The sequence below is a fragment of the Flavobacterium olei genome, from assembly GCF_039749035.1.
Taxonomy (GTDB): Bacteria; Bacteroidota; Bacteroidia; order Flavobacteriales; family Flavobacteriaceae; genus Flavobacterium; species Flavobacterium olei.
In genome coordinates this window covers 238,502-420,675 of record NZ_JBDKWC010000006.1, presented here as the reverse complement: position 1 = coordinate 420,675, position 182,174 = coordinate 238,502, and the positions used below count along the sequence as shown (strand labels likewise).

The following is a 182,174-nucleotide window of genomic DNA, read 5'->3' as shown; positions in this document are numbered from 1 at the left end:
TCCCGAACAGAGTAGTTAAGCCCGCCTGCGCAGATGGTACTGCAGTATTGTGGGAGAGTATGTCGTCGCCTTTCTTTGAAAACCCCTATCCCAACGGATAGGGGTTTTTTCGTTTTATCCTGATTTTAATCTTAAGAAAACTCTCTAGCAATATTGATAAATATAATTTTTTATCCCAGTAAATCTTTCTTATGATAAGCCAGCTAACTTTGATCTTCAACTTCGAACTTTTCTTTTAGCAATAGCATACGATTTATTTTGTTGCAATGTTGTTTAATATTAGTATACTACGATATATATTAATTGAATAGTTTTGGAAGCCATTACCATCAATATTTATTATATTTGGTATTTATGTGATCAATATGAAGGCATTAATTCTTTTAATTAATAATTTTGTAAAATTAGATGTAGATACAACCTCTGAAATTAAAAAATATTTCAGAGAAGAAAGATTTAAAAAAAACGATTTTGTTATACAAGAAGGTAAAATTTGTGATAAAATTTTTTTTATTAAATCTGGTGCTGTTAGAAGATTTTGTATAGAAGACGATTGCGAAGTGACCAAATGGATATACACTGATAATCAATTTGTCACTTCTTTAAGTAGTTTTTTTGAGCAAAAGCCTTCTTTTGAGAACTTTCAAACCTGTGAGGATAGCATATTGTATGCTCTTTCTTACTCCGACGAGCAAATCCTGCTGCAAAATCCATTATTTTTAAGATTTCATGTTAAGTTACTTCGTAATTATCTTTCCCGTATCAATGAATTTAATCACAGTTTTCGTGTGATGAATGCTGAGAAGAAATATTTATTCCTCTTAAAATCATTTCCGCAAATTATTCAGAAAGCCAAGTTAAAGCATATTTCTTCCCTCATTGGCGTTAGCCAGGAAACTTTGAGTAGAATTAGAGCCTCGATTATTTGATATTAGGTCAAGGAATATCATTCATTTTTTTTTAATTTTTGTGTTTATTTTAAAACATGAAAAATTGAAAAATACTTTTGTTCACGAGGATGCTATAATTGGAAATAATGTTGTTATTGGAAATTGTGTTAATATTGAAAATGATGTCATAATTGGAAAAAACACTCAAATTGGAAACAATGTGGTAATATTAAGAGGATCCAGAATAGGTGAAAACTGTCAAATTCATTCTAATGCCGTTTTAGGAGGAATTCCTCAAGATCTAAAATATGAAGGCAAATACACTTACTTAGAAATTGGCAATAATAATATTATCAGGGAGTTTGTCACAATTAATAAAGGAACTGCTTCTAAGGGTAAAACTTACATTGGAAGCTATAATTTAATTATGTCTAATGCACATATTGGTCATGATTGTTTTATTGGTGATCATTGTGTTATAGGATTTAGTGTTGGAATGGCTGGCGAAGTCACAGTCAAAGACTGGTCAAATATTAGTGGTTTGACTGCTATACATCAGTTTTCGATTATTGGTGAACACGCAATGATTAGTGGCTTAAGCCGAGTAGTTAAAGATGTTCCTCCTTTTATAACTGTTGGCCATGATCCGTTGCGTTATGTGGGAATAAATACTGTAGGACTAAAAAGGAGAAACTTTAGCTCTTATAAAATTGATGAATTGAAAGGAATCTATAGGATTCTATTTCAGGAGAAAAGAAATACAAAGTTTGCTTTAGAATTGATTGTAGATAAGTTTGATAAGACCTTAGAAAGAGATATGATTATAGATTTTGTTGTCGAATCAAAAAGAGGAATTGTTAAAGGTTCTGAGTTTTAAATATTGCAGTTAGTTAATTCGGTTATTGTCAAAAATACTTTTCGCTCTCAGGTTACTTATAAATAGCCCATGCCAAGTCCGCTTCCATTGTTTCTGTATATGAAAAGCCAGGCTCATACTAATCTAATTTTGATTTCAATATTAATTTGTAGAACTTGCGTCAAGATGTACTGAACTAATAACTACGATTATTGTAATTAAATGAATATACCAAACAATTCTGCAGCGGTTCTTAATACAAGACAACATTTTGAAATTTTGAACGGATTAAGAGGCATTGCTGCTTTCGCTGTTGTCATATTTCATTTTATGGAATGGATTTATACTGATCCAGGTAAAAATTTTATTGGTCACGGTTTTCTGGCTGTTGATTTTTTCTTTTGCCTATCGGGTTTTGTAATTGGATATGCGTATGATGACCGGATAAAAAAAATGGGTCTTCGTAATTTTTTTCTAGCAAGAATAATTAGATTGCATCCTTTAGTATTAGCAGGATCTATCTTAGGATTGTTAGCTTTTTTGCTTGATCCTTTTGGTGGTCATCTGGAATTATACAGTTCTGCTAAAATTGCGCTTACATTTATATGTTCGATATTTCTGATTCCTCTTCCTGTAATTGCAGATCGCGGATTTAACTTATTTAGTTTAAATGCGCCAGCATGGTCTCTTTTTTGGGAGTACGTAGCGAATGTTGTCTACGCATTTATTCTCTACAGAACTGGTCGTAGCTATTTAATTTTACTTACAATTATTTCCGCAGGTGCAATTTGCTATGTCGGTTATACTTCAGGTAATTTATTAGGTGGCTGGAGTGGGCCAACTTTTTGGGATGGCTGTGCTCGAATATCGTATTCTTTTTTGGCAGGATTGCTTATTTACCGATCTAATTGGATTGTAAAAAATAGATTAGGATTTATTGGGTTGACAATCTTATTATTAATGGCTTTTGTAATACCTTTTTCGAAGTGGAATTGGATTTTAGAACCCTTAGTTGTGCTGTTCTACTTTCCTTTATTGGTTTCTCTAGGTGCGGGAGCGGTTTTGAAACCACAATTAAAAAAGTTTTGTGTCTTCTCCGGTAATATTTCCTATCCATTATATATGACGCATTATGCATTTTTATGGATGTTTGGAAATTATTATACAAATTATAAACCAGACACAACGGAATTAACTTTAATTGTAATAACCTCTGTCGTTTTACTTGTTGTATTTGCTTATTTAGTGATGGTATTATATGATATTCCATTAAGAAAATATTTAAACAGTAGAAGAAAAATTTAAGAAACGGACTTCAACTAGCAGGTAATTATAGATTTTTTTAATTACGAGTATTATTCCCGGTTATTTGGATGAATTGAAATTTTTTAAAGTTTCGGTTACTAATTGAAATTGATGCTGTTAATCCTTTCATCTACATATTTTTTGATTCCTTTTAAATATATAACATTAAATCTAAATAGAAATTTAATACCTTTGTAAGGTAAAGCATAGACTATACTCTATGGTTTATGCCTCGAATTAAAACTTTAAATTATGTTAATAAACGAATTATCAAAGAGATCCGGTCTCTCAATACATACAATTAGATATTATGAAAACTTAGGTTTGATTCAGGGGATTTCTGATGAAAAAGTAAAATCTAATAATTACAAAAGTTATGATGAAAATGTTATTGAGCGTTTGGAGATAATAATTGAAGCTAAAGAAGTGGGGTTTACCTTAACGGAGATAAAAAAGATATTAATTGCCTGGTTCGAAAGTGTAGATTCGAAGCCGGAAACGCTTGAGCTTTTTCAGGCTAAAATAAAAGAGATTGATGTTAAAATGAAACATTTCAGACAAACCAGAAAGCTTCTTGAAGAAGTATGTGCCAAACTTCAAAATGATAGCCTTTAATTTTTTGTTTCCCTTTTGTGAAAGTTATGTAGTTCGGTATTCGTAGTTGTAAACTGCCTTCTTCTTCTTATTATTATCATTTTCTGTAAAATCTTTACTATCTGATGTGTCTAAGTCCTTCTTTTCAATAAAAGTAATAAAATATGAAATTGCTATTTGTCAGCTAAAAAAAATCTAAACAGTAATTCAGTGAAATGTACTAAAACAAAAAACTCCAAAATCAAATGACTTTGGAGTTTTTGTAATTCTGTGGGCGATGAGGGGTTCGAACCCCCGACCCCCTCGGTGTAAACGAGGTGCTCTGAACCAGCTGAGCTAATCGCCCTATTTTACTAGGTTGCTATCGTTTGTGATTGCGAGTGCAAATATACGCTTGTTTTTGAGTTCTGCAAAGAATTTAGAAGAAAAAATAAAACTTTTTTTAAAATAAATTATATCTCCCTGTTTATGAATTTGTTATTAAAACGAAATTTTTTAAATTTTTTTTAAATTCAAAATACATTTTAACCTAAAGGCAATTCCGCCACTACAAAAGTGCTTCCGCCAACGTAAATAAAATCATTTTCTGTGGCATTTCTCTTTGCTTCCGCGAAAGCGATTGCAACAGAATCGTATTTTTCTCCAATTAAATCATATTTTTTTGCCTCTGTTTGTAAAATTTGAGTGCTTAAGCCGCGTGAAGAATCTGGTTTGCAGAAATAGTATTTGGCATCTTTTGGAAATAAAGGTAAAACAGAATCCAGATCTTTATCATTGACCACGCCCAAAACGATATGGAGATTTTCGAAATTTTCATTTTTAAGCTGATTCATTACAACAACCAATCCGTGTTTGTTATGTGCGGTGTCACAAATTATTTTCGGACTTTCTCCTAATTGCTGCCATCTACCTTGTAATCCTGTATTTTTAACAACATTGAGCAAACCTTCTTTTAAGTGTTCGGTTGAAATATTAAAATCAGTTTGATTGTTCAAAATGAAAATTGTTTGTTGAACAGTTTTTTTGTTATGAAACTGATAATCGCCAATTAAATCAGATAAATAAATTTGGTCAATCAAATCAGAGGCGAATGAAATTGGAGCGTTATTTTCTTTGGCTTTAGCCAAAAAAACAGGCTTTGTTTCAGCTGTGTATTCACCAATGACAACAGGAATATTTGGTTTAATAATTCCGGCTTTTTCTCCTGCAATTGCCTCTAATGTATTTCCTAAAAATTGTGTATGATCTAAGCCAATATTAGTAATTACAGAAACCAACGGCGTTATAATATTGGTTGCGTCGAGTCTTCCGCCAAGACCCACTTCAATAATGGCAATATCTACTTTTTCTGCAGAAAAATAATCAAATGCCAGCCCAACCGACATTTCGAAGAAACTCATGTCATTGGCTTCAAAAAAAGATTTGTGGCTGGCAATAAATTCAATCACAAAATCTTCAGAGATTTCCCTGCCGTTTATTTTTATGCGCTCTCTAAAGTCTTTTAAATGCGGCGACGTGTATAAACCTACTTTATAACCTGCTTCCTGAAGAACAGAAGACAACATGTGAGAAGTAGAACCTTTGCCATTTGTTCCCGCAACATGAATGCATTTTAACTCATTTTGCGGATTGTCAAGATGAGCTGCCAATAATCTGATATTCGTTAAATCTTCCTTGTATGCCGAAGCGCCCTGCAATTGGTACATTGGAAGCTGATTAAACATCCAATTGGTAGTCTCCTGATAGTTCATTTATTTTAGATAAAATGGTTGTCGATTGAAATAAATTTCGATTTTTGTAGTTTAATATTACAGCGAAAATTATCTTTATTGCAAATTTCAAATATTTTTTAGAATTAATTATTAAAAACCAGAATTAATATATGTTTAGTTTTATTCAATTACAAACAGATACAATCGCAAACGCTTCAAATGTGGTGATCGAGAAGATTGCGCCAGAAAACGAAATTTCAATGTTTGGGTTTATAATGAAAGGTGGAGTTTTCTTAATTCCGATTGCGATTTTATTGTTTTACACTATTTACGTGATTTTTGAACGTTATATGTACATCAGCCGTGCCTCAAAAATTGATGGCAGGTTAATGCAGGATGTCGCAGATAAACTGCATTCTGGAAATATTGAATTAGCGAGAACAATAGTAGAAAGAAGTAATACTGCAGCCGGAAACATTTTAAAAGAAGGCGTTTTAGTAATTGGAAGACCAATTGCCGAAATCGAATCGAATATGGACCGCGCCGCAGATATCGAAATTGGCGAAATGGAGCGCCATTTGGGTCATCTCGGACTTATTGCCGGTATTGCGCCAACTTTAGGTTTCATTGGAACAATTTCCGGGGTTATCAAAATTTTCTACAGCATTTCGGTTACAGAAAATATCAGTATTGGAAACATTTCGGGAGGTTTATACGAAAAAATGATCAGTTCCGGATCGGGTCTTATTGTGGGAATTATTGCTTATAGTGCTTACCACTTACTAAACGGAAAAATTGATGATTTTGCTTTAAAAATTCAAAAGCAAATTTTAGAATTTGTCAACATAATTCAAAGAGCATAAACTATGTCTATTAAAAGAAAAAGAAGATTTCACGCAGAAGTAGCGACTTCATCTTTGAGCGACATTATGTTTTTCCTGCTGTTGTTTTTCTTAATTATCTCAACACTGGCAAATCCGAATGTAATTAAGATGACGTTGCCAAAAGCGAAATCTAACGAGAAAACCAATAAACAATTAATAAGTTTATCGGTTACAGAAGATAAAAAATTTTACATTGACAAAGAACCAGTAGATTTTGAAAATCTGGAAACTTCTTTAATGTCAAAAATAGGAACCGATAAAGAACAAACAGTCGTGGTTCGAATTCCGTTTAATCTGCAAGTCCAGGATTTAGTAGATGTTTTGCAAATCGGAGTAAAGAACAATCTGAAGTTTGTAATTGCAACCAGTCCGAAATAATTACGATTAGGGCGTGACCCCAATAAAGAAAATGGGCCAATCAGCATAACGTTGATTCGCCCATTTTTTTATTGCGGTCGGGCTATCCATGCTACTTCGGTAGCTTATTCCTATCCCTCACGCGAAAAAAAGAAATTTCACGTAGCAACTGTCATTCTCAACGAGGTCACAGGACACGTAGTAATTCTCAAAGGAAATCACTAATTCGGTAGGCTTATGGCATGTTCTTCGACTTCACTCAGGATGGACAAAATAATATCGAGAATTCATTATTGATGAAAAAAGGCTTTCTGAGAATTGCAGAAAGCCTTTTTATATTTTTATAAATTGTTGAATTTTAATCTAGACTAAAATTATAAATAATTTTACCAACCTGTTTGGCTGCAGCATTTGCGTCTGCAGACCATTTTGTGTTCAGTGCAGCAATTTTAGCTTGTTCCAGTAAACAACTCGCTGTATTGGTCGTTCCTTTTACTCCTGCTGTAGCACTAATGGTTTTCCCATTTTGGTCAACCGTTACTTCTACAACTACTTTTCCTTCTTCGTTACAAGTATATTTTGGTGCAGGTTTAGATAGTGCTTTTCTTCCGTTTAGCGAATATCCTGATCCTCCGCCAGAACCACCACCGCTTCCGGCTCCGTAACCGCTTCCGGTGCCAATGCCATTTCCGGTTCCGTTACCGCCGCCGGTTCCTCCACCAGAACCTCCAGATCCGTAATAACCATTTGAGTTTAAACTTCCGCCGGCTTTCCCTTTATTGCCAGATACTTTATCATCTCCGTCTCCACCTTTGTTAGAACCTTTCATAATATTTGCCAAAGCATCATTTGTTGAGTTAGATACTTTTGGCTTTGCAGGAACAGGTTTCGGTTCTACTTTTACAGGTGTAGGTTTCTTAGGTTTTTCTTTTGCCGGAATTACAACATCATTGTCTGTCGTTGTATTCTCCTGCGTAATAATAGCATCGTCCGGTGTTGCTTTTGCGGGAGTAACTTTTGCATTGTTTTTTACTTCCAAAACTTCACTTTTATAATTGGCTCCGGAACCTAAATCACTGTCTCCAAAGTTTACTGTAACGCCACCGCCACCTCCGCCGCCATCTGTAAGCGCAACATTATTTTCAGGATTATATGGAGGCCAAAAACGTATAAAGAACAGCAATAAAATAATTGCCGCATAAATAGCAGTTGTGATTAGTAACGATTTCTTTTTATCCGAAGAAATTGTGAAACTCATTTTGATTCTGAATTTTAAAAGTGTATTAAATAAAAACGTTTAAAAGTAGTAAAAATTGTTTAGAATGGAAGTAACGAAGTGATTTAACCGCAAAGTTTCCTAAGCTGTTTTTTTATTCTCGCAAAGTCGCGAAGTCGCAAAGAAAACTTAAAAAAAAGAAAACTTTGCGACTTCGCGACTTTGCGAGAAATAAGTTAGACTCGTTTGCGTACCTTATGCTAAAAAAAAAACGAGCCAAATACAATTTGACTCGTTTATAATAAAGTATAAAAAATTATACTAATTGTTTCAATGCAATTTCAAAAGCAGTTGCACTGATATTTGTTTTAGAAGAATTCAAACCGTGAGCTTTTACAATTGCATTTTTGATGGTTTCAGAAGTATCATTAAAAATAGCTTCGTCGGTCATTTGAACTTTTTTCTCCATAAAATAAGCAAAAACCCTTGCCATTCCACAGTTTGAGATAAAATCCGGAATCAAGCTGACTTTTCTGTCTACTTCTTCCATAATCGATCCGAAGAAAATTTCTTTATCAGCAAAAGGAACATTCGCTCCGCATGAAATTACTTCTAATCCATTTGCAATCAGGCTGTCAATCTGAGCCTGAGTAACCAGTCTTGAAGCAGCACATGGAGTGAAGATTTCAGCACCAATCGTCCAGATTTTAGAATTGATTTCCTCAAACGGAATCATATTTTGAGCCACTAGTTTATTTCCGTCCTTATTTAAAAACAACGTTTTGATTTCTTCAAAAGAAAAACCTTCTTCCTGAATCAATCCGCCATCACGATCGATAATTCCGATTACTTTTGCTCCCATTTCTGCCAGATAAAAAGCAGCTGCAGAACCCACGTTTCCGAAACCCTGAACAATGGCTTTCTTGCCTTTTATATCTCCACCGTAAGTGGTATAAAAATGACGAACCGCTTCTGCAACACCAAAACCGGTAATCATATCGGCAACGGTATATTTTCTGGTTACATCTGGTGAAAACTTAGGATTTTCAATTACCTTGATAACACCTTGACGCAATTGACCGATTCTGTTAATTTTATCAGCTTCTGTCGGTTTAAAATGTCCGTTAAAAACACCTTCCTGCGGATGCCAAACACCACATTCTTCTGTCATCGGAATCACTTCATGAATTTCATCAACATTCAAATCTCCGCCCGTTCCGTAGTAACTTTTCAACAAAGGAGAAACTGCTTTGTACCAACGTTGTAAAACGCCTTTTTTGCGAGAATCATTAGGATCAAAATTTATTCCAGATTTGGCTCCGCCAATAGCAGGGCCTGAAACAGAGAATTTAACTTCCATAGTCTTGGCCAATGACAAAACTTCGTTCATGTCTAAGCCTTTTCTCATTCTTGTTCCTCCACCTGCAGCTCCTCCGCGAAGTGAATTAATAACAGTCCACCCTTCGGCTTCTGTTTCTGAATCTTTCCAATTAAAAACAATTTCAGGGACCTTGTTTTCAAATTGTTGTAATAAATCTTTCATTTTGTTGTGATATGTTTATTTTGCGTAAATGTATAAAATAGAATAATGCGAATAATGTATTTTGATTCAAAATTTAGCAATCAAAAGAAAGCCGAAAACAATTTGCTTTCGGCTTGATATTTTATAACGGGTGTTAAGTATTACATTCCCAATAAATTCTTTTTCAAAGTTTCGTCAACGGGTTTATCAGAAAGCCAGATTCCAAATAATGCTTTTTTGAAATCAAATCCGGGTACTTTTCCTTTCAAAACTTCATTTTTAGAAACATAAATATTTTGATCTAGAGGATTATATGCCAATATAAAAACATCTTTTTCTGTAATTGCATCACTTAGATAATTTTTTAACTGCTCAATCCTTGGACGTAATTGTTCCAGTTCTGCTCCTGCAGATTTTTCAAATCCGGCATTAATAGCTTTAGTCAGTTTGCTGGAAGAAACCATTGAAGAAGTGATTTCAATTCTGATAGCCATTTCTGTATCACTATCAATAATGAATTTAGGATCCTGACTTAACTGTGACAAATACAACGCCTGAACATATACTTCCAGCCACATTTTAGATCTTCCGCCTGCGCCATTTAATTGTAAAGTTTTGTTTTGAAATTCTATTTTTCGGGGTACTGTCACACCATTAACTTCTATATGAGTTTGTGCTGAAACTATCGAAAATTGTAAGCTTAAAAGGAGTGTAAGTAATAGTAAAATCTTTTTCATGTTTATCAATTTATTGTTTTTTGGTCAAAATTAATGTTAATTTCTCAATTTTTGACTCATTAAACCAATGTTTTTTTCTTGTTGATTTCACATTTATTTTCTGTATCACATTAAAAATCAAATTAGTAAGACTAAGTTTACGTAGTTTTACTCGCTTTAAGAAATGTTTAATGTTTAGAATTGAAATTTTATTCTATTTTTAGTGTAAGTAGCCTCTATTTTGACTTCTGCAATTTTAAAAAATTGTTGCATTATTAATCTTGATTTTAAAGAAAAGATGAATAATCACGAAAACGTTATCGTAATCTTTGCTGATCTGGTAAATTTATATGCGCGCATTGTAAATTAATTTTTAAAAAGTATCTTTGAAAGCCTTTGATCCGAAATGTAATAAGGCATCGACCAACACAAAAAACAAAAATAAACAGACCGATTTAACCAGATCTGGTAAAAACATTTTAAAGAATAGTATTATGGATTTTAATCTTACCGAAGAACATTTAATGATTCAACAGGCAGCAAGAGATTTTGCTCAAAACGAATTATTGCCTGGAGTTATTGAACGAGACGAAAAACAAATTTTTCCTACTGAGCAAGTCAAAAAAATGGGCGAACTTGGATTTATGGGAATGATGGTTGATCCGAAATACGGAGGAAGCGGTCTGGATACTATTTCATATGTAATTGCTATGGAAGAAATTTCCAAAATAGATGCTTCTGCTTCTGTGGTAATGTCTGTAAATAATTCTTTGGTTTGTTGGGGATTACAGGAATTTGGAACAGAAGAACAAAAACAGAAATATTTGCCAGGTTTAGCCTCAGGAGAGATTCATGGAGCATTCTGTTTAAGTGAGCCGGAAGCGGGCAGCGATGCAACTTCTCAAAAAACTACTGCCATAGATATGGGAGATCATTATTTGGTAAATGGAACAAAAAACTGGATTACAAACGGAAATACGGCTTCTGTTTATTTGGTGATAGCGCAGACACATCCCGAATTAAAGCATAAAGGAATAAATGCTTTAATTATGACGAAAGATATGCCAGGTTTCTCAGTTGGTCCAAAAGAGCAAAAAATGGGAATTCGCGGTTCTGACACACATTCTTTAATGTTTTCGGATGTTAAAGTTCCGAAAGAAAACAGAATAGGAGAAGATGGTTTCGGATTTAAATTTGCAATGAAAACTCTTGCCGGAGGTAGAATAGGAATTGCTTCTCAGGCATTAGGAATTGCATCTGGTGCTTATGAACTGGCCCTTAAATATTCTAAAGAGCGTAAAGCATTTGGAACAGAAATTTGCAACCATCAGGCAATTGCTTTTAAATTGGCAGATATGGCTGTTAATATTGAAGCAGCACGTCATCTATGTATGAAAGCTGCCTGGGATAAAGACAATCACAAAAATTATGATGTAAGTGGTGCAATGGCAAAATTATTTGCTTCTCAGGTTGCCATGGACACTGCTGTTGAAGCGGTCCAGATTCATGGAGGAAACGGTTATGTAAAAGAATATCATGTAGAACGTTTTATGCGCGACGCAAAAATCACTCAGATTTATGAAGGAACGTCTGAAATCCAGAAAATCGTAATTTCAAGATCTGTTATTGGCGGATAACTTATTTTATAAAATATATTTTTTTTAAAGCCCTTTTAACTAGTTTGAAAGGGTTTTTTTATGAATATTCTATTACTTTTCATAAGTTTATATCTTTAAGTCAATTTCAGCTTCAATTACAAAAATCAAAAAAAATAAACATGAAAAAACTATACTTTTTACTGCCTCTGGTTTTCTTAGCTTGTAAATCGGGAACATCAACATTAAGCAATAAAGAAACACCGTCAGGCTCAAAACCTTTAGAAATCAGTTATAAAATTTCTGAGACAGAAGTTTCAGATTTTTTAAAATATCTTTCTTCAGATGAATTGGAAGGTCGCGAAACCGGAACAAAAGGAATAGAAAAAGCAGCTGTTTTTTTGGAAGATTATCTAAAGAAAAATAAAATTAAACCTTATTTTAAAACATATCGGGATACCCTGACGAATTTTAAAACACCAGCTTTTAATATTGTCGGTGTGATAGAAGGAACAGATCCGGAACTGAAAAAAGAATTTGTGGTACTAAGTGCGCATTATGATCATATTGGTGTAGAGAAAAAGCAACAGGAAGATAAAATAAATAACGGAGCCAATGATGATGCTTCCGGTGTGACTTCTGTTGCTGCTATGGCAAAATATTTTAGCGAAACCAAAGCTAATAAGAGAAGTATTTTAGTGGTTTTTTTCGCCGGAGAAGAAAAAGGTCTGTTAGGTTCCAAAAGTTTAGTTCAGAAATTGAAAAAGGAAAATTTCAATCTGTACACTCAATTAAATATTGAAATGATTGGTGTGCCAATGAAAAGAGATTATCTGGCTTATATAACCGGTTTTGATAAATCGAACATGGCCGTGAAAATAAATGAATATACAGGAAAAAATACAATCGGATTTTTACCAAAAGAAGCAGAATATGAGTTGTTTTACAGATCTGATAATTATTCTTTTTTCGATGCTTTCGGAAAACCATGCCAGTCTTTAAGCACTTTTGATTTTGAAAATTTTGACTTTTATCATCACGTTTCAGATGAGTTTAAAGTAATGGATATTCCGCATATTACTTCTTTTACCCAGGAATTATTGCCGGCTGTAACTAAAATTACAATTACGCCAACCCAGGAAATAACCATGAATAAATAAAAGGCCGTTTTAGAGTATTTGATTATTTTTGTTGCATGAAAAATATTATCGTTACAGGAACAAGCAGGGGAATTGGTTATGAACTGGCGTTACAATTCGCTAATGGAGGTCATCAGGTTTTGGCTATCTCCAGAAAAATACCGCAAACATTATTAGAGCATCAAAATGTTACCTGCCTTTCAATTGATTTGTCTGATAAAAATGCCTTAAAAGAAGTAGATCAGTTTCTTTCATCCACATGGAAAAAGGTAGATGCCGTTGTTCATAATGCAGGTGCTTTGCTTTTGAAGCCATTTGCAGAAACTACTCAGGCAGATTTTGAAAGTATTTATAAAGTAAATGTTTTTGCCGTTGCAAACTTAACCCGTATTTGTATTCCATATCTGGAAAGAGGAAGTCATGTTGTAACCATTAGTTCTATCGGGGGCGTGCGCGGAAGTTTAAAGTTTGCAGGATTAGCAGCTTACAGTTCCAGTAAAGGTGCCGTTATTACCTTGACAGAATTATTAGCTGAAGAATATAAAGAAAAAGGAATTTCTTTTAATGTTCTGGCATTAGGTTCTGTTCAGACTGAAATGCTGAATGAAGCTTTTCCAGGTTATCAGGCGCCAATTTCTGCAGAGGGAATGGCAACTTATATTTATGATTTTACATTAAATGGAAATAAATATTTTAACGGAAAAGTTTTAGAGGTCTCTTCAACAAATCCTTAGTTTCTTATTAGTAAAAAGTCAAATGAATAGAGCAGTATTATTCTAATGATCTTCATTTTTATTTCTTATAAACATGAAGAAAAGAATATTAGGCAAAAAGCCAAAAAATGAATTGAGTATGATTCAAAAGATTCTATTCCAAAGCAATTTTTTCAAGTTTTAAAAGTGCTAAATAATGATGAGAAAATTGCCAATAAAAACGAGGATTGTGAAACAACGGATAATATTTCAGATACTAAGATACCTACGAGACAATTAAAATGGTTAGCCAAAAGAAATGATAATTGGCGATTAGATTATGAACAAGGCGGAATTGGAAATTATAATGTTTATATCGAACGTAAAATAAAAAAGGATTCTCTCTTTAAATTAGAGGATATTGAAAAATATATTGATACAAATAATCAAAACTTCTAACTTTTAACAAATAATATTTAACTTAAAATTGAGCGATACTCTAGCAAAATATATACCCGAGCATGCTGTAAAGCCTGTTTTTGATTTGATTGTTGCCAATCAGGTTCATCTTAAAATCGTCAATGAGCGTCAGACGCGTCATGGGGATTACAGACGCGGACCAAGCGGTAAACATGAAATAACGGTTAATGCGAGTTTGAACAAATATCGCTTTTTGATCACTTTAGTTCACGAAATTGCACATTTGGTTGCTTTTGAAAAATTTGGACGAAATATAAAACCACATGGAAACGAGTGGAAATATACATTTCAACGTTTAATGGTTCCGTTTATAAGATCTGAGATTTTCCCCGGACAGATTTTACCATTGCTTGCTAGACATTTTAAAAACCCTTCAGCAAGTAGTGATACAGATACAACCTTGTCGCTGGCGCTAAAACAATACGACAAAGAGAATGATAAAAATTATGTTTTTGAAATTCCGTATGGAAGTGTTTTTAGAATCAAAAACGGAAAGATTTTTAAGAAACTGGCCGTTAGGACAAAACGTTTTGAATGCATTGAAATAAGCTCAGGAAAAACATATTTATTTAATCCTAATGCAGAAGTAGAATTGATCAATATTCAATAAAAAATCCAGATTCTAATTTTACAATTGGAATCTGGATTTTCTTTTTATTTTAAATTTTTAAAGATTTATCCTTTTAGATAAGCTTCTCTCACTTTTTTGAATAAGTTAGAAGAATAGACAAACTTGACAATATCTTTATTTTCAGTTCTAAAGATTTCTTCTTTTGTTCCCTGCCACGCTTTCAATCCTTTCTTTAAAAAAACAATATTCTCTCCAATTTCCATTACAGAGTTCATATCGTGCGTATTAATTACTGTTGTAATGTTATATTCACGGGTTATTTCCTGAATTAAGTTGTCAATTAGAGTTGATGTATTGGGATCTAATCCTGAGTTTGGTTCATCACAAAATAAGTACTTCGGATTGTTTACAATAGCACGAGCAATTGCCACACGTTTCTGCATACCTCCCGAAATCTCCGAAGGTAATTTTTTATGCGCTTCAACTAAGTTTACTCTTTCCAAAACGAAATCAACACGTTCTTTAATTTGTGCCTTGGTATTATTGGTAAACATTCTCAATGGGAACGCTACGTTTTCTGCAACTGTCATAGAGTCGAATAAAGCACTTCCCTGAAATACCATTCCGATTTCTGTTCTCAATTCACGCTTTTCATCTTTATCCAGATCAGAATAAACCCTGCCGTCAAATTCGATAGTTCCCGAATCCGGAGCGTGAATTCCTAATAATGTTTTTAATAAAACTGTTTTTCCGGATCCACTTTGTCCAATGATCAGATTGGTTTTTCCGGTTTCAAAAACCGTCGAAACGCCTTTTAAAACCTTACTGTCACCAAATGATTTTTCTATGTTTTTTACTTCTATCATTATCCTAATAATAATTGAGTTAATATATAATTAAAAAGAATGATACAAACCGATGTCCATACAAACGAAACCGTACTTGCTTTACCCACTTCCAACGCGCCGCCTTTCATATAATATCCATGAAAAGAAGGAATGGTTGCTAATAACATAGCAAAAATTAAGGTTTTGATAAAAGCATACGTGATATGAAAAGGAATAAATTCCATTTGTGCTCCTGCGATAAAGTCCTGACTAGTCGAAAATCCGCCATACGCTGAAGCCAGCCATCCTCCAAAAACACCTAAAAACATACTAATGCAAATTACAAAAGGATACATTAACAAAGCGACAATTTTTGGAAAAACAAGATAGTTTAAGGAGTTTACTCCCATAACTTCCAACGCATCGATTTGTTCTGTAACACGCATTGTACCAATACTTGAAGTAATATAAGATCCCATTTTTCCCGCCATAATAACAGAAATGAAAGTAGGGGCAAACTCTAAAATTACAGATTGACGTGTCGCAAAACCAATAAGATATTTAGGAATTAACGGATTAGTTAAGTTCAGGGCAGTCTGAATGGCTACAACCCCTCCAATAAAGAAAGAGATAAAGCACACAATTCCCAGAGAGTCAATAATAAGATCGTCGATTTCTTTTAAAATTAAACTTTTCATTACAGACCATTTGGTCTGTTTATTGAAAATTTCTTTAAGCATTAAAAAATATCTTCCTATTTGGGATAAATAACGAATTAGCATCATAAGTTTTACAAATATTGGCTAAGGTAAAAAGAAGTTATGAGTTTTGGGTTATGAGTTCAAGCTTTTTCGACTGCTTTATCAATCAAATTAACTTTTTTTTCATTTTTTGCAAACGATAATTTCTAATAAATTTAGCTTGTTCGGGGTTAACCAATAAGGGAGTTTTGGCTTTTTTGGCTTTTCTGAAACCCTGAATGTAGTCTAAAAAAAGTAAAGGTTTTTTCTTCATCATTGCAAGTTTTGCAGATGCAATTGCCGTAATCCAAAAACCATATCCTAAAGTATAAAAAGCTTCTCCTTGTTTATAACGTGCTGTTTTGTTGTAGTTTGCGCCAGTTGGTTTAAGGTGCTTAACGTGTAAAGATTGGTCTGTTACAATTTTCCAATTGTAAAATTTACAAAGTAATTCATCTACAGTATCCCAGCCCATTGCAGGTTTTAAACCGCCAATTTGCTCAAAAGTTTCCTTCCTGTAAGCTTTCAGCGCACCGCGAATATGATCTTTATCTGTCAGGTTTTCCAAAACCCATTCCCCGTTCTTGTCGATATAGCAAAAACCACCTGCCATTCCAACTCTTGCGTCTGATTGAAAATGTTTGATGATAGTTTCAAAATAGTTGGATGGAAAAATTAAATCGCCGTCTATTTTTACAATGATGTCATAATTGGAGTCTAAGGTTTCAAAACCTTTTTGAAAAGCCTGAATTACTTTGCTTCCAGGCAAATGAATAGCATCTGAAGTTTTATTCACAACAGAAATATAAGGATTCTCTTTTGCAAAACCCAGTACCACTTCTTCTGTTTTATCAGTCGAATTGTCATTTACAACCACAATTTTTGATGGCAAAACTGTTTGCGAAATCAGAGATTGCAAAGTTAAACCAATAAGATCCTGTTCGTTGTGTGCGGGAATGACGATATAATATTTCATTTGTAAAATTTTAGATTTTAGATTAGATTTTAGATTTTTTTGGTTAATCTAAAATCACAAATCCAAAATCGTTAATCTAAAATCTGCAATTTTAGTTTTTAACTTTTTCGGCAGCAACAATATAATATCTTGGAGTAAAATATCTTAGTAAGGGTCTGAATCCAAACTTTTTTACAGGATGAGTGAATTGTAGACGATCTGTTATTTTCCATCCCGTTTTTTCTAAAAGCCAGTCCAGTTGCCAATCTTCAAATTCGTGGTAATGTCTGTCCCACATATCAGTTTTAGAACGATATGCCGGAGAAAACCATAAACGTAACGGAATTGAAATTAACAATTTATCACATTTTACATTTTCTAAAATCGTGTACGGATTTAATAAATGTTCGAAAATTTCAAACGCCGTAAAAACAGTATATTCTTCTGTTTGCAGCGCCGTTTGATCGTTGTCTAAATCTTCTCCCTTCGTGTTTTTTACAGTATAGCCATTTTCTTCCATTATTTTAGAAAACGGATTTGGAACGCCAAAATCAAAAATAGTTTCTGATGTGCTAACGTGCTTTTGTAAAAATTCTAAAGTGAGTTTGAATCTTTTATTGGGAAATGTTTTTTCGTACATTTTTTATTTTTTATCTGCAAAGGCGCAAATATACAAAGTTATCTGCTGTTTTGTATTTTTTAAATAGAATTGAATGTATAGTTTATTAAGTTATCTGCTGATAAACTCGCAAAGACGCGAAGTCGCAAAGTAATATTTATAAAACTTTGCGACTTCGCGTCTTTGTGAGAAATAGACTTCTCTAATAGAAAGCTTAAAAGCTTTATTAATACCTATAAACAAAAGCATTAACATTCATCCCGGCTCCAACAGAAGCAAAAATGATCACATCGCCTTTATTGATTTCATGATTTTCGATTTCACCTTTTAATATTAAATCAAAAAGCGTTGGAACTGTGGCAACACTGCTGTTTCCTAAATCATGAATACTCATTGGCATAATGTCTTTCGGAGCGGTTCTGTCGTATAATTTGTAGAAGCGTTCTACAATCGCTTCGTCCATTTTTTCGTTTGCCTGATGAATCAGGATTTTCTTTACTTCATCAATTCCGTATCCGCTTTTATCCAGGCAGCTTTTCATGGCATTTGGAACCTGACTTAATGCAAACTCATAGATCTTACGGCCATACATTTTAATGTATTTAATATCCGGATCTAAATCTGGATTGTATGATTTTCCGAAAAAAAGGAAATTAGCTTCGTCATTTGCGAAAGTGGCACTTTCGTATGAAAGTAAACCAGATTCGTCACTTGAAAGTTCTAAGATTGAAGCACCGGCACCATCTGAATAAATCATCGAATCGCGGTCGTGATCGTCTACCACTCTGGATAAAGTTTCGGCACCAATAACCAAAACTCTTTTTGCCATTCCAGATTTTATGAAAGCATTGGCCTGAAGAACCCCTTCGATCCAGCCCGGACATCCGAAAAGAATATCGTAAGCCACGCATTTCGGATTTTTAATATTCAGTTTATTTTTTACGCGGGTTGCTAAACTCGGTAAAATATCAGATTGATTGGTTCCTGACTTTACATCGCCAAAATTGTGTGCGAAAATAATATAGTCTAAGGATTCTTTGTCGATATTGGCATTTTCGATGGCTTTTTCAGAAGCAAAAAATGCTAAATCTGATGCCGTATAATGATCTTCGGCGTAACGTCGGTTTTCTATTCCGGTAATACCTTTAAATTTTTTTATTACAACTTCATTTGGGTAAGCAAAAGGAGTTCCGTCTTCATTCAAAAAAACATGATCGCCAAAATCAGTATTGCTTACTTCTTTTTTAGGAATGTAACTTCCTATACCTATTATTTTAATTTTCATTTTTTCTTGTAATTATCCGATAAATTTATTGCTAATTTATAAATAATATTATGATAACTATCATAAAAAATAGTATGCATGCATATAATTAACAAAAAACGGATTTTTTGATGATATATTGTATATTTTTTAATGAAAATTGGATTTTGCCGAGATTTCAAACGTTTGAAACAAAGATTTGTTTTGGAAAATTTCGGGTTTTAAGATTGGGTTTTGTTTCATAAATAAAATGGCTAACTTAAAATGGATAAAAAAATGGTTCTTAGTAGTTTGATTGCGTGAGGGATAGGAGTAAGCTACCGAAGTAGCATGGATAGCCCGACCCCGATATAGTAAGTGGGCGAATAAGCGCAAAGATTTTTTGCCCACTTACTATAACGGGGGCACGCCCTGATTATTTTTTGTTTAAAAAGTTTCAGGTTTCAGGTTCTCAACAATAACTTGAAACCTCAAACTTGAAACAAATTTAAAAAAAAACAAACCCCGACAGGTTTTATAAATCTGTCGGGGTTGAAATAAAAATAGAAGAACTAATTTTTAGCTTTCCATATAAGCTTCAATAGGAGCACAGCTGCAAATTAAATTTCTGTCACCGTAAGCGTCATCTACACGACGAACAGATGGCCAGAATTTATTTTCAGCAATATAATCTAGCGGGTAAGCTGCTTTTTCTCTTGTATAAGGGAAATCCCAATTGTCTGTAGTTAACATTGCCAATGTATGAGGTGCATTTTTTAATACGTTGTTTTTATCATCGGCTGTTGCAGTTTCGATCTCTCTTCTGATTGAAATAAGGGCATCACAAAAACGGTCTAATTCTGCTAAATCTTCAGATTCAGTTGGTTCAATCATTAAAGTTCCGGCAACAGGGAAAGAAACCGTTGGAGCGTGGAAACCGTAATCCATTAAACGTTTTGCAATATCACCAACTTCGATTCCGTTTTCTTTGAATGAACGGCAATCTAAAATCATTTCGTGAGCCGCTCTTCCGCATTCTCCTGTGTAAAGAATTGGGTAGTGACCTTCGAAACGTGCTTTCATATAGTTAGCATTCAAAATTGCATGTTCTGTAGCGCTTTTTAATCCCTCAGCACCCATCATGGTGATGTAACCGTAAGAAATTAAACAAACTAAAGCAGATCCGTAAGGTGCAGATGAAATAGCCGTAATCGCTTGTTCACCTCCAACGCTTAAGATTGGATTTGTTGGTAAAAACGGAACTAATTTTTCGTTTACACAAATTGGTCCAACTCCAGGTCCGCCGCCACCGTGAGGAATAGCGAAAGTTTTGTGTAAGTTTAAGTGACAAACGTCAGCACCAATTGTAGCCGGATTTGTTAATCCAACCTGAGCGTTCATGTTGGCACCGTCCATATATACTAATCCGCCGTTATCGTGGATTAATTTTGTGATTTCGATAATTGAAGATTCAAAAACTCCGTGAGTAGAAGGATACGTTACCATTAAACAAGATAAATCATCTTTGTGTTCAATTGCTTTTTCTCTTAAATCTTCTACGTCAATGTTTCCTTCCGGAGTTGTTTTGGTAACTATAATTTTCATTCCGGCCATTGCTGCAGAAGCAGGATTTGTTCCGTGAGCAGATGATGGAATCAAACATACATTACGGTGACCTTCGTTTCTTGACATGTGGTAAGCACGAATTGCCATTAAACCAGCGTATTCTCCCTGAGCTCCAGAGTTTGGCTGCAAAGTTGTTCCGTCAAAACCTGTAATTACATTTAATTGCTGTTCTAATTTTTTCAACATTGTGATGTAACCTTCGGCTTGCTCAACTGGTGCAAACGGGTGAATGCTGTTCCAGTTTGGCATTGATAGAGGTAACATTTCTGAAGCCGCGTTTAATTTCATCGTACAAGAACCTAATGAAATCATCGAGTGATTCAATGATAAATCTTTACGTTCTAATTTTTTAATGTAACGCATTAACTGACTTTCTGAATGATGATTATTGAATACATCATGTGTTAAGAAAGAAGACGTTCTTTCTAATGAAGCCGGTAATTGACTTGCTGTTGCTAATTCAGAAACTGTGAAAGTTTCTTTCCCTAAAGCTTCAGCAAAAATCGCGATAATTTGGTTGACGTCTGTAATTGAAGTCGTTTCGTTAAATGAAATCGAAATACTATCTGCATCAGGATAGAAAAAGTTTACTTCGTTTTTCTCCGCTACAGCTTTTACTTTTTGAGCGTCTGCTTTTACTAAAATGGTATCAAAGTAAGCGGTGTTGGTTTGGTAAACTCCTAATTTATTTAAAGCTTCGGCAGTAGTAACTGCAGAGGCGTGAACTTTGTTTGCAATATATTTTAATCCTTTTGGTCCGTGGTAAACCGCGTACATTCCGGCCATAACAGCTAGTAAAACCTGAGCAGTACAAATGTTAGAAGTTGCTTTTTCACGTTTAATGTGTTGCTCACGCGTTCCTAAAGCCATACGTAAAGCGCGGTTTCCATTTACATCAATAGAAACTCCGATAATACGACCTGGCATAGATCGTTTGTACTCATCTTTAGTTGCAAAAAATGCAGCGTGTGGACCTCCGTAACCCATTGGTACACCAAATCTTTGTGTAGTTCCAACTACAACAGCAGCTCCCATTTCTCCCGGAGAAGTTAAGGCAGCTAATGATAAAATATCTGCAGCAAAGGCAACTTTGATTTCGTTTTCTTTTGCTTTAGCAACAAAAGCACTATAATCATTTACCTGACCATATTTTCCCGGATATTGTAAAATCGCTCCAAAAAACTCATTTGAAAAATCAAAGTTTTCGTGATTTCCAACAACTAATTCAATTCCGATCGGAGTTGAACGTGTTTGCAATACCGATAAAGTTTGTGGTAAAATTTCTTCAGAAACGAAGAATTTGTGTGTATTGTTTTTCTTCTGGTCGCGGGTACGAACGTCAAATAATAACGCCATAGCCTCGGCAGCAGCAGTTCCTTCATCTAATAAAGAAGCGTTTGCGATTTCCATTCCGGTTAATTCGATAACGGTAGTCTGGAAATTTAAAATAGCTTCTAAACGACCCTGCGCAATTTCTGCCTGATAAGGTGTGTAAGCAGTATACCATCCCGGATTTTCAAAAATGTTTCTTTGAATTGGAGCCGGAACGATAGTTGGGTGATAACCCAAACCGATGTACGATTTGAATACTTTATTTTTCTTTCCTAATTCCTGAATATGATTTGCGAATTCGTATTCGGTCATCGCAGGATCTAAATTCAAAGGTGCTTTTAGACGAATATCATCCGGAAGTGTTTCATAAACCAGTTGTTCAATCGAGTCAACTCCAATAGTCTTCAACATATGTGGAAGATCGGTTTCTCTTGGGCCAATGTGTCTTAAAGCAAAAGCATCTGTTCTCATTTGTAGCTATCTAAATTTTTAAGGTCAATGTAATCAGCCTCAATTTGTGGGGCAAATAACATTTGAAAGTAAATGTGTTGTTTTTTTGTGGCGCAAAATTAAGTATTATTAATAATTTAATGGGTATTTTTAACTTCAATTTTTATCAATTTTATAACTAAAGAGTTGATTTGTTACCAATTGATTAGATTTGAATCATGAAACTTATAAAACAGCTATTCGATTTCTATTTAAACAGCAGTATTCACGTGGCCTTCTCGTGTTTTGCTTTGGTACATATAACTTTCCATGTGTTTCATATTCAGTATGATGAGCCAATGGCGCTTTTCGTTTTCTTTGGAACTATTGTAGGATATAATTTCGTAAAATATGATGCTTTGGTTCGGGTAAAGAAAAATCCAATTGGAATACAGTTAAAAATCATCGCAATATTAAGTTTTATCTCGCTGATTCTAGTCGGGTATTATTTTTTTCAATTAAAGAGAATCACACAAGTTGTATCCTTCGGAATTTTCGCCATCACAGCACTTTACACGTTGCCTTTTTTTCCAAACCGAAGAAATGCCAGAAACTGGGCCGGCGTAAAAATTTATATAGTAGCCATTTGCTGGGTGGGAGCCACGTTGGTTTTACCCTTAATAAATGCTGAAATTCCATTTACTATTGACTTTTTTATAAAATGCATTCAGCGCTTTGTTCTCGTTTTTGTCCTCATTTTAGTTTTTGAAATTCTGGATCTAGCCAATGACGATCCGCATTTAAAAACCGTTCCGCAGACTATCGGCGTAAAGAAAACCAAACTTTTAGGTTTTTTATTATTGATACCATTTTGGTTTTTAGAAGTATTTATTGCAACTTTTAATTATCACGATGCCATAATTAATTTTGTCATGGTGGTCACTTTGATGCTTTTTATCTTTTTTGCAAATCCAAACCGTTCCAAATATTACACTTCATTTTGGGTAGAAGCCGTTCCGATTTTTTGGTGGTTAATGATTGTTTATTTTTAAAGTAATTTGGGCGTGACCACCTTGCAATAAGCGGGCAAAAATACTTTGCGCATATTCGCCCGCTTATCGCAACGCGGTCGGGCTATCCGCGCTACTTCGGTAGCCAGCTCCTATCCCTCACGCAAACGTAAAGCGAGAAGATTCATTTCAAAATACGCAATCTTGTCATTTCGACGAAGGAGAAATCTCCGTAAGAAACTCTGCAAAGTATTTCCAATCTTTGAGGAATGTTGTTGCGGAGATTTCTCCTTCGTTGAAATGACAAAAGTTGAGAGAAAAACTTAGTTAGCGTTTTCCGAAACCTCTTTCAAAATCTTATTCCTCTCCAAAAGAAAACGAATTAAATGCTTTTCCAAAGATAAAACATCAAATAATTTTCCAAAAATCCCAAACGGAGTTTCATATTGTAATTTGTCTTTCATAATCGTAAAACCATTTTCTTCTTCAAAAAAATGTTCATGTTTGAAAGATTTAAAATGGCCTTTTTCCATTTCATCCACAAAATAATCGCAAAAGTTCATGGCTGTAATTCGGCTTTTGTGTTCGAGATAAAACCCAAAATGTTTTCCGCGCCAGGTTACCGTTTCATTTAAATTTATTAAACCAGAAGTTATTCCGGCAATTGCTTTTTCTTTTGATTTACTTGCGGATTTCTGATGAACATCAATATTTCTTGAAGCATCAAAAACAGTTTTTATTGGAGCTTTTATTTTGGTTGTAAGTTGAATGGTGTTCATGATTTAATCGGTTTCAATTTTATTAAATTTCCGCATTGTTTTTCTGAGCTAAGGCGAAGAACGCACTAGTAGCTCATAACGTAAATCGCCAATCTTTGTCGATTCCCGAGTGTGATTTCTCGTTCCTCGAAATGACAAACTATACTAAATCCTGAAAAGCCTCATCAACATTCCCAAACTTAAACTCAAAACCATTATCCAAAAGTCGTTTCGGGATCACATTTCTGCTTTTCAAAACCAATTCTGTTTCTGTTCGGATAAAAAAAGAGCCAATTTCGAGTAAGAATTTGCTCATCGGAACTCCGAAAGGAAAACCAACCGCTTTTCGAAGTTTCTTCATAAAATCAACATTCTGGACTGGTTTTGGAGAAACAATATTTATCTTTCCAATCAATTCCTTTTCAAGAATAAAATCAACTGCACGAGCAAAATCTTCTTCATGAATCCAGCTCACAAACTGATTGCCTTTTCCTTGTTTCCCGCCAAAGCCAATTTTTGCCAAAGTCTTTAACGGAATAAAAGCACCGCCCTTTTTTCCTAAAACAATAGAAGTTCGCAAAGCTGTCTTTAAAGTATTGGGCGTTTCGGTTTTAAAAAATGCTTTTTCCCACGAAAGTGCCACATTAATCGAAAAGTCATTTCCAATTTCGCCATCAACTTCATCCATTTTTTTGTCTAATGAAAATCTGTAGATGGTTGCCGTTGAAGAATTCAGCCAATGTCTCGGCGGATTTTTGCAATTCAAAACCGCTTTGTTGAGAATTTTTGTGCTTTCAATTCTGGACAATAAGATTTCTTTTTTATTTTTTGCGGTATAACGGCAATCGACAGATTTTCCGGCAAGATTAATTAAAACTGTTGCATTTTCTAATTCGTTTTCCCAGCCTGAAAAAGTTTTAGCGTTCCAGTTTACGTATTTTATTCCGTCAATATTTTTAGATTTTCCTCTGGTCAGAATTACAATTTCTTCAAATTTATTTTTGAAATGATTGATTAAAACTTTTCCAAGAAATCCTGTGCCCGCTGCTATAATAAGTTTGCTCATTTGTGTAATTTTTTTTTTGCCACGAATTCAAGAATTATTTAAATAACATTGAAATATTCGTGAATTCGTGGCGAACCTATTTAATTTAAAATTAGAATCAAAGCAATAATTCGGTACAAAATCCAGGTGAAAGATAACCAAATTGGAAGTTTTAAAATTTTAATTCGTCTGGCATGTTCCATGAACATAATTAAAACAGTAACTCCAAACCATCCTAAAATTATCATTTGCGGAAGAATCATAAACTGACTCAAAATCAAAGTCGGACTTAATATTAAACTTCCCATCAAAGAAACCGTCATTAAATTTCCGGTGTAATTCATAATCGTTTGTTTGTTGAATTTAAAAAGAAACAAAGTTTGAAAAACAATTTGTCCAAAAGCCAAAATAAGCTCTCTCGTAACCGTACTATTTGGAAAATCGAAAATCAAATTAGAATATCCGAATAAAATGAAAGTCGTTACAGTCAAAGCAAAACCAATAAACAGAAATCGATATTTATAATTGAAATCCGGTGTACATTGCAATTTATTTTCTTGTTTTATATTGCCAGGAATAATTACTTTTCGATTGTAAGAAACGAAAGAATACATTTTTTTCAATACAAAATGAATCGGTTTTATTGTGGCAATTTTTTCAATCAACGGGAAAGAAAAACCAACGACTTTTATCAGACTATCAATCCCGTAAATTACTGTTTTAGTTTTATTATCAACCAGAGCAATTTCGTTTGTAGCACGTTTTACATCTATAAAACTTTGTTCGTCGGCAGATAAATCACAATATGACTTTCTTCCGTTTTCGTCTAACATACCGCTTTTTACAAATCCGGTTGTATATAAACTGCAAAGCGGACAATCTTCGTCATAAAGTAAAGTTTGGTTTTCGAGCGTTTTCATGATTTTTGGTTTTTTGATTTATAAATAGATTAATACATTTTTTCTAAAACCGGAATTGTCTGCAATTTTCTTTTATTCTTTACGCCAATTTTAGAACCTTTTGCCAGGAAAACTGAAGTTAGTTTTTGGTTTTGAAGAAACTCAAAATCAGTTCCGTAATTTTTTCCGAAGTCTACATCAACAGCATAATTTAAAACTTCATATTGTTGCCATCTCGGGTGTGTAACTTCATATTCGAAAGTTTTGGCAGAATCTATTTTAGTATATCCGAAATAATGTTCGGTAATAAATTCGGCTTCAGAATCAATTTCTATTTCACTCAAAACACTTTTAGTTTCTACGTGAATTGTATTCTGATTTTTATCCTTTGTCCATTGATAAATAAAAGTGTTTGTGTTTTCATTTTCAATAATTTCATGTTTCATTTTTTGGGTTTCGTAATGTTCCTGATATAAAGTATTTGCAATTAAAGTGATGGCTTTTTTCGGAACAATTTCTTTAATGAAAACTACACCGCGTTTCCATTCGCCATTTTCAAAACGTTTTACATAAAATCTCAAATTCACTTCTTCAAAATCAACATGAAACGGAACTTTTAATCCTAAAACTTTCGTTTCTTTAAAAAGAAATCCAACTAAACTTACATAACATTTGTTGTTCCAAATATCAATCTCAGTTCCCGCAGGAACATATTTTTCCAGAACCTCACGATCAATTTCATAATTGAACAAGGCTAAATTTTTCCATTCTGCTTTCAAAAAATCCATTATATTATTTTTTAAAGTTTTAAACTTTCAGAAATAATTGAAAGTTTGAATTAAATTTTTTTATTTCATGATTTTGAGAATCAAACGACCTAACCAGTTTTCATTAAATTCGGTCATTTTATCTAACATATTATCTGCCTTCAAAACGAAATCGTATAATTTAGAAGTCTGATCAACAAAATGTTTTTCTTCTGCAGAGTCTTTAGCTTCAATTGTTGAAACTTCCTTTAAGATTTTAAGCGCAGGTTTAATTTCTCTTTTACTTCTTTCTCTGGCAATTTTCACGGCTAATTCGTCAAGATCTTTTTCTGCGGTAAAAAATTCTCTTCTTTCTCCGGCTTTGTATTCTTTATATACAATTCCCCAATCCATTAAAGCGCGTAAATTCATACTGGCATTTCCGCGTGAAATTTGGAGCTCTTCCATCACTTCTTCCATAGAAACGGCGTCGTTAGAGACCATTAATAAAGCATGAATCTGTGCCATGGTTTTATTAATTCCCCATTGAGAACCCAATGCCCCCCAGGTTTGCACAAACTTATTTTTTGCTTCTTTGAATTCCATGAAACAAAAGTATATAAAAGTTTTTGAACTTTCAAAAATAAATGAAAGTTTATTTTGTGAGTTATAAAATTATGTTAATTGGTGGCGTGAGTTTTTGATTAACTAATGATACAGCTATTTTTGTAAAAATCACATTTATGGAATTATACTACACTTTTTCAGTACTTATTGTGCTGGCTTCTTTCTTCGCCTATTTAAATTTAAGATTTTTAAAACTTCCTGGAACAATCGGAATTATGATTATTGCGATGCTGGTTTCTGTTGGAATTCGTCTTTTAGGAGATTCTTATTTTCCCGATACCACGAAACATTTTTTTGTTTTAATAAAAGAATTTGACTTCAACGAGATATTAATGGGTGCCATGTTGAATTTTCTTCTTTTCGCCGGAGCGCTTCACGTAAATATGTCTGACCTTAAAGAACAAAAAGTTTCGATTATGATTTATTCTACGGTTTCTGTAGTTCTGTCAGCGCTTATTATTTCGATGCTTCTATTTTATATCGCACCAATTTTTGGAATTAAAATACCGTATTTATTCTGCCTGGTTTTCGGAACACTAATTTCTCCAACCGATCCAATCGTTGTTCTGGGCGTTTTAAAACAAGCTAAAGTTCCGAAAAGAATCGAAACTAAAATTGTTGGTGAATCATTGTTTAATGATGGAGTAGCGGTAGTAATGTTTGCTGTAGTAATGGAAATGGCTACAGATCCGAAATTTGATATGAGTTTTGGTTCTGTGGCATGGCTTTTTGCCAAAGAAGGTATTGGCGGACTTTTATTAGGTGCGTTTTTAGGGTTTACTGCTTCTCGTGTTCTTAAAAAAATTGACGATTATAAAGTTTCAGTTCTTATTACGCTTTCGATAGTAATGGGCGGATTTCTAATCGCCAAAAGTTTGCATGTTTCAAGTCCGCTGGCAATGGTTGTTGCCGGACTTATTATTGGGAATTATGGTAAAAAAGTAGCCATGAGCGAAATGACCAAAGATTATCTGGAGAAATTTTGGGAATTAATAGATGAGATTCTAAATGCCATTTTATTCCTTTTCATCGGGTTTGAATTATTGTTGCTGCCGAATTTAGAGAAACAATTGCTGATTGGTTTAGTAACAATTTTAATTGTCCTTTTTGCCAGAATTTTTTCGATAGTATTACCGTGGAAATTCTTTGATGTTTTCAAATTTTTCGGAATCAAATCGGCTTATAATAAAGGCTCATTAACCGTACTGGTCTGGGGCGGAATCCGCGGCGGTGTTTCTATTGCGTTGGTGCTTTCCCTTCCGGATGGAGAATACAAAAATCTGCTGCTAGAAATAACTTATATTGTGGTTCTGTTTTCAATTGTGGTTCAAGGATTGACTGTTGGAAAAGTGGCCAATAAGGTATTGGAGAAGGAGTAAAGAATATAGATCATAGAAAATAGAATAAAGATTTTTATTTTCTTTAGACTTAAAAACAAACCCTGCAAAGTTCTTTACAGGGTTTTGTTTTTTATCTTTTATCTTCCTTAGAATAATTGGATGGTCCATTAATATCGATTGGATTTCCTAAAAACTTAGGTTCCCGATTTCTGAAAACATCGAAAAAGGATTTAAATCTGGATAGATACTCTCGGAATTTCACATAATTATATCCCGAATATTCGCCATTGTTCGCCGAATATCCAGCCGATTTTATGCCCAGATTTCTTCCAATGTAGAGGGCACGGTTCAAATGATATTCCTGCGAAATCAAAGTAGCTTTTTTTATTTTGAAAATATGTCTGGCGCGATACATTGTTGAATAGGTATCAAAACCCGCATAATCAATAAAGATTTTAGTTGTATCAACGCCATGTTGGTAACAGTAATTTTTCATCACCGTTAATTCATCGTATTCTTCGCGTCCATTATCTCCTGAAAGCAGAATCTTATTGATTCTTTTTGCTTTGTATAACAAAATCCCAGCGTCAAGTCTGTCCTTCAAATATTTACTCGGCTGATTGCCATTTATTCCGGCGCCAAATATTATTCCGACATCATTCTTTGGGAATTTCTTTAAAGAATAATGAATGTATTTTTTGGTGGATGAAGTAATATGATAATTTACAGAAAGAACCGCAATTAGTCCGGCAACAGATAAGTAAAGAACTATTTTAAAGAATTTTTTCACGATTAATTTTCTAAGATTAGGATTCAAAAATGCTAAGATAAACTAAATTTATTCGGAGGCAAAGTCAAATAAAAAACCGAAGCATAGATGCTTCGGTTTTAATTATCTAATATTCTAAGATCTAAAAATCTAAGAAAGTCTAAAGAAGTCCTGCTCTTTTCAACAAAGCTTCCGGTTTGGGTTCCTGACCTCTGAAACGTTTGTACAAAGTCATTGGATGTTCTGTTCCTCCTTTTGAAAGAACGTTGTCTTTAAATTTCTTGGCTACTTCGGCATTGAAAATTCCGTTTTCCTGAAAATATTCAAAAGCATCAGCATCTAAAACTTCTGCCCATTTGTAACTGTAATAACCGGAAGAATAGCCACCTTGGAAAATATGTGAAAAAGCAGTACTCATCGCATTTTCTTTTACATCCGGATACAATTGTGTATTGGCGAATTGTTCCGTTTCGAAAGTTTTAAGATCTGTAATGTTGGTCGGATCTTGTCCGTGCCACGCCATGTCTAATAATCCGAAACTTAACTGTCGTAAAGTCGCTAATCCTTCCTGGAAACTCGCACTTTCTTTAATTTTCTGCACATATTCAATCGGAATAATTTCTCCTGTTTCGTAATGATTGGCAAACAAAGCCAAAGCTTCTGGTTCGTAACACCAGTTTTCCATAATCTGACTTGGTAATTCTACAAAATCCCAATAAACAGACGTTCCGGATAAACTTGGATAAACGGTATCGGCCAACATTCCGTGTAAACCATGACCAAATTCGTGGAATAATGTCGTTACTTCATTAAAAGTCAATAAAGATGGTTTTGTTTCGGTTGGTTTTGTAAAATTACAAACGTTTGAAATATGAGGTCTTTCGTTTATACCGTCTTTTACATATTGCGATTTGAAAGACGTCATCCACGCTCCATTTCTTTTTCCTTTTCTTGGGAAGAAATCGGCATAGAAAATCGAAACCAAATTATTTTCAGAATCTGTTACTTCATAAGTGGTAACTTCTTCGTGGTATTTGTCGATATCAAAAACCTCTGTAAATGTCAATCCGTACAATTTTTTGGCAACGGTAAAAGCGCCTTCCAGAACTTTCTCTAACTGAAAATACGGTTTTAGTTTTTCATCGTCTAAATTAAAAAGCTGCTGTTTCAATTTCTCAGAATAATAAGCACCATCCCATTTTTCTAATTGTTCAATTCCGTCCAGTTCTTTCGCGAAAGCGGTTAATTCGGCGAATTCTTTTTGTGCTGCGGGTTTAGCTTTCGCTAATAAATCATTCAGGAAAGAAAATACTTTTTCGGGACTTTCGGCCATTCTTTCTTCCAGAACAAAATGGGCATGGGTTTTATAACCTAATAAATTAGCTCTTTCATGACGAAGTTTAGCAATTTTTAAAACGTTTTGTTCGTTGTTGAATTCATTGTTTTGAAAAGCTTTTGCCCCAAAAGCGATCGCCATTTTTTTACGCAGTTCGCGATTGTCAGCATACGTTAGGAATGGAACATAACTTGGATGATCTAATGTAAAAATCCAACCTTCTTTCTTCTGGTTTTTGGCTAATAATCTAGCCGCTTCGATTGTTCCTTCAGGCAAACCTGACAGCTCTTTTGAGTCGGTTAAATGTAATTCGAAGTTATTGGTTTCTGCCAAAACATTTTCGCCAAATTGTAAACTCAGTTTCGATAATTCTTTGTCGATTTCTCGTAACTGATTTTTTTTGTCTTCCGCAAGATTTGCTCCGTTTCTGGAAAAACTTTTATATTTTTTGTCTAATAATGTAGTTTGTTCAGCGTTGAGATTCAGGCTTTCTTTTTGATCGTAAACGGCTTTTACTTTTGCAAACAAATCGGCGTTGAGGCGAATATCATTTCCAAATTCAGAAAGCCAGGGAGAAACTTCCTGTGCGATTTTCTGCATTTCGTCATTGGTTTCAGCCGAATTCAAATTAAAGAAAACACTGGAAAGACGATCTAAAATGTCGCCCGAAAAATCCATCGCCACAATCGTATTTTTAAAAGTAGGCGCTTCCGGATTATTTACAATTGCATCGATTTCGGCTTTTGCCAGTTTAATTCCTTCCTGAAAGGCCGGAACGTAATCTTCGATCTTAATTTGTGAAAAAGGGGCTGTGTTATGTTTGGTATTGAAATATTGTGTTAATACGCTCATAGTGTAATTTTTTTTCCTGTAAGGTTTCTAAAACCTTATAGGTTTAGAATTCATTAATTAAAATATTTTAGATAACGATTTTTGGTTTCTTCCATGGCCAAATCATTACAAATTCCTTCATTATTATCTAAGAATAAATGGCTTCATCTATTTTTTGTTTTAGCAGTTCTGAAAGATTTTCTTTTAACGAAGTTTTGTCAGCTATTTCCTGAATGAGATGATTAACATTCTTGGTCAATTTCATTTTAGAAGATTTAATAATCATTGTATCATTTTTTTCAAAGTTAAGTTTTTCTTTAAAAAAGAATTATAATGATTCGTTAAGATTATTTCGCAAAGTTCCACAAAGAAAAAACACAGAGATTCACAAAATCTTTGTGCATCTCTGTGTAACTTTTGTGAATCTCTGTGAAATTATTTTTTTAAACCTTCAGCAGCTTTATTAACCGCCGCTTTTAATTCTTCTTTGTAAGAAATAATAGAGTCCAGAACTTTTTTATCAGAGCTTCCGATGATTTGTGCTGCTAAAATTCCGGCATTTTTTGCACCGTTTAAAGCTACAGTAGCAACAGGAACGCCGCCCGGCATTTGAAGAATGGACAAAACAGAATCCCACCCATCAATAGAATTGCTGGATTTTACAGGAACTCCAATAACAGGAAGCGGAGACATTGAAGCCACCATTCCAGGCAAATGTGCGGCACCGCCCGCACCTGCAATAATTACAGAAATTCCGCGGTTGTGTGCATTTTTACTGAAATCGAATAATTTTTCTGGTGTTCTGTGAGCAGAAACAATATCAACTTCTACTTCTATATTAAATTGTTTCAACATGTCAAGTGCATCCTGCATTACTGGCATGTCTGAGATGCTTCCCATTATAACGGCTACTTTGCTCATTTTGTTTTTTATTTAAAGATTTAAAAATTAAACTATTCAAAGATTTTGATTGATAATAAACCAATTTTTTAATCTTTAAATTTTTCAATCTTTGAATTACGAAATCACTTTAATAGTATTCTTAACCTGCTCCGCGATTCTTCTCGCTTCCATCATGTCTTCATTCACAATTGTAACGTGTCCCATCTTTCTAAATGGACGAGTTTGCTTTTTTCCGTAAATATGTGGTGTAACACCATTCCAGCTTAAAATGGTTTCAATATTTTCGTAAACTACATCTCCTGAAAATCCTTCGGCACCGACCAGATTTACCATAACTCCGGCAACTTTGCTTTCTGTGTTTCCTAATGGAAGACTCAAAATAGCGCGAAGATGATTTTCGAATTGTGAGGTATAACTTGCTTCAATAGAATAATGACCAGAATTGTGCGGACGTGGTGCCACTTCATTCACTAAAATTTCATCATCTTGTGTCTGAAACATTTCAACAGCCAAAAGACCAACGTGATTGAATTTTTCAGAGACATTCAAAGCAATTGCTCTTGCTTTTTCGGCTACTTTTTCATCAATTCTGGCAGGACAAATTACGTATTCCACCTGATTGGCTTCGGGATGAAATTCCATTTCTACAACCGGATATGTCTTGATTTCCCCTAAAGGACTTCTGCAGACAATTACCGCAAGTTCATTTTTAAATGGAACCATTGTTTCGGCAATACATTCTACATTTGGCAGATCATCTAAATCTGAAGTTTGACGAATTACTTTAACGCCGTTTCCATCATATCCAAATTCGGTGCATTTCCACACAAACGGAATCGTAATTTCATTATTTCCAACTGATTTTTGCAAATGTTCCGGACTGTCAAATCTTAGAAAAGCAGCTGTTGGAATATTATTCTCTGCATAAAATTGCTTTTGCACTCCTTTATTCTGAATTCCTTTTAAAGTTTTTGGTGAAGGATATACTTTTACGCCTTCATTTTCTAATTGTGTTAAAGCTTCAAGATTGACTAATTCAATTTCGAAAGTTAAAACATCAACTTGTTTCCCAAAATTATAAACCGTTTCATAATCCATTAAATCGCCTTTAAAGAATTTATTACAGGCAATTTTACTTGGCGCTTCGTCGCTGGGATCTAAAACATAAGTTTGAATGTCAAATTTACGCGTGTCGAACAAAAGCATTTTGCCCAATTGTCCGCCGCCTAATATTCCTAATTTAAAATCAGAAGAAAAATAATTCATTTTGTGTTGTGTTTTTGCAAAGATACTTCTTAATCTTTTTTCAGCCAAAATTTAGTTTTCCGCCACGAATTCACGAATTAAATTTTACACAAAGTGAAATAAAAAAATCGTGAATTCGTGGCGAAAAAAAAAATCATTTCATTTTCTTCAAAACTTCTTTGGCAACTGCTTTATACGCAGCTGAATGATTTGCATAATCTTTCTCAATAATTACTTTTAATTCAGGATGAATCCAGTCGTAATAGTTGCCCAATATATATAACGTTCTGATAGAATAAGCCTTAGTGGCTACTTTTACATCTGTAATAAGCCAGTCGAAAGCCGCTTCGATACAATCCTGAAGGTTTTCTTCTGAAAGTGTAATGCAGTTTTCTCCTTTTTTATAATGCGATTTTACCAAAAGCTGGACAATTTTGGCAATTGGACGAAGGGAACTTTCATCTTTTAAAATTTTCAAATTAGAACAGAAAAAATCCAGATGAGGTTGCAGCCAAAGCAATTCTTCGTAAGATACAAATTCAAGAATCCAGCATGCTTTGTGATTGTTCTTATCTTCCGGAGAAAAAGAAATAGTCACTAAGTCATTAAAAAGTTTAGGATTTTCTAAAATATCCTGTGCTGCCATAAGACGCCTCTCCCGATAAGCGCTCACATAATCCAGTTTTTTTTGCAATTCAGAAAGCATTTCAAATTAATTTGGAATTTGAAAGCTAAAATAAATAATTTAATGAGATAATTCCGTAGTAGTTTATCGGTAATCCCGGATAATAATATCTGGGCTGTGCATTTCCAACACCAGTAGCGTTGGTCAAAATCATCGAGGCATATTTTTCATTCAGTACATTATTTACGCCAGCGTCAAGATGGGCTTTTAATCCGGATAAAATTTCAAACTGATAACCTGTTTTTAAATTTAAAAGCGAATAAGAATCAGAATAAACAGAATTGGCATCGTTTAGCGGAATTTTATCTGTGAATTGAAAATCGGCTGAAATATAAAATCCCGAATTTGTATTAAGGTTAAATCCTGCGCCGGCGGTATTGGCAGGAACGCCGGTTAATTTGTTTCCGGAGAAATTATTTCCATTGTCATCAAATTCTTTAAATTCATAATTTCCGACAGAAGCAGAGGCATACGATTTTAGATTTAGAAAGGAATTAATCATCCAATTATGGTTTAGACTCATTTCGATTCCTTCATGAAAAGTCTTTCCGGCATTTACACCTTCATATTGATCATCCCCGATTCTTTTGGCAACCAGTAAATCTTTTATTTCCATCCTGTAAACCGCAATTTCTGTATACAGTTTCTTGTTGAAGAAATAAAGTTTGCTTCCAATTTCGAAATTATAACCCGTTTCAGGTCGTATATTCTGATTGATGTTTCCGGTACTGGTTAAAGTTTCTTCGGTTGCCGGCAGAGAAAATCCGCGGCTTACAGAAAAATAAAAGGTTCGAACTTCATTGGGTTTGTATAAAAAAGAAAGCTGAGGCGAAAAAATTCCATCATAACCATAATTTTCCGTCGGATTATTCGCGGAAGCGGGAAAATCATTTTGCAACTCAAATTTAGTTTTATTGTAATTTAATCCGGCCTGGACTTCAAATTGCTCTGAAATTAAAGTACGGATTTGACTGAAAATATTATAAAAATGCCTTTTTTGATTTGTGGCAGAAAGCGGATTTCCCTGTAAACTTCCATTTCCATTATTTTGCTGATATAAGTTTTCGAAAGTATTGCCGCTGTAATTATCAGCAAAATATTCAATTCCGCTAATAAATTGGTTCGTACTATTTCCAATTTTAAAATCTCCCGAAAATTGAGTCCGTAAACCCGTGGCAAAAGTATATTGGCGTAAAATGTCAAAAGGCCGTGGTTCGTTGCTGTCTTTATAATTGATAAAAACAGAAGTTGAATGGTTCAAATGATCGTTGATTTTAAAATCGTACGCCAATCCTGCCAAAGTCGATTTATATTCCTTAAAGCCTTTTGCAGCCACCCAGGTCGGGGCACCCGCTTGCGGATTATTATCGTACATTGATTTACTGATTGAGCTCGGAATATATGCTTTTAGATAAGTATAATTCGAGAAGTAAGTCAGTTTGCTGTTTTCTTTTCGCAATAATTCTCCCGAAAGTGTAATTCCTTCGCGGTTATAGGCACTGTTTTCGCGCCAGCCATCAGTTTTTAAGTTGTGATAACTCAGGTTTAGAGAGGCTTCTTTTTCATTGACATTAAAACTTACCCGGTTTTTTAATAATCCGAAAGATCCAAAAACCGAACTCACTTCGGCCTGATATTTTCCAGTCTTTAAGTTTTTGGGCGTAATTAAAATTGCACCTCCCAGTCCTGCACCGTAAATACTCGAAAGTGGTCCTTTTATAATTTCCAGCTGATCTATGTTTTGAAGATCAATATCATCTATAACAGTTTCACTATTTCCTGAAGTCAGAGGGATGCTGCCATAAAAAGCTCTTATTTTATTTGTTCCGTATGGAGTTCTGGCGCCAATTCCGCGAATTGAAAGACGGGTAGTGGTAATATTTGACGATTGCATAAAAACACCCGGAATGGTGTTTATGACATTACTGATGTCTGTAGTATTATTTTGAAGTAATTCTTTTTGGGATAAAACGCCAATAGAAGCCGGTGCATTTTGTAAATCGCGGTTAATATGTAAAGGGCTTATAATAACTTCCTGAAGTTTTTGTGTTTTTGTAGAGTCAATGTTTCTGACTTGTCTTTTCTGTGCCTGCATATTTTGTAAAAGAAAAAGCGCGAGAATAAAAAAGCCGTAATTTTTTAAGGACATAAATAAATTGGTTGTTTTACAAAAGATGAGGTTTTATCCTGTAGAATTAGGATTTATTTGCTGAAAAGCAGTTTTAGTTATTTAATATTTTTAACACACAGAAACACAGATCCGATTGGGCAAAAAAGGTGTTCAATTCTAAATTCGCGATGTAATCTATAGTTTGAAAACTAGCTTTCTTTAATCAAACTTTTTAAAAGTAAAATCTATGTTCCTGTATGGTTAAAAATTTCTTTTGCAGGAAAGCTTATTTTTTGGCAGCCACTTTCCAGATTGTATTTCCACTGTCATCATTTACCAGTAGCGATCCGTCATTCATTACAGTAACGGCGACAGGTCTTCCGTAAACTTCAGATTTTTCGGCATCAGAAATAAAACCGGTTAAAAAATCTTCGGGTTTTCCAGATGGTTTTCCATTTTGAAAAGGGACAAAGACCACCTTGTAACCTGAGATTTTGGCGCGATTCCAGGAACCGTGTTGTCCTACGAAGGCTCCGTTTTTATATTTTGCAGGAAAAGCGTCTTTGTCATAAAATGCTAATCCCAGAGAAGCGGTATGTGCACCAACCGGAACATCAGGAATAATAGCTTTTTCTACCAGATCTTTTCTTTCACCTTTCATTCTCGGATCAGGAATGCTTCCAAAATAAGAATAAGGCCATCCGTAGAAACCGCCTTTTTTTACACTGGTAATATAGTCCGGAACCAAATCGTCTCCCAGCTCATCACGTTCGTTAACTGCTGTCCATAATTCATTATTAGCAGGATTCCAATCCATCCCCACAGGATTTCTAAGTCCGGCTGCGTAGATTATTTCTCCGGTTCCGTCAGGATTAATTTCCAGAATATCAGCACGACGAACTTCTTTATCCATTCCGTTTTCGCCATTGTTACTTCCGGAACCCACAGAAATATAGATTTTACTTCCATCAGCATTTGCCAGTAAATTTCTCGTCCAGTGATTGTTGTAACCTCCCGCAGGAAGCTCAAGGATTTTCTCTCCTTTGGTTTCCAGTTTCAGCGGATTGTTTTTATACGGATAACGGTATAATCCGTCGGTATTGGCGATATAGAAAAAATCTTTCAGAACTAACATTCCAAAAGGTTTGTTTAGACCTTTAATGAAAACTTCGCGGGTTTCAAATTTCCCGTCTTTGTCTTTGTCACGTAAAACTGTAATTTGGTTTTTGCTGGCGCCAGTTCCACTTTCAACCACAAAAATATCAGCATTTGGAGCGATATAAGTCCAACGCGGATTTTGGAATCCGTCGGCGAATTTCGTTACTGTAAATCCCTCAGGAGCTGTTGGTATTTTTCCTTCGGGCCAACCAATAACTTTACTGTTATTCGTCTTCGATTTACTGGCGTACGGAGCTGGAAGCTGCAGATCGCCGATAGCCGTTTTTACAACAGTGCCGGATTGTTTAGACAAAGTCTCTTTTTCTTCTTTTTTTACCTGTCCATTACAGGCGGTTGCAAGTGCCAATAATGCAACTGAAAATAGTGGTATTGAATTTCTCATCATTATCTTGGAGTTAAATAATTATTTAACAACAATTTACTCAAATAAAAAATAGCATCAAAAAGTGATTTGTAATTATTAACTGATATTTAACATTCGCAAAAAATATACGTATAGTGTCTATTTTGATAGAAGCAGTTAAGTTGTAATTCTGTATCTTTGTCCATTATTTTAAAATGAAAAATAATGATACAACTTCACGATAAACAATTTGTTCCGTTTATTTCGGCTAAGGAAATTGATTTTGCTTTAACTAAAATAGTGGCTCAGGTAGAAGATGATTTTGGAGATGATACACCAATTTTTATTGGAGTTTTGAATGGCGCTTTTATGGTAGTGTCAGATTTTTTAAAAAAATACAAAAAACCGTGCGAAGTTTCATTTATAAAAATGGCTTCGTATGAAGGAACTGAATCAACAGAATCGGTAAAACAATTAATCGGAATTAATCAGGATTTGACTGACAGGACCGTAATTGTGATTGAGGATATAATCGATACAGGCAATACGATCGAAGAATTAAAAAATTTGTTTAGAGCCCAAAATGTAAAGCATTTTAAGATCGCAACATTATTCTTTAAACCTGAGGCGTACAAAAAAGACATTAAAATTGATTACGTCGGAATCAGGATTCCGAACAAATTTATTGTGGGTTACGGTTTAGACTATGATGGTCTGGGACGAAATCTTACTGAAGTTTACAAATTAGCAGAATAAAAACACACAACTATACATTCATTTAAAAACTTCTAATTAAAGTTGGAAGTAAACAACACTCATTTCAATTATGATTAATATTGTTTTATTTGGAAAGCCGGGAGCAGGAAAAGGAACTCAGGCAGAATTTTTAAAAGAAAAATACAATTTAACACATCTTTCTACCGGAGATATTTTTCGTTTTAATTTAAAAAATGATACTGAACTGGGGAAAAAAGCAAGAGTTTTTATGGATAATGGAGAATTGGTTCCATGCGAAGTAACAACTGCAATGTTAATTGATGAGGTAAAAAAACACCCGGATACAGCAGGATTTTTATTCGACGGATATCCAAGAACCTTAAATCAGGCAGAAGCATTAGATAAATTTTTGCCAACAATTGGTTCAAACGTTACAGCAACAATCGCCCTTGAAGCAGATGACGAAGTGTTGGTTGCCCGTTTATTGGAGAGAGGAAAAACAAGCGGAAGAGTAGACGATCAGGATGAAGAAAAAATTCGTGTGAGATATCAGGAATATAATGAAAAAACTGCGCCATTAATTGGTTATTATAAAGATCAAAATAAGTTTCATGCCGTAGACGGTATCGGAACTGTTGAACAAATTACAGAGCGATTAACGTCAGTTATAGATAATTTGTAAAAGTTTATTCAGGTGCATTTGAAATCCCGATTGTGTAGGGAAAGCTAAAAAAACTATTTTTCTATACCGTCAAATCAGTTTCCTTAGTGGCGCTGTTTTCTGGACGAAAAATTAGTTTTTTGCTTTTAACCTGTATCTGGGCAGAAATCAAGGTTACGAATTATTACATAAACTAGACTATTTTATAACGAATAAGCCACAAATTGGAAATACTAATTATATTTTTTCTAATATTATTAAACGGAGTTTTCTCCATGTCTGAAATTGCTTTAATTTCGGCCCGGAAGAACAGGCTTGAAACCGCAGCCAAAAAAGGAAACAAAAGTGCCAGAACAGCTTTAGATCTGGCAAATTCCCCAAATAAATTTTTATCGACAGTACAAATCGGAATTACCTTAATCGGAATTTTAACCGGTATTTATAGTGGAGATAAAATCACGGCAGATGTTGAGGTTTTTGTAACAGGTTTTGTGGCATTAAAACCATACGCGCATTCTGTTGCGGTTGGAATTGTGGTGGTTGTTTTAACTTTCTTTTCTTTAGTTTTAGGAGAATTGCTTCCCAAACGAATCGGATTAAATTACCCGGAATCGATTGCTAAAATGGTCGCAATGCCGATGAAAGTAATTTCGATTATTACGGCTCCATTTATTTGGTTATTGACTTCGTCGACAGAATTTTTATTGAAAGTCCTGCAAATTAAGCCAACTGCCGACGGAAAAGTTACCGAAGAAGAAATTAAAGCCATTATTAAAGAAGGAACCGAAGTAGGAGAAGTTCAGGAAATTGAACAAGACATTGTAGAACGCGTTTTTCATATTGGAGATAGAAAAGTAAGTTCCTTAATGACACACCGTAAATCGGTTGACATGCTTCCTTTAAACGAGGACAGAATAAAAATCAAAGAACTAGTAGTTCAGGATCTGCATGCTGTTTATCCGGTTTATAACGAAAATTACGATGACATTGTGGGTGTGGTTACGCTTAAGAATATTTTTGCACATATCGAAAATGACAATTTTGATTTATCAAAAATAATGACAGACGCGCCTTATTTAATGGAGCAGACTACGGCGTACAAAGCTTTGGAGAATTTCAAAAAAACAGGAATTCATTACGCATTAGTTTCTGATGAATATGGCGTTTTTCAGGGTATGATTACATTAAATGATATCTTGGAAGCTTTAGTAGGAGACGCTGCGGAATTTTATAAGGACGAATTTCAGTTAATAGAAAGAGAAGACGGATCATGGCTTGTTGACGGACATTATTCACTGCATGATTTCTTAACTTATTTTGAGCTGGACGAATTAACCAACGATTACGAAGTAAACACAGTAAGCGGAATGATTATGACTGAGCTTTCGCACATTCCAAAAGAAGGAGAAAAACTAATCTGGCAGAAATTTGTACTAGAAGTTGTAGACATGGACGGCGTAAAAATTGATAAAGTACTTGTAAAAGCGCTTAAAGAGTAGAGAATTTTGTTTTCAGTTTCAAGTTTCAAGTTTTGCTTGAAACCTGAAACTTGAAATCCGAAATTACACATAAATAATTAAATAGAGGCGGAGATTAGCTTTAGTTTGGTTTTCAATCTAAAATCTAAAATCCAAAATCTGAAATTCAAAACAATGACAGAGGGGAATTTTGTAGATTACGTTAAGATATTTGTTTCTTCCGGAAAAGGAGGAAAGGGATCTACACATTTACACAGAGAGAAATTTATTGAAAAAGGCGGACCAGATGGTGGAGACGGTGGTCGTGGCGGACACGTATATTTGGTTGGTAACAAAAGTCTGTGGACTTTGTTTCACTTAAAATTTGCAAGACACATTAAAGCCGGTTATGGCGGAGATGGAGGAGGAGATCGCAGTACCGGGGCAGATGGAGAAGATAAATACATTGAAGTGCCTCTTGGAACAGTTGTAAAAGACAAAGAAACAGGAGAAACTTTATTTGAAATAACAGAAGACGGAGAAAAAAGAATTCTCTGCAGAGGAGGAAAAGGAGGTTTAGGAAACTGGCATTTTAGAAGTTCGACCAATCAGACGCCGCGTTATGCACAGCCAGGTCTATTGGGTGTAGAGATGGATGTAATTCTGGAACTTAAAGTTTTGGCAGATGTAGGTTTAGTAGGATTTCCAAATGCAGGAAAATCGACTTTACTTTCTGTTTTAACTTCAGCAAAGCCAAAAATTGCCGATTATCCTTTTACGACTTTAAAGCCTAATCTGGGAATTGTTGCTTACAGGGATTTTCAATCTTTTGTAATTGCCGATATTCCCGGAATTATTGAAGGTGCTGCAGAAGGAAAAGGTTTAGGGCATTATTTCTTAAGACATATTGAGCGTAATTCAACGTTGCTTTTTTTAGTTCCTGTTGATACACCGGATATTAAAGCAGAATACGATATTTTAGTTAATGAATTAACAAAATATAATCCTGAAATGCTGGATAAAGAACGCCTTTTGGTAATTTCAAAATGCGATATGCTGGACGATGAATTAAAAGCAGAATTAAAAACAGAACTTGACGTTGCTTTTAAAGATGTTCCTTATATGTTTATTTCGTCTGTTGCACAGCAAGGTTTAACAGATTTGAAAGATAGACTCTGGAAAATGCTAAACGACTAAATTCATTTTATTTGAAATATAAAACCCGACAATATCAATTGCCGGGTTTTTACTTTTTGTGCGGAAAACAAAAAGTAATTTAGGATTTTACCTTTTAACTAAATCCAATAAAATTATAATGCAAAGTTTTTAGAAACTCCGATATTTACCGTTTTTCCAAAATCAAATCCTAAACGTTCCTGTCTCGGATCATTTTTTCCGTCAAGATTATCGTAGTTTATTCCCCCGATAGAAAAGTTTAAGCCAAAACCTCTTTTCATATTAATAAAGAGAGCCGGTGTTAAACTTGCATACATTCCTTTAGCATCGTTCAGGGAAGTGTTTTGGTATCCAACTCCTAAATCTGTATAGAAAGAAAATAATTCTGAAAGAGGAGTAGAGTAGCGCAGAAAACCACCAATTTTGTATTTTTCGGTTTTTTCGGCTCCTGTAGTTTTTACATTTGCTATAGACCCTTCGACACCCGCTGTCCATTTTTCAGAAAATTGATAACCAACCTTTGGAGCGAACTCAAAATTCTCAATTTTAGAATCTCCAATTTTCTCAGATGTAAATCCAATATTTCCACCTACCAGAAGTGAATTTTTCTGTGCACCAACCATTGTACTAATAAGTAATGCAACTGCAAATAACAATTTTTTCATTTTGATAATTATAATATTTTCCGCAAACTTAGTTCAAAATTAATTGTAAGAAAATATTTAGTTTATTAATTTTTAGGATTAAGTTTATTTTTACAAATAAGCGATTATTAAATATTTTTAAATGATAAATCGTAAGTTTTTTAATCAATTCCTAGTGTTTTATTTTGCTTCTTAAGATATAAATTTAAGTTGCTGAAATTGTGAATTTCGCAAAATTGAAACTCAATTTATTTATTATGTTTTGATTTTGCCTCAAATGCTAATTTTTTTTGCGAAAATGAGTTATATTCGCATCACTTAAACAAAATAACATGAAAAAAGTAATTTTATTCTTGACTATGTGCCTTATGGCTTTTCCAGTGAAAGCCGATGAAGGAATGTGGTTTTTGATGTTTATCGAAAGATTAAACCATAGAGATATGGAAAAAATGGGCTTGCAGTTGACAGCCGAAGAAATTTACAGCATTAACAATCATAGTTTAAAAGATGCGATTGTTCAGTTTAACGGAGGTTGTACCGCTGAGATCGTTTCTAACAGCGGATTAGTTTTAACAAACCACCATTGTGGTTACAATGCGATTGCAGAACTTTCTACTGCAGAACAAAATTATCTGAAAAATGGGTTTTGGGCTAAAGATAAAAGCGCCGAAATGAAACCAAAATCATTATACGTTCGTTTCTTCGTACGTATGGATGATGTATCTAAAAGAATTTTGTCAAAAGTAAATGATACTATGACAGAAACAGAGAGAAACAAAATAATTCAGCAGGAAATCGCTTTGATCGAAAAAGAAAACAGCGAGAACGGTAAATATACGGTTTCTGTTCGTCCTTTCTTTCAGGGAAATGAATATTACTATTTTGTTTATCAGGATTACACAGACGTTCGTTTAGTTGGAACGCCACCTGAAAGTGTTGGTAAGTTTGGTGGAGATACAGACAACTGGGAATGGCCTCGTCAAACAGGAGATTTCTCTATGTTTAGAGTGTATGCCGACAAAAACGGAAATCCTGCAGCCTATTCTAAAGACAATGTGCCTTTGCAGCCAAAACATTATTTGCCGGTAAGTATTAAAGGTGTTAAAGAAAATGATTTTGCAATGATCTTAGGTTATCCCGGAAGAACAAACCGTTGGATGCCAGCTGGCGGAATTGAACAAAACATTAAATATGCTTATCCTGCATGGGTTGAAGGTGCAAAAACCGGAATGGACCAAATGAAAAAGTATATGGATAAAGATGCAACTGTTCGTTTACAGTACGCTTCTAAATATGCTTCGACGGCAAATTACTGGAAAAACCGTCAGGGAATGATCGACGCTTTAACAAAAGCAGGGACTGTAGATGCAAAAGCAGCTCAGGAAGATAAATTTTACGAGTGGGCCAGCAAACCAGCGAACAGAGAAAAGTACGAGAATGTAATTCCGACAATCAACGATTACTACAGAGAAACTAATCTAAAAGCGCGTCATGATAATTATTTGACTCAGCTTTTACGTACGTCCAGTTATGCAACGGGACCTGCTAATTTAGGAAATGCATTAATTGCTTATTACAAAGAAAACGATGCTAAGAAAGCAGAAATGCTTCCTAAAATAAATGCAATGGTAGAAAGCATTTATGGAGAGTTTTACGCTCCGTTAGAAAAAGATGTTTTAACAGCACAATTAAATCTATATGCTTCAAAAGCTGCTGAATACGGATTAGCTACAGAAGTTGCAAAAATGAAAGCCGTTAACAACGGAGATTTTACAGCAGATGTAGCAAAAGCAACTGAGGTTAGTTACTTTACAAATAAAGAAAAGGTATTGGCATTTTTAGCTGATCCAAAACCATTGGCAATTGTACACGATCCTTTGTATATTATTTCTAATGATTTGTTGACAAAATACCGTGCTAAAACAGAAGATCAGGCAAAAGCTGATGACGGTTTTGCAACTGCTTACCGTAAATTGGTTGAAGGTTTAAGAGAATCAAAATTAAACGCGATTAAATATCCGGATGCCAACTCTACTTTGAGATTGACTTACGGAAAAGTTCGTGCTTTACCTGCAGATCCTCGAAACGATGCAAAAATCAATAACTATACTACTATGGAAAGTATGGTTAAGAAATACAAGGCAGGAGATCAGGAATTTGACTTGCCGGCTCGTTTGCTAGAATTAAATCAGAAAAAAGATTACGGACAATATGCTGATAAAGCAGGTTATATGCCGGTTAACTTCTTAACAGATAACGATATTACCGGAGGAAACTCTGGTTCGCCAGTTTTGAACGGAAAAGGTGAATTAATCGGAATTGCTTTTGACGGTAACATCGAAGCAATGGCAGGAGATGTAATCTTTGATTCTAATTTACAAAGAACTATTAACGTAGATATTCGTTACGTACTTTGGATTATTGACAAATACGCAGGAGCTAAAAACATTATCGACGAACTGACGATTACTAAATAAGAGTTCCTTGATTAACTTTGCCAAAGTTTTAAACTTTGACAAATCATAAAAGCAAACCCGACAGGTTCTAAAACCTGTCGGGTTTTTTATTTAAAAATATTGCGATCCACCAATTAACTGAGCGTGAAAATGATTTTCGAAATTATTGTCGGACAAAGTAGTAATTTATCTTTAAAACCAAATGATACATTTTATATTTCCTTATTTTTGAAAAATAATTATGGAGTTTTATTAGTTATTGCTATTTCGATTAACTTATTAAACAGTTTAACGATTAAACATTTTAAATGAAGACACATTTCATCGCTATTGGCGGAAGCGCAATGCACAATCTTGCATTAGCATTACATAATAAAGGGTACCAGGTTACAGGAAGCGATGACGCTATATTTGAACCTTCAAAATCAAGATTAGAAAAAAAAGGAATTCTTCCTGCAGAAATGGGTTGGTTTCCTGAAAAAATTACTGCCGATATCGAAGCTGTAATTTTAGGAATGCATGCCAAAGCAGACAATCCGGAATTATTGAAAGCGCAGGAATTAGGTTTAAAAATCTATTCTTATCCTGAATTCTTATACGAGCAATCTAAAAATAAAACCCGCGTCGTAATTGGCGGTTCTCACGGAAAAACCACTATTACCTCTATGATTCTGCATGTAATGCATTATCATAATATTGCCGTAGACTATATGGTAGGAGCACAGTTGGAAGGTTTTGATACAATGGTGCATTTAACAGAAGAGAATGATTTTATGGTTTTAGAAGGAGATGAATATTTGTCATCGCCAATTGACCGACGACCAAAATTTCATTTATACCAGCCCAATATTGCCTTAATTTCCGGAATTGCATGGGATCATATTAATGTTTTTCCAACTTACGAAAATTATGTAGAGCAGTTTGAGATTTTCATTCAAAAAATTACAAACGGCGGCATTTTAGTTTATAACGAAAATGATCCGGAAGTAAAACGAGTTTCAGAATCAGCCACAAATCCGATTCGAAAAATTGCATATTCTACACCAGAATATTCTGTAAATGATGGTGTGACTTTATTAAAAACGCCGGAAGGCGATATGCCGATTGAAGTTTTCGGTGCACATAATTTAAATAATCTGGCCGGAGCAAAATGGATTTGTCAGAATATGGGCGTTGATGAAGAAGATTTTTACGCGGCAATTGCCAGCTTTAAAGGTGCCTCTAAACGTTTGGAAAAAATTGCCGAAGGAAAAGGAAAAGTAGCCTATAAAGATTTTGCACATTCCCCAAGTAAAGTAGCTGCAACAACAAAAGCCGTAAAAGAACAGTATCCGAACAGAACTTTAGTCGCCTGTCTTGAATTACATACATACAGCAGTTTAAATGCTGCGTTTTTAAAAGAATATGAAGGGGCTTTAGAATATGCAGATGTTGCTGTTGTTTTCTATTCTCCGGATGCAGTAAAAATTAAGCAATTGGAAGAAGTGACTTACGAGCAAATTGCAAAAGCATTTAATCGTGAAGACCTGATAATTTATACAAATCCAGCAGAGTTTAAAGAGTATTTATTTAACTTAAATCTTGATAATTCGGCACTTTTATTAATGAGTTCAGGTAATTACGGAGGTTTGAACTTTGATGAAGTAAAAGGGTTGGTTAATTGAGATAATTAGTCAATTAGAAAATTAGGTAATGTGCCAGTTGTTATGCAGCTGGTGCATTTTTTTTTAATTGGTTTTTTGGTATTTGAAGTGCCCAACGATTTTATATTTAAATAAACAATCTTCTAATACTTGCCCATTACCGACGTTATGCACGATTAGATTTCGTTTTCCATCTTTAGATTTTTTGTTTGTAATAATTCCTATATGAGGTAGTTTGTTATTGATAAGCCAGGTTACGATTTCTCCTGTTTTATAATCTCCGGCATTTTGATTTACAGGTATTTTTATTCCTTTTCTTTCAAAAAAAACTTCGAGATTTGGAACTCTTCTGTGATCAATATTAGTATCAGTTTTTGTCATTCCCCAAATTTTTAAATTGGGATATAAAGCAAAATTTTCTATCATATCTTCATGAACTTCTTTTTGTAAATCAGTTCCTAATTTTCGGTACGAACGAATTATAACATCGGTACAAACTCCTTTGTTTGCGGGAACATCACCGTTTGGATATTCAATACTAAAATAAGCTGGATCGTAATCAATTGAGGGATCGATAATAGAAATTGCCGCCTGAGATAATATTTCTTCAAACGTTTTTGGCTCAATTACATTCGAAGCAATATCGTTTCTGGTTTCATTTCGCTGACAAGAGATAAAAAAAATAAAAAAGTGAAATAGATGTAATGATTTCATTTTCAGAGTTGGTTTGTCATTAAAGATAATAATTTTTAAAACCAATTTATTTATTGAAAGAATATTCTTATTTTTTTTAGATATATTAGCTTAAAAATAGAATTTATGGAACAATCTTATTTTCCTATTACAGATTGGGCAGAAGATGACAGACCGCGTGAAAAATTAATGCTAAAGGGAAAAAGTGCCTTGAGCGATGCTGAATTAATTGCAATTTTAATCGGTTCAGGAAGCAGAAATGAATCTGCGGTTGATTTAAGCAAACGAATTTTGGTTAGTGCTGGAGGAATTAATTCTTTGGCAAAGTTATCTGTTTCTCAATTAACGAAATTTAAAGGAATTGGAGAAGCAAAAGCCATTACAATTATCGCTGCCTTAGAACTCGGAAGAAGAAGAAAAGCAGAAGAATCTCCGGAACTAAAAAAAATTACGTCTAGTAAAGCGGTTTTTGAAATTATGCAGCCGGAAATCGGAGAATTGCCACATGAAGAATTTTGGGTGCTTTTTCTTAATAATTCAAATGCTGTAATTTCAAAGTCTCAATTAAGCAAGGGCGGAATTACCGGAACTTCAGTAGATATTCGGCTCATTTTTAAATTAGCTTTGGAAAACAGTGCCACTGGCTTGATTTTGTGTCACAATCATCCTTCGGGAAATTTAAAACCAAGCGATGCGGATAAGAAAATAACCAGGAAAATTTGTGATGCCGGGGATAATCTAGATGTTAAAGTTTTGGATCATTTGATAATAACTGAATCAAAATATTATAGTTTTGTAGATGAAGGAATTTTTTAATACATGAATACCACAATTACAGACATTTTTTTTGACTTAGATCACACACTCTGGGATTTTGACAGGAATTCGGAAATGGCTTTTGATCGTATCTTTAAAACGAAGTACAAAGAAATTATTACGCAGGATTTTATCCAGAAATACATTCCTATTAATCAGGAATGTTGGAGATTATATCAAAACGATAAAATAACCCATCAGGAATTGCGTTACAATCGTCTGAGGCATTCTTTTGATGCTTTAAATTATGTTATCTCAGAAGAAAATATTTTAGAAATTGCCAACGACTACATTGAATTTCTTACGGATAATAATTACTTGTTTGATGGTGCAATTGAGGTTTTGGAATATCTTAAGCCCAAATATAAACTTCATATCATCACCAATGGATTTGCACAGGTTCAGGAAAAGAAAATAAATAACGCCTTACTAGGTGGTTATTTTAGTACTATCACAAATTCTGAATTAGCAGGCTGTAAAAAACCAAATAGTATTATATTTGATTATGCATTAAAATTGGCCAATACTTCAAAGGAAACCAGCGTTATGATTGGAGACGATTTTGAAGCCGATGTCAATGGCGCCTTAAATGCCGGTCTGGATGCAATCTTTTTTAATGAAAAAAAATTGGAGGTTTCCAAAGATTATAAACAAATAAACCATTTATTAGAACTCAAAAAATATTTATAATGATGAAAATTAAATTTTTACTTGCTGCACTTTTATGTTCAGTTATCGGATTTGCGCAGTCCTTAAATGACTACAAAGCGGTAATTGTACCTTTAAAATACGATTTTATAAAAACAGATAATCAATATCGTCTGGCGACATTAAGCAAATCAAATTTAGTAAAAGCAGGCTTCGAGGCTTTTTATGCAAACGAACAGCTTCCTGACGGATATACAGATCGCTGTCAGGTTTTATATATTGATGTGATAAAAGACAGTGCATTTTTGGTAACTAAACTTTTTGTGCAATTTAAAGATTGCTTTGGTCAGGTAGTTTACACCTCAGAAGTTGGAAAGAGCAAAGAAAAAGATTATGATTTAGCTTACAGAGAAGCGCTGGAGAATGCTTTTAAATCTGTTTATGCATTACATTATAAATATAGCGGAAATTCAGTTGCTACTTCCAAAACACAGGTTGCTTCAAAACCTGCTGTAACTGCAACAGCTGCAGCTGTAAATGTTGCTGCAAGTAAACCATCAGTCGCAGCTGCTTCACCAGATTTAAAAGATCCAAATTTATTATACGCACAACCAACGGAGTCGGGGTATCAATTAATCGATAAAACACCAAAAGTAGTGATGAAACTTTTTAAGACTTCACAATCTAATGTTTTTATCGCATCCAAAGATAATGTTCAGGGTTCATTAATCTTAAAAGAAGACGGAAACTGGTATTTTGAATCATACCAAAATGATAAATTAGTATCAGAAAAAATTACAGTTAAATTTTAAATATAAGATACGATTTAATAGCCGTATTTGTCTTTCCAGCGGTTCTTTAAAAATTCACGGTTGCTGTTCTCTCTGGAATTGCTTCCCGGATTATAAAGAACCGTTTCTTTTATGGCGTCTGGCAAAAATTCCTGTTCAGCAAAATTATTCGCATAATCATGCGAATACTTGTAGTCATCACCATATCCGAGCTCTTTCATTAATTTTGTTGGCGCATTTCGCAAATGAATAGGAACGGGCAGATCTCCGGTTTGTTTTACTAATTGTTGTGCATTTCCAATTGCCATGTAAGATGCATTGCTTTTTGGCGATGTGGCGAGATAAATAGCGCATTGACTTAAAATGATGCGACTTTCAGGATAACCAATCGTCGTAACAGCCTGAAAGGTGTTATTTGCCATTATAAAAGCTGTCGGATTGGCGTTTCCAATATCTTCACTGGACAGAATAAGCATTCTTCTGGCAATAAATTTGACATCTTCGCCACCTTCAATCATTCTGGCCAGCCAGTAAACTGCACCATTCGGATCGCTTCCGCGGATAGATTTTATAAAAGCCGAAACGATATCATAGTGCTGTTCGCCAGTTTTATCATAAAGGACTGTGTTTTGTTGAACTAATTCTAAAACGCGATCGTTTGTTATTGTAATTTCATCGCCTGCTGATGCATTAATTACAAGTTCAAAAACATTTAAGAGTTTTCTCCCGTCACCTCCGGAAATTCGTAATAAAGCCTCGGTTTCTTTAAGAGTTATTTTTTTTGTAAGTAAATAAGCGTCTGTATTCATCGCACGCTGCAGAAGTGCCTCTAAATCAGTTTTTGTAAAAGCATTCAGAATATAAACCTGGCAACGTGACAATAATGCAGGAATGACTTCAAAACTGGGATTCTCAGTTGTTGCTCCAATTAAAGTTATCCATCCTTTTTCGACAGCAGCTAAAAGCGAATCTTGCTGCGATTTACTAAATCTGTGAATCTCATCAATAAACAAAATAGGGTTTTTAGCAGTAAATAAACCCCCGCTTTGTTTTGCTTTGTCAATAACATCACGAATATCTTTGACACCAGAATTTATGGCGCTCAAAATATAAAAAGGCCTTTTTGATTCCTGTGCAATAATCTGTGCTAAGGTTGTTTTACCCGTTCCCGGAGGTCCCCAAAAAATTAATGAAGGAATTATTCCCTTTGAAATTTGTTGTGTTAACGATCCGGTCGGACCAACTAAATGCTGCTGACTAATATAATCTTCTAATTTTTGCGGACGAATGCGCTCTGCTAATGGTGCTTCCATTCTACAAAATTACTGTTTTAAGTTTACAATTTAATTTACAGAAAGTTAAAACGTTTGCCACCAAAGTATGTTTGTTACGATTTGAGACATTTTATTTTTAATATGACAAAATATCAGTAAAATTTTTTTGGATAGTTTTTTGAGTTGAATTGGTTCCTATATTAAATGATATGAACGATACTAATTTTAAATTTTCGAATGCTGTAATTGGTCTCCCATTATTTTTTGTCCTTTTTTTATGGATCATTTATTGGATGCAGATTCGATTTGATTTTGATTTTTATCGTTACGGAATTTATCCCCGGGATTTTATCGGTTTACGAGGTGTTTTATTTAGTCCGTTTATTCATGAAAATTTAGAACATTTATACAATAATAGTATTCCGCTTTTGATATTATTGGCAGCGATTGAATTTTTTTATCCAAAGCAAACCCTTGGTGTTATTGGATATGGAATAGTATTTTCGGGATTAATTACCTGGGCCGTGGGGCGCGAAAATTTCCACATTGGTGCCAGTGGGTTAATTTATGTTTTAGTTACTTTTATTTTCTTTAAAGGAATCCAGACAAAATATTACCGATTGGTAGCTTTATCTTTCACTGTAATTTTGCTTTATGGTGGAATGATTTGGTATGTTTTCCCAGATGTAGATCAGTCAATTTCATGGGAAGGACATTTGGCAGGTTTCCTTACAGGTTTTGTACTGACTTTGTGTTATAAAACTCCGGAATATGCAAAACCCATTGTTTACGATTGGCAACGGCCGGATTTTGACTCCGCAAAAGATCCCTTTATGAAACATTTTGATGAATATGGTAATTTTGTCAATATTTCTGTTGAAGAGGAAGAGGATCCAATTAATTATTTTTATTCAAGTCATCCGGTCAATTACATTCTGTCCAATAAATCTGAAGATGAAGGCAGTAAGTAGATCAATAATTTTTTGGAATTAAAAGACTAAATTTGTTTTGCTAACAATATAATATTTAGTGCAATGGAAAAAATACTTTTTTTAGCCTTGTTTTTTTGTTCTGTTTCTAATAGTGAAATTTTCGCTCAATGCGAAATAAGAAACAGATTGCAGGCCGATGGAAGTATGCTGTATTATTTTGAGCCTGAAATTTTTTACACCACAAAATCAAAATCATTAAAAATAAATGTAGTTACTGATAAAGAGCATTATTTTGTTGCACTCCAGCCTACTCCGTTTCCGGAGAAAAATGTAGGTAAAAAAATTAAAGATGACTTGGTAATTATTCTTTCTAACAATCAAAAGTATACATTATCGCATTACGACACGCAGTACCAGCAAAACGATTCAGTTATGCAGGTTCTTTATTTAATTGATGAGAAAGATCTTAAGTCATTTTCAACTTTTGATGCTATTGCAGCAGAAATTAATATTCAGGGCACAGAATTTATGCGGAGATATAATTTTAAACTGCATAAAAGCGCAATGACAAGGCAGCTTAATTGTTTTTTAAGTGAAAAGGATAAATAACTTATTCTTCATCATTTATTTCGTTATGATGTTTTGACGCTATTTTCTTTTTAACATTTTGAAAAAGATTATTAAAGCTCAGTGTAACAGAAGCGGCATTGGTGATTTGATTTGCATTATTTCTTGGCAGGTATTCGTTGCAATATGTAATTTCTAGTTGAGTATCGTCTGTAAATAAATAGCCTGCGCCAATATTAAGTCTGTTTCTGTCAAAGAAACTTTCCCCTGTAACTTTCGCTCCGGATTTTAAATAGATTTCATCTGATGCAATAGCGTAAACAACTCCTTTTCTTAAAAACTTACTGTTAATAGGTTGAATGTATTTAATTTGCTGACGGTAACGAAATACATTTTCAAAGTCCTCATCCCGGTTTTTTATATGTCGCAGCTCTCCTCTCATTCTTGTACTTAAAGTGTAGCCGGTTTTATGGAAATAATAAATTCCCTGAAGAGAAAAGCGCCATTCTGGAGATTCAAACTGACCAATTTCAGGAACATCTTTATTATTGTAATAAGCCAGGGAAGAAGAGAATTTCCATCTGGGAGAGAAGTAGTAATGCGACCAGCCTCGTATGTATCTTTGAGTAGTGTTTTCGAATAAATTGGAGGAAGATTCTGTGCTGCTGTGTGTACTTCCAAAATCTAATTCGGTTGCCCATTTTTTGCTTAACGTTTGATTGAATTGTATCTGATTCCAAAACTGATTATAAGTGGTATTTTGTCCGTAACTGTTTGTAGTCAATAAAACTACAAACAGGCAACGGATTATTATATGTATAAGTTTTGAATTAGATTTTGAAAGCATTAAATAGAGTATTTAATTATTCATTCGCATCTCAACTCTAAATGTGTTTATGTTCTTTGTCGGACAGTTTCGTACAAAAAGGCACCGCAGGCCACAGATACATTTAAAGAACCAATTGAACCAAACATTGGAAGCTTAGCCTTTTCGTCAACAATTTTCAAAACAGAAGGATTTATTCCTCTGTCTTCAGAACCCATTATAATAGCAACTGGTTCGGTTAGAGATACGTCATATATATTTTGATCTGTCTTCTCTGTCGCTGCCACAGTTTTAATTCCAGAGCCCTGTAAGTAGAAAATAGCATCTTTAATATGCTCAACCTTGCAGATAGGAACATTAAATACAGCTCCGGCCGAAGTTTTAACCGTATCACCATTTACTGGAGCAGAGCCTGCTTTTTGTACAATTATGCCATTTACACCAGTACATTCTGCAGTTCTTATAATTGCACCAAAATTTCTGGCGTCGGAAATCTGATCTAATATAAGAAACAAAGGTTTTTTTCCAGATTCGATAGTTGATTCAACAAGATGTTCCAAATCGATAAAACCGATAGGAGAGATGGTAGCTACGACACCTTGGTGGTTATTTGGAGTAAGGCGATTTAGTTTTTCTACAGGTACATACGAGAAGTTAATGTTTGCACGCTTCATTACTTTCATTAGATCTTTCATAAGTTCCCCGGAAATTTCTTTCTGTACAAAAACTTTATCTACTTCTTTTCCTGCCTGAATTGCTTCTATAACGGCTCTAATGCCAAATATTTGATGTTCTTTTTCCATGGAGCAAATATAGGTAATATGTTTATATAAAAAAACCGCTCTGAATTAACAGAGCGGTTTGATTTATTGCGAATAACGTTATTAGTATTCATCTTCGAAGAAACCAGTTCTTCTATGTCCTTCATAAGAATAAATAACACCTGGTTCGTCGCTAAATTCAGCTTTAAAGCTGATTTTGTCTACTTTATGACCTCCTTTAGAAGTTGCAGCATTTTTTTCAACTTTACCGTCAGTAATATTTACTGTTCTAGTGTTATATTCATTTGCTGCAGTTGTTGCTTTAAAAGAACCATCTTTTGCAGACATAACTTTAACTTTGAATTTCCCAACAGCATCGTGATCGTCCAGCCATAAACCGCCATCATTTGCAGCAGTATTATAAGTAGAAAATAAATCGTGCTCAGAGATAGGAGTTCCATCTGGAGCAGAAAGGTTCATAAACCAATCTCCAGCCAAAGCTTCAACAGACGTTCCACCTGGATCAGTATCACCAACTTCGTCACAAGCTACAAATGACGTTAGTACAAGCATTGCCACAAGTACACGTGTTATATTTAGTTTTAATTTTTTCATTATAATAATTTTAAAGTTGTACTTGAGTTAATGTTGAAACAAAAGCATAATTTGTAACTGGAGGGTCAGTAACCCAAGAAGTGGATAGTACAAGTGTTTTAGTAGCAGCATTAACAGTTAAGCCTGTAATATTTGAAGTTCCTCCAAAATATTGATTTGAAAGAGGATTTCCTGGGAATGTAAATGCGCCAGTCGAAATATTACCAGCAATTAATCCACCTCTTGTAGCTGAAGTAATTCCGATCTTTCTTCCTATACTATACCATCCTCCAAAAGCGTCAGATACTCCATACGTTCCATCAGCATTCTTCCAAATATAAATGTATTTTTGATCTACTGAACTACCTTGAGCCGCAGATAATAGTGAACCATTTCTTCTAGTTGTAGAAAGATAAACACCTTCAATACTATTTACAAGATCTCCGGTTTTATAAACAATTACTTTTCTCGTGGCAGTTGCTTTAAAGCCATCTCTGTTTGTAGCAGTATAAGTTTGTGTATACTCATCAGCCTGGTTAAGATCTAGGGTCTTTGCTCCTCTGAAATTACCACTGAAGCTAACTTCAGTTGGAATTACAGTACCCCCTTCTTCTGCTACTACTCCAGGATCATTAAAAGTTCCACCTAATGGTACAAATACCGTAGCAGGGCCATTAACTTCGATAGTAGGATAGTTTGTGACTTTAGATGCTCCACCAGTAGAATCGGCGTCACAAGAAGTAAGAAGCACACTGCTCATTACCACTGTCATCAGTTGTATAAATATTTTTTTCATCGTTTAGATTTAATTAGTTAACATCCCACCAAACTCGGTCAGTAATTTTTGCTAAAGCAGGAGCGTTTGGATTTCTAGTTTTTGCTGTATTTGGTAAAATAATTCTTCTAGGGAATACTCCTGAAGTAACATTTTCAACAGATATTGCAAGTTGTCCAGGAATATATAAGTCGCTAGTTTGTGCAACAGCAGATTCTCTAGGATATCCAGTTCTATTTTGCTCTAAGAATGATTCGTAACCATTTCCTGGGAAACTTGCGATCCATTTTTGAGTAATAATAGCTTCAATTTGTTTGTCAACAGTTCCAGTTGTTGGAAATTCATACGCCCCGCCAGCAGCTAAAAGAGCAGTAGCGTCAATAGGAGCTGTTGGACTAGAATATTTCGCGAAGTTTGCTTTAACAGCAGCGTCATATTTTGCTTTAGCACCTGCGCCACCAAAATATCTAACTAAAGCTTCAGCTTGTAAAAAGTTGCTTTCTTCAGCAGTAATAAAATATGCGGGCGTATCAAATTTTAATATTACAGTTGCAAGACCAGTTGCAGTGTTTTCAAAATCACCTTGATTATTTGCATTTCCAGCTTCATAGTATTTAGCTTTACGAGGATCTGCATTTGCTGTAAGGTAAGTAAATAATGTTTTACTAGCTTTAAGGTTGATAGTTGAATTTAATTGTCTTCTATCAGTCTCGAATAATGGGTTGCTTCTGTCTGCTGCATCAACAAATTGAGTCTTGTTAATTACATTCATACCTGCATCTGTATCTAAAAATTGAGCACCTGAATTAATTAATTCTTTGATACCTGATTCAGCAAGAGCAGGATCCACCTGAGTAAGTCTCATATGCAATTTTAACAATAAAGTATTGCCAAATTTTGTCCAGTTGGTCATATTGCCTTCAAAAAGGAAGTCATCTTTAGCTGGTGCAGTACCAACTGATGAGCTTAAGTCTTTTGATAATGCTAATTTTAAATCAGCAATCATAAGATTGTAAACTTCTTTTCCTGTATTAAATTTTGGCTGTAGAATATTTGCATTGTTTGCTTCAGCATAAGGAACTGCATCGTACAAATCTGTTAACACCTGAGAACCTTCAACTTCTAAAACTGTAGCTATTAAATAATAATTCCAGTTTCCTTCAGCTTCGGCCTGTCTTTTTACTACCCTAATATCATTTAATGCATCATACATCGCTGTATAACCTGCCTGATAGTCATTGGTTCCAATACTATATTGATCAACGTCTTTGTATTGGTTAGAAGTATTATTTTGTGTCCAAAATTGAGACCAGAATCCACCGATAAGGGCGTAGTATGATCCTTGAGCGCCTATAAGACCTGCAATACCTGCAGGTAAAATAGTACTGTTAGCTTGTCCAGATGGCAACGTATCTGGATCTCTATTGATGTCAAATGTTTCATCACATGACACAAATAAAAACATTGCTGCTATTATTGTTGTTATCTTTTTCATTTTTCTATATATATTTTAGAATGATAATTTTAAAACTCCACCCACAGATCTTTGTGATGGGTTAGATGCAAATTCTCCAAAATCTGAGATTACACCTGTACCATAAGTTCCAGTTTCAGGATCTGTAAATGGGTTTTCTCCTGGAGTCCACATAAATAAGTTTCTTCCGTAGATACCAAGTGTTATTTTGTTCAATCCCATGTTTTTACTGACAGAAGATGGGAAATCATAGTTTAAGTTGATTTCTCGTAATCTAACAAATGTTTTATCAATTACATGTGTACCTTCTATACCAGGATTATTTGAAGTATTGTAGAATGATGTTACTTTATCCCAGGCAAGTGGTGTAGTATTTTCTGTGTAAGTTACTACTCCATTTGTATCAACGCTTTCATTAACTGAGTTAGGAACGATGAATGGGTTTCTGTCATTGTAAGTAGTTTCAATACCATTACCTACGAAAGCAGAAAGTCTTTTTGTATAAGAATAAAATTCTCCTCCTTGTTTCCAGTCTAATGAAAGACCTAAGTTAAAGTTTTTGTATTTAAATGTGTTTTGTAATCCCATTACAAAATCACGCTGAGCGCTTCCGACTTTTTGGATATCGTCACTTACTTCGTACATACCAGTTGATGCATTTACAATGTATTGTCCGGCAGCATTAGTTTTTGGAACTTGAGCATAAAATGAACCAATAGCATCACCTTTAGTTGCTCTGAAAGTTACGCCATAAGCACTTGTTAAATCAACATAGTCTCCAGTTGTTAATTCAGTAACCTCATTCATGTTTTTAGTGAATGTGTATGTTAATGTCCAAGAGAAGTTTTGGTTTTTGATTGGGCTAGCAGTAACTGAAAGCTCAATACCTTTGTTAACGATATCTCCAGCATTAATAAATTTCCCAGTGTAACCAGTAGCAGGATCTAATGGTAAGTTTACAATAAGGTCAGAAGTTGTTTTGTGATATAACGCGATATCATAACTGATTCTGTTTTTAAAGAATGATCCTTCAGCTCCAACCTCAAATTCTACAGTTGATTCTGGTTTTAAAATTGGATTTCCAAGTCTACCATTAGCTTCGTAAAAACTTACACCTCCAATTGGCGATGCAATTATACCAAAGTTTGCCGCCGCAGAACCAGAAACATAAGAATCTTCGGTTACGTAAGCTTGAGTGTCATTTGCAATTTTTGATGCAGCACCTCTTAATTTTAAGAAAGTACTTCCATTATCAATGGCAATAGCTCCTAACGATAATGCTGGGTAGAAATATGCATTATTTCCTATTGGTAGTGTAGAAGTAACGTCTTCTCTACCAGTTATTGTTGCAAAATATCTGTTTTTGAAAGCAAATTCGGCTGATGCATAAACTGCTCCAGTTTTTCTTAATGAGTTAGCTTGAGTAATTACAGGCCTAACTGCCGAGTTTGAAAGTTCGTAGTAATTAGGAATTCCTAAGTTTGTAACAGAGTTGATTAATTGATCCGACTCTCTTTTATTGTAGTTGAAACCTCCTAAAAGATTCAATGTCCAGTCTTCGCTTAAATTTGTGTTGTAATTAAGATTGAAGAATGTATCGAACTCGCTATATTCAGATCTTGACTCAGTAACTCCACCTACAACTGGATTAGCTGCAGCAACTGCTTGCGGCGTTCCAGGAAGATAATTTACAATAGCTCCGTAACTTTTAAGCCTTTCTTGTCTAACGTTTCCACCGATCTGCCATGTAGCAGTAATTTTATCTGTTAGTTTATAACTTAAGTTTACGTTCCCAAAAATATTGTTTCCATATATTTTTGTGCTGTTCTCATTGATTGAGAAATATGGGTTAGCAGCGTAAGGGGTAAAGTAATAGTCTGGAGTATTGAATATGTTGTTTTTGTAATCTCTTAGATCAACAACACTAATATCTCTAGGGATCTGTAATAAATCTTGCTGTAATGTCGAACCTTGTCCAGCGTCATCACCTTGTCCTGTGTTAACAGCACTTTGGTTTTTGTATACATAGTTAAGAGAGGTTCTTAATGTAAATCTTTTCGATTTTAATCCTCCATTAAATCCTAAGGATTGTTTTTGATATAAATCTGCTTCAGTTGGAACAACACCATCACTGTTTACATTAGAAAAAACTAATGAGAAGTCAGAATTATCACCACCACCACTAAGGCTTACAGATTGCGTAGATAAGATACCTGTATTGTAAAAGTCTCTAACATTATCTTCTAGTCCTACATAAGGCTTGATTTGTTGACTGTTGTTGTATACAGTTCCCCACGGTCTAACTTCTCCATTGAATGCAGGTCCCCAAGACCCATTTTCATTACTATAAGAGTTTAAACCTGAATATCCTGCAGCATTCCATCCTTGTCCAAATTGATTTTGTAAATGAGGAACTCTTGCAACTTCACTTAGTTCCGTTGAAGCTAACATATCAACTTTGATTCCAGCGTTTGCTTTTCCTTTTTTAGTTGTGATAATGATAACACCACCACCTGCTCTTGAACCATAAAGTGCAGATGCTGCAGCACCTTTAAGTACTGTCATGCTCTCAATGTTGTTAGGATCCAAGTCACTAATACCATTTCCAGAATCATATGATCTAGTAGTAGATGTCGAAGATGTATTAGTATTGTTAAGTGGAGTACCGTCAACAACGTAAAGTGGTCCTGTTGCTCCGTTGATAGAGTTAAGACCACGGATGATAACTTTAGTGGCAGCTCCTGGTTGTGATGGAGCAGTGATGTCCACCCCGGCGATTTTACCAGAAAGTGTTTCAAATGGGTTTGTGTTAACTACTTGTGTAAGCGCGTCTGCTTTTAAAGTTGTAGTAGCATATCCAAGAGATTTTTTCTCTCTTTTGATACCAAAAGCTGTAACAACAACTCCTTCAAGTTCTTGTGCTCCGCCATCTGCTAATTTAACATTTACGGTAGAAGAACTTGCTGCTACTTCCTGAGTTTTCATCCCGATGTAGCTAAATACCAAAATTTGGCTTGGTGATACTTTGATCGAGAATTTTCCATCAAAGTCAGTTTGTGTTCCTGTTTTAGTTCCTTTAACTAATACACTAACACCCGGTAAAGGCATTCCTGCATTATCAGAAACTGTCCCAGAAACAGCTCTTTCTTGCGCAAAAGACAATTGCGCAACTAGTACCAATAAAAGCACTAGGAATCCATTGAACTTTAGTTTCATTTTTAAATATTTTGAATTAGTATCGCAAAACTCTTAATAATTTGTTAACTTTCCTAATATAAAAAGCTTTTTTTTTAGTTAAATTATGATTTTATAATAGGATATTGTTTTTTTATTGTTAATTAAAGCCCTGAAATTTGTTATTCGCAGTTTATTGACGTAATTCTGATAATAATTAAATATATTGTCTTTAAGATAAATGTTAAATTTTACTAGGTATGCTATATAAATGTCTTTTTTTATAACTTTTATACAGAAAAAGCCACCCAAAATTGAGTGGCTTGATATGTTTAAAAGCGAAGACTTTAAAATTTATCCCAAAATAACTTGGTTTCAACACTATCTCCACCTATTGCCTGACTTGCGTCGGTATAGCTACTTTTGTTTAAGGATTGTTCTATAATGGGATATGTATATCGTTGTGGAATTGCTGATACAGCATCTGCCGGGGCAACTAATATTGGATAGTCTAATCTTCGATATGTTGACCATCCTTCAAATGGATTATTGTAATAAGCAATCCAACTTTGATATCCAATTTTTTCTTTCCAATTTCCAGCAGCAGTGGTGTAAGCAACTTCTGGTTTTGCAAGATATGTTTCAGCTTCCGTCTGGCTCCCTCCCCAGTCTAATATCGATGCAGTAATAGCTGCATTGTAATGTGCTTCTGCGTTAGATGGTGTGCCGTATAAGGATCTTTCTGCTGCTTCGGCTAACAAAAATTCTGCCTCAGCATAATCTAATATTGTTCCAGGATAATCCGGAACCTGAATTGTAGGTGTAATATGAGTATAATTAGAAAAGGAATTACTTGCTCCATTTGTACCTCCTATGTATTCAATTTCTGGTGTTGCTGGATCATCAACATTGTTGTCGAAATATTTGGATCTTCGCGGATCATTTAGTGCGTTCATTTTATCCACCAAAGTATTGGCAGGAACAAAATCAGAGCGTCCGCTCGCAACTAGATCTACATATAAAGGATTAGTATTTGGTGTTGCAGTTAAATATTTTAAATCTGCATTATCCAGATTAGAAGTAAAAACTAGAGGAGCTGCACTTGCTACGGTAGCTTGCGCTAATGCAGCTTCGGAGGGAATATCAGAAATTGTAATTCCCATTCTTAATTTTAATGTATTTGCAAATTTTATCCATTTAGATACATCTCCATTATATATACGATCGTTGCCTCCAAAACTTGCACCAGCCGGATTAAGTTTGGCAATCGCTGCATTCAATCGCGAGATTAAATCTTTATAAATTGTCAAACCATCATCATATTTTGGTGTCTTGTATTGCAAGTTAAGGGCTTGAGAATAAGGAACGTTTCCAAATGTTTCGACAAGAATGGCATAAGTATAGACGTTAAGTACTTCTATTATTGCCAGCTTGTTGGATTTGTCTAAAGGATTATCTGTAACAGCAATGGGTGTGTTGTTGATGTTTATTGCGCTTTGATCTAAATCCTTTAATACATCTTTATACAAATATTGCCAATGCTGTTCGGGAATTGTTCTGGTTACTAAGTCGTAATTGCTTTCATCTGTATAAACCGTTTCTGTCCAGTATTGATTTAATAATCTAAAAATATTGTCATTTACATTCGTGCTCATCATTTGGTCTACCAGACTTTTCTGTGCACTTGTAAATAAGGCTTCGCCAGGTACGGTGGCCGGATCTTTTACGTTTTCGTTTAAATTTTCTATATCATCCGAACAAGAAAACAGAACGAGTGTTGTGATTAGAATAAAAAATATATTTTTCATGATTTTCTTATTTTAGAATTGGATTTTTACATTGAAACTTATGTCTCTGGTAGAGGGTAATGACCCTGTTGAATATCCTTGCAGATTACCAGCACCTAATCCTGATTCCGGATCTGCGTCTGGCAGATTTTTATGTATAATCCAAAGGTTTGTTCCTACCAGACTGAAAGTCATTCCGTTAATAAAAGTGTTTTTTAATACTTTTTCAGTTAAAGAGTATGAAATTGAAGTTTGTCTTAATTTGATATAACTTGCATCATATACAAATGCTTCATCGGGCAATCCTCTTCTGTATCCTTGAGCTCCAAATCGGCTTGCCTCTATTCTTGTCACATTAGTACTTCCGTCAGGATTAACACCTGGATTAATAAAACCTCCGCTGTCGCTTCCCGAAGTAAGAGGATCCCTAACAGGGTTTCCAAGTTCGTTTGTAAAAGCAGTTTCGGCATAAACACCTGTTGCAAGTCCATAGTAACGGTCTAATGAAAAAATTTGTCCGCCTTTTTGCATGTCAATTAAGAATTCTAGTGAGAAGTTTTTGTATGTGAATTTGTTATTTATTCCTCCCGTATATTCCGGATTTGCATTTCCAATTACATTATCTGAAGTTGAAGTTTTAATATATTGACCATTAGCAGGGTCAACTACCCTTTGACCATTTAGATAAGTATATTGAGTTCCGTAAATTACACCGTATGGCTTTCCTACTTCAGCATTTATTGTAACTCCTCCTTGAAATGAGCCCAATTGTAAATTATCGATTCCATCTAAGAGATTAAGTACTTTATTTCTGTTTCTTGCCCAGTTGATATTAATATCCCAGGAAAAATTTGCTGTCTTTATTGGTGTTCCGTTTAATGATACTTCGATACCTTTATTTTCAATTTCACCGGCATTAATAAGTTCGTATAAATATCCGGTTGAAGAAGTAAGTCTCAAAGGAATGATCTGATCAATTGAATTAGATTTGTAATAAGAAAGATCCAATCCTAATCTCTTTTTAAAAAAGGATAATTCTAGCCCGGCTTCATAACTTTTTGTGCGCTCCGGTTTTAAGTTCGGATTGTTTTTTGTGTCTTTTGCAGATGCAGATGAGGCCCCAAAAGCTGTATTTACAGCATATGTATCTAAGATTCTGTCAAATCCGGGGCTGTTACCAACCTCTGCATAATTCAGTCTGACTTTTCCAAAAGAAAGCCATTCAGCTTCTATGAATTTAGAAAATACAAAACTACTTGATACAGATGGATAGTAATAGGAACTGTTGGCTTCTGGAAGGGTAGAAGAGTGATCTCTTCTTATAGTTCCTTCCAAAAATAGGTAATCATCGTATCCAAAAGATGCGCTGGCATATATACCGTCAACTCCGATAGCTTCATCTCTCTCAATTGGAGCCAGCATCGGGGCTGCTGTATTTTGCAATGCATATAAACCAGCAATGGCAAGGCCTCCATTTGTCGCCGCCCATATAGAATTGTAATAGCTTCTGCGTATGTTGACCCCGGCAACTCCTTTTAAATTAAGTTTTTGGGTTAAATCTACGTTGTAATTTAGCATAAAGTCATAGTTGTATTCGCTAAATCCAATATTTTTTCTGGAATAGCCAGATGGCGCTGGGCTTCTGTTTAAACTGCCATCACCACCGCCTGTTCCTATACCGAAATTAGATGGTACACTTCCTACGGCCCTTCTTTCTTCCTGAAGTTCGTCATATGTATCTACTGATATTCTTCCGTATGCATCAAGCCAACTTGCAATTTTGTAGTTTAAGGATACATTTCCAATAAATCTGTTTCTGCTGTCAGACTCATAATTTTCATAACGTTGAAAATAAGGATTGTCCCAAAAAATTGGCGTCGCATTTGTTGTGGAATTAGGATTCCATGAAACATTTCTTCCTGTTAATTCGTAAGCTTGTTTAAGTCCGCTTATGTCAACATTTGTTTGCCACCACTGTCTAAAGTTACCAGCGATGTTATCATTGTAACCCGTGGTATTTCTACCAATGGTGCTAGTTCTTGTAAAGTTTCCGTATCCGGCAACAGTTAATCTGTCGTTAATTAAAGTCGAAGCATTTAAGGTGATTGTATTTCTTTTTAAAGAGCTATTGGGTAACAAACCTTTCTGATCGAGATTGTTTATTCCTAATCTTAGATATCCATTTTCGAGTCCTTTATCTATCGAAATGGAATTTGTTAAGGCTATTGGTTTTTCAAAAAATGTGATGGGGCCTTTTTTTGCTGCTATCCAGGGTGTAGCTTTCAAATAGTTTGGTGATTCGGGATAAAATGCATCCCATTGATAGACTAACAAATTAGGATCAAATCTGGCACCATAGGATGCATCTTCTGTTAATGGTGTAACGTAATCAAGGACTCCGTCACCGTTTATGTCTTTTCTGTCAAGGTAAGAATCTTCGTCTGGTCCATAATAAGGGCCATAACCTCCACCATATTGATCTTGATATTTTATAAAAGTACTTTTATCAACAGATCCTGTAGTTATTCCCGAATTTACAGTTATAGAGTATCCTTTTGATTTTTTGTTTCCTTTCTTAGTTGTAATTACTACAACACCATTTGCTGCTCTCGAACCATATAATGCACTGGCTGCTGATCCCTTTAGTACATTTACAGATTCAATGTCTTCAGGGTTAATATCAGAAGCGGCACTTCCGTAATCATAACCCGCTCCAGACTGTTCCTGATCTCGGGAATTAGAATTATTGTTACTGACAGGAACTCCATCAATAACAAATAAAGCCTGATTATTTCCGGTTAGCGAAGAATTTCCTCTAATTACAATGTTGGTAGAACCTCCAAAATTTGTAGTTCTTTTAACTTGTACACCTGAAACTTTTCCAGAGATGGAGTTTACAAAGTTATCACTCTTAACTGCTGCCAAATTTTCTCCTTTTACTTCCTGAGTGGCGTATCCCAAAGATTTCTTTTCTCTGGACAATCCCAATGCGGTAACTACAACTCCTTCAAGTTGCATGGTATCTCCGGAAAGTTTGGTATTAATCTGGGATGAACTGGCAGCAACTTCCTGTGATCTCATTCCAATGTAGCTAAATATCAAAACTTGGCCGGGAGCAGCTTTGATAGAATATTTTCCATCAAAATCTGTCTGTGCACTGTTTTTTGTGCCTTTAACTAAAACGCTTACACCCGGTAAAGGCATGCCTGCATCGTCTGTAACAATTCCCGAGACTGTTCGTTCTTGCGCAAAGGTTAGTTGCGCGATTAGTACTATAAAAAGCACTAGAAATTTGTTAAACTTTGGTTTCATAATTAACAATTATTTTGAATTAGTCTTACTAATCTCATAATAATTTGTTAATATTCCTATTTTTTATTTAATAAATTTCTGTCATAAGTTAAAAATTAACATTATAACAAATATTTAAAATACTGTTATAAAATTTAATTTCCCCTTTATTTGCAGAGCCGTTGGCAATTTGTATTTTGAGTAAACCACTATTTGTAAGTAAGCCTAATCCTACACCAAAAGATAGTAAATTTCTTATTTTTTTATTATTTGAGGTTTGGTCCTGATACACACCATAATCAAAAATGGTATGTAAATAGAAATTGCCTGTTGGTAAATATCTGTATTCTGTTAAAAGCAAACTGTTGAAATTTGCCTGTAAGCTGTTTTCTGAAAATCCTCTAATAGAATTTAGTCCCCCAAAGCGAAAGAGTTCATTTGTAATGAAATTTTTGCTCTGCAGCCAGTTATTTTGTGAATTAAAGTAAATGTAATTATTAGTATTTAGTTCAAAGTTGTAAGCAAGATTTAATGTGATAAAAAATTGTTTGCTTAATCCTGCGGTTCCGGCTTCATCAGGGGTACTCCTTTTTCCGTAACCAATAGTCGAATTTATATAAGCTTTAGCAGGGAAAAGATTTTCATTATTTTGTCTTTTGTATTCGTAGTTTGTTGTGAAGTAACTATTTTCAAAATCACTTAGGCTATTGCTGTTTGTGTTTTGAATATCACTGGATTCTGTCGCTTGGTATCCGATATATAGTTTAGAATTGTAATTAATAAAATACCCAAGATTAATATCGGTTTTGGTATTTTGAAAGGTGCTGTCCTGTTTAAAAATGTTTAGTTGCGCTTTTATTCCGATCGGAGATCTAAATAAATATGGTATTTCGAGTTTGGTATTAAATGTCTTTTGCTGATTTCCGTCGCTTTTCCAGTAGAGCGAAAACTTTTCGCCAGCCCTAAGTGTGTTTATTAAAGAGATGTCAAGGTATCCATTTAGGATTAATTTTTTGGTATCATCATTAGAAAAGCCAATGTAACCATCAAAAGTATTTGCTTTTCTCTTATCAATATAGGTGTAAACTTTAGTAGAGTCTTTTGTAAATAAGATTTCCGGATATTTGGTTTGGGTTACAAATTCGAAACTATTGATGTCATCATGCAACTTTTTAACCGTTTCCTGATTAAATATTTTATTGGTATACTTTTTATTTAATTGTTTTATAGCGCCTTTAGGGAAATAATTATTCAAATTTGAATTTGCATAATTTATAATAATCGCATTAAGATTTCTTCTTTTACTTTCAGAATCAGAATAAAGGTCTGCATGGATTATCGATTTTTTTTTCCTGATATTCTCCAGTTTTATTTTAGTAAATGCGAAACCTTCTTTTTCATTTTTTGAAATTTCCTGATTTAAAAAGTTTTCAAGTTCAGAATAAGGTAAAAGCAGGGTGTCATTGACTGTTTTATATAAATTGCTGGTAGTTCTGTTTTTACCTATATATATATGTATTTTTTTTATCTTGGTTTTAAGATCAAATAAAACATAAAATGTACTGTCATTTACCTTGCGATTTTCAATAATTTTAGAATCTATATATCCTTGTTTTGTCAGCAAACTTAATGTTGTCGAAATTTCATTATTGAGTAATTTTATATTAGGATGTTTTTTAATGTACGAAATCGAGTCAATCGTCCGGTTTTGAGCTTCGTTAGTTCCATTTATATTCAAATAGAATGACTGAGCAAAACAATTTGATGTCAGAATTAGAAGAAGTATGGAGTATAAAAGTTTCAAAGGCAATTATTTTGTGGTTCGAAAGGTTAAGCAAATATCTAATGTTTCTTTGTGAAATCATAGAGATAAATAATGTTGTTGAAAATTAATGATTTAACGTTTGTATACTTAAAAATATTTTATACATTTGCAACCCCGTAAAAAGCGGGAATTTAATAAACATAATAATTTTTAGTATTAATTATGCCAACAATTCAACAATTAGTAAGAACAGGAAGAACTCAGATAACTAAGAAGAGTAAATCGGTTGCTTTAGATTCTTGTCCTCAAAGAAGAGGGGTTTGTACGCGTGTTTACACTACTACACCAAAAAAACCAAACTCTGCAATGCGTAAAGTAGCGCGTGTACGTTTGACAAATGGTAATGAAGTGAATGCTTACATCCCTGGAGAAGGACACAATTTACAAGAGCACTCGATAGTATTAGTTAGAGGTGGAAGGGTAAAAGATTTACCAGGTGTTAGATATCATATCGTTCGTGGAGCGCTTGATACGTCAGGTGTTGCAGGAAGAACGCAGAGAAGATCTAAGTACGGTGCTAAACGCCCAAAAGAAGCAAAAAAGTAATTTAAACTTTTAAGAAAAAGACATGAGAAAAAGAGCGGCAAAGAAAAGACCACTTTTACCAGATCCGAGGTTTAACGACCAATTGGTAACGCGTTTTGTAAACAACTTAATGTGGGACGGTAAGAAATCTACAGCTTTCAAAGTATTTTATGATGCAATTGATATCATCGAATCTAAAAAGCAAAATGATGAGAAAACTTCATTAGAAATCTGGAAAGATGCTTTAACAAACGTTATGCCTCACGTAGAAGTACGTAGTCGTAGAGTAGGTGGAGCTACATTCCAAATTCCAATGCAAATTCGTCCGGATAGAAAAATTTCTATGGCAATGAAGTGGTTAATACTTTATTCAAGAAGAAGAAATGAAAAATCTATGGCACAACGTTTAGCGTCAGAATGTTTAGCTGCGGCTAAAGAAGAAGGTGCTGCGGTTAAGAAAAGAATGGATACTCACAAAATGGCAGAAGCTAACAAAGCATTCTCTCACTTTAGATTTTAATTCGTAAGAAATGGCTAGAGATTTAAAATATACAAGAAATATCGGAATTGCTGCTCACATTGATGCTGGTAAAACAACAACAACAGAGCGTATTCTTTTTTATACTGGAAAGTCACACAAAATTGGTGAGGTGCACGATGGTGCTGCAACAATGGACTGGATGGCACAAGAGCAGGAAAGAGGTATTACAATTACGTCTGCTGCTACAACTTGTACCTGGAATTTTCCAACTGAGCAAGGTAAAGTTTTACCAGAATCATTGCCATACCACTTTAATATTATTGATACTCCTGGACACGTTGACTTTACTGTAGAGGTAAACCGTTCTTTGCGTGTACTTGATGGTTTGGTTTTCTTGTTTAGTGCTGTTGATGGTGTTGAGCCACAGTCAGAAACTAACTGGAGACTTGCAGATCAATATAGAGTTCCTCGTATGGGATTCGTAAATAAAATGGACCGTCAGGGTGCAAACTTCTTAGGGGTATGCGGGCAGGTTAAAGATATGTTGAAATCGAATGCGGTTGCAATTACTTTACCTATTGGTGATGAGGCTGATTTTAAAGGTATCGTTGACTTAGTTAAAAATCAGGCTATTGTATGGCATGACGAAACTCAGGGAGCTACTTTTGATATCGTTGATATCCCTGCTGATATGATAGACGAGGTGAGACAATATCGTTCTATCCTGATTGAAGAAATTGCTACTTACGATGAGAATCTTTTAGATAAGTATATGGAGGATGAGAACTCTATTACTGAAGAAGAGATTAACAACGCTTTAAGAGCTGCTACAATCGACATGGCAATCATTCCTATGCTTGCTGGTTCTTCTTTCAAAAACAAAGGAGTTCAGTTTATGTTAGATGCAGTTTGTAAATATTTACCATCTCCTTTAGATAAAGAAGGTATTGAAGGAATTCATCCTGATGATGCTGATTTATTAGAAGAAGATCAAACTAAAATCTTACGTAAGCCAGATGTAAAAGAGCCGTTTGCTGCTTTGGCATTTAAAATTGCTACTGACCCATTCGTAGGTCGTTTAGCTTTCTTCCGTGCATACTCTGGACGTTTAGATGCTGGTTCATATGTTTTAAATACTCGTTCTGGTAACAAAGAGAGAATCTCTCGTATTTACCAAATGCACGCAAACAAACAAAATCCAATCGAATTTATTGAGGCTGGAGATATTGGAGCTGCTGTAGGATTTAAAGATATCAAAACAGGAGATACATTATGTGATGAAAAGAATCCAATTATCTTGGAGTCTATGAAATTTCCTGATCCTGTAATTGGTATCGCTATTGAGCCTAAAACTAAAGCTGACGTAGATAAAATGGGTATGGCTTTGGCTAAATTGGCTGAAGAGGATCCAACATTTACAGTTAGAACAGATGAGGCTTCAGGTCAGACTATTATCTCTGGTATGGGTGAGCTTCACTTAGATATCTTGGTTGATAGAATGAAACGTGAATTCAAAGTTGAAGTAAACCAAGGTGAGCCTCAGGTTGAGTACAAAGAAGCGTTTACAAGATCTGCAACACACAGAGAGACTTACAAGAAACAATCTGGAGGTCGTGGTAAATTCGGTGATATCGTATTTACAATTGAGCCTGCTGATGAAGTTGATGGTAAAGTTCCGGTTGGATTACAGTTTATCAATGCTGTAAAAGGTGGTAACGTTCCTAAAGAATATATCCCTGCTGTTGAAAAAGGATTTAGAGAAGCTATGAAAACTGGTCCTTTAGCAGGATATGCTGTAGACAGTTTAAAAGTGACTTTAACTGATGGATCTTTCCACCCTGTGGATTCTGATGCATTATCTTTTGAGTTAGCTGCAAGAATGGGTTATAAAGAATCTGGTCGCGCTGCTGGTGCTGTTATTTTGGAGCCAATCATGAAAATCGAAGTTATTACTCCAGAAGAAAACATGGGTGATATCGTAGGTGACTTGAACCGTCGTAGAGGTCAGGTTAATGATATGGGTGACAGAAATGGAGCTAAAACTATCAAAGCTGATGTGCCATTATCTGAAATGTTTGGTTATGTTACTACATTAAGAACATTGTCTTCAGGTAGAGCTACTTCAACAATGGAGTTTTCTCACTATGCAGAAACGCCTTCTAATATTTCAGAAGCGGTAATTAAAAAAGCAAAAGGTAACGCTTAATTCTTAAGAAAATGAGTCAAAAAATCAGAATAAAACTAAAATCTTACGATCACATGTTGGTAGATAAATCTGCTGAAAAGATCGTAAAAACAGTAAAAACTACTGGAGCAGTTGTAACAGGTCCAATTCCGTTGCCAACTCACAAAAAACTTTTCACTGTGTTACGTTCTCCGCACGTTAACAAAAAAGCGAGAGAGCAATTTGAAGTAATGTCATACAAGAGATTGATTGATATTTATTCATCTTCATCTAAAACTATTGATGCTTTAATGAAACTTGAATTGCCAAGTGGTGTTGAAGTGGAGATTAAAGTATAATTTTATTATATTTTTTAATAAAAAAAGCGAGGCAGAAATGTCTCGCTTTTTCGTTGTTCGCTGTTTTTTTTATTTGATGACTTTAGCTTTTTCTGATTTTTTTAAAAATTGTGCTCAACAATAAAAACTCCTTTGTTTTAGCGTGTTAACAAGGTTTTTGTTTGAATTTTTTTTTGTTGATGTGGATGATTTGATGGGTTTAAGTTAAGGAGTACATTTTGATTTTAAAATAATTAACATGGGTATAAAGTTTGATTTGAAGCTTTGATTTTGATAATGAGCAATTTAATTTTTGTAACTGTTTGGTATATTCAATTTTAATATCTACTTTTGCACTCCCTGTTTGGAAATTTCTGTTATTTTCAAATTGAAGGGAATTTTAGTAATTAATAATTAATATTTATGTCTGGGTTAATTGGTAAAAAAATCGGCATGACTAGTATTTTCGACGAAAACGGGAAAAACATTCCTTGTACAGTAATCGAGGCTGGGCCGTGTGTTGTTACCCAAGTCAGAACCAAAGGTGTTGACGGGTACGAAGCGTTGCAACTTGGTTTCGATGACAAAAACGAGAAACATTCTACTAAAGCTGCTTTAGGGCACTTTAAAAAAGCTGGAACTGTTGCTAAGAAAAAAGTCGTTGAATTCCAAGATTTCGCAACTGAACAAAAATTAGGAGATCTTATTGATGTTTCTATTTTTGCTGAAGGAGAATTTGTAGATGTACAAGGTGTGTCTAAAGGTAAAGGTTTCCAAGGTGTTGTAAAGCGTCACGGTTTTGGTGGTGTTGGTCAGGCAACTCATGGTCAGCATAACCGTTTAAGAGCACCAGGTTCTGTGGGAGCTTCTTCTTATCCATCTAGAGTATTCAAAGGAATGCGTATGGCTGGAAGAATGGGAGGAGAAAATGTAAAAGTTCAAAACCTTAGAGTTTTAAAAGTAGTTGCTGAGAAGAACCTACTTGTTATTAAAGGATGTGTTCCTGGACATAAAAACTCTTACGTAATCATTCAGAAGTAATGGAAGTAAAAGTATTAGATTTCAACGGAAAAGATACTGGAAGAAAAGTTCAACTTTCTGATTCAGTATTCGCAATTGAACCAAATAATCACGCAGTATATCTTGATGTAAAGCAATATCTTGCTAATCAAAGACAAGGTACTCATAAAGCTAAAGAAAGAGCTGAAGTGACCGGTAGTACTCGTAAGATTAAAAAACAAAAAGGAACTGGTACAGCTCGTGCGGGAAGTATCAAAAATCCATTGTTTAAAGGTGGTGGAACAATTTTCGGACCAAGACCAAGAAGTTATTCATTCAAATTGAATAAAGGCTTGAAAAGATTGGCAAGAAAATCTGCTTTCTCAATCAAAGCAAAAGAGTCGAATATCATCGTTCTTGAAGACTTTAATTTTGAAGCGCCAAACACTAAAAATTTCATTAACGTTTTGAAAGCTTTAGGGTTAGAAAATAAAAAATCTCTATTTGTGTTGGGTGAGTCAAATAAAAATGTATATTTGTCGTCACGCAATTTGAAGGCTTCTAGCGTCGTAAATAGCTCAGAATTAAGCACTTACGCAATATTAAACGCTAATAATTTAGTGCTTTTAGAAGGTTCTTTGGAGTTAATTGAAGAAAATTTAAGTAAATAATAGGAATATGAGCATCATTATCAGACCTATAGTAACGGAAAAAGTAACCAAAGAAAGTGAAGTTCTAAACCGCTTCGGATTCGTTGTTGACAAAAAAGCAAACAAAGTTCAAATTAAGAAAGCTGTTGAAGCTGCTTATGGAGTAACTATCGTTTCAGTTAACACGATGAACGTAAGACCGGATAGATCTACTAAATACACTAAAAGTGGTTTAATCAGTGGAAAGACAAATGCAATTAAAAAAGCAATTGTTCAAGTACAAGAAGGAGAAACAATTGATTTTTACAACAATATCTAAGATAGAAAAATGTCAGTAAGAAAATTAAAACCTATTACCCCAGGTCAGCGATTTAGAGTTGTGAATGGTTATGACGCTATTACAACTGATAAGCCGGAACGCTCTTTGATAGCGCCGATAAAAAACTCTGGAGGTAGAAATAGTCAAGGAAAGATGACCATGCGTTATACGGGTGGTGGTCACAAGCAGAGATATCGTATTATTGATTTCAAAAGAACTAAAGATGGAATTCCAGCTACAGTGAAATCAATTGAATACGATCCAAATCGTACTGCATTTATTGCTTTATTAGCTTACGCTGATGGAGAGAAAACTTATATTATCGCTCAAAACGGATTGAAAGTTGGTCAGAAATTAGTTTCTGGTCCGGAATCTCAGCCAGAGATTGGTAATACATTGCCTTTAAGCAGAATTCCTTTAGGAACTGTTATTTCTTGTATTGAGTTACGTCCGGGACAAGGAGCAGTTATTGCTCGTTCTGCTGGAACTTTTGCTCAATTGATGGCAAGAGATGGAAAATATGCTACAATTAAAATGCCTTCAGGTGAAACAAGATTAATCTTGCTAACTTGTTCTGCTACAATTGGAGCTGTTTCTAATTCAGACCACCAATTAGTTGTATCTGGTAAAGCAGGTAGAACAAGATGGTTAGGAAGAAGACCGAGAACAAGACCGGTAGCGATGAACCCTGTTGATCACCCTATGGGAGGTGGTGAAGGACGTTCTTCTGGTGGACATCCACGTTCAAGAAACGGATTGCCAGCTAAAGGTTATAGAACTCGTTCTAAGAAAAACCCGAGTAACAAGTATATCGTAGAACGTAGAAAGAAATAATAAGATATGGCACGTTCATTAAAAAAAGGACCTTTTGTTCACTATAAATTAGATAAAAAAGTTCAGGAAAACGTAGAGAGTGGTAAAAATGCAGTTGTAAAGACTTGGTCTAGAGCTTCAATGATTACTCCGGATTTCGTTGGACAAACTATCGCAGTTCATAACGGTCGTCAATTTGTACCAGTTTACGTAACAGAAAACATGGTAGGTCACAAATTAGGAGAATTTTCACCAACTAGATCTTTTAGAGGTCATGCTGGAGCAAAAAATAAAGGTAAAAAATAAGAAGCAATGGGAGTTCGTAAAAGAGAAACAGCAGATGCGAGAAAAGAGGCTAATAAGTCTATTGCTTTCGCAAAATTGAATAACTGCCCTACTTCACCTAGAAAAATGCGCTTAGTAGCGGACTTGGTAAGAGGTCAGAAGGTAGAAAGAGCACTTAACATTTTAAGATTCAGTTCTAAAGAAGCTTCAAGAAAATTAGAGAAACTATTATTATCTGCAATCAACAACTGGGAGCAAAAAAATAGTGAAGGTAATTTAGAAGAAGCTGGATTATTTGTTAAAGAGATCAGAGTAGATGGTGGAATGATGTTAAAAAGACTTCGTCCAGCTCCACAAGGTCGTGCACACAGAATAAGAAAACGTTCTAACCACGTAACAATCGTGCTTGGAGCTATCAATAACACACAAAGCAATTCTTAAGCAGCATGGGACAAAAGACAAATCCAATTGGAAATAGACTTGGTATCATCAGAGGATGGGACTCAAACTGGTATGGTGGAAATGATTACGGTGATAAATTAGCCGAAGATCACAAAATCAGAAAGTATATCCATGCTCGTTTATCAAAAGCTAGTGTATCTAAAGTAATCATCGAGAGAACTTTGAAACTTGTAACCGTTACTATCACTACTGCCAGACCTGGTATCATTATCGGAAAAGGTGGACAAGAGGTAGACAAGTTAAAAGAAGAACTTAAGAAAGTTACTGACAAAGAGGTTCAAATCAACATCTTTGAAATTAAAAGACCTGAATTAGATGCTTATCTTGTGGCGACAAGCATCGCACGTCAGATCGAAAGCCGTATTTCTTACAGACGTGCAATCAAAATGGCTATTGCTGCTTCTATGCGTATGAACGCAGAAGGTATCAAAGTTTTGATTTCTGGTCGTTTGAATGGAGCTGAGATGGCGCGTTCAGAAGGTTTCAAAGAAGGTAGAATTCCTCTATCAACTTTCAGAGCTGACATTGATTATGCACTTGCTGAAGCTCATACTACTTACGGTAGAATGGGGATCAAAGTGTGGATCATGAAAGGTGAAGTTTACGGTAAGAGAGAGCTTTCTCCACTTGCTGGAATGGACAAAAAACAATCTGGTACAGGTGGTGGAAAAGGTGGAGACGCTCCTAGAGGCAAATCTAACTTTAACAAAGGCGGAAAACCAGACGCTCGTAAAAGAAAGTAAATTTTTAAACTAAAGAAAAATGTTACAGCCTAAAAGAACAAAATACCGTAAGGTACAAAAAGGTAGAATGAAAGGTAACTCTCAAAGAGGGCACGAGCTTTCAAATGGAATGTTTGGAATTAAATCTGTACATGAAGATGGAATGTTCTTAACTTCTCGTCAAATCGAGGCTGCGCGTATCGCTGCAACTCGTTATATGAAGAGAGAAGGACAATTATGGATTAAAATATTTCCAGACAAACCTATTACTAAGAAGCCTCTTGAAGTACGTATGGGTAAAGGTAAAGGAGCAGTTGAGTATTGGGCTGCTGTTGTTAAACCAGGAAGAATTATGTTTGAAGTTGGAGGAGTTCCATTGTCAGTTGCAAAAGAGGCTTTACGTCTTGCAGCGCAAAAACTTCCGGTAAAAACTAAATTCGTCGTTGCTAGAGATTTCGAAGCATAATTTATATTTATTATGAAACAATCAGAAATAAAAGATCTTTCTGCAGCGGAGTTGCAAGAAAAGCTTAGTCAAACTAAGAAAGTATATGCTGACCTAAAAATGGCTCACGCTGTCTCTCCAATTGCAAACCCACTTCAAATTAGAAGTGTAAGAAGAACCGTTGCGAGATTAGCTACAGAGTTAACTAAAAGAGAGTTACAATAATTGTATTCTGCTGAAAGATGGAAGAAAAAAGAAATTTAAGAAAAGAAAGAATAGGTGTTGTTACTTCAAATAAAATGGATAAGTCTATTGTTATTGCTGAAGTAAGAAAAGTAAAACACCCATTATACGGTAAGTTCGTGTTGAAAACTAAGAAATACGTTGCACACGACGAAACAAACGACTGTAACATTGGAGATACTGTAAGAATTAGCGAAACGCGTCCTTTAAGTAAAACAAAATGTTGGAGATTAGTTGAAATCTTAGAAAGAGCTAAATAATTATGGTACAACAAGAATCAAGACTAAAAGTAGCAGATAACACGGGAGCTAAAGAAGTTTTAACTATTCGTGTTTTAGGAGGTACTAAAAGAAGATATGCCTCTGTTGGTGATAAGATTGTAGTTTCTATCAAAGATGCAACTCCAAACGGAAACGTTAAAAAAGGAGCTGTTTCAACTGCAGTGGTTGTACGTACCAAAAAAGAAGTGAGAAGAGCTGATGGTTCTTATATCCGTTTCGATGACAATGCATGTGTTCTTTTGAATGCTGCAGGTGAAATGAGAGGAACTCGTGTTTTTGGTCCGGTAGCAAGAGAACTTCGTGAAAAACAATTCATGAAAATTGTATCATTAGCACCAGAAGTGCTTTAATTCGTTTTAAGATGATAAAGCTAAAAATAAAATCAGGAGATATCGTAAGAGTAATTGCCGGAGACCATAAAGGTGCTGAAGGTAAAGTTTTACGTGTTTACCGTGAGAAAAATAAAGCGATAGTTGAAGGTGTAAACATGGTTTCAAAACATACAAAACCAAGTGCTAAAAACCCTCAAGGTGGTATCGTTAAGAAAGAAGCTTCTATACAAATATCTAACATTTCACTAATTGATCCTAAAACTAAGGAAACAACTAGAGTTGGTATTAGAGTAGAAGGAGATAAGAAAGTAAGATTTTCAAAAAAATCTAATCAAGTACTATAGTAATGGCATATACACCTAGACTAAAAGAAGAATATAAGAGTAGAGTTATCTCTGCTCTTAAAGAGGAATTCGGATATACAAACGTAATGCAAGTTCCAAAATTGGAAAAAATCGTTTTGAGCCGTGGAGTTGGTGCAGCTGTATCTGATAAAAAACTTATTGACTATGCAGTTGATGAGTTAACAAAGATCACTGGACAAAAAGCAGTATCTACAATTTCAAAGAAAGACGTTGCGTCTTTCAAATTGAGAAAAGGGATGCCGATTGGAGCAAAAGTTACTTTACGCGGAGAGAGAATGTATGAGTTTTTAGATAGACTTATTACTTCTGCTTTACCGCGCGTTAGAGATTTTAGTGGTATCAAAGCTACAGGTTTCGACGGAAGAGGTAATTACAATCTTGGAGTTTTAGAGCAAATCATTTTCCCTGAAATTGATATTGACAAAGTAAACAAAATTTCAGGAATGGATATTACTTTTGTTACTACAGCAAAAACAGACAAAGAGGCAAAGTCATTATTGGCTGAATTAGGTTTACCTTTTAAAAAGAATTAAGACATGGCTAAAGAATCAATGAAAGCCCGTGAGGTGAAAAGAGAGAAAACGGTAGCTAAGTACGCTGAAAAAAGAAAAGCTTTATTAGAAGCTGGAGATTATGAAGGCCTACAAAAATTACCTAAAAATGCTTCGCCAGTTCGTTTGCACAATCGTTGTAAATTAACAGGTAGACCAAGAGGTTATATCCGTCAATTCGGTATTTCACGTGTAACTTTCCGTGAGATGGCTAATAATGGACTAATTCCTGGAGTAAAAAAAGCATCTTGGTAATCTGGCAAAAAGTTATTACTTTTGCAAACCAAAAAATAATTTTAATTGATTAAAGGTTCGGGAGACGGGTGTCTCCCGAAAACCATAATCGCAATCAAATACATATGTATACAGATCCTATTGCAGATTATTTGACTAGAGTTCGTAACGCTGTGGCTGCAAACCACAAAGTTGTTGAAATTCCGGCTTCTAATCTAAAAAAAGAGATAACTAAGATCTTATTTGATCAAGGTTACATCTTAAGTTACAAATTTGAGGACAACACTGTTCAGGGTTCAATCAAAATTGCTTTAAAGTATGATAAAGATACTAAAGAGCCTGTAATCAAAGATATCCAAAGAATTAGTAAACCTGGTTTACGTAAGTACGCAGGTGCTGCCAAATTACCTAGAATCCTTAACGGATTAGGAATTGCTATTGTTTCTACATCAAAAGGTTTGATGACTGGAAAACAAGCTAAGCAATTAAATGTAGGTGGTGAAGTAATTTGTTACGTATACTAATTTAAAACACTAGATAAAGATGTCAAGAATAGGTAAAAGCCCAATTGTAATCACTGCTGGTGTAACTGTAGAAGTTAAAGACGGTATTATTACAGTAAAAGGAAAAAAAGGTCAACTTACTCAGGAGTTTTCGGACGTAACTGTAAAAGTTGAAGGCGATCAGGTTTTAGTAGAAAGATCGTCTGATCATAAGGACCAAAGAGCAAAACACGGATTATACAGATCTTTAATCAATAATATGATTGTTGGTGTATCTGAAGGTTTTACTAAGGAGCTAGAATTAGTTGGAGTTGGTTACAGAGCTTCAAACCAAGGTCAAAAGTTAGATTTAGCTCTTGGATATTCTCACAATATTGTTTTAGAAGTTGCTCCAGAAGTAAGTTTAGAAACAATATCTGAAAAAGGAAAGAACCCTATCGTAAAATTAACATCATTTGACAAACAACTTTTAGGACAAGTTGCTGCGAAAATCAGAGGTTTCCGTAAGCCTGAGCCATATAAAGGAAAAGGTGTTAAATTTGTGGGTGAAGTATTAAGAAGAAAAGCAGGTAAATCAGCTTAAAAAATAAGATTATGTCATTAACAAAATCTGATAGAAGACAGAGAATTAAATACAGAATTAGAAAAGCTATTAGTGGTTCTGCTGCTAGACCTAGACTTTCTGTTTTTAGAAGTAACAAAGAAATTTACGCTCAAATTATTGATGATGTAAATGGAGTTACTATATTAGCTGCATCTTCAAGAGAAAAAGAAATAGGAAAAGGTACTAACGTTGAAGTAGCTGCTGCTGTTGGAAAACTAGTTGCGGAGAAAGCGTTAAAAGCTGGGATTGATACCATCACTTTTGACAGAGGTGGATATTTGTATCACGGTCGTATTAAATCATTAGCAGAAGGCGCAAGAGCGGCTGGACTTAAATTCTAATATATTATGTCTAAATACAAAAATGTAGAATTGGTAAAACCTAGTGGTCTTGAACTTAAAGATCGTCTGGTAAGTGTTAATCGTGTTACTAAGGTTACAAAAGGGGGTAGAGCTTTTGGTTTTTCTGCTATTGTAGTTGTAGGTGATGAAAACGGAGTAGTTGGTCATGGATTAGGAAAATCTAAAGACGTTTCTGAAGCAATTGCGAAAGCAGTGGAAGATGCTAAGAAAAATCTAGTTAGAATTCCTTTGAACGGACAATCTGTTCCTCACGAACAAAAAGGTAAATTTGGTGGTGCACGTGTATTCTTAATTCCTGCGTCTCATGGTACAGGAGTTATTGCTGGTGGAGCTGTTCGTTCGGTTCTTGAATCAGTAGGTATTCACGATGTATTATCTAAATCTCAGGGATCATCAAACCCACATAACGTAGTTAAAGCAACTTTTGATGCTTTATTGCAAATGAGAAGCGCTCACACTGTCGCAAAACAAAGAGGTGTTTCTTTAGAGAAAGTTTTTAAAGGTTAATTCAAGGAAATTATGGCTAAATTATTAGTAAAACAAGTAAGAAGCAAAATCAACTGTCCGCTTTCTCAAAAAAGAGGATTGGAAGCTTTAGGTCTACGTAAAATTGGACAAGTTGTGGAGCATGAGTCAAATCCTGCTATCCTTGGGATGATAAACAAAGTTAAACACTTAGTTTCTGTAGAAGAAGCTAAATAACAAATACTGTTATGAATTTAAGTAACTTACAACCTGCTGAAGGATCTACACACAATCAAAATAAAAGATTAGGTAGAGGAGAAGGTTCTGGAAAAGGTGGTACTTCTGCAAGAGGTCACAAAGGAGCAAAATCTCGTTCTGGTTATTCTAAAAAGATTGGATTTGAAGGAGGGCAGATGCCACTTCAAAGACGTGTGCCTAAGTTTGGTTTCACAAACATCAATCGTAAAGAATACGAAGGTGTTAATTTAGATACGCTTCAATTGTTAGTAGACAATGGTGTAATTACTGATTCTGTTTCTATGACAGATTTCGTAGCTAACCGTCTTGCTACCAAAAATGAAATCGTTAAGATTTTAGGTAGAGGCGAATTGAAAGCAAAATTAAAAGTAACTGCCCACAAATTTACTGCTACTGCAAAAGCTGCTATTGAAGCTGCTGGTGGAGAAGCTGTAACTATATAACTTATCTATTAAGATGAAGAAATTTATTGAATCAATAAGTAATGTTTGGAAAATCGAAGAACTAAAGAATAGAATCTTAATTACATTAGGACTACTTTTAGTATATCGTTTTGGAGCACACGTTACGCTTCCTGGAATTGACGCAACGCAATTGACTGGATTAGCGGGACAAACTAAAAATGGTCTGGGATCTATCCTGGACATGTTCACCGGGGGTGCTTTCTCTAAAGCTTCAGTTTTTGCTTTAGGTATCATGCCTTATATTTCTGCGTCTATTGTTGTTCAGTTGATGGGGATTGCGATTCCATATTTACAAAAACTTCAAAATGATGGAGAAAGTGGTAGAAAAAAGATTAATCAAATCACTCGTTGGTTGACAATCGCTATCACATTGGTTCAAGGTCCAACATATATCTATAATCTATACAGAACACTGCCTAGTAATGCATTTTTGCTAGGCTTTAATTCTCCTGAATTTTTGTTCTCATCTGTAATCATCTTGGTAACTGGTACAATTTTTGCTATGTGGCTAGGTGAAAAAATTACGGATAAAGGTATTGGAAACGGTATTTCATTGTTAATTATGGTAGGTATCTTAGCGCGTTTACCGCAAGCTTTTATACAAGAGTTTACTACGAGAGTTACCAATAACAATGGAGGTCCAATGTTATTAGTTATTGAAATTATTGTGTGGCTGTTAGTTATCATTGCTTGTGTATTGCTTACTATGGCAGTACGCAGAATCCCGGTTCAATACGCTCGTCGTACTACAACTGGTGATTACGAGCAGGATTTAGCAGGAGGTAATAGACAATGGATTCCTCTAAAGCTTAATGCTTCCGGAGTAATGCCAATCATTTTTGCTCAGGCAATTATGTTTATTCCTGCAGCTGTAGCTGGGCTATCTAAATCAGATACATCACAATCGATTGTTGGAGCATTTAGTAATATGTTCGGATTTTGGTATAATTTTGTTTTTGCAACTTTAATTATTGTATTTACATTCTTTTATACTGCAATCACTGTACCTACAAACAAAATGGCTGATGATTTAAAAAGAAGCGGTGGTTTTATTCCAGGTGTTAGGCCGGGAGCAGAAACTTCTGATTTCCTAGATAAAGTGATGTCTTTAATAACTTTCCCAGGATCTTTATTCCTTGCTTTGATTGCTGTGTTCCCAGCTATTGTTGTAAGTATTATGGATGTACAACAATCTTGGGCAATGTTTTTTGGAGGTACCTCTTTAATAATTATGGTTGGTGTTGCAATAGATACTATTCAACAAATCAATTCATACTTGTTAAACAAACATTATGATGGTTTAATGAAGACTGGTAAAAATAGAAAAGCGGTAGCTTAATATATTTATGGCAAAACAATCAGCAATAGAACAAGACGGATCAATCATTGAAGCATTATCAAATGCGATGTTCCGTGTAGAGTTAGAAAATGGACATATAGTAATTGCTCATATTTCTGGAAAAATGCGAATGCATTACATCAAATTATTACCTGGTGATAAAGTGAAACTAGAAATGAGTCCTTACGATTTGTCAAAAGCAAGAATTACTTATCGATATTAAAGGATATTCAATATGAAAGTTAGAGCATCAGTAAAAAAGAGAAGCGCCGAGTGTATTATCGTGCGTAGAAAAGGGAGATTGTACGTAATAAACAAAAAGAATCCTAGATTTAAACAAAGACAAGGATAATTATGGCAAGAATAGCAGGGGTAGATATCCCAAAAAACAAAAGAGGTGTTATTGCACTTACCTACATCTTCGGACTAGGAAAAAGTAGAGCTATTGAGATTTTAGAAAAAGCTCAAGTAAGCCAAGATAAAAAAGTTCAAGATTGGAATGATGATGAGATCGGAGCAATTCGTGAAGCTGTTTCATTTTACAAAATTGAAGGAGAATTACGTTCTGAGGTTTCTTTAAACATCAAACGTTTAATGGATATTGGTTGTTATAGAGGTATCCGTCACAGATCTGGTCTTCCTTTGAGAGGACAAAGAACTAAAAACAACTCTAGAACAAGAAAAGGTAAAAGAAAAACTGTTGCTAACAAGAAAAAAGCAACTAAATAATAAGTAATATGGCTAAAGCAACTGCAAAAAAACGTAAAGTTATCGTTGAATCAACGGGTGAAGCTCATATTTCTGCGACTTTCAACAATATTATCATTTCCTTGACTAATAAGAAAGGTGAAGTTATTTCTTGGTCTTCAGCTGGTAAAATGGGTTTCAGAGGTTCTAAAAAGAATACTCCGTACGCAGCTCAAATGGCAGCAGAAGATTGTAGTAAAGTAGCTCTTGAAGCAGGACTTAAAAAAGTAAAAGTTTATGTAAAAGGACCAGGAAACGGACGTGAGTCTGCTATCCGTTCTATTCATAACGGTGGAATTGAAGTTACAGAGATTATCGATGTTACTCCAATGCCTCACAACGGATGTCGTCCTCCAAAAAGACGTAGAGTATAATACTCAAATTTAATTATAGTATAACGTAGATAGAACAACGATTATCGAAGGATAAGACCTGAATTCATAATCTCTATCTTAAACAATTCAAAATGGCAAGATATACTGGTCCTAGCACAAGAATCGCTCGTAAATTTGGCGAAGCAATCTTCGGAGATGATAAATCTTTCGAAAAAAGAAATTACCCACCTGGACAACACGGGATGGCTAAAAAAAGAGGAAAAAAATCTGAGTACGCTGTTCAGTTAATGGAAAAGCAAAAAGCTAAATATTCTTACGGAATTTTAGAAAAACAATTCAGAAATTTATTCGAAAAAGCATCAGCTACTAAAGGAGTTACTGGTGAGGTTTTATTACAATTATGCGAAGCAAGATTAGATAATGTTGTTTTTAGAATGGGAATTGCTCCATCTAGAAGAGGTGCACGTCAAATCGTATCTCACAGACACGTTACTGTAAATGGAGAGGTTGTTAATATTCCTTCTTACCACCTTAAGCCTGGTGATAAAGTTGCAGTTCGTGAAAAATCTAAATCTTTAGAAGCTATCGAACGTTCTTTATCAAATTCAAGTCATGTTTATGAATGGATTACTTGGAACAATGATCTTAAAGAAGGAACTTTTGTTTCTGTACCTGCGAGACTTCAGATTCCAGAAAACATTAAAGAACAATTAATCGTAGAGTTGTACAACAAATAATAATTGACTTAGTCGAAATTTATGGCAATATTTAATTTTCAAAAGCCCGATAAAGTTATCATGATCGATTCAACCGATTTTGAAGGTAAATTCGAATTTAGACCTTTAGAACCTGGTTACGGATTGACAGTTGGTAATGCACTTAGAAGAGTTTTGCTTTCAGCATTAGAAGGTTATGCAATTACATCTGTTCGTATCGAAGGTGTAGATCATGAGTTTTCTACTATTTCAGGTGTTGTTGAAGATGTTACCGAAATTATCCTTAATCTAAAACAAGTACGTTTCAAACGTCAAATTGAAGATATCGATAATGAATCAGTTACTATTTCTGTTTCCGGTAAAGATCAATTGACAGCAGGTGATTTCCAGAAATTTATTTCAGGTTTCCAAGTTTTGAATCCAGACCTTGTTATCTGTAATTTAGATTCTAAAATCAAATTGAACTTCGATTTAACAATCGAAAAAGGTAGAGGATACGTTCCTGCTGAGGAGAACAAAAAACAGAATGCTGCAATTGGAACGATTTTTACAGACTCAATTTTTACTCCGGTAAAAAATGTAAAATATGCAATCGAAAATTTCCGTGTAGAGCAAAAAACAGATTACGAAAAATTAGTTTTTGAAATCAAAACTGATGGATCTATTAATCCAAAAGATGCTCTTACTGAAGCTGCTAAAGTTTTAATTCACCATTTCATGTTGTTTTCTGATGAAAGAATTACACTTGAGGCTGACGAAATTGCACAAACAGAATCGTATGATGAAGAGTCATTGCATATGAGACAATTGCTTAAAACTAAGCTTGTTGATATGGATTTATCTGTGAGAGCATTAAATTGCTTGAAAGCGGCTGAAGTTGATACACTTGGTGATTTAGTATCGTTCAATAAAAATGACCTGATGAAATTCCGTAATTTTGGTAAAAAATCTTTAACTGAACTTGATGAACTTGTTGCAGTTAAGAATTTAACTTTCGGAATGGATTTAGCTAAATACAAATTAGATAAAGAATAATTCAATCCCGCTTGCGGGGTTAAATTTAAAATAGCAATGAGACACGGAAAAAAATTCAATCACTTAAGCAGACAGACTGGACATAGAAAAGCTATGTTGGCTAATATGGCTTGTTCTCTTATTGAGCACAAACGTATTAACACTACTGTTGCTAAAGCTAAAGCGCTTAAACAATTCGTTGAGCCTTTAATTACAAAATCAAAAGACGACACGACCCACAACCGTCGTATTGTTTTTGCTTACTTACGTAGCAAATATGCTGTAACTGACTTGTTCAGAGATGTAGCTGCTAAAGTTGGTGACCGTCCAGGTGGATACACTCGTATCATTAAAGTTGGAAATCGTTTAGGAGATAATGCTGATATGGCAATGATCGAACTTGTTGATTTCAATGAACTTTACAACGGAGGTAAAAAAGAAGTTAAAAAAGCAAAAAGCCGTCGTGGTGGAAAAGCTAAAAAGGATGCTCCTGCTGCAGAAGCTCCTGCTGCTGAAACAGAAACGACTACAGAAGCTTCTGAATAATTATGAGAGTAATCATTCTATAATAATCAAGGATAAACTAATTTTTAGTTTATCCTTTTTTTTTGATTTTTTTGGAAACATTCAAAAATGTAACTTATTTAAATTAATGGGTTTTATTTTTACGAGTGAAAGTTTTAAAAAATCTTGGAAGCACTCTTTTAAAGAAGTAAATTTGCAAAATATCTAATTATAACAGAAACCGTATTTTGGTTTTATAACCTGATAAAAAAACAATACAAATTCAAGAATGAAATACACAACACGACAAAGCGCCATTTTATTACTTAGTGACGGAACAATTTTTCATGGAAAATCTATCGGAATTAGCGGTAAGACTTTTGGTGAGGTTTGTTTTAATACTGGAATGACGGGATATCAGGAAATTTTTACTGATCCTTCTTATTTTGGACAAATTATGGTTACTACAAATCCTCATATTGGTAACTATGGTGTTAATGATTTAGAAGTAGAATCGGAAAGCGTAAAAATTGCTGGTTTAGTTTGTAAAAATTTTAGTTTTAATTATTCAAGAGAAGGTGCTTCAGGAAGTTTAGAAGAGTATTTTACTAAACAAAATCTTATTTGTATCTCGGATGTCGATACAAGAGCACTTGTTAGTTATATCCGCGATAATGGTGCAATGAATGCCGTTATTTGTACAGATGGAACTTCTGTTGAAGATTTGAAGAAAGAATTGGCTAACGTTCCTAACATGGAAGGTTTAGAGCTCGCTTCAAAAGTTTCGACTAAAGAGCCTTACTTTATTGGAGAGGAAAACGCTACTTACAAAATTTCAGCTCTTGATCTTGGTATTAAAAAGAATATTTTAAGAAATCTCGCAAAGAGAGATTGTTATATAAAGGTATTTCCATACGATTCGTCTTATGAGGATCTTTCAGCATTTAATCCTGACGGTTACTTCTTGTCGAATGGACCTGGAGATCCAGATCCTTTGTACAGTGCGATAGAAGTAGCGAAAAATATTATCGCAGATGATAAACCGTTATTCGGCATCTGTTTAGGACACCAGATTATTGCTCTGGCAAACGGAGTTCAGACTTATAAAATGTTTGGAGGCCACAGGGGGATTAATCATCCTGTAAAAAACCTTATAACCGGTAAAGGAGAAATTACTTCTCAAAATCACGGTTTTGCTGTAAAGAGAGAAGCGCTAAATGGTCATCCGGAATTAGAGCTTACCCATATTCATTTAAATGATGATACCGTTGCAGGAATGAGAATGAAAAATAAAAACTGTTTTTCAGTACAATACCATCCGGAAGCTAGTCCCGGACCACATGATTCTTCTTATTTGTTTGATCAGTTTGTTGAGAATATTAAACTAGCTCAGTCTAAAACGATGTAGTTAATAAATAAAAGTGTTTAATAGCAGAAATGCGTTTATAGTATTGAATATTTTTATAATTTCGAAAAAAAAATATAATTTATTAATAAAAAAACAAAAATAATGAGTATTATAATTAAAGTTCACGCAAGACAAATTCTTGATTCCAGAGGGAATCCTACTATTGAAGTTGATGTAGTAACGGAAAATGGAGTTTTAGGTAGAGCTGCTGTTCCTTCGGGAGCATCAACTGGAGAGCACGAAGCTGTTGAATTACGTGATGGAGGTAAGGCTTACCTTGGTAAAGGTGTTTTGAATGCAGTGAACAATGTAAATACTGTTATTGCTGAAGAATTAGTTGGTACTTCTGTTTTCGAACAAAATACAATTGACCAATTAATGATTGATTTAGATGGTACTCCAAATAAATCAAAATTAGGAGCTAATGCTATTTTAGGAGTTTCTTTGGCTGCTGCAAAAGCTGCTGCTAATGAACTAGGATTGCCATTATACAGATACGTAGGTGGTGTTTCTGCTAATACATTGCCGGTTCCAATGATGAATATCATCAACGGTGGTTCTCACTCTGATGCGCCGATCGCATTTCAGGAATTTATGATTTTCCCTGTAAAAGCAACATCTTTTACGCATTCTATGCAAATGGGAACTGAAATTTTCCACAGTTTGAAAAAAGTTTTACATGACAGAGGTTTAAGTACTGCTGTAGGAGATGAAGGAGGTTTTGCTCCAAATTTAGCTGGTGGAACTGAAGATGCTTTGGATACAATTAAATTGGCTGTTGAGAAAGCAGGTTATTCTTTCGGAGACGAAATTATGATTGCTCTTGACTGTGCTGCTTCTGAATTTTATGTTGATGGGAAATACGATTATACTAAATTTGAAGGTGAAACTGGAAAAATCAGAACTTCTGAGGAGCAGGCAGATTATTTAGCTGAACTTGCTGCTAAATATCCAATTATTTCTATCGAAGATGGTATGTACGAAGATGACTGGAATGGATGGAAATACTTAACTGAAAAAATTGGACACAAGGTACAATTAGTTGGTGATGATTTATTTGTTACTAATGTAGAGCGTTTGTCTACAGGAATTCAAAAAGGAATTGCAAATTCAATCCTGGTAAAAGTAAACCAAATTGGAACTTTAACTGAAACTATTGCTGCTGTAAATATGGCTAAAAATGCTGGATATACATCGGTAATGTCTCACCGTTCAGGAGAAACTGAAGATAATACAATTGCAGATTTAGCTGTTGCTTTAAACTGTGGTCAGATTAAAACAGGATCTGCTTCCCGTTCAGATCGTATGGCAAAATACAATCAATTATTAAGAATCGAAGAAGAGCTTGGAAGCACAGCTTACTTCCCTGGTTTAAATGCTTTTAAGATCAAATAATTCTTATTATTATATATTAAAAAAAGCCATCTGTATCTGCAGATGGTTTTTTTTTGGAGTTTTAACAAATTCATAGCAGTATTCTTTTTTTAATTAGTCTTAAATTCATTAGATTTGGTAAATTATTATTTAAAGAATTATTTCCCATATATTATGTCAAAAATAGCTACATTAGAAATAGATGGCCAAAAAATCGAACTTCCGGTTATTACTGGAAGCGAAAATGAATCAGCTATCGATATCAACAAATTACGTGATTTAACCGGTGTAATTACAATTGACCCAGGTTATAAAAACTCTGGATCTTGTAAAAGTGAAATTACCTTTCTGGATGGAGAATTAGGTATATTGCGTTACAGAGGGTATTCAATTGAAGATCTGGCAGAAAAATCTAATTTTTTGGAAGTTTCCTATCTTTTAATTTTTGGAGAATTGCCTACAAAAGCAGAGTTGGAGCAATTTGAAAATGGTATTAAAAAACATTCTTTGGTAAACGAAGAAATGAAAAATATCATTGATGGCTTTCCAAAAACAGCACATCCAATGGGAGTTTTATCTGCCTTGACTAGTGCTTTAACTGCATTTAATCCAAAAGCGGTTAATGTTGATAACGAAAAAGAAATGTATGAAGCTATTTGTAAAACAATGGCTAAATTTCTGGTAATTGCAACGTGGACTTACAGAAAATCTATGGGGTATCCGTTGAATTATTATGACAATACAAAAGGATATGTGGAAAGTTTTATGCAATTAATGTTTAAATTGCCTACAGGTCCTTATGCTGCAAATCCGGTAATTGTAAATGCTTTAGATAAATTATTTATTCTTCACGCTGATCACGAACAAAACTGTTCTACTTCAACAGTTAGAATGGTAGGTTCTTCTCATGCAGGTTTATTTGCTTCTGTTTCTGCGGGAGTGTCCGCTCTTTGGGGACCTCTTCACGGAGGTGCAAATCAGGCTGTTCTTGAAATGCTGGAAGAAATCAATAAAGACGGTGGAGATACAGATAAATTTTTAGCGAAAGCAAAAGATAAAAATGATCCTTTCCGTTTAATGGGATTCGGACACAGAGTGTACAAAAACTTTGATCCGAGAGCGAAAATTATCAAAAAAGCAGCAAAAGAAGTTCTGGAAACTTTAGGAGTTGAAGATCCAATTTTAGAAATAGCTAAAAAATTAGAGTCTGCAGCCTTAGAAGATGATTACTTCAAATCTAGAAATTTATATCCGAATGTAGATTTCTATTCTGGAATTATATACAGAGCTTTAGGTATTCCAACTGATATGTTTACCGTAATGTTTGCTATTGGAAGACTACCGGGCTGGATCGCACAATGGAAAGAAATGCGTGAAAATAAAGAGCCAATTGGCAGACCAAGACAAATTTACACAGGACATCCTCTTAGAGAATTTGAGCCTCAGAAATAAAAAAAATGAAAGCTTCACTTAACTGTGAAGCTTTTTTTATATTTGCTCAAAATATAATAAGGTTATGTTGCAATTAAATGTAAAGAACGAAACATCCAGGCTTCGTGCAGTTGTTTTAGGTTCTGCTGTTCATAATGGGCCGACTCCAACGCTGGAAGAAGCTTATGATCCTAAATCATTGGAACATATTAAAGCGGGAACCTATCCTTTAGAAAAAGATATGGTTGTCGAGATGGAGGCTTTTAATGCTGTTTTCAAGAAGTATGATGTAACGGTTTATCGACCGGAAATGATTGAAAACTACAATCAGATTTTTGCCAGAGATATCGGTTTTGTTATTGATGATACTTTTGTAAAGTCAAATATACTTCCGGATAGAGAAAGAGAATTAGATGCCATTCAATATGTAATAGATCAAATAGATCCTCTAAAAGTGGTTCGTCCTCCTGAGGAAGTTCATATTGAAGGAGGAGATGTTATGCTTTGGAATGACCACATTTTTGTGGGAACTTATAAAGGAAGTGACTATAAGGATTACATTACCGCACGCACAAATATGCAGGGCGTTAACTTTATCAAAGAATTATTTCCAAATAAAATTGTTAAGGAATTCGATTTGGTGAAATCAAAACTGGAAGCCAGAGACAATGCCCTGCATCTTGACTGTTGTTTTCAACCTGTCGGGAAAAATAAGGGAATCATTTATAAAAGAGGATTCCGTGAGGAGGCAGATTATTTGTATTTGGTGAATCTTTTTGGAAAAGAAAATTTATTTCACATCGAAAGAAATGAAATGTACAATATGTTCTCCAATGTATTTTCGATTGATGAAAATGTAGTGGTTTCTGAAAAAAACTTTACGAGGTTAAACAATTGGCTTCGTGCAAATGGTTTTGTAGTAGAAGAAATTCCATACGCGGAAATTGCCAAACAGGAAGGTTTGTTGAGATGTTCAACTTTGCCATTAATTAGAGATTAAGAGTTTGTTTCAAATTTAATGTTTCATGTTTCCACAAACCTGAAACTTAAAACCTGAAACAAAAAAATATAAAAATCATGAGACAAACAACAAACGCTATAGTGATGATTCGTCCAGTCGCCTTCAGAATGAATGAGCAGACTGCTGTAAATAATTATTATCAAAAAGTATTGGACGGACTTTTACCAAGTACTGTTAATGCTAAAGCGCAACAGGAATTCGATGCTTTTGTTGAGAAATTAAGAGCAGTTGGTGTAGATGTTACTGTTATTGAAGACACCTTAGAAACGGATACCCCAGACAGTATTTTTCCAAACAACTGGGTTTCTTTTCATGAAAATGGAGATGTAGCACTTTATCCTATGTTTGCAGAGAACAGACGTCAGGAACGCCGTGAGGATATTTTGGATACTTTGGAGGAAAAAGGATTCGAGATTACAGAAATCATGGATTATACCTCTGCGGAAGAAGATGGCATTTTCTTAGAAGGAACAGGAAGTTTGTTATTAGACAGAGCAAACGGAAAAGCATATTGCGCATTATCTCCAAGAGCAGATGAAGAACTGTTTATCGAATTTTGTGAAGATTTTGATTATGCCCCGGTTATCTTTGAAGCTTTTCAGACTGTAGACGGTGAGCGTAAACTTATATATCATACTAATGTAATGATGTGCTTAGGAGAAACCTTTGCAGTAATTTGCGCAGATTGTATTGATGATAAAAAAGAACGTAAAATGGTTCTGGATAATTTGAAGGCAGATAACAAGGAAATTATCTTAATTACCGAAGCGCAGGTAAATAATTTCGCCGGAAATATGTTAGAACTTAGAGGTTCAGATGATAAACGTTACATTGTAATGAGTGCATCGGCTCATCAGAGTTTAACTCCAAAACAAATAGCACAATTAGAAAATCACGCTGAAATTTTAAGTTCAAGTTTGGATACTATCGAAGCATGCGGAGGCGGAAGTGCCAGATGTATGATGGCGGAAGTTTTTCTTCCGAGAAGTTAAAAAAAGATTTATTAAATATAAAGGGATAAAAACACACTGTGAATTTATCCCTTTTTTCTTTTAAATTACATACTGTATTATAGCAAATTTCCTTTTGCAATATTTACTATTGAACTAACGATATACTGAATTCCGATTGAGATTACGATAAATCCAACAATTCTGGAAATGGCAACAATTCCCGAAGCGCCTAGTATCCTGGCTAAATAATGTGCACTTTTTAAGATTAGGAAAATAGCAACTGCAATAGCTAAAATAGCTAGTGATGAAATTATAATTTCGTTTAGTTGATGGTGTTCCTGATAAAAAGCAATTAAAAGTGACATAGAACCGGGTCCCGCCAACATCGGAATTGCGAGTGGCGTAAGCGCTATATCATTTCTTTGCTGTGCCTCGTTTTCTATCTTTTTGTTGATTCCGCGTTTTTTATTGAATTTTCCTGAAAGTAAAGAAAAACCAGAATTTACAATAACAATTCCGCCTGCTATTCTCAGTGCATCTATACTTATTCCGAAAAAAGATAAAACATATTGACCAATAAAATAAGAAACCAATAATATTATAAAAACATTAATTGCGGTCCAGAGAGAAATTCGCGATCTCTCTTTTTTGGAATCATGTTGTGTTAATCCGACAAATATCGGGACCGTGCCGATAGGGTTCAGTACTGAAAATAGAGCAGCAAATAAATAAATGAATAATTCCATATAGTTTGGGTTAGGTAAAGTAAATGTAGTTATTTTTTGATGTCTTTGCGCTGATTTATGTTAGGATAATGTTTTAATTCTTCTCAATTCACAATCAATTAGATAAGGTTACATCGGTCTTTTTGTTTACTTTTGCATTCTAAATCGAAAAAATGAAAAATAAGAAAACATTAGTTCTTGGAGCATCTACAAATCCGGAACGTTATTCATACAGAGCTGTAAACATGTTAGTTGGTAAAGGTCATTCTGTTCTGGCGATAGGTCAGAAAGCGGGAGAAGTGGCAGGAGTAAAAATTCAGACAAAGGCAATACCAGTTAAAAATATAGATACAATTACGTTGTATTTAAATCCTGCCCGTCAGAGAGATTATTATAATTATATCATTGAAGCACAACCGGAAAGAGTAATTTTTAATCCTGGAACAGAAAATCCGGAATTATATCAATTATTAGAGTTGAACAATATTAAAAAAGAAGTGGCGTGCACATTAGTTTTATTAGCGACAAGTCAATATTAATGAAGTAATTGATGATTTGTAAAAACAACTCAGCTTTTAATCAGGTACCGAACAGAATATGAAAGAATTGTAGTATCAACAATTGAATGTTTCTGCAGGCCGAATTTAGTAGCTGGAATGCTGGCAAAATCATTAAAAGTATTACTTTTGTCGTCATGGAATTTTCATCAAAACTTATTGAAAAAGCAGTAAACGAAATGTCGCAGTTACCGGGTATAGGTAAACGTACCGCGCTTCGACTAGTTCTACATCTGCTTAAGCAGCCAAAAGAACAGACTTCTTTTTTGTCTCAGGCATTATTAAATATGCGCGAGGATATTAAGTTTTGCGAAAGCTGCCATAATATTTCGGATACTAAAACTTGTGAGATTTGTGCCAATGCCTTGAGAAATCATGAGACCATATGTGTTGTTGAAGATATCAGAGATGTAATGGCGATTGAAAATACCGGGCAGTTTAAAGGGATTTATCATGTTTTAGGAGGGAAAATTTCTCCAATAGAAGGCGTGGGGCCCAGTCAGTTAAATATATCAAGTTTGGTTGACAAAGTGAAGGATGGAAAAGTGAGCGAAATAATTTTTGCTCTAAGTTCAACGATGGAGGGCGATACAACAAATTTTTATATTTACAAACAAATCGCGGACGTTGAAATTATTATATCTACAATCGCAAGAGGAATATCCGTTGGCGATGAATTGGAATATGCTGATGAAGTAACGCTGGGGCGAAGTATTTTGCACAGAGTTCCATTTGAAAAAACATTTAAAAATAATTAATTAAACCCAAATACAGTTTGGTTTTTCCGGACCATTAAGGAAAAGCTACATTTGCGATAAAATTGAACTAATGACAAAAAATAGCTTTTTTTTATTCTTATTAATTTCAGCATTATTTACATCGTGTATTCCGATTAAAGATTTAGTTTATTTGCAGGATAAAAACAGTTCGGGAGAGCAAAGTGCTATTACAGCTGTTGAGTCAAAACCTTATCGACTACAGGTTAATGATATTTTAAGTGTTACTATAAAAGCAATTGATCCAAAACTGGTTACCATATTTAATACCAGTGAAGGTCAGGATGGTTCGACAGGAAAATCTGAATCTGGTTTGTATTTCGATGGTTTCACAGTGGATGATCATGGTAATATAAGAGTGCCAATTTTAGGAGAAATAAACGTAATTGGTTATACACTTGAAGAAGTTCGTATAAAAATAGAAAAGAAATTACTGGAAGAATATTTTAAAAGTGAAGCCAATATTTTTGTGACAGTAAAATTAGCGGGTTTCAGATATACAATAAATGGCGAGGTTGGAAGTACCGGTACCAAAACATTATTTAAAGATAATGTGAACATTTTAGAAGCTGTAGCCAACGCAGGAGATATTACTACAGTAGGAAATAGAAAAGAAGTCACTATAATTCGTCAGACTCCAACAGGAGTTCAAATGCATGATATTGATCTTACCGATGTAAATGTCATGAAATCGCCATATTACTATTTACAGCCCAACGATTATATTTATGTAAAACCATTGAGGCAAAAAACATGGGGAACTGGCCAGACAGGGATACAATCTATAGGAACGATAATTACATTGCTGTCTTTGGCGACAACAGTTTATCTTATTATAAAAAATTAAAACTGATTTAGAAAATGTTAGATATCAAAGACTTTTCCATTTTTGAAAATCATTCCAATTTTGATTTTAAAGGTTTTTTGTTGAAAATTATTAGTTACTGGAAATGGTTTCTGGTTAGTTTAATTATTGCTTTTACTATCGCTTATCAGGTAAATATCCGTAAAGAAAAAATTTACGGTATGCAAACCATGGTTTCTATTAAAGAAGAAAGTAATCCGTTTTTTACTGCCAATACAAGTCTGGTCTTTAATTGGGGAGGAATCTCTGATCAGGTAAATGGTATTTCTACTATTTTGCAGTCCAGATCTCATAATGAGCTAGTGGTCGATAAACTACAATTTTATATTGATTATCTGGAACAGGGAGAATATAATCTTGTGGATTCTTATGGAGCTGTACCTTTCTATGTAGAAATAGATAAAACAAAAGGACAGCTTGCTAATACTTTGATAAAGATTAAGTTTTTGAGCGAAAATCAATATCAAATTCAAATTCCTTTTGAATCCAATTCTGTTTCTTTAATTAAATATAGTGATAATACATATAGTAATACTTCTGTACAGCCAACTATTTTTGCTAAAAAATATAAAGTTGGAGAAACGGTTAATCTTCCATTCTTAAGTTGGAAAGTGCAGATAAAAGATAATCCAGGTTTTTATAAAGGAAAAGAGTATTTTGTCAGATTTAATGATTTTGACGGAACCGTTTCCGGATATAAAGGTATAAATGTCGACGGTGGAAAAAGTGGAGGATCAATATTGACTTTATCTATGCAAGGAACAAATAAAGCAAGAATGGTTGACTATTTAAACTCGACTGTAAAAATGCTTATTAAAATTCAGCTTGACGGTAAAAATCAATTTGCAACCAACACAATTAGATTTATTGACAGTACTCTGGTTGCAATGGAATCTCAGCTCAAACAAACCGGAAATGAGTTAAAAACTTTTCAAAAAGACAAAAACATCTACGAAATAGAAGATGGCGGTGCTAAAGTTTCAGAGAAAATAATGGGTTTTGATGTTGAAAAAGATCTATTGACCAGAAAAATTGCTTATTATAATTCTCTCAAGTCTTATTTAAACAGTAGTGAAGATTATTCCAGATTACCCGCTCCATCCGTTGCCGGAATTGAAGATCCTAATATTGTTGCCAGTGTTTCAAAATTGATAGCCCTTTCTACACAAAGATCGGAAATGGCGTATGCTGTAAAAAGCGAAAAAATCTTTAAGGATTTTGATAATCAGATGGCAGCTGTAAAAAATGTGCTTCAGGAAAACATTGTTACAGCAAAAGCATCCTTGCTTTACGATCTTTCTTTGGTAAATGCCAAAATGGGACAAGCGGAGAGTACAGTCAGAAAGCTTCCGGTAGAACAGCAGGAACTCCTGAAGATCAAAAGGAAATACGATTTGAATGATAATATCTATACGGAGTTTCTTCAAAAAAGAAATGAAGCTGAAATTGTAAGGGCATCAAATTTATCAGATATTCATTTTATAGATCCTGCGAAAGATATTGGGGGAGGATTAATTGGTCCAAAAACGTCAGTCAATTATATAATGGCTTTGTTTTTGGGGATTTTAATTCCGTTAGTATTTATTCTTGGGATTTTCTTTATTAACAATTCAATTCAGAATATTGAAGATATTAGTAAATTAACGCAAATACCTCTACTAGGTGTCATTGGTGTTAATAAAGATTCAATAAATTTAGCGGTATTTGAAAAGCCAAAATCTGCTCTTTCTGAGGCTTTCAGAGGAATACGATCCTCGCTTCAGTTTTTATATAAAAAGCAACAGGTGAATGGGTCAAAAACATTAATGATTACTTCATCTATAAGTGGTGAAGGAAAGACTTTCTGCTCTATCAATATTGCTACTGTTTTCGCTTTAAGCGAAAAGAAAACTGTAATTGTAGGCCTGGATTTGCGAAAACCAAGATTGGCAGATGAGTTTCAATTGACAACGCCTTTAGGAGTTGTTAATTATCTGATTAAGCAAAATAATCTGGCAGAAATTACAAATTCAACCCAAATTCCAAATTTAGATGTAATACTTTCTGGGCCAATTCCGCCAAATCCATCAGAACTTATATTAAGTGATGGAATGAAAGAGTTGATTGATGAATTAAAATTAAAATATGATTACATCATTTTAGATACTCCGCCAGTAGGGCTGGTAGCAGATTCATTAGAATTAGTTCAGTTTGCAGATGTGACTTTATATATCGTCAGACAAAATTATACTAAGAAAGATATGATAACGTTGTTAAATACCAGATTAAAACGAGGAGAGCTAAGTAATGTAAGTATTGTTTTAAATGGTTATGAAAATAAAGCCAAATATGGCTCAAGTTATGGTTATGGATACGGTTATGGTTCGTACTCAAATGGTTATCATGATGAGGAATCGAAAAGAGGATTTTGGAAAACGCTTTTAAATCGATTTAGAAAAAGCTAAATATAATACATGGAAAATATAGCAAAAAATACAATTTTAATAACAGGCGGAGCTGGATTTATTGGTTCAAATTTGACTGAGTATTTTTTAGGCTTGGGAAATAAAGTAGTTTGTCTGGATAATTTTTCAACAGGACATCGTCATAACATAGGAGATTTTTTAGAAAATCCAAATTACAAACTTATTGAAGGAGACATTAGGGATTTAGATCGTTGTAATTTAGCAGTGGAAGGTGTTGATTATGTTTTGCATCAGGCTGCCTTGGGTTCTGTTCCAAGATCAATAAAAGATCCGATTACAACAAACGATGTAAATGTTTCCGGGTTCTTAAATATGCTCACTGCAGCGCGAGATGCAAAAGCGAAACGATTTGTATATGCAGCAAGTTCTTCAACATACGGAGATTCGCAAGGATTACCAAAAGTAGAAGATGTTATTGGAAAACCTTTGTCGCCTTATGCAATTACTAAATATGTAAATGAGTTGTATGCTGAAATTTTTAGTAAAACATACGGATTGGAAACGATAGGTCTTCGGTATTTTAATGTTTTCGGCAGGAAGCAAGATCCAGAAGGTGCATATGCGGCGGTGATTCCGAAATTTGTAAAACAATTTATGAATCATGAAAGCCCTGTAATTAACGGAGATGGGAATTACTCCCGTGATTTTACTTATATAGATAATGTCATTCAGATGAATGATTTGGCAATGACAAGTCAAAATCCGGAAGCAGTTAATATCGTTTACAATACTGCTTATGGAGAAAGAAATACCTTAAATGATTTAGTTAAATATCTAAAAGAATATTTATCACAATATGACCCTAAGATTGCTGATATAGAAATAGTTTACGGTGAAAACAGAGCAGGAGACATTCCGCATTCTTTAGCAAGTATTGACAAAGCCAAAAAACATCTTGGTTATGATCCGAAGTATTCTCTACAGGAAGGATTGAAAGAAGCTGTCGGATGGTATTGGAATAATTTAAAATAATCAAGATCAAGATAATAGAGATCAAATGAAAATTACAAAAATTTGCTGCATTGGTGCAGGATATGTTGGAGGTCCGACAATGGCAGTTATTGCGCAAAAATGTCCTGATATTCAGGTTACAGTTGTTGATTTGAATGAACAAAGAATTGCAGACTGGAATAATCCCAATCCGGAAAATATACCAATTTACGAACCTGGTCTTTCTGAAATCGTTGCAGAAGCGAGAGGCAGAAATCTATTTTTTTCGACAGATGTTGACAAAGCTATAGATGATGCTCAAATGATATTTATTTCGGTAAACACACCTACCAAAACCTATGGAAAGGGTAAAGGAATGGCAGCCGATTTAAAATATATTGAATTATGTGCAAGGCAAATTGCAAGAGTAGCAAAGCAAAATAAAATCGTGGTAGAAAAATCGACTTTGCCGGTACGAACTGCAGAAGCGATTAAAAGTATATTAGATAATACCGGAAACGGAGTTCAGTTTCAAATTTTATCAAATCCTGAATTTTTGGCTGAGGGTACAGCAGTAACCGATTTATTAAATCCAGACCGTATTTTAATTGGAGGAGATACAACAATAGAAGGTCAGGAAGCAATCAATTCGCTAGTTGATGTGTATGCAAATTGGGTCAGTAAGGATAAAATCCTCACAACTAATGTTTGGTCTTCAGAATTATCCAAGCTTACGGCCAATGCATTTTTGGCTCAACGTATTTCATCCATAAATGCGATGTCAGAATTATGTGAAAAAACGGGTGCAGATGTAAATGAAGTTGCAAAAGCAATTGGAATGGACAGTAGAATTGGACCTAAATTTCTAAAAGCATCTGTAGGATTTGGCGGATCTTGTTTTCAAAAAGATATACTGAATCTGGTTTATATTGCAAAATCGTACGGTTTAAATGAAGTTGCTGATTATTGGGAACAAGTCATCATTATGAATGATCACCAGAAAAGAAGATTTTCAAATAAAATTGTTCAGACCTTATACAATACGGTAGCCGATAAGAAAATCACCTTTTTAGGATGGGCTTTCAAGAAGGATACAAATGACACCAGAGAATCTGCAGCAATTTATGTAGCTAATGACCTAATAAATGAGCAGGCGAAAATTTCCGTTTTTGATCCTAAGGTTTCTAAAAACAAAATGTTAAATGATTTGAATTATTTAGAAACAAGAACAAATGAAGAAAATTTAAATGCATTAAATGTTTTTGAAAATGCTTATGAGGCATGTAAAGATGCGCATGCAATTGCAGTCTTAACAGAATGGGATGAGTTTACCACCTATGATTGGAAAAAAATTTATGACGCGATGCATAAACCAGCCTTTGTTTTTGACGGAAGGAATATTTTAGATGGTAAACAATTAGAATCAATTGGTTTCGTTTATAACGGCATAGGAGCGTAGTTGATTTTAAATGAAGTATAATAGCGAAGTTGTTGAGGATTACTTCATAAAATGATATAAATGAATTGGTACGTAGTATATACAAAACCTAAATGGGAAAAAAAAGTTGCCGATAAGCTAAATCAGTTAGGTATAGAGTGCTATTGTCCTCTAATTACACAAGTTAAACAATGGTCGGATCGAAAAAAGAAAGTAGAAGTTCCTCTTTTTAACTCTTATGTTTTTGTCCGCTTAAATGATTCTGAACGAAATTCTGCTTTTCAGGTTTCAGGAGTTGTGAGATATTTGTTTTGGTTGGGAAAGCCTGCAATTGTTAAGGACCAGGAAATAGAAATTATAAAACAGAGCTTAAAGGCGTCAAATTTAAGTGAGATTTCAGTTTCAAATATACAAGTTGGTGATAGGATTAAATTAGAATCTGGAGTATTTAGTAACCAAAATGCAATTGTACAGGAAGTTTCCAATAATTCTTATATTCTTGTGTTGGAAACATTAGGTTGTGTGCTTAAAATAAAATATAAATAATATCGTTATTCATTAATAAAAACAGAAGAGAAGTCTTTTATTGGATTTTTTCTTCTGTTTTTTTTATAAAGTAATTTTTTACAGTCTGATTTGTAAGCTGTTGTAAATCTTTACTTTTTCCTAAGGTTAATATTACGTGAAACCGTATTGAATAACTAGACTTATTGTATTATATTTGCCGAAAATGATTAATTTAGGTATCTGAGTCAGAAATATGTGACTTGGAACGGCGTAGCCGTGAAATTAAGAACCAAATTAATTTGCATTATATGAATTTAGAAAAAAAAGTGAAAATTGCAGTTGTAGGTTTAGGTTATGTAGGATTGCCTTTAGCTCGATTATTTGCTACAAAATATGCAGTTGTTGGATTTGATATAAATGAATCCCGCGTCAATTCTTTAAAATCCGGAACTGATACTACTTTAGAGGTTGAAGATGATGTTTTACAAAAAGTATTAATCGATAATCCTAAAGAAGAAACGGGTTTATATTGCACAACATCATTAGAAGATATTAGAGATTGTAATTATTATATTGTTACAGTTCCCACTCCTGTTGATAGAAATAACAGGCCGGATTTAACTCCATTATATAAATCAAGCGAAACTGTTGGTAAAGTTTTAAAAAAAGATGATATCGTAATTTATGAATCTACGGTTTATCCCGGCGTTACAGAAGAACAATGTGTCCCGGTTTTAGAACAGATTTCAGGATTAAAGTTTAACGAAGATTTTTTTGCAGGATATTCGCCAGAAAGAATAAATCCTGGAGACAAAGAACATACGGTCGAGAAAATTTTAAAAGTTACCTCAGGTTCAACTCCCGAAATAGGTCTTAAAGTTGATGAATTGTATAAGTCTGTAATTACAGCTGGAACTCATTTAGCTCCGTCTATTAAAGTAGCCGAAGCAGCAAAAGTTATAGAGAATTCGCAACGTGATATAAATATCGCTTTTGTAAATGAACTGGCGAAAATATTCAATTTAATGAATATTGATACGCAGGAAGTTTTAGAAGCAGCTTCAACAAAATGGAATTTTTTGCCGTTCAAACCAGGTCTTGTTGGAGGGCACTGCATAGGTGTGGATCCCTATTATTTAGCGCAGCGAGCACAGGAGTTTGGCTATCATCCTGAAATAATTTTAGCAGGAAGGCGTTTAAATGACAGCATGGGAGAGTATGTTGCTTCACAAATTGTGAAGTTAATGATAAAAAAAGGTATTTCAGTAAATGGAGCTGAGCTATTGATGCTTGGAATTACTTTCAAAGAAAATTGTCCGGATGTAAGAAATACTAAAATTGTTGATGTTGTAAGAGCCTTAAAAGAATATGGTATTGTCGTTACTATATTTGATCCGCTTGCGAATGGGCAGGATGTAATAAAAGAATATAATTTAATAACATTGGACTCTATTCCTGATAATAAATTTGATGCTATAGTCCTAGGAGTTTCACATTCGGAATTTTTAGAACTAGATTTTGCAAAATTGCAAAAGCCAGATAGTTTAATTTATGATGTAAAGGGGATTTTAGGAACTTTAGCTGATAATAGACTATAGTTTTTAAAATTCTTTTTTTTATTTTAAGAAAATATGAATAATAAATCAATAACACACGTAATCCTGACAGGTGGTGTGGGAAGCAGATTATGGCCGCTTTCTCGTAAAAGCAGACCAAAACAATACCTTGAAATATTTGAAGGGAAATCATTATTTGAAATGACTGTCGATAGAAACAGTCATTTGGCGAATAAAGTAATGGTTGTTGGTAATGTTGATAATCATCAACTTAGCGGACAAGTAATGGATAAGACCGATACCGCTTATGTGAACATTATTGAAGCTACACCTAGAAATACCGCTGCCGCAATTGCTTTTGCGGCATTTGCATCTGAACCGGAAGATATTTTAATCATTACTCCTTCAGATCACATAATTGATCAGATGGATAATTATAATCAGGCAATAGCTGAAGCAGTTTCAAAAGCTAAAGATGGTTTCATCGTTACTTTTGGGGTGATTCCTACTAAACCAGAGACAGGTTACGGTTATATTGAAGCAGAGGGCGATAACGTTATTTCATTCCGTGAAAAGCCAAATGAGACCACAGCAAAAGAGTTTATTGCAAAAGGTAATTTCTTATGGAACAGTGGAATGTTTTGTTTTAAAGCCAGTGTTCTTTTAGAAGAATTAAAGCAATTTCAACCAGACGTTTACGAAAAGTCAAAAAAAGTTTGGGAAGCAAGTAAAGACGGATTTTTAGATTTAGATCTGTCTATGGAAATTCCATCCATAAGTATTGATTATGCTGTGATGGAAAGAAGTAAAAAAATCAAGGTTGTACCTGCTTCTTTTTCCTGGTCAGACTTAGGATCATTCGAGTCAGTTTATGATTATTTAGCGTCGAGAGGACATTCAGTTGATAATAATGGCAATATGGTGATAGGCTGCGATAAGCATACGACTTTTTTAGGCGTAAAAAATACTATTTTTGTATACACAGAGACCGCTAATTTGATTTTGCAAAAAGAAAGTTCACAAGATGTAAAAGATATTTACAGCGAATTAGAAAAGATAAATTCAGAATTACTAAATTAAGTAAACTTAAAATGAAAAAAATTTTAATAACTGGTGGAGCCGGTTTTATTGGTTCTCACGTTGTAAGACGTTTTGTAAATAAATATCCCGATTATCAAATTTTTAATTTGGACGCATTAACATATGCAGGTAACTTAGAAAATATAAAGGATATTGAAAATAAAACTAACTACACTTTTATTAAAGGAGATATAGTAGACGAGTCATTTATTAATGAACTTTTTGCTACTCATAATTTTGAAGGAGTGCTTCACCTGGCTGCAGAATCACATGTAGATCGATCAATTGAAGATCCTTTAGCATTTGTGAAAACAAATGTTATAGGAACGATGAATTTACTTAATGCTGCCAAAAACCAGTGGAAAGACAATTTTGAAGGAAAGAGATTTTATCATATCAGCACAGATGAAGTATATGGTTCGTTAGGTGCAGAAGGACTTTTTACAGAGACTACAGCATATGATCCAAATTCTCCTTATTCTGCCTCAAAAGCGAGCTCTGACCATTTCGTACGAGCGTATGGAGAAACATACGGATTACCTTATGTACTGACAAATTGTTCAAACAATTATGGTTCCTATCACTTTCCAGAAAAACTGATTCCCTTATTCATAAATAATATTATTAATAATAAACCATTGCCAGTTTATGGTGACGGAAATTATACCAGAGATTGGCTTTTTGTAGAAGATCACGCGATCGCCATTGATCTTGTTTTCCATGAAGGTAAAAACCATGAAACTTATAATATAGGAGGTTTTAATGAATGGAAAAACATTGATTTGGTTAAATTATTATGTGAAATAATGGATTCTAAGTTAGATAGAGAGAAGGGAACATCTCAAAATCTTATTACTTATGTTAAAGACAGACCTGGTCATGATTTACGTTATGCTATTGATGCTTCAAAAATTAATAAGGAATTAGGCTGGAAACCATCAGTTACTTTTGAAGAAGGTTTGGAAAAAACAATAAACTGGTATTTAAGCAATCAGGAATGGCTTAATAATGTAACTTCAGGAGCTTATAAAGATTATTACGAAAAACAATATTCATAAAAATGAAAAAAATAACATACGTTCTTACCATAATTTTTGTATTGATGCTGTCTATAAACAGTAATGCACAAGATATTATGAGATCTAAAGATTTGAGCACCGTAAAAGTTGATTATATTTCTGACGATGATCTGGCAAAGTTGAGTGCTCAGCTAAAAAGCAATAATACTACTATTGATCAGGTTGAGTCTATGGCTCTGTCTAAAGGAATGTCTCAAGTTGAATTTAACAAATTAAGAGTTAAGTTGACGGAGTATGAAAAGAAAAATCTAAAAGAAAAAAGCAAAGACTCTAAAGCAGATACTTCAAGCAAAAGTGAGGACTTTGGTAGAAGACAGGAAAAAATTAGAAATGAAAAAGTAAAGGATTCGGCTAACGCGCTAATTTTTGGCTCAGAACTTTTTGATAATCCAACGTTAAACTTCGAGCCCGATTTAAAAATGGCTACACCAGTAAATTATATTTTAGGGCCAGGCGATGAACTGCAAGTGAGTGTCTATGGTGTTCAGGAATATAATGCTAGCATTCCGGTAAGTGTCGAAGGAAAAGTTACGATAGATTACGTTGGACAAATCGCAGTTTCAGGAATGTCAATTGAAGCTGCTACACAAAAAATTAAATCAGCAATTGCGCGAGTATATAGTACAGTAGGATCTGGGCAATCACAAGTAAGTGTTAGCTTGGGTCGAATTAGAACTATTAAGATTACAATAGTTGGGGGTAAACAACCAGGTAATTACTCTATTTCATCTCTGGCTACAGTATACAATGCATTACATTTAGCAGGTGGTCCTGGAAAGAATGGTAGTTACAGAAACATAGAATTAATTAGAAATAACAAGGTTTACAGAAACGTTGATATCTACAGATTTTTAGTAAAAGGTGATCAGTCTGATAATGTTACCTTAAAAGAGAATGATGTGATCAGAATTCCGGCATATTCTGAAAGAGTAACTGTTGAAGGAGAGGTAAAGCGTCCAGGTATTTTTGAAATGAAAAAAGGGGAAACTTTCTCTGATCTGTTAAATTTTGCTTCAGGATTTAATGAATTTGCGTATACGGCATCTGTAAATGTAATTCAAAAAACGGGAAAAGAATTTAAAGTACACGATATTAATGAAAGTGAATATAAATCATATCAGCCACAATCTGGTGATGTTTTTAGAATTACGAAAATTTTAAATCGTTTTGAAAATAGAATTAAGATTGAAGGAGCAGTTTTTAGACCAGATTATTATTCTTTTACCGAAGGAATGAGAGTTTCTGATCTTGTTACAAGAGCTGAAGGTTTAAAAGAAGATGCATATAGCAAGCGTGCCAGAATTATACGTTTGAAAACGGATTTAAGTACGGAAATTGTAAATGTAAATTTAGAGGCTGCATTGTCTGGTGACTTAGCGGCAGATATTGAGTTGAAACGTGAAGACATTGTAACAGTTTATTCTATTTTAGATTTTAGAGAGGAATACAAAGTAACTATTGACGGCGAAATCAAAAATCCGGGTGAATATGAATTTTACGAGAACTTAACTCTTAATGATTTAATTGTTCAGGTTGGAGGATTAACAGGTTCGGCTTCTAAAAGAGTTGAAATTGCAAGAATGGTAAAATCCGATGAAATTGATGATGCAGATCCAAAACGTATAGAATTGGTGGAACTGGAAATAACAGCAGATAATAATGAACAGGTTAAAAACTTCATTTTAAAGCCATTTGATGTTATCAATATTCGAAGAATTGCTGTTTATGAAAAGCCGGAAATGGTTTCAATTACTGGTGCAGTTAGTTATCCGGGTAAATATGTTTTAGCAAATAAAAAAGAAACAGTTTACAATGTAGTAATGAGAGCTGGAGGATTAACATCTATCGCTAATCTTGATGGAATGAAAATAAAAAGACCAATCAAGCAAGAGCAAATTGAACAATTGGAACGTATTGATCTAAATTTATCTAAAAGTGATACACTGAAAGAAAAATTGAGTAAAAAGCTAAGAGAAGACTTAAAATACGTAACGATACCTGTAAATTGGGAAAAAATTGTAAAAGATAAAAATCATTATTCTAACGTGACATTATTTGCCGGAGATGAAATTGAAGTTGCTATTTATAATGAAGGAGTAAAAGTAACTGGAAATGTATTATTGACTTCTGAAATTCCTTACAGAAGCGGAAAAGGATTTAAATATTACATTAACTCAGTTGGGGGGGTAGATAGTAAAGGATGGAAGAGAAAAGCTTATATAATTTATCCTAATGGGAAGGCTGATGTAACAACTTCATTTTTGTTTTTTAGATCTTACCCTAAAGTTGAACCAGATTCTCAGATTGTAGTTCCGGAAAAACCTGAAAGGAAGAAGATGAGCGCAGGAGAATGGGCTGGTCTAGGTACAGCTTTTGCAAGTTTAGCATTATTAATTGTTACTGCTTTTAAATAAATTTAATGGAAAAAACAAATGATAAGCACGATGAAATATCGTTGAAAGAATTAGTAGTTAAAATCAAAGATTGGGGTATTTATCTTTTGTCAAAATGGAAAGTTATTGTTTTGGCAGGACTTCTAGGAGGGTTTTTAGGATTAGTTTATTCATTTTCAAAAAAGCCTATTTATACTGCCACTTTAACATTTGCTATGGAAGATGAAAAAGGAGGTGGCGGTTTAGGTGGTGCATTAGGTTTAGCCAGTTCCTTTGGTTTAGATTTAGGTGGTAGTGGTGGAGGAATTTTTTCAGGAACAAATTTAACAGAACTTTTTAAATCACGATCAATGGTTGAAAAGACTTTGTTAATGCCAATTAATTTTAAAGGTAAAGAAATTTCTTTTGCAGAAATGTATATTGAAAATAATGAATGGCGGATGAATTGGCAGGATAATAAAAAATTTAAATTCATTGAATTTTTACCTAATTCTGATCGTACTAAGTTTACTCGAGCTCAGGATAGTATATTAGGAAAAATATACAGTAATATATCTCAAGGAGGAGGATTAAAAGTTGCACAAAAAGACAAAAAGGTTGCTATTGTTAGTATTGATGTTTCTTCAGGAAACGAATTGTTTGCAAAGTATTTTTGTGAAGCTTTAGCAAAGCAAGTTGGAAAATTTTATGTAGAGACGAAAAGTAAAAAAGCCAGAATGAATATGGCAATTTTGGAGCGTCAAGTAGATTCCATCCGTAGAGAACTTAATGGTGCAATTACTGGAGTTGCTATCGCAAACGATAATACATTCAACTTAAATCCAGCTTTAAATGTTCGTCGCGCTCCATCTGTAAGAAGACAAGTAGATGTACAAGCAAATACAGCTATTTTAACAGAACTAGTTAAGCAATCTGAACTGGCAAAAGTTACTTTACGCAAAGAGACACCATTGATTCAGATTATAGACAAGCCGATCTTGCCATTATTTAAAGAACGGTTTGGAAAAGCTAAGGGAATTTTATTCGGTGGAATATTGGCTGGTTTTGTCACTGTTTTAATTTTGATTATCAGAAAAATTTTTAAGGAAATGTCGTTTTAGTAAGTATTATTATAAACTAATTCTAAAATTTTAATTCTTATTATTTTAAAATTACTTTTCTGAATATTCATCCAAATATAGTAGGAGATGTAATAAAAAAAACTCCTTTTAAAACATGCCTGAATCTAATTTAAAAACAACAACATTTTACCTCTTTATATTACGTCTACTTCGAATGTCATTATCGATAGTTACGTTGCCGTTAACAGCTAAGTACTTTGGAGTAAGTATAGAACGAGATGCATGGATTTTGACTACGACTATTTTTTCTACATTTGGATTGGCTTTATGGGGACCTCTTGATGAAACCTTTCGTACCAAGTTTGTTTTTATAAAAGAAATGGAAGGTGAGAAGGCCGCATTATCCAAAGCAGTCTCTTTGGTAGGATTTACTGTTTTAGTTACAATAATTTTAAGCTTTATTGTTCTTATGTTTACTCACCCTATTGCTCATCTTTTAGATCCTACAGGATCTCCAAAAAAGTTATCACTTATTGTATCGTTGATGATGATTATGTTGCCAACATTATTAATTAATCAAGTTACTTCTATAGGTATAAGTGTGCTGAATGCGTATGACATTTATTATCTTCCTGAGTTTGCTGGTTCTGTAGCATCAGTATGTAATTTATTAATGATTATCTTTCTTGCGCCTGTTATTGGAATTTATTCGTTAGCGATATCACAATACGTGGCCATTCTATTGTTATTAATAGCTGTAATCTATTATGTAAGAAAACAATCATTTAAACTTCGTCCCTTTTGGATAATATATTGGAAAGATATTAAAGTTTTTATTCTTTTTGCTCTACCATTCTTTTTTCCCTATTTTGCTGGACAAATTAATCAATTAGCTGAAAAATTAATTGCCAATTCATTGGGTGATGGAAGTGTTTCTTCACTAGACTATGCTCGTCAGTTTTCAATGATACTTCAGTCAGTAATTTCCAGTGTATTAACTACGGTTATGGTGCCCATGTTAGCTAAAAGTTTTGCGCAAAAAGATAAAGATCAATTTGCAATAATTGTTAAGGAAAATTTTACTACTTGCTTTGCTATTATGTGTCTAACTGTCCCTATATTTATTGGATCAGCCACTCCTTTAATTAAATTCTTTTTCGAACATGGTAAAGTTTCTTCAGATGCACTACTAGTCATTACCAATTTAATGCGCTATTATGGTTTAGCATTTATCGGAATTATTCTTTACATAATATTTGGTTTAATTTTACTGGCTTCAAATAAAGGAAAGATATATGCTTTTTGGGGAATACTAGCTCAGGTAATTGTACTTGTCTTTAATATCAGTATGGTAAATAAGTTAGGAATTAATGTATTTCCTATATCTGTAGGTTTAGGTCATCTATTAACAGCTTTTATTTTAAGCTATTTTGTAATGTTGGATGGAAAGGTTTTGATGTATTTGCGCATAGCTAAATATATCTCAATATTGTTTATCATATCTGGGGTATTATATTTTCTTAATTTAAAACCAGTCTCAAATGTTATGTTTATTCAACTTCTTGTGAATGCAATAGTGTTATTAATTATGTTTACTATTTTTTCAAAATTCCTAGATGTAAATATTATGCTATATGGAAAAAAAATAATATCTAAAGTTTCAAGAAAATGAGCGAAAAGAATCTCACATTAGTATTTAATCCACTTTGGCCAGAACATATCAGTAAGGACGTATTTTTTGTACCTTACTATTTAGGGAAGAAGCTTGATTATAATGTTAATATATTATATACTCCTTCGGAAAAAAATAAAGTTCTTCCTAATGTTATGAAGGGAGTGAAACTTGTACCTTTAAAACTGAACAGAGAACCACAGTCCACATTTACGGAACTGTTAAAAACATGTTTATATATTGCGAAGAATGCAAAATCAATTGACATGTTAATGTTTATTCGTAGCTGTTCTCCATATTATGAACTTCAATCTTTTATATACAAAAAGTTAAATTCTAAAGGAAAGGTTTATGTTAAATTAGATATAAATCCAAATGTAATAGTCGAGGAGAAAAAAGATTCTCGATTTTCATTTAAATATTTTATTCATCAGAAAATTAAGATTGCGTCATTAAAATTAATTGATAATTTTTCATGTGAGACATCAAACTCCTATGAAGAATTAAAAAAAACTCATGTTCCGGAGTTCCAATTTGGTGACAGATTGCAATTATTGCCAAATGGCTTTGATGAAGAATTATTACAAACATTGTGTATTGATGAACGGAATTTCGAAAAAAAAGATAATTTAATCATCACTGTTGGTCGGTTGGGCAGTCCAGAAAAGAATACAGAAATGTTTCTACGAGCATTAGCTAATGTGGACCTTAATACTTGGCAAGTTTGTTTAATAGGAACTATAGAACCTGTAATAGAAGAAACTATACAATTATTCTTTAAAGATAATCCTGATAAAATAGATTCAGTAAAGTTTGTTGGACCTATTTATGATAAGAAGGAGTTATGGGAATATTATAACCGTGCGAAAGTTTTTGTGTTGACATCCGATTGGGAAAGTTACGCATTGGTACTTAACGAGGCAAAACGTTTTCGAAATTATATTGTTTCAACAGAGGTTGGCGCTTGTACAGATCTCATTGAAAAAGGGAGGTATGGTGTAAGTATACCTGTTAAAGATCATTTAAGGCTCATTGAAGTTTTAAATGAAATTGTTGCAGAAAAGCGGAATATTGATGTTTATAAGGGATATGATGTTGAAGATTTATCTTGGCAAACCCAAATTAAAAAATTAAAATTATAATTAATTATGAGTAATTTATTTTTAGTAATTCTCATTATAATTATTCTATTTAGAAGAATTGTTGGGATTTTCTTGTCATTTATTCCACTAAGACTTTTTAATCAAAGAGCTGAGAGATATATAACTAATGAGTATTCTCAGAATAAAGAAAGTGAAATTAATACTGACACTCTAACAGCAAGCAAGACATTTAAGGCTTTTTTACTAAACTATATTTATGGATTTAATCGTTACTGGGATTTTGAATGTGGTCGAATACCTTCTCATCGTATTCGAAATTTTATGTATAGAAATATATGGTTTGTAAAATTAGCACCTAAAGCAGTTATTTATTGGGGAGCTGAGATCCGAGCAGGTTATAATCTTACGATTGGTGAAGGAAGTATTATGGGAGATAATGTCTTGTTAGATGCTCGAAATAAGATAATTATTGGCAAGAATGTTAATTTTTCGTCTCGAGTATGTATATATACTGAACATCATGATCACCGAGATCCCTATTTTGGAGGAAATTCTGATGCGTCATTTCGGGTACAAATTGATGATAGAGCATGGATAGGTCCTAATGTTATTATTCTTCATAGTGTTCATATTGGCGAAGGTGCTGTTGTAGCAGCTGGTAGTGTAGTAACAAAAGATGTTCCTCCATTTGCCATTGTAGCTGGAATACCTGCAAAGATCATAGGTGAACGTAATCATGACTTAAGATACGAATTTGATGGAAATCATTTACCGTTTTATTAATCTTAGTTTAGTTTAAGATTATTAGAATAATAAGTTCAAGATTTAAACTATTATCTAGTAATGACTTATTTAGAAGAAAAAATGTTAGTATAATAACAAATTTCTTTTGTTATTATTAGAATTTAAATCAAAAAAACTATTGTGAGATGAAAACGTTAATTTAATTAATAATAATAATAATAATAATAATAATAATAATAATAATAATAATAATAATAATAATAATAATAATAATAATAATAGTAGTAAATTTATTAATAATTCAACATGATTTTAATAAAAATTGTAGGGCTTTTAGATAAGATATATTGCGTAGTTGCACGTACACGTTTGAAAAATCATAATTTCACCATTATTTCAAACGATTGTTGGGGTGGAGGTGTGTATGAAGATCTACAATTGCAATATACAACTCCTATAGTTGGTTTATTTTTTCATGCCCCATGTTACATTGATTTTTTAGAGAATTTTAATCACTTGATTCATTTGCAATTGTTATTTAAAGATGAGTCAAAGTATAAGGAAGCTAATGATTACCGTTTTCAAAATAATCATTATTATCCGATTGCAAAACTAAAAGAGGTTGAAGTACATTTTTTGCATTATGAGAGCGTACAAGAAGCAATAAGTAACTGGAATAGACGTAAAGCCCGAATAAATTATAATAATTTGTTTTTTAAGTTTTCCGACAGTAATTTGTGCACACCTGAATTAATAGAACGTTTTGATAAGTTACCTGTGCCAGAAAATAATAAAGTAATGTTTGCAGCAAAAAAAATGAACACTGTTAAATCGGTAGTTTTTTTAAGACATTATAAAAGGAAATTATCTATTGGTGATATTTATAATAATCGTTGGGCTTACCGAAAAAATTTTGATGTAGTTAAATGGCTCAATAAAGGTAATCGTAAGAATGCCAATGTGACGGATATAGTTTAATTTCTTTGTTAAATATTGAGCTAAAATAAGTAAAAGTATACTGATTATTATACTCAGCATTAAATTTACGGTCAAAATTTTATTAAATTTATAGCTTGACTTTACAGCCGATATTATCTGTGAAAATGTAAGTTTTAGTTTTTTAATAATGTTTTGAGTAACAGTTTTGATGAAATTTGTTTGTTTTTAAATTAATTATTATAGCATTTTTTAAATATTTTTTATGAAAAAGCAGTTGATAAAATTCAGCTATTTTATAGCAGGTTTTATAGGTAAGATTTTGTCTTATATTTATCCTTTACGTCTATCTGCTTGGATTGATGTGTGTACGCGACATATTTATACTGCGAGAATTTCCAGCTTGTTTAAAAAATTTGGATCATGTTCTTCCATTCATAGAAAAGCTACAGTGATAGGCGGTAAATATATATCCATTGGAAATGATGTTTGTATAATGAAAGATGCTATCCTTACAGCTTGGGAAATAAATGATTCGGAAGAACATTTCGTTTTTCCAGAGATAACTTTTGGTGATGGAACAGTAATCGGAGAACAAAGTCATATAACTGCAATTCATAAAATTTCTATTGGAAAAAATGTACTTTCTGGAAGATGTTTGACTATAACTGATAACGGGCATGGAGATACTAATTTTAAAAGTATGGATAGTACTCCGCGTCAGCGTCCACTTTATTCAAAAGGTCCTGTAATTATTGAAGATAACGTGTGGTTAGGTGACAAAGTAACTGTATTGCCAGGTGTAACTATAGGTAGAAATAGTATTGTTGGAGCAAATGCAGTAGTAACAAAAAATATTCCACCTTTCAGTATTGTAGGTGGTAATCCGGGAAAAATTATTAAAACCTTATCTTCTCAAGATTCTTAACATGGATGTTTCTATAATTATAGTAAATTATAATACTCAAGAGCTAACACTTCAATGTCTACGTTCAGTTTATGAGAAAACTGCGGGAATATCATTTGAAGTAATTGTAGTAGATAATGCTTCTTCAGATGATTCTGTAAAGCAAGTTAGAATAGAATTTCCTCAGGTTATACTTATAGAAAGTCCTGAGAATTTAGGATTTGGAAGAGCTAATAATTTAGGATTTGAGCATTCAACAGGTGATTATATCTTCTTACTGAATTCTGACACGTTATTAGTCAATAATGCCATTGAGATACTATGGCGATTTCTAAATCAGAATTCAGATATAGCAATTGTAGGAGGACAATTATTTGAAGAAGATGGTGTCACTACAACTCATTCTTATTCTTTTTTGTTTCCCTCTATATTGATGGAGATTGATGTATTATTACGTTGGGCTATTAGCAATAGAATAGAAAAGAAAAAATTGAAAAATATAAAAACAGACCATTTTATTACTGTTGCGAATGTTACTGGAGCAGATATGATGTTGAGACGTAGCGATATAGAACAATATGGTTTTTTTGATCCTAGCTTTTTTCTATATTTTGAGGAAACAGAGTTATCTTATCGATATTACCGTAAGGGAAGGAAGTCCGTATTCTTTCCTGAAGCAAAAATCATTCACTTAGCAGGAGGTAGTTTTTCGTTAGCAAAAGCACGTAGTAAGTTTTATGTACAAGGGCGAAAAAACTATTATAAAATTACTCATAGTATTTTATACCGTAAACTTGCAGATTTTATTTGGGGTATTACCTATATCTCTGAAGTAATTCGAAATGCAAAAAGCCGTTCAAAGCGAAAAGAATGGTTTAACAGAATTAAATTGGCTTTAAACAAAAGTTAATATTTGCAGGATTTTACTATGAAAATACGAATGGTTGATAGTGTCTGTTATGATAATTGGCACTTAAATTTTAATTCTCAGTTAATAGAAATTTTGACTAATGTTGCTTCTTCTGTTGAATATAGAGGAGCTCAGAAGATAGGTCTTAACAAGTTAAATGTTAGAAGTAAAAATTTATATGTGATCAAGGGAACAGGTCCATGGAATATAATCTTGCGTTTCATTTTTACTATTTTTAATGATATTTGGCAATTATTTATATCTCCACATGATCAAATTATCGTTTACAGTTTTGATGCTACCGTTTCTGTGCGTTTAATAAATTTTATTAATAAAATATTAAAAAAACGTATTATAATGTTTAGACATGGTTCTATGGAAATGCTTCAAACTAGTCCAACAGGTAAAGGAATATTCTATAGCTTTGAAAATAATCTTACCAGACAGTTTTTTCTAAATAAACATATTAAAATTAGTAGCAATTTACATTTCTTTGTTTTAGGAGATATAATCTTAAAGAATTTATATTCTAGATTACCAGAAAATATAATGAGTAATTTTTATTCAATAGATCATCCGTATGATTTTAATAGAAATACTTATGTCAAGAAAAATAAAGAAACAAAAGAACTAAATATTGGGACTGTTGGCGTTTTTAATGAATATAAAGGAGGAAAAGATTTCTTGCAATTAGCAAAACTTTTAAAACACAAAAAAGCGGTCAATGTTAATTTATTTATTTCGGGTAGAATTAATTTTAACATTTCTCTTCTAAAAAAAGCAGGAATTAATTTGCCATCTAATGAAGGGAGAAGCATGATAAGTGCAGAAGAGTTAAATAATCGTATAGATCAATTAGATTTTGTTTTATATTTTTACCCTTCAGATACTTATCGTTTAACTGCTAGTGGAGCAATTTTTGATGCAATAAACAGAAAAAGACCTATAATAGCAATAAGGAATGATTATTTTGAATACATCTTTACTAAGTTCGGTTCAATAGGTTATCTTGTTGATTCTGTGAGCGAAATGGCTGACATAATTTTTCTGATTTCAAAAAAATCAGAAAAGAATATTGATTTTGATTTTGAAAAAGTTCAAAATTTATTATCAGTTCAAAATTTAACTAAAATATTTTCAAAGCAATTACAAGAAATTGGATTTGATAAGTAATAAATTTAATAAAATAAAAGATTGATGAAAATAGCTCTTTTAGGAAGTAAAGACTTTGATAGCCTTGAGTATCATCTTAATGAATCGTTTTCTTTTTTAGGGAATTTCGTAATTCATATAGACATAAAAGATGCTATAGCGGTTCCTTATAAATATAATTATATGGCATCTAAGTTTCTTAAAAAATATGATGAGTTTTTGTTTCGGAAAGTAGCAAAAAAAATTGTAGAATCTGATCCGGAATTAGTAATATGCACTTATCGATTCATTAATCCAATTTGTATACGATTGATTAAACACGCTTTACCAAAAGTAAAAGTAATTCATATTAATCCAGATCAGTTAACAACATTAGAATATCAGCAGATTTTTGCATCACCTTATGATGCTTATTTTACTAAAGACCATTATATGGTAGATTTCATGAAGAATAAAATGGGTTTAAATACTTTTTATTTGCCAGAAGCCTTTAATCCACGGGTTCATATCAAACCTCAAGTTGATAGAGTTGAATTAGAGCATAAATTAGGAATCGACTTATTGAGTTTTGGAACTATGTATCCATATAGAGCAAATATGGTAGCAAAATTAATAGAATCGAATATAAATGTTTCACTTTTTGGAAGCATGGATCGTCGTTTTTTTAGAGATGATTTAAAGCTTAAATTTAACTCAGAATTTATTACAGGTCAAAGGAAGTCAGAACTTGTCTATGGATCAAAAATAGTATTTAACAACTTCCATTATGCCGAAATTGAATCAGCAAATGTGAAATTTTTTGAGATTGGCGGCATTGGAGGATTCCAAATTTGTGATTACAAGTCAAGTTTAAAAGAATATTCATCAATTCCAGTTGAGGATTTTACCTATAAAAATATTAATGAAGCCATAGATTTAATAAATTTTTATTTGGACAAACCATTATTACGATATGAATTATCTTTAAAGCAATATGAATATTTTCTATTAAATCATACTTACGAGCACAGGATAGATCAGTTAATGAGATTAATCTATTAATGTACTGAAGCCATGAGTTTTATTGATATTAAAAGAGTTGTGTTCTTTGGTTTTAACAATATGTTTAAGCATAAGAGAGGTGTTGAAAATGTTATAGAATTTCAATCCAAGGCAAGTCTAAGTGAAATTAACTATTATATACATTGGGATAATAAAACGAAAATTTATCATTACGATAATTTGATATGTATATCAATTAAAAAAGATATTTTTTGGATTTTAACTCTAAATATCATTTTATATAAAATTATAAAAAAAGAAAAAAAAGTATTAATTCATTCTCATAATGCATTAATGAGTATTTTCAGTGTTTATCAAAGTAATCTATACACACTGCACGATGCTCTTTATTATTTAACTAAAGCAACAAATCATAAACTAAATATTTTCTTTTTTGTCCTTGAAAAATTTTTATACTTTAGAGTAAAACACGTACATTTTATTTCTGAGTATGCTAAACAGATGAGTTTATATGGTAATCGTAAAAACTATACAATAATATTTAATACCTCACATCTAGAAAAATATAATTTAGATTGCCTTAAAACAAATAGTAAAAGGACAAATTTCCAGGCTTCATCAATTAAGGTTTTTATAGTTAGAAGTATTGAAGATAGAGCAAGAATAGATTTAATTATTGATGTGGCAACAAAGTTGATTAACAGTGATTTCGAATTTTTTGTAGCTGGAAAAGGTCCTTTGCTATCTTATTATCAAGACAAGATAGAAAGCAATCAATTGGAAAATATTACATTACTGGGCTACGTTCCTGATGCAGAACTTATAGATTACTATAAAGAATGTGACATTGTAATAGTGCCAGCCGAATACGGTGAAGGATTTGGTTTGCCAATCATAGAAGGATATCTTTTTAATAAACCTGTTATTGCTTCAAATAAATGTGCCATTCCTGAAATTATTTGTTCAAATGACTTTTTATTTGAAAATTCTATTGAAAGTTTAATAGAAAAATTAAATTCTGTAAATGTTAAATCAAACTATAATTTTTATGATTTTTACAATAAATTTTATTCAAACTTTATAATTATCAAAAAGTTTAACGAATTATATAAAACCATTTAAATGGCAATATATATAATTACATTATTTCTATTGTTGTTGTTCTCATTTTTTGAGTTAAGATGTGAATTAACAAAAAGCCAAAAGAATATAATGAGTTTTATCCTTTTTTTTGTTTTTGTTTTTCAAGCTGGTTTACGATGGAAGACAGGTACAGATTGGCAAGTTTATTTAGATAATTTTGAAAATACAATAGATTACAGTTCAGTTATTATTAATATTTTAGCTGGATTTGAAATTGGCTATGGAAGTTTTGTTTTTTTAATAAAAAATATAACTGATAGCTATTCTGTTTTCTTAGTAATTCACGCAATAGTATATTATTTTTTGATTTTTTATGCAACTAAAAAATTAAGTCCATTTCCTTTTGTCACATTATTAGTTTTTTATGTTTCTACACTAGGTGTATTAGGGTCAAACCGTCAATTGTTAGCTGTTGCAATTTGTTTGTTTTCCATACAATATGTATTAGATAAAAAACCGTATAAGTTTTTTTTTTTAATAGCAATTGCTTTTCTATTTCATTCTACTGCAATACTTTTTTGCATCATGTATTTTTTAAATAGACCAGTAAAAGTTAATATGGTAATTTTTATAATTTTTATTTCGTTTATTATAGGGAAAACTAGTATTCCAATTCACGTATTTTCAATTTTAGGAAGTAGTGTTGGTGGAGCAGGAGAATCTAAAGTTTCAGCATATACAGAGCTTGCTGGTGAAGTAATGTCGGATCATGCACTTAGTTTAGTTGGATTGATTAGGAGATTATTATATCTAACGTTATTTTTGTATACTTCTAAAATATTGCAAAAAAAAATAATTTATTATAATTTAATTTTCAACGGTTATCTTTTTGGCCTGGCTTTTTATTTTTTGTTTTCAAGCTCTTTAATAATCATGGTTAATAGAGGGAGTTTATATTTTAATGTGCTGGAATGTTTATTGATTTCATGTCAGTTTATTATTTTAAAAGACAGATTAGAAAGATGTTATGTATTGTTGCTGCTTTTCGTATTTTGTATTTTTCTCTTTTACCAATCGATTTCAGCTTACGAGGACCTATTTATACCTTACAAAGGAATTTTAATTAATCAAGATTTTGATAGAGAGATGTATTAGTAATAAAGTTTTAAATTAAATAATGTTAAAAAAGACAGTTGTTTTGTCAGGAGCGAATATTACATCAGGTGGACCATTGACTATATATAATAGCGCATTAATTGAGTTTTCAAAACTTTCAGATTACAATATAATTGCAATTGTAAATGATAGTAGTTTTTTTTATAAGTCTGATAATATAAGTTTTATTGAAATTCCACAATATAAAAAATTCATATTGTTCAAATTCTATTTTGAATATATATACTATAAAAAAATTTCGAAAAAAATTAATGCAGATGTATGGATTTCTTTAAATGATTTTACTCCAAATGTATCTGTAAAAAAACTGTTTACTTATTTCCATAATGCAAGTATATTTTTTAATATAAAGAGATCTGACCTTTTGTTTTCTCGCAGTGTCATTTTTCAGAAGATTTACTACACTATATTTTTACGGTTTAATATTTTTAAAAATAAAAAGTTTATAGTTCAACAAAATTGGATTGGTAAAAAAATTAGTCTTAAATATAATTTGCCAATTAGTCAGATTTTGATATTTAAACCGTTTAATTTTGAAGATAAATTAATAGATGTAGTTGAGAATGTGGAACTAAAAAAAGAGACAATAGATACATTTGTTTTATTTTATCCAACTAGAGCAATAGGCTATAAAAATATTGAACTAATATGTGAAGCTCTGAATGTATTATATTATAAATATTCAATCATAGATATTGAATTAAGAATTACAGTTCTTCAGGATCAAAATAGTTATACAAAATACTTAAAGAAAAAATACGACAAATTAAAAATCGTGTGGTTGGGGTCAATTTCTAAAGAAGAAGTTGAATCTAACTATAAAATCGCAAATGTATTGGTTTATCCTTCTCGTTTAGAAACTTGGGGACTGCCATTGTCAGAATTTTCAAGATATAATAAGCCAATCTTTGCTATTGATCTTGAATATGTCTATGAAACAGTTGGTAATTATCCCTATTTAGTGATTTTTAATCCGGATGATATAATGGAACTAGCTTTATTAATTAAAAATTTGATAGAGAAAAAAAAGTTGAATTATTTTAATTTTGATAACTTAAATATTGCTAATAATATTAATTCAATTAACAGTTGGAAAGAGATATTAGATATTTGATAGTTATTGATTTTTTTTTTAAATGAAATTTAAAATAATAGCGATGGATGCTATTAAATAGGTAAAAATGCTACAAAAAATAAATATTTTAGTGCTGATGGCTACTTATAACGGAAGTAAATATATTTCTGAGCAAATAGATTCAGTGCTTATGCAGGAAGGAGTTAATATTAAATTATTAATATCTGATGATAATAGTACAGACGATACAATTTTAATAATCAATAAATATCTTAAAGATAGTAGGGTCAGTCTAGTTGAAAATAAAAATCGGTCAGGTTCCGCTGCCAAAAATTTTTTAAATTTAGTGAAGATTGTTGATAATCCCGAAAATTATGATTTTTTTGCATTTTGTGATCAGGATGATATTTGGTTTTCAAATAAGTTGCTACAAGCAACACAATGTTTGAAAAGCGATAACGCAGACTTGTATTTATCTAATTTAATTAAATGGGATCAAAAATCTGGAAAAAAAGACCTTATAAAGAAAAATTATTCGCAAAAAAAATATGATTTTCTTTTTGAAGGCGGAAGCGCAGGTTGCACTTATGTTTTTAATAATGCATTTTATAATAAATCTAAAATAGCAGTGTCGCAATTGAAACTAACTGAGTGGAAAAATTTTTCTCATGATTGGTATTTTTATTTTTTTGCCCGTACAAATAATTTTAAGGTCTTTATAGATAAAAATGCCTATATTTTATATAGAATTCATGATACAAATGTTCACGGACAATTAAATTCATTTTCCTATAATGCAATAAAAGAAAGGCTAAAAATGCTAAAAGAAGGCTGGTACTTTGAGCAAATTGAGGGGTTTAAAAATCTTTTAGATGAAAATTCAGAATCAAAGAAGATATACAAATTATATTCGCAAAATTTACTAACCCGTATTTATGTTTTATTGTACTATAATTTAAGTTTAATGAGAAGTACAAATAAATTTTTTATGTTTTGTGCTGTTAGTTTATTTATAAAAAAGAGGTAAAATGTATAGTAAGTATATAAAGGTTTTATTTGATTTTATAGTAGCAGGTATTGGTATTATAATGTTACTTCCTGTATTTATAATAGTATTGATTTGTTTATTAATAGCTAATGATGGGAAAGTTTTTTTTCTTCAAAAACGGCCAGGTAAAAACGGAAAAATTTTTAAGATTATAAAATTTAAAACAATGAATGATAAAAGAGATACCAATGGTATTCTTTTATCTGATGCTAATCGATTGACTAAAGTTGGAATATTTATTAGAAAAACATCGTTGGATGAAATTCCTCAATTATTAAATGTTTTAAAAGGAGAAATGAGTTTAATAGGGCCTAGACCGTTGTTGCCTGAATATTTGTCATTGTATAGTGATTTTCAAAAACAAAGACATAATGTTAAGCCCGGAATTACAGGCTGGGCACAAATAAACGGAAGAAACGCAATATCTTGGTCACAAAAATTTGAATACGATGTTTGGTATGTAAAAAACCAATCATTTATTTTAGATTTTAAAATAATTATTAAAACAGTTCAAAAGGTGATAAATAGAGATGGGATTAACTCTGCAAATACTGCAACAACAAAAGCTTTTGATGGAAGATGCTAAATACTTATATGGGGCAAGCGGACATTGTAAAGTCATCATAGATATTTTAAAAAGTAATAACCATAACATTGGAGCTATTTTTGATGATTTTCCTAAATATGACATTTTAGAAGGTATACCGGTTTTAGAAGCATCAAAAATGATAAAGTCATTATCGAATGAAATTATTATATCTATTGGGGACAACAGTCTTAGAAAAAAAGTTGTTTCAAAAGTTGTCAATCCATTTTTTTCAGCAATACATAAAACTGCTGTACTTTCAAATAATTCTTTAATTGGTAAAGGATCAGTTATCATGGCAGGGGTTATAGTAAATTCGTCTGTTGAGATAGGGGATCATTGTATTGTAAACTCAGGTGCAATTATTGAACATGATTGCGTAATAAATAATTTTTGTCATATTTCTCCGAATGCCTCTCTTGCCGGAAATGTCGTAATAGGAGAAGGAACTCATGTAGGAATTGGGGCAATTATAATTCAAGGGATTAAAATTGGCAAATGGGTTACTATTGGCGCTGGAGCAGTAATAATAAAGGATATTCCAGATTTCGTTGTGGTTGTAGGAAATCCAGGGAAAATTATAAAACATAAGAAAGAAAATGAATAATACAAAAATATGGTTGTCTTCTCCCCATATGGGAGGATCAGAGCAAAAATATGTTACAGAAGCTTTTGATACTAATTGGGTCGCTCCATTAGGGCCAAATGTAAATGGCTTTGAAAGTGATTTGACAAAATATCTAGGAGCAGATAGTAAAGTAGGAGCATTGAGCTCAGGAACAGCGGCTATTCATTTAGGTTTGATATTATTAGGTGTTAAGACAGGAGATGAAGTTATCTGCCAGAGTATGACATTTTCCGCATCTGCAAATCCTATTCTTTATCAAGGAGCAACGCCAATATTTGTTGATAGTGAAATGGATACTTGGAATTTGTGCCCAATTGCTCTGGAAAATGCAATTCAAGATAGAATTTCAAAGGGTAAAAAACCGAAAGCTATCATTGCTGTCCATCTTTATGGTATGCCATACAAAGTGGATGAAATAACTGCAATTTCTAAAAGATATGATATTCCAGTGTTAGAAGATAGTGCAGAGGCATTAGGTAGTTATTATAAAAATCAAAAATGTGGGACATTTGGAGATATCGGGATACTCTCATTTAACGGAAATAAGATAATTACTACTTCAGGTGGAGGTGCAATAGTTTCAAAAAACAAAGAATTAATTAATAAAGGTATATTTCTTTCAACCCAAGCTAGAGACAATGCACCACATTATGAGCATAGTCAATTGGGATATAATTATAGAATGAGCAACATTTGTGCAGGTATAGGCCGTGGACAGATGGAAGTTTTGGATAAACACATAAGTTTAAGAAGAGACATGAACTCTTTTTATGTCGAGTATTTTAAGAATATACCAGAGGTGACAGTTTTCTCCGAGCCTACAAGTGATTTTTATTCAAACCACTGGTTATCAGCGATTATTTTTAATTTGAGGATAATTAACGGCAAAAAAAATGAAGAATTAAGATTAGCATTAGAAAGTCAAAATATTGAAAGTCGTCCTCTTTGGAAACCAATGCATTTGCAGCCGATATTTAAGGATTTCCCTTATTATGGAAATAAAGTTGCTGAAGATTTATTCGAAACAGGATTATGCTTACCATCAGGATCAAATTTAAATGAAGAAGAAAAAAAAAGAATTATGGAAGTTTTTAATATATTCTTTAACATATAACTTATAGAGATAAATTTTAAGTATGCAAATTGAAAAAACACTTATAAAAGATTTAGTTGTTGTAGAGCCTACAGTTTTTGGTGATGAACGAGGCTATTTTTTTGAATCATACAGTGAAGTTAAATTTAAAGAACAAGGAATTGATATTGATTTTGTTCAGGATAATCAATCATTTTCCAAAAAAGGTACGTTGAGAGGTTTACATTATCAAAATCCACCTTTTGCTCAGACAAAATTAGTTCGTGTTTTAGAGGGAGAAATTATCGATGTCGCGGTTGATTTAAGAAAAGATTCTCCAACATATGGAAAATCATTTAGTGTTTTGTTGTCAGCTGAGAATAAAAAACAATTGTTAGTCCCTCAGGGATTTGCCCATGGTTTTTCAGTTATAAGCGAAACTGCTTCAGTAATGTATAAATGTGATCAGTTTTATAATAAAGCTTCAGAAGGAGGAATTAAATATGACGATCCGTCTCTGAATATTGATTGGGGAATGAATTTAGACGAAGCTATTGTTTCTGAAAAAGATCAAATACTTCCATTTATCAATGATTGTAATAGCTTATTTTAATGAAAAAAATTCTTGTAACCGGAGCAACGGGACAATTAGGATCTGAACTTTTAGCTTTATCTTCTTCATATTCTAATTATGAATGGATTTTTGCTGATCGATCGAAAGCTACATTGGATAATTTAGAATTGTTGAAATCTCAATTAGATACAATTAAACCAGATATTATTTTTAATTGTGGTGCTTACACGGCTGTTGATAAAGCTGAAACGGAAAAAGACTTAGCCTTTAAGATAAATCATTTAGCAGTAGAATTGATTGCAAAATATTCAAAAATAAATGATGTTAGATTAATACATATCTCAACAGATTACGTATTCGATGGATCTTCATCAGTTGCTTTAGACGAGAAGGCACAAATAAATCCTATTAATGTTTATGGGGAAAGTAAGTTAGCAGGTGAAATCTCGTGTCTAAAAGAAAATCCTGAATCGATTATTATCAGAACCTCTTGGGTATTTAGCAAATTCGGAAATAATTTTGTTAAAACAATGCAGCGATTAATGCAGGAAAGAGATGAAATTAATGTTGTGAATGATCAGATAGGTTCACCTACATATGCGGCAGATTTAGCACAAGCTATGATTAATATCATAGAATCTTCAAAGTGGGTTCCGGGAATTTACAACTATTCAAATGAAGGTGAAATTAGTTGGTATGAATTTGCTTTGGCGATTAAAGAGCTTGGGGCTTTTGAATGTAAGGTGGGAGGAATCCCTTCTTCAGCATATCCAACTCCTGCGAAGAGACCAAATTATTCATTATTGGATAAAACAAAAATAAAATCAATCTATAATTTAGAAGTTCCAAATTATATAGAAAGTCTAAAGAAAATGTTCATCTAAAAAAATATTAAGAGTAGAATTTTAGAAGTCGAGAAATCAGAATCTAAAATCAAAAATCTAAAATTAAGACGTATGAAAGGAATTATATTAGCAGGTGGTTCAGGTACAAGGTTGCACCCATTGACTTTAGCAGTTAGCAAGCAGTTAATGCCTGTGTATGATAAACCAATGATTTATTATCCTCTATCAACTTTAATGATGGCTGGGATTAATGAGATTTTAATTATATCAACACCTCATGACTTACCTCACTTTAAAAAATTACTAGGCGACGGGAGTACTATTGGGTGTAAGTTTAGTTATGCTGAACAGCCAAATCCAAATGGTTTAGCACAGGCTTTTGTAATTGGAGAAGAGTTTATTGGAAATGACAAAGTGGCTTTAGTCTTGGGAGATAATATTTTCTTTGGAACAAATATGCAGCAATTATTAAAAGATAATGCCAATCCGGAAGGAGGTGTCGTTTTTGCTTACCATGTCTCTGATCCCGAAAGATATGGAGTAGTGGAGTTTGATGAAAATAAAAAGGCTATATCTATCGAAGAAAAACCTTTAGAACCAAAATCTAATTATGCTGTTCCTGGATTATATTTTTATGATAATTCTGTAGTAGAAATTGCTAAAAACATCAAACCAAGTGCTCGTGGTGAATATGAAATAACAGATGTTAATAAAGTTTATCTTGAAAAGGGCAAGTTGAAAGTTGGCATATTGAGCAGAGGTACTGCTTGGTTAGATACGGGAACTTTTAATAGCTTAATGCAGGCAGGACAATTTGTTCAGGTATTAGAAGAAAGACAAGGTTTGAAAGTTGGTTGTATCGAAGAAATAGCTTGGCGACAAGGATTTATTACAGATGATAAATTGGAAGAATTGGCGCAACCATTATTAAAATCTGGTTACGGGAAATATTTAATTGATTTTCTAAAACAAAAGAAAAAAGGTGTTAAAATTTAATTTGCATTTTAAAGCGATCATTTAAACCTTTAATTTGTATTTTTGTATAAAGTTCAAATTATTCTGACTTAATAAAAGCTCAATTGAATACAGATAAACCAAATAATATAGCTTCTTTGCTACATAAAACATTTTCGCCAAGGAATATTAGAGCAAACATAAATAATCTTAGCTACCTGCCGAGATGGATAATTGTTGCTATTGATGTAATGGTTCTGTTCTTTTCTTTTTCTTTTACGTATTTGCTTTTCGAAGGAACTGCAATAGGCTATATCATAACTTCTCACGATTTCTATTTTGTAGCCAGTTTAATACTTGTTAATATATTTTTCTTTTGGCTTTTTAGGACATACTCAGGAATTATACGACACTCCTCCTATATTGATGCTATAAAGCTGTTGTTTTCTCAGATGTCAGTTTTGGTTTTTTTCTTGTTTATAAATTTGGTTTTTGAATTATACACTGGTCATAAAGCATTTTTAAATACGGCTCTTTTTATCAATCTGGTTTTATCTTTTTGCGGTCTGTTTTTATATCGTGTGATTGTAAAACAGACTTTCGAAATGTATTTTTCTGAGAAAGCCACAACAAAACTGGTAAGAACAGTTATTTATGGTACAGATGCAAATGCAATTTCAGTAGCCAATGCCTTGAAATTCGAAACACCTTCACGATTTAAAATTGTTGGTTTTGTAGATAAAAACAATCAGAATGCGTCTAAGAGAATGTTGGATCTTCCGATATTAATCTTAAGAAAAAAACTGCCTGCCTTAATGCGTTCTGTTGCTGCAGAGGGGGTAATTATTGCAGATAAAAGTTTAACGAAAGATGAACAACTTATCATAGTTGATCAATGTCTGGAATTTAATTACAGAGTATATACTGTTCCATTAATTTCGGATTGGGAAAATCAGAAAGAAATTTCTCAGAAAGTAAAAAATATTCAGATTGAAGATTTATTAGAGAGAAAACCTATCGTTCTGGATAGTAAATCTATTTCTAAGCAATTAAAAGATAAAACAATTTTAATTACTGGTGCTGCGGGATCAATTGGTAGTGAGATTGTAAGACAGGTTTTGAATTTTAACCCAAAAAATGTTATTATTCTGGATCATGCAGAAACGCCTTTGCATAATTTGTGTTTAGAGACTCAGGCAATGAATATGACTGCCAAAATTGTCGCTGTTATTGCAGATGTGCGCAGTAAGAAAGCGTTAGAGAAGGTATTTAAAACTTATAATCCGCATGTTGTTTTTCATGCTGCCGCATATAAACATGTGCCTCTGATGGAGGAAAACCCTGCTCAGGCTATTCAGACAAATATTAAAGGGACAAAGAACCTGGCAGATTTATCTTGTAAGTATCGGGTAAAGAAATTTGTGATGGTTTCTACAGATAAAGCTGTTAATCCTAGTAACGTAATGGGAGCAAGCAAGCGTATTGCTGAAAAGTACGTACAGTCTTTATTCTTGAAAAATCAAAAAGAAAATGTTGAAGGGGGAACAAAATTTATCACAACCCGATTTGGAAATGTCTTAGGTTCAAACGGATCAGTGGTTCCATTGTTTACCAAACAAATTGCCGAGGGAGGTCCGGTCACAATAACGCATCAGGATATTATTCGTTATTTTATGACGATACCTGAAGCTTGTCAGCTGGTACTGGAAGCAGGGGCAATGGGGAATGGAGGTGAGATTTATATTTTTGATATGGGTAAACCGGTTAAAATTATCGATTTGGCTAAAAAAATGATTAAACTGGCGGGCTTTATTCCTGATAAAGAAATAAAGATTAAGATTGTTGGTTTAAGACCCGGAGAAAAGCTTTATGAAGAGTTATTAAATGATACCTCTAAAACGCTTCCCACATATCATAATAAAATCATGATTGCCCAGGAAATTCAGGACGAGTATGAAAATCTTCATATTGATGTAGATGAACTTATAGGAATTGCAGATTTCTATGAAAATGATGATATTGTAACTAAGATGAAAAAAATTGTTCCCGAATTTAAAAGTATGAATTCGACATTTGAAGTTTTAGATAAATAAATGTAGGAATAATAATAATTCAAATATATAATCAAAAGGTGTTTTTTTAAAACGCCTTTTGACATTTTTAAACAATTTTTAAAATGTTAAAAATCTTGTTAATTTTTTTAATTGCACGGTTTTTATTCTATCTAAATGGATTCTAAAAGTACAAATGATTGGCTGTTTGAAATAACACCCAAAAACAAATTTTTCTCTCTTAATCTCAAAGAAATTTGGCAGTACAGAGATTTACTCATGCTTTTTGTAAAGAGAGATATCGTTACTGTCTATAAGCAAACTGTTTTAGGCCCTCTCTGGTATTTAATACAGCCATTATTTACTTCGATAACTTTTACGATTATCTTTAATAATGTTGCCGGAATTAATACAGGATCTGTTCCTCCTTTTTTGTTTAATTTGGCAGGAATTACAGTGTGGAATTATTTTACAGCCTGTCTTAATGGTACTTCTGATACTTTTAAAGCTAATGCCAGTATATTTGGGAAAGTTTATTTTCCCAGAATTATAACACCGCTTTCCGTCGTTATTTCAAATCTGATTAAATTTGGCATCCAATTTTTAATCTTTGTATTTTTTTATGTGCTTTACTATTTTCAGGGAGCTAGTTTAAGTCTCAATGGTCTTATTGTTTTTTTTCCATTTTTAATACTAATAATGGGAATTTTAGGATTAGGACTTGGAATGTTAATATCGTCGATGGTTACTAAATATCGTGATTTTAGCAATTTGGTTGGTTTTGGAATACAATTATTGATGTACTTGTCTGCGGTAATGTACCCTATGGAGCTTATTAAACAAAAATTGCCGCAATTTGGATGGATTGTAGCTTATAACCCTTTAGCTTATATTATTGAAACCTCACGATTTATGCTTTTAGGAGTGGGCAGTGTTTCAGCTTTAGGTTTACTATACACTTTCTTTGTGACATTTGCTCTGTTTTTTATTGGTCTGTTAATTTTTAACAGGACCGAAAAGAATTTTATAGATACCGTTTAAGTTTTAATATACAATTAAAGATTGGAAAAAGATATTATTTTAAAAGCCACCAATATTTCTAAACAATACCGTTTAGGCCAAGTGGGAACGGGAACCTTAAGTCACGATATCAATCGCTGGTGGCATAAAATTAGGGGGAAAGAAGATCCTTATTTGAAAATTGGTGAAGTAAACGACAGATCAATCAAAGGAACTTCAGATTATGTCTGGGCTTTACAGGATATTAATTTTGAAGTCGAACGGGGTGAAGTTTTAGGTATTATAGGAAAAAATGGTGCCGGTAAATCTACCCTTCTTAAAATACTTTCTAAAGTTACAGCTCCTACGACGGGAAGTATTAAATCCCGCGGAAGAATAGCTTCACTTCTTGAAGTTGGTACAGGTTTTAATGGTGAAATGACAGGAAGAGAGAACATATACCTTAACGGTGCTATTCTCGGAATGACCAAAAAGGAAATTTCTTCTAAACTGGATGAAATTATTGAATTCTCAGGTTGCGAGCGTTACATTGATACTCCGGTAAAAAGATACAGTTCGGGAATGACAGTACGTTTGGCATTTGCGGTTGCTGCTTTTTTAGAACCTGAAATTTTGGTTGTTGATGAGGTTCTGGCAGTTGGTGATGCTGAATTTCAGAAAAAAGCAATTGGAAAGATGCAGGATATTTCTAAAGGAGAGGGAAGAACGGTTTTATTTGTTAGTCATAATATGGCAGCGATTAAACAGTTGTGTACGAAAACTATTATTTTAAATAATGGGACTATATTGTTTGATGGAACTACTTCTGAAGGAATAGATCTATATTTTAATTTAAACGAAAAATCTAAAATTAGAAACGGAATTTATAACTCGGCATCTTTTTCTCAAAATCCATTTTTAAAAAAAGTTAGAGTTGTTAGAGATCATAAAGAAAATTTACCTTGTGTAAAATTTTATCATGACGAAGATATTCTTTTAGAAATGGAATATGTTAACGAAATACCAATTGTCACGTTTTGCATTGGTATTGCTGTTTTGGATATTCACAAAAATAAATTATTTACAAATCACTTTGATTTTCAACAATCGAAGGATAAATTTAAAACAGTTTATTGCAGAATTCCTAAGAATATTTTTAATCAGGGTGTTTATTCTTTTGATGTTGCTATTTTTCAAAAAGGAGGAACGGTTTTTAATTATTTAGATGACATATGTGAGTTTGAAGTAATTGATAAAGGTTCAGAATTATATTATCAAGTAAACGAAAATATTGGTGCGCTAAAAGTAAATTGTCAATGGGAAATCTCATAAATAAATTAGTAAATAAGATATTTAATTTTAAATTTTCAAAAATAAAAGAGATAGATAATTATGATTTTGACACATTAGTTAATCTAGGTAAATTGGATAATTTTCACGGTAATAATAAGGTGTATAATATAACTATTGGAAATAAAAGTTATGTTTCATTTAACTCAATAATCTATCACACATCAATTGGATCATATTGTTCAATTGGACCAAATGTAGTAATAGGATATGGAGATCATCCTATTGATTTGATTTCTACTTCGCCACACATCTATCTAAATAAAGAATTATACACAGAAGAAGAAATAAAATCATTTTTGGTTCCTCATTTTAAAAAAGTAATTATTGAACATGACGTATGGATTGGTGCGAATGTATATATTAAAAATGGTGTAAATATTGGCACGGGTGCTATCATAGGAGCTGGAGCGGTTGTACTTAAAGATGTAGATAATTATGAAGTTGTAGCGGGTGTCCCTGCAAGAATAATAAAAAAAAGATTTGAAGATGAGATTATTACCTTATTATTAAAAACAAAATGGTGGACATTAGAAACTTCAATACTTAAAAAGTATAAAGATGTATTAACTAATCCAACTGAAATTAGCTTAAAAAAAATGCTGTCAGAAATTTTCAATGAAGAATAACATAGAAAAATATATAGATGACTGGTTTATAAATCTGCGACCAGACATATTACCCGCTTCTTTTTTCATAATCCGAAAAACTTTATTATTTGCAATCTCAGAATTGAAACCTAAGTTAAAAGGTAAAGTGGTAGATTTGGGTTGTGGTGTAATGCCGTACAAAAATTTTTTAAAGGATAATTCAATAGAAATTTCAGAATATATTGGTATCGATTTAGAGCCTACAGAATATCATCATGCCGTTAAGCCAGATGTGTTTTGGAACGGTATTGAGATACCTTTAGAATCTGCTTCTGTGGATTTTTTATTTGCTACAGAGTTTTTAGAGCATTATTATGATACAAATCACATTCTCAAAGAAATTAGAAGAGTTTTAAAACCGGGTGGCACATTTTTTTTCACAGTTCCCAATATATGGCCTCTTCATGAGGTACCCTATGATTATCACAGATTCACTCCATATGCTTTAGAAAAACATTTTCAAGAATCTGGATTCAGTTCGTCAGAAATAAAACCTTTAGGAGGTTTTCATTGTCATTTAGCATTATCTGTTGCTTTATGGAACGATTTTAAATTATCAAAGAAAAAGCAAAAATTACTTAAACCTTTTATTAAATTCATTATTAAAATACTAATGAATAAAGATAAGAAAGACATTGATTTTAATAATAATCAATTATATTCTGGTCTTTATGGATTTGTGACTAATTAGTGTTCAAATATTTTAGCAATTAAGTATGAATGCATTACTTACTATAATCACACCCTGTTTCAATTCTGAAAAAACTTTAGAAAAAACTTTACAATCTGTATCCGATCAAAATTTTGAAGAGTGGGAAGTAATAATTGTAAATGATGGCTCGACAGATGGAACCGAAGAAATAGCTTTAAAATGGGTACAAAAAGATGCTCGTTTTAAATATTTTTATAAAGAAAATGGAGGATTAGGAAAAGCCAGGAATTATGGAATTGAACGAGCAACAGGTACTTATATTTTGCCATTAGATTCTGATAATCTGGTTGCGAAAAACTTTGCGGAAATGGCAATCAAAGTTTTTGAAAAGAGGGTTGATGTGGGAGTTGTGCATGGCTATGCAGAGTATTTTGGGGAAAAAGAAGGTTTATGGAAAATAGATGATTTTGACTTGCCCAGAATACTAATAGATAATTATATTGATGCATGTGCTATTTTTAAAAGAGAATTATGGACAAAAGTTGGTGGCTACGATCAACATATGCCATATCAAGGTCATGAAGATTGGGAGTTCTGGATTTCCATTAGCAGCATAGGAGGAGTTTTTTTTAATCTTCATCAAGTTGCTTTTAAATATTTTGTTTCCAATAATTCAATGATTCATTCTTTTAATGATACTATGTTTTATTTAAATCGGGATTACATAGTAAAAAAACATAGTAAATTATATTATAATGAATATGTAAGAATTACTTTAGCAAGATCGAAAGAATTAAAGAAACTTACTAGTAAGAAGTTTGCTTTAAATCTATTTATTGATACTTTTTTTGGATTTAAATTTTTAAGAAAAAAAATATATAAGTAATGCTTGCGATAATTATTCCTTACTACAAACTACTTTTTTTTGAAGAGGTGCTACAATCTTTGCAGAACCAAACAGACAAAAGATTTAAAGTTTATGTAGGTAATGATGCAAGTCCTGAGTGTCCAATGAATTTAATCGAGAAATATCGAAATCAATTTGATTTAGTTTATCATCAATTTGATTATAATTTAGGAAGCACATCATTAATACAACATTGGGACAGATGTATTTCGTTAACAAAACACAATGAAAAATGGATTATGATCTTGGGAGATGATGATGTTTTAGATGTAAATGTTATTGCATCATTTTATAAACATTATGAATTATTTACTGAAAGATCAAATGTTGTCCGGTATGCTTCTAAAATTATTAATCAAGAGTTAAATACAATATCAAAACTTTATATAAATCCTGTCTGGGAAAAAGCTACAGATTCTTTTTTTAGGAAATACCAATGGCTAAGCAGAAGTTCTTTGTCTGAATATATTTTTACAAAAGAAAGTTATGAAACTTTCAAATTTAATGATTATCCTCTAGCGTGGTATTCTGATGATATGGCTTGGTTGGATTTTTCAAATAATAAACCAATATATTCTATAAATGAATCGATTGTTTATTTTAGATTGTCTGCCAATAATATATCAGGCAGAGAAGATAATTTGGAAGAAAAAGAAAAAGCAGAATATTTATTTTACCAAAAGTTAGTTAACAAGCATTTATCAAAATGCAATTTAAATCAAAAAAAAATTTTTCTACTTGAGTTTGGAATAATAGCAATGAAGACAAAAAATCTTGATATTCGAATATTTATTTTAATAGTTTCGAAATTATTAAGGAATGGCTTGTTTTATTCGTGCGCAAAATTTATTCGTCGAGTTTATCGTGCTAAATTAAATAAGTAAAAAATGAAGTTTCTTTTATCTGTCGTTATTCCTGTATATAATTGTGAGCAATTTATAGAAAAAGCAATTCTGTCTGTAATTATACAAAAAGAGGTTTATGAAATTGTCGTTGTAAATGATGGGAGCATAGATGGATCGCTGGAAATTTTAAAGAAACTTGAGAAACAATATCCTATAGTGAAATTGCATCACCATCCTGATCAGCAAAATCAAGGGCGCTCTGCAAGCAGAAATTTGGGAATACAAATGGCGACAGGGAATTTTATAGCTTTTTTAGATGCAGATGATTACTATCTGGAAAATCGTTTCCTTAATGATAAAAAAATGTTTGACTTCGATAGTAATTGTGATGGGGTTTACAATGCAGTAGGCTTTCATTTTTACAGAGAAGCAACTTCTTACGAATTGGAAAAACATCAAATTTATACAGTAACCAAAAAAGTAGAACCGGAATTTCTTTTTAAAAGTTTACTCTATGGAAAATGTGGACATTTTCACATTAATGGCTTAACAGTTAAAAAATGCGTTTTTGATCGTACTGGCTTATTTAACAAAGAATTGATAGTTGCAGAAGATACTGATATTTTTTGGAAGATGGCAATAAAATGTCGTTTAAAAACCGGTATTATTAATAGACCTTTAGCCAATAGAGGAATACATGATAGTAATATTTTTGATCAAACAGATATATATAAAGAATACACCATTAAAATGTTTCAGAAACTTGCGGTCTGGTGTAGTCATAACAACGTTGATTTTGCTATTATCGACGATTTATTTAAATGGATTTGGCTTATAAAATTCAAACAGAACAAGACATTATTAGAAGACACCTGGTATTGGGCAAAGTTGATTTTCCCATATCCTAAATTTCTTTTCTCAATTTTAGCAATTAAATATTTTCCAATTGTTAGACGAAGAAAAGAATTTTTCTCATTTGTATACAGAAATTAAAATCATTAGATAAATGAATGGCGTAAGTAATGTCACAGTTGTAATTCCATGTTATAATGATGGTTTATATATTATGGAAGCTTTGCATTCTATATTGAATCAGACTTTAAAAGCAGATAAAATTATAATTATTGATGATGGTTCAGGACAAGAAACAAAAAAAATTCTGAAAACAATACAATATAATAATGTAGAAATTATATATCAAGAGAATCAGGGTGTTTGTACAGCGAGAAATAATGCAATTGAGTTAGCAGAAACAGATTATATATTGAACCTTGATGCTGATGATTATTTTGATCACAATTTTATTGAAAAAGCAGTTGAAGTATTAAATAATAATGATAAAATTGCAGCTGTTGGATGTTGGGTAAAAATTCTGAAAAACAAAGTTCTGGACAAAGAAATAAAAAAACCAGCTGGAGGATCTGTAAAGGATTTTATTGTCGTAAACAACGGAATTGCAAGTTCAATGTTTAGAAAAAAATGTTGGGAAATGGTTTCGGGTTATGATATAGAAATGCTGAACGGTTACGAAGACTGGGAATTTTGGATTGCAATTTTAAAGCATAATTACGAAATGGCAATTCTTCAAGAACCTTTGTTCACTTATAGACAAAAAATGCAATCGAGGAACAAAAGTGCCTTAAATAAATATGATTATGATTTAAGAAAATATATTTTTTTCAAACATAAAGAATTATACGAAGAGTATTTTGAGTTTTATTCCTTAGAATTATTAAGGAAAAATTCGATTTTTAACAGAAATGAAAATAAAGTAAAACAAACACCAGATTTTAGGATCGGAAATTTAATTTTGTCTCCTGTAAGATTTCTAAAACGGATGATAAAAAAATGAGTGTATTAGTTTCTATAATTGTTCCATGCTATAAACAAGCTCATTTCTTGAAATATTCATTACAATCTGTTTTAGATCAAACTTATTCAGATTGGGAATGTTTTATAGTAAATGACGGTAGTCCTGATAATGTTGCAGAAGTTGTGGAGCAATGGAAAAATAAGGATGTAAGATTTAAATATCTGGAACAACAAAATGGAGGATTAAGTAGCGCAAGAAATTTTGGAATAAAATATTCACATGGAACTTATATTCTCCCTTTAGATGCTGATGATATTCTGCATCATGATTACGTTAGAAAAGCAGTTTTGGAAATAGAACTAGATAAATCTTTAGCTATTGTTTCGTGCCATAGTAAGTTTTTTATAAAGAAAAAAGAAAATGTAGTTTATGAGTTAAAGCCAAAAGGGGACGGATGTATAAATTTATTATATGGAAATCAATTAATAGCTACTTCTTTATATCGAAAGGAATGTTGGGAAGAAGTGGGTGGCTATGATGAAAATATGAAAAAAGGATTTGAAGATTGGGAGTTTTGGATTTCAATAACTAAGAGAGGTTGGAAATATAAAATTATTCCAGAGTTTCTGTTTTATTATAGAAAGGCTAAGAAATCAATGCTTGTTGATACAGTTTCCAACCATGATGCTAGTATTAAAGAATATATATTTAAAAAACACAAGGAGTGTTATGTGGCTGATTTTGAAAATTGTATGACGGTTCTTTTTTATGAACAAAATGCAATTAGAATGAATCAGAAAAGAATTAAAAACTCTTTAGAATATAAAATTGCAAAGATAATTTGTAAACCCTACAGAGTAATTCAAAAATTATGGATTCGAAAGCAAATCTAGAATGATCTCAGTAGTAATTCGAAATAAAAATCAATCAGAAGCATTAGCTTTTTTATTGAAGAACTTAACTGAAAGATACTCTGAAGATATTGGAGAAATTATTGTTGTTGACAATATGTCTTCAGACACTAGCAGAGAAGTAAGCGAACACTTCAACGCTCGATTTGTCAGTATTCAAAAATTTAGCTACGGCAGCAGTGCGAATGTATGTGCTAAGGAAGCTAAATATCCAATTGTGGTTATTTTTAGCGCACATTCTTATCCAGTTAGCCATGATTTTTTTAAGCTTATTAAATTAAAGTTTGAAAATAATCCTAACCTGGCAGGTTTAAGATGCCTTCATAGTACGAATGATTATAGAAATTTCATCAATAAAATTACGGCAAAAATTGATCCTAATAAATCTGGATTGATTTTTTCCGGTTCTGCGTTTAGCAAAAAGGTATGGGAAAAATATCTTTTTAGAGAAGATGTAGCTACTTTTGAGGATAAAGAATGGTCTAAAAGAGTTTTAGAAAAAGGTTATGATATCGAATTTGTTCCTTCAATTTTTCATTATGAAATAAAGCGAACATCAAAACAACAGTTTTTTCGATTTAAAAATGATGTCGTAGGCAATTATCAATTATGGAAGCAGGAAATTACTTGGATCCAAATTTTTAAAGGACTTTTTGGAAGTATTTGGAATAATTTCAAGATTTTTTTAATTGAGGGTAAGTACGCTTTTTTACGTTTTTTATATTTAATAAAATTTATGAGTAATAAACCTAAACAGTTTTGATGATTTTTTATAATTTAACCAACAATAAATTAATAACTGCTTATAAATTAAGATCATTTAAAAGAAATAATAGCTTTTCTATAATTACCATTGACTAAAAACAACTTTCATTTTTTACGTTTCTTATTTGCAACTCTAGTTGTCATTTCCCATGCTTATGTTTTATCTGGTTCCACCGAAGAAAATGTAGCAATTAATAAGTTGTCAAATGGACAGTTGTCTTTTTCTCAAATAGGGTTAAGCGGTTTTTTTATTATTAGTGGCTATTTTATTTTTCAAAGCATAGAAAGAAGCGCAACCCTTTTAAGATATTATAAAAATCGTTTTTTGAGACTTTTTCCAGGACTTGCAGTTGTTTTAATTCTTTCATTACTACTAAGTTCAATTATTTATGAGAATAAAATTCCTTTTGCAAACAACAGTGAGGTATATACTTATATTCCTTATAACTTAAGTTTATATGGATTTCAATCTAGCATAAAAGGAGTCTTTGACACCAATACATATCACTCTATTAATGGGTCTTTATGGACACTTAGATATGAATTTACCTTTTACCTCTTATTGTCTTTACTTTTCAGGATTAGAAATTCAAAAAGACTTGTAATCAATTTATTATGTTTATTTTTTTTATTGTTTAATATTCTTTATAATTTTTATCTATTTAGATATGGAAATAGCTCTTTTTTAAATTTATTAGGTGTACATTTTTTAAATTTTGGAACTTTTTTCCTGGCTGGAAGTTTGTTAGCTGCAATAAAATTTGAGACTTTCAAATATAAAAATATAATAGTGCTAATTAGTTTTTGCGTACTTCTTATTTCGCTTTATTATAATTATTATGATAATATAAAACATGTGGCGTTACCTTTTTTAATTCTTTCGCTAGGATTTGTTGCTATTAAAGGAATCGAAAATTTTGGTAAATTAGGTGATGCTTCTTATGGCATATATATTTACAGTTTTCCAATTCAGCAAACCTTAGTTTGGTTTTATAAAATGAATACTTATAACCTAATGATATGTTCAATTGTACTTTCTATAGCTTTCGGTTTTTTATCATGGCATTTAATAGAAAAGAAGATGTTGCATTATAAAAAAAATGATAGCTAGTTTATTCGCTAACATTAAAATGAACCTAATAAATGAAGTGTTTTATTTTGAGTCACTTTTACAATATATATAATACATTTGAAAGCTAAAGAAGATTACTTTTATACACTTAATTATAAAAAGAATATTTGTATATCAAGGGCCAATAGCATTTTACATAATTAATTATGTCCTGATGGCTAAAAATTATTAATGAAGAACATACTTATTATAGGGTCAATTACTGATTTTGGAGGAAAGGAGATAGAAGTAAAAAATATTATTAAAGCCCTTTCCCCTTCATATAATGTCAAATTACTTTCTACTTTTCCAATGACAGAAAAATCTATTGTATTTACTGACATAGACTGTCAATGGACAACATTGCATAAGAAATTAAATAATTCAAATATCATTTTAAAGGCATTAAGCAATTTATCTAAAATGGTTAATAAATCAACTCTTCCATCTCATTTTTTAATTGATAATAAGGTCAGCAGGTTTTTATTTGATTTTGATGTTAGAAGTTTGAAAATTATTAAAAAAGAAATAAATGACATAGATGCTGTTTTATTTTGTGGCATATTATCTAGTGGTTTCTTAAAAGAAATTACAGAATACTGTGTAAGTACCAAAAGACCAATTTTATTTAGAACAACTGGAAATATTACAGAGATTCCTGAAAAGTTACAAAGTATCTTACCAAAAATTTTATCAATAATTGTCCATTCAAAATATAACAAAGCAAAGCTTTTAAACTGCACATCAAATAATATTAAAATAATTGATCAGACTTCTATTCTTGAAAGTGAATTGTTAAAACTTTCGATAAATAAAACTCCGCATCTTAAATTTGGTTATTTAGGAAGATTTTCTCCTGAAAAAGGACTTTTAGAATTAATTGACATTTTTCAGCAATTAAATAAAAAATTAATTATTGGAGGAAATGGTCCTTTATTAAACCAAGTGAATGAAAAATGCAAGGGAAATTCTTTTGTGCAGAATATAGGCGAAATCTCATCAGATCATATTTCAGCCTTTTTTGATAAAATAGATTGCTTAATCATATCTTCTTTTGAAGAAGCTGGTCCTCTAGTAGGTATTGAGGCAATGGCGGCTGGAAAAATAATCATATCTACGAAAGTAGGCGCGATAATGGAACGCCTTGATCAGACAACTAATCAATTTTGGTTTGATATTAATAATAAGGAATCATTGCTTAAGGTGCTTTCAATAATTGAAAGTAAAAGTGAAGATGAAATCTTGAATATTAGAGACGATGTTAGAAATCGATATTTAAACGCTTATTCTGAAAATATTATAGCCAGTCAATATGTTAAATTGTTTGATCAGGCTTTTCAAAATAATGAAAAATTAGATTAAGAAAATTCACAGCTCAGTTGAGAGGCTGCGGAATATTTAAAATCACAAGAATTAGTTTATGATTACAGTAGTTTTAACAAATAGAAATCGTGACTTACGTGTAGTAAAAAATTGCTTGGATTCTTTAGGATCTCAATCTAATTTATCTTTTAAGGTAATTCTTATAGATTATGGAAGTGAAGAGATATATTTAGCTTCTTTGATCAAATTGGTTGATAGTTACAACTCTATTACTTTTATTCCATGCCCAGTTGAAAAACAACTTTGGAACAAATCAAGAGCTATAAATATTGCTTTGCAAAAATGTGATACAGATTACTTTTTTGTAGCGGACATCGATATGATTTTTCATCCAGGATTTATTGAAAAATTGTATCAGATTAAAAGTCAAAATAAAGTTTTTTATTTTCAGGTGGGTTTTTTAGATGAAGAAGAATCCAAAAAAGATAAATCTTTTAAAGATTATAAAATTAAACATTTATCAAGTAAGGACGCGACAGGAATGACTTTATATCCAACATCTTTATTAAACAGCATAAACGGATTTGATGAGTTTTATCACGGCTGGGGAGCAGAAGATACTGATGTTCATGTACGTTTGAGAAATAAAAATGTTAATGTGAATTTTTATAATGAAGAAATTTTTATTTTGCATCAATGGCATCCTAAATCTTATAGGAGCAAAGATAGTTTAGAACCTTTTCATAGTAATCTGGAAAGAATAAATCATCATTATATTCAACAAATTCAAAATGCTGGATTTATTAAAGCAAATAGTAATTTTGAATGGGGAGCTTTACCATTATATGATGATTATCGGAGTTTGAAAGATCCAGAGTACACAATTTCGATAACCAATGATAAAAATGAGGTTGAAGCATTCATATCAGGTACTCTGTTAAATTTAAAAGATGTAGTGATAAGTGTAAATATTGTGAAACATCCGTCGTATAAAAAAATCAAAAATGAATTAAAAAAAATAGTAGGAAAAAAACATTATAAATTTCTTTCTTTTGACACAGTAAATGATATTGTTTTATTAAAAGTCGCATCTTGCTTAAGAAACCAACCCTACGAATATGAATATTTAAGAAATGAAAAAATCATTAATTTAAAGATTAAGTTATAGTTATGAAAATCCTAATGGTTTCTATGGCTTCGCAACATTTTTTTAATTGGGTAAGTCAGCTTGAAAAAGCGGGTCATGAAATTTATTGGTTTGATGTTTTAGATAGTAAAGAAAAAGTTGAACGGTTAAGTTGGATAAACCAAATTATTAACTGGAAGTTGCGTTGGGATTATCCAGGCCGTATTTTGCTAAAAAGTAAATATCCTGTAATTTATAAATTTTTACAACAATTTAATGATCGTAATACATCAAAAGTTTTTGAAAAGAAACTATTAGAGGTTCAACCTGATTTGGTGCATAGTTTTGAAATGCAAGTTTCATGTTTGCCAATTTTGGAAGTAATGGAAAAATATTCAACTTTTAAATGGACATTTTCTTCTTGGGGAAGCGATATTTTTTACTCTCAAGAAATCGGAATTCCTGATTTACTGATGCATAAGACATTATCTCGAGTTGATTTTTTAATTACAGATTGCGTTAGAGATTTTATAATTTCAAAAGAAAAAGGTTTTAGTAATAAGTTTTTAGGTGTTTTTCCCGGTAATGGAGGGGTTGAATTTAAAAATGAATTAATTCTTCCTTTATCATCGAGAAAAATAATTTTAATAAAAGGATATAATAATGAAATTGGTAAAGGAATCAACATAATAAAAGCATTGACTGTTGAAAATTTATTATTGATGAAAGATTACCAAATCGTTATTTTTGGAGCGGATATGGAAATCAGGAACTATATAAAAGACAATGACCGGTTTTCAAATAATTCTATCCAGGTTTATCTTAGATCAGAGTTTGTAGACAATAAAGTTTTGATAGAATTAATGGGGAAAAGTTATATTTATATCGGAAATAGTTTATCAGATGGATTGCCAAACTCATTAATAGAAGCTATGGGAATGGGGGCATTTCCTATCCAGTCTAATCCTGGTAATGCAACAGCAGAACTTATAAATGGAAAAAACGGGTTTCTGATTGAAGACGCATTAAATATAGGTGAAATTGAAAAGTTGATTAAAGAAGCACTTTTAAGTCCTAAAATAATTGAAGAGGCTTTTTTCTTTAATACACTAATTATTAAAGAAAGATACGACAGAGAGAAAAACAGAGTAAAAGTAGTTACTTTATATAAGTCAATTGAAGAGAATGAAATTAATAGTAATTCAGAGAAAGTAAATAAGTGTCTTGCTTAGTTTAAAAATATATTTTTACAATGAAAAAAACAGCCATAATTCCACTTCGTAAAAACTCAAAAGGAATTCCGGGAAAAAACAAAAAGAAAATGTTAGGCCGCCCGCTTTTTTCATGGGTTCTAACAGAAGCTGTTTTTTCTGAACTAGATGAGATTTATGTTTTTACAGACGATCAGGAAATTATAGATTATATTAAAAGAGAATATTTTTGGACACCAAAAGTAAAAACACTTTTAAGGAATGATGAAAATGCTTCTGATACAGCTTCGACCGAGAGCGCAATGCTTGAGTTTGCTGAATTAGTGAAGGACGATTTTGATTTGTTATGCTTACTGCAGGCAACTTCACCAATGACAAAAGCAGAAGATATTAATGCCGTATTAGATGAAGTCCTCATCAACAAAAAAGAATCTGCTTTAACTGTTGTCAATACACATCGTTTTATTTGGAATTCAGACGGAACGCCAAATAATTATGATGTTTTTAAAAGACCCAGACGTCAGGATTTTGAAGGCTTACTTATTGAGAACGGCGCTGTTTATGTAACGGCCAAAGAAACATTTTTAAAATCTAAAAACAGGGTTGGCGGTACAGTTGGACTGGTAAAAATGCCAGAAGAATCTCTTGTAGAAATTGATAGTTTGTCAGATTGGGATATTCTTGAAAAATTATTAGGAGATCGTCAAAAGAAAAATAAAGTTCATAAAAGAATAGATTATTTAGTTTTGGATGTGGATGGCGTTTTTACAGATGGATGTGTTTATTATGACGCAAACGGGGAAATGGCAAAAAAATTCGACATGCGTGACGGAATGGGATTAGAAATTCTAAGGCAGAATAATGTTGAGGTAGTCGTAATGACCTCAGAAAATTCTGAGTTAGTTGCGCAGAGAATGAAGAAATTACAAATAAAACATACTTTTTTAGGCATAAAAGATAAGTTTTCGTTTTTAACACATTTTCTTTCAGAGAGAAATAGTAGTTTTGGCGCCGTTTCCTATGTTGGTGATGACGTAAATGATTTGGCAAATATTTGTAGTGTAGGCTGGTCTTTTACCCCTGCAGATGCTACAGATGTAGTTAAAGCAAATGCAGATTATGTTTTAACACACAATTCCGGAGCCGGAGCTATCAGAGAAACCTGTGAAATTTTATTAAAGTACAACAAACGTTATGAAGGAATTTAAAAAACCTTACGTGATTGCCGAAATTGGCTGTAATCATAAGGGCGAAATGGGAATTGCAAAAGAGTTAATTAAAATTGCAAAAATTTTCGGAAACGCAGATGCCGTAAAATTCCAGAAACGTAATAATAAAGAACTTCTTACCGAGGAGCAATATAATGCGCCACATCCCAATTTTTCTAATTCTTACGGAGATACTTATGGTGCGCACAGAGAGTTTCTGGAATTTGATGTAGAGCAGCATTCAGAATTAAAAAAGTACTGTGAGGAAATAGGAATCACCTATTCGACATCTGTTTGGGATACGACTTCAGCAAAAGAAATTACCTCTTTAAATCCTGAATTTATTAAGATTCCTTCGGCTTGTAATAACAATTATGAAATGTTGGGCTGGTTAAGCGAAAATTATTCGGGAGAAATTCATATTTCTACCGGAATGACCACAAAAGACGAAACGGATGTTCTTGTGGATTTCTTTACAGAAAAGGGAAGAAACAAAGATTTAGTCTTATACAATTGTACCTCAGGTTATCCCGTTCCTTTTGAAGATGTCTGTCTTTTGGATATTAATATTTTGAATCAGAAGTACGGACATCTTGTAAAACATATTGGTTTTTCGGGACATCATTTAGGAATTGCAGTAGACATCGCGGCTTACACACTGGGTGCTAATATTATTGAAAGACATTATACGCTCGACAGAACCTGGAAAGGCACCGATCATGCGGCTTCATTAGAACCAATGGGATTGCGTAAGCTTACCCGTGATTTAAATGCTGTTTATCAGGCTTTAACTTTTAAATCTTCGGATATTTTACCAATTGAACAGATTCAGAGAGAAAAACTAAAAAACAAAAAGGTTTAAAATTTCGAAGGATTTTTATAGGCCTTTTATCATCTTTACTAGATTAAAAAAGAATATATAAAGGTTTTTTTAATCAGATTATAGTAAATTTAAATGAAAAAAAACATTTTTATCTTTTTACCGGATGGAGTCGGACTTCGAAATTTTGCTCTCACTTCTTTTAAAGATATAGGTGAAAAAAGTGGTTTTGATATTACCTATTGGAACAATACACCATTTTCGATAACTGAGAAATTAGGTTTTAAAGAATTAAAAATTCAGGAAAAATCTTTGCATCCCTTAACGACGGTTTATACACGTGCCCGAAAAAGAATAGAATTAAATGTCTTTGACAAAAAGTTCAAGGAAGTAGTTTATAATACCTACAATTTTCCGCAATCATATAAAGGATTAACCAATTTTACCAAAAGTTTTTTGGTTGATATTCTGGTTCAGGTTGGATCAAACGATAAAGGGATAAAGTTTGTTCGCGAAAAAATAAAAAAATTAGAACGCAACACCAATAAATACAAGGAGAGCAAAAAACAATTAGAAGAACACAGACCAGATTTTGTTTTTTGCACCAATCCGCGACCGACACAGGCAATTGCTTCAATTCTGGCGGCTCAGGATTTAGGAATACCAACGGGAACTTTTATTTTTTCCTGGGATAATCTTCCAAAAGCTACAACTTTAATAGAAACAGATTATTATTTTGTGTGGAGCGATCACATGAAAAAAGAACTTTTGATGTATTGCACTTACGTGAATGAAAATCAGGTTTTTGTAACTGGAACACCTCAATTCGAGAGTCATTTTGATAACACTCTTTTACAATCGAGAGAAGAATTTTTCAGTACACATAATCTCGATATTAGCAAGAAATACATTTGCTATTCCGGTGATGATATTGTCACCTCTCCTTTAGATCAATATTATTTAGAAGATTTAGCAGTATCTGTCAGAGAATTAAATAAAACAGGATATTCTTTAGGAATAATTTACAGAAAATGTCCTGTAGATTTTACAGATCGATACGATGCAATTTTAGAACAATATAAAGATGTTATTGTCAGCATAGATCCGTTGTGGACTCCGGTTGGACAAAATTGGAACGAGATTATGCCAACAAAAGAAGATTTTGCACTGCAGTCTAATATTTGCCAATACACAGAATTTGTTGGAAATATAGCATCGTCTATGGTTTTTGATTTTTCGGCTCACGATAAATCCTGCCTGTTTTTTGATTATGAACAACCTCAGTTAAAAAAAGGAATTCGCGATATCGGACAGAATTATAAATACATACATTTTAGGTCTAAACCTTCCGAAGAAGCCGCTTTATGGGTTAGAGATAAAAAAGATTTGACTTCAATTGTAAAAGATATTATTGACGGAAAAATTTCAAGTGTAAAAGAAAGCAAAAAATGGTTTGAAACTGTTGTTGGACCCGATCCTACCAAAGCCTCAGACAATATCTGGAAAAGTTTAAGCAGCATTTTAAAGAATCAATAATTTTATGTTTTTCAATTCTCTGGCATTTGCCATCTTTTTGCCAATCGTTTTTTTGCTGTATTGGTTTGTATTTAATAAAAACAAGAAAACTCAGAATGCTTTACTTATAATTGCCAGTTATTACTTTTACTCCTGCTGGGATTGGAGGTTTCTTTTTCTTTTAGTTTTCTCCACTTTTCTGGATTACTATACTGGTATTCAGATTGAAAAAGGAAAGTCAGAAAAAAGCAGGAAATTTTGGTTTTGGCTTAGCATTCTGGTAAATTTAGGTTTTCTGGGTGTTTTCAAATATTATAACTTCTTTTCTGTTTCATTTGCAGAAATGTTTACATCGATTGGTTTTAAGGCTAGTCCGTTACTGTTAGATGTCATTCTTCCTGTCGGAATTTCATTTTATACTTTTCACGGTTTGTCATATGTAATTGATATTTATTATAAGAGAATCAAAGCTGAATACAATTTTGTTGACTATTCTCTTTTCGTAAGTTATTTTCCGCTTCTCGTTGCCGGACCAATAGAAAGAGCGACGCATTTATTGCCTCAGGTAAAAGTGAAACGTGAATTTAATTTTGAAAAAGCAAAAGAAGGGGTTTGCCAAATTGTGTGGGGACTAGTCAAAAAAGTCGTTATCGCAGATACTTGTGCGGTGTATGCAAATGCAATTTTTGATCATTATCCTTCAATGAATTCGCTCTCCTTGATTTTAGGTGCTATTTATTTTGCATTTCAGATTTACGGAGATTTTTCAGGATACTCAGATATTGCACTTGGGGTTTCAAAATTGTTTGGTTTAGATTTATTGCGAAATTTCAATTATCCGTATTTTTCAAGAGATATCGCAGAATTCTGGCGTCGTTGGCATATTTCTCTTTCTTCCTGGTTTCGAGATTATTTATATATTCCGCTTGGCGGCAGTAAAGGCGGACTTTGGATGAAAATTAGAAACACATTTATCATTTTTATTGTGAGCGGTTTTTGGCACGGAGCTAATTGGACTTACATTGTGTGGGGATTTATAAATGCAGTTTATTTTCTTCCATTATTGCTTTCAAACAGCAACAGAAATAATATGGATTCTATAGTTTTAAGATGGAATATGGATTCTGTAAAAGTATTGTTGAGTATTCTGACGACTTTTTTACTGACTTGCGTTGCCTGGGTATTTTTTAGGGCCAGAACAATTACAGATGCCGTTTTATATTTAAAAAGAATTTTTACAGATAATAAGTTAGCTTCACAATATTTAGAAAATGAACGTTATAATTATGAATTGTTAATGATGATTGGTTTGTTTGTTTTAGTCGAATGGAATAATAGAAGCAAGGTTGAGCCAATTTCCGGTAAAAGAAGCATGTTAAAAATGGCACTTGCCATTACAGCAATTATTGCTTTTGGAACTTATTCAGATTACAAAGAATTTATTTATTTTCAATTTTAATGAAGAAGTTTATATTCTATATAGTAAAAATTTTAACTGCAATAATTTTATTAGCCATTTTTCTGGACGGATTGTATACTTATATTTTCATGAAGTCAGAGAATCGCGGAAAAATTGAAGCTGTTGTAAATTCAAAAGCAAAAAAATATGATGTTGTTATTCTGGGTTCTTCCAGAGCTAATAATCATTTTGTTTCGCAAATGTTTGAAAACAACGGATTACAAACATTCAATTACGGAATGAGTGGCGGACATTTATTCGAAGCTTCATTATTACTAAAGTTGATGATCGAAAGAAAATACGAAATCAAAAATATAATTCTGGAAGCCGATTTAAATCTCTCTAACGATCAGGAATCTGAAGGTGTTGCAGCAAAGTTTTTGCCTTATATTCATTCTTCAGAAGTTATAAAAAATCACTTTGCTGCAGAACCAATTTTTAAAGAATTGTATTATGTTCCTTTTTACAGATATATAAAATTTGATTCAAAAATCGGATTTAGAGAGATTTATAAAATAGCAAAAGAAGAGAAAACAAATGCGCTGGATAACTTAGGGTATTACCCTTTACAGAAACACAAAAACGGAAATATGAAAAACAACATTGTAAACCTAAATCCGTTACCGCATAACAAATACTACGAGGAAATTAAAAGACTTTGTAAAAAGAACAATATTAATTTTATTCCGGTAATGACTCCAATGTGCGAAAATGTTGTGGGTATGAATTACTTTGATAAAGTGAAAAAAGCGTATCCCGAAATTCATAATTATGAAAATGTAGTGGCAGAGAATAAATATTTTTCGTCTTGCGGACACATGACAGACGAAGGCGCTAAATTGTTTACAGGGAGAATAATTCATGATTTTTTTTAAAAAATAAAGATGCATATTGCTTTTTTGACTCCAGAGTTTCCTCATGATAAGACCTCACCATCAGGTGGTTTAGGAACAAGTATAAAAAACCTGACAACTGCTTTGACTGAAAGAGCCGTTAAAGTAACGGTGTTTGTTTATGGACAAAAAACACAGGAAATTATTAGGGAAAATAATTTTGAAATTCATTTAGTAAAAAATAAGAAGTATCTTTTTTTGGGATGGTTTTTTCATAGAAAACACATCGAAAAGTATTGTAATGCTATCATTCAGGAAAAATCTATTAACCTTATAGAAGCGCCTGACTGGACAGGGATTACAGCTTTTATGAGTTTTAAAGTTCCATTAGTAATTCGTTTTCATGGAAGTGACACCTATTTTTGTCATTTAGAAAACAGAAAGCAAAAGCTTAAAAATTTTTGGTTTGAAAAATTAGCGATTAAAGATGCAAAAGCCTTTATTGCCCCAACCAAATTTGCAGGAGAAGTTTCAAAAAAACTTTTTAAAATCGGAGAAAAGGAAATCAGAACGATTCATTATGGTTTAAATCTCAATAATTTTGAAAATGAAAATCCGAAAGAATTTGATAAGCATCTAATTCTTTATATAGGTACTTTAATTAGAAAGAAAGGGATTTTAGAACTTCCGGAAATATTTGATAAGGTTCGCAATGATTTTCCCGATGTCAAATTAGTTTTAATAGGTGGTGATTCTTTTGATATTAAAACTAATTCCCAATCGACTTGGGAATTAATGAAAAACTTATTTAGCGAAAAAGCTTTAAAACATGTAAGTTACCTCGGTAAAATCCCATATGAAGAGATTCAAAATTATATTAAAAAAGCAAATGTTTGCGTGTTTCCAACCTTTGCAGAAACCTTAGGAATGGTAACTATTGAGTCTATGGCAATGAAAAAAGCTGTTGTAAATAGTAATATTGGCTGGTCTCAGGAATTAATAATTGATGGAGAAAACGGCTATTTGGTTCATCCGACAAATCATGATGAGTTTGCGAATCGAATAGTGGGAATTCTGGCAGATAATAATCTAGCGTTAGAAATTGGAAGTAAAGGAAGATTACAAGTTGAAGAAAAATTTGATATAAATAAAAATGTCAAAGAAAATGTAGATTTTTATTTGAAAATAATAAATTCAAAACCGGTTTAATGGCAGTCATTATTTATCATCAAAATAATAAAGTTGTTGAGGTTAACTTCAAAGGAAAAAGCATCGAATTTTCTTCAAAGAGTATAGCTTTTAATTTATTTCAAATTGCTGAAAAGTATCCAGATGATCTAATTATTTGGTGCCATTCAGATTTGAAATCAAATTTAAATCAATCAAAATTTCAGGATATTTTTCATCATTCTAAAATAATGGCATCTTATAATGCATTAGATTGTGCATTTCTACCAAATACGATTGGTTATGTTGATGAAACTTTGTTTTTAAATGTTAAGAAAGATATAAGTTATCCTACGTGGTTAATGAATAGCGATGTTGGAGGAATTCATGCTTCTGTTTTAAATTTTCTAAAACATAAAATCCAAAAAGATAATAGTTTTGACTATTTTCTGCATTCAATGGCAAAACTCGCAATGTTGGGTGGTCTTTTATGTTATTCTGAACCTGAATTAATTTTGAACTTTTCAGGAAGTGGTTTAAATAGTAAAAAAAGTAATTTCCTAACTTTCCGTTTTGTAAAACAACATTACAAAACACGTTGGGTTTTTCTATTGTTTTTAAATATAGTATTGTATGAAGGAAAATTTCCTCTTCTTCCATTACTTATAAGTTTAGGTTTTAGAAAAAGAACTTTGGATGAAGATTTATTAGATGGCATAGAGGTTCAGTCTACAAGAAAAGTGATAAACAAAAAGACTATAGATGTCATAATTCCAACAATCGGAAGAAGAGAATATTTATATGATGTGTTAAAAGATTTATCTAAACAAACACATCAGCCTGAAAATGTTATTATTGTAGAACAAAATCCAGATGTAAATAGTAAATCAGAACTTGATTATTTAAAAGATGAGATTTGGCCATTTATTATAAAACATACATTTACGCACAAAACAGGAGCGTGTAATGCAAGAAATTTAGCTTTGGCTCAAGTGACAAGTGAATGGGTTTTCTTAAATGATGATGACAACAGATTTGAAGCAGACCTGATTGAAAAAACATTTGAAAATATAAAGCAATATGGGTGTTTGGCTGCATTAACGTTTTATCCTGTTGCAGGTCAGAAATTAATTGAGAGAAAAACTTCGCAGTCATCGTTTTTTGGATCAGGAAATAGTTTTATAAAAGCATCCGCATTAAATAAAGTAAAGTTTAACACGAGTTTAGAGTTTGGTTATGGAGAAGATGCTGAGTTTGGCTTGCAATTAAGAAAAATAGGTTATGATGTTATCTATTTCCCACACTTAATTATTAATCACCTCAGAGCGCCCATGGGAGGATTTAGAACCAAACCTGTTTTAGCATGGAAAGATGAAAAAATACAGCCAAAACCTTCACCAACTATAATGTTTTTAAAATTAAATAATTTTACTTTAAAGCAGGTTATGGGCTACAAAACAGTCCTGTTTATTAAATTTTATAAAGTACAGCCTATTAAAAATCCCATAAAGTATTTATATATTTTTCGTGCGCAATGGAACGCAAGTGTTTTGTGGGCAGAACAATTGAGGAAAAAATAAAAATAAAAATAAAAAATTGATAAAATCTATTTCAATAATTAGCAATTCTATAAATAAGAATGTTGTTTTTGATGCAAATCAAAAGCAAAAAATGGTCATTGATTTGCTTAATTTAGATTTTTCAAATACAAACTCATTTGATATTAAAATTGAATTTAATCAGTCTATTTCACAGTTCCGAAATCATGATTATAGATGGATAAATTGTGAGAAAGATCGAATTGCAAATGAATTTTGTCCGAAAATTATAAAACTTAAAAATGGACAATTAGTCCAAGCCAATATACAATTGGGAATTTGGGAAATAAATAAAATAAATTCGCATGTTTTATTGTGGCGTTTTAATCCTGAATTTTCCGAATCGATTACAAATTACACCGGAAATGCAAATCGAAAAAACATATCGGCAGTTTTTAAAAAGTTTAACTTTGTTGAAAATCCTTCTTTATTATTTCCCGAAAATCATGCTTTAGAATTTAGTAGATCTAAATATTCTTTTTCAGCCATTGCCTGTTTTACAGATCATTGTGATTTTGATACATTAGAAAATCTGGAAGTGCAAAGAGAGTTTTTTAAAAAAAATCAGATTATAATCACAAAAGGTTTTTTTTTAAATCATTTTTCAAAACGTGCAGATAATGCTTCGTTTCAAAGTAACAAAGAAGAACTTTTAAAATGGATCAAAGATGGACATGAGCTTTGTTATCATTCTCTTTCTCAATCTATAAAAAATGACGATCAAAGTTTTCAGGATTATAACCAATTTTTGCCGCCTTTAAATGATTTAAAAGTTTGGATTGATCATGGTTATCAGCCATATAATTTTTCTCTGCTTCAAAAAAACAGATTGAGTAATGAAGATTTTGAAAAAGTTTTAACGGATAAAAATATTACTACTTTGTGGAATTATATCGATTCCGGAACTGCCACAAATGGGGTAATCAATCAATTAAATCCGAATCAATTTACGCTGGAAAGTTTTTTAAATGGAAATAAAAATCTTGATTTTGTAAAAAGACTCCAGCTTACAATTAAGAATATTATTTATCATTATTACAATGATGATCAAATGATTTTAAAATATCAAAATGCAGCCGGGAACTTTAAAAAAGTAATTTTTCAGAAGAAAATAAAATTTATTTTTCCTTTTATAAAAGACTTTTTTAATCTTTCAATCTCTATTTTTTCTGTTTTATTATCGTGGAAATCTTCTAAAAGTGAGCCTTTTAAATTAGCAAAATATTCACCGCTTGTTTTCAAACATATTATTGATCAAAAAGAATTCTATATTTTTCAGACTTTAGAAATGCTTGATTTTCAGAAATCACTTTCCAAAAATAATATTGATACTTTGATTAAGGAAAAAGGAGTTTTTATTGCGCATACTTATTTTTCGGTTCCGATGGAATATCATACTGGCAGACTCATTTCCAGTTACAAAACAATTGATCAAAAAGTATTTGAGAATTTTAATCTTTTAGGCGAAAAAATTAAAAATAAAGAAATTTGGAATCCAACTCTTTCTGAACTTATTGCGTATTGGTCAGATTTTGAGAGGTTGATTTTAGATATCAACCAAAATGGGAATGTGTATGAGAAAACAGAAACAATTTTAGAAAACAGACCCTTAATCTGAAGTAAATGAATCATAAAATAAAAACAATATTGTTTAAAGCATTGGCTTTATTACCAAATAAAGTTGATGATTATTGGTATCATAAAATTCAAAGACATTTTGATAAATCTACTTTGGAAGATCGATTAAAAAGTGTTGAACCGACTTATTTAAGGCTTTCAAAAGTTTTAAGTGATTTAAATTTTGATTTAAAAGACAAGACTATTTTTGAATTGGGATCTGGCTGGTTTCCAGCAATGCCCTATTTTTTTAAATATAAATTTGGCGTAAAAAATGTTATTACAGTTGATATAAACCAACATTTTAAAAAAGAAACAGTCTTGAAGATTAATGCTCTTTTTTCGAGTAAGTACAAACAGGAAATAATTCCTGATTTGAATAATGAATATGGACTTCCTAAAGAAATTGATTATAAGCCCAACTATAATGCTGTACTGAATGATTTTCCGGCTGTCGATTTTGTGTTTTCTAGATATGTTTTGTCTCACGTGAATGAAGATGATGTTGATGCACTACATAAAAACATGAAAAGTCAATTAAAAAAAGGAACTTTTATAGCGCACTTTATTTCTCCTAGTGATTTAAGGCAACACGGTGACAGCACATTATCGCTTCAGGATTTTTTAAGATACAGTAAAGAAGAATGGAATAGTATTCGTACCAAATTTGATTATCATAATAGATTTAGATTGCCTCAGTTTATTGAGATATTTAAAAAATACGATTTAGAAATTTTGTATTTAGATTATGAAAGTCTTGAAAAGGGAAGCAGCAGATATGAGTTGTTTAAAAAAGTTAAACTTCACAAAGATTTCATCAATTATACAGATGAAGAGCTTACGGCAGGCAATATTTTAGTTGTTTTAAAAGTCTAATTAAATAGTATGCGATTTTCTTTAATAATTTGTACTTACATGCGTGCTGAGCCTTTGTTGAATTTACTTCAATCGGTTAAATTACAAACATTATATCCAAATGAAATCTTAATAATTGACGGCTCGGCAGACGATAAAACTAAAACCGTTTTGCAGGATGTATTTAAAAATTTAAAATATTTTAAAGTTACAGATCCTGATCGCGGATTAACGAGACAACGAAATTTAGGAATATCCAAACTTAATCCTGATTCAGAAATTGTATGTTTTTTAGATGACGATACTGTTCTTGAGCAAAACTATTTTGAAGAGTTATTAAAGACCTACAATGTTTTTCCTGATGCTTTGGGCGCAGGAGGCTATATAACCAATGAAATTAAATGGGGAAAAGTAGCGAATGACTATAAAAATGTTGCAAATGAATTTTATTTTGATGGCTGGAAGAGAAAAGAAGGAAGCCGCTTTATTTTGAGAAAAAAACTTCATCTGGATAGTAATTGCCCACCTGGATTTTCGCCTCTTTTTTCACATGGCAGGAGTATAGGATTTTTACCTCCTACAAATAAAATTTATCAGGTTGAACAATTGATGGGAGGCGTTTCGTCTTTTAGAAAAATAGTTTTTGAAAAATTTTCCTTCTCTAATTATTTTGAAGGTTATGGATTATATGAAGATGCAGATTTTACACTTAGAGTTGCAAAAACTGGAAAATTATATGTTAATACAGCTGCAAAACTGTCTCATTATCATGATCCTGCAGGAAGACCAAATCAGTTTAAATATGGAAAAATGGTAGTGAGAAATGGTTGGTATGTATGGAGAATAAAAAATCCTAATCCGGATTTAAACGCACGATTCAAATGGAATGCAATTACTGTTTTACTGATTTTTATTCGTTTCAGTAATATAATTACAGAAAAAAATATAAAAGAACCTTTTACAGAAGCTTGTGGAAGAACAATTGGTTTGCTGAGCTTATTATTTAGTAAACCAACATTAGATCATGAAAAATAAAGTATTTATTTACGGACTTTGCGATGTATTTTATGATGGTTATTATATCCGTGGAATTAACGAGGTTTTTAAAAATTACACGTTCGATATTTCTAAATTCCCAAAGTTTAAACAAGGAACTTTTGCGGTAATAATAGAAAATGAAAATGGCTCAACAAAATTAATTATTGATTCTCTTGACAGTAATTTAATTAATTCAGAATGGCTAAACTGGTCAGATGTATATGGTAAAGTAAATTATAATGCTGATAATATACCATTAAACGACAGTCAGAAAATTATCCCTGTTGGTCCAAGTTTTGGAATCAAAATATGGAATCTTATTACAACTTGTTTTTTTGCTTCATTTAATATTATAAAGTTTAAAAAGTCGATTACGAACCAAAGAGAGTTTCTGGCTAATTACTGGAGACAGTACAAGAGATTTCGTTTAGAAAAGTATAAGTTTGAAGAATCTTCAAACCACTATGTTTTCTTTATGAATAGTATTTGGAAAGAGGAAAAGAAAACAAACTATTACAGAGCTTTATTTATCAATGTTTGCAGAGCAAATAAAGAAATAAATTTTGAGGGCGGTTTCGCAGCCAGAAGTAATGGTGATAATCTGGGTTTTGACAGTTTAATATATTCGGGAAAGATTCCTCTGAATACTTATTTACAAAAGATAAAAAAATCTGCATTTGTATTTAATACTCCAGCTGTTTTATCTTGCCACGGATGGAAATTAGGCGAATTTTTAGCATTAGGAAAAGCAATTATTTCTACAGATCATATTAATAGATTACCATCAGATTTAATTAATGGAGAGCATTTGTTATATGCTAACAATGAAGACGATGTGAAAAATGCTGTCCAGTTATTAAGTGAGGATATTGATTTTAAAAGAAAATTAGAATTTAATTCCAGAAATTATTTTGATTCCTATTTAGCACCAAAAGTGGTTATCGAAAAGCTTATCAGTAATATACAATGAAATTTGCCATAATAACTCATGTCAGTCATATTGAACAAGCCGGCCAGTTTTTTGGTTATGCGCCTTATATATATGAAATGAATATTTGGCTGAAATATACAGACGAAGTAGTTATTGTTGCTCCGTTAAAGAAAGGAAATCCAACGGCAATTGATGCCGCGTACCATCATAAAAAAATTCAATTTAGAAAAGTACCCGATTTTAATTTTACCAATTTTAGTAATCTCATAAAATCTATTTTTAAATTACCGAAAATTGTTTTGCAGATATTTGCAGCGATGCGTGAGGCCGATCATATTCATTTAAGATGTCCGGGGAACATGGGGTTAATAGGTTGTCTGCTCCAAATATTATTTCCAGGTAAAATCAAAACGGCAAAATATGCGGGAAATTGGGATCCCAAAAGTAAGCAACCCCTAACATATAGATTTCAAAAATACATTCTTGCCAATACATTTTTAACCAGAAACATGAAAGTACTGGTTTATGGTGAATGGCCGGACCAATCAAAAAATGTAAAGCCTTTTTTTACAGCCAGTTATTCAGACTTAGAAAAACAACAAGTTCCCAAAATAAATTTAAGTGAAGCCATTTCTTTTGTATTTGCAGGAACGTTGACAAAGGGTAAAAATCCACTTTATACAGTTGAATTAATTAAGGAATTAGCTAAAACAGGATATAATGTCACCTTAAATATTTTTGGAGAGGGATTAGAGCGAAATAATATTGAAAAATTTATTGTCACTAATCATTTAGAATCTAAAGTTTTCTTACGTGGAAACCAAAGTAGAGAAATACTTAAAGGAGCTTATAAAAAATGTCATTTCATAATTTTGCCATCAAAAAGTGAAGGTTGGCCAAAAGCCATTGCAGAAGGAATGTTTTGGGGATGTGTTCCTGTAGCTACAAGAATTTCTTGTATTCCTTATATGTTAGATTTTGGGAAACGCGGGATTTTGCTTGATATGGTTATTCAAAGTGACATAAATCAACTGATAAATATACTGGACAATGAAAATAGTTTTCTTGCCAAAAGTAAATTAGCTTGTGAGTGGTCTCAAATATATACTACCGATTTATTTGAAAAGGAAATTAAAATGATACTTCAACAATAATGAGAATTGTACAGATTATAGATTCTTTAGATACGGGAGGTGCTGAAAGAATGGCAGTTAACTATGCTAATGCACTTTCAAAACAGGCTGAGTTTTCTGGCTTGATTGTTACCAGGAAAGAAGGTTTACTTTTAAATCAGATAGACAAAAGAACTTCCTATTTATTCTTAAATAAAAGGAAAAGTTTTGACATAAAAGCTTTATTAGTTTTGAGAAAATTTCTAAAAAAAAATAAAGTTGAAATAATACAGGCTCACAGTTCCTCGTTCTTCACATCGATTCTGGTAAAATTGACATTGCCCAAAATAAAAATTATCTGGCACGATCATTATGGAATTACGCAGAATTTAGCCATCAGAAAGAATGTAATTTTGAAGTTTTCTTCATTTTTGTTTTTAGGAATAGTCTCTGTAAACACATCATTAAAAACTTGGGCAGAAAGTTATTTATACTGTAAAAATGTAATCTATCTGCCAAATTTCATTTATCAATCGGATCTAAAACAAGATCATTTTATACTGAAGGGAACAGAGAGAAAAAGGATCATATGTGTCGCCAATTTGCGGCCGCAAAAAAATCATCATTTATTAATTGAAGGAGCTTCAGTGCTTCATGAAAAATTTCCGGATTGGACTTTTCATTGTATTGGAAAAGATTTTAAAGATAATCACAGTAAAAAGTTAAAAGAAAAAGTAAGCGACTTAAATTTGCAGGAAACTGTATTTTTTTATGATGCAGTAAATAATGTATCATCAATTCTGGAACAGGGCGACATCGCAGTTTTAACCTCTCTTTCTGAAGGACTTCCCCTTGCAATATTAGAATATGGCTTATATAAGCTACCTGTTATTGCTACAGAAGTTGGAGAAATTCGTAAAGTCATTCCCTCCGAAAAAGAAGGTCTGGTTATAGAATCAGATAATTTAGATCAGTTAGTACACTCTCTGGAAATTTTAATTGAAAAAGATATTGAACGAATAGAATTGGCAGAAAATCTTTACAAATATATTAATGAAAATTTTAGTGAAAGCTCAATTTTAAAAGAATATCTTTTGTGGCTTCAAACTTTAATTAAATTTACCAGATAATTGTATATTTCGATCGCATGAAAAACGGCACATTTACATATATTTCATTAATATTTTTACACGTAATTATTGCGTTTGCGGTATATTTTCTGCCGTTTCTGTCAAAAATTTATGCGTTAATAATTCCTGTATTGGGTTTTTTTATTGTATATAAAAATAAAAATAGAAATAATGAGGTCTTATACGTAAGTGCATATCTGGTTGGAGCAGAAGTTCTCTTGAGAATGACCGGCGGGAATTTTAATAATGAGTATGTAAAGCTTTTAATTATTTTTTTTATGCTTTGCGGTATGTTGTACAATAACTTCTCTAAAAGCGGATTAATTTATTTGATTTTTCTAATGTTGCTTCTACCAGGTATTTTTGTAACTACTAATAATTCAACAATAGATATAGATGTTAAAAAGATTTTGGTTTTCAATTTATCTGGACCAATCTGTCTGGCAATATCAGCAATTTATATGTATCAAAGGAGAGTTTCTCTTAAAGATCTTCAAAATATTTTGTGTTTAATGGGACTACCTATCATTTCGATAGCTGTCTATCTGTTTTTATACAATCCTAATGTAAGAGATGTGATAACTGGTACACAATCAAATTTTGAAACTTCCGGAGGTTTTGGCCCAAATCAGGTATCAACTATCCTGGGTTTAGGAATTTTTATTTTTTTTTCTCAATTAATTCTATTTTCAAGATCTAAGAAAGAAATCATTATAAATGCTTTTTTACTAATTATTGTAACGTATCGGGGAATCGTAACTTTTTCCAGGGGAGGAATATTTACTGCGGTTGCTATGATTATCTGTTTGTTGTTTTTATCATATAAAAAATCCAATCCCAAGGGGAAAAGTAAATTTGTTCCAGTCTTTGTTGTCACAGGTTTAATTGCTGTAGGCGTATGGACATATTCGTCGTTTCAAACCTATGGACTTATTGGAAAAAGATATGCCAATCAGGATGCCAGAGGAAGAGTTAAAGCCGACCTATTAGGAGGGCGTGAGGAAATTATGTCAGAAGAATTGGCAATTTTCCTTGACAATCCTGTTTTAGGAATAGGAGCGGGCATGGGTAAAGAGGTTCGAAAAGAAGCTTTTGGCTATGAAGCTGCCTCTCACAATGAGGTAACCCGAATGCTTAGCGAGCATGGATTATTTGGTATATTCGGGCTTTTACTTCTTGTTATTACACCTTTTGGTTTGTATATAAACAATAACCAGCATTTATATTTTATTTCGTTTTTTGCTTTTTGGGCTCTTACCATTAATCATGCGGCAATGCGAACTGCCGCACCTGCATTCATTTATGCGCTATGTCTTCTTCACGTTCAGATCAAAATTCCCGAAGAGAAAGAAATTTAATAGGTTAGTTAAATTTTTTTGCAATACATTTGCTTAGCCCAACAATCAGATTTAAACCTATAAAGATGTTTTCAAAAAGGAAAATGCATTTCGAAATTTCCGAAAGAAAAGTGTTGCTTGTTTTTGCTGATGCAGCATTTGTTTTTACGGGTTTATTTATTATTAGCATACTTTTTGACTATCAATACTACTCCCTTTCTGAAAATAGATTTTTAAAATCATTTTTGCTTATTGGCTATATTTATGTTTTTGGGGCAATTTTCGAAATGTATAATTTGCAAGTAGCGAGTAACCATTTTCAAATTTTGCGGAGTGTTGTTATAACTTCTATAACAGCAGTCACAGTATATTTGTTTACACCAGTTTTATCGCCGGAACTTCCTAAGCAAAGACTGGTAATTGTAATCTTTTATTTTGCTGTACTCACTTCATTATTGATCTGGCGTTTTTTTTACTGCTATTTTTTAGCATCTTATCGATTTTCACAAAATGTAGTCTTAATATGCGATCAGAATGAAGTTGAAGAACTCGTTCTTGGCCTTGAAAATGTTGATCCTCATTATAAAATAATTGGTTTTGTAAATTCAGATTCAGAAGACGAAAAAGATTCTGACTTTCATTATGTGAAAGAGATTAAAAAACAGGATTTAGAAGCTTTTGTTCTTAAAAATCAGGTTTCTGAAATTGTAATAGCTTCCAGAAAAACAGACGGAATAACACAGGATTTATATCTGCAGTTATTGCACCTTTTAGAATCCGGAAATGTAATACGGGAATATACACAAGTCTATGAAAGCAAAACACAGCGAATCCCGGTGCATTATATTGCAAGAGATTTTTACCGTTTTTTCCCTTTTAGCAGAAGTAACAATAATCAATTGTATTTGTTGCTGATCCGATTAATAGAATTGCTTTTCTCTTTTTTCGGTATTCTGTTTTGTGTTGTTTTTATTCCTATTATTTTTATCTGTAATTTATTTGCCAATAAAGGAAGTCTCTTTTACACACAGGAAAGAGTGGGAAAGAACGGAGTTATATTCAAAATATACAAGTTTAGGACAATGACTCAGAATTCAGAAACTCATGGTGCTGTTTTTGCCAGTCATAATGACAAAAGAGTTACGCCTTTTGGCAAGTTTATGCGAAAGTCCAGAATTGACGAATTTCCTCAATTTATAAATGTTTTAAAAGGCGATATGGCTGTAATTGGCCCAAGGCCCGAACGTCCTTTCTTTGTTGAAGAAATTGCAAGTGTCATGCCTTTTTACGAAACACGACATGTAATTAAACCTGGTCTTACAGGTTGGGCTCAGGTCAATTATTCTTATGGAGAATCGATTGAAGAAAGTCTTATTAAACTTCAATATGATCTTTATTATATCAAACACAGAAGTGTATTTCTTGATTTGAGTATCACGTTTAAGACGATTACTACTGTTTTATTCTATAGAGGTCAGTAAGATTTAAATTATAATCGGAATTGGTCTTTTATTACGTATTCCCGTTCTTACTAAAACAATACCACTGGTTATTATTAAAGGTAAAGTAATAAAAAAGTGTGCTTTGTTTACCAGAAACAGAAAGTAAATTACTAGTAACACAAAGTTTATTAATGACAATCTATAAGTCCATAATTTGTTTTTGAACACAGAAAACAAAACTAAAACTAATAGCAGCGGACTAAATAGCAATGCATTGTAATTCATCGCCAGTTCCTGATGAAAAGAATAAAATCCCATACAGACAAAGAATATGCCGATCAGAGATAAAATCAAAAAGTAGATTTTATCTACAGTTTTGTCTCTTGCTAAAATTACAAACAGCAAGATAAACAAATACGTATAAATATTATTCCACAATGATTTTGGAGTTTCTTTTGTAAATTCTAATAGTGTTTTGCTTTTACTGACTAAGGGCTGATTCTGAAAAGTAGTTTTTTCCAGACTGTTTTTTAATTCAAACGGAAGAAAAATTTTCGTACCCATTTGATCAACTTTGGTTCCAAAAATAATACTTGTTCCGAGCTGATCGTAAAAATGACCATCAAAGTACGGAAACAAAATCGAGCGATACGTTTTGTCTGTATCTCCCTTTTTGGTAATCACATTTTGACCCAATGATCTATTGATCACATCAACAACCATAGAAGTACAGTTTTTGTCAATAAATTTGTAAGTATAAGAGCGTTCGTCAGAAAAGAGCGCTTTGTTTAAATTGTCAAATATGGTTTGTTTTAAAGCGGTAGAAATTTGTAAATCCTGCTCATAAACGCTCCTTTTATCTGCATTATACTCATTTAAAAAATCAGAAAAAGGGTGCGTAACAATAAAATACTGTAAATCACCTTTTGCAAATTTAGCAACGAAATTTGGCGTCCTGAAATCAAAAGCGCCATAGTTGTAGACTACATCAATATTGTTCACCGGATCTGCCACACGAATAGCGGTATGTCCAAAATAAGAATAAGTTTCGTTCCCTAGTCCGCAGGTTAACACACTTACTTTAGCATCTTTTGATAAAGGTAAACTTTGGCTAAAACCAATAAAACTTACTAAGAAGAGTAAAATATAAAATGTTTTTTTTAACATGACCATTTTTATGATTTTGTAATTTTTAATTATCTAAAGATTCCCAGGTCTACCTTCAGCGAGAAGATATTAGAATATAAGGCTGTACTTTGATTTCCCAAATCTGTTAAGGCATAATCAATCTGAATTCCTTTGTATCTGAAACCTAGACCGATATTGGGTTGAAAATTTACTTTTTCGGTATTATCCAGCTGTGTAACATTTTGGAAATTTCCTGCTCCGGCCCTTACGAAAACCAAATCGGTGTAACCAAATTCAAACCCTAGAGCTGGGTCTATACTTACTACTTTTGATGAAATAATATCGTTTGTCTGCTCAAATCTCATATTTAAATTTGCTGAGGTTACCAAACTGCAATCGTTATGAAAATCAAATCTTTTTGAAACTCCCAATTGAGCTTTTGGCAAGGTAATCTCTGTACTTTCCGGTAATTCGTTGTTTTCTCCCGGAATGGCATTGGCAATTTTTGCATACTCTTCTTCATCAATATTCCAGACATTGTATGTTGTAGTAATGTCACGAAGCATTAAGCCAAATTTCCAGTCATTTCTTTCAAACTGAAGACCGATATCAAAACCAAATCCCCAGGAATTCGCAAATTTACCAATAACTCTTCGAATTACTTTGGCATTAATGCCATATTGAAATCCTTCAATAGGAAGTTGCCTTGCATAAGAAAAAGTAAAACCATAATCGGCGGTAGAAAACAGACGTATTCTGTTGTAATCGATGTTTCCCTGACTGTCTATCAATTGTGTAGTGTCCATAATATCGTCTACACCAAAACGAATCATAGAAATCCCCCAGGCACTTCTGTCATCAATCGGACTTGCATAGCCAATAAAGTCATATTGGGCAATATTGGCAAAATAATTCGCGTGCATCAGACTAATCTGATGATCTTCAAGATGTGTCAGACCAGCCGGATTCCAGTACACTGCATTAACATCATTTGTAGAAGCAACAACAGCGCTAGACATTCCCAACGCAGCGGCATCAACACCAATGTTCATAAACTCATTCGAATATTTTCGGGCAGTTTGTGCGTAATGTGAAGTGAAACTCCAAATAAATAAAAAGGTTAAAAGTTTTTTCAAGGGTTATTGTTTTGCCAACAAAGGTCTAATTTATTTTTTTATCAAAAATATAATAATTTAATCATGTAATAAGTTCATTTGATTAAATATTCCGAAAGTCAGGTTTATTACTAAAAAACTCTCGCAAAAACTCGTTTTGCATTGAGTTATTATGCTAAATTTGTTCTCTGCTACGATCAAAATTTCAAACTATGAATATTAAAAAGCACATTCCAAATTTAATTACATTAATAAATCTTTTCTGCGGTTGTATCGCAGTTGTTTTTGTTTCTAAAGCCATAGAAACAGACGACTCCTATTATTTTTTGATGGCTTTTTATATGGTTTGCCTTGGCATTTTCTTTGACTTTTTTGATGGCTTTTTTGCCAGACTATTCAAAGTTTCAAGTCCGCTGGGATTGCAGTTAGATTCTTTGGCAGATATGGTAACCAGCGGTGTCGCTCCGGGTTATGTTATGTACAGTATGTTTGCAAACAGCGGACACGAACTGGGAACAAGTCCTGTAATTCCGTTTTTAGGTTTTATCATTACTTTAGGGTCGTGCTATCGTCTGGCGAATTTTAATATTGACACCAGACAAACTGATTCATTTATTGGCCTCCCAACACCGGCCAATTCGTTGTTTATTTTAAGCCTTCCCTTGGTCATTAAATTTTCAGATTCCCTTATGATCCTTGAAATTTTGACTAATCAATGGGTTTTATTACTTATAACTTTATGCAGTGCTTATATTTTAAATGCTGAAATTCCGTTGTTTTCTTTAAAAATTAAAAAGTTTAATTTGAAAGAAAATGCACTTCAGATTGTGTTTTTAATAATTTCTGTTTTGATGGTAATTTTGCTTCAATACATCGCCATTCCGTTGATTATTGCTTTCTATGTACTGCTTTCGATCATTAATAATCTTTTTTTGAAAAAGTAGTTCTTTTTTAATGGCAAGAAAAACGACTTATCGTAAAACAACTTCAAGAAAATCAAACTCAGAAAGATCATTTGTGGGCAGGCTTTTTCGCGGACTTTTGTTAATTGCTTTTGTACTTCTTTTTTTGGGAATCGTTTATCATTATCGTAAAGGACTCGCTTATTATTTAGGATTTAAATCTGAGAAAGTTTTAGAAGAAGATGCAGTCGACAAACATCTTTCGGATGTTAGAAACATTCGCGTTCTCGAAAATCATAAAGGAAAAGTAATTGGTATTGATGTCTCTGAATTTCAGGGAAAAGTTGATTGGGAAGAAGTAGAGATTCTCGATGAAAAATATCCGGTTCATTTTGTTTTTATTCGGGCAACAGCGGGCAATAATCGTGTTGACAGGCAATTCAGGAAAAACTGGGAAGGCGCAAAAGAAAACAAAATCATGCGTGGCGCTTATCATTATTACCGTCCGAACGAAAATTCTATAGAACAGGCCGATCTTTTTATAAAAACTGTCAAATTGCAAAAAGGAGATCTTCCTCCTGTTCTGGATATCGAAAAATTGCCTAAAAATCAATCTTTAGATAGTTTGAAAGTAGGCTTGAAGCGTTGGCTGACTAAAGTCGAAAAACATTATCAGGTTCGCCCGATAATTTATTCAGGCGAAAGGTATTATTCCGATTTTTTAAAGGACGAATTTGGAGAATATCTTTTCTGGATTGCCAATTATAACTTCTACAGAGAAAAAATAGAAGACGATTGGCTGTTTTGGCAATTTACAGAAAAAGCATCTTTGCCGGGGATAGAAAATCGTGTTGATGTTAATATTTACAACGGAGATTTAGAACAACTGCAGTTTATTACTGTTGAGTAAGATGTAAAAAGTAAGATGTGAAAAGTAAGAGGTAAAATGAAAAATGGTAAAATGAAAAATGGTAAAAAGCATATTTTACTTTTTACCATTCACATATAACTTTTTTAAAATTCCAGTTTCTTTTTACGAAGTTCAAAATTCTGGCCGAGATACACACGGCGCACCATTTCGTCTTCTACTAATTCTTCCGGAACTCCGGCTTTCAGGATTCCTCCTTCAAACATTAAATATGTTTTATCGGTAATCGCTAAAGTTTCCTGAACATTATGATCGGTAATCAAAATTCCGATATTTTTGTTTTTTAACTGAGCCACAATTCGCTGAATATCCTCAACCGCAACCGGGTCAACACCTGCAAAAGGCTCATCCAGTAAAATAAATTTTGGATCGGTTGCAAGTGCACGGGCAATTTCGGTACGGCGACGCTCACCTCCCGAAAGTAAATCTCCACGGTTGGTGCGAATGTGTTCTAAACTGAATTCTTCAATCAAACTTTCCATTTTAGCAATTTGCTCTTCTTTGGAAAGTTTTGTCAATTGCAATACACTCAGAATATTATCTTCTATACTTAATTTTCTAAAAACAGAAGCTTCCTGCGCCAGATAGCCAATTCCTTGTTGTGCGCGTTTGTACATCGGATAATCGGTAATATTCAAATCATCAAGATAAATATTTCCCTGATTTGGTTTTACCAATCCAACAATCATGTAAAAAGAAGTGGTTTTTCCGGCACCGTTTGGTCCCAAAAGCCCTACGATTTCCCCTTGATTTACTTCGACAGAAATTCCTTTTACGACGCTTCTTCCTTTGTAGGTTTTTATTAAATTATCGGCTCTAAGCTTCATTTGTTCTAATTAGGTAATGTGTCAATTTGATAATTAGATAATTTGTCAATTTGATAATTAGATGATAATTCAAATTGGTACAATGTTATCCTGAAGGCAAAATAAGATAAAATAAATTAATCCATTAAATCAATTAACATAACATGTTGAATTATCTAATTGACTAATTATCAAATTATCTAATTGCCAGCTTGTTCTTCCAGAGCTTCCCAGAATTCGTAAGCTCTTCTTAAATGTGGTACTACAATCGTTCCTCCAACAAGAGTGGCAATTCCCATTGCTTCCATCATTTCTTCTTTTGTAACGCCTTCTTTATGGCTGGTTTCCAAATGGTATTTTACGCAATCATCGCAACGTAAAACCGCTGAGGCAACTAATCCTAAAAGTTCTTTTGTCTTTACATCAAGGGCTCCGGCTGCATAAGCATTGGTGTCCAGATTAAAAATTCGTTTTACAATTTTATTATTGTCAGCTAATAATTTTTCGTTCATTTTAGAACGATAGTCGTTAAATTCTTGAACTATATCAGACATTTTCTTTTAATTTATTTCTATATACAACTTTTGATATCCAGATACTTATTTCATAGATAATAAGCATTGGTATGGCTACAATGGTTTGACTCACAACATCCGGTGGTGTTACAATAGCGGCAACAATTAAAATAATTATAACCGCATATTTCCAGTACTTTCTTAAAAAGATCGGAGTAACAAGTCCTAATTTAGTCAGGAAATAAATGATAATTGGAAGTTCGAAAAACAACCCGCTGGCCAAAACACTCGTTTTAACCATTCCCATATAAGATTCAATGGTAAACTGATTGACCACGACCTTACTCACAGAGAAAGTGGCAACGAAATTAACCGACATCGGAATCACAACAAAATAACCAAATATTACTCCTAAAAAGAAAAGTAGAGACGAGGAAAATATAAACAGCTTTGCGTTTTTACGTTCTTTCTCGTACAAAGCAGGACTTATAAATTTCCATAATTCATATAAAATGTAAGGGAAACTCGTAATAAATCCGACAAGCAGACACATCCATACGAAGATATTGACCTGACCTTCCATTTCTGTGTTTTGAATGATGAAATTCAATTCGGTTATACAAATACTTTCTGCAAACCCAAGCTGATGGGATAAATCGCAAAACCATACATAAGTAAAAAATGAAGGTTTTGTGGGTGCCAGTATTATTTCATCAAATAAATAATCACTAAAAAAATAGGTCACAATTCCCATTATAATAACTGCAATTGTGCTTCTAACTAATAACCATCTCAGTTCTTCAAGATGGTCCAAAAATGACATCTCGCCAAGGTTTTTCTTTGCCATTATACTATTCCTTCTTTTAAAATGTCATGTAAATGTAAAACTCCTTTATATTCTCCATTATCGGCAACAATCAATTGCGTGATCGAGAAATCTTCTAAAATATTTAATGCATCGACTGCCATAGTCTCTGAAGAAACTACTTTAGGATTTTTAGACATGATATCCCTGGCAGTTAAGTCAGCAATAGTATCTACGTCATTTAACATTCTTCGGATGTCTCCATCTGTAATAATTCCGATAATTTTATTGTCTTCTATTACTGCTGTCACGCCTAAACGTTTCTCAGAAATCTCAAAAATTGCTTTTTTAATAGAGGTTTCAGGACTAACAGCAGGTTTTAACGAATGCTCGATCATATCTTTTACACGAAGTAATAGTTTTTTGCCCAAAGCGCCTCCCGGATGATAAACTGCAAAATCTTCTGGTTTAAAATCTCGCATTTCCATCAGGCAGACTGCCAAAGCATCTCCCATAACCAATTGTGCCGTTGTGCTGTTTGTTGGTGCCAGATTAATAGGACAAGCTTCTGTATCAACTGTCGTATTTAATACAAAATCTGAACCTTTTGCCAAGTATGAAGTTACGTTGCCTGTAATTGCAATCAAAGTATTTCCAAATCTTTTTAATAACGGAACCAGAACTTTAATCTCAGGACTATTGCCGCTTTTAGAAATGCAAATTATAGTATCGTCGTTTTGAATCATTCCTAAATCGCCGTGAATTGCTTCTGCGGCATGTAAAAACATAGAAGGGGTTCCGGTAGAGTTAAAAGTGGCAACCATTTTTTGGGCAATAATCGCGCTTTTTCCTATGCCCGTAACGATTAAACGGCCTTTGGTTTCGTATATGCGCTGGACTGCTTCGGAGAAATTTTCGTCTAAAAAATCAATTAATTTTGTAATTGCTTCACTTTCAGAGAGTATTGTTTTTTTGGCAATCGCCAATATATTTTCTTTTGTGATCAAAACAGAATGTTTAAAATTTGTATGTATAAAAGAAAGTTGTATCTTTATGTGTTGCAAATTTATACAAAATACAGTTAATATAGAGAATGAATTCAAACGAAATTGAAATACATAAAGAATTAAAGAAGTATTTCGGCTTTAGCCAATTTAAGGGCTTGCAGGAGCAAGTCATTACGAGTATTTTAGGTCAGACTAATACTTTCGTAATAATGCCGACGGGTGGTGGAAAGTCTCTTTGTTATCAATTACCCGCTTTAATTCAGGAAGGAACAGCAATTGTTGTTTCTCCGTTAATTGCTTTGATGAAAAATCAAGTTGATGCGATTCGAAGTCTTTCTTCGGAAAATGGAATCGCACATGTATTAAATTCATCTCTTACTAAAACAGAAATTGCCCAGGTCAAAAAGGATATCACTTCAGGCCTTACCAAACTTTTATATGTTGCTCCCGAATCTTTAACAAAAGAAGAATATGTAACCTTTTTGCAAAGTGTGCCTATTTCTTTTGTAGCAATCGACGAAGCGCACTGTATTTCAGAATGGGGTCACGATTTTAGGCCAGAGTACAGAAACCTGAAGCATATAATTAAGCAATTAGGTAAAGTTCCTATCATCGGACTTACCGCTACAGCAACGCCAAAGGTTCAGGAAGATATTTTGAAAAACCTTGACATGTCTGATGCGAATACTTTTAAAGCATCTTTCAACAGACCGAACTTATATTACGAAGTTCGTACCAAGACCAAAAACATCGAATCGGATATTATCCGGTTTATTAAACAACATAAAGGCAAATCCGGAATTATTTACTGCTTAAGCCGTAAAAAAGTCGAATCTATTGCCGAAGTTTTACAGGTAAACGGAATCAGTGCTGTTCCTTATCATGCCGGTTTAGATGCAAAAACCCGCGCCAAACATCAGGATATGTTTCTGATGGAAGACGTAGATGTTGTGGTAGCAACAATTGCATTCGGTATGGGAATTGACAAACCGGATGTTCGTTTTGTAATTCACCATGATATTCCAAAATCCCTGGAAAGTTATTATCAGGAAACTGGCCGTGCAGGTCGTGATGGAGGAGAAGGACATTGTTTGGCCTATTACTCCTATAAAGATGTAGAAAAGCTGGAAAAATTCATGTCCGGAAAACCGGTTGCCGAGCAGGAAATTGGTTTTGCCCTTTTGCAGGAGGTAGTGGCTTACGCCGAAACCTCAATGTCACGCAGAAAATTCCTGCTGCACTACTTTGGAGAAGAATTTGACAGTGAAACCGGGGAAGGTGCCGATATGGACGACAACGTTCGTAATCCTAAAAATAAAATCGAAGCCAAAGATCAGGTCGTTAAATTGCTTGAGATTGTGCGCGATACCAAACACATTTACAAATCAAAAGAAATTGTGTTTACTTTAATAGGGCGTATCAATGCCGTTATTAAGGCACATAAAACAGATATACAGCCGTATTTTGGTTCCGGCTCGGGCCACGACGAAAAATACTGGATGGCATTATTAAGACAAGTTCTCGTTACGGGATATTTATCAAAAGATATTGAAACGTATGGTGTGATTAAAATTACACAGCAAGGTTTGGATTTTATCCAAAACCCGGTTTCGTTTATGATGTCTGAAGATCACGAATATACCGAATCTGATGATGAAACTATAGTTACCGGCGGAAAATCTTCCGGTACTGCAGATGAAGTTTTAACGGGAATGCTTCGTGAACTTCGTAAAAAAGTGGCCAAAAAACTGGGAGTTCCTCCGTTTGTGGTCTTTCAGGATCCTTCTCTTGAAGACATGGCGCTTAAATATCCAATCACTATTGCCGAATTGTACAATATTCATGGGGTTGGTGAAGGAAAAGCAAAAAAATACGGAAGTGAATTTGTCGAATTAATCAACAGATATGTTGAAGATAACGACATCATTCGTCCCGATGATTTGGTCGTAAAATCGACAGGAGTAAACTCTGCAAATAAACTCTATATCATTCAGAATATTGACCGAAAATTGTCATTGAAAGATATCGCTTCAGCGAAAGGGTTGACCATGGATGCTTTGATCAAAGAAATGGAGCAAATCGTATATGCAGGAACCAAGCTGAATATTAAATATTGGGTTGATGATATTCTGGACGACGATCAGCAGGAAGAAATTCACGATTACTTTATGGAATCAGAATCGGATAAAATCGAAGATGCCCTTAAAGAATTTGACGGCGATTACGATATTGACGAATTGCGTTTAATGCGTATTAAGTTTATTAGTGAAGTAGCTAATTAAGATCTATGTTAAATGTGAGATGTAAAATGTATTTGATACTTCATCTCACATTTTTCATTTAACCTCTTACTCAGAATAAACTTCACCCCGATGCGGTTTTAAAGCATCTCTCACCTGAATCATATTTTCATCGGTTACTACCATAAAAGCGGTGGCGTGCATATCGTTTACGATATTAAAACCAGTTATATTTAAAGGTAGTTTTTCTATAACGATATATTCTTTTAAATGAATTTCGTGATGCTCGGCTGTTTGAGCCGAAGCCGGTCCGCGGAAATCCCAAATCAATTTTATTTTTCTGGACATTTTTTTTAAGGAGCAAAGGTTTTAAGGAGCAAAGGTACAAAGACTCTTTTGAAAATGGAGTTTTATATTGTTTGACTTTATTGATTTTGATTGTCAGTTCGAGCGTCCCAAAGCTTCGGGAGAGAACCGCGCGTGCATTTCGACTTCGCTCAATGTGACAAAAATGAACATAGAATTGGATAAAATTTACAATTGATAAAATCTCATTCCAAAATACTACTTTTGTAGCTTCTTTTCATAGAAAGAAAAGCTAATAGAATAAACATACAAAAATGCCAAAAGAACTTTTACTTCAGGTTACACCGGAAATTGCTGCAAACGAATCATTGCTAAAAGACCATTTGTCTAAGCAGATCAAAGTGCCTTCAAATGAAATTCAGCACGTTTCTGTTTTAAAACGCTCTATTGATGCACGTCAAAAAGCGATTAAAATCAATTTAAAAGTTCTTATTTATTTAAAAAGCGAACCTTTTCAGGAAACTAAAATCGAACTTCCGAACTATAATGATGTTTCAAAAGCTCAGGAAGTTATTGTAATTGGCGCCGGTCCGGCCGGACTTTTTGCTGCACTGCAATTAATAGAATTAGGTTTAAAACCAATTGTTTTGGAACGTGGTAAAGATGTTCGCGGACGTAGACGTGATTTAAAAGCAATCAATCGGGAACATATTGTAAACGAAGATTCTAATTATTGTTTTGGAGAAGGTGGAGCAGGAACCTATTCTGACGGGAAATTATATACTCGTTCTAAAAAACGTGGTGATGTAACCCGGATTTTAGAACTTTTAGTTGCTTTTGGAGCTTCAGAAGATATTTTGGTGGAAGCGCATCCGCATATTGGAACCAATAAATTGCCAAAAATTATTGAAGATATTCGAAATAAGATCATCGAATTCGGCGGACAGGTTTTGTTTGAAACCCGTGTGACCGATATTTTGGTAAAGAACAATGAAGTAGACGGAATTGTAACGCAAAACGGCGATAAAATTCAGGCTAATAAATTGATTTTGGCAACGGGACATTCTGCTCGTGATATATTTGAATTATTAGACAAAAAGAAAATTTTAATAGAAGCAAAACCTTTTGCATTAGGAGTTCGTGCAGAACATTCTCAGGAATTAATCGACAGCATTCAATACAGTTGTGATTTCCGCGGAGAACATTTACCTCCGGCACCCTATTCTATTGTAAAACAGGTTAATGGCCGCGGAATGTATTCGTTTTGTATGTGTCCCGGCGGTGTAATTGCGCCTTGCGCGACAAGTCCTGGCGAAGTGGTTACCAACGGCTGGTCGCCATCTAAACGTGATCAGTCAACGGCAAATTCTGGAATTGTGGTCGAATTGAAATTAGAAGACTTTAAGCCTTTTGCAAAATTCGGTGCTCTGGCCGGAATGGAATTCCAAAAAAGTATCGAACAAAAAGCGTGGCATCTGGCCGGGCAAACTCAAAGGGTTCCCGCGCAAAGAATGGTCGATTTTACGCAAAATAAAGTATCATCCGATATTCCCAAAACCTCTTATGTTCCCGGCACAACCTCGGTTGAATTGGGACAGGTTTTTCCCGGATTTCTTTCTCAAATCATGCGCCAGGGTTTTCAGGATTTTGGAAAATCAATGCGTGGTTACTTGACAAATGAAGCCATTTTGCATGCACCCGAAAGCCGGACTTCCTCGCCTGTAAGAATTCCAAGAGATCCTGTAACTTATGAGCATGTGCAGATAAAAGGGTTATATCCTTGCGGAGAAGGTGCAGGTTATGCCGGCGGAATTATTTCTGCAGCAATCGATGGTGAAAAATGTGCACTATTGATTGCTGAATCCCTGAAATAATTGGGATTCTAATTTTCATGTAGTAAAAAGATTGTTATCTTAGTATTCTAATTCTAACAGAATCCGCCCCAGATGACAATACAAGAAATAGAAACAAAATACAATTTTAAATTTCCAGATCTGTACAAGGAATTGGACGCCGACGGCATGCTCGATGTTGGCGAATATGGTCCGAACTGGTATCTGGAAGTTTACCCGACTTTAAAAGATAATCCGCCTTTGCTTTTGCATTCTTATGATTTTGAATCGTTAAATTTAAAATCGGTGGCTGAAGAAATTGAAGAGCTCAGAGATCCTGAGGATTATCGAAACATCAACCCCGAATTAAAATTTATTCCTTTTGCCAAAAGTGGAGGCGGAGATCACTATTGCTTTTTTCTTAATGAAGAAAATAATGCAGATGTACCGATTGTATTTGTCTGGCATGATATGAATGAAGTCAATTATCTCGCAAAAAATCTTCAGGATTTTATATTCAAAGTATTGTTGATTGATATGTCAAAAAAAGACATTTATAATGAATTAAGCGATGAAGAATTTAGAAACGAAATACAATCGGTTTTTAAATCCCATAAAAAATATTTGAATGAGCGTCAAATCAGTATTTTAGAAGAGATAATGACCCGTAAAATTGTGGAATATGAAATACATGTTTCGCCTAAAATAATAGAATCTGCAAGAGGATTATTAACAGATTCTGAACTGGAATCTATTGTGAATAAAGTTATTCCTTTTGATAAAATGAATCAAAGTTTTAAATATTCCAACGACTAGTTTTTTAAAATATAATTTCAACCATGAAAAATATCTTCTCCAATTTATTCAATAGAAATAATGATCCGAAATCGATAATTTCGTTTGATGTGATCGATCCAATATATTCTTATTTATACAATGAAAATGGAAGTTTCGAATTTAAAGTAAAAGGAATTCAGGAAAATGTTACAGTCAATTTGTTTTATTTCCCGGGTTCTTTTGATCATGAAGAAGGACATGCAGAAATTAAAAAAGCCGGATTTAATAATCCTTATGAGGTTTTAAACGAACTTTATAAAAAGATTGACATTGGGGTTTTATCTCAGGAAAAAATAGAGGAAGGCCTCGAGTATGATTTTATACATATTCAGTTTTATTCGCAGCCGGGTCAGGAGGCAAAACAATATTTTAAGCGTGTTCTCAATAATTTCATCATCATTTTTTGCTGTACCAATAGTCTGGAAACAAACGATTTTAAAATATTATATTCCAGCGGACATTTCTTCGATTATACAAAAGGACTTTTAGATTCGAAATTACTGGATGTTAATAATCCTGAAAATGAAACTCAGGAAATCGGAATAAAAGATTTTAAAATTGTACTGCAGGGACTTTGTCAATATATGAATATTGAAATTCCGGAAACCATTGCGCTTCCGTCTACAGAAGATTTATTAGCAAGTGAAGAAGTAACAGAAGCTACTTTTCAGGAATTTATAAAATTGGTTTCGAGAGGAAATATCGACGAAAAGGAACTAAAAAAGCAATCTAAAAAACTTTTTAAAAACTTTCAGAAAGAAGCAAAAGAGTATCATAATATTGTTGAAGATCATTTTGCATTTTTTGAAAGTCTCGATGCCTGGCACAGTGACTGGAAATTTGATCCCGAAGATGCCGAATATTTTATTTCCAATTTAATTGGCGAAGATTTTACTTTTGATTATCCCGAAGAAACCTACAGTCATAATTTGTTTCCTTACATACAGTCAGAACTGGAAAAATCAAATCTCGAATTGTTAACTTATCAAACTTTTGGAGATAGCTATTTGTTTTTTGTTGCAAATAAAGATGACGTTGAAAGAATTTTGGAATTATCAGAATTGACAAAAGTTGAAATTAATCAGTTATAAAAAGTTGCCACGAATTGCACTTATTTACACGATTTTCTCTAATATTCTGAAAAATAATTGTGTAAATTAGTGTGATTCGTGGCAGAAAATAATATTTAAATCTTAGGCCACTTCATTTCATTAAAAGTGCTTTTTTGTTTAGCCAAAGCTTCAATTTCCTGCCACTTCCGTGGAGAATCAGCAGAAAGATTTTCGTATGAATTTTTGGTAATCAGGATGTCGTCTTCAATTCGAACGCCAATATTCCACCACTTTTTGTCGCATTTGCTGTTTGCCGGAATATAAATTCCAGGTTCAACAGTAAAGATCATATTTTCTTTCAGGTTGCCCATATAATTCCCTTTGTCGTGAACATCTAAACCAAGAAAATGCGAGCAGCTGTGCGGATAATAGATTCTCGCGTCTTTAGGATCGGTAATTATTCCAAGTTTAATCAATCCGTTTGCGATAAATTCTCTTGCAACTTTATTTAAATCCTGAAATCGCGTTCCTTCTTTACAAATTTTAAAAACTTCTTCCTGCGCATCATAAACCAGTTGATAAATAGCTTTTTGTTCATCAGAAAATTTTCCGTTTGCCGGAATAGTTCTCGTTACATCAGCAGAATAACCGTGATATTCAGAACCTACATCCATTAATAATAACTGATTATCAATTTTAGCAGCATTGTTTTCCCCGTAATGTAAGATACAGCCATTCGCGCCAGCGCCTACAATCGGCGGATATCCTTCGCCTTCTGCTCCGTAATGCCTGTGAATATAAGCGTGAATTCCGTCGGCTTCGTTCTCGCTCATGTCCGGACCAACAGCTTTCATTACTTCATTGTGTGCAACACAGGAAAGTTTAACCGATTTTCGCATCAAATCAATTTCTTCCGGCGTTTTTATCTCTCGTAATGAATTGGTGATGTTGGTATAAAGTTCTTCTGCTTTTTCATTTTCAGCAGTTATGGAAGCTTTAGATTTAAATATTTCAATTAATCCGGCAAGGTCAAATCCTGTTTTGTTGTTTTTAATATCAGTCGGAATTTTGTCAAAAATAATTTTGTCAAACTTTTTAAAATCAATTGCAAATGCATTAAAATCTTTTCCGTTATAAACGTTTGTAAAACCTAATTTCGATTTTGCTCCTTCAACTCCTAAACGTCTTCCTGTCCAGGTTTCCTGCGCAGCATTTCTTTCTCTTACAAAAAGAACCTCGTTGTATTTTTCTGATCCCTGAGCATCTTTAAAAAGTAACAGGACAGCATCAGCTTCTTTGTAACCCGTTAAATAGTACATGTCAGGATTTTGATGGTAGTTGTAATTAATGTCTTTAGAAAAAACTCTTTCGGGATATGAAAAAATAACTGCGACAGAATTCGATGGCATTAAGTTTCTGAAGGCCTCGCGACGTCCGCGATGAAATTCTTTAGAAAGATAATCTGTTGGGAGATTTTCCTGCGAATGAACAATTGAAATTGTCACTGCGAAAACAAACACTAAAAAGAATTGTTTCATTTTTTTGATTTTGGTGGATGATTGTGGTTTTTAATACCTGCAAATTACAAAAAAATACAATTAACCATTTTATTTTAAATATTTGAATAATAGGAATTTGGTCAAAATAACTGTAAATTAGAGAAAGAAATTGACTTTTTTTTTCAAATTTAAATTCAGGAATGTCTGAAGTGGGCACGAATATTGAGAAAAGATACTAGAAGTATAATTTCAAACGGAAAACAAATTACATTAACTTAAAAATATATTTTATGAAAAAATACACACTTGCAGTTGTTTCAGTTTTAACGCTATTATTTGCTTCGTGCAAAGCCTCAAAAGGTACTGAAGGTACAGGAAATTTGTATGATACCACTTGGGAACTGGAATACATCTCGGGACCAAGAATTGCTTTTGAAGGATTATTTCCAAACAAAAAGCCACAGATTACTTTTGATCAGAAAGAGAAGAAAATTTACGGTAATAGCGGCTGTAATGGTTATAGTGCTCCCTATACTTTAAGCGGAAACTCTTTAACTTTTGGAGAACCGGGTCCGGCGACAATGATGTTTTGTGATGGAGGCGGAGAGCAGCAGTTTTTACAGCAGATGAAAAAAATTACAAGTTACTCTGTCGATAAGGACGGAAAGCTTAATTTAATTCAGGGCGATGTGCCGATGATGCGATTTAAAAAAGTAATGAAAAAATAAAAAAGAGAGGGAAAATAAATTATTTTCCCTCTCTTTTTTTATCTAGTTAAGGTTTAAAATCCCCAGAATACTTTTGGGAATTTCTTTGAATTCCTGAATGGAATAGGGTTTTATCAGATAGGCTTTAACGCCCAGTGCATCGCATTTTTCTTTATAAGCCGGATTTATACTAGTAGAATACACAAAACATGGAATTTTATTTAACTCGTCGTTGCTCAAAATTCTCTGTAGAGCTTCAATACCATTTAGAATTGGCATGTTGATGTCTGTAAGAATAATATCCGGAACAGGATTGGAATTATTTCCGAGATAGTTCAGGAGTTCTTCTCCGTTTGTAACAAGGCTTACTTTGTCGAAATTGGGGTTGCTATTAAAAATTTCAAACATTATCTCTGCATCATCCGTATCGTCTTCTGCAATTATAATATGTAAATTCGTATTTAGTGGCATTTTATAAGATTGGGAAATAAATATTAAATGAAGTTCCTTGGTTCGGTTCACTTTCTACGGTGATATGACCTGCGTGATTCTCCATTATTTTTTTACAAATTGCCAGACCAATGCCATTTCCCGAATATTCGTTTTTGGCGTGCAGGCGCTGAAATATAGTAAAAATTTTATTAATATGGTTTTCTTCCATTCCTATACCGTTGTCTTTGATCTGAATTTTGACAAATTTCGGAAATTCGTCATTAATTTCTGACGTGTCGTTTTCGATATGTGAAATCTTAATTAACGGAGGAACATCTGCTTTGCTGTATTTAATGGCATTCGAAATTAGATTAGAAAAAAGCTGTCGCATCTGCACCTTTGAAACTTGTAACGAAGGCAGATTTCCGATCTCAAATTCGGCTTTCTTATCGGCAATTACAATTTCCAGGTCTTCACAAACTTCTGCAATTATTTCTGCTAAATTTACCTCCGTCAGATCTTCCTGAACTGTTTGGGCCGAATATCTGACCAGGTCATCTACAAGTGAACTTAATCTTAGCGAAGAAAGTGTCATCACATTTATCGCTTTTGCATCTGAATCTGAAAGATTGTCGGCATTTAATCGGCCGCCGTACATCACTATCTTTCTTAAAGGTTCTTTTAAATCATGTGAGATTACATGAATAAATTCTTCCAGATTTCTATTAATTCGGTTAAGCTCACTAATTTTTTCTTCCAGTTCCTTCTGATGGTGCAGAAGTGCTTCTTCGTGTTTCTTTTTTTCTGTTAAATCAGTAATTACGATACCAATTCCCTGAACGGCAGGTTCAAGATCTGTTAAAGCAATATAAGCAGGAAAAATTCTTTTTTCGTGTTGGGTCTTAAACAGTATTTCGTGTGTTGTAATGCCGTATTTTAACGATTCGATTAAAGCAGTAAAATGCTCAGAATTATCAAAATATTCGTAAATATAATTTCCAATAATTTTTTCTGAAGAGATGCCAACCAGATTGGAAAAATAATCGTTACAATATAAAATAAGACCGTTTCTGGCAATACTAAGAGCTCCCTGTTGAAATTTTTCGATTAGAAGCCTGAAAGTGTAATCTGCCGTCTCGAGCGAATACAGTTGAGGTACTCCGTCGTTCTGAACGACCAAAGCATCAATATCTCCCTGCCTGATAGCACTAACGATGCTGTTAGCGTCATGGAGCTGATCCTTTAATGAACTAATTTCATTTAATAAGGATTCTATATATTTAGTGTCTTGCTCCAAATTATTCTTCAATATTTAATATCCGTAGTACCTTTTGTGTGTCAGATAAGTCTCCAAGAATTATCCTTTGCGGTTTAGGATCTGTTTTTATTAATGTAGGGATGGCTACAATTTGGTATTTTACGGCTTGCTGTTTGTCACGACTAATATCTATTATTTCGAGCTCGTAATTATTTTCAAAATGTTTGTCGCAGATTTTCCGTAAATTTTCTATAGCATGCCCTGATTTTACAGACATTCCTGAAACAAAAAGCATAAATTTATGTTTCGTTGTATTTGTACTATCAGCGGAATCATCCATTATTATACTTTTAAAGGTTTGATATTGAGTCCGACTAAAACTCTTTCTTCATTAGAAAGATCACCGATTATTTTTCGAATTGGCTCAGGAAATTTTCTCACCAAAGTGGGAACTGCCAGAATTTGGTCGCCTTCTGCCAACTGAGGATTTTTCAGCAAATCGATAATTTCGATGCTGTATTTTCCTGCCAGATATTCTTCTGCATACTTTTTTATGTTTTCAAGTGCCTTTATCGACTTAGGAGTTTGTCCTGCAATATACAGCAATAATTGCCATTCAGCTACAACTTCTTTCTTCATAATTAATTACTGTTTTCTGTTAGAAGCAATTTTTTCCTGTAACTCTTCTGTTGCTTTTAAAATACTTAGTTCTTCCTCGGCAGATTCAAATTCATTTCTGAGAGCTTCAATATTGGCTTCCAGTACTTTGCGCTTACGGGCAATTTCACGGTCTTTTCTGCTTATCTCGTTCTGAAGTTTAATATCGGTCATAGTTTTAGCAAACTGATGCGTTCTTCTTGCGGCTCCGGTCAAGATTCCCTGTGGACCTAGTTCTACATCTAATAATTCTATTCCCTTACCTGTAATAACAAACTCCCTTACCTGATTGGAATGACCCATTCCTCTGGATTTTACAATAAAAATACCTCGGTTTCTTTCTCCAATTCCTTCCATGTCACGAACAGTAATCCAGGTATCAACCAAAGAAGATACCGATTCTTCTGCAAGATCGGGGCGCACCGTATCTGTCTGCTTGTTTAAGGAAGTAAAAAGTGCCGTTATGTTATTTATTTTTAGCATATCTATAAGTCTTACCAGCATCGATCTCACTTCATGCTCACTACCTACTGAAATTAAATTACTAATAGGATCAATGATTATAGTAGTAGGCTTAAATTCCTTGATTAATTTTCGAAGTGTAAGCAGATGAAGTTCCAGGCCATTTAATGAAGGTCGTGAAGAATGAATCTGCAAAGTTTTGTTGTCCAGATATTTTTGAAGATCCAGTCCGATAGATTTCATGTTTCTGACCAATTGCTGTGGAGATTCTTCAAAAGCAAAATAAATGGTTTTTTCCTTTTTCTCACATTGTTTAAATGCAAAGTAGGAGGCAATAGTGGTTTTTGCAGTTCCGGCAGTTCCGGATATTAAAATATTGCTTCCACGGTAATAACCGCCTCCATCAAACATGCCGTCCAGACCAGTTAATCCGGTTGGAATAATTTCAGAGGAGACTTCATTATCCAGTTTAAGAGATGTAATTGGAAGCACGGAAATTCCGTCCTCATCAATAAGAAAAGGATATTCGTTTGTACCATGTGTAGATCCTCTGTATTTTACAATACGAAGTCTTCTTGTAGAAACTTGCTCAATTACACGATGATCCAGCAGAATTACACAGTCTGACACATATTCTTCCAAGCCCTGACGGGTAAGTGTAGCTTCGCCTCTTTCACCTGTAATGATAGCGGTTACGCCTTTTGTTTTAAGCCAGTGAAATAATCTTCGCAGTTCTGCCCTCAGGATAGCCTGATTGTCAAGTCCTGAAAATAAGGATTCAATAGTGTCCAATACAACACGAGTTGCTTTTATAGAGTCTATAGCATGACCTAGTCTAATGAATAATCCGTCGAGATCATATTCTCCTGCTTCTTCAATTTCTGATCTTTCAACTCTTACGTGATCGACTACGATCTTTTTTTCCGATTTTAATTTTTCCAGGTCGAAACCCAGTGATTTAACGTTTAAAGTCAGGTCATCTGAAGGTTCTTCAAATGACATAAAAACTCCCCGTTCATTATATTCCGTGATACCTTTTATTAGAAATTGCATTCCTAATAATGTTTTTCCACAGCCGGCTCCTCCGCAGATTAGAGTTGGTCGTCCTTTTGGGAAACCTCCATCAGTAATCTCATCCAGACCGTCTACTCCTGTTGGAGTTTTGGGAAATTTAAAGCTATGTGATTTTGATTTTTTTTCCACGCTGTAAAATATTCTGTTTACTCAAATATACGTTTTTCAAAATAATTTTGCATTACGAATTATTAAAGATTTAACAACTAAATGCACTATTTATCGCATTAAAAAAGGAAGTGTTAATGTTTTAAATAGCTAAAAATTAAGGTTCTAAAAATAATACGCAAGTTTTGTCTTATAAATAAAAAACCGCCACATACCTGGCGGTTTTAATAGATTGTATTGTAATTTATTTCTTTTTCAGCTTGTCTTTAAACACCTTTTCAAATTTTTCAATTTTAGGCTGAATTACCATTTTGCAATACGGCTGGTTTTTATTGTTTGCATAATAATTCTGATGGTAATCTTCTGCTTTATAAAATACTTTAAACGGCTCTACTTTTGTTACAATCGGATTGCTGTAGACTTTTGCTTTGTTTAATTCGGCAATAATACTTTGTGCAGCTTTTTTCTGTTCTTCGTTTTTATAAAAGATCACCGAACGATATTGGGTACCAACATCTGCACCTTGTCTGTTTAAAGTTGTCGGATCATGAACGGTAAAAAAGACCTTAAATATTTCATTAATGTCTGTTTTTGTTTTGTCGTAGGTTATCTGCACAACTTCTGCGTGACCTGTTGTTCCGGTAGAAACGTCTTCGTAAGTTGGATTGGCAGCTTTTCCACCAGAAAAGCCGGAAACAACCGATTTTACGCCGTCCAGATTTTCATAAACTGCTTCAACACACCAGTAGCAGCCTCCGCCAAGCGTAATGGTTTCTAGATTTGAAGCTTTTTTATTTTGTGCAAAGCCATTCAGCGAAAGCACAGAAAAGAATATTAAAAGTATATTTTTCATTATATTTTTTATTTAACAGATAGTTGTTTAAATTCTATAAAGACGTTGACTCCGGTAAAAGCTTGTGCGATATTATGCAAACGTGTTTCTTTATTTAAAATAGAGAGTTATGCTATATGCGTCTGAAATGTTTTTTTATTTAGAATCAGGAATAAAATCTAGAGCGATTGAATTCATGCAATAACGTTTTCCTGTTGGCTCGGGACCATCGTCAAAAATATGGCCCAAATGTCCGCCACAGCGTCCGCATAAAGTTTCAGTTCGTTCCATTCCGATAGAATTGTCTTCTTTAAAAACAATGCTTTTTTTATCAGATTGTTCGTAGAAACTAGGCCATCCGCAGCTGCTTGAGAATTTTGCAGTCGATCTGAAGAGTTTATTCCCGCAAGAAGCGCAATAGTACGTTCCTTTTTCATCTGTATTCCAATATTTTCCTGTAAAAGGTCTTTCGGTATCTGCTTCGCGCATCACGGCATACACATCCTCAGGTAAAACCTTTTTCCATTCTGCATTACTTACGTTAAGTTTTTTAGTGTCAGTATTAGAATAATAAGGATTGCCGGCTTTATTGATAATGTTTTCCATAGCAGTAGATTTTGTTTGCTTTTTAGTGTTTTGTCCGCATGCCTGTAAAATAAAAAGCGGTAATAAAAAACAAAGGCTGATAAATTGAGTTTTTGATTTCATATTAATGAATAGTAAAATTGTAATGAGTTTAGAATCAGTATTATTTAGGACTTTACATTTTTTATATTTCAAAGGTACAACGAGATTATGTCCCGAAAAGATGCCTTTGAAATAATTCAGATTTTTTTAAGTGTGTTTTAACTTTTTATTAGTTACGTAAAATAAGACAATCTAGTTTTTATGTCTTAATTTTAACAGCTTTTAATTTTTATTGGAAATTTATACGATTGTAAATCAGTAAAATATAAATTAAGTTTTATTTTGGTTTACTGCAATTTAAATTACGATTTTTAAGCCATTTCTTTTTTCGTATTTTTGTTTTATTAAGAAGCCTTATGACAGAAGAGAACGTAATATTAGTAAACGAAAACGACGAGCAAATTGGTTTAATGCCAAAATTAGAAGCCCATGAAAAGGCAGTTTTGCACCGTGCATTTTCGGTTTTTGTTTTAAATAACCAGAATGAAATAATGTTGCAGCAGCGAGCACATCAAAAATACCATTCTCCGTTGCTATGGACCAATACATGCTGCAGTCACCAGCGTGAAGGCGAAAACAATATCGATGCAGGAAGCAGACGATTGTTTGAAGAAATGGGATTTAAAACAGATTTAAAAGAACTGTTTCATTTTATATACAAAGCGCCTTTTGATAATGGACTGACAGAACACGAGCTGGACCATGTAATGATTGGATATTATAATGATAATCCAGACATAAACAGGGAAGAAGCAGAAGACTGGAAATGGATGAAAATTGAAGATGTAAAAGCAGATATTGAAAGACAGCCCGAAATATATACTGTCTGGTTTAAAATAATTTTTGACGAATTCTATCATTATTTAGAAGAGCATAAACTTTAACCCCGATTAACCAACAACCTAAATGAGAGTAACCATATCAAGAAAAGCACATTTTAATGCTGCGCATCGACTACATCGAAAAGATTGGTCATTTGAAAAAAACGATGCTGTTTTTGGAAAATGCAACAATCCAAATTTTCATGGTCATAACTATGGTTTAACAGTAAGTGTTACAGGGAAAATTGACCCGGAAACTGGTTTTGTTTTAGATGTGAAAGTATTAGCGGATATTATACGTGAAGAAGTAGAGATTCCGTTTGATCACAAAAATCTGAATCTGGATGTTCCGGAATTTTCAGATTTAAATCCGACTGCAGAGAATATTGCAGTTGTGATATGGAATAAAATTAGACAAAGAATTCATGCCGACTTTGATCTGGAAGTGGTACTGAATGAAACCGACCGCAATTTTGTAACTTATAAAGGAGAATAAAAAATGTCATTAAAAATAGGAGATATAGTTCCGAATTTTACTGCTAAAGACAACAACGGAGAACTTTTTCAAAGCCAGAGCGTTTTAGGAAGGAAGCCACTGGTAGTTTATTTTTATCCAAAAGATAATACGCCTGGCTGCACTACCGAAGCCTGCACATTTCGGGATCAATATGAAGATTTTAAAGATCTTGGAGCAGAGGTAATCGGTATTAGCAGCGACAGTGTAAAATCGCACCATAAATTTGCAGCTAAATATCAGTTGCCCTTTATTCTGCTTTCAGACCAGGATAAAAGATTAAGAAAGCTTTTTGGTGTACGAAATAATTTGTTCGGACTTTTGCCGGGACGAGTTACCTATATCATAGATAAAAACGGATTGCTGATTTCGGTTTTTGACAGTGTAAATGCTGCCAAACATATTCCGAAAGCCTTAGAAATAGTAAAAGAATTAGTATTATAAAGAGAAAATAAATAGTAGAAATTAATTAATCAAATATATTAGCCAAAAAAATGAGCCAAAATTTATACCCTTTACAATTTGAACCTATCCTTAAAGAAAGAATCTGGGGAGGAGAAAAACTAAAAACAATCCTTAATAAACCAATCACTTCTAAAATTACAGGAGAAAGCTGGGAGTTATCTACCGTAGAAGGAGATGTAAGCGTAGTATCGAATGGAGATTTAAAAGGTAAATCTTTAATGGAACTGATTGACGAAACTCCCGACGCCATCTTGGGAACTAAAGTTCACGCACGTTTTGGGAAACAATTTCCGCTGCTTTTTAAATATTTAGATGCCAGAGAAGATCTTTCTATTCAGGTGCATCCAAACGATAAATTGGCAAAAGAGCGTCATAATTCATTCGGAAAAACAGAAATGTGGTATGTAATGCAGGCCGACGCTGACGCGAGGATTATTGTAGGTTTTAAAGAAGATTCCAGTAAAGAAGAATATTTAAAACATTTACATGATAATACTTTGGTTTCAATTTTAGACGATGTTAAAGCTAAATCGGGAGACGTTTTCTTTTTAGAAACCGGGACGGTACATGCTATTGGTGCAGGTTTGGTTGTGGCCGAAATCCAGCAAACATCGGATATAACGTATCGTTTATACGATTTTGATCGTGTAGATGCACAGGGAAATAAGCGTGAACTGCATGTTGACCTTGCCTTAGATGCTATTAACTATAATAAAGTTGATACACAGAAAAAATATACTTCAGAAATTAATACTTCAAATACAGTAGTAGACTGTCCGTATTTTACAACCAATTTTGTTCCGCTTGATGGAAAAGTTGAGGTTTCAAAATCAGGAGAAACATTTACCGTTTACATGTGTATTGAAGGAAGTTTTGAAATTGCCTATAATGACTTTAAACAAACATATAAACAAGGCGATACCATTTTGGTGCCGGCTGCGATTAATGCATTTGTTCTGAGTGGAAAGGCTTCAATTTTAGAAATTTACATTTCATAGCACTAAATATAAAGATTATATGTACTTTTGCAGACGCAAATTAAAATAATAATAAAATGGCAAACGTTAAGAATTTAAAGAAAGACATCAACTTCGTATTAGGAGATATTATTGAAGCAGTTTACTTGTTTGAGATGTCAACAACAGGAAATCCAACTCCGGAAACGAATGCTTTGATCGATGAAGCTATAGCTGCATTTGATACTTTGATTACAAAAGTGAACGCAAAGAATGTTGAAAATAAAAAAGCACACTTCAAACAAATTAATGTTGAATTAGAACAAACTGCTAATCAATTGATTGAAAAAATCAACGCATTATAAGCGAAAAAAAGTGTAAAAAAGTGCAAATTTATTTTGGGAAAACGAAAAACCGCTTTATATTTGCACCCGTATTGAGGCCGATGTAGCTCAGCTGGCTAGAGCAGCTGATTTGTAATCAGCAGGTCGTGGGTTCGAGTCCCTCTATCGGCTCAACGAAAACCATCACAGAAATGTGGTGGTTTTTTTGCTTAAAATGAGGGGCAGATTTATTTTGTAATAATAAAAAACAATTTTATATTTGCACCCGAAATAACGCCGATGTAGCTCAGCTGGCTAGAGCAGCTGATTTGTAATCAGCAGGTCGTGGGTTCGAGTCCCTCTATCGGCTCAAAAACCATCACAGAAATGTGGTGGTTTTTTTTTGGTCAGGAATT

The 182,174-nt window shown here is 33.1% G+C and carries 183 protein-coding genes, 3 tRNA genes and 1 rRNA gene; 136 read left to right on the top strand and 51 right to left on the bottom strand.

Annotated elements, in window-relative coordinates:
• The 5 genes from rrf to ABEB31_RS17895 all read left to right on the top strand — a co-directional run.
• Positions 1-74: ribosomal RNA gene (rrf, locus tag ABEB31_RS21700) — 5S ribosomal RNA — on the top strand; the annotation flags it as partial.
• A gap of 291 nt (positions 75-365) precedes the next feature.
• Positions 366-929 (top strand): Crp/Fnr family transcriptional regulator, encoded by a 564-nt coding sequence (locus tag ABEB31_RS17910; protein WP_347053018.1) that lies wholly within the window; start codon positions 366-368, stop codon positions 927-929.
• Positions 930-993: 64 nt separating this feature from the next.
• Positions 994-1,767 carry an acyl-ACP--UDP-N-acetylglucosamine O-acyltransferase gene (gene lpxA / locus ABEB31_RS17905; RefSeq protein WP_347053017.1) on the top strand — a complete coding sequence of 258 codons (774 nt, stop codon included), beginning with the start codon at positions 994-996 and terminating at the stop codon, positions 1,765-1,767.
• Between the two features lie 201 nt (positions 1,768-1,968).
• Positions 1,969-3,051: an acyltransferase family protein gene (locus ABEB31_RS17900; RefSeq protein WP_347053016.1), complete on the top strand. Its 1,083-nt coding sequence runs from the start codon at positions 1,969-1,971 to the stop codon at positions 3,049-3,051.
• A gap of 252 nt (positions 3,052-3,303) precedes the next feature.
• Positions 3,304-3,666, top strand: a complete 363-nt coding sequence (locus ABEB31_RS17895) for a MerR family transcriptional regulator (protein ID WP_347053015.1) — start codon at positions 3,304-3,306, stop codon at positions 3,664-3,666.
• Positions 3,667-3,916: 250 nt separating this feature from the next.
• Here ABEB31_RS17895 and ABEB31_RS17890 read toward each other — a convergent pair.
• Positions 3,917-3,991, bottom strand: a tRNA-Val gene (locus ABEB31_RS17890).
• 178 nt (positions 3,992-4,169) lie between these two features.
• The gene (locus tag ABEB31_RS17885) at positions 4,170-5,396 is read right to left on the bottom strand and encodes a bifunctional folylpolyglutamate synthase/dihydrofolate synthase (RefSeq protein WP_347053014.1); all 1,227 of its coding nucleotides are present in this window, start codon (positions 5,394-5,396) and stop codon (positions 4,170-4,172) included.
• Positions 5,397-5,527: 131 nt separating this feature from the next.
• Between ABEB31_RS17885 and ABEB31_RS17880 the strand changes: the two genes are divergently transcribed.
• Both ABEB31_RS17880 and ABEB31_RS17875 read left to right on the top strand, forming a co-directional pair.
• A complete protein-coding gene (locus tag ABEB31_RS17880) occupies positions 5,528-6,220 on the top strand; it encodes a MotA/TolQ/ExbB proton channel family protein (protein WP_347053013.1) in 693 nt (230 codons plus the stop codon).
• Between the two features lie 3 nt (positions 6,221-6,223).
• Positions 6,224-6,619: an ExbD/TolR family protein gene (locus ABEB31_RS17875; protein ID WP_347053012.1), complete on the top strand. Its 396-nt coding sequence runs from the start codon at positions 6,224-6,226 to the stop codon at positions 6,617-6,619.
• A 337-nt stretch (positions 6,620-6,956) separates the two neighbouring features.
• Here ABEB31_RS17875 and ABEB31_RS17870 read toward each other — a convergent pair whose 3' ends face one another.
• From ABEB31_RS17870 to ABEB31_RS17860, 3 genes are all read right to left on the bottom strand, one after another.
• Positions 6,957-7,856 (bottom strand): energy transducer TonB, encoded by a 900-nt coding sequence (locus ABEB31_RS17870; protein WP_347053011.1) that lies wholly within the window; start codon positions 7,854-7,856, stop codon positions 6,957-6,959.
• 274 nt (positions 7,857-8,130) lie between these two features.
• Entirely contained in the window at positions 8,131-9,357 is a 1,227-nt protein-coding gene (locus ABEB31_RS17865) for a Glu/Leu/Phe/Val dehydrogenase dimerization domain-containing protein (RefSeq protein WP_347053010.1), read from the bottom strand.
• 140 nt (positions 9,358-9,497) lie between these two features.
• Positions 9,498-10,073, bottom strand: a complete 576-nt coding sequence (locus tag ABEB31_RS17860; protein ID WP_347053009.1) for a chalcone isomerase family protein — start codon at positions 10,071-10,073, stop codon at positions 9,498-9,500.
• 473 nt (positions 10,074-10,546) lie between these two features.
• Between ABEB31_RS17860 and ABEB31_RS17855 the strand changes: the two genes are divergently transcribed.
• From ABEB31_RS17855 to ABEB31_RS17835, 5 genes are all read left to right on the top strand, one after another.
• Positions 10,547-11,689 (top strand): acyl-CoA dehydrogenase, encoded by a 1,143-nt coding sequence (locus ABEB31_RS17855; RefSeq protein WP_347053025.1) that lies wholly within the window; start codon positions 10,547-10,549, stop codon positions 11,687-11,689.
• Positions 11,690-11,829: 140 nt separating this feature from the next.
• On the top strand, positions 11,830-12,807 hold the full coding sequence (locus ABEB31_RS17850; RefSeq protein WP_347053008.1) for a M20/M25/M40 family metallo-hydrolase: 978 nt from the start codon (positions 11,830-11,832) through the stop codon (positions 12,805-12,807).
• A gap of 35 nt (positions 12,808-12,842) precedes the next feature.
• Complete coding sequence (locus ABEB31_RS17845; RefSeq protein ID WP_347053007.1) at positions 12,843-13,520, top strand: SDR family NAD(P)-dependent oxidoreductase; 678 nt, start codon at positions 12,843-12,845, stop codon at positions 13,518-13,520.
• Positions 13,521-13,685: 165 nt separating this feature from the next.
• Positions 13,686-13,937: a hypothetical protein gene (locus ABEB31_RS17840; protein WP_347053006.1), complete on the top strand. Its 252-nt coding sequence runs from the start codon at positions 13,686-13,688 to the stop codon at positions 13,935-13,937.
• Positions 13,938-13,965: 28 nt separating this feature from the next.
• Positions 13,966-14,568, top strand: a complete 603-nt coding sequence (locus tag ABEB31_RS17835; protein ID WP_347053005.1) for a SprT-like domain-containing protein — start codon at positions 13,966-13,968, stop codon at positions 14,566-14,568.
• A gap of 65 nt (positions 14,569-14,633) precedes the next feature.
• Here ABEB31_RS17835 and ABEB31_RS17830 read toward each other — a convergent pair whose 3' ends face one another.
• From ABEB31_RS17830 to gcvP, 6 genes are all read right to left on the bottom strand, one after another.
• Complete coding sequence (locus ABEB31_RS17830; RefSeq protein WP_347053004.1) at positions 14,634-15,395, bottom strand: ABC transporter ATP-binding protein; 762 nt, start codon at positions 15,393-15,395, stop codon at positions 14,634-14,636.
• Entirely contained in the window at positions 15,395-16,141 is a 747-nt protein-coding gene (locus ABEB31_RS17825; protein ID WP_347053003.1) for an MlaE family ABC transporter permease, read from the bottom strand. Before ABEB31_RS17825 ends, ABEB31_RS17830 begins: the two co-directional genes overlap by 1 nt.
• Before the next feature lie 82 nt (positions 16,142-16,223).
• On the bottom strand, positions 16,224-17,072 hold the full coding sequence (locus tag ABEB31_RS17820) for a glycosyltransferase family 2 protein (protein ID WP_347053002.1): 849 nt from the start codon (positions 17,070-17,072) through the stop codon (positions 16,224-16,226).
• Positions 17,073-17,163: 91 nt separating this feature from the next.
• Positions 17,164-17,691 carry a methyltransferase gene (locus ABEB31_RS17815; protein ID WP_347053001.1) on the bottom strand — a complete coding sequence of 176 codons (528 nt, stop codon included), beginning with the start codon at positions 17,689-17,691 and terminating at the stop codon, positions 17,164-17,166.
• A gap of 205 nt (positions 17,692-17,896) precedes the next feature.
• Positions 17,897-18,955: a 3-oxoacyl-ACP synthase III family protein gene (locus tag ABEB31_RS17810; RefSeq protein WP_347053000.1), complete on the bottom strand. Its 1,059-nt coding sequence runs from the start codon at positions 18,953-18,955 to the stop codon at positions 17,897-17,899.
• 537 nt (positions 18,956-19,492) lie between these two features.
• Complete coding sequence (gene gcvP / locus ABEB31_RS17805; protein ID WP_347052999.1) at positions 19,493-22,342, bottom strand: aminomethyl-transferring glycine dehydrogenase; 2,850 nt, start codon at positions 22,340-22,342, stop codon at positions 19,493-19,495.
• Between the two features lie 197 nt (positions 22,343-22,539).
• On the opposite strand from gcvP, the gene ABEB31_RS17800 reads away from it, so the two are divergent.
• Positions 22,540-23,352 carry a UbiA prenyltransferase family protein gene (locus tag ABEB31_RS17800; protein ID WP_347052998.1) on the top strand — a complete coding sequence of 271 codons (813 nt, stop codon included), beginning with the start codon at positions 22,540-22,542 and terminating at the stop codon, positions 23,350-23,352.
• 281 nt (positions 23,353-23,633) lie between these two features.
• On the opposite strand, the gene ABEB31_RS17795 is transcribed toward ABEB31_RS17800, so the two are convergent.
• The 5 genes from ABEB31_RS17795 to ABEB31_RS17775 all read right to left on the bottom strand — a co-directional run bounded on the left by ABEB31_RS17795 (position 23,634) and on the right by ABEB31_RS17775 (position 27,364).
• Positions 23,634-24,089, bottom strand: a complete 456-nt coding sequence (locus ABEB31_RS17795) for an SRPBCC family protein (protein WP_347052997.1) — start codon at positions 24,087-24,089, stop codon at positions 23,634-23,636.
• A gap of 139 nt (positions 24,090-24,228) precedes the next feature.
• Positions 24,229-25,134, bottom strand: a complete 906-nt coding sequence (locus ABEB31_RS17790; RefSeq protein WP_347052996.1) for a TIGR01777 family oxidoreductase — start codon at positions 25,132-25,134, stop codon at positions 24,229-24,231.
• Between the two features lie 80 nt (positions 25,135-25,214).
• Positions 25,215-26,033, bottom strand: coding sequence for a thiol-disulfide oxidoreductase DCC family protein (locus ABEB31_RS17785; protein WP_347052995.1), 819 nt, complete (start codon positions 26,031-26,033; stop codon positions 25,215-25,217).
• Between the two features lie 29 nt (positions 26,034-26,062).
• On the bottom strand, positions 26,063-26,800 hold the full coding sequence (locus ABEB31_RS17780) for a YqjF family protein (RefSeq protein ID WP_347052994.1): 738 nt from the start codon (positions 26,798-26,800) through the stop codon (positions 26,063-26,065).
• A 60-nt stretch (positions 26,801-26,860) separates the two neighbouring features.
• Positions 26,861-27,364, bottom strand: coding sequence for a GbsR/MarR family transcriptional regulator (locus ABEB31_RS17775; RefSeq protein WP_347052993.1), 504 nt, complete (start codon positions 27,362-27,364; stop codon positions 26,861-26,863).
• A gap of 137 nt (positions 27,365-27,501) precedes the next feature.
• Here ABEB31_RS17775 and ABEB31_RS17770 point away from each other — a divergent pair, with 137 nt between their 5' ends.
• Positions 27,502-28,764: a cation:proton antiporter gene (locus tag ABEB31_RS17770; RefSeq protein WP_347052992.1), complete on the top strand. Its 1,263-nt coding sequence runs from the start codon at positions 27,502-27,504 to the stop codon at positions 28,762-28,764.
• Positions 28,765-28,855: 91 nt separating this feature from the next.
• Here the strand turns inward: ABEB31_RS17770 and ABEB31_RS17765 are convergent, their stop codons facing one another.
• The 7 genes from ABEB31_RS17765 to ABEB31_RS17735 all read right to left on the bottom strand — a co-directional run bounded on the left by ABEB31_RS17765 (position 28,856) and on the right by ABEB31_RS17735 (position 38,165).
• A complete protein-coding gene (locus ABEB31_RS17765) occupies positions 28,856-29,515 on the bottom strand; it encodes a SanA/YdcF family protein (RefSeq protein WP_347052991.1) in 660 nt (219 codons plus the stop codon).
• Between the two features lie 139 nt (positions 29,516-29,654).
• Entirely contained in the window at positions 29,655-31,682 is a 2,028-nt protein-coding gene (locus ABEB31_RS17760) for a M3 family metallopeptidase (RefSeq protein WP_347052990.1), read from the bottom strand.
• 414 nt (positions 31,683-32,096) lie between these two features.
• Positions 32,097-32,582 (bottom strand): 5-(carboxyamino)imidazole ribonucleotide mutase, encoded by a 486-nt coding sequence (gene purE / locus ABEB31_RS17755; RefSeq protein WP_347052989.1) that lies wholly within the window; start codon positions 32,580-32,582, stop codon positions 32,097-32,099.
• A 96-nt stretch (positions 32,583-32,678) separates the two neighbouring features.
• Entirely contained in the window at positions 32,679-33,830 is a 1,152-nt protein-coding gene (locus tag ABEB31_RS17750) for a 5-(carboxyamino)imidazole ribonucleotide synthase (protein ID WP_347052988.1), read from the bottom strand.
• Between the two features lie 133 nt (positions 33,831-33,963).
• Positions 33,964-34,515, bottom strand: coding sequence for a hypothetical protein (locus ABEB31_RS17745; RefSeq protein ID WP_347052987.1), 552 nt, complete (start codon positions 34,513-34,515; stop codon positions 33,964-33,966).
• A gap of 25 nt (positions 34,516-34,540) precedes the next feature.
• Entirely contained in the window at positions 34,541-36,643 is a 2,103-nt protein-coding gene (locus ABEB31_RS17740) for a TonB-dependent receptor (protein ID WP_347052986.1), read from the bottom strand.
• A gap of 247 nt (positions 36,644-36,890) precedes the next feature.
• Entirely contained in the window at positions 36,891-38,165 is a 1,275-nt protein-coding gene (locus ABEB31_RS17735; protein ID WP_347053024.1) for a PQQ-dependent sugar dehydrogenase, read from the bottom strand.
• A 186-nt stretch (positions 38,166-38,351) separates the two neighbouring features.
• On the opposite strand from ABEB31_RS17735, the gene hpt reads away from it, so the two are divergent.
• The 4 genes from hpt (at position 38,352) to obgE (ending at position 42,158) form a co-directional block, all read left to right on the top strand.
• On the top strand, positions 38,352-38,882 hold the full coding sequence (gene hpt, locus ABEB31_RS17730; protein WP_347052985.1) for a hypoxanthine phosphoribosyltransferase: 531 nt from the start codon (positions 38,352-38,354) through the stop codon (positions 38,880-38,882).
• 70 nt (positions 38,883-38,952) lie between these two features.
• On the top strand, positions 38,953-39,525 hold the full coding sequence (locus ABEB31_RS17725; protein ID WP_347052984.1) for an adenylate kinase: 573 nt from the start codon (positions 38,953-38,955) through the stop codon (positions 39,523-39,525).
• Positions 39,526-39,728: 203 nt separating this feature from the next.
• Positions 39,729-41,003 (top strand): hemolysin family protein, encoded by a 1,275-nt coding sequence (locus ABEB31_RS17720; RefSeq protein WP_347052983.1) that lies wholly within the window; start codon positions 39,729-39,731, stop codon positions 41,001-41,003.
• Positions 41,004-41,156: 153 nt separating this feature from the next.
• Complete coding sequence (gene obgE, locus ABEB31_RS17715; protein WP_347052982.1) at positions 41,157-42,158, top strand: GTPase ObgE; 1,002 nt, start codon at positions 41,157-41,159, stop codon at positions 42,156-42,158.
• A gap of 113 nt (positions 42,159-42,271) precedes the next feature.
• Here obgE and ABEB31_RS17710 read toward each other — a convergent pair whose 3' ends face one another.
• Entirely contained in the window at positions 42,272-42,802 is a 531-nt protein-coding gene (locus ABEB31_RS17710) for a porin family protein (protein WP_347052981.1), read from the bottom strand.
• A 311-nt stretch (positions 42,803-43,113) separates the two neighbouring features.
• Here ABEB31_RS17710 and ABEB31_RS17705 point away from each other — a divergent pair, with 311 nt between their 5' ends.
• Positions 43,114-45,258, top strand: coding sequence for a S46 family peptidase (locus ABEB31_RS17705; protein WP_347052980.1), 2,145 nt, complete (start codon positions 43,114-43,116; stop codon positions 45,256-45,258).
• Between the two features lie 287 nt (positions 45,259-45,545).
• Positions 45,546-46,901: a UDP-N-acetylmuramate--L-alanine ligase gene (locus ABEB31_RS17700; RefSeq protein ID WP_347052979.1), complete on the top strand. Its 1,356-nt coding sequence runs from the start codon at positions 45,546-45,548 to the stop codon at positions 46,899-46,901.
• A gap of 63 nt (positions 46,902-46,964) precedes the next feature.
• Here ABEB31_RS17700 and ABEB31_RS17695 read toward each other — a convergent pair whose 3' ends face one another.
• Positions 46,965-47,594 carry a DUF1287 domain-containing protein gene (locus ABEB31_RS17695; RefSeq protein ID WP_347052978.1) on the bottom strand — a complete coding sequence of 210 codons (630 nt, stop codon included), beginning with the start codon at positions 47,592-47,594 and terminating at the stop codon, positions 46,965-46,967.
• Between the two features lie 105 nt (positions 47,595-47,699).
• Here ABEB31_RS17695 and radC point away from each other — a divergent pair, with 105 nt between their 5' ends.
• The 3 genes from radC to ABEB31_RS17680 are packed head-to-tail and all read left to right on the top strand — an operon-like array spanning position 47,700 to position 49,849.
• Positions 47,700-48,389, top strand: coding sequence for a RadC family protein (gene radC / locus ABEB31_RS17690; protein ID WP_347052977.1), 690 nt, complete (start codon positions 47,700-47,702; stop codon positions 48,387-48,389).
• Between the two features lie 3 nt (positions 48,390-48,392).
• The gene (locus tag ABEB31_RS17685; RefSeq protein WP_347052976.1) at positions 48,393-49,079 is read left to right on the top strand and encodes a YjjG family noncanonical pyrimidine nucleotidase; all 687 of its coding nucleotides are present in this window, start codon (positions 48,393-48,395) and stop codon (positions 49,077-49,079) included.
• 2 nt (positions 49,080-49,081) lie between these two features.
• Entirely contained in the window at positions 49,082-49,849 is a 768-nt protein-coding gene (locus ABEB31_RS17680; protein ID WP_430408234.1) for a hypothetical protein, read from the top strand.
• 14 nt (positions 49,850-49,863) lie between these two features.
• Here ABEB31_RS17680 and ABEB31_RS17675 read toward each other — a convergent pair whose 3' ends face one another.
• Entirely contained in the window at positions 49,864-51,141 is a 1,278-nt protein-coding gene (locus ABEB31_RS17675; RefSeq protein ID WP_347052974.1) for a replication-associated recombination protein A, read from the bottom strand.
• A gap of 170 nt (positions 51,142-51,311) precedes the next feature.
• Here ABEB31_RS17675 and ABEB31_RS17670 point away from each other — a divergent pair, with 170 nt between their 5' ends.
• The gene (locus ABEB31_RS17670; RefSeq protein ID WP_347052973.1) at positions 51,312-52,073 is read left to right on the top strand and encodes a rhomboid family intramembrane serine protease; all 762 of its coding nucleotides are present in this window, start codon (positions 51,312-51,314) and stop codon (positions 52,071-52,073) included.
• 63 nt (positions 52,074-52,136) lie between these two features.
• Entirely contained in the window at positions 52,137-52,643 is a 507-nt protein-coding gene (locus ABEB31_RS17665; protein WP_347052972.1) for a hypothetical protein, read from the top strand.
• A 1-nt stretch (position 52,644) separates the two neighbouring features.
• Here ABEB31_RS17665 and ABEB31_RS17660 read toward each other — a convergent pair whose 3' ends face one another.
• From ABEB31_RS17660 to ABEB31_RS17620, 9 genes are all read right to left on the bottom strand, one after another.
• Positions 52,645-53,448, bottom strand: coding sequence for a DUF2490 domain-containing protein (locus ABEB31_RS17660; RefSeq protein ID WP_347052971.1), 804 nt, complete (start codon positions 53,446-53,448; stop codon positions 52,645-52,647).
• 47 nt (positions 53,449-53,495) lie between these two features.
• On the bottom strand, positions 53,496-54,230 hold the full coding sequence (rlmB, locus tag ABEB31_RS17655) for a 23S rRNA (guanosine(2251)-2'-O)-methyltransferase RlmB (RefSeq protein ID WP_347052970.1): 735 nt from the start codon (positions 54,228-54,230) through the stop codon (positions 53,496-53,498).
• A gap of 81 nt (positions 54,231-54,311) precedes the next feature.
• Positions 54,312-54,803: a lipid-binding protein gene (locus ABEB31_RS17650; protein WP_347052969.1), complete on the bottom strand. Its 492-nt coding sequence runs from the start codon at positions 54,801-54,803 to the stop codon at positions 54,312-54,314.
• Positions 54,804-54,813: 10 nt separating this feature from the next.
• Positions 54,814-55,578 (bottom strand): BT_2262 family domain-containing protein, encoded by a 765-nt coding sequence (locus tag ABEB31_RS17645; protein ID WP_347052968.1) that lies wholly within the window; start codon positions 55,576-55,578, stop codon positions 54,814-54,816.
• Positions 55,579-55,591: 13 nt separating this feature from the next.
• Positions 55,592-57,052, bottom strand: a complete 1,461-nt coding sequence (locus ABEB31_RS17640; RefSeq protein ID WP_347052967.1) for a SusD/RagB family nutrient-binding outer membrane lipoprotein — start codon at positions 57,050-57,052, stop codon at positions 55,592-55,594.
• 15 nt (positions 57,053-57,067) lie between these two features.
• Positions 57,068-60,211 carry a SusC/RagA family TonB-linked outer membrane protein gene (locus ABEB31_RS17635; protein WP_347052966.1) on the bottom strand — a complete coding sequence of 1,048 codons (3,144 nt, stop codon included), beginning with the start codon at positions 60,209-60,211 and terminating at the stop codon, positions 57,068-57,070.
• A 341-nt stretch (positions 60,212-60,552) separates the two neighbouring features.
• Positions 60,553-62,013 carry a SusD/RagB family nutrient-binding outer membrane lipoprotein gene (locus tag ABEB31_RS17630; RefSeq protein WP_347052965.1) on the bottom strand — a complete coding sequence of 487 codons (1,461 nt, stop codon included), beginning with the start codon at positions 62,011-62,013 and terminating at the stop codon, positions 60,553-60,555.
• Positions 62,014-62,025: 12 nt separating this feature from the next.
• Positions 62,026-65,304: a SusC/RagA family TonB-linked outer membrane protein gene (locus ABEB31_RS17625; protein ID WP_347052964.1), complete on the bottom strand. Its 3,279-nt coding sequence runs from the start codon at positions 65,302-65,304 to the stop codon at positions 62,026-62,028.
• An 88-nt stretch (positions 65,305-65,392) separates the two neighbouring features.
• Positions 65,393-67,087, bottom strand: coding sequence for a BamA/TamA family outer membrane protein (locus ABEB31_RS17620; protein ID WP_347052963.1), 1,695 nt, complete (start codon positions 67,085-67,087; stop codon positions 65,393-65,395).
• Positions 67,088-67,270: 183 nt separating this feature from the next.
• On the opposite strand from ABEB31_RS17620, the gene rpsL reads away from it, so the two are divergent.
• The 37 genes from rpsL to ctlX all read left to right on the top strand — a co-directional run bounded on the left by rpsL (position 67,271) and on the right by ctlX (position 90,854).
• Positions 67,271-67,654, top strand: a complete 384-nt coding sequence (gene rpsL / locus ABEB31_RS17615; protein ID WP_007136570.1) for a 30S ribosomal protein S12 — start codon at positions 67,271-67,273, stop codon at positions 67,652-67,654.
• Positions 67,655-67,676: 22 nt separating this feature from the next.
• Positions 67,677-68,153, top strand: coding sequence for a 30S ribosomal protein S7 (gene rpsG / locus ABEB31_RS17610; RefSeq protein ID WP_017495022.1), 477 nt, complete (start codon positions 67,677-67,679; stop codon positions 68,151-68,153).
• A 10-nt stretch (positions 68,154-68,163) separates the two neighbouring features.
• Complete coding sequence (fusA, locus tag ABEB31_RS17605; protein ID WP_347052962.1) at positions 68,164-70,320, top strand: elongation factor G; 2,157 nt, start codon at positions 68,164-68,166, stop codon at positions 70,318-70,320.
• Between the two features lie 11 nt (positions 70,321-70,331).
• Entirely contained in the window at positions 70,332-70,637 is a 306-nt protein-coding gene (rpsJ, locus tag ABEB31_RS17600; protein WP_007803605.1) for a 30S ribosomal protein S10, read from the top strand.
• 402 nt (positions 70,638-71,039) lie between these two features.
• The gene (rplC, locus tag ABEB31_RS17595; RefSeq protein ID WP_347052961.1) at positions 71,040-71,657 is read left to right on the top strand and encodes a 50S ribosomal protein L3; all 618 of its coding nucleotides are present in this window, start codon (positions 71,040-71,042) and stop codon (positions 71,655-71,657) included.
• Entirely contained in the window at positions 71,657-72,286 is a 630-nt protein-coding gene (rplD, locus tag ABEB31_RS17590) for a 50S ribosomal protein L4 (RefSeq protein ID WP_347052960.1), read from the top strand. The genes rplC and rplD overlap by 1 nt, the downstream gene beginning before the upstream one ends.
• A gap of 7 nt (positions 72,287-72,293) precedes the next feature.
• The gene (gene rplW / locus ABEB31_RS17585) at positions 72,294-72,584 is read left to right on the top strand and encodes a 50S ribosomal protein L23 (RefSeq protein WP_012022489.1); all 291 of its coding nucleotides are present in this window, start codon (positions 72,294-72,296) and stop codon (positions 72,582-72,584) included.
• Positions 72,585-72,593: 9 nt separating this feature from the next.
• Positions 72,594-73,418, top strand: coding sequence for a 50S ribosomal protein L2 (gene rplB / locus ABEB31_RS17580; RefSeq protein WP_008464287.1), 825 nt, complete (start codon positions 72,594-72,596; stop codon positions 73,416-73,418).
• Positions 73,419-73,424: 6 nt separating this feature from the next.
• A complete protein-coding gene (gene rpsS, locus ABEB31_RS17575) occupies positions 73,425-73,703 on the top strand; it encodes a 30S ribosomal protein S19 (protein ID WP_008464288.1) in 279 nt (92 codons plus the stop codon).
• A gap of 6 nt (positions 73,704-73,709) precedes the next feature.
• A complete protein-coding gene (rplV, locus tag ABEB31_RS17570) occupies positions 73,710-74,123 on the top strand; it encodes a 50S ribosomal protein L22 (protein WP_007803631.1) in 414 nt (137 codons plus the stop codon).
• A gap of 5 nt (positions 74,124-74,128) precedes the next feature.
• Positions 74,129-74,887, top strand: a complete 759-nt coding sequence (gene rpsC / locus ABEB31_RS17565) for a 30S ribosomal protein S3 (protein ID WP_008464292.1) — start codon at positions 74,129-74,131, stop codon at positions 74,885-74,887.
• A 19-nt stretch (positions 74,888-74,906) separates the two neighbouring features.
• Positions 74,907-75,332, top strand: coding sequence for a 50S ribosomal protein L16 (rplP, locus tag ABEB31_RS17560; protein ID WP_008464295.1), 426 nt, complete (start codon positions 74,907-74,909; stop codon positions 75,330-75,332).
• A 12-nt stretch (positions 75,333-75,344) separates the two neighbouring features.
• The gene (gene rpmC, locus ABEB31_RS17555) at positions 75,345-75,536 is read left to right on the top strand and encodes a 50S ribosomal protein L29 (RefSeq protein ID WP_035682489.1); all 192 of its coding nucleotides are present in this window, start codon (positions 75,345-75,347) and stop codon (positions 75,534-75,536) included.
• Between the two features lie 17 nt (positions 75,537-75,553).
• Positions 75,554-75,814 (top strand): 30S ribosomal protein S17, encoded by a 261-nt coding sequence (gene rpsQ / locus ABEB31_RS17550; RefSeq protein WP_007803646.1) that lies wholly within the window; start codon positions 75,554-75,556, stop codon positions 75,812-75,814.
• A 2-nt stretch (positions 75,815-75,816) separates the two neighbouring features.
• Positions 75,817-76,185: a 50S ribosomal protein L14 gene (rplN, locus tag ABEB31_RS17545; protein WP_007803649.1), complete on the top strand. Its 369-nt coding sequence runs from the start codon at positions 75,817-75,819 to the stop codon at positions 76,183-76,185.
• 11 nt (positions 76,186-76,196) lie between these two features.
• Positions 76,197-76,511, top strand: coding sequence for a 50S ribosomal protein L24 (gene rplX, locus ABEB31_RS17540; protein WP_007803650.1), 315 nt, complete (start codon positions 76,197-76,199; stop codon positions 76,509-76,511).
• Between the two features lie 2 nt (positions 76,512-76,513).
• Positions 76,514-77,065, top strand: a complete 552-nt coding sequence (gene rplE / locus ABEB31_RS17535; protein ID WP_017495015.1) for a 50S ribosomal protein L5 — start codon at positions 76,514-76,516, stop codon at positions 77,063-77,065.
• Positions 77,066-77,068: 3 nt separating this feature from the next.
• Positions 77,069-77,338 (top strand): 30S ribosomal protein S14, encoded by a 270-nt coding sequence (gene rpsN, locus ABEB31_RS17530; RefSeq protein WP_031456037.1) that lies wholly within the window; start codon positions 77,069-77,071, stop codon positions 77,336-77,338.
• A 104-nt stretch (positions 77,339-77,442) separates the two neighbouring features.
• Positions 77,443-77,841: a 30S ribosomal protein S8 gene (gene rpsH, locus ABEB31_RS17525; protein WP_007803657.1), complete on the top strand. Its 399-nt coding sequence runs from the start codon at positions 77,443-77,445 to the stop codon at positions 77,839-77,841.
• 19 nt (positions 77,842-77,860) lie between these two features.
• On the top strand, positions 77,861-78,403 hold the full coding sequence (rplF, locus tag ABEB31_RS17520; protein ID WP_347052959.1) for a 50S ribosomal protein L6: 543 nt from the start codon (positions 77,861-77,863) through the stop codon (positions 78,401-78,403).
• Between the two features lie 11 nt (positions 78,404-78,414).
• Entirely contained in the window at positions 78,415-78,765 is a 351-nt protein-coding gene (gene rplR, locus ABEB31_RS17515) for a 50S ribosomal protein L18 (protein ID WP_347052958.1), read from the top strand.
• 3 nt (positions 78,766-78,768) lie between these two features.
• Entirely contained in the window at positions 78,769-79,293 is a 525-nt protein-coding gene (gene rpsE / locus ABEB31_RS17510) for a 30S ribosomal protein S5 (protein WP_085949269.1), read from the top strand.
• 12 nt (positions 79,294-79,305) lie between these two features.
• Entirely contained in the window at positions 79,306-79,488 is a 183-nt protein-coding gene (rpmD, locus tag ABEB31_RS17505; protein WP_008464315.1) for a 50S ribosomal protein L30, read from the top strand.
• 11 nt (positions 79,489-79,499) lie between these two features.
• Positions 79,500-79,952, top strand: a complete 453-nt coding sequence (gene rplO, locus ABEB31_RS17500; protein ID WP_017495009.1) for a 50S ribosomal protein L15 — start codon at positions 79,500-79,502, stop codon at positions 79,950-79,952.
• Between the two features lie 13 nt (positions 79,953-79,965).
• On the top strand, positions 79,966-81,312 hold the full coding sequence (gene secY, locus ABEB31_RS17495; RefSeq protein WP_347052957.1) for a preprotein translocase subunit SecY: 1,347 nt from the start codon (positions 79,966-79,968) through the stop codon (positions 81,310-81,312).
• A 7-nt stretch (positions 81,313-81,319) separates the two neighbouring features.
• Positions 81,320-81,535, top strand: a complete 216-nt coding sequence (gene infA, locus ABEB31_RS17490) for a translation initiation factor IF-1 (RefSeq protein WP_007136545.1) — start codon at positions 81,320-81,322, stop codon at positions 81,533-81,535.
• 12 nt (positions 81,536-81,547) lie between these two features.
• A complete protein-coding gene (gene ykgO / locus ABEB31_RS17485; RefSeq protein WP_002987490.1) occupies positions 81,548-81,664 on the top strand; it encodes a type B 50S ribosomal protein L36 in 117 nt (38 codons plus the stop codon).
• A gap of 2 nt (positions 81,665-81,666) precedes the next feature.
• Complete coding sequence (gene rpsM, locus ABEB31_RS17480; RefSeq protein WP_095952360.1) at positions 81,667-82,041, top strand: 30S ribosomal protein S13; 375 nt, start codon at positions 81,667-81,669, stop codon at positions 82,039-82,041.
• Positions 82,042-82,049: 8 nt separating this feature from the next.
• Complete coding sequence (gene rpsK / locus ABEB31_RS17475; RefSeq protein ID WP_007803677.1) at positions 82,050-82,433, top strand: 30S ribosomal protein S11; 384 nt, start codon at positions 82,050-82,052, stop codon at positions 82,431-82,433.
• Between the two features lie 92 nt (positions 82,434-82,525).
• Positions 82,526-83,131: a 30S ribosomal protein S4 gene (gene rpsD / locus ABEB31_RS17470; protein ID WP_035619621.1), complete on the top strand. Its 606-nt coding sequence runs from the start codon at positions 82,526-82,528 to the stop codon at positions 83,129-83,131.
• Positions 83,132-83,152: 21 nt separating this feature from the next.
• Entirely contained in the window at positions 83,153-84,145 is a 993-nt protein-coding gene (locus ABEB31_RS17465; protein ID WP_008464329.1) for a DNA-directed RNA polymerase subunit alpha, read from the top strand.
• A gap of 36 nt (positions 84,146-84,181) precedes the next feature.
• A complete protein-coding gene (rplQ, locus tag ABEB31_RS17460) occupies positions 84,182-84,670 on the top strand; it encodes a 50S ribosomal protein L17 (RefSeq protein WP_347052956.1) in 489 nt (162 codons plus the stop codon).
• A gap of 247 nt (positions 84,671-84,917) precedes the next feature.
• On the top strand, positions 84,918-86,036 hold the full coding sequence (gene carA / locus ABEB31_RS17455) for a glutamine-hydrolyzing carbamoyl-phosphate synthase small subunit (protein WP_347052955.1): 1,119 nt from the start codon (positions 84,918-84,920) through the stop codon (positions 86,034-86,036).
• Between the two features lie 102 nt (positions 86,037-86,138).
• On the top strand, positions 86,139-87,431 hold the full coding sequence (eno, locus tag ABEB31_RS17450; RefSeq protein WP_347052954.1) for a phosphopyruvate hydratase: 1,293 nt from the start codon (positions 86,139-86,141) through the stop codon (positions 87,429-87,431).
• 153 nt (positions 87,432-87,584) lie between these two features.
• Positions 87,585-88,862: a citrate synthase gene (locus ABEB31_RS17445; protein WP_347052953.1), complete on the top strand. Its 1,278-nt coding sequence runs from the start codon at positions 87,585-87,587 to the stop codon at positions 88,860-88,862.
• 64 nt (positions 88,863-88,926) lie between these two features.
• Positions 88,927-89,841: a dimethylarginine dimethylaminohydrolase family protein gene (locus ABEB31_RS17440; RefSeq protein ID WP_347052952.1), complete on the top strand. Its 915-nt coding sequence runs from the start codon at positions 88,927-88,929 to the stop codon at positions 89,839-89,841.
• 77 nt (positions 89,842-89,918) lie between these two features.
• Positions 89,919-90,854, top strand: a complete 936-nt coding sequence (ctlX, locus tag ABEB31_RS17435) for a citrulline utilization hydrolase CtlX (RefSeq protein WP_347052951.1) — start codon at positions 89,919-89,921, stop codon at positions 90,852-90,854.
• Between the two features lie 77 nt (positions 90,855-90,931).
• Here ctlX and ABEB31_RS17430 read toward each other — a convergent pair whose 3' ends face one another.
• Positions 90,932-91,561 (bottom strand): MarC family NAAT transporter, encoded by a 630-nt coding sequence (locus tag ABEB31_RS17430; protein WP_347052950.1) that lies wholly within the window; start codon positions 91,559-91,561, stop codon positions 90,932-90,934.
• A gap of 152 nt (positions 91,562-91,713) precedes the next feature.
• On the opposite strand from ABEB31_RS17430, the gene ABEB31_RS17425 reads away from it, so the two are divergent.
• The 60 genes from ABEB31_RS17425 to ABEB31_RS17130 all read left to right on the top strand — a co-directional run bounded on the left by ABEB31_RS17425 (position 91,714) and on the right by ABEB31_RS17130 (position 157,529).
• The gene (locus ABEB31_RS17425) at positions 91,714-92,079 is read left to right on the top strand and encodes a CoA-binding protein (RefSeq protein ID WP_347052949.1); all 366 of its coding nucleotides are present in this window, start codon (positions 91,714-91,716) and stop codon (positions 92,077-92,079) included.
• 155 nt (positions 92,080-92,234) lie between these two features.
• Positions 92,235-92,855 (top strand): recombination mediator RecR, encoded by a 621-nt coding sequence (gene recR, locus ABEB31_RS17420; RefSeq protein WP_347052948.1) that lies wholly within the window; start codon positions 92,235-92,237, stop codon positions 92,853-92,855.
• A 70-nt stretch (positions 92,856-92,925) separates the two neighbouring features.
• Positions 92,926-93,720 (top strand): polysaccharide biosynthesis/export family protein, encoded by a 795-nt coding sequence (locus ABEB31_RS17415; protein ID WP_347052947.1) that lies wholly within the window; start codon positions 92,926-92,928, stop codon positions 93,718-93,720.
• Positions 93,721-93,734: 14 nt separating this feature from the next.
• Entirely contained in the window at positions 93,735-96,182 is a 2,448-nt protein-coding gene (locus ABEB31_RS17410) for a polysaccharide biosynthesis tyrosine autokinase (protein WP_347052946.1), read from the top strand.
• Between the two features lie 9 nt (positions 96,183-96,191).
• A complete protein-coding gene (locus tag ABEB31_RS17405; protein ID WP_347052945.1) occupies positions 96,192-97,175 on the top strand; it encodes an SDR family oxidoreductase in 984 nt (327 codons plus the stop codon).
• Positions 97,176-97,200: 25 nt separating this feature from the next.
• Positions 97,201-98,592, top strand: a complete 1,392-nt coding sequence (locus tag ABEB31_RS17400) for a UDP-glucose 6-dehydrogenase (RefSeq protein WP_347052944.1) — start codon at positions 97,201-97,203, stop codon at positions 98,590-98,592.
• Positions 98,593-98,652: 60 nt separating this feature from the next.
• On the top strand, positions 98,653-99,117 hold the full coding sequence (locus tag ABEB31_RS17395; RefSeq protein WP_347052943.1) for a UpxY family transcription antiterminator: 465 nt from the start codon (positions 98,653-98,655) through the stop codon (positions 99,115-99,117).
• A 269-nt stretch (positions 99,118-99,386) separates the two neighbouring features.
• On the top strand, positions 99,387-100,676 hold the full coding sequence (locus tag ABEB31_RS17390; protein ID WP_347052942.1) for a nucleotide sugar dehydrogenase: 1,290 nt from the start codon (positions 99,387-99,389) through the stop codon (positions 100,674-100,676).
• A 33-nt stretch (positions 100,677-100,709) separates the two neighbouring features.
• Positions 100,710-101,714, top strand: coding sequence for a mannose-1-phosphate guanylyltransferase (locus tag ABEB31_RS17385; protein WP_347052941.1), 1,005 nt, complete (start codon positions 100,710-100,712; stop codon positions 101,712-101,714).
• Positions 101,715-101,725: 11 nt separating this feature from the next.
• The gene (rfbB, locus tag ABEB31_RS17380) at positions 101,726-102,772 is read left to right on the top strand and encodes a dTDP-glucose 4,6-dehydratase (protein ID WP_347052940.1); all 1,047 of its coding nucleotides are present in this window, start codon (positions 101,726-101,728) and stop codon (positions 102,770-102,772) included.
• 2 nt (positions 102,773-102,774) lie between these two features.
• The gene (locus tag ABEB31_RS17375; RefSeq protein WP_347052939.1) at positions 102,775-105,207 is read left to right on the top strand and encodes an SLBB domain-containing protein; all 2,433 of its coding nucleotides are present in this window, start codon (positions 102,775-102,777) and stop codon (positions 105,205-105,207) included.
• Positions 105,208-105,212: 5 nt separating this feature from the next.
• On the top strand, positions 105,213-106,286 hold the full coding sequence (locus tag ABEB31_RS17370) for a Wzz/FepE/Etk N-terminal domain-containing protein (RefSeq protein WP_347052938.1): 1,074 nt from the start codon (positions 105,213-105,215) through the stop codon (positions 106,284-106,286).
• Positions 106,287-106,401: 115 nt separating this feature from the next.
• A complete protein-coding gene (gene murJ / locus ABEB31_RS17365; protein ID WP_347052937.1) occupies positions 106,402-107,919 on the top strand; it encodes a murein biosynthesis integral membrane protein MurJ in 1,518 nt (505 codons plus the stop codon).
• Positions 107,916-109,061, top strand: a complete 1,146-nt coding sequence (locus tag ABEB31_RS17360; RefSeq protein ID WP_347052936.1) for a glycosyltransferase family 4 protein — start codon at positions 107,916-107,918, stop codon at positions 109,059-109,061. Before murJ ends, ABEB31_RS17360 begins: the two co-directional genes overlap by 4 nt.
• A 6-nt stretch (positions 109,062-109,067) precedes the next feature.
• Positions 109,068-109,805, top strand: a complete 738-nt coding sequence (locus ABEB31_RS17355; RefSeq protein ID WP_347052935.1) for an acyltransferase — start codon at positions 109,068-109,070, stop codon at positions 109,803-109,805.
• Between the two features lie 267 nt (positions 109,806-110,072).
• Entirely contained in the window at positions 110,073-110,744 is a 672-nt protein-coding gene (locus tag ABEB31_RS17350; protein WP_347052934.1) for a DUF1919 domain-containing protein, read from the top strand.
• Positions 110,745-110,967: 223 nt separating this feature from the next.
• A complete protein-coding gene (locus tag ABEB31_RS17345) occupies positions 110,968-111,630 on the top strand; it encodes an acyltransferase (RefSeq protein ID WP_347052933.1) in 663 nt (220 codons plus the stop codon).
• 1 nt (position 111,631) lies between these two features.
• Entirely contained in the window at positions 111,632-112,519 is an 888-nt protein-coding gene (locus ABEB31_RS17340; protein WP_347052932.1) for a glycosyltransferase family 2 protein, read from the top strand.
• Between the two features lie 3 nt (positions 112,520-112,522).
• Entirely contained in the window at positions 112,523-113,692 is a 1,170-nt protein-coding gene (locus ABEB31_RS17335; protein WP_347052931.1) for a hypothetical protein, read from the top strand.
• Between the two features lie 24 nt (positions 113,693-113,716).
• On the top strand, positions 113,717-114,712 hold the full coding sequence (locus ABEB31_RS17330; protein ID WP_347052930.1) for a CgeB family protein: 996 nt from the start codon (positions 113,717-113,719) through the stop codon (positions 114,710-114,712).
• Between the two features lie 12 nt (positions 114,713-114,724).
• The gene (locus ABEB31_RS17325) at positions 114,725-115,795 is read left to right on the top strand and encodes a glycosyltransferase (protein WP_347052929.1); all 1,071 of its coding nucleotides are present in this window, start codon (positions 114,725-114,727) and stop codon (positions 115,793-115,795) included.
• The gene (locus ABEB31_RS17320; RefSeq protein WP_347052928.1) at positions 115,796-116,911 is read left to right on the top strand and encodes an EpsG family protein; all 1,116 of its coding nucleotides are present in this window, start codon (positions 115,796-115,798) and stop codon (positions 116,909-116,911) included.
• 22 nt (positions 116,912-116,933) lie between these two features.
• Positions 116,934-118,046, top strand: a complete 1,113-nt coding sequence (locus ABEB31_RS17315; RefSeq protein WP_347052927.1) for a glycosyltransferase — start codon at positions 116,934-116,936, stop codon at positions 118,044-118,046.
• Positions 118,047-118,113: 67 nt separating this feature from the next.
• On the top strand, positions 118,114-119,034 hold the full coding sequence (locus tag ABEB31_RS17310) for a glycosyltransferase (protein ID WP_347052926.1): 921 nt from the start codon (positions 118,114-118,116) through the stop codon (positions 119,032-119,034).
• A gap of 1 nt (position 119,035) precedes the next feature.
• Positions 119,036-119,641, top strand: a complete 606-nt coding sequence (locus ABEB31_RS17305; RefSeq protein ID WP_347052925.1) for a sugar transferase — start codon at positions 119,036-119,038, stop codon at positions 119,639-119,641.
• Positions 119,586-120,248, top strand: a complete 663-nt coding sequence (locus ABEB31_RS17300) for an acetyltransferase (RefSeq protein ID WP_347052924.1) — start codon at positions 119,586-119,588, stop codon at positions 120,246-120,248. The genes ABEB31_RS17305 and ABEB31_RS17300 overlap by 56 nt, the downstream gene beginning before the upstream one ends.
• A complete protein-coding gene (locus ABEB31_RS17295) occupies positions 120,241-121,383 on the top strand; it encodes an aminotransferase class I/II-fold pyridoxal phosphate-dependent enzyme (RefSeq protein WP_347052923.1) in 1,143 nt (380 codons plus the stop codon). Before ABEB31_RS17300 ends, ABEB31_RS17295 begins: the two co-directional genes overlap by 8 nt.
• Positions 121,384-121,405: 22 nt before the next feature.
• Positions 121,406-121,954 carry a dTDP-4-dehydrorhamnose 3,5-epimerase gene (gene rfbC, locus ABEB31_RS17290; RefSeq protein ID WP_347052922.1) on the top strand — a complete coding sequence of 183 codons (549 nt, stop codon included), beginning with the start codon at positions 121,406-121,408 and terminating at the stop codon, positions 121,952-121,954.
• Positions 121,954-122,799, top strand: a complete 846-nt coding sequence (gene rfbD, locus ABEB31_RS17285; protein WP_347052921.1) for a dTDP-4-dehydrorhamnose reductase — start codon at positions 121,954-121,956, stop codon at positions 122,797-122,799. Before rfbC ends, rfbD begins: the two co-directional genes overlap by 1 nt.
• 72 nt (positions 122,800-122,871) lie before the next feature.
• On the top strand, positions 122,872-123,756 hold the full coding sequence (rfbA, locus tag ABEB31_RS17280; protein ID WP_347052920.1) for a glucose-1-phosphate thymidylyltransferase RfbA: 885 nt from the start codon (positions 122,872-122,874) through the stop codon (positions 123,754-123,756).
• An 83-nt stretch (positions 123,757-123,839) separates the two neighbouring features.
• Positions 123,840-125,807 (top strand): polysaccharide biosynthesis protein, encoded by a 1,968-nt coding sequence (locus tag ABEB31_RS17275; protein ID WP_347052919.1) that lies wholly within the window; start codon positions 123,840-123,842, stop codon positions 125,805-125,807.
• Between the two features lie 135 nt (positions 125,808-125,942).
• Positions 125,943-126,806, top strand: coding sequence for an ABC transporter permease (locus ABEB31_RS17270; RefSeq protein ID WP_347052918.1), 864 nt, complete (start codon positions 125,943-125,945; stop codon positions 126,804-126,806).
• Positions 126,807-126,827: 21 nt separating this feature from the next.
• A complete protein-coding gene (locus tag ABEB31_RS17265; RefSeq protein WP_347052917.1) occupies positions 126,828-128,096 on the top strand; it encodes an ABC transporter ATP-binding protein in 1,269 nt (422 codons plus the stop codon).
• Positions 128,081-128,743: a CatB-related O-acetyltransferase gene (locus tag ABEB31_RS17260; RefSeq protein WP_347052916.1), complete on the top strand. Its 663-nt coding sequence runs from the start codon at positions 128,081-128,083 to the stop codon at positions 128,741-128,743. The genes ABEB31_RS17265 and ABEB31_RS17260 overlap by 16 nt, the downstream gene beginning before the upstream one ends.
• Positions 128,733-129,455, top strand: coding sequence for a class I SAM-dependent methyltransferase (locus ABEB31_RS17255; protein WP_347052915.1), 723 nt, complete (start codon positions 128,733-128,735; stop codon positions 129,453-129,455). The genes ABEB31_RS17260 and ABEB31_RS17255 overlap by 11 nt, the downstream gene beginning before the upstream one ends.
• A 25-nt stretch (positions 129,456-129,480) precedes the next feature.
• Positions 129,481-130,302 (top strand): glycosyltransferase family A protein, encoded by an 822-nt coding sequence (locus ABEB31_RS17250; protein WP_347052914.1) that lies wholly within the window; start codon positions 129,481-129,483, stop codon positions 130,300-130,302.
• Positions 130,302-131,207 carry a glycosyltransferase gene (locus tag ABEB31_RS17245; RefSeq protein ID WP_347052913.1) on the top strand — a complete coding sequence of 302 codons (906 nt, stop codon included), beginning with the start codon at positions 130,302-130,304 and terminating at the stop codon, positions 131,205-131,207. Before ABEB31_RS17250 ends, ABEB31_RS17245 begins: the two co-directional genes overlap by 1 nt.
• A gap of 3 nt (positions 131,208-131,210) precedes the next feature.
• Entirely contained in the window at positions 131,211-132,161 is a 951-nt protein-coding gene (locus ABEB31_RS17240; RefSeq protein ID WP_347052912.1) for a glycosyltransferase, read from the top strand.
• Positions 132,162-132,174: 13 nt separating this feature from the next.
• Complete coding sequence (locus ABEB31_RS17235; protein WP_347052911.1) at positions 132,175-133,020, top strand: glycosyltransferase family A protein; 846 nt, start codon at positions 132,175-132,177, stop codon at positions 133,018-133,020.
• A complete protein-coding gene (locus ABEB31_RS17230) occupies positions 133,017-133,874 on the top strand; it encodes a glycosyltransferase family 2 protein (protein ID WP_347052910.1) in 858 nt (285 codons plus the stop codon). The genes ABEB31_RS17235 and ABEB31_RS17230 overlap by 4 nt, the downstream gene beginning before the upstream one ends.
• A gap of 1 nt (position 133,875) precedes the next feature.
• Positions 133,876-134,655: a glycosyltransferase family 2 protein gene (locus tag ABEB31_RS17225; protein WP_347052909.1), complete on the top strand. Its 780-nt coding sequence runs from the start codon at positions 133,876-133,878 to the stop codon at positions 134,653-134,655.
• Between the two features lie 90 nt (positions 134,656-134,745).
• Positions 134,746-135,768 carry an acyltransferase family protein gene (locus ABEB31_RS17220; RefSeq protein WP_347052908.1) on the top strand — a complete coding sequence of 341 codons (1,023 nt, stop codon included), beginning with the start codon at positions 134,746-134,748 and terminating at the stop codon, positions 135,766-135,768.
• 192 nt (positions 135,769-135,960) lie between these two features.
• Positions 135,961-137,130, top strand: a complete 1,170-nt coding sequence (locus ABEB31_RS17215; RefSeq protein ID WP_347052907.1) for a glycosyltransferase family 4 protein — start codon at positions 135,961-135,963, stop codon at positions 137,128-137,130.
• A 58-nt stretch (positions 137,131-137,188) separates the two neighbouring features.
• Positions 137,189-138,259 carry a glycosyltransferase family 2 protein gene (locus ABEB31_RS17210; RefSeq protein WP_347052906.1) on the top strand — a complete coding sequence of 357 codons (1,071 nt, stop codon included), beginning with the start codon at positions 137,189-137,191 and terminating at the stop codon, positions 138,257-138,259.
• Positions 138,260-138,261: 2 nt separating this feature from the next.
• Positions 138,262-139,449, top strand: a complete 1,188-nt coding sequence (locus tag ABEB31_RS17205; protein ID WP_347052905.1) for a glycosyltransferase — start codon at positions 138,262-138,264, stop codon at positions 139,447-139,449.
• A 20-nt stretch (positions 139,450-139,469) separates the two neighbouring features.
• The gene (locus tag ABEB31_RS17200; RefSeq protein WP_347052904.1) at positions 139,470-140,636 is read left to right on the top strand and encodes a cytidylyltransferase domain-containing protein; all 1,167 of its coding nucleotides are present in this window, start codon (positions 139,470-139,472) and stop codon (positions 140,634-140,636) included.
• The gene (locus ABEB31_RS17195) at positions 140,623-141,498 is read left to right on the top strand and encodes an N-acetylneuraminate synthase family protein (RefSeq protein WP_347052903.1); all 876 of its coding nucleotides are present in this window, start codon (positions 140,623-140,625) and stop codon (positions 141,496-141,498) included. The genes ABEB31_RS17200 and ABEB31_RS17195 overlap by 14 nt, the downstream gene beginning before the upstream one ends.
• A 93-nt stretch (positions 141,499-141,591) precedes the next feature.
• Entirely contained in the window at positions 141,592-142,992 is a 1,401-nt protein-coding gene (locus tag ABEB31_RS17190; protein WP_347052902.1) for a glycosyltransferase family protein, read from the top strand.
• 4 nt (positions 142,993-142,996) lie between these two features.
• Complete coding sequence (locus ABEB31_RS17185; RefSeq protein WP_347052900.1) at positions 142,997-144,430, top strand: MBOAT family O-acyltransferase; 1,434 nt, start codon at positions 142,997-142,999, stop codon at positions 144,428-144,430.
• Positions 144,430-145,305: a hypothetical protein gene (locus ABEB31_RS17180; protein WP_347052899.1), complete on the top strand. Its 876-nt coding sequence runs from the start codon at positions 144,430-144,432 to the stop codon at positions 145,303-145,305. Before ABEB31_RS17185 ends, ABEB31_RS17180 begins: the two co-directional genes overlap by 1 nt.
• Positions 145,306-145,314: 9 nt before the next feature.
• Positions 145,315-146,472 (top strand): glycosyltransferase family 4 protein, encoded by a 1,158-nt coding sequence (locus ABEB31_RS17175; RefSeq protein ID WP_347052897.1) that lies wholly within the window; start codon positions 145,315-145,317, stop codon positions 146,470-146,472.
• Entirely contained in the window at positions 146,472-148,010 is a 1,539-nt protein-coding gene (locus tag ABEB31_RS17170; RefSeq protein WP_347052895.1) for a glycosyltransferase family 2 protein, read from the top strand. The genes ABEB31_RS17175 and ABEB31_RS17170 overlap by 1 nt, the downstream gene beginning before the upstream one ends.
• A 16-nt stretch (positions 148,011-148,026) precedes the next feature.
• Positions 148,027-149,646 carry a hypothetical protein gene (locus tag ABEB31_RS17165; protein ID WP_347052893.1) on the top strand — a complete coding sequence of 540 codons (1,620 nt, stop codon included), beginning with the start codon at positions 148,027-148,029 and terminating at the stop codon, positions 149,644-149,646.
• A 5-nt stretch (positions 149,647-149,651) separates the two neighbouring features.
• Entirely contained in the window at positions 149,652-150,521 is an 870-nt protein-coding gene (locus ABEB31_RS17160) for a class I SAM-dependent methyltransferase (RefSeq protein WP_347052891.1), read from the top strand.
• A gap of 9 nt (positions 150,522-150,530) precedes the next feature.
• Positions 150,531-151,535, top strand: coding sequence for a glycosyltransferase family 2 protein (locus tag ABEB31_RS17155; RefSeq protein ID WP_347052889.1), 1,005 nt, complete (start codon positions 150,531-150,533; stop codon positions 151,533-151,535).
• Positions 151,525-152,508 (top strand): hypothetical protein, encoded by a 984-nt coding sequence (locus tag ABEB31_RS17150; protein ID WP_347052888.1) that lies wholly within the window; start codon positions 151,525-151,527, stop codon positions 152,506-152,508. Before ABEB31_RS17155 ends, ABEB31_RS17150 begins: the two co-directional genes overlap by 11 nt.
• Positions 152,505-153,623 carry a glycosyltransferase family 4 protein gene (locus tag ABEB31_RS17145; protein WP_347052886.1) on the top strand — a complete coding sequence of 373 codons (1,119 nt, stop codon included), beginning with the start codon at positions 152,505-152,507 and terminating at the stop codon, positions 153,621-153,623. Before ABEB31_RS17150 ends, ABEB31_RS17145 begins: the two co-directional genes overlap by 4 nt.
• Positions 153,623-154,711, top strand: coding sequence for a glycosyltransferase (locus ABEB31_RS17140; protein ID WP_347052884.1), 1,089 nt, complete (start codon positions 153,623-153,625; stop codon positions 154,709-154,711). The genes ABEB31_RS17145 and ABEB31_RS17140 overlap by 1 nt, the downstream gene beginning before the upstream one ends.
• Positions 154,712-154,728: 17 nt before the next feature.
• Entirely contained in the window at positions 154,729-156,069 is a 1,341-nt protein-coding gene (locus tag ABEB31_RS17135; RefSeq protein ID WP_347052883.1) for an O-antigen ligase family protein, read from the top strand.
• Between the two features lie 65 nt (positions 156,070-156,134).
• A complete protein-coding gene (locus ABEB31_RS17130) occupies positions 156,135-157,529 on the top strand; it encodes an exopolysaccharide biosynthesis polyprenyl glycosylphosphotransferase (RefSeq protein WP_347052882.1) in 1,395 nt (464 codons plus the stop codon).
• A 3-nt stretch (positions 157,530-157,532) separates the two neighbouring features.
• On the opposite strand, the gene ABEB31_RS17125 is transcribed toward ABEB31_RS17130, so the two are convergent.
• Positions 157,533-158,657 carry a lipoprotein N-acyltransferase Lnb domain-containing protein gene (locus ABEB31_RS17125; RefSeq protein WP_347052880.1) on the bottom strand — a complete coding sequence of 375 codons (1,125 nt, stop codon included), beginning with the start codon at positions 158,655-158,657 and terminating at the stop codon, positions 157,533-157,535.
• A gap of 29 nt (positions 158,658-158,686) precedes the next feature.
• Positions 158,687-159,754, bottom strand: a complete 1,068-nt coding sequence (locus ABEB31_RS17120) for a putative type IX sorting system protein PorV2 (protein ID WP_488168028.1) — start codon at positions 159,752-159,754, stop codon at positions 158,687-158,689.
• A gap of 191 nt (positions 159,755-159,945) precedes the next feature.
• On the opposite strand from ABEB31_RS17120, the gene ABEB31_RS17115 reads away from it, so the two are divergent.
• Complete coding sequence (locus tag ABEB31_RS17115) at positions 159,946-160,677, top strand: CDP-alcohol phosphatidyltransferase family protein (RefSeq protein ID WP_347052878.1); 732 nt, start codon at positions 159,946-159,948, stop codon at positions 160,675-160,677.
• 10 nt (positions 160,678-160,687) lie between these two features.
• Entirely contained in the window at positions 160,688-161,545 is an 858-nt protein-coding gene (locus tag ABEB31_RS17110) for a glycoside hydrolase family 25 protein (protein ID WP_347052877.1), read from the top strand.
• Between the two features lie 104 nt (positions 161,546-161,649).
• Here the strand turns inward: ABEB31_RS17110 and lptB are convergent, their stop codons facing one another.
• From lptB to ABEB31_RS17090, 4 genes are all read right to left on the bottom strand, one after another.
• A complete protein-coding gene (gene lptB / locus ABEB31_RS17105) occupies positions 161,650-162,390 on the bottom strand; it encodes an LPS export ABC transporter ATP-binding protein (protein WP_029272155.1) in 741 nt (246 codons plus the stop codon).
• A gap of 179 nt (positions 162,391-162,569) precedes the next feature.
• Positions 162,570-162,923 carry a carboxymuconolactone decarboxylase family protein gene (locus tag ABEB31_RS17100; RefSeq protein WP_347052875.1) on the bottom strand — a complete coding sequence of 118 codons (354 nt, stop codon included), beginning with the start codon at positions 162,921-162,923 and terminating at the stop codon, positions 162,570-162,572.
• Positions 162,916-163,731: a twin-arginine translocase subunit TatC gene (gene tatC, locus ABEB31_RS17095; protein ID WP_347052873.1), complete on the bottom strand. Its 816-nt coding sequence runs from the start codon at positions 163,729-163,731 to the stop codon at positions 162,916-162,918. Before tatC ends, ABEB31_RS17100 begins: the two co-directional genes overlap by 8 nt.
• On the bottom strand, positions 163,731-164,696 hold the full coding sequence (locus ABEB31_RS17090; protein ID WP_347052871.1) for a KpsF/GutQ family sugar-phosphate isomerase: 966 nt from the start codon (positions 164,694-164,696) through the stop codon (positions 163,731-163,733). The genes tatC and ABEB31_RS17090 overlap by 1 nt, the downstream gene beginning before the upstream one ends.
• Positions 164,697-164,782: 86 nt before the next feature.
• Between ABEB31_RS17090 and recQ the strand changes: the two genes are divergently transcribed.
• Positions 164,783-166,978 (top strand): DNA helicase RecQ, encoded by a 2,196-nt coding sequence (gene recQ, locus ABEB31_RS17085; protein WP_347052870.1) that lies wholly within the window; start codon positions 164,783-164,785, stop codon positions 166,976-166,978.
• 66 nt (positions 166,979-167,044) lie between these two features.
• On the opposite strand, the gene ABEB31_RS17080 is transcribed toward recQ, so the two are convergent.
• Positions 167,045-167,284, bottom strand: coding sequence for a hypothetical protein (locus ABEB31_RS17080; protein WP_347052868.1), 240 nt, complete (start codon positions 167,282-167,284; stop codon positions 167,045-167,047).
• Positions 167,285-167,556: 272 nt separating this feature from the next.
• On the opposite strand from ABEB31_RS17080, the gene ABEB31_RS17075 reads away from it, so the two are divergent.
• The 3 genes from ABEB31_RS17075 (at position 167,557) to ABEB31_RS17065 (ending at position 171,002) form a co-directional block, all read left to right on the top strand.
• Positions 167,557-169,116, top strand: coding sequence for an NAD(P)/FAD-dependent oxidoreductase (locus ABEB31_RS17075; RefSeq protein ID WP_347052867.1), 1,560 nt, complete (start codon positions 167,557-167,559; stop codon positions 169,114-169,116).
• A gap of 72 nt (positions 169,117-169,188) precedes the next feature.
• Entirely contained in the window at positions 169,189-169,890 is a 702-nt protein-coding gene (locus tag ABEB31_RS17070) for an SMI1/KNR4 family protein (RefSeq protein ID WP_347052866.1), read from the top strand.
• 23 nt (positions 169,891-169,913) lie between these two features.
• Positions 169,914-171,002, top strand: a complete 1,089-nt coding sequence (locus tag ABEB31_RS17065; protein WP_347052864.1) for a DUF6630 family protein — start codon at positions 169,914-169,916, stop codon at positions 171,000-171,002.
• 95 nt (positions 171,003-171,097) lie between these two features.
• Here ABEB31_RS17065 and ABEB31_RS17060 read toward each other — a convergent pair whose 3' ends face one another.
• Complete coding sequence (locus tag ABEB31_RS17060; protein WP_347052862.1) at positions 171,098-172,501, bottom strand: aminopeptidase P N-terminal domain-containing protein; 1,404 nt, start codon at positions 172,499-172,501, stop codon at positions 171,098-171,100.
• A gap of 251 nt (positions 172,502-172,752) precedes the next feature.
• Here ABEB31_RS17060 and ABEB31_RS17055 point away from each other — a divergent pair, with 251 nt between their 5' ends.
• On the top strand, positions 172,753-173,190 hold the full coding sequence (locus tag ABEB31_RS17055; protein ID WP_347052860.1) for an META domain-containing protein: 438 nt from the start codon (positions 172,753-172,755) through the stop codon (positions 173,188-173,190).
• 42 nt (positions 173,191-173,232) lie between these two features.
• Here ABEB31_RS17055 and ABEB31_RS17050 read toward each other — a convergent pair whose 3' ends face one another.
• From ABEB31_RS17050 to msrB, 7 genes are all read right to left on the bottom strand, one after another.
• Positions 173,233-173,640 (bottom strand): response regulator, encoded by a 408-nt coding sequence (locus tag ABEB31_RS17050; RefSeq protein WP_347052858.1) that lies wholly within the window; start codon positions 173,638-173,640, stop codon positions 173,233-173,235.
• 1 nt (position 173,641) lies between these two features.
• Positions 173,642-174,910 carry a sensor histidine kinase gene (locus ABEB31_RS17045; protein ID WP_347052857.1) on the bottom strand — a complete coding sequence of 423 codons (1,269 nt, stop codon included), beginning with the start codon at positions 174,908-174,910 and terminating at the stop codon, positions 173,642-173,644.
• Entirely contained in the window at positions 174,900-175,199 is a 300-nt protein-coding gene (locus ABEB31_RS17040; RefSeq protein WP_347052856.1) for a circadian clock KaiB family protein, read from the bottom strand. Before ABEB31_RS17040 ends, ABEB31_RS17045 begins: the two co-directional genes overlap by 11 nt.
• Before the next feature lie 2 nt (positions 175,200-175,201).
• On the bottom strand, positions 175,202-175,498 hold the full coding sequence (locus ABEB31_RS17035; RefSeq protein WP_347052855.1) for a circadian clock KaiB family protein: 297 nt from the start codon (positions 175,496-175,498) through the stop codon (positions 175,202-175,204).
• Positions 175,499-175,504: 6 nt separating this feature from the next.
• Positions 175,505-177,181, bottom strand: coding sequence for a circadian clock protein KaiC (gene kaiC, locus ABEB31_RS17030; protein ID WP_347052854.1), 1,677 nt, complete (start codon positions 177,179-177,181; stop codon positions 175,505-175,507).
• A gap of 223 nt (positions 177,182-177,404) precedes the next feature.
• Positions 177,405-178,013, bottom strand: coding sequence for a peptide-methionine (S)-S-oxide reductase MsrA (gene msrA, locus ABEB31_RS17025; protein WP_347052853.1), 609 nt, complete (start codon positions 178,011-178,013; stop codon positions 177,405-177,407).
• A 135-nt stretch (positions 178,014-178,148) separates the two neighbouring features.
• Positions 178,149-178,700: a peptide-methionine (R)-S-oxide reductase MsrB gene (gene msrB, locus ABEB31_RS17020; RefSeq protein WP_347052852.1), complete on the bottom strand. Its 552-nt coding sequence runs from the start codon at positions 178,698-178,700 to the stop codon at positions 178,149-178,151.
• 335 nt (positions 178,701-179,035) lie between these two features.
• Here msrB and idi point away from each other — a divergent pair, with 335 nt between their 5' ends.
• From idi to ABEB31_RS16985, 7 genes are all read left to right on the top strand, one after another.
• Positions 179,036-179,563, top strand: a complete 528-nt coding sequence (gene idi / locus ABEB31_RS17015; RefSeq protein WP_347052851.1) for an isopentenyl-diphosphate Delta-isomerase — start codon at positions 179,036-179,038, stop codon at positions 179,561-179,563.
• Positions 179,564-179,585: 22 nt separating this feature from the next.
• Positions 179,586-179,996, top strand: coding sequence for a 6-carboxytetrahydropterin synthase (locus tag ABEB31_RS17010; RefSeq protein WP_347052849.1), 411 nt, complete (start codon positions 179,586-179,588; stop codon positions 179,994-179,996).
• Positions 179,997-179,999: 3 nt separating this feature from the next.
• Positions 180,000-180,458: a peroxiredoxin gene (locus tag ABEB31_RS17005; protein ID WP_347052848.1), complete on the top strand. Its 459-nt coding sequence runs from the start codon at positions 180,000-180,002 to the stop codon at positions 180,456-180,458.
• A 50-nt stretch (positions 180,459-180,508) separates the two neighbouring features.
• Positions 180,509-181,477: a type I phosphomannose isomerase catalytic subunit gene (locus tag ABEB31_RS17000; RefSeq protein ID WP_347052847.1), complete on the top strand. Its 969-nt coding sequence runs from the start codon at positions 180,509-180,511 to the stop codon at positions 181,475-181,477.
• A gap of 56 nt (positions 181,478-181,533) precedes the next feature.
• Positions 181,534-181,800 (top strand): hypothetical protein, encoded by a 267-nt coding sequence (locus ABEB31_RS16995; RefSeq protein WP_012022371.1) that lies wholly within the window; start codon positions 181,534-181,536, stop codon positions 181,798-181,800.
• A gap of 76 nt (positions 181,801-181,876) precedes the next feature.
• Positions 181,877-181,950: transfer RNA gene (locus ABEB31_RS16990), tRNA-Thr, on the top strand.
• A gap of 104 nt (positions 181,951-182,054) precedes the next feature.
• Positions 182,055-182,128, top strand: a tRNA-Thr gene (locus tag ABEB31_RS16985).
• Positions 182,129-182,174 lie beyond the last annotated feature (46 nt).

Coding starts and splice junctions, on each gene's coding strand:
- ABEB31_RS17910 (WP_347053018.1), top strand. CDS start 366: ATGAAGGCATTAATTCTTTTAATTAATAATTTTGTAAAATTAGATGTA.
- ABEB31_RS17900 (WP_347053016.1), top strand. CDS start 1,969: ATGAATATACCAAACAATTCTGCAGCGGTTCTTAATACAAGACAACAT.
- ABEB31_RS17895 (WP_347053015.1), top strand. CDS start 3,304: ATGTTAATAAACGAATTATCAAAGAGATCCGGTCTCTCAATACATACA.
- ABEB31_RS17885 (WP_347053014.1), bottom strand. CDS start 5,396: ATGAACTATCAGGAGACTACCAATTGGATGTTTAATCAGCTTCCAATG.
- ABEB31_RS17880 (WP_347053013.1), top strand. CDS start 5,528: ATGTTTAGTTTTATTCAATTACAAACAGATACAATCGCAAACGCTTCA.
- ABEB31_RS17875 (WP_347053012.1), top strand. CDS start 6,224: ATGTCTATTAAAAGAAAAAGAAGATTTCACGCAGAAGTAGCGACTTCA.
- ABEB31_RS17870 (WP_347053011.1), bottom strand. CDS start 7,856: ATGAGTTTCACAATTTCTTCGGATAAAAAGAAATCGTTACTAATCACA.
- ABEB31_RS17865 (WP_347053010.1), bottom strand. CDS start 9,357: ATGAAAGATTTATTACAACAATTTGAAAACAAGGTCCCTGAAATTGTT.
- ABEB31_RS17860 (WP_347053009.1), bottom strand. CDS start 10,073: ATGAAAAAGATTTTACTATTACTTACACTCCTTTTAAGCTTACAATTT.
- ABEB31_RS17855 (WP_347053025.1), top strand. CDS start 10,547: ATGGATTTTAATCTTACCGAAGAACATTTAATGATTCAACAGGCAGCA.
- ABEB31_RS17850 (WP_347053008.1), top strand. CDS start 11,830: ATGAAAAAACTATACTTTTTACTGCCTCTGGTTTTCTTAGCTTGTAAA.
- ABEB31_RS17845 (WP_347053007.1), top strand. CDS start 12,843: ATGAAAAATATTATCGTTACAGGAACAAGCAGGGGAATTGGTTATGAA.
- ABEB31_RS17830 (WP_347053004.1), bottom strand. CDS start 15,395: ATGATAGAAGTAAAAAACATAGAAAAATCATTTGGTGACAGTAAGGTT.
- ABEB31_RS17825 (WP_347053003.1), bottom strand. CDS start 16,141: ATGATGCTAATTCGTTATTTATCCCAAATAGGAAGATATTTTTTAATG.
- ABEB31_RS17820 (WP_347053002.1), bottom strand. CDS start 17,072: ATGAAATATTATATCGTCATTCCCGCACACAACGAACAGGATCTTATT.
- ABEB31_RS17815 (WP_347053001.1), bottom strand. CDS start 17,691: ATGTACGAAAAAACATTTCCCAATAAAAGATTCAAACTCACTTTAGAA.
- ABEB31_RS17810 (WP_347053000.1), bottom strand. CDS start 18,955: ATGAAAATTAAAATAATAGGTATAGGAAGTTACATTCCTAAAAAAGAA.
- gcvP (WP_347052999.1), bottom strand. CDS start 22,342: ATGAGAACAGATGCTTTTGCTTTAAGACACATTGGCCCAAGAGAAACC.
- ABEB31_RS17800 (WP_347052998.1), top strand. CDS start 22,540: ATGAAACTTATAAAACAGCTATTCGATTTCTATTTAAACAGCAGTATT.
- ABEB31_RS17795 (WP_347052997.1), bottom strand. CDS start 24,089: ATGAACACCATTCAACTTACAACCAAAATAAAAGCTCCAATAAAAACT.
- ABEB31_RS17790 (WP_347052996.1), bottom strand. CDS start 25,134: ATGAGCAAACTTATTATAGCAGCGGGCACAGGATTTCTTGGAAAAGTT.
- ABEB31_RS17785 (WP_347052995.1), bottom strand. CDS start 26,033: ATGAAAACGCTCGAAAACCAAACTTTACTTTATGACGAAGATTGTCCG.
- ABEB31_RS17780 (WP_347052994.1), bottom strand. CDS start 26,800: ATGGATTTTTTGAAAGCAGAATGGAAAAATTTAGCCTTGTTCAATTAT.
- ABEB31_RS17775 (WP_347052993.1), bottom strand. CDS start 27,364: ATGGAATTCAAAGAAGCAAAAAATAAGTTTGTGCAAACCTGGGGGGCA.
- ABEB31_RS17770 (WP_347052992.1), top strand. CDS start 27,502: ATGGAATTATACTACACTTTTTCAGTACTTATTGTGCTGGCTTCTTTC.
- ABEB31_RS17760 (WP_347052990.1), bottom strand. CDS start 31,682: ATGAGCGTATTAACACAATATTTCAATACCAAACATAACACAGCCCCT.
- purE (WP_347052989.1), bottom strand. CDS start 32,582: ATGAGCAAAGTAGCCGTTATAATGGGAAGCATCTCAGACATGCCAGTA.
- ABEB31_RS17750 (WP_347052988.1), bottom strand. CDS start 33,830: ATGAATTATTTTTCTTCTGATTTTAAATTAGGAATATTAGGCGGCGGA.
- ABEB31_RS17745 (WP_347052987.1), bottom strand. CDS start 34,515: ATGCTTTCTGAATTGCAAAAAAAACTGGATTATGTGAGCGCTTATCGG.
- ABEB31_RS17740 (WP_347052986.1), bottom strand. CDS start 36,643: ATGTCCTTAAAAAATTACGGCTTTTTTATTCTCGCGCTTTTTCTTTTA.
- ABEB31_RS17735 (WP_347053024.1), bottom strand. CDS start 38,165: ATGAGAAATTCAATACCACTATTTTCAGTTGCATTATTGGCACTTGCA.
- hpt (WP_347052985.1), top strand. CDS start 38,352: ATGATACAACTTCACGATAAACAATTTGTTCCGTTTATTTCGGCTAAG.
- ABEB31_RS17725 (WP_347052984.1), top strand. CDS start 38,953: ATGATTAATATTGTTTTATTTGGAAAGCCGGGAGCAGGAAAAGGAACT.
- obgE (WP_347052982.1), top strand. CDS start 41,157: ATGACAGAGGGGAATTTTGTAGATTACGTTAAGATATTTGTTTCTTCC.
- ABEB31_RS17710 (WP_347052981.1), bottom strand. CDS start 42,802: ATGAAAAAATTGTTATTTGCAGTTGCATTACTTATTAGTACAATGGTT.
- ABEB31_RS17705 (WP_347052980.1), top strand. CDS start 43,114: ATGAAAAAAGTAATTTTATTCTTGACTATGTGCCTTATGGCTTTTCCA.
- ABEB31_RS17700 (WP_347052979.1), top strand. CDS start 45,546: ATGAAGACACATTTCATCGCTATTGGCGGAAGCGCAATGCACAATCTT.
- ABEB31_RS17695 (WP_347052978.1), bottom strand. CDS start 47,594: ATGAAATCATTACATCTATTTCACTTTTTTATTTTTTTTATCTCTTGT.
- radC (WP_347052977.1), top strand. CDS start 47,700: ATGGAACAATCTTATTTTCCTATTACAGATTGGGCAGAAGATGACAGA.
- ABEB31_RS17685 (WP_347052976.1), top strand. CDS start 48,393: ATGAATACCACAATTACAGACATTTTTTTTGACTTAGATCACACACTC.
- ABEB31_RS17680 (WP_430408234.1), top strand. CDS start 49,082: ATGAAAATTAAATTTTTACTTGCTGCACTTTTATGTTCAGTTATCGGA.
- ABEB31_RS17675 (WP_347052974.1), bottom strand. CDS start 51,141: ATGGAAGCACCATTAGCAGAGCGCATTCGTCCGCAAAAATTAGAAGAT.
- ABEB31_RS17670 (WP_347052973.1), top strand. CDS start 51,312: ATGAACGATACTAATTTTAAATTTTCGAATGCTGTAATTGGTCTCCCA.
- ABEB31_RS17665 (WP_347052972.1), top strand. CDS start 52,137: ATGGAAAAAATACTTTTTTTAGCCTTGTTTTTTTGTTCTGTTTCTAAT.
- ABEB31_RS17660 (WP_347052971.1), bottom strand. CDS start 53,448: ATGCTTTCAAAATCTAATTCAAAACTTATACATATAATAATCCGTTGC.
- rlmB (WP_347052970.1), bottom strand. CDS start 54,230: ATGGAAAAAGAACATCAAATATTTGGCATTAGAGCCGTTATAGAAGCA.
- ABEB31_RS17650 (WP_347052969.1), bottom strand. CDS start 54,803: ATGAAAAAATTAAAACTAAATATAACACGTGTACTTGTGGCAATGCTT.
- ABEB31_RS17645 (WP_347052968.1), bottom strand. CDS start 55,578: ATGAAAAAAATATTTATACAACTGATGACAGTGGTAATGAGCAGTGTG.
- ABEB31_RS17640 (WP_347052967.1), bottom strand. CDS start 57,052: ATGAAAAAGATAACAACAATAATAGCAGCAATGTTTTTATTTGTGTCA.
- ABEB31_RS17630 (WP_347052965.1), bottom strand. CDS start 62,013: ATGAAAAATATATTTTTTATTCTAATCACAACACTCGTTCTGTTTTCT.
- ABEB31_RS17625 (WP_347052964.1), bottom strand. CDS start 65,304: ATGAAACCAAAGTTTAACAAATTTCTAGTGCTTTTTATAGTACTAATC.
- rpsL (WP_007136570.1), top strand. CDS start 67,271: ATGCCAACAATTCAACAATTAGTAAGAACAGGAAGAACTCAGATAACT.
- rpsG (WP_017495022.1), top strand. CDS start 67,677: ATGAGAAAAAGAGCGGCAAAGAAAAGACCACTTTTACCAGATCCGAGG.
- fusA (WP_347052962.1), top strand. CDS start 68,164: ATGGCTAGAGATTTAAAATATACAAGAAATATCGGAATTGCTGCTCAC.
- rpsJ (WP_007803605.1), top strand. CDS start 70,332: ATGAGTCAAAAAATCAGAATAAAACTAAAATCTTACGATCACATGTTG.
- rplC (WP_347052961.1), top strand. CDS start 71,040: ATGTCTGGGTTAATTGGTAAAAAAATCGGCATGACTAGTATTTTCGAC.
- rplD (WP_347052960.1), top strand. CDS start 71,657: ATGGAAGTAAAAGTATTAGATTTCAACGGAAAAGATACTGGAAGAAAA.
- rplW (WP_012022489.1), top strand. CDS start 72,294: ATGAGCATCATTATCAGACCTATAGTAACGGAAAAAGTAACCAAAGAA.
- rplB (WP_008464287.1), top strand. CDS start 72,594: ATGTCAGTAAGAAAATTAAAACCTATTACCCCAGGTCAGCGATTTAGA.
- rpsS (WP_008464288.1), top strand. CDS start 73,425: ATGGCACGTTCATTAAAAAAAGGACCTTTTGTTCACTATAAATTAGAT.
- rplV (WP_007803631.1), top strand. CDS start 73,710: ATGGGAGTTCGTAAAAGAGAAACAGCAGATGCGAGAAAAGAGGCTAAT.
- rpsC (WP_008464292.1), top strand. CDS start 74,129: ATGGGACAAAAGACAAATCCAATTGGAAATAGACTTGGTATCATCAGA.
- rplP (WP_008464295.1), top strand. CDS start 74,907: ATGTTACAGCCTAAAAGAACAAAATACCGTAAGGTACAAAAAGGTAGA.
- rpmC (WP_035682489.1), top strand. CDS start 75,345: ATGAAACAATCAGAAATAAAAGATCTTTCTGCAGCGGAGTTGCAAGAA.
- rpsQ (WP_007803646.1), top strand. CDS start 75,554: ATGGAAGAAAAAAGAAATTTAAGAAAAGAAAGAATAGGTGTTGTTACT.
- rplN (WP_007803649.1), top strand. CDS start 75,817: ATGGTACAACAAGAATCAAGACTAAAAGTAGCAGATAACACGGGAGCT.
- rplX (WP_007803650.1), top strand. CDS start 76,197: ATGATAAAGCTAAAAATAAAATCAGGAGATATCGTAAGAGTAATTGCC.
- rplE (WP_017495015.1), top strand. CDS start 76,514: ATGGCATATACACCTAGACTAAAAGAAGAATATAAGAGTAGAGTTATC.
- rpsN (WP_031456037.1), top strand. CDS start 77,069: ATGGCTAAAGAATCAATGAAAGCCCGTGAGGTGAAAAGAGAGAAAACG.
- rpsH (WP_007803657.1), top strand. CDS start 77,443: ATGTATACAGATCCTATTGCAGATTATTTGACTAGAGTTCGTAACGCT.
- rplF (WP_347052959.1), top strand. CDS start 77,861: ATGTCAAGAATAGGTAAAAGCCCAATTGTAATCACTGCTGGTGTAACT.
- rplR (WP_347052958.1), top strand. CDS start 78,415: ATGTCATTAACAAAATCTGATAGAAGACAGAGAATTAAATACAGAATT.
- rpmD (WP_008464315.1), top strand. CDS start 79,306: ATGGCTAAATTATTAGTAAAACAAGTAAGAAGCAAAATCAACTGTCCG.
- rplO (WP_017495009.1), top strand. CDS start 79,500: ATGAATTTAAGTAACTTACAACCTGCTGAAGGATCTACACACAATCAA.
- secY (WP_347052957.1), top strand. CDS start 79,966: ATGAAGAAATTTATTGAATCAATAAGTAATGTTTGGAAAATCGAAGAA.
- infA (WP_007136545.1), top strand. CDS start 81,320: ATGGCAAAACAATCAGCAATAGAACAAGACGGATCAATCATTGAAGCA.
- ykgO (WP_002987490.1), top strand. CDS start 81,548: ATGAAAGTTAGAGCATCAGTAAAAAAGAGAAGCGCCGAGTGTATTATC.
- rpsM (WP_095952360.1), top strand. CDS start 81,667: ATGGCAAGAATAGCAGGGGTAGATATCCCAAAAAACAAAAGAGGTGTT.
- rpsK (WP_007803677.1), top strand. CDS start 82,050: ATGGCTAAAGCAACTGCAAAAAAACGTAAAGTTATCGTTGAATCAACG.
- rpsD (WP_035619621.1), top strand. CDS start 82,526: ATGGCAAGATATACTGGTCCTAGCACAAGAATCGCTCGTAAATTTGGC.
- ABEB31_RS17465 (WP_008464329.1), top strand. CDS start 83,153: ATGGCAATATTTAATTTTCAAAAGCCCGATAAAGTTATCATGATCGAT.
- rplQ (WP_347052956.1), top strand. CDS start 84,182: ATGAGACACGGAAAAAAATTCAATCACTTAAGCAGACAGACTGGACAT.
- carA (WP_347052955.1), top strand. CDS start 84,918: ATGAAATACACAACACGACAAAGCGCCATTTTATTACTTAGTGACGGA.
- eno (WP_347052954.1), top strand. CDS start 86,139: ATGAGTATTATAATTAAAGTTCACGCAAGACAAATTCTTGATTCCAGA.
- ABEB31_RS17445 (WP_347052953.1), top strand. CDS start 87,585: ATGTCAAAAATAGCTACATTAGAAATAGATGGCCAAAAAATCGAACTT.
- ABEB31_RS17440 (WP_347052952.1), top strand. CDS start 88,927: ATGTTGCAATTAAATGTAAAGAACGAAACATCCAGGCTTCGTGCAGTT.
- ctlX (WP_347052951.1), top strand. CDS start 89,919: ATGAGACAAACAACAAACGCTATAGTGATGATTCGTCCAGTCGCCTTC.
- ABEB31_RS17430 (WP_347052950.1), bottom strand. CDS start 91,561: ATGGAATTATTCATTTATTTATTTGCTGCTCTATTTTCAGTACTGAAC.
- ABEB31_RS17425 (WP_347052949.1), top strand. CDS start 91,714: ATGAAAAATAAGAAAACATTAGTTCTTGGAGCATCTACAAATCCGGAA.
- recR (WP_347052948.1), top strand. CDS start 92,235: ATGGAATTTTCATCAAAACTTATTGAAAAAGCAGTAAACGAAATGTCG.
- ABEB31_RS17415 (WP_347052947.1), top strand. CDS start 92,926: ATGACAAAAAATAGCTTTTTTTTATTCTTATTAATTTCAGCATTATTT.
- ABEB31_RS17410 (WP_347052946.1), top strand. CDS start 93,735: ATGTTAGATATCAAAGACTTTTCCATTTTTGAAAATCATTCCAATTTT.
- ABEB31_RS17405 (WP_347052945.1), top strand. CDS start 96,192: ATGGAAAATATAGCAAAAAATACAATTTTAATAACAGGCGGAGCTGGA.
- ABEB31_RS17400 (WP_347052944.1), top strand. CDS start 97,201: ATGAAAATTACAAAAATTTGCTGCATTGGTGCAGGATATGTTGGAGGT.
- ABEB31_RS17395 (WP_347052943.1), top strand. CDS start 98,653: ATGAATTGGTACGTAGTATATACAAAACCTAAATGGGAAAAAAAAGTT.
- ABEB31_RS17390 (WP_347052942.1), top strand. CDS start 99,387: ATGAATTTAGAAAAAAAAGTGAAAATTGCAGTTGTAGGTTTAGGTTAT.
- ABEB31_RS17385 (WP_347052941.1), top strand. CDS start 100,710: ATGAATAATAAATCAATAACACACGTAATCCTGACAGGTGGTGTGGGA.
- rfbB (WP_347052940.1), top strand. CDS start 101,726: ATGAAAAAAATTTTAATAACTGGTGGAGCCGGTTTTATTGGTTCTCAC.
- ABEB31_RS17375 (WP_347052939.1), top strand. CDS start 102,775: ATGAAAAAAATAACATACGTTCTTACCATAATTTTTGTATTGATGCTG.
- ABEB31_RS17370 (WP_347052938.1), top strand. CDS start 105,213: ATGGAAAAAACAAATGATAAGCACGATGAAATATCGTTGAAAGAATTA.
- murJ (WP_347052937.1), top strand. CDS start 106,402: ATGCCTGAATCTAATTTAAAAACAACAACATTTTACCTCTTTATATTA.
- ABEB31_RS17360 (WP_347052936.1), top strand. CDS start 107,916: ATGAGCGAAAAGAATCTCACATTAGTATTTAATCCACTTTGGCCAGAA.
- ABEB31_RS17355 (WP_347052935.1), top strand. CDS start 109,068: ATGAGTAATTTATTTTTAGTAATTCTCATTATAATTATTCTATTTAGA.
- ABEB31_RS17350 (WP_347052934.1), top strand. CDS start 110,073: ATGATTTTAATAAAAATTGTAGGGCTTTTAGATAAGATATATTGCGTA.
- ABEB31_RS17345 (WP_347052933.1), top strand. CDS start 110,968: ATGAAAAAGCAGTTGATAAAATTCAGCTATTTTATAGCAGGTTTTATA.
- ABEB31_RS17340 (WP_347052932.1), top strand. CDS start 111,632: ATGGATGTTTCTATAATTATAGTAAATTATAATACTCAAGAGCTAACA.
- ABEB31_RS17330 (WP_347052930.1), top strand. CDS start 113,717: ATGAAAATAGCTCTTTTAGGAAGTAAAGACTTTGATAGCCTTGAGTAT.
- ABEB31_RS17325 (WP_347052929.1), top strand. CDS start 114,725: ATGAGTTTTATTGATATTAAAAGAGTTGTGTTCTTTGGTTTTAACAAT.
- ABEB31_RS17320 (WP_347052928.1), top strand. CDS start 115,796: ATGGCAATATATATAATTACATTATTTCTATTGTTGTTGTTCTCATTT.
- ABEB31_RS17315 (WP_347052927.1), top strand. CDS start 116,934: ATGTTAAAAAAGACAGTTGTTTTGTCAGGAGCGAATATTACATCAGGT.
- ABEB31_RS17310 (WP_347052926.1), top strand. CDS start 118,114: ATGCTACAAAAAATAAATATTTTAGTGCTGATGGCTACTTATAACGGA.
- ABEB31_RS17305 (WP_347052925.1), top strand. CDS start 119,036: ATGTATAGTAAGTATATAAAGGTTTTATTTGATTTTATAGTAGCAGGT.
- ABEB31_RS17300 (WP_347052924.1), top strand. CDS start 119,586: ATGGGATTAACTCTGCAAATACTGCAACAACAAAAGCTTTTGATGGAA.
- ABEB31_RS17295 (WP_347052923.1), top strand. CDS start 120,241: ATGAATAATACAAAAATATGGTTGTCTTCTCCCCATATGGGAGGATCA.
- rfbC (WP_347052922.1), top strand. CDS start 121,406: ATGCAAATTGAAAAAACACTTATAAAAGATTTAGTTGTTGTAGAGCCT.
- rfbD (WP_347052921.1), top strand. CDS start 121,954: ATGAAAAAAATTCTTGTAACCGGAGCAACGGGACAATTAGGATCTGAA.
- rfbA (WP_347052920.1), top strand. CDS start 122,872: ATGAAAGGAATTATATTAGCAGGTGGTTCAGGTACAAGGTTGCACCCA.
- ABEB31_RS17270 (WP_347052918.1), top strand. CDS start 125,943: ATGGATTCTAAAAGTACAAATGATTGGCTGTTTGAAATAACACCCAAA.
- ABEB31_RS17260 (WP_347052916.1), top strand. CDS start 128,081: ATGGGAAATCTCATAAATAAATTAGTAAATAAGATATTTAATTTTAAA.
- ABEB31_RS17255 (WP_347052915.1), top strand. CDS start 128,733: ATGAAGAATAACATAGAAAAATATATAGATGACTGGTTTATAAATCTG.
- ABEB31_RS17250 (WP_347052914.1), top strand. CDS start 129,481: ATGAATGCATTACTTACTATAATCACACCCTGTTTCAATTCTGAAAAA.
- ABEB31_RS17245 (WP_347052913.1), top strand. CDS start 130,302: ATGCTTGCGATAATTATTCCTTACTACAAACTACTTTTTTTTGAAGAG.
- ABEB31_RS17240 (WP_347052912.1), top strand. CDS start 131,211: ATGAAGTTTCTTTTATCTGTCGTTATTCCTGTATATAATTGTGAGCAA.
- ABEB31_RS17235 (WP_347052911.1), top strand. CDS start 132,175: ATGAATGGCGTAAGTAATGTCACAGTTGTAATTCCATGTTATAATGAT.
- ABEB31_RS17230 (WP_347052910.1), top strand. CDS start 133,017: ATGAGTGTATTAGTTTCTATAATTGTTCCATGCTATAAACAAGCTCAT.
- ABEB31_RS17225 (WP_347052909.1), top strand. CDS start 133,876: ATGATCTCAGTAGTAATTCGAAATAAAAATCAATCAGAAGCATTAGCT.
- ABEB31_RS17215 (WP_347052907.1), top strand. CDS start 135,961: ATGAAGAACATACTTATTATAGGGTCAATTACTGATTTTGGAGGAAAG.
- ABEB31_RS17210 (WP_347052906.1), top strand. CDS start 137,189: ATGATTACAGTAGTTTTAACAAATAGAAATCGTGACTTACGTGTAGTA.
- ABEB31_RS17205 (WP_347052905.1), top strand. CDS start 138,262: ATGAAAATCCTAATGGTTTCTATGGCTTCGCAACATTTTTTTAATTGG.
- ABEB31_RS17200 (WP_347052904.1), top strand. CDS start 139,470: ATGAAAAAAACAGCCATAATTCCACTTCGTAAAAACTCAAAAGGAATT.
- ABEB31_RS17195 (WP_347052903.1), top strand. CDS start 140,623: ATGAAGGAATTTAAAAAACCTTACGTGATTGCCGAAATTGGCTGTAAT.
- ABEB31_RS17190 (WP_347052902.1), top strand. CDS start 141,592: ATGAAAAAAAACATTTTTATCTTTTTACCGGATGGAGTCGGACTTCGA.
- ABEB31_RS17185 (WP_347052900.1), top strand. CDS start 142,997: ATGTTTTTCAATTCTCTGGCATTTGCCATCTTTTTGCCAATCGTTTTT.
- ABEB31_RS17180 (WP_347052899.1), top strand. CDS start 144,430: ATGAAGAAGTTTATATTCTATATAGTAAAAATTTTAACTGCAATAATT.
- ABEB31_RS17175 (WP_347052897.1), top strand. CDS start 145,315: ATGCATATTGCTTTTTTGACTCCAGAGTTTCCTCATGATAAGACCTCA.
- ABEB31_RS17170 (WP_347052895.1), top strand. CDS start 146,472: ATGGCAGTCATTATTTATCATCAAAATAATAAAGTTGTTGAGGTTAAC.
- ABEB31_RS17160 (WP_347052891.1), top strand. CDS start 149,652: ATGAATCATAAAATAAAAACAATATTGTTTAAAGCATTGGCTTTATTA.
- ABEB31_RS17155 (WP_347052889.1), top strand. CDS start 150,531: ATGCGATTTTCTTTAATAATTTGTACTTACATGCGTGCTGAGCCTTTG.
- ABEB31_RS17150 (WP_347052888.1), top strand. CDS start 151,525: ATGAAAAATAAAGTATTTATTTACGGACTTTGCGATGTATTTTATGAT.
- ABEB31_RS17145 (WP_347052886.1), top strand. CDS start 152,505: ATGAAATTTGCCATAATAACTCATGTCAGTCATATTGAACAAGCCGGC.
- ABEB31_RS17140 (WP_347052884.1), top strand. CDS start 153,623: ATGAGAATTGTACAGATTATAGATTCTTTAGATACGGGAGGTGCTGAA.
- ABEB31_RS17135 (WP_347052883.1), top strand. CDS start 154,729: ATGAAAAACGGCACATTTACATATATTTCATTAATATTTTTACACGTA.
- ABEB31_RS17130 (WP_347052882.1), top strand. CDS start 156,135: ATGTTTTCAAAAAGGAAAATGCATTTCGAAATTTCCGAAAGAAAAGTG.
- ABEB31_RS17125 (WP_347052880.1), bottom strand. CDS start 158,657: ATGTTAAAAAAAACATTTTATATTTTACTCTTCTTAGTAAGTTTTATT.
- ABEB31_RS17115 (WP_347052878.1), top strand. CDS start 159,946: ATGAATATTAAAAAGCACATTCCAAATTTAATTACATTAATAAATCTT.
- ABEB31_RS17110 (WP_347052877.1), top strand. CDS start 160,688: ATGGCAAGAAAAACGACTTATCGTAAAACAACTTCAAGAAAATCAAAC.
- lptB (WP_029272155.1), bottom strand. CDS start 162,390: ATGAAGCTTAGAGCCGATAATTTAATAAAAACCTACAAAGGAAGAAGC.
- ABEB31_RS17100 (WP_347052875.1), bottom strand. CDS start 162,923: ATGTCTGATATAGTTCAAGAATTTAACGACTATCGTTCTAAAATGAAC.
- tatC (WP_347052873.1), bottom strand. CDS start 163,731: ATGGCAAAGAAAAACCTTGGCGAGATGTCATTTTTGGACCATCTTGAA.
- recQ (WP_347052870.1), top strand. CDS start 164,783: ATGAATTCAAACGAAATTGAAATACATAAAGAATTAAAGAAGTATTTC.
- ABEB31_RS17080 (WP_347052868.1), bottom strand. CDS start 167,284: ATGTCCAGAAAAATAAAATTGATTTGGGATTTCCGCGGACCGGCTTCG.
- ABEB31_RS17075 (WP_347052867.1), top strand. CDS start 167,557: ATGCCAAAAGAACTTTTACTTCAGGTTACACCGGAAATTGCTGCAAAC.
- ABEB31_RS17070 (WP_347052866.1), top strand. CDS start 169,189: ATGACAATACAAGAAATAGAAACAAAATACAATTTTAAATTTCCAGAT.
- ABEB31_RS17065 (WP_347052864.1), top strand. CDS start 169,914: ATGAAAAATATCTTCTCCAATTTATTCAATAGAAATAATGATCCGAAA.
- ABEB31_RS17060 (WP_347052862.1), bottom strand. CDS start 172,501: ATGAAACAATTCTTTTTAGTGTTTGTTTTCGCAGTGACAATTTCAATT.
- ABEB31_RS17055 (WP_347052860.1), top strand. CDS start 172,753: ATGAAAAAATACACACTTGCAGTTGTTTCAGTTTTAACGCTATTATTT.
- ABEB31_RS17050 (WP_347052858.1), bottom strand. CDS start 173,640: ATGCCACTAAATACGAATTTACATATTATAATTGCAGAAGACGATACG.
- ABEB31_RS17040 (WP_347052856.1), bottom strand. CDS start 175,199: ATGGATGATTCCGCTGATAGTACAAATACAACGAAACATAAATTTATG.
- ABEB31_RS17035 (WP_347052855.1), bottom strand. CDS start 175,498: ATGAAGAAAGAAGTTGTAGCTGAATGGCAATTATTGCTGTATATTGCA.
- msrA (WP_347052853.1), bottom strand. CDS start 178,013: ATGAAAAATATACTTTTAATATTCTTTTCTGTGCTTTCGCTGAATGGC.
- msrB (WP_347052852.1), bottom strand. CDS start 178,700: ATGAAATCAAAAACTCAATTTATCAGCCTTTGTTTTTTATTACCGCTT.
- idi (WP_347052851.1), top strand. CDS start 179,036: ATGACAGAAGAGAACGTAATATTAGTAAACGAAAACGACGAGCAAATT.
- ABEB31_RS17010 (WP_347052849.1), top strand. CDS start 179,586: ATGAGAGTAACCATATCAAGAAAAGCACATTTTAATGCTGCGCATCGA.
- ABEB31_RS17005 (WP_347052848.1), top strand. CDS start 180,000: ATGTCATTAAAAATAGGAGATATAGTTCCGAATTTTACTGCTAAAGAC.
- ABEB31_RS17000 (WP_347052847.1), top strand. CDS start 180,509: ATGAGCCAAAATTTATACCCTTTACAATTTGAACCTATCCTTAAAGAA.
- ABEB31_RS16995 (WP_012022371.1), top strand. CDS start 181,534: ATGGCAAACGTTAAGAATTTAAAGAAAGACATCAACTTCGTATTAGGA.